This window comes from Anabaena sp. PCC 7108 (assembly GCF_000332135.1).
GTDB lineage: Bacteria > Cyanobacteriota > Cyanobacteriia > Cyanobacteriales > Nostocaceae > Anabaena.
In genome coordinates, this window is sequence record NZ_KB235896.1 from 2,236,147 (window position 1) to 2,466,832 (window position 230,686).

Genomic DNA, 230,686 nt, shown 5'->3' on the forward strand with positions numbered 1-230,686 from the left:
ATAGTGAGGTTCAACATTGATTAAATCAATCTTCAGAGAGAATTTGCTCTAATTTTGAATTAAATAAAATTATATAAAATCACTCTTTAGATATAAAAAAAGACTGATAGCTCACATTTTGCACCATGCTCCTCGCTGCAAAATCATGGTTTATAACTGTGATTATTTCCTTTTAAATGGCATTGCCTAGACAATATGTCGGTTATTAGTGCATACCTCTATATCTTGTTGACAGCATCACGAAAACTACAATGATAAAAGCTGTAATAAATATCCCCTGAGATAGATTGCAAATTTAAGAACTCTACCCAATTTTCTAACAATTCTTCAATTTCATATTCATCTGTATCCAGTATTTCCGCGATAGCAGCAACAGAAATAGGTTGTGTTTGCTGTGCTAAAACTTTCAACACCGCTAGGGGGAAATCTTCACCTGTAGAGGGTAGCATTTTTTGTAAATGCTGTTGGTAATAAGATTCTAACCCAGGTGCTAGAGAGGTTTCTAACTGCGAAAGTCCGGTATAGAAACCATCAGCAATAGCAACTAAAACTTGACTCACGTACATAAAATTATTTTCGCTGCGGTTGGTTAAATTAGAAATAAATTCTGCTTCATTTATTTGGTGAGTATTTAACCAAGATTTGATTGACCTCTCCCCCAACCCCTCTCCTAAAAGGAAAGGGGAGTTAGATAATTCTTGTAATTCTTGTTCCCCCATTCCCTGGTAGGGAAGGGGGGTGAGGGGGGTTAGGTTTCTCTGAATATAATTTTGAATATCTTGTTTATTTTCCTGTGGATAATCTGCTAAATGCAAACTTTGCACCGGTGCTTCAATTAATAAACCAGAATTACTCAATAAAAACGGACGACGGGAAAGGAGAAAATACACCCCTTGGGGAACGTAACGAGGAAGATAAAAAATATTTGTTCCTGGTGGTTGTAAATTGCGGTTGATGCAGTTTAACCCGTCAATGGCAATAATTAATTTTTGATTTGCTTGTAATAAACTTTCGCTAATTTGTTGCAGCAACAACGATAAAAACCAACTTCCTTCTGTAGCATTATCCGGTAAATTTGGCAGTGATAAATTTTGAAACTTGGCGATAATTTGACAACATATATATATTAAAAATTCTTCAGCGTGATTTTTCCCCTCTAATTCCGCGTTGTAATAAATTACCTGGCAATTTTCTGGAGGATTATCTTTCACATATTTAGCAATTATAGCACTTTTACCGCTACCCGGTGCGCCGATAATAGTGAAATAACCCCGGTTATAGCGGTTAAGAAAATTATTAATAGCAGTGACAACAAAATCACGACCGATAAAATTCGCGCTTTTGGTATTAATAACTGCCGTGAATTGTTGCTGAGTATCCAGGTAATTATTAACCGTTGGTGGTCTGGGTGTGGAGTTCATAAATTCACTCTCCCGCATTTTCCAACTTTAAAAAATGCAACCTACCTGACCTGTCACCCGCGACAATTGTTAAATCATTTGGTGTAACCCCACAGGAATGAAAGTCAGCGTCGCCTATAAAAGTAGCTATTTCCTCCCCTGTCTCTAAATTCCGCACCTTGACAGTTTTGTCTCTTGAACCAGAAATCAACCGTTTAGAGTCTGCTGTCACTGCGACTGCGTTTACCCAATCACTATGACCTGAGAGGGTGCGGAGTAACCTTCCTCCTGCTTGGGTGAGACTGGGGGTGAGGGGACGCAACCAAGGGCGAGTTTGAGTTTGTGATATTTGTTGTAATAGTTGTTGAATTTCTGGGGTGTGGATAGCTTGTAACCTTCCCCATAATTGACTGGGTAATTGTTGTTTATGCTGGGTGACGATGTGTGCAGACAGTCGCAAAGCACTTTGAATATATTTTAATGTTTTGGTTTGGGTATCACCTAATAAATCATAATCTTCTATTAATGCTTGGATGCCAAAGTCAGGATGATTGATTTTGGCGGATATGAATTGATAATCTGTGAGGATTTGGTAATATTTGGTTAAGTTGCCAGAGTTTACCAAGTTATAAGGATATCTACCCAGATAAGCTTTTTGGGAATAGGATTTTTTTGAGGATGATTTTTTATTAAATTGCTGCATCTTCATCCCTGCTCCCGTTGCCAATAATCAACAATACGCTGATTTACTTCTGTAAATAACTTGCGGGTTGCTTTGAGTTCTCTTTTGGTTTTTAAGAAATCCAAGAAACTAGCATGATAGATACTATAACAAATATCTCCATCTATATTTGATTTTCTTAAATATTCAATCCATTCATCTAAAACATTCTGCACATCACATTCATCTTGATTGAGAATATCAAAAATCATCTCACAGGGAATTGGTGTAGCAATTTCCAATAAAGTAAACAGAATCATTACCTTCATTTCTTTAGATGAATCATTCATTTTCATCCTACCCCAATGGGTTTGATAATAGTTCTGTAACCCTTGTGGTAATTGGGTTAAATTCAAATCATTATATTTACCTTCTGCTATTGTTGGTAAGACATAGCGAAGATACATAAAATTATTTTCGCTCTTGTCTGCTAATTCTTTGATAAAAGCATCATGTTTAATATTTTTGCTGGTAATCCAATTTTGTAAACCGTTTTTATGTTCTGGGTAATTTTCTAAATAAAAGCGAATATATTCTTGAATGTCTTTTGCATTTTCTGAATTATACTTTTTATCAGTTAAATCTAAATATTCTTTTTTCAATCCTTCAGTATAGAGTCGTTCTTTAGTTGGTTCATAGCGTCGTCGTGTCAGCAAAAAGTAAACATTATCTGGTAGGGTTTTGGGTAAATATAAAATATTTTCTGCTCCTGGTTCTTGGTTGACTTCATCCAGTGCATCAACAACAATAATTAATTTTTCATTATTGCTGAGTTTTCCCGTAACTTTTACCAGTAATGTTGATAAATCAGCATTTTCAATATTTGTGATTTGATAGCGGTTAATTAGTTGTTTACGAATGCTTTCCAGGAATAATTCGGGACGGTTACGACCATCTACTAAGACGTTAAAATAACAAATTGCGTTATTTTCAGAAACGTATTTTGCAGCGATGGTACTTTTACCCATTCCCGCATCACCGATAATTGTAAAATAGCCTTTTTTATTGGTGTTGGAGAAGTTTTGAAATGCTGCAAATACAAATCCGCGACCGCAGAAGTATTGTATTTTTTCGCTGAAGGGGGGACAAAATCAACTAAAAGACTGACTGTATAAGGTTCATAGCTCTTAGACCTTGTTGATAATACTTGCGCTTATTAGGATTAAGTCTCATTAATTGGGCTAGTAAAGGTTGACAATTATCCATAAAACTGATCCAAGTATAACCATATAGACCAATATAAAAACTGCTATGTCGTCTGGTACTACGGCTGTTTTCTTTAACTCTTCCGACATATTCTTGTACTCCCTTGCGTTTAATTTGTTGTCCCTGAATTGTGGCTGATGTGTAGGCAATAGCTATTAATAAAATTAGTGAAATCAACCGTTCTCCCGTGACTTTCGTATCTTCTAAATTATAACCTCCTGTTTTAAAATCTCTAAACATTTCCTCAATATCAAAGCGTTGTTTATAAGCTGTAATAGCTGCTCCTAACTCTGGTAAATCTGTGAGAATAAACCATCCTTCTTTTGGTGCTATACCCTGGAGTTTCCTTTTCCATTTACAGGCTAAATTAAAATATCCAAAACCTCTAAGTTTCGTAACTTTAACTCCCGGCAAAAATAACGATAATCCCGGTGCTAATCCCAAATCTTTCAACTCTAACCAAATATCTGATTCTTTTTTGACAAATTCATTCTTTCTTAACCTTAAACAAAAGCTTAAACCTTGCTGCTTCAACCAGTTCGCTAATTTGACAGAACAGAATTCTCTATCTCCTAATACACATATTTTATATTTTTTTACTATCGCTAAAATCTCGGTCAACGCTTCTGTTTGTTGTTTGAGATTGCTATTTCCTTTTTGCTTCAATAATTCAAAATATATCGGTATTGCTCGTTTCTCCCACACCATGCTGATCATTAATAAATTTATACATGACCATTTAGTCCGGTCTATTACTAGATATATTGTTTCTTTCTCTTGAAGGTATGTCTCTAACCAGACTTCAATTATGGGTAACCATATCTTCTTTATTGTTAATTTTGGCAATGATAAAAATCTTTGTATTTTTCTGCGTCTACTTTCAAATTTTATGGGTATTGGTAAGGCATTCGCTAAACTTTCTAGACTTACCTGTTTAATTGACTGTAAAATCTGAAGCAGGATTTTTAACAATAGGTATTCTGCTAGACTTAATTGACTTCTGAGATGGTTTTGATAGAATGTTGGTATCATTTTCATTAGATAGGTCTTATTGACAATACTTGACCTATCTTTTTTTACCATAAATCGTCACATTCTTTACATTGCCTTACTTTCAGCCTTGTTTGTCTCCCCTTCAGATCAAGACCACTATATTTATTTCCAGATTTCTTTAAAGATAAAGCTGTAGAACATCTAATAGGAGATGGGATAAAAGCAGAAGATTTAAACGACGATAAAATAGGTAGAGTCATGGATAAACTCTATAAATATGGATTAACTAAACTATTCTTAATCATTGCCTTAGAAGTAGTAAAGAAATATGGAATAGACACAAAATATTCCCATTTAGACTCAAGCTCATTACATTTACACGGGGAATATAAGAATTGCCTAAATAATCTAGAGAAAGAACTAGGAATAAATAGAGAACATCCAATTATAATCACACAAGGATATTCGCGTGACCATCGTCCAGACTTAAAACAATGTATATTAGATTTAATAGTAAGTAGTGATGGGGATATACCATTATTTTTTAGAGGAGCATCAGGAAACGAATCAGATAAAGCAGTATTCGCTCACATCTTAGTAGAATATTCTAAACAAATAGATTTTGAAAGTATCATGGTGGCGGACAGTGCATTATATAGCGAAAGTAATTTAACATTAATGTCAAACATGAAATGGATAAGTCGAGTACCATTATCCATTAAAAAAGCAAGAAATTTAGTGAAAGCCTCCATCAATAATGACATGAAAGCCTGTAAAATACAGGGTTATAGTTATCTGGAAGAGAAAGTATCTTATGGAGGAATAGAGCAAAGATGGTTATTAGTAGAAAGTGTAGAGAGAAAAAAAGCAGACTTAAATAAACTAGACAAAAAAATCCAAGAAGAGTTATTAAAAGCTAACAAACTAGTAGATAAATTAGAACAGGAAGAATTTGCTGATAAATCTTTAGCCGAATTGAAAATCAAAGAAATAACAACCAAATTAAAATATCATCAAATATGCGAGCGGGAAATTACTGAAACCAATAAAGGGAAAACAACAGTTTATAGAGTGAAATGTAAATTAAGAGAAAATCAGGAGTTAATTACACAACAACAAAACTCGTGTGGCAGATTTATTTTAGCCACCAATATTCTGGATACTATTGAGTTAGAGTCAGAAGAAATCCTCAAAATATATAAAGAACAACAATCTACAGAAAGAGGATTTAGATTTATCAAAGACCCGTTATTTTTCGCGGATAGTCTGTTTGTCAAAAATCCTGAAAGAGTAGAGACAATGATGATGTTAATGGCATTATGTCTTTTGGTTTATAATTTAGGACAAAAACAATTAAGAATGTCATTGAAGGCACAAAAAGCCACAGTGAAAAATCAACTGAATAAACCCACAGAATCTCCCACATTAAGATGGATATTTCAATGTTTTCAAGGGATTCATCTTTTGATGATACAAGGATTTCAACGAATTCTTAACTTAACAGAGTCGCATCATCATATCTTGCAATTCCTACCTACTGCTTGTCAAAAATATTATTTATTATCTTAGTTTTTCTCTGGTTTTACGATTTCATTGGTTATCTTTTTGATAACTGATTGCACACCTTAAATTAAATATTATTGTTGAAATAGCTTTTAAACACCTTCTAAAGCTCAACTTTGTGTGTTCATAATTTTATTTTACATTGATACGTAATTGTTCAAACCATAAGTTTTAATTGACCGTCAATGTAGTTAAATTATGCTACTTTTTGAAGTGCGGAATGTGGGTTTTAACTTCTTCAACAACCACAATAATGATGATCTAGTCAAAATCAAAGTAGAAGCGCAGCAAGTAATAATCGACCGGTATAAATTAGCCTCTTACATTGCTGCTGGTGTAGTTGCTGCTTCTACCATGATGGCTTTAGGCGGTGTTGGTTTGCTATACTTTGGTAAAATTTCAGAAGCAACTTTAACAACAGGTGTGGGTGCTTTAGCTACCATGACTAGCTTTCAATATGCTAAACAAACAAAAGATGAATTGCTGGATATGCTGAAAGAAGCAGAGAAGGGTAATTAATCAATATTGGTCATCCTGTTTCAAATTATTTAGTCATCTTTAGATGACTTCAGCTATGAGACTGGGAATTAATTCCCAGTCGGAACTACCCCAAATTTAGATTTTCTGTTAATACTGTAAAAGCTCAAATTCCCATCCTGTGAAATATATCTATAGAAGTCATATTTGATTTTTGAAAAAAATTAGGTATTGTAGGGTGCGTCAGACTCCATAAATTCTATTAATAAACAGATTTGTAATATCTGACGCACCTACGTATCTTTTCATAAATCAAATATTATTCCTATATCGTAGATGAAACATTATGTCTCACAATTCCAATTCCACAAACAACCACAACCAAACAATAAAAATAATTGCTGTCACAACAATAGTATTATCTCTAACAGCTTGTACCAACAACCAAAATACAACACAATTAAAAACAAATAGCGAAGCCGTGGGAGTTTCCATTCCTGAAAATCAAACTAATCCGAAATCACAATCAACAGCTAAAACCGAAAACTTGAATTTTACCGTTCCCCCTCAATTCCAAGGAAAGACAGTTTATAAAGTTGAACCCAAAAACAACGAGAAAGTTATTGCTTTAACTATTGATGATGGTCCCTGGCCAAAAACCACGGTAGAAATGTTAGATATCCTCAAACAAAATGACATTAAAGCCACATTTTTCTGGGTAGGAACTTCCTTAAAAAATCATCCCGAAATAGCTAAACAAGTTGTAGCAGAAGGACACGCTATTGGTAATCATACATGGAATCATCTATATAAACGCATGGATGCAGCCACAGCTAAAAGTGAAATTGAAAAAACAAATGAATTAATCTATCAAACAACAGGTGTAAAAACATCTTTTTTCCGTCCGCCAGGAGGCTATTTAAACAACGGATTAGCCGCTTATGCTAAAAGTCAAAAAAACTCTGTTGTCATGTGGTCAGTGACCTCAGCAGACACCGATCCTCGTGCAAAATATCAAGTATTCGTTAAAAATATTCTCAGAGATGCTAAACCCGGCGCAATTGTGTTAATGCACGATGGTGGTGGAAATCGTGAAAGAACTGTCAAAGCCTTGCCAGAAATTATCAATGGACTCAAACAGCAAGGTTATAGATTTGTCACAATTCCTGAGTTATTAGAAATGGAAAAATAAATAACACAAAATTTTATGCCCAAAAATTATCATTTTTCGCGCACAAATAACCTCAAAAAAATACAAAATGTTATTGCTGCTGTCGTCATCATTCTTTTGATTATCTCTGGAATAATCATATTACCTAAAATACCAGAAATCTCTCTCACTAATCTCAACGCAATTCCAGTAACTCCCCCACCATGTGAACTGAGTGATCAATTACAGCCACCAGCTAACACCGCAAATCTGACTTTTAACATCCCAGATAAATCTCAATCTCAAATTTTTCGTCGAGTAAAACCTAAGAATAATGAAAAAGTTATTGCTTTAACTATTGATGATGGTCCGTGGAAAAAAACAACTTTAGAAATTTTGGATATTTTCAAACAAAATCATGTGCAAGCCACATTTTTTTGGGTAGGAACTTCCTTAAAAAATAATCCTGAAATTGCCAAACAAGTTGTAGCCCAAGGACACGCAATTGGTAATCATACCTGGAGTCATTCTACTCAACCCATGAATCCCATCACAGCCAAAAACGAAATTGAATGTACCGCTCAACTTATTTACACAACTACAGGAGTGAAAACAGCCTTATTTCGTCCTGGTGGTGGTAGGTTAAATAACGGATTATCGGCTTACGCCAAAACTCAAAACTATGCCATTTTTAAATGGTCAGTAAATTCAGGTGATTCTAATTCATCTGACTCACAATTTATTGTTAATAATGTGATCAAAGGTGCAAAAACAGGCGCAATTGTATTATTGCATGATGGTCGGGGCGATCGCACCAAGACAGTCAAAGCCTTGCCAGAAATCATCAACAGACTTAAACAGCAAGGCTACCGATTTGTCACACTTCCTGAATTGTTAGAAATGCAACAATAATGGTTTAATCAACATTCAGCACTTTTAACCGCATCACAAAGTTGAGACTCATACCAAAGTTTATACAAAAAGAACTCAGTCTGATAGCTCATCATAGTTACAAATACACCAACAGCATCCTCAGAACCATCTGATAACCAAGAACCTTGAAGCGTCACTTCCAGATAGTCAGCATCACAGGTACACAATGCAATAATTTCACCATCGTGTCTTTGTACCTCAGTCTTCAACCTTTCTACTCCCGGTAAATCAACAGGAAGTAAAAAGGAAGCCGTACTAGGTTCAAAATGTAGAGGTTGACCAACCCGTAGTGCCAAAATCACTCTTTGCGCCACCCATTCCTCTATTGACGGAGTGAGACACTCTAAATAAAAGCTCCCTTCAGTGTAAGTTAATTTCAGCATTTCCTATGCTCTCCTGTTATTCCAGGTTTGCTTGTAAATCAACCCAAAACTTTTCCGCAAAAGAAACAGCTGGGTGAATTGGTGGTTTTGGTTTGGTACGCAGTTGCATCCCAATTTCAGCCAGACTTTTATCGCCTTTACGAGAGTTGCATCTAGAGCAAGCTGTGACTACGTTATCCCAGGTATGCATTCCCCCTTGAGAACGGGGAATCACATGATCCAGTGTTAGGTTTTTTTTAATACCACAATATTGACAACTGTGATGATCTCGCCGCAACACTTCCCGTCGATTGACTGGGGGAACTTTCCACATCCGTTCAGCAGCAGCAATTTTTAGACGAATGTGCTTTGGTACAGAAATTACCAAGCTAGGTGAGTGAATTAACCAGCCTTCTTCTGTAGAAAAATCTACTGGTTCTGCCTTATTTGTTACTAACAAGACAATGGCTCTCTTAATATTTACCTGACACAGTGGCAAATAATTTTGAGAAAACACCACTACGGATTGCTCTAACACTCGCATTACGCTCGTCACAGCTTGACTCCTTATTAAAAAACCCCCACTTCTGATTTAGATGAAGCGGGGGTTAGAAATTGACCTGATATCTTTCTGGTCTTATTGCGGTACAGCATTTTTTCTTCTGTACCTCCCGCTTCTTACATCTGGTTCTGGTTTGCTATTCAGCACATCGAGGCTGATATATCTAGAATCATAATTAAAATCTTCATTACCCTGTGTGTTTTGCCCTTGATGCTGGCTGCTATTGGCGTTCATAAATAAATACTCCACTTCCGCAGCACTAAATTCCCTACCAGTTGGGAATTTGGTGGCACACAAAGAAGTAGAGATCGGGTAAATGGATTTCACAGAAAATTTCACCTATTGAACATTTCTTTAAACATACTACACTTGTATTACTATCTTGTCTATAGTTATAAGGAGAAAAAGTCATGCAGACCATCGCACGCACCTCAACAACTGATATGGAAGTCACCAGCATCCGTTTGGAGCGGGAACTGAAAGATAAACTCAAAGAGATAGCTGGCAATCAGGGATATCAGGCTTTAATTAGAGATATCCTCTGGAATTATGTACAGCAAAAATCAGGTGAATGGAAACCGCGATTTTCCCGCACAGATATTAGAGCTAGTATAGCGGCTACCGCGCAGCAAGAAGAGCGATGTGTGCTTACCGGCAAATCAATTCAACCTCAACAGCCGATGTTATTAGGATTAACCAGAAATGGCGATATGGTTCCACTCAGTGTGGAGAGCCTGTCGCTATAGCGCATTAGTTTGATTTTATTTTGACAATCTCTCGGTTTATAACCGGGAGATTTTTCATTAATACGAGTTAGATTCGCTTAATTCCTTATCAAAAAAACTCTCCGCATCAGTTCTAAATACAGCTTTTGAATATAACATATTAATACTCATCTAATCAGTGTTAAAACGGATGATATTTATAAGAAGTTTTATGAAATTCTAGAGAAATTACGGTTTATGTAAAGTAACAGCCGGGATATCCTGGTCTAGAGACAGTAAAATAACCTTAGATTAAACTACTATCGAAAATCTTTGAAAAAAGGTACTTGGATAGAGAATACAACTATACGATAGGTACTTGAAATTAATTCATAAAGCAGGTATATAACCTTAATTAGAGTATATAGGGGTAATATCTAGCGAAAGTTTTCATAAAATACTTGTGACTCATCCGTTTTCTGCAATAAAACTAAAGGTTAATCAAATGCAAAAAAGTTGGTTGCAAATGAAAAAAATGGATCATTATCCACAGGCACAACAGTAATGAAAAAGCATTTATTATCACCGCCTCAGTACGTAAATAACGTAGAACAAAGACAACCATACCAAGTCAAGCCAATGCAGCCACAGGAAAAAACTGCCCATGCGTTGGCACAGAGCATAAATTACATAATTGCTAATAGCACTACAGCAGCATCTATGCTGCACGAAATTGCTCATTTATTAGGGGTTGAGTTTAAGGTAGATTGCTGTTGCCTAGTCACAAGTGATGGAGCTAATGAATCAGCAATGGCTAACTGGTGCCATGCCAAATATATGGGATTACCATTCTCAGACGAGATATTGCCAATAGAACAGTTGTTGATAAGTTCACCGATAGTGCAATGTGCGGCTGAACCATTGACGATTGATGATATTTCCACGATTCAAAAAACTCTGATAATTGGCTGTCAGTCTTTGCAAATACCGATTAAATCGGTTTTAGCTATCCCTACCCGATTTGGTGGCCAGAATAATGGCGTAATTAGCCTGATAAAATTTCAACCCTATGATTGGAATGAATCAGAAAAAGAACTACTCAAGGCAGTAGAGTCATCTTGTGCGATCGCATTTGCTCAAGTAGCACAAACACAAATCATTACTACTCAAAAGCAGTCTCTACACAATAGCAGCCAACATCAAAGTTTAATTAAGCAATTAACTATACTAAGCCTTAGTAACTTGGAGTTGAATCAAATGCTCCAGTTAGTCATTTCCTCGACTGCTGAATGTTTAGAAGCTGATCGAGGGTTACTCATTTTATTAAAATACACAGATCCACTGTTTTGGAAGTCCCAAAAACAAATCCCCACTGCTAAAGCCACAGTAGTTGGGGAATGGAGTAAAACTCAACACACTGAGAATACAGAGACAGAAAAGTTGGAACATTCTTTTTTATTGTCAGATTGTGGTTTATGTCAGCGTGTATTTACAGAATCGGGGAAACCGATCATGATAGACAACTCTACAGAGCAAAAAGATAATTGGAAACCCCATCCCTTATTTGCCATTGATGAGTTTCCTGCCACACTATTAATGCCATTGGAAAGTCAAGGTAAAGTTTTAGGGTTCGTGGTGTTACAGCAAGCTGTATCTCGTAATTGGCAACCCGCAGAATTAAATCTAGTAGAAATGGTATGCGCTCAATTGAGTAACGCCATCATTCAGTCACAGACTCTGCGACAAGTCCAAAATTTAGTGGATGAGCGCACTGAACAACTCAAGCGCAGTTTAGAAGTACAGGCGAAATTATACGAAAGAACAAAGCAGTATGTTGAGCAACTGCAAGAACTCAATGAACTCAAAGATGAATTTGTCAGCAATATTAGCGATCGCTTGCGTTATCCCCTCACCAATATGCGGATGTCAATCCGTAACTTACGTTTACCAGGAATTTCACCTGAGCGTCAAACTCGATATTTAGATATTCTCGAATCAGAATGTACTAAGGAAATTAATTTAATTAATGATCTCCTCACTCTCCAAAAACTAGAATCCCATCAAGAAGCACCACAACTTGAAGCTATAGATTTAAGCACCACAATTAATAACATTCTCAACTCTGCTGAAAAGCAACTCACAGATAAGGGATTAGTTGTTTACGTAGATTTACCTAAAGAGCCGTTAAAACTCCAAACCGAAATCGAGAGTTTTGATCGTATTTTCCAGGAACTGTTGACTAATGTCAGTAAATACTCGGAGCGTAACACTGTTGTCCACTTACAAGCTACTCACAGAGTTGAACAACAACTTGATAGCGAAGCGCTCGGTAAGAATCAAGTGATTATTAAAGTCACTAATACAGGACGTGGTATCTCACAAGAGGAAGCAGCCTATATTTTTGATAAGTTCCGTCGCGGTAAAGGAAGATGGACTCCAGGTACTGGATTGGGACTGGCTTTAGTTAAGTCTCTAGTATTGCATTTGAATGGTGCGATCGCTATTGAGAGTACTCCCATTGCCAATTCTGACTTGAGTGAAATTTGTTTCACCTTGACTTTGCCTCAGTTTTCCGTCGCCAATAAAGCATATTAAATAATTCGTAATTCGCAATGCTCCCTTCGGGAGAGCTACGCTAACGTAATTCGTAATTTGTAATTTGTAATAGATTCATTAATGGTAGGGGCAGAATTTCCCCGCCCTTCATTGTATTGCTATTTTTAAAAGACGAATCCTGACCGAAGAGGACGCGGAGAGTCGCCTGTGTCCGATGTCCGACGCAAATGGTTTCAAGCCCCCGATTTGAGTCCTGGAGAAGAAAAAAGACATTCCTTGCTGGAATCCCCTGGCTTTAGACATGGGTGTCCCCGCGTCCCCGTGTCTTCTTCAAAGTCCTACTTTTTACCCATTTTTTCTATAACTGCTAATTTCATCAGGGATGTAACTAATAAATATAGACAAAAAGCACATACACAAAAAATCGCTATCGCCCAATTATTATATTTGGTGATTATCAAAATTAATCCTATTAACATACTAAATCCTGTTAAACAAGCATAAATCAAGGTTTTGACAGCTAGATAAATTCGTCTTAATATGCGATCACTTTCAACAGTTTTAACCCTTAATTGTAATTCTCCCCTTTCAACTCTTGCTTCTAAATTTTTAAATAAAACTTCGGCTTTATTCGGTTTGGTAAGTTGATATTGGAGAAAATCTCCGGCTTGTTTGCTTAACTGGATCAGAGTATTTCCTTTACTTTTTGTGACTGCCAGACTTTTTACAAATGATTGGGCTGACGCTGTAGGATTATATTTAGGATCTAAAGTTCTCGCAATACCATCTAATGTGGTTAAGGCTTTTAAGATAAATGTCATTTGAGCAGGTAAACGAAATGGTTGCTGTTCAAACATTTCATAAAGTTCGCTTTTCAACTCACCTAATGCTTTAATATCTAAGGGTTTGTCTGTGAATTTATCTAATAAAAATGTAACTAATCTTTTCACTGGAGTCATATCTGAGATAGGTTCAAGTAATCCCATACTTATTAAAGTATTTACTACTTCATTACTATCCTTTTTTAACACAGCAAAAAAAGTCTTAATCATCTGATCTTTATCCAAAGTTCTGATTTCTGCCATCATGCCAAAATCGTAGAATATAATACTACCATCTGGATTGACTGCCATATTCCCCGGATGAGGATCAACTTGGAAAAATCCATCTTGTAATAGTTGCTTTAAATAACAACAAATCCCGGTTTCATTTACTTTATTAATATTAATACCACAGGCTTCTAAAGCCGCTTTATCATTGATTTTAATTCCCGGTCTATATTCTAAAGTTAATATCTTAGTTGTGGTATATTGCCAATATACTTTAGGCACAATAATCCGGGGATATCCATGAAAATTTTCTCTGAATTTATCAGAATTTCTACCTTCTTGAATATAATCAATTTCTTGAAACAATAAATTAAAAAATTCATCATAAATCGCTTCTAAGTTATACTTTCTAACCCCAATAAAATACTGATTACAAAACTTAATTAACTGCAATAATATTTTAAAATCTAAATTAAATAAAGCTTCTAAACCTGGACGTTGTACTTTAACAACCACCTCTTCGCTAGTATATAATGTAGCTTTATGAACTTGACCTAAACTGGCAGCAGCCAAGGGATTAAATTCAAATTCTTTATAGATAAATTGGATAGGTTTACCTAATTCTAATTCAATCATAGCGATAGCTTCTTGACTACTAAAAGCCGGAACTTGATCCTGTAAAGTTCCCAAAGCTTCCACATATTCTAAAGGTAATAAATCAGCGCGAGTTGACAAAGTTTGACCAATTTTAATAAAAGTAGGACCCAAATGAATTAAAGTATTAACTAACCAAGTAGCGCGACTTTTCTTATGTTCTAAAGAATCTTGAGGAAAAATGCTATCCCACCAAAGACATAACATAAATTTACCCGCAGCCATGAAAATGTCTATTTTTCGAGATAAAGGAGAATATTTAGTTTTTTGCCACCGAAATTTTTTAGATTTTGCTATCATAAATACAAACAAAATTTGATCTCTGCATGATTGATTTTTTGTAATAACTATTTTTAAACTGTCAGAACTTCTGTTAGTTTCTTTTCCTGTTGTTCTATTTGCTGCGCCATTTTTTCCAGCAGTTTTCTGACACTGGTTGGAGTCTTTTCCCAATTTTTTGAGGCTATCTGCTCTAACTTATTGACGCGCTTCTTTTCCATGTCACTTAATTTATCAGATTTTGAAGGCAATGTTTAAAGACCTCCAAACCAATTTTCTCGCTATTCATCAACGTACAAATTAATTAGCTACAGTATAAAACTAAAAATTTAATGTAGATGCAAGAGTACATTTGGCTTTTACATAAAAACAATCAAAAGTAGAAAAGTCAATACACCTGTCTTTTCTACTTATTTATGTATTAACTTTTTTTCAGTACCCCCAGGGGAATTCGAATCCCCGTTACCTCCGTGAAAGGGAGGTGTCCTAGGCCTCTAGACGATGGGGGCATTGGACTCAGACTTTTAATAACATAACTGATTTTTTAAAGTCTGTCAACAGATTTTTTGAAAATAATTTTGTTAATCTCGAAATGACAACTGAGCGATCGCCATTTTGGGATGAGATTACTGTACAGACAACAAATTAAGCACAGCGTACCCTGTCGCCAGACAGCAAAAAAAGATGTACCATAAGAAACTAAGCATGAAAAAATCTCTTAATTTCTTAACAAAGGGTATGCTGTTGTCCCCTGTAGAGTTAATATTTATGATTCTTTACAAAGGATTTTGAAATCAATCACTCAAAATCTACAACATGGAAGCATCTTTTGACATCACCCTACAAATGGTGATCACGGTTTTCGCAGGCATTAGCGCCCAGGTAATGGCTGCATACTTCAAACTACCTAGCATTGTCTTATTACTCCTTTTAGGCATCCTACTAGGTGCTGATGGAATTGGATTACTGCACCCGCATACCCTAGGAACTGGACTGGAAGTAATTGTCTCCCTAGCCACAGCAATTATCTTGTTTGAAGGCGGACTCAAATTAGATTTGCGGGAATTGGGTAGAGTTTCAGTCAGTTTGCAATTACTTGTCACCCTAGGAACACTAATCACCCTCCTGGGTGGCAGCATGGCGGCTCATTGGCTGGGAGAATTTCCTTGGAATATAGCTTTTCTCTATGCCTCCATCGTCGTTGTTACAGGGCCAACAGTTATTGGTCCCCTACTCAAACAAATTAACGTAGACCGACAAGTGGCTACGCTGTTGGAAGGTGAAGGCGTTTTAATCGACCCAGTCGGGGCTATTCTCGCCTACGTTGTCCTAGATACGATTTTGAATGGTGACGCAGATCCAATTAACGCCATTATCGGTTTATTGCTGCGTTTGGGAGTGGGAGGCAGTATTGGTGCTGTTGGTGGTTACTTGATGAGTTGGATTTTCAAACGCGCCAATTTCATATCTTTTGAACTGAAAAACTTAGTAGTTCTGGCAGTGCTGTGGAGTTTATTTACCCTAGCGCAGATGATTCGCAGTGAGTCAGGAATTATGACGACAGTAGTAGCTGGAGTGGTATTTGCTAACTCATCAGTTCCAGAAGAACGCCTGTTGCGAAGCTTTAAAAATCAACTCACAATTCTCAGTGTTTCTGTACTGTTTATCCTCCTAGCTGCTGACTTATCTATTGCCAGTGTTTTAGCGTTGGGTTGGGGTAGTTTATATACTGTTTTGGTCTTAATGTTCGTTGTTCGCCCAATTAACATCTTGTTCTGTACTTGGAACAGTGATCTCAATTGGCGACAGAAGCTGTTTTTAAGTTGGGTTGCACCAAAAGGGATAGTTTCTGCTTCTGTGGCATCTTTATTTGCAATTTCGCTGACACAGAGGGGGATTAATGGTGGTGATGCAATTAAAGCTTTAGTGTTCCTGACAATTATCATGACAGTCTTCTGTCAAGGGTTAACAGCTGGCTGGATTGTTAAATGGCTACGCATCACCTCTAAAGATGCAACTGGAGCTTTAATTGTTGGTTGTAATCCTTTGAGTTTGTTGATTGCCCGGTTTTTTCAAGAACGGGGAGAAAACGTAGTGATGATTGATACAGACTCCCAATATTTTACTCAAGCTGAAGCCCAAAATCTCCGGGTGATTGCTAGTAGTGCGCTGGATGCCGAAGTATTGGAAGAAGCTGGCATTGCTTCTATGGGTACTTTTTTGGCAGTGACTAATAATGGGGAGGTCAATTTTGTCTTAGCTCAACGGGCATCTGAGGAATTTAGTCCGCCCCGTGTTTTAGCAGTGTTTCCCCGTGATCCTCAAGCTTCTAACTCGACTAATTCTAAAGTTGATCAAGCTTTTGTATCCGATTTACCAATTAAAACTTGGAATGAATACTTGAATGATGGCAGAGTCAAGTTGGGGACAACAACTCTCAATGAGGAGGAATTTACCAGCCAGCAGGAGCATATCCAAGAAAAAATCCAGGCTGGTTTGTTAGTACCATTGCTGGTAGAACGAGAAGAACGTCTACAGGTGATGTCCGCAAATCAAGAGTGGGAAATTGGCGATCGCATTATCTACTTATTACACGATTCTAGACCAAACCTGTTGAAACGCTTATCTGGCGCTAGTCAGTCTACGCCTCTGTCTTTAGAAACTTTAGCAGAAGTAGAAGAAGTCCCGGCTGCTAAATTATCTCAACTTTCTGCTAGTGAGGCATCTACTAATTGAATTAGAAACTTACAAATAAAAAAATACCCTATCGCTTTGAGGTTAAGGGGCTTTCTAGCAGGGACACGAAAATTCGTTTTGATGCTGTAAAATTAACCAATTTATTTTTTGGAGTTCTCTTACACCCTTTTAGTGAGAGCTTTCTCCCTCTGATCATAATAAAACCGACACCTACACAACAGATAAAATTATGGCATGGGAAACATTGAAAAATCAGTAATTAACCTCAAAACTATTGCCGGATAAGGATAAACTACATCCGTAAATCCTTAAACTTAGTGAATTATGTAGTAACTTTTTTAACCATTTTTGCGAAAATGAAACTTAAAACTACAGTTGATCCATTAAAAAAATAAAAACTGTCATATCACTTGAATCTTCCTGTTTTGAATGGCAATATAGGAAGTTATTATTTGATTAGAGAAACCCATCTCTAAGATGGCAGTATCGTCTAAAAAATAAAATTACTAGCAAAGCACGGCAGAAACGGGTCAGTATTTAACAATAGCTTAATTAACAGCTATATTCTATTGAGTGTTACAGCCTTCTGCCTTCTTAAACTAGTCAATCGCAACTGAGCCGAGTGAACGATAAAAGCTATGTCTTACGTCTCCCTGCTGAAAAATATACCAGAAATATTAAGCCAACCAACTGGGATAGCAGCTATAGCCTCTCTTGGCATCCACGGTGCTATTGCTTTGATTGTGCCATTAATGCCTGTTGATTCCAGTACAGCCCCAAAAACAGATTCATCGAAAGCAGTCGGATTAATGGAATTGAGTCCAGCAGACCAAAGCCGTTTACCACAAACTCTTGATACATCTCAAGTTGCTTTGCAACAACCTCAACTGCCGCTACAACAGCAACTACCTTCAGCCAATTTTGAGAGTCAGTCAACAATATTACCACCCTTACAAGCACCTTTACCTAACCAACAAGCATTGCCACCTATCCCTACTTCATCTGGGAACTACAATCTTTCTTACTTACCTAGAAGCCAGCCTAGTTCGAGATTTACAAGAAACGACTTTAGCCGACAAATTTCCAATTTTCAAGTTAGAAGTAGATTCTCTCCATCAGCTTCTCCTTTTGTTGATGATCTAGACAGTAAGATTAGAGAGACCGAACCACTGAATTTAAATAGGTTGCCACAGGTAGAAGCAGAAAATAAACTATCAGGGGAACCACTGAAGAACCCATCTCCTGAGCCGATTGATATTGGCTCTACTACAGCAAACGGAGTTTCTCAACCCCAAAAAATGCAGTTAGGGGATAACGTAGCTCAAATTGGTCAAAATTCTTCGTCTCAGGCGCTTGGGGAACAATCTCTACCAGGTAATGGCCAATTAGCATTGGCAGGAAAAGGTTTACCAGCATTACCAGAAAATTCAACCAAGAAGCCACCAGAACTGCCTGCTTTTAGCCAGTCTGATTCACAAGGACAGAAAACGCAACAGTTACTGGCAAATCTCACTTCTTACAATAAACTCAGAAAAACAATCCAGCAAGAATATCCTAACGCCAAAGAACAAGCAGTGATTCGGGAAACTATTTCTACAGATAAGCAAAACCTGGAAGGTAATGTTTTGGGACGCTTAGTTGTAGATTCTGATGGTAAAGTCTTGGATATCAAGTTCCAAGATAGGTCAGTTGCACCGGAACTGCAATCAAAGGCAAGGGAATTCTTCAACGCCAATCCACCTAAAAGTGGTAAGCTAACCAGCTCCTATCCGTTTCACCTACGGTTTAAAAATCAAAACAATAATAATATTCCAGCAGCAACTTCTGAGCTAAAGCCTTCACCAAATAACAATTCCGAAAAAGCACCAGAGCCGCAAAATAGCAAAATAAACCCCTCAACTCCAGGTGTCGTCATTATCAAAACTTCACCTACTGCAACAGTAAGTAGCACTGAACCTGCTGCCTCTGGTGAGTCTACTCAAAAATTAATACAACAGTTACGTCAACTCAAGGAACAAAAACAAGACTCTAATCAAAAAAAATAAAATCACCTGGGGATTTAGATTGTGGGTTGGTTATCTCCCCAATCGTTTCCTGCTGAGAATCAAGTATTGACATACCTCCTCGTCCTAAATGAATGAGGATTCCTTGACACTTCGCTGGGTTGCGCCACAAGTGGTCTTACCATCCCTCCATGTCAGAAGTTGAAGCTGCTTGATATTTGATAGCGCATCTAATGCTATTACCTAATTTCCTGGTAATCTGCTGTAATTTACACACATAAGTTACAGCCACTTCACCAGCCTTTTTCAGCTTTCTGGAAAACATAAGCTCCTACCTCTAAAATTTCCTGGTAGCTTAACTTTTTCTTGAAAGCGGGCATAGCACCTTTACCATTCTGTATTTGGTAAATAATAGCCTGCATGGGTTCGATGTTATACTTTGGCAAGTATTTTGATAAAGCTTCTTTTCGTAAAGTTTTATCCTCAATGAGGATATTAGCGCCTCCTATATGGCAAGCAGTGCAGTTAGCATTAAAGATTTTACTCCCATTGAATGTTTCTGCTGCTAAGGCTGGATGAATGAAGGTTAGTTTAAATAAAGCGATCGCTAAAACTAGAATTAATAAAACGACTCTCAAGATATTTTCCTCGTAGCCAGCATCCAGCATTTATAAAATATCATGTATGGCAGGTGACTCTTAACAGTTTGAAAAGTCTTTTGCTGTCTAGGTTGTATCATCTGTTGGTGTCCTAGCCGCCCTGTCTGTTGCTATATTTTAAAAAAATATGAATTATTTAATTTTCTGTTCTGATGGTTTGAGCAAACTTGGATAAAAATTAGCGGTAACTAGTTTCTCCCTTAATTGCCATACAGTGTTTAATCTGTCAGATAGGGATAAAACTTATTACCGCTGCATCACTTAATGATCTAGAAAAATCGAATAGTTGACATACCTCCTCGTCCTCAAGGAACGAGGATTCCTTGACACTTCGCTGGGTTGCGCCACAAGTCGTCTGACCATCCCTCCATGTCAGTGTCAAAGTTGGAAGTTTTCTAACCTGCAACAGTGATTTTACCAATCATACCAGCTCCACGGTGGGGTTCGCAGTAGAAGGTATAATCACCAGATGGTGCGTCTGCGGGGAAAGTAGTTCTTTGCTTTTGACCAGGACTCATCAATAATTGCTTGTAAGACAAAGATTGAGCTAAAGCAGCATTCTTTGCAGGGTTTTTGGCTTTGTCAAACACAACATTATGGGGGGGAACTTTGTTATTAACCCATTCGATTGTATCGCCTGGCTTAATGGTCAATGCTTTGGGTTGAAATTGCAGCATTCCTTTATCACTACCCAATTTGATGGTGTAGGTTTCAGCCGATGCGGTGGGACTGAAAACAGCAAAGCTGCTCACAACTAAAATGACAGTCAACACAGTTAAAGTCAAGCGTCTCCAGCTTGCGGTCATCAATTTCATGGCTCTATCCTGATATGTAGTTTTATTTTCCTGTTCTCATTTTAAATACAATTAACGCCAAATATGACAATCTGTCATATATAAATTTTTTTCAATAATTGACGAATATCACTAACAACATCAGGGCTGGAATCCAAACAAAGCTCCGAATCCTGCTTCCAGAGAGCAAAATCAAGTATTATGCTTGAATGCACGTAAGGATTCAGGACTCGGAACTAAGATTTTTCCAGCGTAAGGGCAATATTGCCCCTACTTTAGTAAATAGGCAGTCTAACTAGCAGATGTTTAGTAATAAATCTTACCACCACCCCATTTAGTACCAACAACTTTAGGTTGCAGGAGGATATGACCTGCGATCGCACTCAAGTCTTCATCTGTCAAGTTTCTCATTTCTGTAAAAATATCCGCACTCTTGATGCTGGGATGTATTTCAGAAATTTCTTCTTCACCATCGTAAGTTGTGGGACTTTTCATGTAGTCTACTAACCCTTCAATGTTGTCACGCTTGGGTGTAGCTAAAGCCAAAGCTTGTGGTTCTAGTCCTACGTTTTGGTTAGTCTTGGTTACACCCCCAGCATGACATTGAGCGCAAGCGTAATTAAATAAGCGTTTACCTTCTTTAACTTGCTTCAAGCTGAGTACAACAGTATCACCTTTATCATTCAATGCTACTGTTCGGATGGCTGCATCCAGTTCCAACGCTGTTGCACTACCAATGAACAGCTGAAACGTCAGCAAAACAGTAGCAACAACGCCAATCAATCTTCTAAACATATTTCCCCTTCAAATTTTTAATGCTCAACACAGCTAAGACACCCATAGTTTCAAAAAGCATAGATATTTCTCTGATGCTAAAAGTTTGCCGGGTATAATGCCGACGGGGAGAACTACAACACCCCTGATCCTGAGGCTAAAAGCTATCAGGATTACTTTGGTAAAATATTCTCGCTATCATTAACATCAGCATGAATCAGTTTACCATTAGCTGCTCTACACAGCTGCTGACCCTAATTTTGTCCATAACTGGGAATTAATAGATTTGATACTTTGATACAAATCTTTATTAAAAACTTTACAAATTGAAATGTTAACTTTTTCCACCAGTAAAAGTTACACCTTGAATAAAATAGCGGTTAAAGAAGGCATAAATTCCCAAAGCTGGGAGGGTGAAGATCATAGAAGCTGCCATGATGTAATTCCAATAGCTGATATATTGACCTTTGAAAGTATTTAAACCTAGAGGCAGGGTAAACATCTCCGGGTCAAATAATATCACCAGTGGAAGTATAAAATTATTCCAACTGCCCATAAAAACAAAAACTGCCTGTGCAGCTAGTGCTGGTTTGGCCAGAGGTAAAACAATATTTTGGAAAATCTCCCAGGTGTTTAAACCATCTAATTGGGCTGCTTCTTCTAATTCTTGAGGAAAATTAACAAAAAACTGCCGCATCATAAAAATAAACGTAGCATTCACCATACTAGGCACAATCATGCCTTGATAAGAATTAAGCCAACCCAACGCTTTTAAAATCAAAAATGTAGGAATGAGGGTAATTTGTGCGGGTACTGCTAGTACAGCTAAAATCAGGAAGAACCAAAAACGTTTACCAACAAATCGCAATCTAGCTAAAGCATAACCAGCCATTGAATTTAAAAGTAAATTTAAAACTGTAACGCTAAAAGCAATGATAATACTGTTAAATAACCAGTGGAAAAATAGGGGTTCTTGGAGAAAAATTTGCTTGTAGTTATCGAGAGTAAAATTTTTGGGAATGAAATTTGGCTCACCGTTAATAATTTCTGAAAGTGGCTTAAAGGATGCTGACAGCGCCCACAAAAACGGAATTAGGGTGATAATTGCATAAATTGTTAACAATAGATATAACAAAACTTTCAGCCAGGGCAATCGAGAAATTAAATTCACATTCTTGCGCCTCCAAAAATGCGCCGTTGAATCAAAGTGATAGTAATGATAACTGCTGCCAGTAAAAATGCAATAGCGGCAGCATATCCAAGTTGTAAATTTCTAAATACAGCCTGATAAATTAGCAATACTACCGTCAAAGTAGCGTTATTAGGTCCACCAGTTCCGCCAGAGAAAATGTAAGATTGATCAAATAATTGAAAAGTGCCAATTATCCCCACTGTTACTATAAAAAAAGTCACAGGTTGCAATAAAGGAATAGTAATACTTATAAATCGATCCCAACCATTTGCCCCATCTAAAGCTGCTGCTTCATAAAGTGTTTGGGGAATATCTTGTAAAGCTGCTAAATAAATCACCATGTAAAATGGAGCAGTTGACCAAATATTCATGATCATAATGCCTTTTAATGCAACTTTTGGATCTCCTAACCAGTTATATTTAGGTAATCCAAAAAAGGCGAGAAAATCATTTAGTAATCCATCGGTATTATAAATCCACATAAAGATGAGTGTTAGGACAGCAGAGGATGTAACTGTAGGTAAAAAATAGAGAATCCGCCACCAGTTTTTTCCACGAATACCAGAATTTAAAGTAACTGCGAGAATTAAAGCCAAAATGGTTTGACTGGGAACGACAATTGCCACATATTCTGCTGTATTTTTTAACGCAATTCCTAATTGTTCATCTTCTATCAAACGGGTGAAATTACTCAAGCCAATAAATTGATATTTAATATCGCCTAAAAGTTGAACTTTGTGGAGGGAAAGAAAGACAGCGTAGAGGATGGGGAGAATAACGAAAGTACCTAAAACTAAGATTGTGGGCATCATGAACAGATACCCGGCTAGATTTTCGGTAATTTTCCAGGGTTGGTTCCTGTTTTGTCTGTTGATGGGAAACACAACTAGACCTCGATAATTTTCTATAATTTTACAGCTTTTATCTCGTTCCCAGTCTCTGACTGGGAATGTCTTGAGGGAGGTTCTACCTCCTGTTCAAAATTCGTTATTAGTGTCTTTTCACACTGACAGAAGGCAGAGCCTTCTAAACTGCATTCCCAGGTAGAATCTGGGAACGAGGTAAATAAAGAAGTAAATATTTTAGTAATTAAATTTATTGTAAATCTTCTATCCAACACAAATAACTAAACAGCTTATCGTTAGACAGCGCATTATAAAATCTTTCATCAGCCGTTACCATTTGACAATCGTTATTCACAGCTAAAGCTAGATATACACAATCATACACCGCCTGTTGAACTCTTACGGCGATTTCTAAAGCCATTGGCATTAAAGGAGAAGATAAGCAAACTTGCAAAGGCAATTCTAAAAGTAATTCCAAATCATTTTGAGCATCATCTAAGGTCATTTCTCCTCGACGCACACGCTTCCAGAAAATATTTGCAATTTCTGGAAAAAAGAAATCAGGAACTAATAATTGGTAATTTGGTTTATTTAAACGTAATGCTGCTTGTGAATGGATTTCGGGTAACACCCATTTAATGCCAACATTTGCATCTACCACAAATTTACTCAACCGTTTCTGTCCTCACGCAAAAGTTCAACACTATCACTAAAAGTTTTACCTAAATGGCGCTGACGTGCAGCATCTATTTTTGCCCATGCTTGTGCTTGAGCAGATTCTTGATTGACTAATTTATCTTCTACAAAATTTTCTAATATTGCTTTAACTTCATCTTCTAAACTGCGGTTATGGCGTTGCGCTAAAACCTGTATTTTTTCTAATACAGAAGGATTAATATTTCCTATTACAACCTGAGTTGTCATATTACCTCATTATGGCTACAGAACAATTTACAACAAACTGCATTATATTTAGACAATAACATAAGGCAGAGCCTTCTAAACTGCATTCCTAGATAAAACCTGGGAACGAGGGAATCCCTGAGTCAAATCTGTATCATGTATAGTTTCATTTTAGTTGCGTAATTATTAATACCGTATTATTATGATTACATAAGTTGTTTTTAAATCAAATATGAATATAAATTTAACCTCAGAAGTAATTTGGAATTTAGTCTTAACCAGTCTGATAGGTTTATGGCTAATTTGGCAGGCTGTAAAGATAAACTCTGAGATTGATATATTAAAAGTATCAGTTGACTGGTTTAGCGATAGACCTATTATTTTACCTTCCTTACTTTTTTTAGTTTCTCCATTTTTGTCAACATATATTTTCCATAATCTACCACCAAATTTTAATCAGATTTTTGACAATAAAATCCTTGTACAAGTATTAACAACTTTTGGAGCAATTATAAGTCTATACATTGGAAACAGAATTTTAGAAAGCTTTAGGAAAACTCAGGAGCAAAAGAAAATAGCGAAGATACTTATTGCAGGTATGGAAGCTCACATTGAGGACTTTGAAAAACTTAATATTAATATAAAAAAATGGATATCTAAATTACAAAGAGAATCTCTTGAGAGGATGTTTAACAACATAAAAAAAGATTATATATATGAATCTGCTCTCAAATCAGTTGGAATTTTTGAAATTAAATATATAGATATAATTTCCAAATATTCCAGAAAATTAAACCATATTACAGATGAAATATTGAATATTTATGAATTAGACCAAAATCAAAAAACATATAGAGTTACTTCGGGTTTAGAGTCTTACTTAGATAATCTAAAAAAACAAATTAATATGCTGACTATATCTGCACTGTTAAATAGTATGATTCTAAGTAGAGAAATACTTCAGCATGAAGATAAAGTCAAGGAGTATAAGATTAAAATAAAACGTAAATATACTTCAGAAATAAGTAACTGGAAAGACAAGCAAGAATTCTGGAAAGAGAAAATACAGTTGCATCCAATATCACCAGAGCTTCAAATATTATTGAAAGAGTATAGTCAATTTCCAGAAATTGAGCATTATTTTAAACTCAACTTAGAATATTTTAGTAATTCATCTGCACAGAATTTAAATGAATGAGAAATTATTTTTTTGCGATCGCTTGATAATCAAGACAGTAACTATTCCATCATTTTAATCTGCTGATTAGCATTATTTTCCGCCCTCAACATCGCCTGATTTAACGGCTGTTCTCCCAACAAAGCACTAATAAATTGATTATCAAAATTATTCGCAATTGCGGCTGGATATTTCCCCACTTGCCAAGGAGTAGCATAATCAACACCCGCAACTAAAGCAGACCTGAAATTATCTTGATCATACCCTAATTTCTCGGCTACAGATTTACGAGTTGGTAAAGCAAAACCTTTACCTGTCCACTTTTCCATTCCTTCTTTTCCGGTGAGGTAAGAAATTAATTTCCAAGCTGCTTGTTTATGTTTTGTTTGCTTATTCATCACATAGGCAACAGTATAAACCATCGTCCCTTTTTTGTTATTAATAGTAGGAACTTCTGCGGTAGCAAAATCTATCTGCGGGAAGGTTTCTTGCAGATAAGGAATAGCCCAATTTCCTTCTATTACCATTGATACTTTACCTTGACCAAACATATCACTACCAGAACTAGCACCAACATCGGATTTTAAAACTGAAGTTCGCTCTTTTTGATATTGGTCAATTACCAAATTTAAGCCTTTTAACCCAGATTCACTAGCAAAAGTAGCATTACCTTTTTTATCAACTATTTTCCCGCCATAAGCTTTAATTTTATATGCCTGACGTGCTAATTCTGGACTTTCACCAAAACCATATTTATTAAGTTTACCTGTTAATTGTTGAGAATAGCTGCGTAATTCATTCCAAGTATTTGGGGGACTATCCAAACCTGCTTTACTGAAAGCTTTTTTGTTATAAAATAGGGCTAAGGTTGAATAGTCTTTAGGCAGTCCATAAATGTGTTTTTGATATTTAAAGCTATTCAGTAAATTCTCTTCAAAATCTGCTAAATCAAATTCTGGTGTGATGTAATTATCTAAAGGTTCTAAGACATTTTGACTCATTAAAAAAGGAGCTTCTAAGGCATCAAGATAAAATACATCTGGTGCGGCTTCTCCAATTAAGCGAGTTTTAATTACATCCATGTATTGATCAGAAATGACCTCATATTTAACTTTGATATTTGGATGTTTAACTTCAAAGTCTTGTAATACCTGTTTGAGAAGTTTTTGTTCTACAGGAGAACCACCCCAACCACTGAGTTTAATAGTCACTGATGATTTACTGGGTGGTAGATGATGACAACTGATAACAATGATAGCCACAGTTATCAATAATCCCCAAAAATATAACCACTTGCTTTTGTTCACAAATAGATAAAAGTCTCTCTCACTTTATTTATAGCTTCTGTAACTAAGGAAAGATATTTAACCAATTTAAAGTTTTGTTGAGAAATGCTAGATAAAATAACAAACAATTATCATTAATTGAACTTCTGCTATATTACGTCACCTGTAGACGATAGTTTATGGATTCTTTTCCGGTTGAAATAGCTGCATCTTTAAATCTAGAAATTTCTCAGATCGATTCATCACCAATAGTTCTTTCTCCTAGCGCACAACCTAACAATCAATTTCCTAAAAATGCAATTCGTACCAGTTTACAAGCCTCTACAGCAGATGCTATTTTTTCAGGAATTTTCTCTCTGACTACTGGTGGAATTTTGCTTAGTAATTTGTTGGTAGAGTTAGGTGCGAGTCCATTTATATTTGGAATGCTATACTCAATTCCCATGCTGGTGAATCTTATTCAACCCTTGGGTGCTTATTTCTCAGAACGCACTACTAGTCGCTTTCAATATTCGCTTCTAACTTATGGAACTTCTCGCTTACTGTGGCTGATTTTAGTAATTGGTATTGTTGGTGTCAATTACGGAGTTGTTAACTCTCAGCAATTGATAATATTAACATTATTAATTGTTTGTTTTAGCCATTTTTTGGGAGGTTTAGGCAGCGCATCTTGGCTGAGTTGGGTAGCAATAATTGTGCCTCGGCGTTTGCGAGGTAGGTATTTTGGAATACGTAATAGTGCTGCCAGCTTAACAAATTTAGTTTGTGTACCTTTGACTGGTTTTGCTGTATCACATTGGTATGGTGGCACTATTCAAGGTTATGGAGTAGTTCTATTTGTAGGTATTATTTTAGGAATAATGGGGTTAGGTTGTCAGTATTTCAAAATTGATGTGAATCCCAAATTACAAAATACATTTCATGCCAATTCATCACCAGAAATAACTGCATCAATACCCATTTCTCAAAATTATGTGACTGAAAATATGCAGCAAAACTCTAATTTTTGGAGATTTCTGCTTTATTTCAGTTTATGGATACTATCGATTAATCTTAGCGCCCCATTTTTTAATTTCTATCTACTGGAAATATTGAATTTAGATGTGAGTTGGGTAACTGTTTATGTCAGTATTCAAGCGGGGGCAAATCTACTGATGTTAATTCTGTGGGGTAAACTAGCAGACAAAATCGGTAATCGTCCAATTTTAATTGTGATTGGGATTCTGGTTGCAGTTACCCCGTTGCTATGGCTTTTAATTGGTAATAGTAGCCTGACATTCTGGCTATGGTTGCCACTATTACACATTTTTATTGGTGGTACTGGGGCAGCAATTGATTTATGTAATAACAATATGATGTTAGGAATTGCCCCATCAAAAAACCAATCTATCTATTTTGCGATCGCTGCGGCTGCGGCTGGAGTAACTGGTGCGTTAGGGACAACAATTGGTGGTTTTATTGCCCAATTCCCTCAATTTGGAGGTTTACTAGGGTTATTTGCCCTTTCTAGTATTTGCCGACTCGCTGCACTTATCCCACTAATTTTTGTTCAGGAAAAAGGGAATAGGTGATTGGTAATGGATTATTGGCGTTGCATAATTGCGGGATGATTTGAGAATCCGCATCAATATATATATAATCACCGCGTCTGGAGTGTCCCCGCGTCAGCCTCAATCATCCCCTTATTCAGCAACGCCGGATTATTAATCTCCCCATCTCCCCATCTCCTCAATCTTTTACTCCGCAGCTGTTGAACTCAAACTCATTGTTTCCCACAAAACCATATTTGGTGTAGTTGGTAGAGGTTGGTGCAAAGCAATTAGCTGTGCCAATGTATTTTTTAATTGGGTACGAGATACAATATCATCCACAAACCCATGCTTGAGTAAATCTTCGGCCGTTTGGAAATCTTCGGGTAATTTTTCCCGTAAGGTTTGCTCAATTACGCGTCTTCCAGCAAAACCAATAGTAGCTTTAGGTTCGGCGATAATAACATCACCTAACATTGCGAAACTAGCCGTAACGCCTCCTGTGGTTGGATTTGTTAACACGGGAATGTATAATAAGCGGGCATCTTGATGGCGTTGTAGAGCTGCGGAAATTTTCGCCATTTGCATTAATGACAGCATTCCCTCTTGCATTCTTGCACCGCCAGAAGTGCAAATGATAACTACAGGATAACGGCGTTGTGTAGCTTGTTCAATCATGCGGGTGAGTTTTTCACCAACAACAGAACCCATGCTACCACCCATAAACCGGAAGTCCATGACTCCTAAAGCGATGGGTAAACCGTTGATTTGACCTAAGCCTGTTTTGACTGCGTCTATTAAACCGATTTTTTCTTGAGTTTCCCGCAAGCGATCGCTGTACGGTTTACGATCTCTAAATTGTAAAGGATCAGTGGGGCGTAAATGCTCATCCAGTGGTTTCCATGTATTTGCATCTATCAATTGACGGATTCGCTCATCACTATCCACCCGATTATGATGACCACATTCAACACAGACCATTTGATTGGCTTTTAAATCTTTGGCATAAGTTAAAACACCACACTTAGAGCATTTGTGCCACAGTCCATCAGCAATTTCACGTTCTTGTCGGTCTAGACTGCTAGAACCAGGTTTACGGCGATTAGCAAACCAATCAAACAGAGACTTTAAACCGCGTGATTCTTCGTTGTTCGCCATTTTTATCTTATGTAAGTGGGTATGAGGTCAAAAACAGGTCAATTCGGTATAAATTGACCATTGCCACTAGGGAAGTGGGTATTGAAAATTGTAGATTTTAGATTGATGATTTCTTTTAATTGACTAAATCATCTAATTAAGATTCTCAGCAATTTGGACTTGATTTCAGCGACTTTTGTATCAATCTTAACGAAAATAATGATGTCAATACTAATGTTTTCCTGCTGTAATAGAATACTTAGTATTTGCCAACTGTATATTGCTATTTGAGGTTAATGCAAGTTATGGGCTAATTGTACCAAAATCTCAAGTTCCAAGTGGGTAATGGAGATGACAGTCATGGGTTAATAGGTACATGATCAGAAAAAAGACATTTAAAATTTGTTTTTGAATTTTGTTCACGGAGTCTCTCCATAGCTCAGGGGAAAGTAGAAAAGGAAATCCGAGGGATTTTGAATTTTGACTTTGTTGCCTATATTTCAAGATACAGGAACAAATAACCGCAGATAGTTAGACAAAATAGCTTGGCCGCTAAATACAGTAATGACAGCACCCAAAGCTAAGAAAGGCCCAAAAGGCATCTTTTGTCCCATTTGATGACGTGACAGCATAATAGCCCCTCCACCTATCAATACTCCTAAGCTGCACGCCATGAAACTCGCTATCAATAAATATCTCCAACCTAACCAAGCTCCCATCATGGCTGCTAATTTAGCATCACCTGCACCCATGACAGCTTTACCAAAAGCGATAGAACCCAAGATAGAAATTCCATCAAATAGCCATAAGCCAATGACAGTACCAGCTATGGCAGCTATCAGGTGATTTGTTAAACCTACCCAGTTAGCTGTTGATAGTAAACCCACAGCCATTTGAAAAACTATTCCCAAAATCAAACCTGACTTGGTTAGTGGATTTGGTAAAGTCATCGTATCTAAATCTATCAGGGATAGGGCTAATAACCAACTACAAAAAGCCCAATAACCGATTGTCCAAATCGAAAATTGAAAAACCCAAAATGTTATCAAAAACATTATGCCTGTTAATGCTTCTACCACAGGATAACGGGGAGAAATCTTGTTTTTACAATAACGACATCGCCCTTTTAACCACAACCAGCCAAACACTGGTACATTATCGTGAGCTTTGAGTCTATTTAAGCATTGAGGACAACGAGAAGGCGGCCAAAGCACTGATAATCCAGAAGGTAGTCGATAAACCACAACATTGATAAAGCTACCAATAGATGTACCCAAAGCAAAGACAATGATACTCGCAGGGACAACAATCAAAATGTCCATATAATTAGTTACCAGTTACCAGTTACCAGTTATCAGTTTTTAGCGAATCACCTCTTCACCAATTACTAATACATATAGGATTCAATTTGATTTAACGGCACAAAACACTCTTGCGGTAACAAGACTGGGTGTTGAGTGAAAATCACCTTACCCCGATAAGTTACGCGACTAATTGCTACTCCTGAAGGTTGCCCAACGATTTCGGGATGTACCTCACAGTATGTATAGTAAATGTGACCAGCCGCTTTGATGACAGTGGGATCAACCAAAGGCGGATGGTTTTTTGGGGCGGAAAAATTCGCCTGTCCTTGTTGTGCAGCGTACACTATTGGTGTTTATGTGATTTATAGATTTGCTTCTAGTTTATCCGAAACTTTTAGCAAAAAATGTTAAAATCCTCAAGCCATAATCAGGGAATTATTTTGCTTCTAGAATTTGAATCAATGCATCGCCCATAGCACGACAACCCAACAGATTCATTCCTAAAGACATGATATCCCCAGTGCGATCGCCTTGTTGTAAAACTTGTAACACTCCATTTTCAATCAAATCCGCCGCCTCTGGCTGGTTTAACCCATAGCGTAACATCATCGCTGCACTCAAAATCTGTGCCAAAGGATTAGCTTTATCAAGTCCGGCAATATCTGGGGCGGAACCATGAACAGGTTCATATACACCAGGGCCAGAAGCTCCCAAACTCGCAGAAGGTAACATCCCAATACTACCAGTCAGCATCGCAGCCGCATCAGACAGAATATCACCAAACAAATTCCCGGTAACGATAGTATCAAACTGTTTAGGAGAGCGTACTAACTGCATAGCAGCATTATCTACATATAAATGAGATAGTTCAATATCTGGATATTCTGAAGCCAGCTTACTTATTCCTTCTCGCCACAGTTGAGATACTTCTAAAACATTAGCCTTATCCACAGAACAGAGTTTTCCACCCCGTTTTCGTGCTGTTTCAAAAGCTACTCGCCCAATACGATCAATTTCTGATTCTGTGTAAACCATTGTATTTACACCACGTCTTTCTCCAGTTTCACTAGCAAAAATACCTTTGGGTTTACCGAAATAAATCCCGCCCGTGAGTTCGCGCACCACCATAATATCCACACCTTCCACTACTTCTCGTTTTAAGGTAGAAGCGTCAATTAACTGGGGCAAAATTTTGGCTGGACGTAAATTGGCAAATAGTTCTAAACCCGCCCGCAGCCCTAACAAACCCGCTTCAGGACGCTGATTAGAAGGCAGAGAATCCCATTTGTAACCACCAATCGCAGCGAGTAATACAGCATCGCTATTGCGACACATAGCCAAGGTAGTTGAGGGTAAGGGTTCACCTGTTTCGTCAATTGCTGCACCGCCAATTAAGGCTGTTTGAAATTCAAACTGAATATCAAAGCGCTTCCCTACAAGTTTTAGCACATCCACCGCTACATTCATAATTTCGGGGCCAATGCCATCACCAGGGAGTAGGGTAATGCGATAGTTTTGAGTCATAACTAGTTGTGATGATGTAAAAGTTTAGGCAGATTTATTATCATACCGAGCAAAATGTACCTATGGAGTTTTAAATTTGGGAGAACAAATCACTAATGTGATTAAATTGACTCAAAAGTAAAGCAGAATATTGGGAATAAGAATACTGATTAATGCCAGATATATTATATTTTCGTAATCAATACTGTAGCCATTAATTTGCGATATATAGAGGAAATAGCCCTAAATTAGTAATTACAGTTCAGATGTATTAAGTTAATTATGATAATATAATTATTTTTTATACACAATAAATGTGCTTATTTTGTCATTACTAGGGATTTTAAAATGATTCTTGATATTGATAATGCTTGTATTTATACAACATAATTTTATACTTGATAAAAACAAACTTTAAATATTAAATAAAGTATATTTTCTTGAATATGAAGAGTATGTAAAATATGGATATTTAATCTAGACAATTACCTCAAATAAATTAAGATGTATTTGAACAAATAAACTTGGTATTGCTAAATAGCAAGATAAAATACACCAGAAACACAAAGTTTATTACATTAGTGACAGGTGAAAAATACCCTTGCTTTTGTGAATAAAAATTCTGCTTTAAACTTTCAAAAAGACAAAGCATAAAGCGAACTTTAAAGATGATTTCAGGGAAGAAAGCAGTTCGCGTAATATTAAGCTACAAACAAATCCACGTCAATGCACATTTTTTTATACCAGGTTGCAATAACATTTTTCATTAACATTAGTAATTGGCAAATTGGATGCAGCCTTTGTCTATCAGAAATGGTTTCTGGGTATTTTTTCGCGTTTCAAATTAGCAAGACCTAGTTTCCGAACAGCTTCATTAAAATTCGGAGAAAACTATGACACGTTACGTTGGCGACGACAATCAAAATATCATTGTTGGAACAAATGATAATGATCAATTTCTCGGTTTACTGGGAGATGATAACCTAGATGGTCGAGAGGGTAATGACACGATCAAAGGTGGTGCAGGTAACGATGTGATATTCGGTGGTAATGACGGAGATGCAATCTATGGTGAAGCTGGTGATGACACAATCTATGCCGGTGAAGGGCGCGATGTTCTGAATGGTGGCACAGGTAACGATACCCTCTATGGTGAAGGAGGAGACGATACTTATATCGTTGATAGCCTAGGAGATGTTGTTAGTGAAGATAATGTTTCTGGTGGTGACGCAGGCGGTATTGATACAGTCCGATCTTCTGTGAGTTGGACTTTAGGTCATAATTTTGAATATCTCGTCCTTACAGGCACAGATGCCATTGATGGTACTGGCAATGGATTGAACAATATTATCAAAGGTAATAGTGCCGATAATATCCTCTCTGGTGGCGCTGGTAATGACACTCTGGAAGGTAACGCTGGCAACGACACAATCTACGGTGGTGATGGACGTGATGTCTTAAATGGTGGTACTGGCGACGATACCCTCTATGGTGGAGCAGGTGACGATACTTACATCGTTGATAGCCTAGGGGATGTTGTCAGTGAAGATAATGCTTCTGGTACTGATACAGTTAGGTCTTCTGTGAGTTGGATTTTAGGTGATAATGTAGAATACCTTGTCCTCACTGCCACCGATAGCATTAATGGTACTGGCAATGAATTGAACAATATCATCAAAGGTAATAGTGCCGATAATGTCCTCTCTGGTGAGGCTGGTAATGACACTATTGAAGGTAACGAGGGTAACGACACCCTCTATGGTGGTACTGGCAACGATCGCTTGACTGGTGGTGTTGGCTCTGATATCTTCGGCTTCAATAATTTTAGTGAAGGTGTTGATACCATTACTGACTTCAACGTAGCTGACGACTTTATTCAAGTATCCGCTGCTGGTTTTGCTGGTGGTTTAACCGCAGGTTTATTCGATGCTGGTCAATTTACCATTGGTTCAGCTGCGACAAGCAGCGATCAGCGATTTATCTATAACAGCGCTACTGGCCAACTATTTTTTGACGCAGATGGAAATGGTAGCGGCGCTCAGACACAATTCGCTAAGTTATCGACAGGATTAGCTCTCACTGATGCAAATTTCAGTGTTATTGCCTAATTTCGACATTGAATTCAATTGTCCAGAGTTTACGAGACTGACGAAAAGCAAGATAAATTGATCCTATGGAAGTCCACCTCTTTAACAACATGAAGGGGTGGTATTTTTTTTCAATTACTCCCTTCCCACCAGAAGAATAGAGATTAAATAAACCGCAAAGACGCATAGACGCGGAGTGGCTTCTCGCCAGGTAGAACGTGTATCGCTAAAGCTAAAGCTTGTTTCTATTTCCGAAACAGGAGTGACAAATGTTGTAGAAAAAGGTTAGCTTAACGGATAATCACAAGCCGCACTTCAGCAGCTATGGCAAAAGAATTAGCAATTAGCACCCGTGGACTAACTAAGCAATTTGAACGACACATTGCTGTCAACGACGTTGACTTAGAAATCCAGATGGGAGAAGTTTACGGATTAATTGGCCCCAATGGCGCGGGCAAAACAACTCTGATGCGGATGTTAGCTGCTGCGGAGGAACCAACTACGGGTGAGATTTATATTAATGGTAATCGCTTACTGCGAGACCACAGCAATCCCACCCTCAAGCGTCACCTGGGTTACTTACCCGATGATTATCCACTCTATGATGATTTGACAGTCTGGGACTACCTAGATTATTTTGCCCGTTTGTATCGTTTGCGGGAACCGCGACGCACACAACGCCTACACGAAGTTTTAGAACTCATCCAACTTGGTAATAAACGTAACAGCCTGATTTCTACCCTTTCACGGGGGATGAAGCAGCGCTTAAGTTTAGCCCGCACTATTATTCATGAACCGATTTTATTGCTGCTAGATGAGCCTGTTTCTGGACTTGATCCCATTGCGAGAATGCAGTTTCGGGAAATTATTAAAGCTTTGCGAGAAGCGGGAATGACAATCCTAATTTCTTCCCATGTTCTCAGCGATTTGGCTGAGTTATGTACTTCAGTGGGAATTATGGAATTAGGCTTTTTGGTAGAAAGTGCTTCACTGCAACAACTTTATCAACGTCTGGCTCGACAGCAAATTTTAGTCTCAACTTTGGGCAATATAGATACATTGGTGAGTCAACTAAAAAATCATCCTTTGGTGGAAGAGTGGGAGGTGTTACCTAGCAAAAATAGTGTGCGGGTGAATTTTTCGGGGAAAGAAGAAGATTGCGCTGATTTATTGCGATCGCTTGTGAGTACAGGCATTCCCTTAACTGATTTTCACTGCACCCAAGAAGACCTAGAAACTATTTTCCTTAAATTAGGTCATAAACAAGCATCATAGACAATTCAAAATTCAAAAATTACAATGCTTAGGGATTTTGATTATGTTAATAAATTTCATAGACAGAGTTGGTGAATTAAATCCACAACTATTCCGAGAACTTAAAGGAAGACTCAAGCCTTTTAACGTGTTAATCACTGTTGTTTCATCTTTGTTATTGCAACTTGTGGTTTTTTTGTTTCAGTTACGAGAATTTCCTGATGAAAAATATTCTCTGAGAGCGAATTACTGTAATTTAACACAAGGATATCAAAACCAAGAGCAACAACTTTATCAGCAGCAAACCTTACTTCAACAGAAAATAGATAGCTATCGACAAATTACACTATCAGACAATACCATAATTCCTAACTTAGAAACACAAATTAAGCAAGTTCAAACAGAGATAAGTAACTTGCAGAGTTATTTGTCCCAGAATATTTGCCCTCCGGATCAAATTAACTGGCAGTTGTGGTGGAGAGATCACTGGGAATACTACTTCTTAGCATTTAGTGTAATTTTTGTTTTTACACTATTGGTTGCTGGAACTTATTTACTCATCAGCGATTTAGCTAAAGAAGAACAGCGTGGTACACTGAACTTTATTCGCCTCAGTCCACAGTCAGAAACAAGTATCTTGACTGGGAAAATGCTAGGAGTTCCGAGTTTAATTTATCTGTTTATTCTCACAGCAATTCCTTTACACTTCTGGGCTGGACATTCTGCAAATATTGCCTCAGGATATATTTTCAGTTACTACGCCATTCTTGCTGGTAGTGGCATTTTCTTTTACAGTGCTGCACTCTTATTCGGTTTAGTTAGTCGCTGGTTTAGCAGTTTTCAACCTTGGTTAGGTAGCGGTGTTATTCTCCTGTTCTTATTTACGACAATGGGAATAGCATCATCTTATAGCAACGACATAAATAACCCTCTTGCTTGGTTGAGATTTGTCAGTCCTTGGGATATCACTAATTATTTATTTCCCAATTTATTCCGTATCTATAGAGGTTCACCCCTAGACAACCTACAATTTTTCTATTTCCCAATAGGTAAAACTGTAGTTAGCTTAGTAGGTGTTCATTTAATCAATTACGGAATTTGTACTTACGGTATTTGGCAAGCAATGAAACGCTGCTTTAGAAACCCAAATACTACTATCTTAAGCAAGGGACAAAGTTATTTCTTTATAGCTTTTTCTCAGCTAATGTTTATCGGATTATCGATGCAAGACATTGAGCGTACACGAGATGTAAACCTGATAGGCTTAGTCGCATTTCTTAACCTACTCATAGTTATCGTGTTAATTGCCATTCTCTCACCTCATCGCCAAACTGTACAAGATTGGGCAAGATATCGACACCAAAATCATAGAAACGCATCTCTATGGCAAGATTTATTTTCCGGTGAAAAAAGCCCTGCAATAATGGCAATAGCAATTAATTTAGCAATTGCTGCTATACCTTTAATAGTTTGGATTTCACTCATACCAGAAAATTTTGACAATAGCGACTTTGGGAAAATTAAAGTATTGTTAGCTGTTGCTTTGTCTATTAGCTTAACAATGATTTGCGCTACCATTGCTCAGTTAATGTTGTTGATGAAAAATCCCAAGCGTCATATTTGGGCAATTGGTACTGTGGCTGTGGTAATGTTTTTACCACCTGTAATTCTGCAATTTTTGGATATTTATCCTTCCAAAAATCCAACTATTTGGCTGTTTTCTACCTTTCCTTGGTCAGCTATAGAATACGCGGGAACAGGGACAATCTTCATGGCATTACTAGCTGATTTTACGGTTCTAGCATTGTTAAACTTCCAATTAACAAGACAAGTTAGAGTCTTAGGTGAGTCGGCAACAAAGGCATTATTAGCAGAACGTTAAAATAAGTCTAAAGACAAAAATAAAGACTTGTTAATTAATTAAACACATGATAACCGCTGCTAGACACTTGTCTCGGCGGTTAAATTTTGTGATCAAAATTACTGATTATGTTTAATAATGATATTTGAAATCTCACAGACAAATTCATGAAACACTCACTCAGACTTCCTCAAAAATTGATGCTGCTAGGTTCAGGAGAACTAGGCAAAGAATTTGTAATTGCTGCTCAACGCTTGGGTAATTATGTAATTGCAGTTGACCGTTATGCAAATGCTCCCGCTATGCAAGTTGCAGACTGTGCTGAAGTTATTTCTATGCTCAATGCGGATGATTTAGAAGCTGTTGTCAGTAAACATCAACCTGATTTTATTATTCCCGAAATCGAAGCTATTAGAACTGAAAAACTACAGGAATTTGAGCAAAGAGAAATTACAGTTATTCCTACAGCAGCGGCAACTAATTACACAATGAATCGTGATAGAATTAGGGAATTGGCACATAACGAACTAGGAATTAGAACAGCTAAATATGGTTATGCGGTAACTTTAGAAGAATTAATTACTATTTCTGAAAAAATTGGCTTTCCCAATGTTGTCAAACCTGTGATGTCATCATCGGGAAAAGGTCAATCTGTGGTTAAGGATCAAACAGAAGTTGAGAAAGCTTGGAATTATGCTATTTCTAATTCCCGTGGTGACAGTCAAAAAGTAATTGTCGAAGAATTTATCAACTTTGAAATTGAGATTACTTTACTAACAATTAAACAATGGGACGCACCGACAATTTTCTGTTCTCCTATTGGACACCGTCAAGAAAGAGGCGATTATCAAGAATCTTGGCAACCAGCAAATATTTCTGAAGATAAAATATTAGCATCTCAAGAAATCGCTAAAAAAGTTACTGATGCTTTAGGAGGTGCGGGAATTTTTGGAGTTGAATTTTTTATCACTCAAGATGAAGTGATTTTTTCTGAACTTTCCCCCAGACCCCATGATACAGGTATGGTGACATTAATTTCCCAAAATTTGAATGAATTTGAATTACATCTACGGGCAATTTTAGGTTTACCAATTCCCAATATTGAGCAGTTAGGATTTTCTGCAAGTGCAGTAATTTTAGCTTCCGAAAACTCTGATTCTATTGAGTTTACTGGTGTGGCTGATGCTTTAGCAGAAAAAGATGTAGATATTAAGTTATTTGGTAAACCCTCTGCTCATCCTTATCGACGTATGGGAGTGGCTTTAGCAAAAGGTGTTGATGAAAAAGAAGCGAGGGAAAAGGCAACAAAGGCAGCTAGTAAAGTTAAAATAATTCGTAATTCGTAAAGCTCACCAACCACGTCAGATATCAAAAATCTGTTTATTTACTAGATTTATGAAGTCTGACGCACCCTACAATAGATTTTTGGTGTGACACTTGCGTAAGCCCTACCTATATTTCAAAAATCAAATATTTGCTATATTTTGATTACAGACCCAAATCAACAGCAATGCGATGAGCGCAAGCAAACCCAGAAAAAGCCACCGCATTTAAACCCTGTCCAGGAAAGGTGCTATCCCCCACACAATACAGCCCAGGAATAGCGGTACGATTAAAAGGCATTACCAATAAACCCCACAATTTACGTTTGGGTATGGGTCCATAAGTACCATCTGTGCGGCCTAAAAAGCGACGATGAGTCAGCGGTGTTCCTATTTCTAAATAATCTAATCCAGCATCTAATCCGGGAAAAATCTGTTCTAGTCGTTCAATAATTACTCCTGCGGCTTGTTCTTTCTTTTCTTCATACTCACTTGGTGAAAGTCCCTGCCAATCAGCAATCCAGTGTGGTGTAAAAGCATGGATAATGTGGTATCCCTTTGGCGCTAAATCTGGATCAAGTAAGGTGGGAATAGAAACGAAAATAGTCCCCCCCGCTAACTCCATTTTCTCCCAATCTTCTAGCAAAATATGATGACACTCTGTTTGGACAGGTAAAACTGACGCTTTTACCCCTATATGCAAACTTAAAAAACTGGGGGATTTTTGGTATCTTTGTTGCCAATTTTTCTCATTATTTGGCATTTTATCTGCTGGTAGTAGTTTTTCAAAGGTGTCCCAGCGCGTAGTATTAGATACTATCTTTTTAGCATGATAAATTTTACCATTAGCCAGTTTTACACCTACAGCTTTTCCCTGTTCAGTCAGGATTTTTGTCACTCTGGCTTGGTATTGAATTTTACCTCCATATTTTTCTAAACCTGCAACTAATTTTTGGGCAATTTTTCCTACTCCACCTTGAGGATACTTCACTCCTCCATAGTGTCTATCTGAAAAAACCATTCCTGCATTAATCATGGGTGTCATTGCGGCTGGAACTACTGACCAGCAATAACACTCGATATCAATAAACTTCAATAACAGCGGATCTTTAATGTAGCGTTTGGCAATATCTCCGACATTTAGGGGTAAATACTTAGCCAAGCCTAGACAAGCTAAAGGTTGTTGGAAAAATACCCGCAGTAGATATCCTGGTTCTTCTAGGGAAAGTAATTCAAAGCTATTTAGGTAATTAAAGACTTTTTGACATTCACCATAGAAACCACGAATTCCTTTTTCTTCATGAGGGAAATAAGCAATCAGATTTTGCAAAAATTTTTCATAATTTTTATCAACTTTAATATCTAACCCGTTAGGTAGATGATAATGAATCTGCACAGGATCTGCTATTGATTCTAGGCTGACATTTACAGCTTCTAAGGCGCGGGTAAGTAGGTTTGTTGTGCCTTTATCTCCCAAACCAAAAATCATGGATGCGCCCACATCAAATGTGTATTCTTGACGTTGAAAATAGCCAGCGCTACCGCCAGGTATCAGATAACTTTCTAGAACTAAGACTTTTGCTCCTTTGGCTGCTAACTGGGTTGCTGTTACTAAACCCCCAATACCAGCACCAATGACAATAACATCAAATAATTCGTAATTCATATTTTTTAAATTTAGTTTAGGAGTTTATCAGCAATACTATTGGAGATAGTATTAATGTATGATACATGATTTCTATTTTATTCCAGATAAATGCCTCAAAATTTGGTTTAATGATGCTGAATTGACAAAAAAAGAGGGAAAAGCCTGCTGCTGCTGGCCAATCCCGTCTGCCGATCCTTTAAAGAGAGGAGAACACTTTCTAAGAGTGTAGCCTTGATTGAGAATATATGTCAACTATTAATGAAAAATTATCTCAATAGATAGGTATAGATAGGTAGGGTATGAAGAAACTTGGCTATTGCCAATCCCAATTTGGGATCAGCCACACACGGGAAAGAGTATGATGATGATGTTTCAGTTCCTATATAATGACAGGCTGCCTATTTCTGGCTATGACGCAACAATTGCTTGTTTATGTCCCACCCCATCCTTTAATCAAGCACTGGCTGGCAGTTGCCCGTGATGCGGCTACGCCTTCAGTATTATTTCGTTCTGCAATTACTGAGTTAGGAAGATGGCTAACTTATGAAGCGGCACGAGATTGGTTACCTACCCTAGAAACAACTGTGGAGAGTCCGTTGGCTCCCTGTTCAGCAACTTTGATTGATCCTTTAGTACCTGTTGCAGTTGTGCCGATTCTCCGGGCTGGGTTAGGCTTACTGGAAGGAGCGCAAACTTTGCTACCTTTAGCATCAATTTACCATTTGGGTTTAGTGCGAAACGAGGAAACACTAGAAGTTTCTTGTTATCTGAATAAATTGCCAGAAAAATTTGCCCCTGAAACCAGGGTGTTAATTACCGATCCGATGTTGGCAACAGGAGCGTCTATAATGACGGCAATGGCAGAATTGACACAGAGGGGTGTTGATCCCGCATTGACACGAATAGTTTGTGTGGTAGCTGCGCCACCAGCCTTGAAAAAATTGAGTAGTGCTTATCCTGGCTTAACGGTTTACAGCGCTACTATTGATGAAATAGTAAATGACAAAGGATACATAGTACCAGGATTGGGAGATGCAGGCGATCGCATTTTTGGAACTATTAGCTAGTAGGATGCAGCTAGAGCCAGAAAATGGTTTAAATACTTTGGAAGTAGCAGGTTTCTTGAAGGCGGTAAAGATATGAGTCAGCGAGATGGTTTTGCTAGTGGTTTTTTTGTTGGGACTTTAGTTGGTGGCGTAGTTGGTGGGATTCTGGGTGCAGTGCTGGCATCTCGAAGGGACGCGCAGTTGGCAGCAGAAGAGGAGATAGGACTCTCTGATGGTTCCATCGAAGGAAATAAAGTCACAGCTAAAAGACGGCAAATGAGAGCCGCAGCCAATGAAGGTTTGGAAATGGAAACGGCACGGCGATCGCTAGAAGATAAAATTGCCCAACTCAATGCCACGATTGATGATGTTCGTAACCAGTTAGGGAATGTCAATGGCAATTCAGTCCAAGCTGCAAATGAGCGCAGTCTTTCCCAAGACTCTTGAAAAATGTTTGTTACATAGTGAACGCACCAGTTATGGTAGATGTGGCAACGATTTCCAAACATTAGGACGGTATGGCGGAAATCAAATAACTATTTAAAATTATTAAAAAGCTTGTTAAACCAGGTTTTTGGATTTTGAATTTTGGATTTTGAATTCCGTCAAGCGGTACTAGAGCATTGGTTCAATTAAAATCAATCATAAGACCTCATTTGACACTTAGCAGGAAACCAACGAATCCATGTATTTACTATTTAACACACTGGCAACCTTCGTTACCTTTTATAGCTCTTTGCTAATTATTCGAGTTTTGTTAACCTGGTTCCCGCAAATCAATTGGTATAACCAACCATTTGCGGCTTTGAGCCAAATTACTGATCCTTATCTAAATCTGTTCCGCTCAATTATTCCCCCTTTGGGTGGGATGGATTTTTCTCCAATGGTAGCGATTCTCCTACTCCAAGTTTTAGGTAGTGGATTGCAATCAATCGTGTAACTGAAAATTTGTAGTTGATTCTACATTTATACTCAAAACGGCTTAATCATTTGGTTCCATAGGTAGGGGTTTAGCAGTGCTAAACCTTTACACATCTCGGTTTTTCGTGATCTTGCAAAAATCCATGTTTCAGCCGTGTTTAGTATAAAAACTTTTGAGTCTGGACTAACTAGCCCAGACTTATTTTATTTATTTACTAACGCCTAACTTGTCCGCTAAAGCCAGTGGCTTTAAATTGCTTCAACTTCAATGGAGTTGGCTGATTTGCAGGTACAGAAATTCTTAGCTCAAAATCACTGATGCCTGGGGGTACTTCGGGGATAGAACCTAATCTAGTGCGGTTTTGCATGACTGAATCGTTGTTGGCATCATAGATACGTCCAAAGATATCTGCATCGTAAACTGTTTTGTAAGTGCCATTTTCTGCCTTACCAGTGACTATAAAGCAATTAGCGGCTGCTGAACCGCTACTAATAACAGCACCTTCTGCTAGTTCTGGAGGACAATCATTATAGGAAATATCAAATAGTCTAATTTGTGTCAGTGCTACAGCCGGAGGAGTAAACACCCACGAAAGTAACCCGATAACGCCAGAAATCAAGATAAGCGTGAGTGAGCGCGATCGCATAGAAGACACCGTAATTTTATTAAGATTATACGCAACTTTTAACATCAGTTGACCTAAATTTTACGGCTCAGGAATTTGAGAGTTGAATTTAACGCTGTAATAACGCTGTAATATTTATATAAAATAGACCCTCAGTTGCTATTGCCCTATGAACCCAGATGAGATTGAAGCAGCCTTGCAAACAGCTTTTAATCGTTGTGATGCAGCCCGCTGTCCTCTCACTGATATCCAAAAACAAATATTACTACAACTAGTTGGTCAAGTTCAAAGAGATTCGACTTCTAGGGTATCAGATGCTGATAATCCATTGGATGAACTGACATCAGAGGAGTTAGAAGCGTTTTTACAGTTTGTCAAAGTAGAGGAAAAACAAAACCGTACTTGGAAGGTGCAACTGCTTAACGACTGGCTTTTGGGACAAGATTCGGGAAAAGTGCAGTTTATCCGCGATCGCTATGGTTTACAGTGGTTGAATCGGGTGGAAGCATATCATTTTGACAAATATTCTTATTTTGAAGAAGCGCTACAGTTAAGAATAGGCGATCGCATTGAAGTTTCTAATGCACTGTGGGAATGGATACCCGAAGATGATTCCTATGAGCGGGAATGGTTTCCCTGTATGGTGATTAAGGTTGATGAAATTAGCGATGGTGATGAAGTCTTTACTAGTTGTCTGATTCGCTTTTTTAATGGCACTGAGTATGAGATTCAAGGCATTTATGAATGGAATCGCTATAATTGGCGTTGGCCGCAGATGTAGAGCATATGTGGTGATTTTTAGTCTCTACTTTTAGCAGTTTATCAAATAACTCAGCATATTTTTTAATTCGTGTTTAGCCAGTTTTCAACTTTCAAATTAGGTAAGTACTAGGACAGAATTAATTACACAATGTCATTGCGAATGGAACGCAGTGGAATGACGCAATCGCAAGGGCTGGGATTGCTTCGCTTCGCTCGCAATGACTGTAAATATTTTTGTCCAATTACTTATACGGGAAAATTCACGGACATTGTTTGTAATTACGGTTAGATTTAAAATTATTGCATGGGCAGCAATTAATAAGTCGTTACTACCTATGGGTGTTCCTTGTTGTTCTAAATAAGTACGAATTTCTGCGTAACTGTAATCTACGTTGGGTGTTAATGATAATATAGGAATTATCTCGAAAGCTAGAGAAATACGCTGTTTTAATCTCAGTGAGTTCTTTTTTTCTGCCCCAAATCGTAATTCACAAGCAACAATGATACTAGTACAAATTTTTTCTTCTCCAACTTCTTGAATTTTAGAAAATATTTTACCTGTTGGATGTTTAATAAAGTCCGATAATGTATTAGTATCGAGTAAATAAGAGTAAGACATTTTAAAGTTCTATATCATCTAAGGGTAATAATCCTGCATCAACATCGGGAAAGTCTTCATCAATATCATCAAGGGTAGCAAAGACTTCAAGAAGGGATTTTTTCTTAATAGGAGAAATGATAGCCAAGGGAATACCATTTTCTGTGATAGTCAGGGGTTCACCTGTTTTTTTAGCTTGGTTAATTAAAGTTTGCAGGGTTTGGGGGAGTTCGGAAAGGGTAATTTGTGTCATGGTGGTTTCTGGTGTGGGAGGATGATATATATATATTGTATGAGAGAAAGTAAATATTAAGTAGGATGTATGCTGTGCAAAGATTTAAAATATAAAATTGTAGGGGTTTAGCAGTGCTAAACCCCTACGACTAATTCATAAGTATGAAGATTTTGGTAAATTGGTATTACTCCTATTTTCATCCTGTAAATCCTTTAATCCTGGACATCCTGATTCAGACAATTACACCGTTAATAATTGTTTGACAGCAGCGTTGATGATTTTTTCGCTCTCTGTTTGAGTTTGTGTTAGTTTGCTTTCTAGTTCATCACATAGTTTCATTAATTTATCTACTTTGGTAACTATGCGTTTTTGTTCTTCAAGTGGAGGTAATGGTACAACTATACCTCTAATTTTACCTACACTTAAACTATAAAGTCCGCTAGTAGTAATTGCTAGTTTTTTTATTTCTGTTATTCCAACAGGAGAATTTAAAAACAGAAGTGTAAAAAGACTTCCAGTATGTCCAAGTGGTCTGCAACGAATTAAATGATTTTGATGAACACAATTTTTTATCTCTCCATTCCAAATAGCACATCTACCTATTTCGTTTTCACTGCCATTACCCTCAACAATAAGTAAATCTCCAGGGAATAAATTCCATTTTTGTAGGTCATTTTCAAAAAGTTCAAAGTACATAATTTCTGATAAATCTAACCTTCCTCTATAAACGTTAGCTACTCGTAAATAAGGAAAATAGTTAGAAATTGGTGTTCTTTTGGGAGTCTTCTGAATTCCACCTACAACTTCATAAAAATCATCAATACGTACCCACTCCCACCCAGATGGTAATTCAAACAGTAATTCATCTGTTTCTAGTGGAGATACTAACTTTGATTTACTAATCTTCCCTTCCTTAACTAACTGTTCCTTTTCCTTCTTAATTCTCTCCAACAAAACCGCCGCAGGTTCATCATTTGCATCTTGCGGAACTAGCTTACCCATAACAGCGAGTTGGAGAATAGCTTGACGCAATTTACCAATATTTTCTGGCGCACTGTAGAGAATGTCAAAATTATCGCAAATGCACTGCCAATTTTTGGTGAATGTCTCTGGTGTGTCAGCAGTGAGGAGTTTGTTTAATGCTGCATTATTTATTAATATGCGGGTTTCCCGTTTCTTTTTTTGACGTGCTTCTAATTCGTCGCACAGTTTCATTAATTCATCTACTTTGGTAACTATGCGTTTTTGTTCTGCAAGTGGTGGGAGTGGGAAAAGTAAATTTCTAATAGCATCTGCCCCAATATTACCTTGATTAGCAGTTCCAGTTTCTGCACTAAATAGTAAATCTAAAATTATTGAAGATTTTAGAAAAATATTAACTAATTGAATTGTAGTATCTTCATTTATCCTTAAACTACCAACTCTTTGATTTAAATATAAATTTTTATTAGCAATATGTTTATCATTTACAACTGAAGTAAAACAGTAGTCTCTTTTATTTTTAGTTCCTGTCATCGTTATCAATATATCTCCTTTACGAATTAAAAATTTATCATTTTCAACAGCTATTTCATCAGATACATATACTGGACTTTGTTCCAAAATTATTTGATTGTTTTTAACATTACCAAGCCTAATAACTTGATTATTTGATAATTTTACATAAGAATTACTCTTAAAGGCATATCCCCCAAATAGTAAACATATTTCACCTAATCTTACCCATTGCCAATTTTTTTGTAAATCATACAGCAATTCATTATCTTTAATTGGTGATAAAATATTGTCTTTTTTAATCTTCCCTTCCTTAACTAACCGTTCCTTTTCTTTCTTAATTCTCTCCAACAAAACCGCCGCAGGTTCATCATTTGCATCTTGCGGAACTAACTTACCCCTTACAGCCAAATCTAAAATCAATTCCCGTAACTTCTGCACACCATTAGGCGCTTCAGCCAACAAATCAAAATGCTCAAAAAACGTTTCTAACTTCATACAAATTCACCACCTAAAGCTGTCATCAATTCCCGTTTTAAACTATTGCGAGTTTCACCTAAATCATCTAAAAGACTTGCATATTCTTCCAACATTTCCTCCACATCTCGATGTTCAAAATCAACCGTGTGCGGATTTTTAATATCTAAATTATAGCCATTATCCTTAATTACCTGAATAGGAACTTTCCAAGCAAATTCAGATTCTATTCTATCGTCCCACCAAGCCTTTTCCGGTGCAAATTCTTCTATCCTAATCGGCTTAGTTTTCGAGTAGGACTTATACCCCGGTGGATAAGGGTGTTCATAATACCAAATCTCTTGAGTAGGTTCACCCTTAGTAAAGAATAATAAATTAGTTTTAATGCCAGTATAAGGACTAAAAACCCCATTCGGTAAACGGACAATAGTATGTAAATTACACTCCTCTAACAACTTTTCTTTAATGCGGGTTTTCACACCTTCACCAAATAAAGTCCCATCTGGTAAAACAATACCACCCCGTCCCCCATTTTGTAATAAATGACTAATCAATAATAAAAATAAATCAGCCGTTTCTCTAGTGCGGAAAGTAGCCGGAAAACCAGACTCAATTCCATCTTCTTCCATGCCACCAAAAGGCGGATTTGTAATAATCACATTCACCCTATCACTGGGTTTATAATCCCGCAAAGGTCGAGATAAAGTATTATCATGAGTTATCGCCGGAACTTCCACACCATGCAATAACATATTCGTCATACACAATAAATGAGGTAGGGGTTTTTTCTCCACACCTCTAATTAACTTATGTAGTTTTTCGCTATCTTCTGAAGTTTTTACATATTTATTTTTAATATGTTCCAAAGCACAAGTTAAAAATCCGCCCGTACCGCAAGCAGGGTCTAAAATTCTTTCCCCCAATTTGGGGTCTATCATATCCACCATAAATTGAGTTACAGCGCGGGGAGTGTAATATTCTCCAGCATTACCCGCACTTTGTAAATCACGGAGAATTTGTTCATAAATATCCCCAAATAAATGCCTATCTTGGGAACTATTAAAATCAATTTCGTTTAATTTATTAATTACTTGACGGATAAGAGTGCCATTTTTCATATAATTATAGGCATCTTCAAACACCGCCCTAATCACAAACCCCCGGCGGTTATTATCTTGATAGGTATTCGCGTCTTTTAGAGTTTTGAATAAAACATTATCCACAAAATCAAGTAAACCCTCTCCCGTCATTCCTTCCGAGTCTGTAGCCCAATTCCGCCACCTTAAAGCCTCTGGTATGGGAGAATGGTAATTATCATCTAACAATTCATATTCAGCTTCTCTGTCGTCAAAAATCTTCAGGAATATCATCCATACTAATTGACTAATACGCTGGGCATCACCATCTACACCCGCGTCTTTACGCATGATATCTTGGATAGTTTTAATTGTGGTACTGATTGACATTTGTTAATAAAGATAGAGTTTTTGTAGTAGTGAAATAATAGCCCAGGCGAATAGAATTCGCGGCTACACAAACGAAGTCCGCCTTCGCGGACTCAATAAAAAATCAAGGGATTGAAACCCACGAAGGTGGGTTTTGTCTGTGTAGACGCGGTTTCTAACCGCCCGTTTAAATCATATTTGTCTCGTTCCCAGTCAGAGACTGGGAACGCTAAGTAATTGGACAAAAATATTTACAGTCATTGCGAGCGAAGCGAAGCAATCCCAGCCCTTGCGATTGCGTCATTCCACTGCGTTCCATTCGCAATGACATTGTGTAATTAATTCTGTCCTAGTACTTATCAAGAGGTTCTACCTCTAGTATCACTGAAGGCAGAGCCTTCTGAAATTCATTCCCATACAGAGTATGGGAACGAGAATAACGAGAATATATATTCAGTAATTCATATTTCATGATGCCATATAAAGTTGATTTTTTAACTCCTGTAATGCTTCTAAATACTTTTGTTTATTACCAAATATTTTATTGACAATTTCTATAGGTGTACCTATTTTATCAAACGGTTGCACTTTTAAATCATTTATATTTTCAATATTTTCAATCCCTTCATCTGCATATTTATCTAAAAGTGCATCTATAACCGCACGGGCTTTTTCACTGTATTTATTAAAGTAATCACGCTGACGTACCTTTTTAGCCCGTTCTTTACGACTTAACGCAGGTTTGTCAAAAGCAACATGACAAATTAAATCAAAAGGATCAAAATCTTTCCCTACTTCCTCTGCTAATGCTTCTAATAAAATTCCTTGTTCATTCAATTCTTGAATAATAGCTTGTTTCTGTGCTGCTGCATTCCAACGACGCAGAAATTTATCTAAGGTGGTAAATTCTTGTTGGACAGTTTTGCGGGTATAGTCTTTAATAGATTCCGTGATTAATTTACCATCTTTACTACGATAAAGTGTCCTTTCAGAAACTATATTAACATCCACATCTACAGGTACAAATTTAACTCGCTTCTGTCCTGATTTTTCAGGTAAATCATCAATATTATCTCCACTATCTGGACTACCATCATAATCATCAGGAGGTACAGGAGATTCCCCTGTCTTTGGTTCATATATTTGTACAGGTTCACCATCAAAATCTGGGTCATCAAACTTTTTAGTCGCTTTTTTGAAATCTATAATTGTGAAATATGTTTTATCAAATTCTTCATTAATTCTTGTGCCTCTGCCAATGATTTGTTTAAACTCTGTCATTGAACCAATATTTTTATCTAAAACAATTAATTTACAGGTTTGGGCATCTATTCCTGTAGTCATTAATTTAGAAGTTGTCACAATCACTGGATAGGGACTTTCTGGTAAAATAAAATTATCTAATTCTGCCTTACCTTGTTCATCATCTCCCGTAATTCGCATAATATATTTACGATTTTGGGAAACTAAATCACTATTTTCATTAATTAAAGCACAGCGCATTCTTTGGGCGTGGTCTATATCTTCACAGAAAACTATGGTTTTATCAAATCTGTTGGTAGCTTTGAGAAATTCGGTAATCTTTTTAGCTACTAAAATATCCCGATTTTCTAATACCAATGTGCGATTAATATCTTTTTGGGTGTAAAGTTTATCTTCAATTAATTGATGATATTTATCTAATTCTCCTGGTGCTGGTTGCCAACCTTCTAAATCTTTATCAATGTCAATTCTCACAACTTTATAAGGGGCTAGAAATCCATCTTCTATCCCTTGTTTGAGAGAATAAATATAAATGGGTTCGCCAAAATAATCTATATTAGAAACTTCTTTAGTTTCCTTGGGTGTAGCTGTTAAACCGATTTGAGTAGCAGCAGTAAAGTATTCTAAAATTTCTCGCCATGCGGAATCATCAGCCGCACTCCCCCGGTGACATTCATCAATAACAATTAAATCAAAAAATCCTCTGGAGAATTGTTTATAGATATTTTTAGATTCTTCTGTTCCTGATACACCTTGATAAAGGGCCAAATAAATTTCATAGGCTGTATCTACCTGACGTTTAGTGATTTTCGTCATGGCAGAACCAAAGGGTTTAAAATCGTTAGTTTTAGTTTGGTCTATGAGAATATTTCTATCAGCTAAAAATAATATTCTGGTTTTATGTTTAGATTTCCATAACCGCCAAATAATTTGAAAAGCTGTGAAGGTTTTACCCGTGCCTGTAGCCATAACTAATAATATCCGGTTTTCACCTTTGGCTATGGCTTCTACAGTTTTATTAATAGCAATTTCTTGATAATAACGGGGTGACTTACCACTACCATCATCATAATAACTTTGAGTCACAATAGGCTGTAATTGATCATCAATATTTCGCCATTTACAATAACGTTGCCATAATTCCGCCGGTGTGGGAAATTTATCTAAAGGAATTTGTCTTTCTCTTATCCCTGATGTCACAGTTTTATCATGTTCCAAAAATGCGTCACCGTTGGAACTATAAACAAATGGTATATCTAACATTTCTGCATAATTAAGTGCTTGCTGCATTCCACTTCCCACACTGTGGTTATTATCTTTGGCTTCAATGACAGCAATTTTGATATTCGGTTTGTAGAACAAAATGTAATCCGCGCGTTTACTTTCTCCTCTGGTGACCAATTTACCCCGGACATAGACTCTCCCAGAAGTAAAGGTGAATTCTTCACGGATTTGGGTGTGTAAATCCCATCCTGCTGTTTGCACTATGGCAGGGGTGATGTATTTGGTACAAATGTCACGTTCACTGAGAGATTTTTTGTCAGAGTCCATGCGATTAGGTAGAGGTTAAAGACAACTAGTTGATATAAATCACGTTACGAATGCGTACAACGTGCTTATTATTATTTAGTCTACCCAATAGTCTACCCAATACCCGATGTCTAATTTACATCTAATCAAATTTTCAAGGGAATTTTTGATGTTTGAACGCAACTTGGTAAGTAATTGGACAAAAATATTTACAGTCATTGCGAGCGAAGCGAAGCAATCCCAGCCCTTGCGATTGCGTCATTCCACTGCGTTCCATTCGCAATGACATTGTGTAATTAATTCTGTCCTAGTACTTATTACCTCACCAATTGCATAGCATTATTAAAAAACTGACGACACAATCCTTTAGTCACTAATACCGTTGTCAGCAAATTCGCGACAACAACCATAAACATAATCACAATTTCATAAGATACAGCATCCAAAGCTGTGACTCCAGCTAATAATTGTCCACTGGTAAAAGTTGGTATTGTTACCATACCTATTAGCATCATTTGATTCAAGGTAGGAAGCAATGCGGCTCTAATTGCATCTTTGCGGTATTGACTTACTGCTTGCTGGGGAGTAGCACCTAAACTTAAATGAGTTTCTATTTCTGTGGGAAATTGGTTAATAGCACTTACAAGCCTTTCTCCAGCTACTGCTGCGGCATTCATGCCATTACCTAGCAAAATACCTGCTAAGGGAATGATATAACGTGGCTCGTACCATCTGTCTGGTTGGATAATCAAAAAGTTGGTGTAAAGCAATGCTAAGGCTGTACTGGCGAAAATTGCTGCCCAGACTAAAGGGAGTACCAGAGGAATTTTTTGGCTGATGCGATTTCGTGCGACAATCGCCGTAATTGTCAGCATGATTGTTAAAATCCCCAAAACAGCCCAAACATTGTTAACAGCAAAGATGAAGTCTAAAACGTATCCTAAGACGATGAGTTGGAGGATGGTTCTACCGGTGGCTAAAGCTAAGTTTAACTCTAGTCCTAACTTTTCCCAGGCAGATAAACCAATAGCGATCGCTATTAATGCGACAGCTAAAGCTAAATCCACAATATCCAGTTTGATTAAATCCGGCATGGTTTCTTTACTTCCGGGGATTGTTTGCTTAAAACAGCCTACACAAGAACTATTCAAAATTCTAAATCGTCTACATTTATCATGGCAGTTAGCAGTTATTTTGAATATTGCAGGACTTACGCAAAATCATGAAGAAACAAACCGCGAAGGCGCGTTCGCGGTAGCGTTGCGAAGCAAAGGACACGAAGGAAGAAGGGTTTTAGAGAGTTCTTGCGTAAGTCCTGTATTGAACAAATTTGAGAGGTTATATCACTTATCTTCCGGTATATTCCGTAAAAACCCTGAACAAATGAGTATTTTCAGCGATCGCGCTTTTCAGACTTTTGGGAAAAATTTAATTAGCTAACAGCGCCCGTAAAAGTGTATCTTTTGTATCTGCATTAAAATAAAAACTTATGATCCAAAGTGTAAATTCCATCCCTGCCTTTGATATCAAGCAGCAATATGCCACCATTGAGGCAGAAGTGAGTACTGCTGTTTTAGAAGTTCTAACTTCTGGGCGTTATATTGGTGGTCCAGTTGTTGAAGGCTTTGAGCGCCAGTTTGCTGCTTATCATGGAGTTAGTGAATGTGTAGCTTGTAATTCTGGTACTGACGCGCTTTATCTGGCGCTACGGGTTCTAGAAATTGGCGCAGGTGATGAAGTTATTACCACACCTTTCACCTTCTTTGCGACGACGGAAGTCATCAGTGCTGTGGGTGCAAAGCCGGTGTTTGTGGATATTGATGCAACTACGTTTAATTTAGATGTAGAACAAGTTGCAGCCGCAATTACACCTAAAACCAAGGCTATTATGCCGGTTCACTTGTTCGGACTACCTGTGGATATGACAGGATTAATGGCGATCGCACAAACTCACAATTTACCAGTAATTGAAGATTGCGCTCAAGCCACAGGTGCAACTTGGGATGAGCAAAAAGTTGGCAGCATTGGACACATTGGCTGTTTTAGTTTCTACCCAACCAAGAATCTGGGTGGTTGTGGTGATGGTGGCGCAATTACAACTAATGATAGTGCGATCGCAGCCAAGTTGAGAGTATTACGGGAACATGGCAGTAAAGAAAGATATATTCACGAAGAAATCGGTGTTAATAGCCGATTAGACTCTATCCAAGCTGTAATTTTGCAAATCAAACTGCGCTATTTAGATACTTGGAACAAACAACGACAACAAATCGCAGCTTATTATTATCAATTCCTCAGTCAAATTCCCGGTATCGTCGCACCCCAAGAATTACTAGGAGGAGTAGGTGTCTGGAATCAATACACCATTCGTATTTCTGGTGAAGGTAGAAATGGTGCAAGTGCTAAATATCGGGACTGGGTACGGAGTCAATTACAAGATAAAGGCGTGAGTTCCATGCTTTACTATCCTCGTCCTTTACATTTACAGCCAGTTTATGAAAATCTAGGCTATCAACCCAGACAATTGCCAGTATCTGAGCAAGCTTGTCATGAAGTCATATCTCTGCCCATGTTCCCAGAACTGAGACAAGAACAGCAAGATCAGGTGATTTATGCTTTGAAGGATTGTTTAAGCTAGAAGAGGTGACAGGTGACAGGTGACAGTTAAGAGCAAGTATTATAGGGTGCGTTAGGATGAATCTGTAACGCACCATTATCTGATTTCTATAAAATTAGGACTTACGCAAGTGTTACACTCAAAATCTGTTGTAGGGTGCGTCAGACTGCATAAATCCTGCAAATAACTAGATTATTGATATCTGACGCACCCTACCAATGTGCCAGTTGCGTAAGTCCTGAAAATTTTATACACAAAAATTAAATCAGACTATAAGCAGCTTTTAAATATAGCAGGAGTCAGGAGTAAAACCCTTTTTTAGTGAGAGTTTCATTATCAATTGATGTCCTAACCACCCTGTCCACGGCCATAACATCATAGTTGCACCAAATCTTTTATAGTTACTAAAAATATACTAAAAATTTGTTGTCTGAATCAAGATGTCCATAATTTAAGGATTTACAGGATGTTGTTTGATGGTTGTCTGAATCAGGATGATAATGATAACTTTCACTTATGCTAATTTAATTTTACTTTGCATATTTAAAACTTACGACTATTTGTTCTTTACTTTTCTTAACAATTAATTGAGAATTATTTTTATTTACCAACGAGGTTGCAATATTTTCAGGCATTTGCTATAATTCATTGAAATTTCAAAATTGGGATTTTTATAACCAATTTTGTGTTCTTCATAAATTGTCATCCTCAAACCCTTAATTTATAGTTGTTTCAAAAATTCTGTCCTGCAAAAGATACAAAACTTCACCAAAAAAAGCGCTCTTGCTATAACAATTTTAGGAGTAAATTTATCTAACCAGAATAAATAGTACAAATTTACTCTTGGCAAGAAGTTTATCTGCGGTTATGTGCGTTTTTTGTGGGAACATCCCAAATGTGTAAGTTTATTTTTATCTAACAGCAGAAAATTATTTTTTCAAAATTGGGATGCTCCCTTTTTTGTGTTTCAGCAGCTGAACTAGAAAATATAGGACTGGGGAAGAAAATTTTAGATTATGGATGACAGTTGGTTACATACAATCCAAAATCCAAAAATCAATCCCCATTCCCTATAGGAATCTATGCAAATGTGCGAATATTTGCAGTTGCCAAAGCTTCCACCAAGCTACGGACAGCAGCAATCATGGCGATTTCGCTATTGAGTTGGTTGATAGCAGAACCGACACCAACACCTGCCGCACCAGATGCGATCGCTAGAGGTGCAGTCACATTAGAAATGCCAGAAGCACACAATACAGGCACAGAAACCACGCGGGAAATTTCATAAGCCGCCGCCAAAGTAGGAGCAGCTTTTTCAAGTAATCCCAAAGTACCACCGTGAGCGGGTTTGCTGCTAGTACCACCTTCAGTTTGGATGATATCAGCACCAGCTTTCACCAATTCCTCAGCCAGTTGTACCTGTTGATCCAATTCCAGGATATGAGGAACAGTTACAGACAGGGTAATTTCGGGTAACAAGGCGCGGGTTTGGCGAGTTAGGTCTAAAACTTCCTCAGCTTCAAATCTACGACCTTGAGCGTAAAAAGAATCAAAATTACCGATTTCAATCAAATCAGCACCAGCAGCTACCGCTTGAACAAATTTTTCAGGTTCTACAGCTGAAACACAAACTGGTAAACTTGTTAAACTTTTAGCTAATTTAACCAAAGCTGCATCAGCAGCAATATCAACAAAAGTTGCACCACCCAACTCAGCCGCTTTCACAGTAGCAGCAACACTTTCGGCGTTGAAATTATTCAAACCGCTAATTACTTTCAGAACACTGCGGTTAGCAAACGCACGTTGCAAATTAGAATGCATAGTCATAATTCTTGTTTTGAGCCTATTGAGGTAGGAATATTTTTACACTATATAGACGCTGGAAACTAGAGGCTACAGCAAGAGACTTTAAGAATTTGAGACAATAGCACTAAAAATCCTGCTAATGCTAGAAATGGGAAAGACACATTTGATTAAACAACAATGAACGCCCAAGAAAGCATAAATCAGCGAGATTGGTCATGGCCTTTTTGGCCTGCACTACCACTTTATCCCTATGGTAGAAGACGAACAGTTCGTCGAGAAATAGTCAAGGATAGCATTTGGACATTTGACCAATTACAAGGCATCCTCTATACCATCGTACCAATTCGGATGACCGTCATCAAGCTGCAAGCTGGTGGTCTTTTAGTCTATGCACCTGTCGCACCCACAGGAGAATGTATTCGTTCGGTTCAAGAGTTGGCAGCAAAGCACGGTGAAGTTAAATATATCATTTTGCCTACCAGTTCTGGTTTAGAGCATAAAATCTTTGTTGGACCTTTTGCGAGAAAATTTCCCCAAGCTGTAGTCTATGTTGCACCTCACCAGTGGAGTTTCCCATTTAATTTACCACTGAGTTGGCTTGGCTTTCCTCAAAAACGGACTTTAGAATTACCAGAAAATATTAATCAAAATCCTTTTGGGGATGAATTTGAATATAAAATTTTAGATATAAATTTAGGAAAAGGCGCTTTTGTGGAAGTGGCATTATTTCACAAACCATCGCGCACTCTCTTATTAACAGATACTATAGTTTCAGTAAAAGAAGAACCACCAGAAATATTACAATTAGAACCATATCCTTTATTATTTCACGCTAGAGAACATGGACAAGAGATTATAGAAGATAATCAAAAAAATCGTCATCAAGGATGGCAGAAAATATCTTTGTTTGCAATTTATTTTCGTCCCAGTGCTTTAGAAATTATGGGAATGAAAGAAATATGGAAAGATGCTAAAAAAGCTCCAGACCATTCTGCCAAAGCTTACTTTGGTTTATTTCCCTTTCGCTGGCGAAATAATTGGCAACTGTCTTTTAATGCGTTGTCTGGAAATGGTCGCCCTTTTGTCGCACCAATTTTACAAGTTCTCATTCTTCCCCAAGCACCAAAACAGGTATTAGACTGGGCTGATAAAGTTGCAAATTGGGATTTTGAGCAAATTATTGCTTGTCATTTTGATTCACCAATTAAAGCCAGTCCGCAGCAATTTCGACAAGCATTTACTTTTTTAGAAAAAGCACCATTGTTGAGAGATGATAAACCTTTATTGGTTGAAGATTTGCGATTTATTCAGGAACTAGAAGCGGGTTTGCTAAAGCGTGGTATTGCTACACCTGTTAAGGATAAGGTTTAATTGTCAGAAATGGTTATAGCTTGCGTGACAACGCAGGAGTCATAAGCCTCCCGTAAGGGATACAGGATTTCCAGGATTAAAGGATTTACAGGATTAAGATAGGACTTACGCAAGTGTCACACCAAACATCTATTTTATGGTGCGTCAGATATCAAGTATCTGTTTATTTACAGGATATGTCAGGTCTGACGCACCCTACCAATATGCCAGTTGCGTAAGTCCTGTAAGACTGGAATTTGATCACAAATTACCTATTACCAGCCTCAACTATCTTGCGCCTAACGATTGAAATCGAGGCTACACAAACAAAGCCTGTCTCCAAGGCTCGAAAACATTGATTTTATATTAGTCCACGGAGGTGGACTTAGTTTTTATAGCCGCGACTTCTAGTCGTTCGGAATTGGTGCAAAATGTCAGTTTATTTCCCAATACAAAACCTACTAAAAATCCGATCTAAAACTGATTCCGTCACCTCTTCTCCGGTAATTTCTCCCAACGCATAAATCGCTCCCCTTAAATCAATTGTCCAAAAATCTAAAGGTAACTGTTCGATAATTGTTTTCTGCACTTGTTCCAAATCAATCTTCGCTTTTGTTAAAGCTGCGGCTTGTCTTTGATTAATTGCTAAATCCATATCAGCAGCTTGCACTTTTCCCGCTTGGACTATTTCTAAAATCGCAGTTTCTAAACCATCAATTCCTTGATTTTGTGCTGCCGCCGTTTTCACAACCTTCCTAATAAATTGATCATCTTCTTCCCTAAAAACCTCATCATAAAAAACACCTTCCCCATCTCTACTTCTCTGTGTCCTCTGTGTCTCTGTGGTTCGTTTATTCAGTGATTTCTGTGTAATTTGTGAAGATGTTTCTAAAAGGTCAATTTTATTAATCACCAAAATCACCGGACGGTGTTTTACTTGTTCATAAATTTCTTGATCTGCATCTGTCCAACCTGCGGAAGCGTCAATAGTCAATAATACTAAATCAGCAGCACTCGCAGCACGACGCGATCGCTCTACCCCAATTTTCTCCACCTGATCTACTGTTTCCCGAATCCCTGCTGTGTCTAAAACCTGAACAGGTATTCCCCCGACAACTAGCTGAGATTCAACTACATCGCGGGTTGTACCGGGTAAATCTGTGACAATAGCGCGATCGCTCTGACTCCACGCATTCAATAAACTCGATTTTCCCACATTGGGACGACCAACAATCGCTACTTTTAAACCAGTTCGCAATAATTCACCTTTATCTTTTGTGGCTAATAACTTGGTAATTTCCAACGTAACTTGATCAATCTCGGAAATAATTCTTTGCTCATCTAAAGGTGGTAAATCTTCCTCAAAATCAATCCGTGCTTCAATTTCCGCCAAAATATCCAAACATTGAGCGCGTAACTGACGAATCGGATGAGCTAATTTACCCTGTAACCCAGCTAAAGCTGTTTGCGCTGCTTGGGGAGATTTCGCACCAACTAAATCTGCGATACTTTCAGCTTGGGTTAAATCTAAACGTCCATTTAAAAACGCTCTTAATGTAAATTCCCCCGGTTGTGCTAATCTCGCACCATTTTCTAAACATAGTTGCAATACTTGTTGTACAGCCATAATTCCCCCGTGACAATGAAATTCCACCACATCTTCACGGGTAAAAGAACGAGGTGCTTTCATAATCAACAACAAAGCTTCATCAACAATTTGCTTAGTTTGGGGTTGACGGATGTAACCATAGAGAATGCGATGACTTGACCAAACTTGTTTTCCAGGTGCAGAAAATAGAGTTTGTGCGATCGCTATTGCATGATCACCAGAAACCCGCACAATCCCCACACTACCTTGTTGAGGGACAACAGCAGTAGCTATAGCAGCGATCGTTCCAGTATGAGCTAATAATTCCGACATGGGAGTTCAAGTGACAGGTGACAGTGATAACTGACCTACAAAGTTAATAGTAATATTTATCTAAAGGGTAATAAAGCCTTACTTTAAAGAGGAGTTTACTGTGGAACAAACAATTAACTGCGCTGAAGCTTGCGTTAACGGTTGCGTTTTAGGCGATAAATGTCCTAATACTGAGTTTAAAGAAGCAACTTCCAAGTTTATTGAAGAAACTTCTTTGGATCAAATGCTAGAGATGGCTGAAGAAAGATTGCGGAAAAAAATGACAGAACCGCCAAAATGGGTATTTCCCGAAGATTCTTAGTTAAATAGTATTTGGATCAATACCTAATTCTCGCAGCTTCGCCGCCAAGCGATCGCTGCATTGTCTTTCCTGTTCAGCCCGTTGTTTTTCCTGTTCAGCCCTTGCAAATTGCTGTTTTGCTACTTCTTCAGGTGTGGGAACTAATTCTCCTTCAGGCGTGAAAAAGCGTAATTTGTTTTGATCAACCCCCAAAAATAAATCTAACTGCTGACTCCATAACCAACCTTGACTATTAGGTTCTATTGGTTGATACTTCCCAGCGAGGAGAACAAAGCCAGCAAACTCTAAATTGTGAGGATCAAACCAGAAGTATTCCGGTGTCCGAAAAATATCTTGGTAAATTTGTTTTTTCAAACCCTTATCAGTTTTAGCTGTAGAATCTGAGAGCAATTCCACAATTACATGAGGATACTTCCCATCTTCTTCCCAAACAACCCAACTTTTGCGGGGTTTACGTTCAGTTCCCAAAACTACAAAAAAATCTGGACCCCGGAAATGCTCAGATTTAAGCTGGCGCGGACTGTAGTAAACAGTAACATTCCCCGACGCATAGAAATCATTTCTATTTTGCCACAACCATTCAAGACATTGAATGAGCAGCGTCATTTGTAGTCGATGTAAGTCAGTTTCCAAAGGTGGTTCGTCACTATATAAATCCCCTGGAGGGAATATAACATCTTCTGGGATGGGAATATCTTGGATAAGAGTCATGGTGCTAAGTGTTTCAGTAATAAAAAAATCAATTTAATTAAACATAAAACATCTATTCAAAATTTTCTTGTTAATTGAGTAGAGAAACTATGAAAATACTCAATATTAATCAGCTAAAAAGCTTTGTTGAACACAGGATTGAGAAATATCTACGAACGCACTACTAAATTTTATACTATTTCTTAGTATCTCTAGTGGCTAAAATTTTGTGGCATATATAATAAAAATGTGGCACAAAAATAAGTTGTATGCCTAATATGTTTGTTGAAGTACATTTAAGTTCCCAAGGTCGATTAGTAATTCCTGCATCTTTAAGGAAATCACTTGGCTTTGAACCTGGTGATGTCCTAATTGCACATCTTGAAGAAGGCCGGTTGATTCTCGAAAAGCAAGAAACTATTAAGCGTAGACTCAAAGCTCGTTTTTCCCAGTTACCAAAGGATATCAGCCTTGCTGATGAGTTAGTAGCTGAACGCCGCGAAGAAGCCAACCGTGAGGAAACTGCATGAAAGCAGTTCTTGATGCTTCCGCTTTGCTGGCCTATTTGCAGGATGAGCCTGGTAATGAAGCAGTTGACGCGGTATTAGCGGAGTCAGTTATTTCCAGTGTGAATTGGGCTGAAGTGGTACAAAAGGTAATAGCATCTGGTGTGCTTGTTGATGAGATGCGTAATGATCTTGAGGCTTTAGGAATGAAAATAGAGCCATTTATGCCAGAGGATGGGTTGCTGGCGGGAGAACTTTGGCAACAAACCCGTCAATATGGGCTTTCTCTTGGGGATAGAGCTTGTTTGAGTGTGGGTTTAAGGCTTGGAATTCCAGTTTTGACTACTGATCGCATTTGGGCTAACCTTGGTCTGACTTTAGATGTGTGTGTTATTCGTTAATGGAGTATTGTGTTAATCATTATTTGGGATGAAATTATGATTGTAGAATAAGCTCAAAGTCTCGAAAAGGCTATACTGTCAAGCATAAAAAAGTCATGAAAATACAAACTCAAGCAACATTATATGAGCTAGATTATGGTCTGTGGCTTGAAACTACAATAGATAAATTACAAGAGCATCAGTTTGAATCTGTAGATATTGACAATTTAATCGAGGAACTTGCAACTTTGGGACGGAGTGAAAAGAAAGCTTTGCGGAGCTATCTAAGGTTAATTGTCATGCACTTGCTCAAATGGCAATATCAACCAGAAAATATTAATCAACCCAAAAAAAATCGTTGGCCACAAGATTAGGTTCTACTTCTGTTTTTTGTACCATACGAAGACGCAAAATAAAGAAGGGAAATGATAAAATAATAGAGTAACCCACAGTTAAGGCTGAATGTGTTCAATTGGAAATCCTAATTTATTAGATAGTTCCAAAACATTATTACTAAAGTCTACAGTTGTAGCTACAGTCCCACCTATTACACCAACGAGTGCTAATAATGCACCAATACGAGCTTTAATTCGAGGGTTTCGCTTTTCAGGTATAGTGATATGAATATCTTCTTGCAAATCCTCTTTATTTTCAAAAGAAATTTTCTGACAGTTAGAGTTCCAGAAAGAATCACAAATTTCTTGTTGTGGGTCTCCTTCAAAAGTAGATGTAGTAATAAATAAATGTAACTTGATTGGAATGAAATTTTTACAATTTACTCGTTGAATAATTTCAGGAATTGGGCATTCATTACAGATATCTACAGAAGTTAATGGTGTATATTCTTTTCCTCGAATTTCAGCTATCTCACATTCTAGTTTTCCTTGGTGAGACTTTCGGTAAGGACATGGTTTCAGCATTAGGTTAGAATATTAGAAGTGAAACATTACATTAAAGTTTAACATAATTTAAGTATCAAATTAGACTTCCTTATATTTTATACAGGAATTACCAAATTTACATATAAGGCTCACAGTTATTGCATCTTGGTATGAAACCTAATTATATTGCTAAAATAAGTACAAATAGCCTAATAATGAATAATGGTAACATTACAACTTAGACAATTAACTGTACCCCCAGGACATAGAATAATATTACACAACATCACTTGGCAAGAATTTGAAGAAATATTAACAGAATTAGGCGATCATCGTACCAGCAAATTAGCTTACAGTCAGGGAAATTTAGAAATCAGGATGCCATTACCAAAGCATGAAGTAGCCAAAGTTATCATTGGAGATTTAGTTAAAATTATCCTAGAAGAATTAGAAATTGATTGTGAATCTTTTGGTTCAACTACTTTTAAACGTGAAGATATGGATAGTGGTATAGAACCTGATGACTCGTTTTATATTCAAAATCATGCGCGGATGATTGGTAAAGAAAAAATAGATTTAACAATTGATCCACCACCTGATTTAGTAATAGAAATTGATGTCACATCGAAAACTCAGTTAAATGCTTACCTAGCATTAGCAGTTCCCGAAATATGGCGATATGAAAATGATAAATTACAGATAAATATTTTTGAAAATGGTCAATATATAGAATCAGAAATTAGCCCTAATTTTCCTAAATTACCAATTAAGGAAATAATTCCTCAGTTTGTTGAACAAAGTCGAACTATCGGCAGAAGTCCTACTCTGAGAAAATTTCGCCAATGGCTAAAAAATATGATCATTGAATAATTAAATATCCAATCCCAACACTGTTAATTCTGGTGGATGCTCAACACTAAACTGATAATATACCTCCTGTTGTTCCTTTGCTGCCAACACAATATCCCACTCCAAAATTCCGATTTCACTTAATTGAATTTGTGGCTGAGAACGAGAAAGACGCACCTTAATTTGCTCATTGCGACTAACTGGTAATTGTTCAGTTAATTTTAAACTTGCTTCTTGATTTAATAAATTAGTAATTACCACCCGATAAGCATAGGTAACTCGGCGTTGACTACTCATCAGTTTCTTATCTACCTGACGTTCAACTAAATCACGTTCAATTTTTAAACCTTCATCTATACCCAAATTAATTTTAAATTCCTGTCCTGGAGCAATATGTTCTAATTGAGTTGCACCGACAAAGATACTGTCCCGAAAAATATTTGCTTTTCCTGGTAATAAAGTTGCACCATCAGGACTATTGTTCACATTAGCTTGTAAATAAGCAAAACTAACTAAACGTGGCATTCCTACATAATTGAATTGACAAGGATAATCATCTTGAAAAATTGTGGTTTTATGAGGTGCGCCATCACTGGGAATATTACCACCACTATTTAGTTTAAAAGTAACTACGCTGCCTTGTTTAGATACTTCCGTGACAACTGTTTCAGCAATGATAAAATTTTCCTCGTCTTCCTTTTTTGCCGCCTTTGGCGCATTATGAGGAGGAGGCATCAGCACAGCCATAGCAGGTGGAGGAGACATTGAACGCTGCATAGTCAGAGCATCATCTGCGCGTGTACGTGGTGTATCAATATACCAAGGCTTCAGCTTGGGTGGGATTGTACCTAATCCCGGTTTGGCGGTAGAAAAAGTCAGCGCAACACCAAGCCAATCTTCTCCTGTAGTTTGGGTAACTTCTGCTAAGTAGCTCAGATATAAGATATTGCTGCTACTATCAACCCGCAAGTCATAAAGCGGCTTCCAGTTAGCACGATTCACCAAATAAGACATCTCTAGCTCAAACTCACCTTCCCCCGCAACTTCCACACCGACAATTACACTCAAGCTTTCTTTAGGGTGGGGTGTTTGGATTTTTTGCAATGCGGTGCGGAGTGGTTGTAATTGCTTTTCTAATTCTTGCTGTTGGGTTTTGCATTCCCCGGAAGCGATCGCATATTCGCTATACTGACTACCAATAAAGTTGAGGAAATCCAAAGTTTCACTCAAACTGAGATTTTTCCGTGACAGGCTTTGAGCAAAGGGTTCTTCTGTCTTTTCACCCAAGCCTGTAATAAAACTAGATTGCAACGACAAAGCATCTATTTGAGCTTGTAAATGGCGTTTTTCTGCTTCTAGTTGCTGAATTTGTTTGGTTAACTGTGCCACTCTGTCCGCCACAGGTTCAGTAGTATAAATGCGATCGCTACTGACTCCCAGCAACCGCACCCCTACCGTACCAGTACCGCTTACCCTCAGGGACTCAGTTTCTAGAGTTACAGGTAATGGTGTAATTAATAACTCCCGTTCTGCTCCCGTTAAGGATATGACACCTCGTCTTGTGACTAGAGCTTTTTCACCATAGACAGTAACAGCAACAATCTGGTTTTCTACCGTTTTGCGCCAAGATAATATTTCCGGATTCACCATTGCCAGTTTTCCCCATATTTATCAACCAGTAATCTATTTGCTGTTAACTGGTTCTGTTGGTTAATTGTCAATGGTTTCCGGTTTCAGCGTCAAGGGTTATCAGGTGGTGAATGTAAAATTTATTCTGGAACTGAAGTAATTACTTCTTGCACCACAATCTTCTTAGCCGCTTCTAGTAGATACTCATAATAAGTACGAGCCACAATCGATAACTGCTTACCAGATGGGTAAACCATATACCAAGTACGCTTCATGGGAAAGTGCTGCACATCCAAAATGCTGAACTCAGAACTATCTGTCAATAAAGTATGACGAGATAAAACCGAAATTCCTAAACCCCCAGCTATTGCTTGTTTAATTGCTTCATTACTCCCCAATTCCAGTTTCACCTTCACCTTGATTCCATGTTCATCAAAGAGAGATTGCACAGCACGGCGTGTACCTGAACCAGGTTCGCGCATGATAAATGGTTGATCTACCAATTTTTCTATGGGGATATTTTTTTCCTGTGCTAAAGGATGATTTACAGGTGCAAAAACTACCAAAGGATTTTCTAAAAATGCCTTGACATTGACATCTAAATGATCTGGAACCTGGCTCATAATATATAAGTCATCCAGGTTATTGACCATCCGCTCTAAAATCCGTTCATGATTAGTGACTTGTAGGGAGATATCAATTCCTGGATATAATTGGCAAAATGGACCCAACAAACGCGGGATAATATATTTCGCTGTTGTAATCACAGCTAACCGCAATTGCCCTTGTTTTAATCCTTTTAAATCTGCCACCGTCATTTCAAATTGAGCTATGGTCTCAAAAATCTGACGACAAGTAGTAAATAATTCCCTTCCAGCTTCCGTCAAAAATAAGCGTTTTCCCACCTGCTCAAATAATGGCAATCCTACCGATTTTGTTAGCTGCTTGATTTGCATCGATACGGTAGGTTGGGTGAGAAATAATTCCTCAGCAGCACGAGTAAAGCTACCGTGCCGTGCCGCAGCCTCGAACACCTTCAACTGGTGCAGCGTCGCTTGGTTCAAGGTGATTCTCCTCTAATAGCAATTCTTAGACATAAATCCAGTATCACTGAACACTACCCCCTGATGTAATGTTACAGAAAAAGGGAACAGGAAACTCTTAACAGGGAACTCTTAACAGATAAGAAACTTTAGTTGCTGAGTTTAAAGCTCAGTCAAAAAAAAGATGTTTTTACAAGATGGGTAGCACGAAAAAACAATGTCATTATTTCAATCTCATGTTTTTAAACATGAGTTTTGTTCTGTTAAGAGTTTCCCGTTAAGAGTTCCCTCTAAATCATACAAATTTATGAGGTTTAATATAGATAAAAATCTATCTTCGCTATCAGAAGTACGGTATTGGACTTATCGAGTTAAGAAGTTATCATCAAGAAATAAGCAAAGCATAAAATGCCTTCCAACTCAAGATGAATGTTGAATATTGAATAATTTATTATTTATAATTCATCATTCATCATTCCATAACTCTTCCTTAATTTTTACAGGCAATCTAGCTAAATCTGGCAACTCCACAGCTTCTGCATCTACAATTTTATCCCTGATATTCAAAGGTATATTTAAAGGCTCACGTTCTTCTATCCAGCAATTAGCCACCGGCAAGGTTAACTCCATTTCATCCAACGGACGAGGAATCACCATTACCGCACTCAATTCTCCTATGCGTTCTGCTTCAAACATCCCTGCTTCTACTGCTACGGCAACATTAGCTACAGAGCCACGAATTATGGCTGTACACAAACCCGCACCAATTTTTTCATATGCTGCCAAATGTACATCAGCCGATTTAAGCATGGCATCACAAGCGCCTACCATTGCTGGAAAACCTCGCGTTTCCACTAAACCAATTGCTTGATTACTCAATCGGCTGTAACTGCCTTCCTCCATCAATTTACTGATGCGGTTGGTAATTGGCAACACAATGTCGAGGTTAGGATAAGGTCTGGGAATCACCAAACTGGAAACCAACTGACCAAACTGTTCAGCCGTGTGTACACCCGCTTCTACAGCCAAGCGCACATCAGCAATACCACCTCGAATAATTGCCGTACAGTGACCACTACCGATTTTTTCATAACCTACTAAGTGAACTCCAGCCGATTTCAACATCATGTCAGCTGTTCCCACTATTGCTGGAAAGCTAAGAGTAGATACTAAACCCAAGGCCGTATCCTTGAAGTTGTCTCGGTGACGACGACGTGCTGGCTGAACAGTGCTAAGAGATCGTTGATTAGATGTTTCCATCATGAATTCTCCAGGATACTCACAAAACTCTCCACTTAACAATTAACACTTACTATGAGGAATTGTCAGAGTGTTTGTCGTTCAAGGATTGCCTATGGGGAAACAATGTGATCAACAGTCTATTGATGCTACCTTGCCCATAAATTTGAGTCCCAAAAGTATTATGGGATTCGGTTTCAGCTTGGCTGGGTACTGATTCTGGATTAGTAATTTCGGCAGATTCTTCTTGGTTAGAGTTAGCCACCTGAGTCTGTTCCTCCACTGGTGGAGATTGACTTTTAGGAGTTGGAGAAGGCTGAGAAACAGAATTAGACTGCTGTTGAAATTCCACAAAGGCTGAGGCTGAGAAATGGGTTGAAGAAACTACTTTTTCTTCTAGCTTTTCTTCTTGAACTTTTGTGGAAGTAGAGTTATTCGTGGATGGTTCAATCTGTGGAATTTCTTCACTACGACTGGTGTCTCCCAAAAGGGAACCTGGTGGAACTACTTCTCCCGATGCGACAGAACAGTTAAATACTGTTGTTGCTGCACCGATACAAGCATTAGTGCCTATTGTGCCTTCACCAACCATCAAAAACCCGGCTCCCAGGTTAACACCTGCTTCTAGTTCTAGAATACCTTCATTGACTTGGAGAATTGACCCCATGCCAATACAGACACCAGGTCCGATAATTATTTTGCTGTTGGCAGATGCTTGAATGATTACCCCTGGTGCAATTACCGCACTGGGATGAATATTCACCTCACCACTAATGTGAGAATCAAAACTGTTGCCCAGGCGTAGCAGCGGCACAGACATGGAATTTGTCACCTTGGAAGCCGGAAAAATGGGTATTGAGAATAATTTTGAGGTGGGGAGGTGGGGAGAAAATTAAGAATCACCGAATTTTAGATTTTAAATTTTGAATTTTGGATTGAAGATTCAAAATCCAAACAGGTCTAAACGCGATAGTGTCTCGTACAGAAGCCCCGACTTGACTGCTAAGAATCACCGAATTTTAGATTTTAAATTTTGAATTTTGGATTGAAGATTCAAAATCCAAACAGGTCTAAACGCGATAGTGTCTCGTACAGAAGCCCCGACTTGACTGCTGGGGTCAATCTAAAATCTAAAATCTAAAATCCAAAATTGTGTTACCTGTCACCTGTTCCCTAATTCTTATGGACGTTGGATAATTGCTTCCAATACCCGGCGCTTGGCTGTGGCATCAATACCAATTAAGCGTACGTATTCTCCTGGGTATTCAGAAAGATGTGCCTCCAAAGCAGCGATCGCATCTCGTTCAGATGTAGCCTGAATTTGACCGCAACTAGCCCAAGTCCCTGTTCGGAAACGTCTTTGATCAACGTGTTCCAGGCTAATTTTAAATCCACTAGCCAATAATTGCCGCAGTTGATCTACTACTTCTGCGCTCAACCGAGTGCTGGTAACTGTTGCAGTGGCAGTAGCAGCAGTGGAACCAGCAAATGATTTTGTACTAGCAGATGCAGCTACTTGACCATGAGGACGTTGGATAATGCTTTCTAGTACCCGACGTTTAGCTTTGGAGTCAATACCAATTAAACGCACATACTCGCCTTGATGGTTGTCTATACACTCTTCTAACGCGGAAACCACTTCTTTTGCAGAAGTTGTTTCAATTGGCTTACAGCTGTTCCAAGAACCTGTGCGGAACCGGCGCTCATCTACGTGTTCTGTACCGATTTTGTAACCGCCTGCTAAAAGTTGACGGATTTGGTCTACTGTTTCGGCGCTGAGTTTACTGCTACCATTGCCGTTACCATTGCCGTTGTAGCTGCCATTGCTGGAAGCAACAGATGGTTTAAAGGTGGATGTACTTGCAACCACTCCATCTGGACGTTGGATGATGGTTTCTAATACTCTTCGTCTATCATTGTCAATACCAAACAGACGGACATACTCGCCACTGTGGTCTACCAGACAACTTTCTAAAGCTGCGATCGCTGCTCCTAAAGACCTGGTTTCAATTGGCTGACAGCTTTGCCAAGAACCTGTGCGGAACCGTCTTTGATCAACGTGTTCTGTACCTATTTTATACCCTTGCTCTAGTAAATAGCGCAACTGATCTACCGTTTCTGCACCCAAGCTATTGCTCGCCACTTCACTACTCCTTTCCAATTCTTCAACAACAATACTTGTATAAGATTTAGCCCCAGAAAGATTAAGTTCATCCCGAATGGGTGCAATACACTTGCTATCCGCAGCACAGCGATAACCAGTCCGCAATGCCTGATTAATGCCGACTACATGATGAGCAAACTGCTGATCTTGAGCTTGTACATCTGGTAATCGGTCAGCTTGCTGCTGGGTAGTAATTATCGCTCCTGAAGGGACATATTTACCTGGGGGGATTTCTACATCTTGAATCAAAGCGTGCATCATCACAATGCAACCTGCACCCACCTTGGCATTAAATACCGTAGAGCGAAAGCCAATAAAGGAGTGATCCCCTACATAAGCTGGCCCATGAATTAGAGCCATGTGGGTAATAGAAGCATCTTCACCAACCCAGACCGAGTATTCTTGTTGATCATCACCAATTACTCGACCTTGCTCCAAGCCATGAATGACCACACCATCTTGAATATTAGTGTTTTCACCAATATAAAAAGGTGTACCTTCATCTGCTCTAATTGAAGTCCCTGGAGCAATAATGACATTTGCACCTATCAATACATCCCCAATAATGTTGGCAGAAGAGTGTACAAATGCAGTTTCATGGATTTTGGGTTCAGCTAAACTCCTTGACCACGGGGTTGGGGGGGCCGCCGTGCTGCGGACTACCATTGAGACATTCCTCCTGAATTAAGCTTTTTCTCAGTTATTCAGTTGTCAGTAGTTAGTTGTTGGTGGTCAGTTGTTAGTTGTCTCTTACCGTCAACTCTTTCCTGTCACCTGTCACCTATCACCTGTCACCTCTTAATCTGACTATCTATATTGTTCTTTTTTGCTGTAGATGAGGCGATCTTCAACATGAATCGTGTCTATTATCGCCACTACTGCTGCATCTAACGGACGTTGTTCATTGCCTAGAACTTGACGCGCGGCACCGTTACGACTGAACAGTACCCACTCTTCCACTCCTGCTCCCACACTATCGGCTGCTACCTCGTATTCTGGCAGGAAGTTTCCGTCTTCATCTACTAACTGCAACAACAGTAGTTTCACACCTCGAAGACTGGGATCTTTTTGCGTGCTGACTACTGTGCCACGAACTTTGGCAATTTGCATTATAAATTACGGTCTTCTACCAAAAGGACGAATTGCGTTTACACCTTCCCGGAATTGTTCTACATCTTCGGTATAACGAATTGGCAGGACGTATTCCAAGTTTTCGTGAGGACGAGCAATGATATGAGTGGATAGCACTTGTCCACCATTAACTCGCTTGACATTTTCAATCCCTGCTGCTACTGAAGCTTGTACTTCAGAAACGTCGCCCCTAACGATAACTGTCACCCGACCGCTACCGATTTTTTCGTATCCTACTAGGGTAACGCGAGCGGCTTTCACCATCGCATCAGCAGCTTCTACTACTGCTGGAAAGCCCAGCGTTTCAACCATTCCCACTGCAATTGACATTAGTTTTAATCCTTAAATCAAGTTTATGGCTTGTGCCACTCTGTTCGCCTTCAAGCCTGAAAAATATTTTCCCTCAAGCAAGCAACCCCGTTAATCACTTTGTTTAAACAGTCTGTTAAGTACGGAACTGTTCTACAGCTTCTGTATACCGAATTGGTAAAACGTATTCTAGGTTTTCGTGGGGACGAGCGATGATGTGAGTGGATAACACTTCACCACCGTTGACTCTTCTGGCTGCTTCAACTCCAGCGGCAACTGAAGCTTGTACCTCAGAAACGTCGCCCCGCACAATCACGGTAACACGAGCGCTACCGATTTTTTCATATCCTACCAAGGTGACACGGGCTGCTTTCACCATTGCATCAGCAGCTTCTACTACTGCCGGAAAGCCTTTCGTTTCAATCATTCCAACTGCAATTGGCATCGCAGAACTCCTAAAAAATTAATTCAATCTGTACTATGGTTTGAAATTTTTGACGGGGATGCTGATCTTGAGCGAAGAAAACACTTCTAAAATTAAGCATAGGAAACCTTGGCATCCCTGGCAACACAAATTACTATAATAGTTTGTAATAAAAAAGTTTTAGAAAACTTAACAAAAATTAATATTTTCCTTTAATAAGATCAAAATTCACGTATTCCTAGAGGGGACGCTTATGCTTTATAATTTCTTTATTACATTTAGAAAATAACATTCATAACCAAGGTTAATCCTATTGTTTCAGGGCATTCAGATTCTGTACATTATACTGTCTCGGTTTTTTTTCATGTTTTGTTATCTGTACATAGATTAATTAAAAAGATATATAAATTTTTTAAATATATCCTATAAAATTATTTGTTCAGAGTAGCAATAGAAATTTACAGCCAGAATATTTATGAATACATATAAGTGCATCTAAATAGGTAAAGTTATATTTAACTGCCATTTAATAACGGAGGCTAAAGCAAAAATGCTGATTTAAGTTTATTAGCAAAATAGTTAAGAAAAACTTGATTTTACCAAAATTAATTTTTTTTAAGCAAATGATGGTTATAAGGCTGTTTAAGAAACTAAAGGTTGAGTGGTCAAGGAAAATTTAAATGAATGAGTTTCTCTATTTTACAAGTTGGTTTGTGCCTTTTTATAGCTTACTAGGCGCAATTTTAACTCTACCGTGGGGAATGGGAATAATTCAACGTACAGGGCCAAGACCTGCGGCTTACTTCAACTTGTTGACGACGATTTTGGCTTTTTTCCATAGCTTATTTGTATTTAACGATATATGGGAGAGAGATCCAGTAATCTTGGTAGTTAATTGGTTTCAAGCTGCGGATTTCAATTTATCATTTGCCTTGGAACTCTCCCCAGTCAGTATAGGGGCAATAGTTTTAATTACAGGATTAAGTCTATTAGCCCAAATTTATGCCCTGGGTTACATGGAAAAAGACTGGTCTTTAGCACGCTTTTTTGGTCTGCTAGGATTTTTTGAAGCCGCACTAAGTGGTTTAGCGATTAGCGATTCTTTGTTCCTGAGTTATGCCCTACTAGAAGTCCTCACCCTTTCCACTTACTTACTGGTGGGATTTTGGTATGCTCAACCATTGGTAGTCACAGCAGCGCGAGATGCTTTTTTAACAAAGCGGGTGGGAGATTTGTTACTGCTAATGGCTGTAGTCACACTTTCCACCTTAGCAGGTAGTTTAAACTTTTCCGATTTGTATGAGTGGGCGCAAACTGCTGAGTTAAATCCATTAACATCAACTTTGTTAGGTTTGGCTTTGATAGCAGGTCCTGCGGGTAAATGCGCTCAATTTCCTCTACACCTGTGGTTAGATGAGGCCATGGAAGGACCTAACCCAGCGTCGGTAATGCGTAACTCGTTAGTGGTTGGTGGTGGGGCTTATATGTTATACAAGATTCAACCATTGTTAGCACTATCGCCAGTAGCACTGAATGCCTTGGTAGTTATGGGTACGGTGACAGCGCTGGGTGCAACATTGGTATCGATTGCCCAAATTGATATTAAACGGGCTTTATCTCACTCAACCAGTGCCTATATGGGATTGGTGTTTTTAGCGGTGGGCTTAGAACAAGGGGGTGTGGCTCTCATGTTATTGTTAACCCATGCGATCGCTAAAGCATTATTATTTATGAGTTCTGGTTCAATTATATATACCACCCAAAGTCAAGACTTGACAGAAATGGGGGGTCTGTGGTCACGAATGCCAGCTACTACCACTGCCTTTGTTGTCGGTTCAGCAGGAATGGTGACACTGCTACCACTGGGAAGCTTTTGGGCAATGTTAGGATGGGCTGATGGCTTAGTCAAAGTTAGCCCTTGGGTAATTGTGGTTTTAGTGTTAGTCAATGGCTTGACAGCATTGAATTTAACCAGAATCTTCCGCTTAGTATTTTGGGGAACACCACAACCGAAAACTCGCCGCGCCCCAGAAGTTGGTTGGCAAATGGCCTTCCCCATGGTGACATTGACTATATTGACACTACTATTACCCCTGATGCTACAGCAATGGTATTTACTACCTAGCTGGGAAAGTATTGATTGGTATATATTATTGTCTTTACTCGCTTCTACCTTCTTGGGTGTGGGTATTGGTTCGACAATTTATCTGCACAAAGCTTGGTCAAGATCAAGAATTCTGGCTTGGAGATTTATCCAAGATTTGTTAGGTTATGACTTTTACATTGACCGAGTTTATCGCCTCACCATTGTCGGTGCAGTAGCTTTATTATCCAGGATTTCTGCGTGGAGCGATCGCTATTTAGTAGATGGTCTGGTAAACTTAGTCGGCTTTGCCGCAATTTTTAGCGGACAAAGTTTAAAATACAGCATTTCGGGTCAATCCCAAGGCTATATGTTAACTATCTTGGTAGTAATTAGCGTCCTGGGTTTTGTCATCAGTTTTTCACTAGGTTTATTCGATAAATTACCTTTTTAGGAGGGTGGAGGCAGTCTTGCTGGAGGTAATTATAATTTTCCTCCTCTCTCCATCTTCCCACCTCCCTCACTTCCCACCTCCTCACAAGGGTAGGTATTTTACATCGTCGTGAGGGCAAGACTTGGTGGACAAGGTGGACAAGGTGACAAGGGAGGAAAACTGTACAAAGGATGTACGATTGGTAACAAGAACTGACGCTCACCGGACTATTTTATGGATAAAATCTTCCTTGTCTACTTTCCCTCCTTGTCTTCCTGGTCTTGCCTTCACAGATAATATTAAAAACATACCCTTGTGAGCTTCCCACCTCCTCATCTTCCTAACACTTGCTTATGCTGAGTACGTTGATTTTGCTGCCGTTGCTGGGTGCAACATTAATAGCTTTCTATCCTGCTACTATGAGTGGGAAACTTTCCCGCAGCTTGGCTTTAGGCTGTGCCGTGATTACTTTCTTATGGACAATTTTTCTAGCCATTAAGTTTAATCCTGGGGAAGTTGGACAACAGTTTGCCGAGTCACTGCCTTGGGTAGATGCTTTAGGCTTAAACTATAATTTAGGAATAGATGGTTTATCATTGCCATTGCTATTGTTAAATGGACTTTTAACCTGCATTGCCATCTATAGCAGCGATGAATCTCTTCAACGTCCCAGATTTTATTATTCCTTAGTCCTACTATTAAGTGTTGGCGTAATTGGAGCCTTTTTAGCACAGGATTTATTGTTATTTTTCATATTTTACGAATTGGAACTGATTCCCCTCTATCTGCTAATTGCAATTTGGGGTGGTGAAAGACGTGGTTATGCAGCAACTAAATTTCTAATTTATACTGCTGTTTCCGCCATCTTGATTTTAGCCAGTTTCTTGGGAATGGTTTGGCTGAGTGGTTCTCCGAGTTTTGGACTAGCAACTTTGAACACCCAAAACTTATCTTTAGCCACACAACTGTTGCTACTAGTGGGAATTTTGGTGGGTTTTGGCATTAAAATTCCCCTCGTTCCCTTTCATACTTGGTTACCAGATGCCCACGTCGAAGCTTCCACACCAATTTCTGTATTGTTAGCTGGTGTATTGTTGAAATTAGGAACTTACGGTTTATTGCGGTTTGGGATGAACTTGTTGCCTGAAGCTTGGGCATATGTAGCCCCTTGGTTGGCAACATGGGCAGTCATTAGTGTGCTGTTTGGTGCATCTTGTGCGATCGCGCAAACAGATATGAAAAAAATGGTAGCCTATAGTTCTATCGGACATATGGGCTACGTTTTGTTAGCCGCCGCCGCCGCAACACCTGTAAGTGTATTAGGTGCTGTCATGCAAATGGTTAGTCACGGCTTAATTTCCGCCCTGATGTTTCTGCTGGTGGGAGTTGTATATAAAAAAGCAGGTAGCCGTGATTTAGATGTGCTTCGCGGGCTGCTAAACCCAGAACGGGGAATGCCTGTGATTGGTACTTTGATGGTTTTAGGAGTTATGGCCAGCGCTGGTATACCAGGAATGGTGGGTTTTATTTCCGAATTCATCATTTTTCGGGGTAGTTTAGCAGTTTTCCCGATGCAAACATTGATATCAATGCTGGGTACAGGTTTAACTGCCGTTTACTTCTTAATTCTGCTCAATCGTGCCTTTTTTGGGCGGTTATCTGCACAGGTGAGCAATTTACCCAGAGTATATTGGAGCGATCGCATTCCTGCGCTAATTTTAGCAGTATTAATCGTGATTTTTGGTATCCAACCTTCCTGGTTAGTGTATTTAACTGAACCTAGCATCACAGCAATGGTAAATACACCAAGTTTAGTTGCAAATGTGTCAGTAGATAAACCAGGTAAAACCTAAAAAATGCTGGGTTTGTAGTAGAGATTAACAACTACTACAACCTGATCTGTAATTCCTTATCTTTCAACCTTCTTTATTTTTAATTTTCTGGAGAAATACTAATGCTTAATCTTAAAAATAAACCAGTTAATCACCCTTTATCTGAATATCTTCAACGCTTACAAACTGGGGAAGCATTACTTAAAGATACCCCAGAAAATGTTTTGGAAGTAGTTGGTATTCTCAAAAGTTATGGTGTAGTTTTAGATGCTTATTCCCAAAACCTCATTTACATAGCCGAACATCAGTTTTTAGTAATTTTTCCCTTTTTTAAATACTTTAATGGTGAGGTTTCTTTCTCAAAACTACTTCATCACTGGTGGCATGACAGAATTAACTTTGAATATGCTGAATATTGCATGAAAACCATGATGTGGCATGGTGGCGGTGGACTAGATGCCTATTTAGATACAAAAGAATTTCAAGAATTAGCTGAAGCTGTGATTACTGCTAAATTAAAAAATGATCCCTTAATGCAGGGACTTAATCAACTGTTTCCAGACTTTTTAATAGAACAGTTGCGCGTCTCTGCTTATTACACTGGTTTGGGTCAATTTTGGCGGGTGATGGCAGATATGTTCCTTAGCCTATCAGATCGTTATGATCAAGGGGAAATTACATCAATTCCCCAAGTTGTAGATCACATTAAAACAGCTTTGGTAAAAGATGCACTTAAGCCAATTACTTATTCAGTCAAAATTAGGGATAAAGTTTATGACATTATTCCTAAATCAGCCGGTTTAACTTTTCTTTCCGATACAGCAATACCTTATGTTGAAGCTATCTTCTTCCGAGGAACTCCTTTCATGGGCGTAGTGTCCTACAATGCTCAAGCATATCAAATTCCACCAGATCAATCTCGATTTGAGTATGGTGCATTATACGCAGATCCTTTGCCTATTGGTGGTGCTGGTATTCCTCCCACCTTGTTAATGCAGGATATGCGCCATTATTTGCCAGAATATTTACATAATATTTATCGTCGCAGTCGTCGGGGTGAAGATGATTTGCGAGTACAAATTTGTATGAGTTTTCAAAAGTCGATGTTTTGTGTAACGACAGCAGCGATTTTAGGATTGTTACCTTATCCGCTAGATACTCAAGATTTAGATGAAGAAAAAGCAAACAGAGTTTATTTAGAAAAGTGGTTAGATAGATTAAAAAATTCGCAGCTATTGGTAGTGAATAAATAAAGTATAGCTGTAGCCAGGATAATTAGGACATTATTAATCCTTGAAACTTAGATATAATAAGGCTTTCCCTCCTGCCTCCTGCCCTCTGCCTCCTGCCTCCTGCTATAATTCCTAGATTTCAACACCTAAAGTAGACGATTTGCCACAAAAAAAGTCCGCCTGCGCGGACTCTGTCCATATAGCCCCACAATTTTAGTTTGCGGAGCAATTGCAGGACAATTTACTTATTATGTGAAGTGTAATAAACCTTGTTGCCCGTATCTGGAACAAAATGACAGCTGATAGCTGAACGCCATAAAGACTTCCAAACAGGTTCTTTAGATTCGTGGAAATAGTCACCCATAATAGGTTTAATCGCCGCAGTTGCCTTCAGCAAATTGTAGTGAGGCATATTCAGGAAGATATGGTGAGCAACATGAGTACCGATATCGTGATGGATATGATTGATAAAACCATAATCTCTATCAACACTAGAAATAGCACCTTTTAGAAAAGTCCATTCTTCCCCACGATACCAGGGAATTCCCGGCTCAGTGTGGTGTAAAAATGTTACCAAATCCAGCCAAATGATAAACCCAATGTATGGACCTGCATAGTATTTTAACAACCACATCCAACCCCATTGATAGGTGAGGAAACCTAACAAACCTACAAAGCCAATCCAGAGTGTAGTGCTAGTAATAATATCCCATTTTTCCGAAGGCTTGAAAAGCGGGCTGCTGGGTGAAAAGTGAGAGCCTTCTTTACCAGGAGAACGCTTAAACAAATACACTGGATAAGCCAACAAGAATACATAAAAACGCCCAATTTTTTGTAATAAAGGCATCTCATTGTATTCTGATTCAGATATAGGATACCAGCTTTCATCATTCTCCAAACTACCAGTATTTTTGTGGTGAGTTCTGTGGCTAATTCGCCAACCATGATAAGGAACTAAAATGGGAGTATGGGAAAGATGACCAACTAAATCATTCAACCATTTATGCTTAGAAAAAGATTGGTGTCCGCAGTCATGACCAACTACAAACAAAGCCCAAAACATGGTTCCTTGCATAACCCAGAAAATTGGCCAAAAATACCAAGAATCCAGATAATTAGCAACCGCATAAAGCAGACCAATAATCAAGATGTCACGAAAAAAATAATAGAGTGATTTGATCACACTAGGCTGAAAACACTCAGCAGGAATTGCAGCTTTTAAATCCTGAAGAGTAAAGGGTAACTTAGTTGTTTCCTGAGAAGATTCAGAACTATCTAATTGGTTGAAATTGATTGTATCTAGTTGCACTGGATTTGATTATCGGTTGTAAATTAGAAGTTATTTTAGAGGCAAGTAATCTCACCTCTGCAATGTACAGTGTGGGAAATCTGTGACAAATCACAAAGCTCAATCAAGGAAGAAATTAGTAAATATCCTAGCAATATTTTGGTATAGAGAATTGCCAGTACTAATTAAACAAGGATAAAAGTCAAGGTGCTAAAAATTTCAGCAGACATTCATACCTTTATCCTGCATCCTGAATTTACTACTCTGCGTAATGTTCAGTGAAAGTCTTGTAACCAACATCAGTTGTGTAGAGTTGACATTCGTCGGTAATTTTCTTCATTAAAGACCAAGAAAACTCACACTCATCGTGTAGATAGCTACTCCAATTTTCCTTAATGCTGCTGTAAGCCAAACGCAAATTATAAGAAGGAATAGCAGTAGAAATATGATGGGGAACGTGAACATTGATGTCGTGGCAAAGAATTTCTACCCAGCGAGGATAATCGCAGTGAATTGTTCCAGATAGTTGCGCTAAAGCTTCATTCCACTTATCAGCTGTTGTAAAGGGAACATCTGCGGTTGTATGGTGAACAATTGTGAATGTACTCATCCAGAAATGGTAAACTATCCAGGGTATAAACCAGAATTTTATAAATCCCCAAATACCCGTTGTGAGAATGAGTGTGGGGAAAACAATTGCAGCAAAAACAGCCACTACTGCCACAGAAAGCTTAACACTGGCTTGGTCTTTTGGTTGGAATTTGCGGGCATCAAAATGCACAACAGCCCAATGTCCAATAGAACCTACCCACCAGAGGCGTTTCTCCATAAATAATACAAACGCAGACTGTCTGGTTTTATCCCAAGTTTCAAAAACTTCAGGTCTGATAGGATGCCAAGCATTATCTTCATCCAGCTTGTTTGTATGTTTATGGTGATAATTATGTTTAATCCGCCAACTATGGAATGGATAAATTAAAGGCATCATGAAGAAATGCCCAACTAAGTCATTTACCCAACGACGTTTAGCAAATGAACGATGACCACAGTCATGTCCAATCACAAAAAAACCTGTTAAAGCAGTTCCTGTAAAAATCCAGGCTAGAGGTAATAGAAACCAAGGAGAAATTGCTAAGAAGAAGTATCCTAATCCAGCCATAAAGAGGCTGAGTATGGCTTGTGTCCAAGCTTTGCGACTATTTTTCTGAAAACATTCTTTTGGCAGACTTTTGATAATATCTTTGAGTTTCAGTTGGGTATTACCAAAGTCTGTAGAGACGTTATTTACCTGGCTGTTAATTGTTGTAGTCATGAATACCTGAAAAAGAACAAAATCCCCTACAAAGTCACTAAAAAGCAACTAGTCGCAAAGTTTTGTAACATTAATTCTTCGGATTATAGCAAGCTAAGTTACCGTAACGCACGGACAAAAAAAATTTGCTAAAAATTTCCGAAATGAGCAAAAATTTTGTAGTGAATGGAGAAAATGAATTAATCTACACAAGCCAAAAGTCAATAATCGAAAGTCAATCAGTAATTGACCGTTTGACTATTGACTATGTGACTATTTAATAGTATGGGATTACTGCTTTCTATCTGCCAGCTTTATATTTGTAGCTAGACCAAGTAATTGCAGTAATTGAATTGTCATCCAAGTCATATCAATTTCCCACCATTCCAAGCCATGACGGGCTGAGTATTGAAAGGCGTGGTGGTTATTGTGCCAACCTTCACCGAATACTAGTAGAGCTACCCACCAACAATTAGTGGATTTATCACCAGATTCATGACTACGATAGCCAAATTTATGAGTAGCACTGTTAACCAACCAGGTACAATGGTAAACCCAGACAATACGAAAGAAAATTCCCCAAACCACGAAAGACCAGCCACCTAAGAAAAATAGTGCTAAACCCAAGGCAATTTGTAAGAAAATGAAATTTTTCTGTAAAAACTGATAGACTGGGTCATCAATAATGTCTTTGGTAAAACGAGGAACTTCATCGTGAGCCGGAGCAAAATGAATCATCCAGTCCATATGGCTCCACCAGAAACCTTTATTGGAATCATGGGGATCTTTTTCTGTATCCGAGTGCAAGTGATGGATACGGTGTGTACCTACCCACTCAATCGGTCCACCCTCACAGGAAAATGTCCCAAAAATAACTAGGACATATTCTAACCACTTAGGTGTTTGAAAACTACGGTGGGTAACAAGACGATGATATCCAAGGGTAATGCCTAAACCACCAGTCACCCAGTAGAGAAATAATGCAATACCAACGGCGTTCCAGCTAAAGTTACTAGGAACCAAAACGAACAGAGCGCCGACGTGTAGTCCAACGAAAAATAGGGTGTTAACCCAGTTAACTTGAGGTTTAGAAGTAGCAATTGTCATGCAGTATCCTGAATAGAAATTGTTCAGCCTAATCTGCGCGATCCTAAAATCCGCATATTTATATTTTATTTTTTTGGATGAAGAAACCATGAACAGCTCACAACAGCTGCGGCAAGCAGAACAGGCACTATTAGAGATTTTTTCTGGTATTGACGCTCAGGTCAAGCATAATCTTAAACGAGTATTAGATGCCTTTCGTCATCACCGAGTAGGCGCACACCATTTTGCAGGCGTAAGTGGCTATGGACACGATGATTTAGGAAGAGAAACCTTAGATAAAGTATTTGCCGAAGTGATGGCTGCCGAGGCTGCGGTGGTGCGAGTGCAGTTTGTTTCGGGAACTCATGCGATCGCCTGTGCGCTGTATGGTGTACTCCGTCCTGGGGATGAAATGTTAGCAGTAGTTGGTTCTCCCTACGATACGCTCGAAGAAGTAATTGGCTTGAGAGGACAAGGCCAAGGTTCTCTAATTGATTTTGGCATAAATTATCGACAATTGGAGTTAAGTTCTCAAGGAACAGTAGACTGGCAAGCATTAAATACTAGCATTACTGATAATACCAAGTTAGTTTTAATCCAGCGTTCCTGCGGCTATTCTTGGCGGCCTAGTTTGTCAATTAGCGACATTGAGAAAATAGTCCACTTAGTCAAACAGCAAAATCCCCACACCATTTGCTTTGTAGACAACTGCTACGGCGAATTTATAGAAACCCAAGAACCCACAGCCGTAGGTGCTGATTTAATGGCAGGATCATTGATTAAAAATCCTGGAGGTACAGTGGTGAGTGCCGGTGGTTATATCGCCGGACGGGCTGATCTAGTAGAAGCCTCCGCTTGTAGGCTTACAGCCCCTGGTATTGGTAGTGCTGGGGGTGCTACCTTTGACCAAAATCGCCTCTTATTTCAAGGGTTATTTTTAGCACCGCAGATGGTAGGTGAAGCCATAAAAGGAACTTACCTCACAGGTTATGTATTTGACAAACTCGGATATCCGGTTAACCCTCCACCCTTAGCACCGAGGGGCGATGTTATCCAAGCGATTAAACTTGGTTCAGCTAAAAAACTGATTGCCTTTTGTAAAGCTATTCAACAAAATTCGCCTATAGGTTCTTATTTAGACCCCGTACCTGATGATATGCCGGGATATGAAAGCCAAGTAGTCATGGCTGGGGGTACGTTTATTGAAGGTAGTACCTTGGAATTATCAGCCGATGGACCTTTAAGAGAGCCTTATATTGTTTATTGTCAAGGTGGTACTCATTGGACTCATGTATCTTTGGCGTTACAGGCGGCTATTGAGGCGGTGGGAGAGGCATAAAACTCATATAGGGATTTTTTGGGGAATATTGTAACGTCGTTGTCATTGCTAAAATAACTTCATCAGCAGTGACACCCCAAAAAATAAACCATGACCAATTGTCTCCAGTTGAACCAATGACATTGATGATTAGTCTCAATGATTTACGTGATTCTATTACTTAGGAAATAACGCGGTTTACTAGTGACATATTCCATCATGTCGTTCTGCACTGTGAATCCGTTAGAGTTGTATTCAATTAGCGATCGCCATTTTAGTTTATATATGCTTCCAAACAGCTGCTGAGAAGTAACAGGAGGCATGATGGCGTTAAGTAATTCTGGCATTAATATGGGTTTGCGGTGAATCGCTAAGGAATAGATCACGGTTTTCTCTAAATCTGATAAGCGTTGAAATTGTTGATCTAACAAATCGTAAATGTTGCTAAATACGGTTACACCTTGGTCTAAAAAAAGATCAATCTTACCAGAAAATAGAAAATCAATCTTGGTGGCAGCAATTTTGAGTATCAGCGGATTTCCGGCATAGTGATTATGTAAGGTTTGCCATTTTGCTTCAGTTTCGTTAATTCCTTCTGACTGTAAAATCTTGAGTCCGTCTTCAGGAAGCAGCCCCTTCAGAATCAGCGATTTTATCGAATTGGCTTTTTTCTCTAGTAAAATAAATGCGATTGGTGGTTCTCGACTGGTGATAATTAAACAACTTTTGTGGGTAGACTCCCCAATTCTGCGAATCAGTTGTCCATAGCCTTCAAACCCTTCCCGATATGATCCCCCTCGTTCTCCCCATTGCAAAATAGATTCTAGATTATCCAGAACCAGCAAACAACGAGTTTGATGGAGATAGTGCATTAACTTTGATATTAATTGATCTGGAGGTTTTGGTAAATCAACGGCTTTCTGGTCAGAGAGGATGTGAATTAGCTCAGTTAAGGTTTCTTCTACAGTTGGAGCATGACGAAGCGAGCGCCAAATGACATACTTAAATTCTGATGATGACGAGTCTTTGCTGTTGGTAAAGCCTTGCATTAACTTGGCTATGAGACTAGTTTTACCCATACCACCCATACCTAAGACCATGATTAATTGACAGCGATTAACCTGAATCCACTGGTTCAATGTTGCCAGTTCTGCGGTGCGTCCATAGAAAACGGAGACATTGGGGGCTAAACTATAATCCCCATAGGGCTGAATTTGAGGCTGTAGAGGTTGGATAGGGAATTGTGTTGAGTGTGTTTCTGGTTTGACTAATGGGACGGAAGGAGGTGATTGATAATCATCAGCCTCTAGCACTAGATTAAATGCTTTGAAGCATTGAACTAGAGACTTTTTATCAACTCTGACGTTGCATTGAAAAATTTTGCATAGGGTATGAGAGTCTAATTCAGTCTGAATACTGAGATTATCAAGGGTAAATCGCTTGCCGTTATTTTCAGCATATTCCTTTGTTTTTATGGCGTTTTTAAGTTTATCTAAACCTTGATGCGTGAGGATTGACCCACGTTTACGTTTTCTTAGTAAGTCCATAAGTATAAAATATAAAATATAAAATATAAATTTTTTTAAGCAAGGCCAAATAGGGCAAGAGGATTAGCTCTAACCGCTGGAAAAATGACCGAATTTTAGGAAAACCGGGATTAATCTGACAAGAGTATAAAGATACAGCTAAGAGATTGAACAGAGTATAACGCTTGCTTGATGTGTTTATTAATACAGCATTTTACAAAAAAGGGAAGTTTTAACAATTTGAAATAATTCTGCGGTCTAATTTGCTTACAGTCTCAACGCTTGAAAGGGTTGTGGTAGAGAAGTGAGAGCGATCGTTTGTCGGGATTCTTAAGTTCCGTTGCTTAAGTTGGCAAACTTCCATTGCTGTATATACGTCGAGAGGTATAGAATCAGCCGATTAAACTTAATTTTAATGCTATTTAGTAGGCAACTTTTATGTCACAAAAACTAGCGATCGCAATCAGTGGTGCTGTTTCTTTAGGTAGCTATGAAGCAGGTGTAATGTATGAAGTATTAGAGGCGATCGCTCAATATAATGAAAAACGGGAAAAAGACGACCCAAATCGAATTGAAATTGATGTGATTACGGGTGCGTCAGCAGGTGGAATGACAGCAGGTATTCTTGCTCAAAAGCTACTCTGTGATGGAGATAGTCTGCGTAAACCTTATGAGAACCCCTTGTATAAAGCGTGGATTGAAGATGTTGACATTGAGGAACTTCTTGAAGTCCCCAAAGAAATTGAGGAACTTCTTGAAGTCCCCAAAGAAAATTATAAAAATTCCCTACTGTCATCAAAGGTAGTAGCAGACATTGGAAAAAAATATTTATTAGATAATCCACCAAGCCCAAACAAGCTTCATCCTTCTACTGCTCAAGAAATTTTTGTGGGAATTGCAATGTCTAACCTAAATGGTTGGGATTACACCGTCAACCCACGTAATCAAGAAGGTGATGGTAAGTTTATATACACACGCTATAAAGATGGCTTTGTTTGCCGATTACAACATAATTCAGATGATTCTATCACCTTGGCTGAAATGTCTCTTGAACATACAAAAAATGACGCTGAATGGACGGATATAGATAAGACTAATTGGGAAATGTTACGCGAATGTAGTTTATCGTCTGGAGTATTTCCCCTTGCATTTGAAGTCAAGGAAATTAGAAGGGTTCCAGGCAAAGGTGAATTTGAAAACCGGGAAAATAAAGATTATTATTATACAGATGGAGGTGTTTTTGAGAATGAACCATTAGGAATAGCTAAAAAGCTGGCAGAATGGGTTGACAATAAAGCCATCAAAGAGAACCCTCAAAACGAACCAAATAAACGCTTTTATTTATATGTTGCACCAGGGAATAAAACCTCTACTGCAAATGTTGATTTTGGAAAAAATGGGATTGATCTTTGGACAACTCTAAATGCTTTGCTTGCGGCTGTCTTTAATCAAGCCCGCTTTCAAGATTGGATTATCAAAGATTTGGATGATACGAGTCCTATTTTCCAGATTACGACGAAAGATGAAAATTTAATTGGAGAGCTATTTTCTGCTTTTGCTGGTTTCTTAGATATCCGTTTCCGTTTCTATGATTACAATATTGGTAGAGAATCAGCAAGAAAAGGGCTAGAGAAATTTTCAGAGAAAACTTCTAATCCCAATTTAGCTTACTGGACAGAGGCTAATGTAGAAGATAAAGATCAAAAACTTTTGTGGGAGTTTATTGATACAGAAGGTATAAAGCAGTCAATTGATCAGCATGACTACAGAGAATATGCTAAGAAGAATTCTATAGATCAACTTTTAGATATAGTTGATATAAAGAAACGAAATAAAATACTAGAGGCACTTCTAGCAAGATTCAGACAATTAATTAAGTTTGTTAGTGAAAAAATAGATGGAGAAGAAGAAAAAAAGAGGCCTTTTTTGGGTCTAGATCCAAGAGATATCTTCGTAAAGATTGCAGTTGATCTAATAGTAAAACCCGTGCTTCAACGCAAGCTTTTTCCAAAATAATAAAAGCCCTTGATACTAATGAGTTCGCGGTTCTTATATGCTACACCAATGGTAAGGATTCAGGTCTAAATTTGAGGGATTAAATTTGGGGTCTGCATATTAGGATTAACCATAGATTGAATAGCTTTGTCAAAAAAGTCAATCACAGAAATAGAAAATTAAGGCGGTTGCAATAAATGACTGACGATATTATTGAGAAATCCGACGAGCCAAAAAATCCACCTAACCTTAGTATCTTGATTTCTTGTTATAAAAGCGCTTTGGATAAACTTGTAGAAAATAAGCATACTGATTGTAGAAATAAGGTTTTAGCTGTTCTTGTCGCTCGTGATGCAATTCATGTAGCCTTGAATGGCGAATCTCCTATTTATCCTGAATCAGAACATATTAATAACCTAATTGACTTAGATAAGGAATTAAAAGAACACGCTTGTACCAAGTACATTGGTAGCGAGTTACCAGAATGGAGAAAGAGTGTGAATCCACAGTCAGAGCGATGGTGGTGGTATCTTAAATACCCCTCACCAAAGCGGCTTGACGAAGCGGTGAAATTATATTCTGACTCGCTGAGGGAATATGAAAAAGAAAATGACCCCTGGCATAAGGACTTGTGGGACTGGTTAACAATGGGAAACCTTAATCATGAAACGGAGGCAGAACGAGCGATAAATGTACTTCTAGCCCGTGAAGCAGTTGAGGAAGCGTTAAAGAATGAATCACCTTCTGATGATCTGATAAGAACTATTATCGAGTTAGATATTATCCTGAAAAAGCACGGTAAAGAGATTGCCCGACGTAATCAATTGGCTAGATGGAAAAATAGCTTTAAACACTTTTCAGATCAATGGTGGTGGAATCTCAAACCGACTGCTATTGGCTCACCAGATGAACCACAGTCTGGATTAGACGTACTTTTAAATGCCCTCGCCATAGCGTTCTTGGTAGCTGCCACTAGCTTTACCATTAGTTCTGCCAAGGCTTTCAAAGACAGTAAAGATTTTGGTGTGGACGGTTTGATTATTACTGGACTACAGGCTGCACTCTTGGGTGTGGCTGCTAAAGGCACTTTGACCACAGAGGGACGAAAAACTATTGAAAAATTCCTCATTACTATTGATGCGCCTCCGAAACAGCAAGCATTAATAGTTTGTTCTTGTTCTGGTTTATTGCTGTTGATAACTGCGGGTATCAAAGTCTCTTTTTTACCTTGGTCTGCCCATAGTTTGTACAAAACAAATTTAGATAATGAACAGAGTAGAAAAATAGAAAATGTGGAAAATAATTACCAAAAAGCTATAAATTTAAATGACAATCCTAAATTTCGCTCAGTAGTCTATATAAAGTTAGGAGAACTTAACGAAAATCAATTTAATCTCAACAAAGCCCTAAAGAATTACCAAAATGTTTTAGAGATTAATCGCCGTAATCCGGCTGCCTATAACGGTATTGCAAGGGTCATCCTTTTACAGGAATTGGAAAAACAAAACTGGCAGATTAAAAAAGTTGAAAAAAAGGTACTTATTAAAGTTGAACAAAACTTGCAATATGCCCTTCAAAATCTAAATAATAATGGTGAAAAAGAGAATAATAATACGGATGAATATAAAAAAATAACGGATGAAGATGAAAAAATATACGAAAAATCTTTGACTTTTGTTCAATCTAAAATTCTTATTAATCAGGGTATTCTATTTTTAGTAAAAGGAAATAATAAAAAAGCAGGAAAAAATTTCGATAGCGCAAAACAAAAAGCAGAACAAGAAATAAAAAATAAAAAGAAAAAGCTAGAATCAAAGATAATAAAGCTAGGATCAAAGATAACCGATAACGAATGTGAAGGACAATCAATATCAAATAATCAAACTTTCATTATCAAATGGTTGAGCCAATTTAACCGAGAAAAAAAATTATGCAAGCAATGGAAAGAAGAAATTAAAAAAATAGAAGATGATAATAAACCTCTAAAGACAAACATTGATAACATGGCTAAGTATTATGAAGCTATTATTAAAAGACAACTAAAAGATATCAATGACAATGATGGATTAACAGTTTATGATGAAATTATTGGAAAAAATTTAACTAGCACTGAAGAATAGGTTAAATTAATTGCTATTGGAAGTCTAGTCTTGAGTCTTTTTCTTTACCAGCATATTAAGGCAAGATAATACTAAATTTAAACTGTAAATATCTAAAATTATGTCAGACAAACAAGAAATAGAAATAACATTCCGGTGGACTGAAGAACGACAAAAACTACGTAAAACTTTTCAATTTAAGCCAAACAAAGACAAAAATAATTCCTTCAAAATTGGACGTAAGCCTAATTATGAGTGTGATTTGTGTCTTGAAGATCCCTCTTTAGAATGGGTTCATGCAGAAATTTTCTGGAAGGATAAAAATGAAAATCAGGAACAGGGTTTTTATCTAAAATCTAATATTTCTGGTGATAATTGTCTTAAGGTTGATAATTATATTGAGGTTATTGGTCAGATTGTACAAAATGATGAAAAGCCAGAAGATAAAGAAGTAAAACGAAGTCCATTAATTTTTCTGAAAACACTAGCATTGAAGATTGAAAACCTTTTGTCTCAGTTAGATAAATTATTGAAATATAAGTATAAAACATACCCATTCGCAGAAACACTAGCATTGAAGATTAAAGACCTTTTTTCTCAGTTGTTATATAAATTATTGGAATATTATAAAACATACTCAGAAAAGAGTAAAAAAGAAAAACTTGAAGAAGTAAAACTTGAAGTAGATAATCGCATAAGAATAGGAAAGACATTGTTGAAAGTAGTTTCAATCTCTTTATGCGAAGAAACTAACCCTAATTCTCCTAAAGAGAATTTATGGAAGTATTTGAATTTTGGCGTTGCTGATTTCGAGTATGATTTATATTTGTTGGCGATCACTAAACTATTACATGACCAATACTTCAGATTATTAGATTTTTATTTTCATACCTTGATTCAGCAACGCCTGAATTTTATTAAAAGTAAGCATTTATGGAAGCATTTATGGAATTTTATTAAAAGTAAACTTTTATGGAAGCGTTTTTTGGCATCATGTATTGATTTTGTTGTCTTGATTATGTTTCCTGTTATACAATTAAAAGTTGTTATTTCCATTAATTGGCTAAATAATTTTGCTAGTCAATTATTTTCCGACAACGAAGTTATTTTGATGTTGCTATTTTTGTGGCCGTTAATTGTATATCCTACTTTCTTTGAGTTTAAATTTCATAACACAGCAAAAGAAGAAAATTACAAAGATAAATCTATAAAATTGACAATACGTCCTTTTTCTCGTCGGGCAAGTTTTGGCAAACGTCTCTTGGGAATTTATGTAACTGACTTAAACAATGAGTCCATCTCCATTTTTAGTTCAATTGCGAGATGTTTTTTCCAACCTTTATTTATTTTTGGATACCTTTTTCTAATTGATACTATTCAGAATTTTTTGTTACCTAGACTTGGATTTATGCCCATTTCTATTAATGGATTATTGATATTTTGTTTGAGTATCATCCTAATTATTATTAATTTTATTATGCTTGTTTTGACAAAAAATGATCAATCTTTGCGCGACTGGATAACTAAGACAAAAATTGTAGAAAGAAAAGAAGTTCCATTATGGAATATAGTTGTTAAAATTAAAGGTTTTTTGTTTAAGAGATGGCTTCCTATATTTCTATTTTCAATAGTTCTATTTCTAATAGTTGTCTCTCCTTCAAAATTTTCAGATTACTATCATCACAAAGGAAATGAACACTTATCTCAAGCAAAAAATTACTACAAAGAGAAAAAATATAGCAATGCCAAAAAAGAATATGATAAAGTTATAACCTACTATAAAATAGCAGAAAACCTCGATAATAAGAGAAATTATACTGCCTATGCTCAATACGAGAAGGGATTAGTTAATTCTAAATTAGGTAATTCTAAATTAGGAAATAATCAAAAGGCGATCGAAGATTTTAAAGAGGCGATCAAAGATTTTGAGGAAGCCAAAATAATTTTTGAAAACAATAAAGATAAATCTAGCGCAGAAAACGCACGTAAACAAATCAATCAGCTTCAGTCCAAAGTTAAGGAAAATACCAAATGAGCAACATAGCAAAAACTGAACCAAATAACCGCCCCAACCTCCAAAAAGGAGACAAAACAGAGTGGGTTGTCTTTCTCCAAGACATATTAAATGGATGCAAATGCAACCCATTAAACCTTGATGGAGACTTTGGTAATAACACAGAGAATGAAGTCAAACGATTCCAGCAAAAAGTTGGTTTAACAGCAGATGGTAAAGTTGGTGTAAATACATGGACAGCCCTTGATAAATATGAAAAATTATTTGGCTGGCAATGTGAGTGGCCTAGTGCATTGAGTTTAACCGGCATCGGTGGAGTTGACACCTTAGAAAATGTCACAGCTAACATGATTCCCAAAGCAACCACCTTTATGGGAACTCCTCCACGTTTTTGGGGACGATATTTCCAAGGCAACAGCAACGATGGTGAGTACCTTCGCGCAAAAGAAAATAAGCCCTTGCATGATGCCAAAATTAGACTTTTACCAATTTCCAGACAGACTAATAAAGTTGATGGTACACAACAAAAAGGAAAAGAAATCGGTAGTAGTCACGCACAAGATTTGATATCAACCTTTGGAGAAGATTATCTAGCTGCACAGGGAGATAGCTTCTATTTCTTCCTTGATGTTGAAGGAATTGAGGGACAACCATCATTATCCAAAGAGTTTTATTTAGGATGGTCAGAAGCCGTTTTAAATGCCAGTAGTAAAGTGAAATTGCTTCCTTGCGTTTACCTGAGTGCCAAGCAAGATCCAACTTCAAAACTAAATCTCAGTGCTGCTATGAAAGCCGGCGCACAATGTCATGGTTTATGGGTTGCCAATTACGGTAATCAACAACCAAATCTGCGCCCTTGGGATCGAGATCAAATAGCACCTGCAAATCCAGTTCCTTGTAAGGTTTTAATTCATCAATATGCAGGAGATATTGCCAATGGACTATTTGATTTTAACCAAATTAATCCATTCTTAGACAATCCAGAATTAGTTATCCAGCGACTCATTTTACCACCAGCATAATTATCGCAATTTTAATAATCTGGAAGACGTTGCATTAATCCTTCATTCTTCTCATTGCTGAAAGAGAAGGATATTTTTTATTGTCAATAAGTAACTGACTTTCTAATAAACGAGATTGATCATTAAATCCTAAAATTCTAGCCGTCACTTGTCCTATATTTGTGAGAGATTCAATAGTAGAATTATTCAGTTTAAAATGTTCTCCCCAATTATCCCAACGAGGATGATAAAACCGCACAAATTCTTTTTTATCTAAAATAATTGAACCGATATCACTGCCTTTAAAACGATTACAATAAACACAACAATAGGCTAGATTATCTATATTTGATGAGCCACCATGTTTGATACTAATAATATGATCAATGGCACACCCTAAAATGGTATCATGTTCAGCAATCAGGCAATATTCACATAAATTATCTGCTCTTTCTGCCACTAAACGGCGAAGTTCTAGATTTAAATAAGGACGCTCCATAATGGAATTTTAAGCCTTTTCGTTAATAAAATCATAAGCCCTAGCTTTTGCTAATCTTAATAAATGTTCTAGAATAAAATAATGATCTAATTCTGATTTTTCCTCTGAAGAAATACCATCAGTTTTTTCTCGAAAAATCAAATCAGATACTCTTTCTTTTACTGTTTCTGATACTTGAAATTCAACTAAACTTTGAGATGTTATGCCAGCAGCGAGAAAGTTGATTATCTCTTCATAAGCTGGATTAATACTGATTGATGTTTTCATGATAATTAATTATCTCCTTAAGGATAGGAGCGAAGGACACGTTCGCGTAGCGTGCCATAGGCATAGGGAAGAGGGAAGAAGAGAGTTTTTGGTGTTGCTAAGGTTATTTTTTCAAAATTGGGATGCTCCCAGGAAAGAAGGCTGTCAGTATGTATTGAGTTCTGTATGGCTACGCCACGCAAGCTATCAAAAATCAAATAGGAGTCCTATATTAAGGATATAGCATTTCCAGTTTTTTGCATTATTACACTTATAGCGATCGCTCTCCCCAATAAGATAAACTGCAATAAAAGAGCGATCGCATAACATACTTTTTATTCCGGTAACTTATACTGCGCTACTATCCGCTTCGCAAACTCCGGTACATGAGCTTCTAATTTCTCTGGATGATTCCGCTTCACATATAAGTAGTTTCTTGTAAAGTGAGAATCCATCGAAAATCTTCCATATTCCAATCCTTGGGGTCCGATTTTATCTATTACTACTCCCATTAATTTCGCTACCCACATCGGTAAGGTAACAGCTTTATCATAAGCTTCTATTCCTTGTTGTACGGCGGCTTTTCTGTCTCCTTTGGATGTAACTGGTTGGGTGTCTAGTTGGTCTTTAACCAGTTCTAACATTTCTTTCCCGGTATCATTTCTCACTACTATCCATTGCCATTTAAAGGGTGCGCCCATGTAACCAACAACTATGTCTGCTAGGGAGTTGACGTAATCAAAGCAACTCATACAAGATGGCGCAAAGATATCTTTTAAAACGTTGGTTTTTAAGCCAAAGAAGGGTACTGTTTCTTCTGAACCGTCTTCGTGTTTAAAATGTACCCTGAAGTCTTGCATAAATTCGTAACTAACCACTGTTTCCGGGGAACGGCTGGTGGTTTCTAAGAATTTTTGCAGTCCGGCGCGGGTAACGTTATCTACGCATGGTGTACCGAGTACGTAGAGTTTTTCTAGTCCGAGTTTTTTCTCAACGGCGCGTAATGCTTGGATTTGACAACCTACTCCGATGACTAATAACCGCTTCATTCCTGATTTTTCAATTTCTTCTAATACGGAGAGGTTGGGGGATAGGGTAGGTTTATTTACTTTGGCTGCTAGTATTTCTTCGGGAGTTCGCGCTATAATGGGCATGGGTTGAAAGCGGTCTTCTTTGGTGTTTTGTACACAGACTACGCCTTCAACTAAGCCGCGATTGAGCATTTCTATGGCTATGCTGCTAACTATTCCTGTCCATTGTGCGCCTTCTATGGGTTGTTGTTTGCGGGCGGCTATCATTTCTTGATGAACTCCAAAGTAGAGTTCGTTTTCGTCTTCTAGGTTGCGGGGGCGGTTATGGGTGGTGGTTTCTAGTTCGTCTATTCTTTGGGTGATGAAGGCGCACGCTTCTTTGACGTAGTGGATGTAGTAGGTGTCGCATAGTCCGCATTCGCTACAAAGTTCTTTGGCGGGGCGCACGCTTCCGGGTTTGAGGGCTTTGGCTTTTTTGTGGGATTCTATGGATGTCATCTATTTTGTTTATTTTTACTAAATATGGCTTTTATTACCTTACCGTTAGGGGTTGTGATGTGGGTGGTTTGATTTGGGTAAGAGTTTTGTTTCACGCAGAGACGCAGAGAAGAGTACAGATGGAGTTTTGATGGGTAGGTAAAGGGTATTATTATTAGTGAAGCATTTTCTATCTATAAAAAATGATGAATTATGGACAATTACGACCACAATCAACAAGCAAAAGAAGCTTTAGGAAAGTTACGTGAAGGAGCAGCTAGAGCCAGTGTAGCTCAAACAATTGCTCAACGAGATTATGCAAAAGCTCAAGCAGAAGCTGATAAATGGGAAAATGAATATCAACTTGCTTTGAAAGCAGATGATAAGGATTTAATTAGTAGAGCAAAATTTCAAAAAGAACGGTATCAAGCTATATCTAGTCGGCTAAGAAATCTTGTAGAGGAGCAAACACCAAAAGTAGAAGAAATTAAAAGCAGCTTTAACTCTTGGGAGAAAAAAGTTTCGGAAGCACATAATGAAGTATTATGCAACAAGCCTAACCCCAGAGAGGTTTCATCGACTTTCATCAACTTTGAATATGAAGATATTGATGTATGGGCTGATGATGTATTACAGCCAACTAAAGAAACATTATTGCTACCACCTAAACCTCAAGAGCAAACTCAAATTCAAAAAGAAGCTAAAAACTTTTTGTTAGAGGCTATTCATGAAACAGAAGAAGCTATAACAAATGCTGTTGCTAATCAAGAAGGTATTCAGAAGGATTTTGAAAAAGTGCAAAAAGAAGCTAAATACTGGAACGAAAAAGCTCAAATAGCTTTAAAAAACAATGATGATGATTTAGCTCTTCAAGCTGTAGTAAATAAAAAAGTTAAAAATAAAATTGCACTTACTATTAAAAATCAGTTTCAGCAACAGGAAATAACAATTAATATACTTGTACAAAATCTGATGATTTTAGAAAAGCTCAAAGAAAAATTGGATATATTACAAAATTAGACACAGTGATGGAAGAAGAAGCGTTCTTTTAGTTAATTCTGCTGAAACAATTAGCACTGGATTAATGACACAAATACTCCGTGATTTTTAATTAGATAAAGAAGAATTTAGGAATTTAATTTAATGTATTTTTATGATTAAAATATATCTTTCGTGATCCCACAAAACCGCCTGAGAATTAATTTTCAGTCTCATAGCAAAAGTCTGTTAAAACAGACTGAATAAATATCAATCCTCATTCAGCTTTAGCTGAATTTTGCTATTAGCCAAGAAATGAATTTCTTAGCGGTAGTGATATCATTTAAAAAATGTATTAAAATAACAGAAACAACATGGAATGGCCGAAGCATTTTCCTGAAAATTGTCCACCTGAAGCTGCTCAACCAATTTCAGGAACTATTTACCGTCTAGTAGATAACAACCCTCCTACATCTGATGATTTTAGATCATGGCGTGAACAAAATATAGATCAACCTTGTCCTAAAAACATCACAGAATGTCAAACTTGTGGACTCTCTGTTTTTACCTCAGCAGCAGGAGTTTGTAATGCTCGTAATAAAATTCCTGCACTTCGCAAAAAACAAGTAGCATTAGGATATGGAAATTCTGATTTAGGAGTAATGTTAAACACACCTTCCAGAAAAACAGGTAATGATCATCATACTTGGTGGTTTCCAGCTAATCAAGAACCTTGGAAAAATTTTGAACTTGTTAATATTACTTCTCCTGACTAAAAATGAGGTTTATCTATGAAATTACTACCACAATATCCACCTCTAGTAAACCTAGAAATTATTGAAATCTATGAATATTATGATTTCCCTTGTTTATTTAGCTGTCAAAATGCTTCAGGACAGATTTTTTTAGCTGTTTGGATAGATGAAACACCAGATTATAAAACTTGGCTTTATTCTCCCATGTCAAAAAGCAGATTAAAAAATATTCGTTCTGGTAATATTGATTTATATGATGCTTTTAAAAAGTCAGAAGATGGTTTTATTTATCAAACTATAATTCCTGAAAATGATAATTGTGATGTTGTAGAAATTATATTTTGTGAAAATCTCAATGATGAATGTTTACCCATTTCAGGAGAAATGATTGATTTTAATGATCAACCTTTTCCGCTAGAAAATAAGGAGAAAATCAAGATATAAAATATTCATTTTATGTTACATAAAGCCCAAGCCGCAGTTTTACTTCGTTGGCGCGGATATAGTTTACCAAATCTTTAAATTATATTATTGTGTCTACTTATATGTCTGAGAATTTAAGAAAACAAATCATTGATCATGATAAATCACGTTGTTGTTATTGCTTAACATCCGAAGCAAATATGCGTCTTTGCTCCTTTGTATCTTTGGACGAAACAAAATCAATATTTGGTTCATTAACCGAAAAATCCCATGAAACCAACTTCTAAAACTGGTGCAGCATTTATCACCACCGGCACTTTAACAGGTGCGGGTATTTCCTCCACCGTAGGAGGTATCGGAATAGCTGGAAGCTTTGGCGGTGTGGGAATAGGTGCTGCTTCTGTAACGGCTGCGGGTGCGGTTGTTGGTGCTGCTGCTTATGGCGCTTTCAAAGGAATTACAGAAGGGGATACAGCAGCTTTTGGGGCAATGGGAATAGGTGCTTTTGGTGGTGTTGGACTTTATAATGTTGTTGGTGGAATAGGATTTGTTGCGCCTAAAATTGGTTTAGCTTTTGGTATTGGTACAGTACCAATGGCGGGAATTGGTGCAGTTTTAGGACTTGCTGCTTTTGGTGTGGCTAAATTATTAGATGATTCTGAATTTAAAGAAACTCCCATGCAGCTTTTTGAACGCATGGAGGAAAAAGTTTTACAAAATGATTATTATTTAGAAGCATTACTAGAGTTATCTGGTGATGATCTTAATGCCAAATTCACAGCTTTAGAAGTTGAGGAGGAGTTAAAACAATTAAAAACCAAAATAAATGTTGAACTTCCACAAAGCAAACCAAAAATATTATCGATAACTCCTCAAGTCACGGGAATTTGGCAATGTGTAAAAACTCTAAGGGGGCATACCGCCACAGTTAATGCTGTAGCTATTCATCCTGATAGTAAAACGTTAGTTAGTGGTAGCAATGACAGACAAGTTAATTTATGGAATTTGCAAACCGGAAAATGGATTTATACTTTTTCTGGACAAGCTGAAGCTGTGTTATCTGTCGCTATTAGTCCCGACGGCAAACAGGTAATTAGTGGTAGTGTAGATCGTAAAATCAGCAGTTGGCAATTAGAAACAAAAAAATATAACCGCACATTTTCTTATTTAAATTCTCCCTATAGTCATAATGGGTTTGTTAATGTACTGGCTTGTAGTCATAACGGTAATATTATTGTTAGCGGTAGTACGGATAAAACTATTAGAATTTGGGGAAGCTACACGGGAACAGTTAAACGCACTTTAAATGGACATACGGATGCAGTTTTATCTGTTGCTATTAGTCCTGATTGTACAACCCTTGTTAGTGGGAGTGCTGATAAAAGTATCAGAATTTGGGATATACAAACTGGTGCAACCCATTATTTTATTAATCAGCATTTAGCGGCAGTAAATACATTAGCAATTACTCCCGATAATCAAACTCTAATTAGTGGCAGTGCAGATAGTACAATTAAATTGTGGAATCTTCAAACTGGGGAATTACGCTGCACTCTTCATCATCACTCAACGGCTATTTCTGCTATTGCTATACACCCAGAAGGTAAAATTATTGCTAGTAATAGTCAAGATGGAATTATCAAAATTTGGAATCTCCAAACTGGGAAATTGCTAGAAACTATTTCTGGATTTAGTCCTCTAGCTTTTAGTCCAGATGGTAAAATATTTATTAGTGGCGGAAAAAGTGGAAATATCAAGATTTGGCGACAAGTTCAAAGCGGTGATGATTTACCCTTAACTGGGGAATGGTGGGAAATTTTAGGGGTAGAACCCAAAACTCATCCCAAAGACGTAAAACTTGCCTACTTGAGATTAGCCAAATTATATCACCCCGATATTAACAGTTCCGTCAAAGCTAAAACTGCCATGCAAGTAGTTAATCAAGCCTATCAAAAGTTCCAGCAGCAACTAAACACACACAATTAATTAACTCATGAAAATTTGGGGATTTTGCTACTATAGGCTCTATTTCTGAACGCCTAGTAGTGTACAATATATATCCCTTCATCAGTATTAATCCCCCAAGTTTTCTAACTGTTTATATTGCATATTCGTAAAAAACGTTATAAATTGTTAGTTTGTAGGGGAATAATATATTTTTTCATCTCCATAGCCAATTCCTGATTAAGCATATATACTATACCTAGGATATTATACACACAAGGTTGTGTATTTTTAGTAATTGAAAAAGCTGCTGAATATTACGCAATCATGCCTTTATATTGCCTAAGTTTTAGTATTTTGACTGCATTGATATTTGCTATTTCAAAGTTATGATGAAAATGGCATAAAGAATATTTAAAGGTGTATCTACTGCCAACAAATCTACTATCTAAATGGAGTTAGTCTGGTAATGCAACTAAACGAATTAGAGACAATTAACAATATAGAAAATGAAGCATGGCAAGTATTAGAGAATTCAATTCTCTACTATAAAGGTCGCCCTATTGGCACTTTAGCCGCATATGATCCATCGGTAGAAGCATTGAATTATGACCAATGTTTTGTGAGAGATTTTGTATCTTCTGCACTAATTTTTCTCATTAAAGGGAGAACAGAAATTGTTAAAAATTTTCTAGAAGAAACATTAAAGTTACAGCCAAAAGAAAGAGCTTTAGATGCCTATAAACCTGGTAGAGGTTTAATCCCAGCCAGCTTTAAAGTTGTATCTATCAATGGAGAAGAACATTTAGAAGCTGATTTTGGTGAACACGCAATCGCTAGAGTCACACCAGTAGATTCTTGTTTGTGGTGGCTGATTTTATTACGTGCTTATGTCATTGCTACTAATGATTATTCTCTAGCTTATCAACCTGAATTCCAAACAGGTATCAGATTAATTATGGAAATCTGTTTGGCTAATCGCTTTGATATGTATCCAACGCTATTAGTTCCTGATGGAGCTTGTATGATTGATAGACGGATGGGTATATATGGCCATCCTCTAGAAATTCAAGTTCTGTTTTTTGCTGCCTTGCGTGTAGCGCGGGAACTACTAATTTGTCAAGGTAATCAAGATATTGTGGAAGCAATTAATAATCGCTTGCCTTTGCTATGTGGTCATATCCGTAAACATTATTGGATAGATATTTCTCGATTGAATGCCATATATCGTTTCAAGAGTGAAGAATATGGTAAAGCGGCCGTGAATCTATTTAACATTTATGTAGATTCTTTGCCTTATTATGAATTAGATAAATGGCTACCTAAAAAAGGTGGTTATTTAGCAGGTAATGTTGGTCCATCCCAGTTAGATACACGCTTCTTTTCTCTGGGAAATTTAATGGCTATTATTTCCGATCTTTCTACAGAATCACAATCCGAAGCGATTATGAATTTGATTGAAGAACGGTGGGAAGATTTGGTGGGAGATATGCCCATGAAAATCTGTTTTCCGGCATTAGAAAATGAAGAGTATAGAGTTGTCACAGGATGTGATCCTAAAAATATACCTTGGTCATATCATAATGCGGGAAGCTGGCCTGTTTTAATGTGGATGTTAGCCGCAGCAGCAGTGAAAACGAAAAAACCCCAGTTAGCAGAAAAAGCTTTTGAAATTGCCAAAGCACGTATATATGAAGATGAATGGCCAGAATATTATGATGGTAAAAAAGGGAGACTAATTGGTAAACAAGCTAGAAAATATCAAACCTGGACAATTGCTGGATATTTATTAGCAAAAGAACTTATGGATCATCCTGAATTCTTACCATTAGTTAGTTTTGATAAATTACCCCCAGAAACAATTTCTAGAGCTTGTGAGTTTGAAGTTGGCAGTTTAGATCCTTATATGTCTCTATAATAGATGCAGCAATCTTGAATAGTTGTACTTCTAGTAATCTGAAAAACTGTTCAACTAAGACAACATTGGTTTAGCCCCTATGAGAAAATACGGGGCTTTTTTTATTTTGTGGATAAATAGCTTTCAGTAACCAGTCAAACAAGATATCATAATAAGAGAATAGTAAAAAGCAACAAATCGAAAAGTTTTGTTATTCACAAGACAAACTGTCACTTCCTAAACAATCTCATAAAAATGGAGTAATTACCCTATGACAAGAGAAGAAATATCAATAGTAAATACTCTAGAAAACCAGGCTTGGGAATTGCTAGAAAGGTCAATTGTTTATTATAAAGGTCATCCTGTAGGAACTATAGCTGTTTGTGATAAAACTCAATCTATTTTAAATTCTGATCATTGCTTTATTCGAGATTTTATGCCATCAGCTTTACTTTTTCTAATCAAAGGTAGATATGATATTGTGCATAACTTTCTAGAAGAAACTTTAAAATTACAACCGAAAAAAAATCAATTTGATGCTTATACACCTCGTAAAGGGTTAATACCAGCCAGTTTTAAAGTAGTATCAATAGATGGAGAAGAGTCTTTAGAAGCAGACTTTGGTGAAAAAGCTATAGCTAGAGTGACACCTGTTGATTCTTGTTTATGGTGGATTATTCTTTTACACGCTTATGTTAAAGCTACAAAAGATGTGAAGTTTGCCATGCAGCCTCAATTTCAGCAAGGCATTATGTTAATCATGGAGATTTGTTTAGCGACGCGGTTTGATATGAACCCAATGCTATTAGTTCCTGATGGTGCTTGTATGATTTACCGTCGTATGGGTATTTATGGTTATCCTTTAGAAATTCAATCTTTATTTTATGCTGCTTTACGGGCAGCACGTAAATTGTTAATTTGTGCAGGTAACGAAGAGATTGTTACAGCTATTGATAATCGCTTACCTTTATTAAGAGATCATATCCGTCATCATTATTGGATAGATATGAAACACCTGAATATTATCTATCGTTTTAAAAGTGAAGAATATGGACAAACAGCAGTAAATCCATTTAACATCTATCCAGATTCCATTCCCTACGCCGATTTATCCGTTTGGTTGCCAAAACATGGTGGTTATCTAGCTGGAAATGTCGGACCATCTCAGTTAGATGTTCGTTTCTTCTCTTTAGGAAATTTAATGGCTATTATTTGTTCTCTTACTAATGAACGTCAATCCCAAGCCATTATGAATTTGATTGAAGAACAATGGGATGATTTGGTGGGAGAAATGCCCATGAAAATTTGTTTTCCGGCTTTAGAAAATGAAGAATATAAAATTTTTACTGGTTGTGACCCCAAAAATGTCCCCTGGTCATATCATAATGGTGGTAGCTGGCCAGTTTTGTTATGGTTTTTAGCTGCTGCTGCTCAAAAAACAGGTAGAACCAATATTAGTGAACGTGCTATTGAAATTGCTCAAGCAAGACTTAGTCAAGACGAATGGCCAGAATATTACGATAGTACGAGTGGCTCATTAATTGGTAAAGAAGCAAGGAGATATCAAACTTGGACTGTGACAGGTTTTTTATTAGCAAAAGAATTAATGCGAAATCCTGAATATTTGGATTTGATTAGTTTTGGAGAATTTGATATTGAAAAGAATGACCGATTTTGTGATTTATAACTGCTAATCTCTGCTAACTTAAGCAGTTAAAAATTAAGCTGAATCTTCGTAGGTATAGCGCCCAACAGCACTAAATGTGCATTTTCGCAGTCGCCCTACATTTGAAGATTCGGGTAAATAGCACAGTGTTGGTTCTATTTATGCTGCTCTTATTTAAGAATTTAGTACGACAAGAAGCTGAATATTTTTTGTGTGGTTCTCCATCTTTTATGGAGTCCATAATTTTTACCTTCGCTAATACTCCATTTTTCAAACTTTTAATCCTATCTTCCGCACCCTCAACTGTCACAATCGGTTTTTACTCTTTTTTGTGATGATATGAGGATGTATTGTATACCACATCTCAATGAATTAACGGATACATGATGTCGATAAGGCATAATTTATATCCAAAAATCAAGAGAGAATTAAGTGATAATACTATGTGACACCCCAGGGTGCGGAATGTGGGTTTAATATACTTTAAATTGTTTTTGAAAGTTATACTCTACAGGATATCTAGGATAAAATACGGCTGTTAAAACAGATTTAAACCATGTAACTGCCTTCTTTGAGTCGATGACGTGTATTTAGGCGTATCGACTCAAGTTGTTGACAAATCATCTCATACTCAGCATCCTAGGCTTTGTCAATTAGCAACTTTCCCAGCAGATTCCGATCAAATTAAAAACGAACGAGCTAGGAAAAAACTAGCAATAGATTTAGCATCTACAGGTTCACCTTCACGAATAGCTTGGTCTAGTTCTTCGGGAGTCAACAACACTGTTTCTATATCTTCGTCTTCGTCTTGTTTTGGAGGTATTTCCAGCTTTTGCAAATCTCGTGCCAAAAAAGCATAGATAATCTCATCGGAATAACCAGGAGCCAGAAAAAACTCTCCCAACTTATCCCATTTATCAGCGTGGTAGCCAGTTTCTTCCTCAATTTCCCTTTGTATAGTTTGTAAAGGATCTTCATTGAGTTCTAGAGTGCCTGCGGGGAATTCTAACAATCTCCCTTGTACGGCAAAACGATACTGACGTATAAGCACCAGTTTACCCTCCGAGGTGACAGGAACAGCAAGAGCGCCACCGGGATGACGAATACACTCCCACTCTCCCTCAGTTTTATTGGGTAAACGTAAGCGATTGACTTCAAAATTAAACTTGCGTCCTTTGTGGAACAAGCGTTGCTTCAGCAGCTGTGGTAATTCTCTACCTAGTGGCATAGTTAAGATTTTATGGTCTGCAAATACACAGAATATATACTGTAGCTTTTTTGTGTAATCAGTATTTTTCTGCTTTTAACGATGGTAACTTTAATTGCTCTTAACTAAATGTACATCAGAAGTGTCTACTTCTTGGAGGAGATCATGAATTATCCTTTGAGAAAATGGTTCTATCCAATCCGGGGCAATTTCTGCCAATGGGACTAATACAAAAGCTCGTTCGTGCATTCGGGGATGAGGAATCTGGAGATTTGGCTGATCTACAATTAAGTCATCGTATAACAATAAATCTAAATCTAAAGTACGCGCTCCCCAACGTTCTTGACGGACACGTCCGAACTTTTGTTCAATTGCTAACAAAGTCTCTAACAACGCCTGGGGTGATAATTTTACTTTGAATTTGGCACAGCCATTCAAGTAATCTGGCTGGGGTGGACCGACCGCTTTAGTTTTGTACCAACTAGATTTGGCTTCGAGGATAATACCTGGGGTTGCGGCTAAAGTCTCTAGAGATGCTTGGAAAATTTCGTGGGTATCACCCATATTACCCCCAAAAGATATGGCTACCCTCGCCCCTCTCATCTTACCTCTGTTGGGGAAGCTAGATGCTTGCGCCGATTTTTTAGACACAGTTGCGCTATCTGAGTCTTCAGGGATCAAAGTTTGTGGATAAGTTGCAGGTGTTTCCAATGGTCTTTATGTTCCGCAAAATTATTTAATAATTGGAAGAAACCACTATCACTAAACAGGTTGTGAAAAAAGCAGAAGTCAGTACTGAATTAAGTTGATTATTTATGGGATATTATACTAGCACTAAGGTCTTGCTCTAACACCAAATCTAGTCATGATAGTTCTGTGGCCAAGACTTGGAGTAAAAGTCAACAAATACAAGTAACTGTGACGAGGAGAAACTGCTATTGCCACTTGGGAATCATCACAAAAAAGAGGAGTCCAGACATGACAACTTACCACAAACCATGTTGGTGAAAGCAAAGCAGTTACTGAACCAGATGACGAACATATCATCTGGGATGGTTGCCAGGATTGGTAGGAGCGATAAACCTTTTTATCGTCGGATTTGGTTTTGGACAGGCTTGGGTTTAGGTGGCGGAATTATTGCTTTTAGTTACGGTATAGGTTCTATAGATCGCTCTTTACCAGATAAAGCTGAACTAAACGCAGTAGTGCGAGAGCAAACGCTGACTATTAAAGCTGGGGATGGTACTGTTCTTCAACAGCAAGGAGAAGCGACAAGGGAACAGCTAAAGCTAGAGCAAATACCAGATAACTTAAAGAAAGCTTTTATCGCTTCAGAAGACCGAAGATTTGCACAACACAATGGGGTCGATACTCAAGGTATCATCAGAGCAGTTGTAAATAATTTGCGATCGCAAAATGTGGTAGAAGGTGGTAGTACCATTACCCAGCAAGTGGCACGAATTCTCTTCCTCACCCAAGAACGGACTCTCTGGCGCAAACTCAAGGAAGTCCGTTTGGCTCAAAAAATGGAGCAAGAATTGACCAAAGACCAGATTTTAGAACGTTACCTGAATCTGGTTTATTTGGGTTCTGGAGCCTACGGTGTCGGAGATGCCGCCTGGGTATATTTTAGTAAAACAGTAGATCAACTCACGTTGTCAGAAATGGCAACCATTGCCGGACTAGCCCCCGCTCCCAACATCTACGCCCCAGATAAGAATCCCAAAGCGGCAATAGAGCGCCGAAATTTGGTCTTGCAACGGATGCAGGAAGATGGAGTAATTACACCAGAGCAAAGACAAGCTGCGATTCAAGAAAAACTGACTGTTAACAGTAGTTTACCCAAACGGTTGCAAGTCGAGTTTCCTTACTTTACTACCTACGTTCAGCAGGAATTGCCCAAATATATTTCTGCTGATGTATTGGCAGGAGGCGGTTTATTAGTAGAAACAACTTTAAATCCCAATTGGCAAAAATCAGCCGAAGAGGCAGTTGCTAAAACTTTAAAAAATCAAGGTAGATGGGAGAATTTTAAAGAAGCAGCTTTAGTAGCTATCGATCCCCGTAATGGAGAAATCCAAGCAATGGTGGGGGGTAAAGACTTTAATAAAAACCAGTTTAATCGAGTTACTCAAGCCCAACGGCAACCAGGCTCGACATTTAAGGGTTTTGTCTATGCTACTGCGATCGCTACAGGTAAGAGTCCCTATGACGGTTATGTAGATCAACCTTTGGTAGTAGATGGTTATGAACCAAAAAATTACAGCGAAAAATTCTATGGTTGGATGAACCTCAGAGATGCCCTGACTCGCTCCATCAACACAATTGCAGTCAGGTTGTTAATCGATGTGGGATTTGAGCCAACAATTAAACTTGCCCATGATATGGGAATTAAATCAGAACTGAAACCGACTTATTCTTTGGCTCTCGGTTCTAATGAAGTCAATCTCCTGGAATTAACCAGTGCGTATGGTTCTTTTGCCAACCAAGGATCACATACAGAAGTTCATGGTATTCGTCGCATACTTAACCGTCAAGGTCAGGTAATTTGGTCTGCTGATTTCCCATCTAAACAGGTTTTGGATGCTGATAGTAGCGCCATTATGACCTGGATGTTACGCAACGTTGTCAACAACGGAACTGGTGGTGCTGCCCAATTAGATGATAGACCCGTGGCTGGCAAAACTGGTACTTCTGATGAAGCCCGTGATTTATGGTTTATTGGTTATATTCCCCAAGTCGTAGCAGGAGTTTGGCTAGGTAACGATAATAACCGCCCTACTTATGGGAGTAGTAGCAGCGCCGCTTATACCTGGCATGAATTTATGGCAAAAGCGGTGGTGGGTATGTCTGTAGAGAAGTTTCCTGCACGTCCTAAGTTGGAAAATCGCAAAGGGACAATTACAGCCCAGCCCATCAAACCGAAAAAAATTGTCAATGTCTCTTTTTCTAATAATGATGAAAAATCGGATGAGGATAATACCGACAATTCTAATTCATCAAGCAGACGCAGACGCAGAAGACGAGATACTCAAGTAGAAGAACAGTCATCGAACTATACCCCAAGACGGAGAAGACGTTACCAACAACAAGAAGATACCACTCCTAGAAGAAGACGACGACGCGATCGCTCTGAAGAATCTAGCAATAATTCTTCTTCGGAATCATCTTCTAGTTCTCGTCGGCGCAGCAGAAGTAGAAATAACGGTGCTGCTAACTCTTCACCTGCTGTTCAGCCCTCTTGGCGGGAAAGACTTAAACCAGGCGCTTCTTCTGAATAATTAGGACTTGCTGAGAAAGTCTTTAAACCTGTGGTTTTTCATAAGTGCTATGGGCGGATCATCAAAAGTAAATACCATTAGATGTCAAGTATTTCAAACTAGAGGGGGATGTAAGTGATAAGCTCGTTTTATACTTTGTTAAGAAGTGTTACCTCAAAGTAGGAGAATATACTCATGCATTTATTACTTCAATCAGCAGCACCAGCCGCAGCCGGACCACATTTCCCCTTAGCTTTTACTTTGGTGTATGTAGTAGGTTTTATTGCTGCTGTCACCATTGGCTCAATTGCTTGGTACAACTCAAAACGTCCCGCAGGTTGGGAAAGCAAAGATCGTCCTGACTTTGTACCTAAGGTTGATAAAGATTAAATTTGGTGATTGGTAATTGGTAAGTGGGAAAAATTTATTACCCATTACCAATTACCCATTCTCCATTACCTTAATTTTGAACCTCAACCCAACGACGGTAAAGCTTTTTAATTTGTTTAAGCAAAGTAGTATGAGCCGATTGGTTTGACTCGTTAGACTTGCTTAACTCCTCCAACGTTGTTAGCAATCTGGCTTCTTCGATTCCTACCTCACCGTCACTGTAAATTAAGCCGCTGATGGCTTCAATTAAATTTTCGCAATCTTCCAAACTAGGGCGATCGCCTAGATACTCTCTGACCCATTTATAACAATCTTTTGGCTGTACGGGAACTAATTCATACAGCCAAGGTTTAATTTCAGGATCATTAGCCAAGCCTTTAGCCTGAGCGATTTCCCGTAAATATTGCCTTTCTTCCGGCTGGATTCTGCCATCAATCCAAGCGGCTCCAATCAAAATTTTAACTAATTTTTTTACATGAGAATGAGTAACCATTGCTGCCTCCTCTGGTAGATTGCGGCTTCAATCAAATGGTACAATCGTTAGCAATATTCACTCGTAATTATTGGTTTTTCTTAAGCGCACCATAAAAAACCCATCCATATCCTGTTGATGAGGCCAAACTTTTAACCAACCAGGAGCAGCACTATTAAGTAAATCAAAAGAGTGAGACTCTATTTGCCAATGGGGATTTGCTGCTAAAAACTCAGAAATTACTTCTTCATTCTCTGTCGGATGCAGTGTACAAGTTGCATAAACTAAAACCCCACCAGTCTTGACAAAATTTGCATTATGTGATAATAATTCTTTTTGTAGTTGGGAAAGTTCCTTTACAGATGTTGGTGTTTGTCGCCAACGGGCATCAGCGTGACGGTGCATGGTTCCCAAACCGGAACAAGGAGCATCAAGTAATACACAGTCAGCGGTTTGGTAGAATTGTGGTAAGTTGCGGCTATCTCCTGTACAAATCTCGATAGATTGTAAATGCAGACGTTGGGCATTTTCTTTTAATTTGCGTAACCGGGAAGCAGTTTGATCACAAGCCCAAATTTTGCCCTTATCTCCCATTAACTCAGCAATATGTGTTGTTTTCCCCCCTGGTGCAGCACAAACATCAATCACCACATCATCGGGTTGAGGGTCAAGTAAATAACCAACTAATTGGGCGCTACTATCTTGAACAGTCCACCAACCTTCATGGAAACCAGGTAAATTTTGAATTGCACCAGTATTCCCAATGAATCGTAAAGCTTGGGGTAAATGGGGAATACGTTTAACTAAAACCCCCGCAGACTCAAAAGCCGATTCTACCTCTTCTAAAGAACTACGAAGAATATTTACCCGTAAATCAATTGTCGGGGTTTGATTCATCCAGATACAAAGTTTTTCGGTTTCCTCAAAACCCAATTGTGATAACCACACTTCAATTATCCAATTAGGGAAACTGTGTAAAATTCCCAACCTTTCTACCGGATTTTCTGGTAAATTAAGTGGTTCTGAGGATTTTTCTGCCACCCGGAGATATTGACGTAATAAACCATTGACAAAGCCAGTTAAACCAGGAAAACCATTTTCCTTTGCTAATTCGACGGTGGTATTTACAGCCGCAGAAACGGGTATTCTTTCTTGATAACGCAGTTGGTAAAAACCGAGATGTAAAATAGTGCGGAGGTCTTTTGGTTGTTGCTGGGTTTTCTTAGTAGCAAGTTGGTCAATTATAGTATCTAGGGTACGTTGTCTTCTCACGCTACCATAGACTAATTCTGTCATTAAACGACGGTCATTATCGAGCAACTTAAACTTTTGTAGCACTCGGTCTAAAGCAACATCAGCATAAGCTCCTTTGTGAACTTCTTTAAGAGCAATAAAGGCTAATTGACGGGGATTTGTCATGAAATTCAGGAAAATAAGTAGGTTGGCGTGAAAAATTGTCGTAATGATCAGGGAACAGAGAACAGGGTGGAAACTCTTTTTTTAGATGGCGGCGTTGCATAATTGCGGGATGATTTGAGAATCTGCATCAATATATAATCACCGCGTCTCCTTCCGCGTTAGCCTCAATCATTCTCTTATTCAGCAACGCCCTTTTTTATATGGCTTTGTTCTTAAATTTTGTACTTCATAGGACTAAAGCTGCGTGTCACACCAAAAATCTATTGTAGGGTGCGTCAGATATCAAAAATCTGTTTATTTACTAGATTTATGCAGTCTGACGCACCCTACCAATGTGCCAGTTGCGTAAGTCCTGCTTCATTTACCGACAATCTGCTGTATTTAAGATTTGAGTTTCTAACTTATTTTGCTCAACCATGCAACAAGCCTCCATGACAGGTATTAAAGTGAGTGTGCAATTACCTTTAATAAATTCGTGAGTGCTTGTCTAGTTTTCTGGATGTTCATAAGTACGGTATGCAGGATTTATGGCAAAATTAGCCTATTCAATAAATCACTAATCAGCTTATGAATCGTTCAGCACCCTATCAACCCTTGTTATTGCGAATCCTGCATGGTGTCAGTGGGATTTTAGTAATTGGCACAATTATTAGCGGGTTCTTAATTTACAATACTTTTGACAAAAGATTTGGTCAAATCCCACTTCCTAAAATTAATCCAATACAAGATATTCACGGGACATTTGGGCTATTTTTCTTAATTTTTCTGCCGTTTTTCGCTCTTTATAGCTTTCATGCTGGAAAAAGACGCTTACTACAATCAGACTCTATCCAAAAACTAACTCAATTTGGTAAACCGATTTGGTGGGTAAGCCTACAACGTTTAGTAAATACTAAAATGTTACTTGCTGCGGTTTTAGCGGTGATATCTGGCAGGATGATGAAGGAAGAATGGCTACCTACGGGAGAACTTGATCATATTTGGTATTACCTTCACTCGATAGCTTGGGTGATAATGATTTTTGGTTTAGCAATTCATATTTTGATGTCAGCTAAAGTTGGTGGTGTGCCATTATTACTATCAATATTCTCATGGAAATTCCGCCCAGAAGATAGTCCTGCTAACTGGTATGGTCGTTTGCGTGGTTGGTTGGATAATTTTACCAATAACTTTCAGAGAGAAGTTGATCAGTTTATAACGAGTAGTTTATTATTGAAGATGATGGAAGTGATTGTATTGGGGGGAATTATGGCAGCATTTGTTTTACCGTTATTTTTCTCCGGTGGTGAATAAAGCCAAGACTTAATGTGGTTAGCGATCGCTTAACGTATCCTTCCTGATGCATAATCACGAATGCGGTAATCAATAGTGTGGGGCAGAAGTTTCTTTGTAGGGGCGCATTCTAGCAGTTGTCCAAGGCCATTTTCGTTGTAGTGAAATAAAGCTGTAAAATCTGATAAGCGAGACACTTGCTGAATATTGTGAGAAATAAAAACAATTGTCAATTCAGAACGCAAACACTCGATTAATTCTTCAATTTGCATCGTAGAAACAGGATCAAGTCCAGCACCAAGTTCATCAATAAGCAAAACTTGGGGTTTGACTGCTAAAGCGCGAGCAATACACAATCTCTGTTGTTGTCCATAGGATATTTCTAAAGCAGATTTATACAGTTTATTTTTGACTTCTTCCCAGAGATTAGCAGATTTTAGTGCTAATTCAACTATCTCATCTAGTTCTGATTTTGGGTGCCATCCTACTAATTTTATCCCATAAGCAACATTATCGTAAATGCTCATAGGAAAGAGATTTGGTTTGGCATAAATTGTACTAATTTGACGACGTAGCCTAGTTAAGTTGACACGACGACCATAAACATTTTGACCAAAAAATTCTACTTTTCCTTCAATACACACTTCTCCTTCTAACTCACTCATGCGATTTAGAGATTTTAAAAAAGTAGACTTGCCACAACCGCTCGGACCCATAATAGCGGTAATTTTATTTTGAGGAATATCCATCGACACACTTTCAATGATTTTTTTGGTGTCGTAATAGAAACTGAAATTTTTAACTCTGATGGCAGGAATTATTTTACTCATGCTGACAAACCCTATGAAACCAATATTAATTGAGCTATGTAGTGAAAATCAGTTTTGCTGTTTCACTATCTTGTTTGGTAGAGAGAGCAATGAATAAATTAAATTGATAAACAGCAAGTACCTAGTCACTGGATATTTACGGAAGTAAATTACTGTAATTTTAACTTTGACGAAATTGTAATTACTAATTGTTACTATAGTACTTTTTCTGCAATCATGAAAAATTAGAGATTAAAAAATTGCTAAAATAAAGAGTTTCTAAAGAAAAGTCGAAATGACATAAAAAAGTGTAATGGGTAATGGGGATAATTATCAATCAGTTATGGGTCAAACAAATTGGTAATGCTCCATTCTCTGGATAATTTTCAGAAATATAGGTAAATTGGTTATGCTACAGCGTTTAAATTTGATAGTTACGACTGTGATGTTTTTGCATTTGTGTATTCCTTTGGCAATGGCAGAAAATAAAAAGCCAGAACAACTGGATAAATTTCCTCCTAGTCCATTAGAGATTACCACACCCGATCCTTTAATCCGAGGTGGCCTAGATAAACAACCCTTAACACGGGAAGAAATGCAAAAGTTGGAGATTTCTCTAGATGAGTTAAATCAACAAGCTGTGGTGACGTTACAAGGTGGGGACAAGGAAAAGGCATTTGAGATTTGGAATCGGGAACTACGTTTGCGGCGTTTTTTAGGTTTATTGGCTGAGGTAGAAGCATTATCACGAATTGGGGCGATCGCTTGGAATGAAAATCAGCGACAGGAAGTAAAATATATTACTCAGCGCTTACAAGTAATTGAAAAGCAAATCTTGACTCAGAAAAGCACTGATTTAGAATTATGGCGATCGCTAGGTGATGGATATCAAAAAATGCGTGTTCCCAAGTTAGCTGTGGGAGTCTACCAACAAATTTTAACATTAGTGCGCCAGCAAAATGATACAAATGCCGAACTGGAAACCTTAAAAACAATTGGGGAAATTCATCTGAGTTGGTTTGATTATTCCCCAGCCGCAAGCACATATCAAGAACTGTTAAATCTAGCTCAAATAAAAAATGACAAGTTGGATGAAGTAGCGTATTTGCAACAGCTAGTTTACATTTATGAAAAAGCAAAACAGCATCAACAGGGGATAAATGTTCTCAATAATTTAGTATCTCTTTATACAGATGAGAATAATCTTACCCAAGTTCCGAGTTTAAAGATAGCGATCGCTTCCAACTATCAATCTCTCTCTCAGGAAAATCCTAATTTGCTACAAGCAGCTTTTAATAACTATCAAGAAGCTTATACAATTGCTTGGCAATTACAGCAATATGTTACTGCTAGTGAAGCTTTACAAAAGCTAATCACGCTTTACCGCTCACAAAACCAAATCGATGAAGCTTTACAAACCAGCCAGATTCTTTTGGAGACAGAAAAACTAGCAACTAACGTTTATGGATTGATGCAAGCTTATGACCAAATTGGAGAATTGTATTTAGAACGCCAAGACAATTCCAAAGCACTAACAGCTTTTCAAAAGGGACTAGAATTAGCACAACAACTTAAACATGAAGAAATATACTTTACTCAGAAAATTGATACCTTATCAAAAGCCAAATTTTAATTGATAACAACTCAAAAGTATCAGATACTCAACTTTCTAGATAAGTTTTAGATAAGTTGGGTATTTTTTTATATGCAAATAATTTACCTTAGTTAAAAATAAAAGTAGCTTGGGTTATACTTTCTCTTTACTATACTTTCTTAAGGAATAGATTTCTCAACGCAACATAAATTAGTTTTAGTTTTGTTTCGGATTGGATATTTTTCCAAAAAGTATCAAATTTACTAAAATCATATTCACCAATAAGCTAAATTGAAACCAAAGCTATTAAATGCATCAACCACAACATTAATAACCTAAGTATTGCTGCAATTCTATATAAGCAAAATGGCGTAAATCAACCAACTTATATATTTACTTAAACCCCCAACTCAAAACCCTTTCCCTAATCATCTCCGCAGCGGCGAGGAAAAAGAGTCAAATTTCACATAAAACCACACCTATTAATCACATTAAATCATGAAATCAATTGCAGATAAAACAGTCCTTTTAACTGGAGCGACCGGAGGAATTGGAGTATATATTGCTCATACTTTAGCCAAAGAAAAAGCCACTATATTAGCAGTATCCAGATCACCAGAAAAGCTCAAAAAAATATCTGATGAAGTAGATGAATTAGGCGGTAAATGTATTAGCTTTTGTTTTGATATTAGCAGAATTACAGACCTATCTATTTTGTTAAATCAAATTTATGAAGTTACAGGAACAATTGATATTCTAATTAATAATGCTGCCATAGAAAAATATCGACCTTTTCAGCATTATACCTTAGAAGATATTCAGTCTATATTAACTACAAATCTGATCACAGGTATGGAATTAACCAGGTTAATATTGCCGAAAATGATCGCTCAAAATAGTGGTCATATTGTAAATATTGCCTCTGGTTCTGGTAAAAAAGGAGCGCCTTATAACAGTATTTATTCAGCTAGTAAAGCTGGTTTAATTATGTGGACTGATGCAATCAGACAAGAATTAGCTGATAGTTCTATAGGGGTATCAGTTATTTGTCCAGGATATACCAATGCAGGAATGTTTCATGCTTTTGGACTGTCTGCACCTTCTTTAGCACGTGTTTCTGAACCTACAGAAGTAGCAATTGCTGTCATAAAAGCCATTCAGCACAATCAACCAGAAGTCATGCTAGATGGAATTTTAACAAAACTTTTATTTTCTAACATCCAGCTTTTTCCTAAATTTGGTGATTTAATTTTTCGGTGGATTGGTGTAAATAAACTCAACCAAACCTGTGCAGAAAATCAAATGCGTGATCTTGAAAAACTTTAATTAAAACGGAGAAATAAAATGACTGATTGTCATTATGACTTCATCATCATTGGTACAGGTGCAGGTGGTGCTACTTTAGCATATCGACTAGCAAGCAGTGGCAAGAAAATTTTAGTTTTAGAACGGGGTGACTTTGTCCCCAAAGAAAAAGCTAATTGGGATACTCATGAAGTATCACAAAAAGAACGTTATCGGACTTCAGAAGTGTGGTATGAAAAAGATGGTAAAGTCATTAACCCATTGACTCATTATTATGTAGGTGGCAATACTAAATTTTATGGTGGTGCTTTATTTAGATTTCGTGATCGTGATTTTGAAACGGTCATTCATCAAGACGGTATTTCTCCTGAATGGCCATTAAAATATCAAGATTTCTCACCCTACTATGACCAAGCAGAAAAACTTTATGAAGTACATGGACAAAGAGGTCTTGATCCTACAGAACCACATACTACTTCAGAATATCCTTTTCCTCCAGTCAGTCATGAACCTTATATTCAGGAAATTAATTATTCTTTAAAAGATAAAGGTTTACATCCATTTTATCTACCACTTGCTATTAAGCTAAATCAAGTAAATCGGCATTTAAATAAATGTATTCGTTGTGATACTTGTGATGGTTTTCCATGTTTAATTAATGCTAAGAGTGATGCCGATATTAACTGTATAAATCCAGCAATAGCATATAAAAATCTGACATTAATAACTCAAGCAAAAGTAGTCCGTTTACATACTAATGAATCTGGTCGAGAAGTTACTGGTGTAGAAGCAGAAATAGCAGGACAGCTGGAGATGTTTTCTGGAGATATTGTAATTGTTGCTTGTGGTGCAATTAATTCCGCAGTATTATTACTAAAATCTGCTAATGACCAACACCCCAACGGATTAGCTAATAGTTCTAATTTAGTGGGTCGAAATTACATGACACATAACTTTGGGGTACTCATGACTTTGAGTACTAAGTCAAATCCGACAATTTTCCCCAAAACTTTAGCAGTAAATGATTTTTATTGGGGAGAAAAAGATTTTGCTTACCCAATGGGTAGTATCCAATTACTTGGTAATGTCAATAAAGATAAAATAACTGCCTATGGACCGCCTTTAATGCCTCAGGTTATTGCTGAATCAGTAGCGAATCATTCTATTTCTTGGTTGATGATAACAGAAGATTTACCAGATTACAATAACAAAATCAGTATTAACAATAATAAAATTTATATTGAATACACTAAAAATAACAAGATAGCATTTAATCGTTTACTCAACCGCTGGACTGAAGTATTAAAATCAATTAGCCAATATCAAACCACAAAACAATTAGCTTTGCATCTTCCCCAGAACATGGGTATGAGAGAAGTTGCCCATCAATGTGGGACTTGTCGTTTTGGAGAAGATCCAAAAACTTCGGTATTAGATATCAATTGTCGGACTCATGATATTGATAACCTTTATATCGTTGATGGCAGCTTTTTTCCTTCGAGTAATGCTTTGAATCCATCACTCACTATTATGGCAAATGCTCTGCGAGTAGGAGATCATTTATTAGCTAGAATCAAGTGAAAATCTCCTACACAATTTTGAGTACAAATAAATAAAGTCCGCTAGTGCGGACTATGGAAATTGGATAAGGTTAAGTTGTCACCAAGAGAGCCTACAGGATGTTAGACTTATTTGTATTTTCACTAACAAAATATAAAAGATCAAGTCTATAGATAGAAAGACTAAGACATAATTTCAGGAGTTATGTCTAGTAATATGAATTATATTTCTTGTAGGGTGTGGTTCGGCAAGCTCACCAACCACGTCAGACACGATATTTTCACAAAAAACAGATTCTCTCTATCTAACGCACCTTACTCAATAAGTTATTCCCAAAGGCGAAAACGACGCAATTTCGTTCATTCACATCATGGCAGATTCGTACAGTGCGTAAGTCCTATAAAGTTAAGAATGTTTTATTCTCTCTTCTCAGTGTTCTCTGCGCCTCTGTGGTTCGTTTTTAAAAAAATTTTTAGGCTTAACTGAACCATATTGAGACATAATTACAGTAATTTTGTCGAGTATTTCCTCAAGCTCCATATTTGGAGATGAGAAAAGACCCCATAAGAAATTACTTATGAGGTCTACAGATTTTTAGGCACAGTTGAGGACAATACCAATAGCATAATCAGTTGAAGTAGGTCATTTTCCTACTGAGAACACTATGGCAAAGTTTACAAATATCTCGAACTTAGATCCTAAAAGTCCACAGGTCAATTACTGCAATACTTTACCAGAGCTAACCAAGAATATGTAGCCAGATTGGCTATTTTTTCTAAATTCATTAGTAATTACTAGGATTTAGACATCAATTAATAACTTTAAGGGCAATTGAAAAACTGCCCATCAGGTAAATCAAAACTTTGACATTATCTGTACAAAAGCTATAATTACGAATTATTAGAAAATTCCAATTTTTCCGGTATTTCCACTAACTCATAGAGCCTATTTTCAAACTTTTGGGTACATACCGACCAATCAAATTCTAATATAGAAGGTCTAGCTTGCTGAGATAATTGTGCTTTGAGTTCAGGATTTTCTAGAATCGTAATTATCTTTTGGGCAAAATCTTTGGGATTGTTAGGTTGAGCCAGAAAACCGTTATAACCGGGTATGACTTGTTCAGCCGTTGAGGGAGCAACAGCAGCAACTACAGGAGTTCCAGAAGCTAAAGCTTCGTTATTTGTAGTGCAGAAGTTTTCAGTAACTGAAGGGTTAATAAAAACATCTGCTCTAGCGAACCATCCTAACAGTTGTGTGCCGTGAGATTCACCCCAAATAGTAACACCAGATTGGTAATTTTGAGCGCGACGGCGAATTTCTGCATCTAAAGGACCACTACCAACAATAACTAAATGAACATCAGGAATTTTAGCAGCAATTAACGGATAGATATCTAAAAGTTGAGTAACATTTTTTTCTGCGGTAATGCGTCCCACAAAAAGGATTGTCGGTCGCTGATCTTTGGGAATTGGATCATAACAGATGTTGCGGGGGTGAAACTTTTCGCAATTAATTCCTTGATAGGGAAGGTATTCACCTGTTTGGCATTTTAACTTTTGATATTTAGCAAGTTGTTCCCTCGAAGAAAATAAATTGAGATTATAAGACTCACTAAACTGTTTAACTAAAAAGGGAATAATTGGACTAACTAAGTTAAAGAATATATCGCCTAAGTAATATCTAATATAGGCAACAATATCTGTATGAAAGATTGAAATAATCGGAGTTTTAGTTTTTTTTGCGTATTTCACTCCCACAGGACGACCATAACCTTGTAAGAAGAATGAGTACAAACCTCTCATCTGTGCAGCTTCTTCAACTACGATAATATCGGGTTGAAATTTTTCTAGCAGTTTAGTATCATTCCAATGGCGATAGTGCAGTGGTTGGGGTAGAGATTTGTATAAAATAAGTGGCTTAGTAGGGAAAGCAAATGATGAGAAATTAGGAAAAGATTGTAATTCATCTAATCCCGGCATGGGACGATTACCAACTGCTTTAGGATATAGATTATTGATTTCTGGATGAATGAGAAAAACTTCATGTCCTTGCTCAAGTAACCAACGTACTCGCTGATGTACTGCAACTGAAACTCCTGTTAAAAATGGAGCAAATAATCCTGTAAATAATGCTATACGAAGAGGTTTTTTGTTCATGGCTAAAAGAAATATTTCATAAGAATGCCAGTTTTTGTATGTTCTGATCCAACAAATACAAGCATAAGATTACAAAGAATGTTTGCCATCAATTGGTTGATCTAACCATTGATAAGGATGATATTCAACTAAGCGAATATTCCACGGACCTTGAATTTTGTAAGTAAGTCCACGCCATGTAACTGTTGACATCCACAGAGAAGATAGCATTGCTAATCCATAAATCCACTGTGTTAAAGGAATAGCAATTAGCATTTTTATGATTGTAGTTAGCGAAATCTTAGCAATTATTTGACCTTGAGAGCGAACTACTTCTTGTACTCCTAATTCCATCACTAGCATTAACAAGAGTAAGCCGATTGTGTAAATACTATAGGACTTCAATAAGAAAGCTGCACCTTCCCATTCTGTTGCTAACAACAATCCTAGAGCTAAGATGATGACTAAAGTGGGGAAGAGGATACTTGAAATAGCATCACTTACTAAAGCCAACCAATTTGGGTGATAAAGTCGAGAGCAAAGTATTAAGCGTTTGAGAGATGCAAATACAGTTATTAACTCGCATTCTTCTCGATTAACCATTAACAAAGAAGGGACGAATTTTATTTTTAATCCGTGTTTTTTAATGACTTTATGCAGCAGCATATCATCACCAAAAGCCTCTCCCCACTTCTCAAGTAATTCCGTTTGGTGTAGCACTTCTGTTTTAATTGCTAAACTTCCACCCCAAGGAACTTGAAAAAGAAACATTTGGACGACAGTCGAAACATTGCCGGCATAGCGTACCAAAGACCCCCAATACTTACCTGTGGGTACATACCAACGGTTTCCTGTTGTTAATCCCACTTTGTCGTTAGTGAGAGGACTAACTAATTCTCGTAACCAATTAGAATGAACAATTGTATCTGCATCTACTAGAGCAACTACTTTGTAAGAATCATCTAAATCTGAAACAGCTTGCACTAAAGAACTGCATTTGAGACTACAATTATGGCGAACTGTGATTAACGTACTAATTTGGAAATTCGTTGCACCAATTTCAGTAATTGCTTCTTTAGCAATTTTAAAAGCTGGGTCTTCTGGACTATCAATAATCAGCTTTAAGTCGTATTGTGGGTAATTTTGTTGTAAGAGCGATCGCACACAATTAGGTAAAAATGGATCAGCACCTCGTAAACAAAGAATTACTGCGGTTTTTGGTAATTGCTCATCTGATATTAAGGGTTGTTTGTATGAGCGTAAATACCATAAAAATACTACCGTTAAACATACCTGAATAACCAGCCAACCTATTAAAGACTTAGACAGAAATGTCATTAAATCTTGCATAAAATCTATAGTCTCCGGCAGAATTATGGCAGATGAGAACATGGAAAAATTGGAAATGGAGAAAATAACCTGTTCCCCATTCCTTTTTGTGATCAATGATTAGGGGTCAAGAGAATATTTAATGGATATATTGATAGTGGTATTCTTAGTCATTTTAAAACTAGAATTACGAAATTTCGGTGTGCCAGTTTGAACTGAAACAGTTGGGTTTTTAGAAATCCCAAAACCTTCTTTAGGAATCCCAAAAAAATCTTTATTTAGTTTGCGATCACCATTTTGATCATCAACCACTGCAACAGCATAAGTACCAGGTTTTAAACCAGAAAATACTTTTTTGACAGAGTTACCAGTAATTTTTGTGCAGCCATTTTGAACTTCACTAGAATTACTCATGGGAAATCCTTTTTCAGAATCATAAACTCTGAAGCAAATCTCACCTGTTTTATGACGTATACCATTGACCATTACAGTCAGTGTTGTCGTGGGTTCTGCATGAACTGTTTTAGAGCAACTTAGGCTTAATAAAGTTGCCAGTAACAGATAATAAAACCGAGAGATTTTCAACATATTAATTGATGCCAGAATAATGGGTTCAGAGCGTAGCTGTACTCGTTCCTAAATTAGGTAAACATAGCGGTTTTGCAGCTATCAAAAAACCTTAAAACATAAGTATTCAGGGGTTAAATTAAACTACCTGACTATACTCAGCCTTAATAATAAAATCCCATCTATATTATCGTTACCACCCATAGGAGAGATTTTTAAAGCTGGATAATTGATAGCTGCAAATATGTAATTACCCAATAAATTAGGCTATTTCATCAGTTTTTGGATATCAGTTTTTTGTAACCATTGATGAGTGCGTTTCATTCCTTCTTCAAGATCAACCTTGGGCTGATAATTTAATATGTTTGTCGCTTTAGCAATAGAATAAGCATAAGGACGACTCATAAAATCGACAGACTCAGGAAGAATATCGGCTTTTTTACGAAATAGTTTTTGTCCCTGATGACGCACACGGAGAAATAACTTCATTTCTTCCTTAGGAAGAGACATAGGTGCGGGTAAACCTTCCATTGCAGCTAAGTGAATAAAATATTCTTTCCAGGAAGTTTCTTCACCATCTGTGATGTTAAAAATTTCGCCGTAGGTTTCTTTTTCTATAGCTAAAAAGATGGCATCAATTAAGTTATCAACATATAAATGATTCATCACACCCTGACCATCATTTGCATAGGCAAATAATTTTTGTCGCATCATCATTACTGGACGCACTATCCAAGGCATACTGCCTGGACCATAAATATCTCCAGCACGGATAATAATCACACCAAAATCTGATGGAGAATTGAGTTGTAAAAGTTCTGCTTCTGCTTCAATTTTTGTTTGACAGTAAGGGTTATTTTCACTAGAGAGTGTCCCTATTTCTGTGACATTATTCGCATAATTAAAGCCATAAACTAGCACAGTAGAAAGATGTACGAAGGTTTTGACACCAGCTTGTTTTGCAGCTTTAGCTATATTCAGAGTACCACTAACATTTATTTCCCGAAAATGTTTGAGTTCTCCGGCTTCTTCAGCAAGTTGATTTGTGTGTAAAACAATGTCCACTCCTTGGCAAGCTTTTTGAGCTATTTTTGCATCAGTGATGCTACCAACAATAATTTCAACTCCCAAATTTTGGATGTTTTTATCCTGTACAGAAGAACTTTGTAATCCTCTAACTTTCATACCTTGAGCTACAGCTAACTCGGCTGCACGCAAACCGATAAATTCGTCGATTCCGGTGATGAGAATGGTTTTATTGTTGAGGTTCATAGTCAAGTATTGAGAAGTAAATATGTGAACTGAATGTGAACTGAAATTGCTGAATTTAATCTAGATTTACTAGAAAATATCAGCAGGATCTGCGGAGCGAAGTTTATTAATAGCTAAAGCTCCAGAAGTTGTGCAAATCAAAACTATAGATGTTAAGACAATTAAGGCATTGTTCAGAGTCATGACAATGGGTAAATTAGTGGATTTCATAGCAAAATCGTATAAACCTAAGGAAACAATAAACCCTGGTATATAAGCTAAAATAGCCAAGATTAATGCTTGTTGAAAAACCACATTTAATAAATAAGTATTTGCATAACCAATAGCTTTTAAAGTTGCGTAAGCAATAAATTGAGTGGCAATATTGCTGTAAAGAATTTGATAAACAATGACTACACCAACAACGGAAGCCATTGTTAGCATTAGGTTAAGTATGAACCCAATAGGAGTTCTTACAGCCCAATATTTTTTTTCAAAGTCAATAAAGCCTTGACGAGTAAAAATCTGGACATCATTAGGTAAACTGGCTTTTAAATTTTTCAGAACCTGATTTATTTCAGCACCAGGTTTGAGTTTGATAATGCCGACATCTATCTTTTCTACAGGACGGGAATTAGGATTTATTCTGAGGAAAGTTGAGTCACTAACAATTAAATTTCCATCTACACCAAAAGAAGGACCTAAGCTAAATAAACCTCCCACTCTGACCCGATAACCTTTAATTGCATCAAAAGGAAATATTTCAATTGTTTGCTCAGTTTCTCCCCGATCAAATTTTTCGGCTATTGGACCGAATTCTGGTCGGGAATCTCTGTCAAAAAACATGATGTCAGGAATTTTAAGTTTATCTAAATTATGCTCTAGTTCGGGAATATTCAAAACTGGATTTCCAGGATCAAAACCAATTACATATATTGAATATTTTTCACCATTAGCAGGATTTTTTAATTTAGCAAATTGCAAATACATGGAACTAACTGACTCAACACCATCAAAACCTAATGTTTGATATAAGCGAGTTCGGGAAAAGCTTTGATTGGAAGTCAAAGATTTATATTGGGAACTGACTAAAAATAAATCCCCCTTGAGATTTTGATGAACTGCCGTAGCACTAGAATAGAGTGCATCTTGGAAACCAAGTTGAATAAACATCAGCAGCACTATAAATGCAATCCCAGCTACAGCTATGACAAAACGCACTCTTTGCTGGGCAAGCTGTAGCCATGCCAAAGGAATTTTGATATTCATATATTTTGCTATTTGTTATTTGTCAGTTGATGGATCATCAATGACTAATGATTAAATTTGAATAGAAACGTCCACCTGCAAGTTAGTTAATCGAGCTACCTTTGTATTATCAGCAGGGTTATCAATTCCTATTTTTACCTCAATTATGCGTCTGTCAGTATCAGAATTGGGGTTAATACTAAAAATACTTTGTTTCTCAACTTGCCAACCAATTTCTTGGACAGTTCCTTGCAATTTGTCAGGAAAAGTAGCACTGGTGATAGTAACTTTTTGACCAACACGTACTTTTTGAATATCGGTTTGATAAACTTCAGCAACCACATTCATATCTGATGTTTTACCGAGTTCAGCAAAGCCAGAACTAGCAATTAATTCGCCATTTTTAGCATGAATTTTCAAAATTCGGGCATCTATAGGCGATTTGATGTAAGTTAAATCGTGGTCGGCTTTGGCTTGTTGAATAGCAGTCTCAGCACTTTTGACTTCACTTTCTGCTAACTGAACATCTACATTGCGTACTTCGCTAATGCTGTTGAGTTTAGCTTTTGCTTCTTTTATTTGATCTTCTAAGGTATTTTGAGTACGTACTAAAGATGCTTTAGCTTCTATTAACTGTTGTTGAGTAGTTTTTAGTTGCAAAGCTTTAGTATCAGTTATGGAAGCAGAAATTGCCCCATCTTTATATAATTGCTGATAGCGATTACTCTCTTTTTGAGCATTATCTACTTCAGCTTGAATGCGGTTAATGGTCGCTACTTGAGATGCAATATCACCTTTTAATTGTGAATTCAAACGAGTAATTGTTGCTTTTTGAGCATTAACATCTCCAGATTTAGCTCCAGCTTTTACCTGTGCTAGTTTAGATTTAGCAACTAGTAATTTATCAAAGGCTTGCTTAATAGCTGCTTTAGAACGAGCATAATCTTCTAAATAGGCCAATACTTGCCCTGCTTTTACCTCATCTCCTTCAGTTATCAACACTTTTTCTACACGCACACCATTGATAGAATTAGGAGCAGATAAATAAGTAATTTTCCCTTGTGGTTGCAAGCGTCCTAAAGCAGTTACAGCAACTTTTATAGGAGTTGCATTGATGGAATTTACTGGAGAAGATTTAATTTGAGAAGTAGGTTGTAGCTTTAATTGAGAAAAACTGTAGAAAGATACTAAGCCAGTTGCTAAAGTAAGAGAAGCTGCCAAAATTATTTTCCACTTCTTAGCGGTTTTTTTCAATAACTGGCTTTCTTTGTTTAGTGCCATATTGTTATTCCAATTATTTTCTACTCAGGTATATTCGTAATAGTTATATTCGCAGATTACTTAAAAGAAATTATTCTATTTAGGAATCTACTTTGATTTCTGATAGCTTGCGTGATGTAGCTATAGTTACTCATGGAGGCAAAAACTCTTAATAGGGAAAGGAAAAGAAGCCTACTAAGTTTTGTAAGTGCAGAGTATAGGATACGCTTACAAAAATTAGATGGTAATTCTATATCTGTACTTTTATTCAGTGGTTAAGGCTAATTGATTTGGGCTTATTTTTTGTGAAGCTTTTTAGCCACTAGAGGTAACAATATTAACGACGAAATCAACAGTAATATGACTTTCAATTATCCTCAGTTTTATCCCTAATAGGCTTTTGGTAAAGTAGCGTCAAATACCATAATGCCAAATAAACTTTTCATCTCAAGATGCAACGAAGCGGTGATTATACTTAACTGGAAAAACTGGATTAACTTATATTTTATTCTGCCAAAATAATTCCTATTTGTCAACAAAGTAAATCAGGTAGTTTTCTCTGGTAATAACGATAATAGTTGGACTTATCAACATAGATGAAACCAGCTATTTTCTACTCACTATTCTTTTATAAACTCATAAACTAGTTATTAAATCTGTATTTTCCTTATCAAATAGTCTTGATGGAATTGTAAATATGCAGATTTCATCACAAGTTATGCTGATAGTGTTTAACCAAAAACATCTTGTCAATTAATATTTGCTTTATAAATAACTATTTTTTTTAATAAGCCAAGTTATCTTATAAATTCATCAAAAAAGGAGACTGAATTATGATGCTTTTCTGAGAAAAGAACATTTATGTTCAAAGAAAATGTATGTATATTCATGGATTTGTTACTTAGTAGACAACAGAGGTTTAAAGCTTGATTTATAAAGACAAAATGACCATTTAAACCCTAATTACTGAAATCAGTAGCCAGTCAATTTTAGCTAAAGATTATACGTTCCTATTCATTTAAGCTAGAAAAGTAACATGAGTGATAAAATATTTTTTTCTAAACTTACTTTAAATGAACTATTCAATTTCTCTAAGCCGTGCTATTCTTTTTATTAATTCAAGGCTAAAAAGCCACTAAATAGTCAGGTAATTAATTGAGAAAAAGCAAAAAATACCATAACCTAACTAGGCGCTAATCAGATGTAATAAGTTTAAGCATTTTTTCAAGTTCCATGAATTTAGATTAAAGGTGTTGCTCTTTTTGTAACAATTTTAGCAACTTTTATTGGTCGAATAGCATAAAATATATTATCCTACACAGTGAAACTAGCTATGGTATTGATCAAAATACAGAATGTTAGGATTAACACTAATAGCATTGCTGTAGTCAAGCTAGATTATCTAAATGGTGCGAGAGAAAAACACATTTCTATTTTCATCACTACTCCTCAGTTTTTCTGGTTCCAGTGGGATAAAATCGCCGAAATCTTCACTATTAATCTGGGATGCAATTCACCAATTTATTACCTAAAGTACACCTAGAATATTTTACCATTTGCTACAATATCAAGACTTGTTTGTGTATTTTTTAGTAAATTTTACGGACTATCTGTGCATTGCAATTATGCTGTAAATTTTACCCATAATGTTGCTAAAAAAAGGCACAAAAGGGAAGACGGCATAGTATTTTTTCGGGATTATAGTGTTCATAAATTGCCTGAAAACACCAAAAATGCCAATTATCTGGATAGGAAATCAAGACGGTATTCACTGTATGGTGTTGATAGAAAAACCCTTATTCCTTACGCAGATAGGATAGCTAACTGCTGGTAAGAAGAGATAGCTTCATTATTTGTAAGCAACAGAAATTACTGTAGCTCAACAATCCACAGTACTCAAGATTAGTCTATGCCATGAGATCTGTTTCTTCAATTAATAATGCCTTGTCGGAGTTAGAGAGCCTGATTAACAGTTGTGAAAAGGATTTGATTAGGTTTATAGAGGAAAAACAAATGAAATCAGAAACATTAGTATCGACCAACAAAATTAATAGACAACTGCAACAAAATCCCATAGCAATTGTTGGGATGGCATCTTTATTACCAAATGCTAGAAACCTGCGAGAATACTGGCATAATATTGTTAATAAAACCGACTGTATTACCGATGTTCCTGATACACATTGGAGCGTCAAAGATTACTACGACCCTAACCCCAGAACTCCAGAGGATAAAACCTATTGTAAGCGCGGTGGATTTATCCCCGAAGTTGATTTTAATCCGATGGAATTTGGTATCCCTCCTAGCATTTTAGAAGTTACTGATGTATCGCAACTATTAAGTTTAGTTGTTGCTAAAGAAGCAATGGAAGATGCTGGTTATAGTGAATCTCGTGAATTTAACCGCGAGAATGTGGGAGTAATATTAGGTGTAGCGCAAGCGAAGCAATTAGGAATACCATTATCTGCAAGGTTAGAATATCCGATTTGGGAAAAAGTTCTCAAAAGCAGTGGTTTATCTGACGAAGACACTAAAGTAATTGTCGATAAAATCAAAACTGCTTATATTAAATGGGATGAAAATGCTTTCCCTGGAATGTTAGCAAATGTGGTAGCGGGAAGAATTGCTAATCGTCTTAACTTTGGTGGTACAAATTGCGTAGTTGATGCGGCTTGTGCGAGTTCCTTCGGGGCTTTGAAAATGGCAATTAGCGAGCTAATTGAATATCGTAGCGATATGATGCTGACTGGTGGTGTAGATACCGACAACAGCATCATGGCTTACATTTCTTTTAGCAAAACTCCTGCTGTTACTCCTAGCGAAAACGTCAAACCTTTCGATGCTAAATCTGATGGGATGATGTTAGGTGAAGGTATCGGCATGATTGTGTTAAAACGTCTTGAAGATGCCGAAAAAGATGGTGATAAAATCTATGCCGTTATCAAAGGTATTGGTACTTCTAGTGATGGACGTTATAAAAGTATTTATGCTCCTCGAAAAGAAGGACAAGTGAAAGCCTTAGAACGTGCTTACAATGATGCTGGTTTTTCTCCTGCGACTGTGGGTTTAATGGAAGCACATGGTACAGGGACAATGGCTGGAGATCCTACAGAGTTTGGATCTTTGCGAGATTACTTTACTCAGCATGACAACAAGAAACAGCATATTGCATTGGGTAGTGTAAAATCACAAATTGGACATACAAAAGCCGCAGCAGGGGCAGCAAGTTTAATTAAAACTGCTTTGGCTTTACATCACAAGATTTTACCACCAACTATCAATATTACTGAACCAAATCCGAAGCTAGATATTGAAAATTCGTCCTTTTATTTAAACACTGAAACTAGACCTTGGATTCGGGCTGAGTGCGAAGCGCCAAGACGTGCTGGTGTGAGTTCCTTTGGTTTTGGTGGGACTAATTATCACGTAGTTTTGGAAGAATACGAAGCGGAACAACAACAGGCTTATCGTTTACATAATGCCGCGAGTGAAATGTTATTATTTGCTGCCAATTCCAGTGAATTAATTAATAAGTTAGAAGCAACATTTAATGATTTGCAATCTAACGAGGGCGAGAGACATTACTCTCAATTAATCCAAACATCACAAGCTGTAACTATTCCCCAAAACACAGCGAGAATTGGCTTCATCGCTGAGAATTTGCAAGAAGCTTGTAAGTTGCTGAAAGTTAGTATTGATTTACTCAAAAATAAGCCGTCAGCAACTTCTTGGGAACATCCTCAAGGTATTTATTACCGTGCTTCTGGGATGGAATTGGGCGGAAAAGTTGTGGCTTTATTCTCTGGACAAGGTTCTCAATACCTAGAAATGGGTAGAGAAGCGGTGATGAATTTCCCAGCTTTGCGTCGTCTGTATGGACAAATGGATGGTCTGTTAATTAAGGATAATTTGCAGCCAATTTCGGAAATTGTTTTCCCCCATCCAACTTTTGCAGAAGAGGAAAAAACTGCTCAAATTGCAGCTTTGCAAAGAACTGAATATGCTCAACCTGCGATTGGGGTTTTTAGTGCAGGTTTGTATTCTATCTTCCAACAAGCTGGGTTTAAATCCGATTTTACCGCCGGACATAGTTTTGGTGAATTAACGGCTTTGTGGGCGGCTGGAGTATTAACTGAGGAGGATTATTTGTTCTTGGTTAAGTCTAGAGGTCAAGCGATGGCTGCACCAAAAGACCCAGATCATGATGCGGGTAGTATGTTAGCGGTGAAAGAAGATATCACGAAAGTGGAAGCGGTGCTGAGGCATTTTCCACAGGTGGCGATCGCTAATTTCAATTCTCCCACTCAAGTTGTCCTGGCCGGACCAACGGCGGAAATTAAGACAATACAGCAAAAGTTTGAAGAATTGGGTTATGGGGCGGTGTTGTTACCAGTTTCCGCTGCATTCCACACACCTTTGATTGCATTTGCTCAAAAATCATTTGCGATCGCTACTAAGTCAGTCGATTTCCAAAATCCCAAAGTTCCCGTTTTCAGCAACGTCACTGGAAAACAATATCCTCAAGAACCATCAGGAATTCAAAGAGTTTTGGAAGGACATCTTTCCAGTTCAGTGATGTTTAAGCAAGAGATTGAAAACATCTACGCTGCTGGTGGTTATTGCTTCGTAGAATTTGGACCAAAACGGATTCTCACCAACTTAGTCAAAGATATCTTAGGCGATCGCCCCCATCTTACCGTCTCCCTCAATCCCAGCGCCAAGAAAAATAGCGATCGCTCCCTCAGAGAAGCCGCAATCCAACTGCGCGTCATTGGTATGGCTTTGGGTAATCTCGACCCCTATCAACTACTTCCAGTTATCCCCCCAACTTCCACCAAAAAGACCTTAAGCGTCAAATTAAACGGTGTTAACTACGTTTCCGAAAAAACCAAAAACGCCTTCACCGAAGCCTTAGAAGATGGTTTCACCGTAGGGGCGGGGTCTCCCCGCCCTCTTACTCACCTCTCAGAGTCTCCTCGTCCTGAAACTCCCATAGAAAATTCAGCCAAACCAAACAACGGTCACAACGGTAACGGACACAAAAAAACGCCTGTAATTAGCACCCCACAACAGCCTCAGATGACTCCTGCACTTCGTTCAAATCAAGCAATCCCAGAACTATTACCCATAGCACGCCAAGCAGTTGCAGAGCGTCCAGGAGGGAAAATGGAAACACCAAATCAACAAATCAACTTCCAAAAGGTTTTAGAAAGTCTAGAAAACCTCCTCAACCAATTTCAACACAACCAAAGTGATAACTTACAAATTCACGGGACTTACCTGAATCATCAAATGGAATACGCCAAAACGTTCTTCCAATTGATGCAACAACAAAACGCCCTATTTATTAATAGTCAATCTTCAGAAACCGCCCAACTCAAGCAAGTTGTCATAGAAAGCTTTGAGCGTAGCATGATGCAGTTTCACAATCAACAAAGTGAAACCCTCCGCATTCATGAACAATATCTACAAGAACAAGTAGAATACACCAAAAACTTTTTCCAACTCATTCAACAAGAATATTCTCAACTAATTGCTGGGACAGACACAACTCAAACCGTCATTCCACCCCAACTTACAGAAACACACACCAACAGTCTACGGGAGTTAATGCCCCCCAGCCCAGAACCAACTATTGCGGAACCAGTTGTTTCTCCTGCCGTCAAAATTGTAGAAAATCAGCCAGTAATAGAACCAGAAATCAGCAAATTTGTACCCGTAATTACCAAAGTTGAACCTGCAATAGAAGCAATTCCCCTTCCTGAAATTGCCGAACCTATCCCAGTTATTGAAACTCAACCTCAACCAGTAGCACCTGTAGCTTTAATTCCCGAAACAGCAACCACCGACATTAATATTGATGACATAGGTCAAAACCTCCTAGCTATCACCAGCGAGAAAACAGGCTATCCCATCGAAATGTTAGAACTCGACATGGACATGGAAGCCGACCTAGGAATTGATTCCATCAAACGGGTAGAAATTCTGGGAGGATTGCAAGAACTATACCCCAACTTACCCAAACCAAACTTAGAAGAACTAGCAGAAAAACGCACCATTGGTCAAGTTGTCGAGTATCTGCAAAAACAGGTGACAGGTGACAGGTTACAGGTGACAGAAGAAAAACAGGTTACAGGTGACAGGTTACAGGTGACAGAGAAGAAAGTAGAGGAAGCAGGAGAAGAATTACCTCTTCCCAGTCCCCAACTCCCAGAAGAAAGCAACGAATACGCAGACTTAGGACAAACCCTGTTAAACATCACCAGTGAAAAAACAGGCTACCCAGTCGAGATGCTAGAACTAGAAATGGACATGGAAGCCGACTTAGGGATTGACTCCATCAAACGGGTAGAAATACTGGGTGCAATGCAAGAAACATACCCAGACCTACCCAAACCTAACTTAGAAGAATTAGGCGACCTGCGAACAATTGGGCAAATAGTAGACTACCTCCAAAAGCTGGCGGGAGGTGAAAAAAAAAAGCCTGATTCTCACCCGGTAGGGGCGGGGTCTTCCCGCCCTCTGGGGTCTCCCTGTCCTCTTAGCCTCCCACAGACAGTAGATTTAACACCACCACCAACAGTAGACCCAAATCTTCCCCGTCGTCCTGTAAAACTAAAAAGCCTACCACGACCTGATTTTTGGGAATGCAAATTACCAGAGGGACACATTAGTTTAATCACTGATGATGGTTCCCTCACCACCACCAAACTAGCTCACGCACTAGTTGAACAAGGTTGGAAAGTAGTAGTTTTGAGTTTCCCCCAAACATTAGTTCCTCAACAATTGCCATTACCCCTAGGTGTTAGCCGCGTCACCATGGCCAATATGAGTGAACAACATCTGCAACTACTATTACAAAGCATAACTACTCAACACGGAAAAATTGGGGCATTCATTCATCTTCATCCTCAATTCAACACAGAAAACACAGGTAAAATTTCCTATCTAGAAACAGAAAAAGCCATAGTCAAACAAGTGTTCTTGATGGCCAAACATCTCAAACCAACATTGAACACAGCCGCTGATTTAGAAGGAAGAGTAAGCTTCTGTACAGTAGCCCATCTTGACGGAGCATTTGGGTTAGAACACAAAGAAAACTTTGGAGTTATCGGTGCAGGATTATTTGGATTAACCAAAAGCTTGAGATGGGAATGGCCAAAAGTATTCTTAAGAGCAATTGACTTAAAACCTTCCTTAGATCCTCACCAATCAGCAGAATATATAGTTGCCGAATTGCATGATTCCAACAGATATATAGGTGAAGTTGGCTATAGTTCTCAAGGAAGAGTCACCCTCATAGCTAAACCCGAATAACCAGTAGGGGCAATTCATAAATTGCCCTACTCAAAAACTCCTCTCTTCCTCTTTGCGCCTCTGCGTGAGACATTCATAAACTTATTCATCAACACAAATCAATTATAAAGTTGAAATATGACAACAACACTGCAAATTAATCCATCATCTGTCTTCATCGTCAGTGGTGGAGCCAAGGGAATCACTGCTGAATGCACCATTAAATTAGCACAAAACCAACCTTGTAAATTTATTCTGCTTGGTCGTTCTGAAATCACCACAGAACCAGAATATACTCGTGATTGTTTAGAAGATTCAGCTTTGAAAAAACGCATCATGGAAAATCTGATTTCTCAAGGTGAGAAACCAACACCCATGATGGTACAAAAAATATTTAATGATATTAATTCTAGCCGAGAAATTAATAAAACCTTGGCAGCTATTGAAGCAGCAGGTGCAAAGGCAGAATATATAAGTGTTGATGTTACAGATACCGTAAATTTGAAAGCCAAACTCGGCGCTGTCGCTCAAAAATTTGGTCAAATCACAGGCATTATTCACGGTGCTGGTAATTTAGCTGATAAGTTAATTGAAAAGAAAACATCAGAAGATTTTGAAAAAGTTTACACCGCAAAAGTTCAGGGTTTAGAAAATCTACTCGCTTGCGTTAATATCCAGCAATTACAGCATTTAGTTTTGTTTTCTTCTGTCACAGGTTTTTATGGGAATATTGGTCAAAGTGATTATGCTATCGCTAACGAAATTCTCAACAAATCAGCCCACCTCATCAAACAATCTCATCCTCAATGTCATGTAGTGGCAATTAATTGGGGTGGTTGGGATAGTGGTATGGTGACACCACAACTGAAAAAGGCATTTGCGGAAAGAGGAATTAGTATTATTCCCCTAGAAGTGGGTACACAAATGTTAGTTAATGAACTGCACCCCGCTTATCAAGATAATACACAAATTGTCATTGGTAGCACGATGATTCCACCCGCCATGCCTTTAGATTCACAATTGCGAAGCTATCGCATTCGGCGACGGATGACATTAGCAGAAAATCCATTTTTGTATGATCATACAATTGCCGGCTCTCCAGTATTACCAGCAACCTGTGCTAAATCTTGGATGGTTAATGGTTGTGAAGAAATTTATCCAGGTTATAGATATTTCAGTTGTCAAGAATTCCGAGTTTTGAAAGGAATTACTTTTAACTCAACCTTAGCTCATGAACATTTTCTAGAAATAGAAGAAGTCTCTAAAAGTGATGGTAAGTTTGTTGAATTTAAAACCAAGATATTGAGTAAAACTCCAGAAGGAAAAACTCATTATCATTTTAGCGCTCTCATTAAAATAGTGCGAGAACTTCCAGATGCTCCTATTTATGAATCAGTGGATCTCCGCGAAGATAACATTGTCACCACCACAGGTAAAGGTTTTTATCAAAATGGAGATTTATCCTTATTTCATGGCCCAGCATTCCAGGAAATTACTAAAGTCTTAAATATTAGTCCAGAAAAACTGACAGCCGAATGTTGTTGGCAAGAAATTACAGCCAAACAACAAGGACAATTCCCCGTTAAATGGCACAATCCCTACATAATTGATTTGAGTACTCAAACTCTATGGCTATGGTTAAATCATTTTCATCAAGAAGTTTGTTTACCAGGACAATTAACATACTGTGAACAATTTGTAGATGTTCCATTCAATGTACCTTTTTATGTGTCTTGCGAAATTATTAGCAAAACCGATACTGGCATAAATGCTAATTTCTTAATCCATAATCGTGAAGGACAAATATATTCACGTATTCTCGGAGCAAAAGCAGTTATTTGGCCTATGAAAATGCTTAATCGTAAGTAATAGTAGGTTGGGTTAAGCGACAGCGCAACCCAACAAAAGTCCGTAAATGTTGGGTTTCCTAACGTCAACCCAACCTACTAAAAAACGAACCGCGAAGACGCAAAGGACGCGAAGAGAAGAAATGAAAGATTAAGTAAGAGTGTTTAGTGTAGTTTTTGTAGGTTGGGTTAAGCGACAGTGCAACCCAACAAAAGTCCGTAAATGTTGGGTTTCCTAACGTCAACCCAACCTACTAAAAAACGAACCGCGAAGACGCAAAGGACGCGAAGAGAAGAAATGAAAGATTAAGTAAGAGTGTTTAGTGTAGTTTCACAAAGAAACGGTATTACATAATAACAGCGAAAGTTGTTAATCCTTGCCGATTGGGGGAATAGCGTAAATCCTGAAAAACTTAGGAAATAAAAATTTCCTTAACGTCTTATGCCCCAACGAGGATTTCAACAGTGGAGAAAATAGCGATTATCGGGTTATCTTGCCTGTTTCCAGATGCTAATAATCCTGACGAGTTTTGGCAGAATCTCAGCGCAGAAAAAGACTCAACTTCATCTGTAAGTGTTGCCGAATTGGGAGTAGACCCCGCTATATTTTACGATGCTAATAAGGGGAAAACGGAAAAAATTTACTTTCAAAAAGGTGGATTTATCCGCAATTTCAACTTTGACGCTAGTGAGTATAATTTACCTGCAACATTTGTTCAAAGTCTGGATAATAGTTTTAAATGGTCACTGTATGCCGCTAAACAGGCAATTATCCACAGTGGTTATTGGGGAAATCAATCTGCTCTTTCAAAATGTGGCGTAATTTTAGGAACTCTCGCTTTCCCAACCAAAGCATCTAATCAATTATTTGCTCCTATTTATCAGCAAACTATTGAACCTGCAATTGGTGAACTTTTACAGGAAAAAGACTTCCGTTTAGGTGGGTCATTCACTGCCGCAAAAGCATCTCCATATAATGCGATGGTCAGCGGCTTACCTGCTGCTATAATTTCCCGTGCATTTTCTCTTTCTGGAACTCATTGCTGTATAGATGCTGCCTGTTCATCATCATTTTATGCCATTAAATTAGCATCTTATTATCTGCAATCTGGCAAAGCTGATTTGATGTTAGCTGGTGCTATTAGTTGCTCAGATCCATTGTTTGTGAGAATGTTATTTTCTGGTATTCAAGGATATCCAGAAAACGGTATTAGTCGTCCTTTAGATCAAGCATCACGCGGGTTAATTACCTCCGAAGGTATCGGAATGGTAATGCTCAAACGCTACAGTGATGCTGTTAGAGATGGAGACAAAATTCTCGCCACAATCTGCGGTAATGGTCTATCTAATGATGGTAAAGGTAAGCATCTCCTCAGTCCTAATGCTCAAGGACAAACTACGGCTTATCAAAGAGCTTATGCTGAGGCTAAACTTAACCCCCAAGCAATTGATTTTTTAGAGTGTCACGCTACCGGCACTCTGTTGGGAGATACCACCGAATGCAACTCAGTTGAAGGTTTTTTTGGTCAACACCAAGCAAAACCTTTAGTGGGTTCAACTAAAAATAACGTCGGTCATTTACTCGTTGCTGCTGGCATGGTGGGGATAACAAAGACGATTTTAAGTATGTCTCATGGTGTTATTCCTGCAACTATAAATGTCACTGAACCAGTGGGTTCTGAAAATAATGTGATTTCGCCTCAAAACATTGTCAGAACTGCCACACCTTGGCCGAGTAAAGGAAATAAGTACGTAGCTTTAAGTGCATTTGGTTTTGGTGGAAATAACTCTCATTTAATTCTTGAACAGGGGGAAGTCAGCTAATGAGTATTCAAGAAAATATGACTGCAAAAATGGCAATTGTCGGCATGGATGCCTTTTTCGGTGAATGTCAAGAATTAGATGCTTTTGAGAGCAGTATTTACGACGGAAAGCAGCATTTTATTCCCCTGCCAGAAAAAAGATGGCATGGTATTAATGAGCAAGAAACATTACTGCAAGAGTACGGTTTAGCAGCCGGAAAAGCTCCCCAAGGTGCATATATTAGAGACTTTGAAGTTGATACTTTAGCTTACAAAATTCCCCCTAACGAAGTTGAAAAACTCAACTCGCAACAACTTTTATTATTGAAAGTGTGCGATCGCGCTCTCCAAGATGCAAAAATACCCCAAGGTGGTAATGTAGCGGTAATTATCGCTGCGGACACAGAATTATCTGTACACCAACTACAACAACGTTGGAATTCAGCTTGGCAAGTTAAAGACGGTTTAAATGCTGCGGAAATTGCCTTACCTCCTGAAAAAATTGCCCAACTAGAAACCATAGTTAAAGATAGTATTCACCACCAAGTTGATTTGGGTGAATATCTTAGCTATGTCGGCAATATTATGGCCAGTCGCATTTCTTCATTGTGGAATTTCTCTGGTCCATCATTCACTGTTAGCTCTGTAGAAACTGCGGCTTTTAAAGCTTTAGAAATCGCACAAATGCTATTAGCTACAAATGAAGTAGACGCAGTTGTTGTTGGTGCTGTTGACTTAGCCGGTGGTGTGGAAAATGTCTTACTCCGCAGTCAATTCGGAAAAGTAAATACAGGTATCAATACCTTAAGTTTTGATCAAAACGCCGACGGTTGGACTGTGGGAGAAGGTGCAGGTGCAGTTATCCTCAAACGTCATGATACAGCTTTGGAAAATAGCGATCGCATCTATGCAGTCATTGACGGTATCAGCATCGGACAATCTGCCTCAATGGCTGTAGATGAAGCAACCATCAGCCAAGTCTGCAAACAAGCTTTTCAACAAGCAGGAATCCAACCGATAGAGGTAAATTACCTGGAAGTCTGCGGTACTGGAATTCCCGCAGAAGACGAAGCCGAAATTAACGGCATCCTCCAAGCTTATCCCCCCGTCGGTAACGGTTTACACTGCGCCATTGGTAGCGTCAAAGCCAATATTGGTAACACCTTTGTCGCTTCGGGAATAGCCAGCTTAATTAAAACTGCCCTCAGTCTCTACCATAGATATATTCCCGGAACCCCCAATTGGTCTGGTGTAAAAACACCGCAAGTATGGGAAGGTAGTCCCTTTTATGTTGCTACCGAATCAAGACCTTGGTTTTCACCAAAAGAAGGTAGATGTAGAATTTCCGCTATTAATAGTATTGGCTGTGATGGCTCTTTTGCTCATGTAATTTTATCAGAAGATACCCATCAAGAAGAACGAGTTAGCCGCTATTTAGAATCACGACCTTTTTATCTTTTCCCTATCGCTGCTGATGATTATGCCACTTTGTTTGCAGGTTTAGATAATTTGCAACAAAACATTGAAAATGCTGATCATCTTCAAGCTACTGCAAGTCAGACTTTTGTGGAATTTCAGCAGCATAAAAATGCTAAATATGCCTTATCTATTACCGGACGCAACCACAAAGAATTACTCAAAGAAATTAACTCGGCGCGTAAAGGTGTAAATCTTGCCTTTGAAAAAGGTACAGATTGGCAAACTCCTCTTGGTAGTTATTTTACACCAAAACCACTTGGTAAAAATGGAGAAATTGCCTATATTTATCCTGCCGCAGTTAATTCCTATGTGGGCATGGGGCGGACTTTATTCCGTCTTTTCCCCAAATCCTTCGATGACTTAATCATCAAAAGTCTTTACAAACGTGCTGCTGATGTGGAACTACTTGTTTTTCCCAGAAGCTTGAGCAAATTGTCAACACGACAACTAGAAACTCTAGAAAAGAAATTGTTTGATGATTCTCTGGCTATGTTTGAAGCCGAAGTGCTTTTTACCAGAATGATCACGACAATTATCAGCCAAGATTTTCAAGTTAAACCTAAATATATCTTTGGGTATAGTTTAGGTGAAACAAGTATGATGGTTGCTCAAGGGGTGTGGAGCAATTTTTATGAAGTCAGTCATACTTTTAATTCCTCAGCTTTATTTGGTGATAGATTATCAGGCCCCAAAAATGCTGTGCGTGAGTATTGGGGACTACCAAAAGCATCCTCAACTTCTGATAATAATTTCTGGAGTAACTACGTTCTCATGACCAGTCCTACCCAGGTCAAAGAATGTTTAAAAGATGAAAATCGCGTCTACTTAACTCAGATTAATACACCAGAAGAAGTATTAATTGCTGGTGAACCTGCTGCTTGTGAGCGAGTAATTAAAAAGCTTGGTTGTAACGCTTTTCCTGCACCTTTTGATCATGTGATTCATTGTCAAACAATGCAATCAGAAGCGCAAGAATTGGAAAAACTCTACACTTTACCAGCGCAAACAATTCCCGGTATTACCTTTTATTCTGCCGCTGAGTATCAACCAACTACACTTGATAGTCAAGTAATTGCTCATAACATTGCTAAAGGATTATCTCAACAACTCGATTTTCCCCGCTTAGTTAATCGTGTCTACGCAGATGGAGCTAGAATATTTATTGAAGCAGGTGCTGGTGGTGTATGTTCTCGCTGGATAGATAAAATTCTTGGCAACCAAGAACACCTCACAGTATCCCTAAATCGTCGCGGTATGGATGACCATACATCACTTGTCAAAGGACTAGCAAAATTGCTCAGTCATCGAGTGGATTTGAACTTAAATCAACTCTACAACTTATCCTCAAAAACTGGCAATCAAAATAGAGCAACGCTGAAAAAAATTACCCTAGGTGGTAATTCTATGACTACTGCCATATTGAGTGACGAAAACCGCAAACTTTTCTCCCATAGCAATTCTCAAAAGCAGCAGTCAAATCTTTCTAATTACCGAGAGTATAAAATCATTAATTCTCTCCAGGGTAATAATCAAATTAGCCCTAGTGACATTTACCCTCAGCCGATAACACCAACTAATTCTCAGCCAGAAAGCATTGCGATGAAAACTATCATTGATAACTGTTTTGAATCTAGAGAAGAAGTACAATCTTCTGAGTTAACTGCCACTTTACAGCCAACTACTCAACTCATTCAAGACTCTAAATCTACAATTAGCATGAATGATTTTAAAACTCATCAGTATCAAAAACTGAGTATCAATAATTCCAAATTGACTAAAGCCCACATCAGTTTTTTAGAAGCCAGACAAGACTTCAGTAAGCAAATGAGCGAAATCATTCAACTGCAATTAACCTGCGCTCAAAACTTGCTCAACGAAGAAACTTAATCAAGTATTTATCATACCGAGACGCAGAAACATCAAATCTCCTTCTCTGTGTCTCTGCGTCTTTGCGTGATCTAAATTCTTCATCTCATATCCATTGCTTAAAACTTGAGGAATAACTGCCGTGACAACTGTAGAGACGGTACGAAATCAACATAATAATGGGCTAAGTTTTTTTTCTTGGTCTCAAAATCAAAAACAAATTTGGAAAGGTTCCTTAGATTGTATCTCCTTTGAGCAAAGCGCCATCAAAGATAAATTGCTGGCATCAGATAAACCTTGTTATATTATTAGAGTTGGTGGCAAAATTGGTGTTACTAACGATGGGTATTTAGTACCTGCTGATAACGGTTCGATAGGACAAGCAGAACTTTTAATCTCAGTTCCACCCATTCACCTACAACAATTTGGCGACCCCAATTTTCTCACTACTTATGGTGTGAAATATGCCTATGTGACTGGTGCAATGGCAGGTGGTATTGCTTCCGAAGAAATGGTAATTGCACTAGGAAAAGAAAACATTTTAAGTTCTTTTGGTGCAGGTGGTTTAACACCAGACCGTTTAGAAGCAGCCATTAATCGCATTCAACAAGCCTTACCTGATAAACCTTATGCTTTTAATTTAATTCACAGTCCTAATGAACCTACTATTGAACGTCGTGCTGTAGATTTATACCTCAATTATGAAGTAAAAACTGTAGAAGCTTCAGCATTTTTAGACTTAACTCCTAACATCGTCTATTATCGTGTATCTGGGCTAAGTTTAAATAGTTCTAATCAAGTTGAAATCAAAAATAAAGTCATTGCTAAAATTTCTCGCCGCGAAGTTGCAACTAAATTTATGCAACCAGCACCGGCTAGAATCCTAAAAGAATTAATTCAGCAAGGACTAATAACTGAGTTACAAGCAACTCTAGCCAGCCAAGTTCCTATGGCTGATGATATTACCGTCGAAGCTGATTCTGGTGGTCATACAGATAATCGTCCTTTAGTTTGTTTGCTACCTTCAATTATTAGTTTACGAGATCAAATTCAAGCACAATATCATTACACAACACCCATTAGAGTGGGAGTGGCTGGAGGAATTGGCACACCAGAATCAGCCTTAGCTGGATTTATGATGGGTGCTGCTTATGTAATGACTGGTTCAATTAATCAATCTTGTCTTGAATCTGGAGCTTCTGAACATACCAAAAAGTTATTAGCTCAAGCAGAAATGGCGGATATGATTATGGCTCCAGCCGCCGATATGTTTGAAATGGGAGTCAAATTGCAAGTTCTCAAACGTGGAACAATGTTCCCCATGCGAGCGCAGAAATTATATGAATTATATCGCAGTTATGACTCAATTGAAGATATTCCTGTAGCGGAAAGAGAGAAATTAGAAAAACAAATCTTCCGCAAAAGTCTCGCTGAAGTTTGGGAAGGAACTGCTGCTTATTTATCCCAAAAAAATCCAGAGAAATTAGGTAAAGCCGTTAATAATCCTAAACTCAAAATGGCTTTGATTTTTCGCTGGTATTTAGGATTATCTTCCCGTTGGTCTAGTTCTGGTGAAAAAGGTAGAGAGGTAGATTATCAAATTTGGTGCGGTCCCGCTATGGGTGGCTTTAATGACTGGGTGCGAGGTTCATATTTAACTGAACCAAATAATCGTCATGTAGTCGATATCGCTAATCAAATTATGAAAGGGACAGCTTTTCTACACCGCGTCCAAAATTTAAAAATTCAGGGATTGCAAATACCCAATTACTACGGTCAATATCACCCAGTTCGGTCTACATTGGAGATGTAAAGATGAATTTAAAACCGTCTTATTCTGCTGAAGATATTCAAAAATTTCTGGTGACTAATTTAGCTGAAGTAATTTCCACTTCAACTGATGAAATTGATGTTGAAGAAAATTTAGAAAATTATGGTTTGGATTCTGCCCAAGCCATGATTATTATCAGTAAATTAGAACAATTACTAGGATTTAAACCTTCTCCTGTTCTACTTTGGCATTACCCAACTATTGCTTCACTTTCCCAGCGGTTATCTGAAGAAGTACCGAATACATCTCAGGTTAAAGATTCTGAAGGTAAAACAGTTGCTAATGTCAATATTGCTCCTCCTTTCCTCGATTTAGCTGCTGAAGTTGTCCTCGACCCCACTATCCAACCGGTTGGTAATTCTCCGGTATCTATTAGCGACCCCAAAAATATCTTTTTAACTGGGGGTACGGGCTATTTAGGCGCTTTTATCATCAAAGGACTTTTGCAAGAAACTCAAGCAAATATGTATTGCTTAGTTCGTGCAACTGATGTTGTAGAAGGTAAAAGCAAATTAGAAAATAATCTCCAACAATATGGACTTTGGGATGATAGTTATAGCTCCCGAATTATCCCAATTGTAGGTGATTTAGCACAGCCACTTTTAGGTATTGATGCAGAACAGTTCCAAACCTTAGCAGCTAATATTGATACTATTTATCATAGTGGGGCTATGCTGAATTATGTTTATCCATATTCAGCTTTAAAAACTGCTAATGTTTTGGGAACTCAGGAAGTTTTACGCTTGGCTTGTAAAACCAAAGTAAAGCCTGTTCATTACGTTTCTAGTGTGGCTGTTTTTGAATCAACTGCTTATGCTGGCAAGGTAGTTACAGAACAACAAGACTTTAATGATTGGGAAGGCATTTTCCTCGGCTACTCACAAACTAAATGGGTATCTGAAAAGTTAGTAAAAATTGCCGGTAGTCGGGGGCTTCCTATCACTATCTACAGACCACCTTTGATTTCTGGAGATAGCACTACTGGTATTTGTAATACCCATGACTTTATCAATTTGATGATTAAAGGCTGTCTACAAATGGGATCTTTTCCTGATGTAGATTATATGTTGGATATGTCTCCTGTTGATTATGTCAGCAAAGCTATTGTTTATTTATCACGTCAACAAAAATCCATTGGTAAGGCTTTTCACTTACAACATCCTCAACCTGCATCTTTAGCATCTTTAGTTGATTGGGTACGCTCATTTGGTTTTTCAATTAAGATGGTTCCCTATGAACAGTGGCAAGCTGATTTAATTAATAATGTCACTTCTGCTGATAATCCTTTGTACACCCTAAGACCATTCTTATTAGAGCGTTGGTCTGATGAACAATTGACTATTCCCGATTTGTATTTGCAAGCCAGAAGACCGATTATTAGTTGCCAAGAAACTCTAGAAGCACTAGCTGGTACTGCGATTGTTTGTCCACCACTCGACTCACAATTATTGATGACTTACACTTCCTATTTGGTTCAAACTGGTTTCTTGAGTCTTGCTTAGTTATTAAGTAAACAGGGTGGGCATTGCTCACCCTACTCTGTTGAAATGCCAGTATTTCCGGCTAATTTCACAAAAATTTTGACATGAATATACAAGACAAACAAACTGCTCTGATTACTGGGGCAGCTAGTGGAATTGGTTACGAATTAGCCTGTATTTTTGCCTCCAAAAATTACAATCTTGTTTTGGTCGATAGAAATAGACTAAAACTTGCAGAAATAGATGTTGAATTTCAACAAAAGTTCAAAGTTTTTCCTAAGATTCTTGTTAAAGATTTATCTATATCAACATCGCCAGAAGAAATTTTTACTGAGCTACAACAAGCTGAGATCAAAGTTAATGTCCTAGTCAATAATGCTGGATTTGGTACTTATGGCTTATTCAATGAAACAAGCTTGAGTATTGAATTAGAAATGTTACAGGTAAATTTAGTTTGTCTTACCCATTTAACTAAGTTATTTCTCAAAGAGATGGTTAAACAAGGTCAGGGCAAAATATTAAATGTTTCTTCCGCTGCTGCTTTTCAACCTGGTCCTTTAATGGCGGTTTATTTTGCAACTAAAGCTTATGTTTTATCTTTTTCTGAAGCTATCGCTAATGAATTAGAAGGAACTGGTGTGACGGTGACAGTTCTTTGTCCAGGTTCAACCGTATCTGCATTTCATGAAAGAACAGGAATGGCAGATTCTAAGCTGGTTAAGGGTCAGAAAATGATGGATGCTCAAACTGTTGCCCAGCTTGGTTATGATGCTTTAATGCGAGGTAAGACGATTGTTATTCCCGGACTTTTAAATAAAATACTGGCTAAAAGTGTCAGATTTTTTCCTAGAAATCTGGTGACAAAAGTTGTGAGAATAATGCAGGAAGATAAGTAGTTTAGGTGATTATCAATGGTATCTAAATTAATAAAGTCCTTATACACGGACTTATTTTTTTGCTTATAATAAATCAGTATAATAACTTGCATTGCATAGCCATAGATGCGCTTTTTTCATAAACCCTAAATACAAGTACTGTATTAAATAAGTCAATTCGCTGAAACTTTGTACTCCCATCTTTGGAATCAGAGTAAGTATCAACTATAATTAATTATCCTGATCAAAAGTATTAATTTACTGGTGCTTTCTGGCGATGCCCGTGGTATCCTTGTTGCCATCGTCTCCGGTAAGAAACAATTACATCTGGAGATAGAGCAGTTAGTAACATAGCAAACTGTATGCTGTATTTACTATTGCAAAATGTACCTGATATAAAATTTTTTTATTAAAAATGCCAGTAAATTTTCTCACAGAACCTCTCATTTCCTTTACAATTCTCCTCTTAGCTATTTTTCTTGTTCCGCCGCTATTTGAGAGATTAAAATTACCTGGATTGGTGGGTTTGCTACTAGCAGGTGTAATTCTCGGTCCTAATGGACTCCATCTCCTCAACTCTAAATCAGAAACCATAAAACTGCTTTCAGATATCGGTAAAGTTTATTTGATGTTTGTAGCAGGTTTAGAGATTGATATTGAGCAGTTTCGCCAAACTAAAAATCGCTCAATGGGGTTTGGCTTTCTGACGTTTTTAGCACCTTTAATTGCTGGGATTATTACAGGACGTTTATTCAATTTTAGCTGGAATTCTTCTGTTCTGATTGGTTCTTTACTTGCTTCTCATACTCTTCTGGCATATCCAATTATTAGTCGTTTAGGAGTCATAGGCAATGAAGCAGTAACTGTGACAATTGGGGCAACGATTTTTACTGATACAGGTGCTTTATTATTACTGGCAATTTGTGTGGGTATTCATGGAGGAGATTTCACAGCTTTTAAATTATTCACTTTATTAGGTGGACTGGCAATTTATTCAGTTGTAATATTATTTGGGTTCAATCGGGTCGGAAAAGAGTTCTTCCGCCGTACTGGGGAGGAAGAAGGTAATCAATTTTTGTTTATCTTGCTGGCATTATTTTTGGCATCTGTAGGAGCGCAGGTGATTGGAGTAGAAAAAATTGTCGGTGCGTTCCTCGCAGGTTTAGCAGTCAACGGCGTTTTGGGAAATAGCCCAGTTAAAGAAAAAGTAGAGTTTGTTGGTAGTGTTCTTTTTATTCCTTGTTTCTTTGTAGACATGGGATTATTAATTGATATACCTGCATTTATCAAAACTCTTAGTTCAATTGGTCTGACTGCGGCAATTGTAGTGGCGCTGATTAGCAGTAAATTTGTTGCGGCATTTCTAGCAAAAATATTTTATCGCTATAACAATTCAGAGATGCTGACAATGTGGTCATTATCGCTACCCCAGGTAGCAGCCACACTAGCAGCAACATTAGTTGCCTATCAATCCCTAAATCCTGCTGGTGAGAGACTAATCAGTGAGGATGTCTTAAACAGTGTCATTGTCTTGATGTTGGTTACTGCCATCATGGGTCCAATAGTTACAGCCAGGGTGGCTAGGTTTTTACAAGTCACCCCAGCTGCGGACTGGAAAACAGACAGTCTATCGGTGTGGTGGGAATCTCAGGAGGCGGTGATTGAGCAACCAGAGAAAGCAGACAACCGTTTGCAGCAAGATTACCCGCCATTCATTGTCGTGGTTCCCATTTATAACCCGCTCACGCAACGCTATTTACTGGAAATGGCAGCACTGCTGGCGCGCCATGAATCTGGACAGATTATGCCTTTAGCCATTACTCAAGCCCATGTGAATATGGATGATCCGACATTAGTAACGGCACTAGAAAAAAGTCAGGAAAGATTGAGGTTGGCTTTAAAAATCAGTCAAGAATTTGACGTACAAGCATCACCTACAATTCGGATTGATGATGATGTGGCTTTGGGGATTAGTCACGCTAGTCGGGAACACAATGCTAGTTTAGTGGTGATGGGTTGGGGAAATACCAGAAATTTCCGCGCTCGTTTATTCGGTAGTCTCATTGATAAGGTTTTCTGGTCTTCTCACTGTCCGGTAGCAGTAACACGCCTGTTAAAAAGTCCTACAGAAATCAAGCGAATTCTTGTCCCCGTTGGTGACTTAACGAGGGCGACTATCGGTACTGTGAGGTTTGCCCAAATTTTAGCTGATGCCAATCAAGCTGAAGTTGTGCTTCTGCACATAAGCCAACGCCTCATACCTGCTCATCAGGTCACACATTTTACCTCTCAATTGTCTGATATTGCTAATCAAAGCAAGTTACAAGTAAATACAAATATCCTCACAATTGTTGGTGATGATATTCCTAAAATCATTATTGAGCAATCTGAGGGATTTGACTTAGTGGTTTTGCGTTCTGTGCGCTATCGTACTGCTGGGGGATTAGCAGTTAGTGAAGTGACAACTCAGGTAATTAATAACTTGAAATGTTCGATTGTGATGCTAGGACAGCCTCAATAATGCCCATAATTTCAGGTTTTATAACTCTTTAGGGACTTCCAAATCAAAACAAAGGAGATAAGTAGGTGAACGGAAAAAAACCGTAGACGCGCAGCGGCTTCTCGAAGAGTACTATGTAACGAAAAGTAAAATCTCCCAAAACCTCTTCTCTGTTCCCTGTTAAGAGTTCCCTGTTCCCTTGTCATAACGACAATTTTTAACGCCAACCTACTTAAATCATTTCCCAAGTACACAAATCCCCAATAGTACCTGCAACTACAACAGCAGCAGCGAAATTATTTGCCGGTGCTAATTCTTTTAAACTCCAATTTCCTGATACAAGCAATTTTGCAGGTTCTGTAGGTGTCAAAAATATCTCAATTTGCTCTAACTGAACTAAACCATCACCGGTTGCTTTTAAATAAGCTTCTTTGCAAGTCCAGTAACGGAAAAATATCTGTTGCTGTTGATCTAAAGGTAGGGATTTAACTACTTCATATTCTTTGGGTAAAAAGAAGCGTTTGGCAAGATTTTCTAAATCTGACATAGAGCGAATATATTCTAAATCTACACCTATTGTCCGCGTATAACTTACCCCACACAGAGCTAAATTTTGAGAGTGAGACAAGTTAAAAAATAGCTTTCTTTCGGCAAATTTAGCTGCTAATAAAGGTTTTCCCCGTGGTTGATATTCAAATTCTACTTGTGAAGGCTCAATATTTAAATAACGACCTAAAATAGATCGTAAACTACTCCTTCCAGCAATGAAACGCTGACGATGTTCTGGAAAATAAAACCTTTCAGCACGAGCAATTTCATCACTAGAAAGGTTTTTCTGGAAAGATTGTATCTGTGATTCTGGCTGTTTTAAATCTATTTTCCAGATATGTACATGATCCGATGACAAAGTTAAATCTGTGGGTGCAGGTAGCCAGATATAATTAGAATCATTCACAAGCAATTCAAAATTGAAGAAGAGACAGAGGGAAACTGAGAGGATGTTTTAAAAGTTTTTAATGTATAAATAAACCCCTCTCCAAACCTCTCCCCGACGCGGGGAGAGGCTTTGAAACCCCCATTCCCTGGTAGGGAAGGGGGGCTGGGGGGTTAGGTTCTTGGAAATTATTGGTTTCATCTAATACTTTTCAAACAACCTCTGAGACGTGGGGAAAGGTGATGCTGTTTTCTGGATAAATTATCTGATCAGGGAAATTTTTTCAACTTGCTCAGTGCGCTTTGCTTCTATCCATTCTAAAATGCGATTCCAAGCCCACCATTGGTCAGGATCTTGGGCTTGGTGCTGACATTTTTTGCTACTCACATAACCAACATGACCTCCATAAGATGTGAGTAATAAATCTATGGCTGAATTTTTGGAACTGGCAACTTTTAAATCGGTAACAATGTCGGGATGAAATAATGGGTCATCAGCAGCATAAAGAATTAAGGTTGGTTTTGATAACTGAGGTAATAGATTTAAAGCGCTGCTGGCTTCATAATAGTCTTCTACAGACGAAAAACCCAAACGTTCAATTACTAGTTCTTCGTCAAATCCCCAAATGCTGTTAGCTCGTTCAATTGCTTCTGCTTCTAAACTACCAGGGTGAGCAGCGTGTATTTTCCATGCCAGTTTTTTTAATTCCCTAGCAATGCGTGGTTCTACGTATTTACCAAAAGGAGTTGTGACTAAATACGTGAGCGATCGCAATGAATCCAAACTTGGACAAATCACCGCCCCCCCAGCAATGTCACTCTCTTTAATTCCTAAATCCCCTGCTCTAGTCAAATCTACAGCCGCTTTCACCCCCCACAGCGCCAATTGTCCTCCTAAAGAATACCCTGTAAACCAAAACTTTTTTGGGCATCCCATCGCCGCCGCTGCCGCCGCAATATGGACAAAATCTTCACCTTCATACAAACCATCGGAAGTTAAAGTTGGAGATAATTCTGCGGTTTTACCATGCGCTCGCCAATCAAATAAAACTACAGCGTATCCTTGCGCGTATGCTTTACGTCCCAACAGCCGCAAAAACCATTGTTGATTTAACTCTCCGGTAATGCCATAAGTGCCAACAATTGTGCTATGGGCATTTTTGGGAATAGCAACCCATCCAAAAATTGGCACACCTTGCCCACCACTAAAGATGACTTGCTGATAAAGTGGCTCTGGATCTATAGTTGTACTTTGCCAATGACGGCTTCCCCACAAAGCAGTGTAGGCAGTCATGGCTACACCATTTTGCAGAAAATAAGGTGGATTGTAGGTAGAGTTACAAATCATATAAAAATTTCATCTAATTTGATCTTGATTTCTAGGTCTTTTAATCTTAATATTTATGTTAGATTTTAAATCTTTTTCATAATTGTAATCACAATTTTTGTATATCTCAAAGGTTCTTAATTTATCCTTAAATAAGTAGTCATAATTTTTTAAGAATGCCGAGGATTCTTGTCATAGACGATGACCCAGCGATTTCAGAACTCGTTGCTGTCAACTTAGAAATGGCTGGCTACGATGTTAGTCAAGCTGAAGACGGCATTAAAGGTCAGGCACTGGCTCTCCAGCTGCAACCAGACTTGATCATGCTTGATCTCATGTTACCCAGAGTAGATGGATTTACCATTTGCCAACGCCTACGTCGGGATGACCGCACCGCTGAAATTCCCGTCTTAATGCTGACGGCTTTGAGCCAAACTCAATATAAGGTTGAGGGTTTCAATGCGGGTGCAGATGACTACTTGACTAAGCCTTTTGAAGTTGAAGAAATGCTGGCACGAGTACGGGCTTTGTTGCGGCGTACTGACCGCATTCCCCAAGCTGCAAAGCATAGTGAAATTCTCAGCTATGGAACTCTTACCCTAGTTCCAGAAAGGTTTGAGGCTATCTGGTTTAATGAAACTGTGAAACTGACTCACTTGGAATTTGAGTTACTTCACTGCTTGCTTCAACGTCATGGCCAGACGGTTTCTCCCAGTGAAATTTTGCGAGAAGTTTGGGGTTATGATCCTGACGATGATATCGAAACAATTCGGGTGCATATTCGCCACTTGAGGACTAAGCTCGAACCAGATCCTCGTCATCCCCACTATATCAAGACAGTATATGGTGCGGGATACTGTTTAGAGTTACCCAGTGTGCCTCCCTCTTCTGAGAGTACTGCCGCTACAGTAGTTGAGTAAATTAGCGCTACATAGTGCTTTGATGTGATAAATTGGCACTCTATTCTGAAGTAATTCAGGGAGTGCCAATTTAATTAAGTAGTTGTGCAAAATAAATTGTACATTTAGGAGAGGGAACAGGGAACAGGGAACAGATAAGCACTATAGGGATTTTTATTTGTTCCGAAAATATTCAATTAATTTTGCTCAGGTACTTACAGTAGTAAGTTGAATACTTATCATTTAGACTGACGCGGAGACGCGGGGACGCGGGGAGACGCGGGGACGCGGGGACGGGGAGACACGGGGACACGGAGACGCGGGGACGCGGAGAATTTTTTTTGATAAGTGATTAGGCGGACATAATATCAATTAGTTCTTGACAGACTAGTAGGTTTTGCTGAAAAAGTTGGATGAAAGGGAACAGAAAGACTTTAAGAACAAGATTGTTGCCAAGTTTGTTTTTTCTCAACGGTTTGCTGTTCCCCAGGAGGAACTGTACGCTCATCCATAAAGTAAATATCTAAGTTTTTTAAATGTTGATTACCCGTGTGTTGAGTATTCCAATGACGACATAGATACTCACCATAAAAAGGATAAAGCTTTTTACCAATTGCTCGATTGAGATTAATAAAATAAGTGCGCCATTGCATATTATGGTAAATAGCACTTCTCACACCCAGACTAGGTTTATCCCAATTTACAGGATTCCCATTTCTAAAAATATCAACTTCGCTGCCATCTTCAAGTCGTCCAGGAATTATATGCCAACCATCATCTCTGGGAGGACTTGGGGCAAAAATACTCCATGATTGATCAAGACGTGTAACCCTACCAATAAATGCAGTTTGTTCCCAAATTTTTCGTTTGAATGAATCGGGAGAATAACTACTAAAGTTCCAAATTAAAGTGTAGATTAGTAAGACCACAGCTAGAATATTCAAAAAGCGTGATTTACGAACTTCTAGAGGACGAAATTTCAAAGGTTTAGTAAAATTGCCAGCGAATTTGCGGTTAGTTGCGATCGCTTCATAAAATTTTGTTCCTCCTGCCATGACTGGTTTCCAACTCAAAAATGGTACTAGAAACCTAAATATTGGCGAAAGACTAACTACATAAATAATTCCTTTAAATTTGAAGTATCGGTTGCCTTGATAATCTTCAATTACCCAGGAATTATGGGTTTGCATATCCGCACAAATATCTGGATATTCCTGTGCCATTAATAACGGAGTTCCTGGTAAAATCAACAAAGTCCGTAATATATGTACAACTTTTTTACAGAAACCACAATCAGCATCAAAGTAAATAGTTAAACCTTGACGTGCTGGATTTTGGATGCGCTTTTCCAGTACATTCCAAAAAGAACTGGGGAGGAATGCTAACCAACTAAAAATACTCAAAAATGGGAAAATACCGATATTCAAAGTTAAGGCAAATCCGGCATGAAGTCCAATAAAAGTGATAATGGCACACATCCGTAAAAGGTCGTTACGGAAAGGAATAAATATCACCAAAGGACCAATCCATTCCAACACCAAAGTAATTTGTGTAAATACTTTTAAAATAGGTTGAAAATTTAGGAGAAAATGACCAAAAGGAGTGACGTATTGATCAAAACTCAAAGCATAATAAACGGCACTTCCATCAATCCAGACTGGGCTTTTCGTCTTAAATGCGGCTGAGAAAATATAGATAAAGCACTGTTGACACATCAAGGCCAAAGTAGCACCAGAAAACACTCGTTCTGGTAACTGACGATGAGAAGTGTTGAACGCACTATCCAGCGAATAGCAAGCTCCCCAAGGCAGGAACATAGCCCAAAACATGAGAGCGCGAAGGACATCATCTGCGGCAAAAATCAGGGCTGGATTGCGATTGTGGAGAGAAATCAGCAATACCCAAGAAGCGATAGTTGCCACTCTAGTGCGATAACCCACTAACATGAGAATTGCGAAGAATGCTGCGATCGCAAATAATAGTATCTGAAAAATTGGTTCTCCACTAATCGTATGTAAAGACCAATATCCAGATTTGGCAATTTCAGCCAATATAGACCGAGGAAGCACCCCTAAATCAGAATAGTGGGCGGTGAGATCCCCAAAACGTGTGCATAAATCAGTGAGAATAATTAAAGATATGCCAATTCTGAAAGCTGCAAGCGATCGCAAATCTAATCCTAAGACAGTTTCTAGATTTTTTCCCAAAAAAGTTTTTGATGTTTGTTTGTGAATAGTCATAATTTTTTTTTAATCAACCGCGAAGGCGCGAAGGACACGAAGGAAGAAGGAAAATAAGTTTTTTTATTAGGAATAAAGATAGTAGGATTTTACTCTCTGCGTTTGGATCATGAGCATAATTTATCGTTGCAGTAGCTTTTTCATCCCTCTAACTATCCATCTTTTAGCTACCTCAAGTTTATGTTTGAGAGTTGGTAAACGTTGAATATAAACTCCTGTGCGAATAATTCCCGCTAGATTACCATGTAGGGTAATACCAAAGCTATAAACTACAGCATTCTTAATACCCAGGGTTAGCATTTCTCCTAAGTGCAAATAACTAAATGACTTTAATTTACGTCCTGTAATTTTTGCCCAAATATTACGAGCAGCACGGGGGGCTTGCTGAAAAGCAGCTTGGGCTGTAGCGGGAGATTCGTTACCTTTAATATCTCTAATTTCTGCTAAATCTCCTAAGACAAATACATGAGGATATCCGGTTAGTTGTAAGGTTGGTTTAGCAATCAATTGTCCTTGTTGATTATGTTGACAATTTAGCTCTTTTATCCATTGAATTGATTGATTTCCTCCTGTCCATAATACTAAATCTGTTTCTATATGGCGCGTTTTATCTTGGGAGTTAATGATAATTTTATTAAAGTTAATAGCTTCAATATTAGTATTTAAATTTATCTGTACACCACGTTTTAGTAAAGCTCTGTATGATACAGTACGACTACTTTGAGAGAAAGTTTTTAGAATTTCATTACCTCTATCAATTAAGTGAATTTCTCCTCTTTTTTTTAATCTGTCTGCTAACTTACAGGCTATTTCTACGCCATTTGGACCAGCACCTGCTATAGCTATGCGAATCACAGGAATATCTGAAGCTTCTAAAAAAAGTAACCGTTTCTTTAAACATTCAGCATCGGCTAAAGTGCGAAAAGTTTGGGCGTATTCTAATGCTCCTGGAACTACATCTAACCGCGTTTCTTTACCAACAGATAACACTAAATAATCGTAATTTACGATTTCTCCGTTCTGTAAATTTACCAATTTTTGTTCTAAATCAACTCCTTGAATTTCCGCTTGATAAAATTTGGCACTACTACCTGCTAACAACTTTTTATAAGCTGGTGCAACTTCCCAATCATGTAACTCTCCAGTCACCACTTCATAGAGTAAAGGAGTAAATACAAAATGGTCACGTTGTTCCACCAGCGTAATTTCATATTTGTATGGACATTTAGCAAACTTTCCCAATTGTAAAGCCGTATAAAGCCCACCAAAACCACCACCCAAAATACAAATCCGCAGCGGTTTATAATTACTAACAGATGGTTTTTCAAACTGACCTTGCTGATGAAATTTATCGTCTATTTGATACATAGCTTAATAATTATTAATTAATACAATATGGCGTTTCCTAGTCTCACGAAGTACAAAATCATCTGCGTTTATCTGCGTTCATCTGTGTTCTATTCTTACCGCTTGTACCTCACTTGAATGGGAATTGCTATATTTTTCTAATACTGCACTTTCGCTTTTCTCTCTGTGTCTGAAGCTTGAGCCAAAAAATTTGTAATTCAATTACGAATGATATTGACTGCTTTCAACTGCTCAACCAGTTCAGTAGTACGGATACGGCGACCGCTGGGATTAAGATGATAGTGAGTATCAGCAAACAGACTAGAATCTGTTTTCACATTTAAGGTATTTTTGTCATAAAGTACCGGGGCAATTTTACTTAACTCCTCTGCTGTCTTGCGGATATTACCTAGAGTTTTCGAGTCAGTGCTGCCATAAATCCAGGAAAGTCCTAATACTAAAGTTGCACCCTTAGATTCAACTTCCTGTTTAAATTGCTGAATGCGCTTGAGAGAGTGGGGAGAAACACTATCATTAATCGTCAATGACCACCATTTGCTCTTAGTCCGCTGCTTCATTACGGTTGGATCACCGTTAGCTGTAATGGGATCTGAATAATAGCCAGTTAGATGACCTTTTTCCACAACATCAAAAGATGATTTTGTCAATGCTTTGAGAGTGGGTAAACCTAACGACATCAGGTCTTGAGCTAGTTGTTTAGCGGGTATATTCCCTAATCCGGGTTTACCGATAGCCGCACCAAACTGACCAGAGCGATCGCCAAAACCGTCATCATCTAAAAGCAGTAGATACTCTGGAATCAGCACCACAATATCGCCTTTTTTAATCACATCAGAGACGCTGGCCAAAATTACATCTAAGCCCACAGGACCATCGGTGGCCATGTTGAGAGTAGGAATACCCACATCCTTTTGCATCAGTCCTGCATCTACGGTGTAGTGCGCTCCAGAACCTCCAACAATGAGAATGCGTTGGGGGGCTTGGACTTCCTTAGCTAACGCCATTTTCTGCTCATACATGATCCGCAGCCAGCTAAGTTCACCACCATAACGGGCATTGTAGAAATAGCCTACACCCCAAGTTAAACCTGCGATCGCTAACCAACTAGAGAGTCTCAAAAATTTATTCATTAGCTAAAACTCAAAGTAGATGAACGGAGAAGGTGCAGTAGCAGCTAACAAGATAGTCAGAGCAAATAGTATCCGCGACATCCACGGAGAAAGTAATATATCGTATTCACACTCCCGTTGTTGCCAAACGCCAATTTGTTCCATCAACAAAACTCCCATTGCCAGTAACAAAGCTAATGCCAGAGTTCCCCCCCCATTGGCATTCAAAAATGTGAAAGCCTCACCCAAATTGCTCAGAGAATAATTCCAGGGAGTAACGATAACTTTCAACTTTTCTAGCAACCGATAAGTATTGGTTTCCATGAAAAACAAACATCCCAGAATCACCGAGCCAAAGGTTAAAGCCCAGGAAATAAACTGAGGCATGAGGAACTTTTGCTGAGATAGTAATTTATAAAAAGGTCGTCCGGCATAGCGTATTACTAATAGCAGTAGTCCGTGGTAAGCTCCCCAAATAATGAAGTTCCAAGCCGCTCCATGCCAAAAGCCAGATAGGGTAAATGTAATAAATAAATAAAATGGAGCCCACTTCATATTTCTACCCATTAGCGGTAGAAAAACATAATCCCGAAACCAAGTGCTGAGAGTAACGTGCCACCTGCGCCAAAACTCGTTAATACTTTGGGAAGTATAAGGAGCAAGGAAATTAATGGTTAAGTTAATACCTAGAAATTTGGCTAAACCCAAGGCAATAAAACTATATCCACCAAAATCAAAGTAAATTTGCAGGGTAAATAAAAATGCAAAAAACCAGACTAACCAGGGATTATCAACTTGAGCTACTTTGATGTAGGGTGAAATATTGTCAGCCAAGACAAACTTCATAAATAACCCCAAGGAAAGCCAGCGAAAACCAGCTTCAAAATTATCAAATGTGAATTTAAAAGTGAAATTTTCAATCTGGGGAAAGAAATCAGCCCGACGTTCAATCGGACCTGCTACTACTTGGGGAAAAAATGACGCAAAGTTGACGTAATCTAATGCACTAATCGGTTGTTTCTTTTTACTGGTGTAAGAGTCAACGACAAACGCCACCATTTGGAAAGTGTAAAAGGATAATCCTGGTGGAATTGAACCTAATCCAGGAATATTCCGCGACTGCCAAGTTTCTGATAATCCTGGTATTAATAACCCTAAAACGTCCTCTATAAAGAAGTTCAGATATTTGAAATAGGCCAGGATAGCAATATCTATCACTACTACAACCGTAGCTATTGCCTTGGCTTTCCATCCTGTTTGTCGCAACATCAACCACACCATGATGTAGTTAAAGATGATTTCACAGATGAAAATGGCAAAGCTAGATTTAGAGGCGTTAAGAAACAAGAACAACGACATTGCTGCCAAACCAAAGGCATCAAAAGCACCTTTCCAGAGGTTTAAAGACTTAGCAATATAGCGAACTGTGAAGTAAGGAATGCTGAATAGTATTAGCACCCACCAGAAGGAAAACTCTGAAAAATTCAATTCACCCTGCCTCCGGTCTGTGAAATGCCTAAAATTTAGAGTAATGGGAATGGGTAATTAATAATTACTTCCTATTCCCTGTCACCTATTCTCTTCATCAGCTACCACTAATTTTGTTCCAAAGACCTCCCCAGCCTTTGCCTTGGGAAACTTCTTCTTTAGGTTTGCTAACAGATGCTACTGGCTGGGAAGCCATGGCTTCAGAAGGCAATACACTCAGTTCGCTAACCAAGTAATTAGCTGCTTTTTCAATGGTGGGATAGTCCCAAAGTAAGGTGGAAGGAAGTTCTGCATCTAGCCAATCTTCCATATCACCAACGATGGTTACTGAGTCGATAGAGTCTAGACCATAGCGAGTCAAAGGTTCAGTAACTTTGATGGTTTGAGCATTAATTCCCAATTGTTTGGCAATTTGGTTAATCAACCACCCTTGGATGGTATCAACAGCAGTAGTGGTACTAAGATTGGAGTTGGAGTGTTGAAGTTGCATTATTATTAGCCTCTTGTTGTTGAGATTTTGCAAGTTGGAAAGGAACGATGGAAAACATCCGGTCTTCGCTATACAGTCGGATCAATTCTTGGGTGATTGCCCCGTCGTCGATCCTTCTAGGTAATGCTTTCCCAGGACGAAATGTCAGCATTAGCTTACGCAAGCTAAGTGCTAACCAGTCCCCGCTGGCAAAGAAGTCTCCCAGATGGTTGCGGTTATGAAGCCACGTATGCACACAAGCAGCCGCTACGTGCATGACGCAGTATTGTTTCGCCATATCGAATAATTCTGGCGATTGCTCATGGCCAAACTGGAAGTTGGAAGCTGTAACCTGCTGATCAAAAGCATTTAGCTCCTCCTGTACCATTTCTGTGAAGGTGATGATTTGGTACAGAATATCTGGGTCAAGGTTAGAGTCAGACTTCAAGTCTTGCAGAGATGTTAATGCCAGGTCTAACCCTTGCAGGACATCATCTCCACCTCGATTTACCAGTTCCAGTTTTTTGCCATCAAATGCTGGTAAAGGCTGGGTTTGATCAAAAGTGATTGCCAGCCGTTTTTGTAGTGCTTCTGGATTGCGTCCAGCGTTTTTGGTGCGCGATTTAGCTAACTGACGCAATTGCAATAGCAGAGCATGAAGATTTACGACGGTGCTGCCATCAAACATACTGATAATGGCGTTATCTCGTAAAACTTTTTGGAAAATTCCCCATTCGTGAGCTTCACGCATATAAAAACGTGAGCCGAGAACTACGGAAACGTTCTGCACCACTGTTTCCAAAGTTGTGGTGACAAAGTATTTGACGACTGCGGACCAAACACTGATTTGCTCTGGAATGGAGTTAAATCCACGGGCTACTCCAATGGTGGCACAGTCACAAATTAAAATATCTAGAAACGCATCGGTGAGAGTGCGTTTGGGTTGGGGCATATCGAAAACTGTTTTGCCATACAATTTGCGGTCTAGGGCAAATTTGAGGGTGGTACGCAATGCTGTATCTGCGGCACCTTGAGAAAAGGCTGCACATAGCGCCCTGGTAATTTGAAAGCCTTTCAGTGCTAGTTCTAATCCTAGTCCTTCTGCTCCCAACCGCATTGATTCGGGAATAAAACAGTTATCAAAGCGAATACCACTCATATCCGAACCCCGTACCCCATGAGTCAGGATTTTGGGGAGGTGGCTATAGTTAGCTGGGTCAATTTTGCTCTTTTCTACCATGAATAAGGAAAGGCTACGCGCCCCACCTGCTTCATCAGTTCTGGCTAATACGAAAGATACTCCAGAGATAGTGGCACGATTAATTGGCCATTTTTCCCCATTCATGATGTAGCCACCAGGAACTTTCGTGGCTTGCATATCACCAGCTAATAAATCGCTACCATGTGCTTTTTCCGAATAAGCTAGGCACATAGCACCGTCGGCATCTTTCATGAAGCTGGAAAGAGTCTGTTTTTGTTCCTCTGTCCCTGCCATCCATGTTAAATATGACCAAAACATGGTAGTGAATGCGATCGCTGCGGTTTGATCTCGCCGAGATAAGACCCGCACAAAAGATATAAATTCATCAAAGGTTGTGAATTCGCCCCCGCACTCTGTGGGGATGTAATAGTGTTGGAGTTTCCAGTTATAGAGCCATTGGATAATTTCGTGGGGAAATTCTTCTTTTTCATCCAGGTCTATAACCTGTTTGAATGACATCATACTGTCTGGATTGCCAGGATGACCTAAATCCTGTTCTAGTCTTTGGGCAACCCAATATTGCTTTAATGGCTGCATAGTGTTTTCTTTAGGAGGTAATTTGCACTTGATCTAGCAAGGAATCGATTTCATCTGATAATTTACGGAAGTTGGCGTTAAATTTAGGGTTTTCACTCCAGTTAGCTAATACTCCTAATTCACCTGCGAGGAAACTGGCTTTACAAGCCCGGCGCTGAATTTTGCCACTAGAGGTTTTGAGGACATTACCCGGCTTGGCGAGAACAACCGCGTAGACTTGAAGTTCATGAATTTCGGCGATCGCTTGCTGAATGCTGCTAATTACCTCTTCTGGGTTAAAATCTTCGGGATTGCGTTTGACTTCCTGCACTATTACCAGTCGCTCAACTGCATCTACATCTATGGAGAAGGCTGCACCATAGTCGGGACGGAGGCAAGGATGAAGTTGCTGCACTGTCCACTCTAGGTCTTGAGGATAGTGGTTAGTACCCCGGATAATAATCAGGTCTTTAATCCGTCCAGTGATAAATAATTCACCATTTTTCATAAAACCCAGATCGCCTGTCCGTAGAAATGGTCCCTCCTTGTTATCGGCTGTATAAGCACGGAAGGTACTTTCACTTTCTTCGGGGCGATGCCAATAACCGTCTGCTACACTGGGGTCAGATACCCAAACTTCTCCGACTTCATCAAGTTGGCAACTGGTGAGTGTGTCGGGGTTAACAATTGCTACTTTGGTATCACAAACTAATTGACCACATCCAGGAATAGCCCGTACTCCTTCTCCCCAAGCTGTGGCTTCAACAATTTTGTTTCTTTCAATTTCTGATGTTTTGACTAGGCAGAGTACAGGCGGTTTTTCTCTGGGACTTGTTGATACTAAAAGTGTGTTTTCTGCTAATCCATAAGCGGGGGCGAAGGTTTCCCAACGGAATCCACAAGGAGCAAATTTTTCAAAGAACTCTTCTAACACCCTGGGATTGATTGGTTCTGCCGCATTACCTGCCGCTACCCAACTGCTGAGATTGAGGCTATCCAGTTGCACGTCGGTGACACGCCCAACACATTGCTCATAGGCAAAGTTGGGAGCTTGACTGTGTGTACCCCGATAGCGCGAAATGGCATTAAGCCAACGAAATGGTTGTTTGATAAAAGCTAGAGGGGACATTACGTAGCAAGGATGACCGTTGTACAGTGGCACAGTTAATCCTTCTACTAGCCCGTAATCATGGAAGTAAGGCATCCAAGTGATGGAAACACTTTGTGCATCATAGCCACAGGCTTTTTGTAAATAGCCGCAATGGTGCATGATGTTGTGATGATTGATCATCACTCCTTTGGGAGTGGAAGTAGACCCAGATGTGTATTGCAGATATGCCAGGGTCTCTGGGCTAACTTGAGGATCTTGCCACTGGTCTGCCAGTTCTAAGTCAATGTCTTCAGTGACTATCCAATTTATTTGCTGAAATTCGGGAAAATCTAATTCTGCTTCTTGTAAAATACTTAAAAACCGCTTAGTGGTTAGGGCAAAGGCAGCATTTGCATCTTTGACGATTGCCCGTAACCGAGGCAATGCTCGCTTTAGTCTTCCTGCATCGGGTGGTGGTACTGGTATCGCTATCACACCGCCATAAAGACTACCCAAAAAAGCTGCTATGACATCCAGTCCTTGAGGATAAAGCAATAATGCCCGCTCGCCTTTGCCATTGTGTTGCTGTAAAAGTGCGCCTATGGCACGGGCTTGACGGTCAAGTTCTCCGTAGGTTAACTTGGCTCCTTCTGTTTTTCCATCAATGAGAAACATATAAGCGAGCTTGTCCATCTCATGGGTAGCACGCCAGCGTAGTAGTTCGACCAAGGTAGAGATGTTTGTCATTAGCAAAATTTGGGTAGCGAGGCATTAAGTCATTTCACGACTCCGCAAAAACTGGGAGGATATGAAATTTATGAACCCTTACAACATAGCTCCTGTGTATGGAGTAATACTGTATAGTTATAGTTATGTGTTTAATAAATTCGGCTCTGCGTCAATTATACTCAATACTGACATATAAAACCCCCTTACTGGAGTATTTTCTCGGTGTTTTCACTAAAAAAATAAATTTAACCTCCTCTAGTAATTTCCTATTTCAGTGTATGTCTGTGGCATAAGTATTGTTTTGAAAGGATTTATCATAATTTTGACGATGTAGAGATGAGAGACTATGATAAATTTTTCATGAAAATTATTTTATAGGTGATAAATTCCTACCTTTGTATGGTAAGTGAATTTTTGGGAACCTACCTATTTTGGTTATAGTAGCTAAAATACCCACCCTCGCTTGCGAAGATGGGTAATATTATAAAGTGCTGTTAGCTTTGTTCTGTACGAGATGCTAAGTTCTACTTTTCGGAAAAGGCTACGTAAACAGAGCTTTTACCCCTTGCTGAGTATAAACCTATCTGCTTCAAGGTTTTGAGCAATCAACGGATAAGCTTTATCTCGATCTTGCTGTCTTGAACTAAGGTTAGGGAGCTAGAGCGTTACCCCGAATTAAGCTACCAATGGTTTTGGCAGTAATTTTTAGTTGGGTGATAGGATTAGCTGGAACCACGGTTTTATACAAGTAACTATCGAATGTTAGTTTTTGTACATCCATGTCACCACACATCTCTACAAATGCCTCACGGGTAGCATCGGAACGATAGAAGACACTTTGGAGAATGTCTAATACCTTGTAGGTGAGTCCGTATTTCTTATCCCAACGCTTCAGGTAAATCTTGAGGTCGCCTTCTGTGGGAATTCGCGCACCACTGTTGGAAGCTTCGACAATGGTTTCAGCACACATCCGCCCTGATTTAGCGGCAAAATAGATACCTTCTCCAGAAGACTTGGTAACATAACCAGCCGCATCTCCTACTAAAGCTATACGTCCCACAACACGACGAGGACGGGGATGTTCGGGAATGGGATGCGCTTCTACTTTGATGATTTTACCGCCGGCTAATTTTTCAGAAGCACGGGCGCGGATGCCGGCTTGCAGGTTTTTGATACTGGCTTTGTTGACGTGCATTGTACCAGTACCTACTGCTACGTGGTCATACTTGGGAAATACCCAAGCGTAAAAGTCAGTAGAAACATCATCGCCAACGTACATTTCGGCGAGGTCGTTATAGTAGTCCATTTTGTCTTGGGGTAGACGAATGCGTTCTTGGAAAGCGATCGCATAATTATAATCCCCTGCATCCATTTCCTTAGCAATGCGGGAATTTGCACCATCAGCCCCGATTACTAAATCCACTTTTAGGGTTTTGCCAATCCCCTGCGCCCCACCTTCTGTATGGTCAACATAATGAATGGTATAGGGGTCTGAGTTATTTGTGGGTATATCAAGTTTATGAACTGTGGCATTAATTAAAATTGCGCCTAATTTGGCCGCCCGGTCGCGGAGGAATCCATCCAGCACTTCCCGGCGGCACATTCCTATATATTCATCTTCATTTATTAAATTGATATCAACCTCACGATTTGAAGGCGAAATCATTTTCATCTTCCGCACTCGACGGTCGATGATTTCTGGTGGTAGGTCAAATTCACTCACCATACAGAGGGGAATGGCTCCCCCGCATGGTTTGGCGTTATCGAGCTTGCGCTCAATTAGGTAAGTTTCAATTCCAGCTTTTGCCAATGTCTCAGCGGCAGATGAACCAGCTGGGCCTGAACCAACAACTGCAACCCGTAGTGTCAAAGGTTTTCTCCCAATCTTCACATTTACCCAAAGCATCGTATCACGGTATTTTGGTTGATTTGGCGCTTTCCCTTCAGGTTTTGAGAAAAATGCAATATTCCTTAATATTTCGATATAAAAACTGAGGTTAAAAACCGTCATTAGGATTTATGACTAGATATTAGTTGATGGTAACTAGAAGAATTAACTATTTCATACAGACCTGAAAAAATATGCAAGTTTCAGTTTGGGATTCTTTTACTAGAAAAGTTGGTGTTTCCGCAATTACTGGGTATCAACAACATATTTCCCCTTATAAAGGCTTTACGTGCGCTCACCGAGTTTTGTATGGTGGTGATTCTTGCTCTGGTTACATTAAGCGGGTAATTGCTCAGGAAGGGTTAAAAGCTGGATGTGCCAAGTCCCGTGTGAGATTTCAAAGTTGTAAACAAGCAAATAGAATTCTCAAATCCCAAGCGGAGGAACTAGAACCACCAACAACAGATGAAGATCAGCAAAAAAAGAAACCTCAGCCAATTGCTCCCAAACCATCTTGTCAAAATAATTTTGATGCTGTGGATTTAGGAATTAATTGTGCTGAAATAAGTGGTGATTGTCCAGAAATGCTGAATCTGGTTGATTGTAGTTCTCTAGAATGTGGTGCTATGGATTGTAGTGCGGTTGATTGCAGTTCTCTAGATTGTAGCGTTGCTGATTGTAGTTTTCTCGATTGTGGTGGTTGTAGTTGGTAATTTTCTGCAATCAATTCTGAATATGATATAAATATACAGTAGTCCTACCCGTAAACCGTAGATTAATAGCAGAGGTATAAAACCAGTGGGCATAGTAGTTGAGAATGTCTCTAAGCAATTTGGTAGTTTCCAAGCCGTTGATCAAGTGAGTTTAGAAATTAACAGTGGTTCACTGGTGGCTTTACTCGGTCCATCTGGGTCTGGTAAATCTACCCTGCTGCGGTTAATATCCGGTCTAGAAATGCCCGATAGTGGCAAAATATTATTGACTGGGAAGGATGCAACATATCAAAGTGTGCAAGAACGAAATATTGGCTTTGTATTCCAGCACTATGCTCTATTTAAGCATTTAACTGTGCGACAAAATATCGCCTTTGGTTTAGAAATTCGTAAAGCACCGCAAAAGAAGATTAAGGGAAGGGTCGAGCAGTTATTAGAATTGGTCCAATTAAGTGGATTAGGCGATCGCTATCCGTCACAACTTTCTGGTGGACAAAGACAACGGGTAGCCTTAGCTAGAGCATTGGCTGTAGAACCGAATGTATTATTATTAGATGAACCATTTGGCGCATTAGATGCCAAAGTCCGTAAAGATTTACGCGCTTGGTTACGTCGTCTCCATGATGAGGTTCATGTTACCACAGTTTTCGTTACCCACGACCAAGAAGAAGCAATGGAAGTGGCAGATGAAATCGTGGTGATGAATAAAGGCAAAGTTGAACAGGTAGGGACTCCAGCGCAAATTTACGACCATCCTGCGTCAGCATTTGTGATGAGTTTTATTGGACCTGTAAATGTTTTACCCAGTTCTTCCAAGATTTTTCAAAGCAGCGGTTTCGATTCGGTTAACCCAGAAGTATTTCTGCGTCCACAAGATGTAATTGTGGAAAGAGTTGCTAACGGTACAACCGCACCTGCTAAAGTTAACCGTGTGATTCATTTGGGTTGGGAAATTCAAGTAGAATTAGCATTAGATGATGGACAAATGGTGACAGCGCATTTAACACGTGATCGCTTTGATGAGTTAAAATTAAAACCGCAAGAACGTGTGTATGTAAAACCCAAAGATGCTAAATCTTTCCCACTTTATTATTCTATTTAAAGGAATTTCCAAACTAAATCTAGGAGCATGGTTTAGGTTGCATTAGTAAAGAATTGTCTCCCTTTTGACCTGCTCCATTTTCCCTATAGTCCCCAAGAAATAAACTATCAACCTTAGAGCTGATTATATCAAGTCTGTTTAATTGCTGATCAAAAAAACTCTCCTCATTAGCTCTAATAATAAGTGTTCAACCTGACAAGATATTAGGGGTTGAACATTCGATATTGGGTAATCGAATAGTTTTAATACCAATATCATAATCTATACACTGATAACATCAACCAATAAAATTGACATAATGAAGTTGACAAAAATAGTAAATAGTCAACTGAAACATTCTATGGCATTTGATACTGTTGGTGCTGCTGTCGGTTTTGTTACTCATACCACGAATCGCATTATATCAGCGTTTATTAACCAAACTCTTGTTCAGGAAAATATCGTTAATTTACCTGCTAAAGTTCAAGAAGTTAGACAAGATCAGCGAGTACTTCAGGCAGAAATTGACTATTACAATCGTCGAGAAGCCAGAAAAAAAGAATTCTTACAAATTGAAAAAACAGGTTTAGATGCAGATTTACCAATTTCAGCAGATCAAGAGGTAAAGAATGCAAGATTACAGCAAATTAAGCAAGAAGAAATAGAAGATAGGAGCAAGTTAAGCGTCTTATATCTAGACTTAAGTAGAGAAGCAACTGCTAATGAAATTGGTATTAAACAGAAAGAAATTCAGGGAATTTTTGACCAGCAGAAGTGGCCGGGTGTGTTAAGTCGTGATGAAGCACAAAGAATTTTTGTAGATGAACAGAAGAAACCACGGTTATTAATGTTAGTTCCTCCTCCAGATATTAGCGATGACTTTCCTATATCATTCCGCGATAGTCTCAAAAAAGAAATCCGTAATCAATTAAAACTATTTTTAGAGAAGTATTATCCACTTGGTAGTGATTTCTGTCCTGTAGAATTTTATGGTAAATATTTTGAGCGCTCAGTTTTTGATGCTGAAGTCAAGCAGTTAGAAACGATTTTATCCGCCGTACCAACAGCCATTATTTACACTGATATCACGGACCATGAAGTTTACTTTAATGTGAGATTTTGGGGACTACAAGAGCCAGTATCTTTATCCTTTGAACCTTTGGACTGGGAAGAACTCAAAAGACAACTTGAGGAAGCAGGAAGTGATGAAACTAAGAGTTTGCGAACAATTCGACAGACTATTGTGATTCTGCACAAGCTATTAGCAGCATTTTTAGCAGATTGGTATTACCTGAATATCAACCCTAATTATGAACCTCAGTTATTTAACTTAAGTTCAGATTTTCCTTCAATATGGACTGATAAAATGATGGAAAAGCTCAAATTAATTAGGCAAACATATAGAAATATTTATAACAATGAATTGAAAATATTAGCTAATTCTCAAAAAGAAAGACCAAAATTTTGGCGCTGTGTGAATACACTTTACGGACATTCAGATCATATTTTTTCTGTTGCTGTCAACCCAGATGGCAAGACTTTTGCTAGTGGAAGTGCAGATAAAAGCATTAAGGTTTGGAATATAGAAACTGGTGAAATAATTCATACTTTAACTGGGCATTCAAACTATGTTCGCTCTGTTACCTTTTCCCATGATGGCAAGATTATTGCCAGTGGTAGCGATGACAAAACATTTAAACTATGGCATTCTCTAAAAGGTAAAACATTTATTGAGCATTCAGATGGTGTAAATTCAGTTGCTTTTAGTCCTGATAGTCAAACTTATGCCACTGCAAGTTTAGATAAAACAGTTAAAATATGGGATTTAATCAACGAAAAGTTAATTTATAATCTGATTGCACATGAAAATTCTATTAACTCGATTGTCTTCAGTATTGATGGTCAACATCTAATTAGTGCTGGTTGTGATCAAAGTATCAAAATATGGAATGTAAGAACAGGCATGGTAGATACTACCATTGCCGATCATTCAGAGTCTATTAACACTATAGCTGTCAGCCCTGATGGGAAAACTTTTGCCACTGGTAGTGACAATAACACAATTAAACTTTGGTATCTGGCTACGGGAGAGCTTATTAACACATTTGCTGGTCATACCGATTGTGTAAATAGTATTGCTTTTAGCCCTGATGGTAAGACTTTAGCGAGTTGCAGTAATGATAAAACAATTAGGCTTTGGCATCTAGAGACCAAAGAATTGATTAATACTCTTGTAGAACATTCATTAAATGTTTATTGTGTAGCATTCAGTCCAGATGGAAAGACAATAGTTAGTGGCAGTGCTGATAATACTATCAAAATTTGGCAGTATAATTAATATTGTCAAGTTTTGATGCTGCTAAAGCTGGAATTAAAATTGCATAACTTGGATTTCATGAAGCTCGTTAATCACCACATCTGCGCCTTTAACATTACTTGAATTACCAATCCAAGTAATCCCAATACAACCAGCGGCTTTAGCATTACGTGCCATTTGCATATCACCAATGGAATCACCTACCATGAGTGTTTTACATGGGTCTACTCCCAAAAGTTGGCAAGCTTGCAAAAATAGTAATGGATCTGGTTTACTTGGGCCTTCATCAACTCCCATTTCTAGTTGAAGATAATTGCCTAACTGGTGATGAGCAACAAATTCCCCCACATCTTGGCTTGTGGCTGCTGAGAGGATGCCAAGTTTTAGACCTGCTTCTGATAGAAACTTCAGCGCCTCTAAGCTACCTACAAACAACGGTGAAGGAGTTTTATCAATGTATTGTTCAGCTTCGATTAAAGCTTGACGGGCGATTTTTAAAGAATCGAACCATCCTCGACCTGTTTCAGCTATATATGCGGCGGCGGCAACTTCTGTTTCTCGGCGACTGGCTACTGCTAGTAAACCAGCGGGATCTAATGTATTGCTATTAATACCAAAAGCCATCAATAAAGGTTCCCCAATTCCGGGAATTTGTGCATCTATGATCCGTGCGCCTCTTTGTCCGAGCGATCGCAAATATGCTTGTGAGTCTTCTAAAGTACCATCTTTATCAAATAAGATTGCTTGAATATCAGAAAACGTGATTTCTCTACATTTAATAGTTGCCATGTTATAACAGGAAATAGGGAACAGCTTTAACAGTCCTTTTGTCTTTGAGTTTTATAGCAGGTGACAGAGGATAGATGACAGTATGAAAAGTCTTTTGCTATCTAGGTTTTATAATCAGTTGGTGTCCTAACCACCTTGGCAGTTGCTATAAATGGTTTCAGCATAAAAAAAGAGGGAAAATCCCTCTTTGTTAAATGCTTTGATGCTTTAAGTTGCAAGTAATTACAACTGAAAATGCATTACTCTTCAATAGCTGCTGGGATCTCTTCATCAGCTTCAGTGGCTGGTGGAATTTCTGCTATGACTTCAACGGCTTCCACTGCTTCCACTGCTTCCACTGTTTCTACGACTTCAACTGCTTCAACTGCTTCCACTGTTTCTACAGCTTCTACAGCTTCTACAGCTTCTACAGCTTCTACAGCTTCTACAGCTTCCACAGCTTCTACTGTTTCTACAGGTGTAGCCGTGATACCCTGTTGTTTCGCTAACATCTGTTCCCTATACTTAGCTGCCATTTCTTCGGCCTTATCATAGACCAAATCACGGTTTTTAATCATGTCACCAGGTTCAGGTTCTAACTGTTTGGTAGACAGGGAAATCCTTCCTCTTTCTGCATCTAAGTCAATGATCATCACTTTCACTTCATCATTGACATTAAAAACGCTGTGAGGTGTGTCAATATGCTCGTGGGAAATTTCCGAAATGTGGAGTAGTCCACTAACACCACCAATGTCGATGAATGCACCGTAGGGCTTAATACCGCGAACAGTACCAATTACTACTTCACCAACTTCCAAGCGGTTCATCTTGCGCTCAACTAGCGCTCGACGATGAGAAAGAACTAAGCGATTACGTTCTTCGTCTACTTCTAGGAATTTCAATGGTAGTTCTTCCCCTACCAATTCTTCTTTAGGTTTGCGGGTACTAATATGGGAACCGGGGATAAAGCCGCGTAGTCCCTCAATTCGTACTAATGCACCCCCACGATTAGTAGCAAATACACCAGAACGGACAGTAGCATCTTCTGCCTGTAATTGGCGTACTCTTTCCCATGCCCTCATGTATTCAATACGACGAATGGAAAGGGTTAACTGACCATCTTCGTTTTCATCAGTGAGGATGAAAAATTCCCGTGTTTCATTTGATTGTAAGACTTCTTCCGGGCTATCCACCCGGTTAATAGACATTTCCTGTATAGGTATGTATGCTGCTGTTTTAGCACCGATGTCAATCAGAGCGCCGCGCGGCTCTATACTGAAAACTGTACCTGGCACAACATCACCAGGGCTAAAGTGATAATCGTACTTATCGAGTAGAGCAGCGAAATCTTCGTGAGTAAATCCAATTTCTGTAGCGGTTAAGTTCTGATTGACCATGCTGATTTGTTCCTGGTTCTGTTCTCCGTCAAGTTTTTGCCACAATTAACAATGTGTATTCGACTGTCTGCTGCTAATCAAGAAAAGCAGTTTCTTGCTTTACGGGGAGTCTAATGACTTTACCCACCACAAGCATCCATTGTCTGTCCCACAACGGGTAAGGGCTTTTTTTAAAGAAGTTTACACTTACACCTTTGTTTATCCTAGCGCAGAAGAGCTAGGTTCACACATATGAACTTCCAGATAGGATATTATATCACATATCAAAAAGTTTTTCAGTAGTTGGCGGTGGTAGCCTCATCAGTTTAGCAAAAGACACTCGCAAAATTATCCGTTGCTACCTAAACAGGCGGCAACGGATAGAATCTTTAGATTGCTTTACAAATCTGGTAATAGAAATCTACTTATCTTTTCTCTCAAAGCGGGGGGGTTCGCGGAATGCGATCGCAAAAAAGAGAACGCCTATTGCCAAAGTCAAAATCAAGATGTATGCAACACTTTCCATATTACGAGTTCCTGTTTATCCAGCCAGTAATATTAGTGTACCAAGGACTGGGATTAGGTGCTGGGTGATATCCCAAAATTCCCAATTCCCAGTCCCCAAAAATTAGAGGGCTTCTTTCCGGCGGGTTGATTTATCACCCACTTTCTGGAATAGACCCCATTCTACTTGCTCTTCTAGATCTGCTTCCACACCAGCAAACACATCTCGGTAGATTGTCCGAGAACCGTGCCACAGATGTCCAAAGAAGAACAACAGAGCAAATACGGCGTGACCAAATGTAAACCAACCTCTAGGAGATGTACGGAATACACCATCAGAGTTTAAGGTTTCCCGGTCAAATTCAAATATTTCGCCACCTTGAGCCTTACGGGCATACTTCTTCACATCAGCAGGATCTGTAAAGGTTTGACCATTCAGATTGCCACCGTAGAAGCTAACAGTAACGCCTGTTTGCTCAAAGCTGTACTTAGATTCTGCCCGACGGAAGGGGATATCAGCGCGGATAACACCATCAGCATCAGTCAGAATTACTGGGAAGGTTTCAAAGAAGTTAGGTAGACGACGTACTGTCAGTTCCCGACCTTCAGAATCTTTGAATACCGCGTGACCTTGCCAAGATTGGGCAATGCCATCACCCTTAACCATTGGTCCTGTGCGGAACAGACCACCTTTGGCGGGGCTATTGCCTACGTAATCGTAGAAGGCCAGTTTTTCTGGGATTTGTGACCAAGCTTCTGTAAGGCTTGCACCTTGTGCAACACTAGTTTGCACACGGCGTTCAATTTCCTGATGGAAGTAGCCTTGATCCCATTGGTAACGGGTGGGTCCAAACAGTTCAATAGGGGTGGTAGCGTTACCGTACCACATAGTACCAGCAACTACGAAAGCGGCGAAGAAAACCGCTGCGATACTGCTGGAAAGTACTGTTTCAATATTCCCCATCCGTAGGGCTTTGTAGAGCCTTTCAGGGGGTCTAACTGTGAGGTGGAATAAACCCGCAATAATGCCAACAACACCCGCTGCTATGTGGTGAGCCACAACGCCACCGGGGTTATAGGGGTTAAACCCGGCTGGTCCCCATTCTGGTGCTACTGCTTGGATGCTACCGGTGACACCAAAGGCATCAGAAACCCACATACCGGGGCCAAATAATCCAGTGAGGTGGAATGCACCGAAACCAAAACAAAGTAAACCAGATAAGAACAGGTGAATGCCAAACATTTTTGGCAAGTCTAGTGCAGGTTCGCCGGTGCGGGGATCTCTAAAGAGTTCCAAATCCCAGTAAACCCAGTGCCAAACGGCTGCCAGGAATAACAGACCGGAAAGAACGATGTGAGCCGCAGCAACGCCTTCAAATGACCAAAAACCAGGGTCAGTTGCTTGAGCGCCAGTAACGCTCCAACCACCCCAAGATTGGGTAACACCTAACCGTGACATGAAGGGAAGAACGAACATCCCTTGCCGCCACATGGGGTTAAGAACTGGATCACTTGAATCGTAAGTGGCCAGTTCGTACAGTGCCATTGAACCTGCCCAGCCAGCAACTAGGGCTGTGTGCATTAAGTGTACAGAAATCAGCCGACCTGGATCGTTCAGGACAACTGTATGTACTCGATACCAGGGTAGTCCCATTGACTACAATCCTCCTAGATGAGTTAGTTTTGTTTACTAAGCAATTTTCTGACTGAGGTTATCAGGAACGAGAATCGCGCCACAGATAACTTTCTAAGTTTTTTTATTGCCAGTGTTGATTTTGGCAATGCCGATTCACTATCACAGTTCACTTTTTTTGTCAAGAAGTTGCTGTTTGAGTGGTTGGGCAATTGCTAATCAAAAATGAGAATGTTTTAAAAAGTGTAACTATTGATGGAACGCTTTGCAAGCGTGTCAATAGTTGTGATTACTTAGCTTGTGGCTTAAATATTGCTACTAATTCCACGGTTGCTACTGATTATAGCCTGATCTATCTGGAAAAATGAAGTTTTTTTCATGCCACAATTCCACCATCAAACCAAATTGGGGCTTGACCAAGCGATCGCGAAGCGCAGCTGCTTTTAGCAGATAGCTTGTAGAAGAATTTCAGACTTATTTCAGACTTATTGCTGTTAAGTGTTTGAAGAGTGCTTTATATTGTCCGAAAATATTATGGTATCGTTAAAATGGTTGTGATTCTTTCAATACCTGAGTTAGTTATGTCTAATCAAGGGAAGTTTCGTTGCAAAAGACAGAAATTGTCCGTCTAATAACTAGTTAACCTCAAAAAGAATTTTTATGCCACTAAGTACTGCTGAGATATTGATGCACACTACCGTGCGTTTAGAGTGTGAATTACAAGATGGCAACTCATGCACTGGAACAGGTTTCTTCTTTGCGTTTGCACTAGAAAATAATCAAAGTATCCCTATTATTGTTACAAATAAGCACGTAATTAATGGTAGTGTCGTGGGTTCATTTGTTCTTACAAAAAGTGACGAAAATAATGAGCCAATTTTAGGAGAAGTTGAAAAGATAGTATTAAGTAATTTTGAAAGCCTTTGGATTAAACATCCAGATAATGATGTTGATTTAGCAGTATTTCCAATGGCTCCTTTGTTTCATGAAGCAGAAGCTAAGGGTGTAAAATTTTTCGCTCCACCTCTTGACGATTCACTAATACCTACTGATGAAACCCTAGCGGACTTATCTGGACTGGAAAATATAACTATGATTGGTTACCCAAATGGTATTTGGGATAAACACAATAATATGCCAATTATCAGGAAAGGTGTAACAGCAACAAGTCCTAAGTATAATTATAACGGTCTTCCAATTTTCGTGATAGATTGTGCCTGCTTCCCAGGCTCTAGCGGTAGTCCTGTTTTAATCTTTGATCAAGGTGCTTATATGAATGCTCGTGGAACTATGATTAGAAGCAGTGGTAGACTTATTCTATTGGGCGCTCTTTTTGCGGGTCCACAGCACGTAGCTCAGGGAGAAATTCAAACTATTAATATTCCACTAAGTCAAATACCAATAAGCTTATCAAAAATCCCGAATAACTTAGGATTCGTTGTTAAATCTCAAAAAATAAGAGATTTCAAACAACTATTAATGCAAAGATCCTAATACTTTACTGCACCGGAATATAGGATTATACATTTGTTCCTGACTCTAAAGTATATCGCCGACCTGTGCTGTGGGTTCGTCTGTTATGCTGCAATGCGATCGCCTCTCTTGTAGATAAGGTTGAGAAACGAACCCCAACATTCTTTCTTCCTTTTATTTTAATCCTGAAATTTATAGGCTAAAATTTAGCTAACTAATAAATAAATAGATAAAGGAATATGAAATGGATGCCATGACGACTCAGCAAGCAAGTCATGACTTAGATGGTTTGATAGATCGGGTTATTGCAGACGTGGAACCAACAATTATTTGTAATAACAAAGGCAACAAGGCTATTTTGATTTCTCTAGACGAATTTTCATCATGGCAAGAAACATTATATTTGCTGTCAAATCCTGTTAACGCCAAGCATCTTCTTACCTCAATTCAATCAGCAAAAGCAGGTGAGATTGTTGAGAGAGATTTAATTGAATAATAAGAGATCAAAAAACTAAGTGATAATTAAGGTAAGCTAACCCACGGGAGAAAAGGCAATGACAGTAGCAATTGCTAAAAAGATGACCTTTGAGGAATTTCTCAACTATGACGATGGTACGGATAGTTTATATGAATTGGAAAATGGAGAATTAATTCCCATGCCTTCAGAAAGTGATATAAATCAACGAATAGCAATGTTTTTGGTTGCCTATTTTTTAACTTATGGTATCCCATCTTCTCGATTGCGGATGAAGGCCGAGGTGGCTGTGAATAGCAGAAGAGTGGGTGTGCGTGTACCTGATCTGGTAGTATTTTCGGAAGAGTTAGCTGTTGCAATGGCAGGAGCTACTCGTTCACTGGTATATATGGATATGCCACCACCCTTACTGGTAGTTGAAGTGGTGAGTCCTAATCAGGCTAGTCGTGATTATCGTTACAAGAGATCCGAGTATGCGGCGCGGGGGATTGCCGAATATTGGATTGTTGATCCCATTGACAAAAAGGTGACAGTATTAGAATGGGTGGAGGGTTTTTATGAACAACAGGTATATGAAAATGATAGCTTGATTGTTTCGACCCTTTTTCCTGATCTCAAGTTGACTGCTGCTGAAGTTTTACAAGGATGAGATGCTGTTCTTGTAAAGATAATCTGAGAAGATGTAATTAGCTAAACACATATATTAGAATAATCAATTCCTGATTTAAAAATATTAATCGTGATAACTTGGTTGTCCTTGTCTAAACTCCGGTGGGTTAGGGTTACAAGATTCCTATCTTTGTTCTGTTTATGTTTATTCTTGTCTGTTAGCTGCACCCCTCGCACGCAGACTACTACTCCAACAACTGGTACTGTCAATACTCCGGCTGGGGATGGACGGATTACCATAGGTACGACATCGAAGCCCAGAACTCTTGATCCGGCTGATGCGTATGAATTGGCATCATTGGGTTTAGTATTTAATATGAGCGATCGCTTGTACACCTATGAACCAGGTAGCACAGAAATTAAGCCCCAACTGGCTACAGCATTACCTAAAGTTAGTACAGATGGTTTAACTTACACCATCCCCATCCGTCAGGGAGTGGTGTTTCATGATCAGACTCCTTTCAACGCTAAAGCAATGGAATTTAGTATCCAGCGTTTTATCGAAAATAAAGGTAAACCATCTTTCTTGCTTTCCGATACAGTTGCTTCTGTGAAAGCCACAGGGGACTATGAATTAACAATTAAGCTTAAAAAGCCCTTTGCCGCGTTTCCCTCCCTATTAGCCTTTTCTGGGGTGTGTGCAGTTTCTCCCAAAGCTTATGAAATTGGGGCTGGGAAATTTAAGCCGAATACTTTTGTGGGGACTGGTGCTTACAAATTAGCGCAGTATGGTACTGATTCCTTACGATTTGATGTATTTGAGCAATATTGGGGTGAAAAACCAGCCAATAAAGGTGTTAATGTCCAAATTCAGACTAGTCCAGTTAATTTGTTTAATGCTTTCCGAACTGGTGCTGTAGATGTCGCTTACTTATCTTTGCAACCAGACCAAATTCGCAGTTTAGAGGAAGGTGCTAAAAAAGGAGATTGGCAAGCTATTACCGCTCAAGGTAGTGTAGTTAGTTATATGGTGTTGAATCGCAATCAGAAACCTTTAGACAAACCAGAGGTTAGAAGTGCGATCGCATCATTCCTTGATCGTCCATTATTAAATGAGCGAGTATTATTAGGTCAAGCTGATCCACTCTACAGCATGATTCCCACCACATTCAATGTTTCCCAACCATTATTTAAAGATAAATATGGTGATGCTAACTTTGATCAAGCTAAAAAATCCTTAGTTGCGGCTGGTTTTTCTAAAGAAAATCCTGCTAAAGTTCAAGTTTGGTATCCTGCTAGTTCACCTACTCGTAGTTTAGCCGCACAGACACTAAAATCTCTGGCTGATACCAAAATGGATGGGATATTGCAATTAGAAGTTAAAACCGTAGAAGGTGCTACCTTTTATAAAGAAATTAGCAAAGGTTTATATCCCGCAGCTTTACTAGATTGGTATCCAGATTTTTTAGATCCAGATAATTACGTACAGCCATTTTTAGCTTGTGAAAAAGGTTCAGTTGCTAAAGGATGCGAAAATGGAGGCAGTCAAACCCAAGGTTCTTTTTACTATAACGAAGCTGTTAATAAACTAATTGATCAGCAACGTAAAGAACAAAATCCAGAAACACGTAAGAAAATATTTGCTGACATTCAAACACAAGTATCTACTGATGTTCCTTACGTTCCTTTATGGCAAAACAAAGATTATGTATTTGCTCAAAAAGGTGTCAATGATGTCAAAATTGATCCTACCCAAAACCTGATTTATAAAACAATTAAAAAGTAATCACTAGGAGACAGGTTTGATCTCGTTCCCAGACTCCGGCTGGGAATGCCATTTAGAGGCTCTGCCTCATGCTAATTTATGCAAGCAGAGCCTCAAGAATACATTCCTTGTCAGAGATAAAAAACGAGGTTAAATTTGTGACTATCTGCCTCAAGGCTGCATTTCTTGTCAGAGACAAGGAACGAGTTGAAGTTTGAATTTTGAATTAATAAAAATATGTCTCGTTCTAAAGCATTACAATATTACATCGTTTCTCGGTTGCTATTTGCACCACTGCAACTATTAACCATTATTACAATTGTCTTTCTTTTATTAAGAGCAACCCCAGGAGATCCAGCAGATGCAATTTTGGGTGGACGTGCGCCAGAAAGTGCTAAAGAAGAATTAAGAAAACAACTTGGTTTAGATTTACCTATTTGGTTACAATATCTCAATTATTTAGGCAATTTACTACGTTTTGATTTAGGAACTTCCTTAACCAGTCGAGGACAAAATGTTGGCGAAATCATTGGACAATATTTTCCCGCAACCGTAGAGTTAGCCATTTCTAGTATGGCTGTAGCCCTAATTGTCGGCGTTTTAGTGGGTACTATTTCCGCTTCTCGTCCCGGTACTTATTTTGATATTGGTGGGCGTTTGTTTGGTATCATTACCTATGCTTTACCAATGTTTTGGGCGGGAATGTTGTTACAGTTAATTTTCTCAGTTCAACTAGGTTGGTTTCCTAATTCCAATCGTTTTCCCCCCAATCTTCCCGCACCTGCAACTATCACTGGTTTATATACAATTGATAGTTTATTAAGTGGTAATTTCAGCCAATTTTTCATATCTTTACATCATCTAGCTTTACCAAGTTTGACTTTAGGAATTTTACTGAGTGGAATTTTTGAGCGCATTGTGCGGGTGAATTTAAAGCAAACCTTAAAAGCAGATTATGTAGAAGCAGCTAGGGCGCGGGGAATTTCTGAAAATAAGATTTTAGTCTCTCATGCTTTAAAAAATGCCTTAATTCCTGTAATTACGGTATTAGGATTAACATTTGCTTCCCTATTAGGTGGAGCAATTTTAACAGAAGTGACGTTTTCCTGGCCGGGGTTAGCAAATAGATTATATCAAGCGATTTCTGACCGAGATTATCCCACAGTTCAGGGAGTGTTAGTATTTTTTGGATCAATTGTTGTGAGTGCAAGTATTTTAATAGACATTCTTAATGCTTATGTAGATCCAAGAATTAGATATTAGTTATTTTTGTCTGAATCAGGATTGAGAAGATTTAAGGATTAACAGGATGTTGTATTTATTAATCCTGAAAATCCTTTAATTCTGGGTATCCTGATTCAGATATTCTCATTATTATTTTCATTGTCTGAATCAGGATTGAGAAGATTTAAGGATTAACAGGATGTTGTATTTATTAATCCTGAAAATCCTTTAATCCTGGATATCCTGATTCAGACATTATTCCATTTCTTTAATAATATTCATCGTTTCTACACTCACGGTACAGACTTTCATTAATAAATTTATTACCTGTTCTTTATAATCTGCAAAACAATAAGTATTGAATTTTTCTGCAATTGTGGGATCTTTTGGTTTCTTTTCTTTATATTGATCTAATATCCATTCTAACGCGCAACGATTACCTAGCATATATTCCCAAGCTGTGAGAGGAATATTTTCTAATCTGGTGACATCATCTAAAATAATGCTATTTTTGGTTTTATCGGCTTTTAACTTGGGTTTTGGTGTTTTTTGGCGTTCCGTGAGTGAAGTCGAACGGTTGTTTTTTATGTCTTTTAAAGGAATATCAAGACGGGTTAATTTATAGGGTGTGACTGTTTCATAATTAATATGTAATTCTATGAGTTGTTTACCCCAATTAACCCATTTTTGGAAGTCTTCATAATATGGTAAACGAGGAAATTCGCGTTTGAGGTTAAGTTCGTATTTGCTGCGATATGCTGGGTTATGTAAGACTGCGTAGGTATAATGAAAGATATCTATTTTGGTAATTGTTGTATCTTGGTAATGGTTTTGAATTTGTTTTAATCCCCAGTCAGTAATATTATCAATGCGTTTTCCTTCTTTGTCGTAACGGTAGAGAGAAAAACATTGAGAATCTCCTGTTAAATGCAAATCAATAATTGTATTACTACCTAAACAATGAAATGGTTTTGTATTTCCTAACGCTGAAAATGCTATATATATATTATCTAATATATCACTTCTATGAATTTCCAACCAATAGGAAGGCATTCTATTAAAATGTCTATCAAAATAAAAAAAGCTTTTAGTATAGGGACGATATAAACTCTTAATAATTTGTGTTATATTAAACTCTTTATTTATTTTTCTGTCTAAATATTTTGTAATTTCTCTATCCCGTTTAATTTCATTTGTATATTGTAAATCCTTATTTTGTAAAGTTTGTTGATAGATTTTGATAAAAAATCTAATTTTATCTGTAAGGGTGTCTTCACAAAAATCATAAACCCATTCATCTCTACCTGTTTCCATACCTCTGAAGAATAGTTTAAATACGGCTTCTTCCCCTTTACCTGCTTTCACATCTTTATTAACCAAAGGTAAAAGAGTTTCAAAATCATTATCAGATTGATTAATCCAATTATAGTTTTTATCTGGTGTAATATGTTCAAAAGGAATTTGATTAAATTTAGTTTGAGATAAGAACTTTAATTTTTCACTTGCTGTATCAAAATCTGGACGACGAATATGGAATATTTGACAATTATTAAAATCACTTTTCTGCTTTTTCACCAAAAACATAATAGCGACACCAGTTTGAATCCCAAAAACATTATGTGTAGTTCCTGAAAGTTTGGGATTTTTCCTGACATCACCATGTAAATCTATTATATAGATATAATTAAAATCATCAGTTATCGCTTTTCTAAAACCGTCGAAGGTTCTAGCATCAATAAAAGATGAATTAGTGATAAATGCAATAATCCCATTTTTACCTAGTCTATCAGCAGCCCATCTAATAAACCGAGTGTACATATCATAAACAACAATATTATTTTGAGCTTTACTATATTTAATATAAGATTCCTTAATTAACTTATCTATAGCTTTATAATAACGATTAGCATTATTATCATTAAAGTTTTCCTGTTTTGCATTATAAGGAGGATTACCAATAATCACAGAAATAGTTTTATCATTCTGTCTTTTGATTCTTGCGGTATTCTCCACACTCGTAATAAATAAATCCAATTGCTTATCTACAAAAGGTACATTATCTAAAGTATCTACAAAACAAATATTTTCAAACTCTTCATACACCCCCATTTTCTGCTTATAGGTAAATTCAATATTCAAATTGGCAATGTAATAAGGTAAAATTGCCACCTCATTACAATGAATTTCGTGTTTATATTTATGTTCTAAACTATGTTGTGGTAAATAATCAATTAATTCAGTAATAAAAGTCCCCGTTCCTGTCGCAGGATCTAAAATTTCGACATCTTTATCAGCTAACAATTTACCAAAATGTTTATGTGTGAGAAAATCGACACTTTCAATCATAAACCTGACAATTTCATTAGGAGTATAAACAATTCCTAATCTATCCGCAGCTTTAGGATTATATGCTTTGTAGAAATTCTCATACAAGGCTTTAAGAAACTTCTGTTTTTCTTGATGATTATAAATATTTGCCGCAGTTCGTCTAATAACTGCATAATATCTTTCAATGCTTCCCAGAGTATTGCGTTTGACAGTTCCAGTAAAAAAGGTAGAAATTATTTCTTGTAATTCTCGCGCTACATTATTTTCTTGATGAAACTGTGATTCACTGAAAATATTGATAAAAATATCTTCTGTTAAAATATGCTGAATCATCATTTCCCGAATATCAAGTAAACTGATTTCTGGATTAATTGATTCTTTGCAAATTCCCCAAAACTTATCTCGCGCAGTTTGAAAAGATTTGTTATTTATTCCTTGACTATCAATCAAATCTCTGAGAGAATTTAAAATAGTAGGTAAATCTTGTTTAAAGATTTCTATCGCTTCCCGAAAATCTCTAACTTCAGGACGAACATAATTAATAAAACTGGTAATAATTCCATCTACTGCGTCAGCATCGCGCATGGAAACGCGCTGAGTTTCCTGTCCAGATTGAATTAAAACCGCAGTTTGGGAATCTTCAAATAAAATATTACTATCTGGATAACCTTTATTTAATTTATTTTCTATTTCTTCGTCTAATTGATCATATTGATCTTTGCTTTCCCAATAACCCCAATCTAAACGTAAAGCATCTTTAATTGTCCCATCTGGATAAACAAGTTTACCATTTGGTAGTTTATAATCTAATTCAGGAATGAGTAGAAAATCTCTGGGTTTGCAATATTCATTGAGGAGGTTTTGAAAAGCAACACGAATAGATGTTTCTTTGCGAGAACCACCATATTCAATAATTTTTTCTACTTCCGCTTGATATTGAGTAACCAGGAGTCTAGACATAAGTAGTAAGACTGAATAAAATAAAAGTTAGTAGTAAGGGCTTTAGCCCTAACAAACCTAGAAAGAGAGCGATAAATCGCTCACTACGATAAAAATTTTATCTGACATTTAATTCTGTCTACCTAGTTAAAAATAACTTTATAAGAATTCTATCTCTGTAAACTACGAGGATCAAGGGCATCACGCAACCCATCACCTAATAAGTTAAATGCTAGAACAGTAAGAACAATCAGAACTGCTGGTGGCCAAATTAGCCAAGGTTGTAGAATTAAAATGGAAGCATTACTAGCCAAAGAAAGCATATTTCCCCAAGAAGGATCTGGTTGTTGAATCCCTAAACCAATTAAACTCAATACTGCTTCTGCACCAATAAAACTAGGAATTGATAGTGTTGCAGAGATAACTACATAACTAGCAGTTTGGGGCAAAATATGGCGGAGAATAATATAAATCGGTTTACCACCCATAGCTTGTGCAGCTTGGACAAATTCTCTTTCTTTAATTGAGAGAACTTGTCCGCGAATTACCCTTGCTAAACCTGCCCAACTAATTACAGAGGTAATTACAACAATTAGTAAAAAGCGTTGAGTACTAGTTAATTGTGGACTCAAAACTCCTGATAATGCTACTAATAAATAAATGCTAGGAAAAGTCATTAATACTTCTGCCAAGCGCATAATAACACTATCAATTACACCACCAAAATAGCCGGAAATTCCACCTATTAGTAAACCCAGAGGATAGGTAATAATAATACCAAAAATCCCGATAAATAAACTAATTCGCCCACCATAAAGTAGACGACTAAATTGATCTCTTCCTTGTTCATCAGTACCTAAGATATTCCATTTGGCTTCACCTTTTGAGCCAAACAAATGTAAATTTAGGGATATACCAGGGATAATTGTGACTTCATCCCACTTGGGAGGTAAGGGCAAACTCAGTTTAAATAATTTATATTCTCGTCCAGTCACAAATAAACTCACAGGAGAAGGTTTTTTGAAGTTTAAAATGAGTTTTCTTTCCCCTGTTTCTATATTTGTATCTCCTTGAGTTGTTGGATATATGTGAGGTCCAATGAACTGTCCTGAATGAGACCAATAAATGCTGGTTGGTGGAAGTAGAGAACCATTGGGCTGTGATTCGTAAGGGTCGTAAGGGGCGATAAAATCAGCCGCGATTACTGATATATAAAATACAAGTAGTAATATTGCCCCAAATCTCGCCAAGGGGTTTTTCTTCAGTCTTTGCCACCAATTCATAGTTTTTATTTACAAGTTAACGCTGTTTGATTAAGTTGCTGTACAAAATTAATTTGCACATTTTAAAATTCTGTATGTTTCTATAAATATCCTAAATGATTAATGGTTGGGTTAAGACGCAATTTGGTGATTTGTTTGATCAGATTTATAAGTTAATTATCGCGTCCAACCCAACCTAGAATGTGTTCACAATTTCGGGAATAATTACTATATTTAGGCGTGTAATTGCTCAACTAAATACAGCAACTCTTCATTTTGTTTTTCATGTTCAACTACAAATACATTGGAGTACAGATTGGCGATAATCTGTTTTCCTTGCTGTGTCAGGGATAGATATCGTAGTCCACCTTTGATATATGGATAGACACCATGCCAGTAAAATTTGGCATAATTTTTCCGTAAATCTCCAGGGTTTTGATAGCCTAGGATTTTATTCATCCCAGTTTCTTCAAATTCATAGAATAAACTGGTAATCTTTCGCAAATAACGTGGATCACTTAATTGCCCAATTAAATCAGCAGCACGTACTAGACCGGCAAAGTGGTTGGTGTCTTGATGATCTTCTGCCGTAGGTACAGGAAACCGAGTTAATTCAATATTGGTTTTAATGGTTTCAGCATCTATTAAAGTGTGTCCACCAAACCGTTCACCAATAAATAATTTTGCTCGATCTACATGATATGGTGTGAGACTAGCATCAGAAGCGCCGTGAGGTAAAGCAATCATATTACCATTCTGCCCCGTAGCATATAAGGATTCTGATTCTATGTCTTCGCGGCAAACTCCTTTAACATAGCCAATATCGTGACACAACAAGGAGATAATAAAGTGTAACCAGTCTTCACTGGAAACACCACCTTCGCGGATGTGTTTACCACGCAACATTTCTTGTCCAACAAGGGTGACAAGAACGGAGTGTTCGACATTGTGATACAGGGCATCGCTGTTGGCAATGTTTTCCAAAGCCATGTTACCAGCCCAAGCAATGATATCTTGATAGTCAGTTTTTAAGTTGCCGTAAGTGCGTTGATAGCCCTCTCGAATTTGATTTACAAAAGCATTAATGATAATTTCCGTTGTATTGAACATACTTGATACTCAGGGTATATATTTTGTATAATTGAGTTTACCTGTTGAAATTTCGGTCAATCTAAAGTCCTCGGTTTCACTATGGGTCAAGGTACTTGTTCCAGCCAAAATGGGGTATTATCGATAAGATGTGCGATCGCTACCTCTGCAAAGGCAAAGATTTGAAAGTTGATGAAGAGCATGGAACCAAGACCTGAGTATAGTCAAAGACTTTGGTGCTTTAAACTCCCATTGGATTAAGTGTACATTATCCTTCTCAATTTTTCCTCATCTATCCTTTGGGAGCATAAATATATCAATAAATTAAGGTGCTGATTAGATTTTTCTTAATTATGATATAATTTTTTTAAACATGAATTCACAGAATTTCGATTTGCGGGTGTAATTCAGTGGTAGAATGTCTGCTTCCCATGCAGAATGTCGTGGGTTCGAGTCCCATCGCCCGCTTTAAAGGTTTTTAGCTAATAAATAATATTTTAGTTGTTTTCCACTATGGTGAATTTGATAGTGAATCACTGTTTATTTAGTTATGACAAAATTTCTGGTAATGGCAAGTAAATGAAGTTCAATATGTCATTATTAGCCTATGTACCATAATTTTAATTTGTTTATGTCTCCTTTTCCAAGTTTAGTGACTGTATCCGCACTTATACTTTACTTTGTTGTTACAATTAATGTTGGTAGAGCTAGAGTCAAATATCAAGTACCCGTACCAAAAACTACAGGAAATCTAGATTTTGAAAGAGTGTTAAGAGTTCAGCAAAACACTTTAGAACAACTTGTTGTATTTTTACCTGCGTTATGGTTGTTTTCTGTCTATGTTAGTCCTATTTGGGGTTCTGTTCTTGGTGCAACTTGGATAATAGGACGTATTGCTTATGCTTGGGGATATTATCAAGCAGCGGAAAAGCGCGTGATAGGTTTTGCTATCAGTTCTTTGAGTGGTGTAGGACTAATTTTAGGTTCACTAGTTGGGATTATTTTATCTTTGATGAAGGCATAATTGAGGAAGTGTGATCTTTTTTAGATGATCGCACTTCTTTAAATTATTTTTTTATAAAAAATCATAGGTAATTGATGATAAATTTTGCGTAAACAAAATATTTGCTAAATGCGTCTCGAACAGGTTATTATAGTTTTTTTATGTCTACCAAGTTAGAGGCTAAAACTCTCATACCACTTTCTATACAAGAACGGAAAGAAATAATCTTACATCATGCATCATTAATTGATGTTACTCATATAACCGATGAAGATTTGCACGTAGCATACAAATGCGGAAAAATTATTTCCTCAATAGCATTAGCATATTTTGATTTTCAAATTCAAAGAGACAATGATAATGACTCGATACTAGAATTAGAGACTCAATCCCAGTTAATCAGCTATAAAACAGATAAATTTGCAGATAACTTTATCAACTGGTTAAGAGCAGATTTTGAAAAGAAAAGTGCAATACTTGATCATCATCCTAACCCGCAAAATCTCTTTGAACTTTGTGGAGCAAAATTGCTAGTAACTAGTAACTCAGTTACAAGAAGCCTTAGCACAAAAATGGGACAACTTTGGGAAGAAATAGCTGATATTAGCCCTTATGTAATTGTACCTGAATTTGAGTTTGGAATTAAAATCAAGGGAATAGATATTGTTATACTAACAGATGAAAAAATTAAATTAGCACAGTTAAAAACTTTAAAAGGCACTTTGACTGGTTCACAAACAAATAGAGCCAAAAAAGAGTTAGGAATTCATGATTATCCCTTATTTATAGCCGCTTTTAATTTAGGTGGATGGACATTTAATGATTCTAAAATTCCTCGTATAGCTGGTAAAGAATTTTGGAAAATAATTCATTTAGAATATGATCTCATTGAGAACCATGTGAAAAATATGCTACAGAAAATTGATAAAGCTTTTGCAGAGTTAGCAGCAAAGTAAATTCTATAGAGAAAATAAAGAGAGTTGTTCAGCTACTGCTTTTCCTTTTGGTTGATTTCCCCGCATTAAATTAAACAGATAATCACCAAGTTCTTTAGCAAGTAGAACTGGTACTGCATTACCAATTTGTTTATATTTAGAAGTTACGGAGCCATAAAAAATCCAATCATCAGGAAAAGTTTGAATTTTTGCAGACTCACCCACTGTTAAAGGACGAAGTTCTGTAGGATGACACATATCTGTAGCTTTTTGATGAGGACAGGTTGTGATAGTCGGTGAAGGTTTATCCCAAGATAATCTTCTGTAAAAACCAACTTTTCCCCCACCAGAATTATAAGCACCTCCCATTGCTTCTTTTTGCAATTCTTCTGGTAAATTTCTCCAATTTTGTCCTGCTTGTAATAATCTTAAAAACTTCAGACGATTTTCTGAATAACCAATAAACTCTGGTTGAACATCAACAAAACTTATTAACGCATCTTTTAAAGTCCGCCATTTCGGTAGATTTTTACCATCTTTGCTATATTTAGCTAAAGGAAATGTAGCAGCTTCACCATCTCTAGAACCAATAAAAACTACACGTAATCTATTTTGAGGAACACCATAATCTGCCGCTTCTAAAAGGTTGTAAACTACGTTATAGCCTAATTCCTTCATTTCTGCTAAAACTACCTTCAAAGCTGCACCAGCTATTTCATCAGGTTCTAAAAGTGGGTAATTTTTCCCCCGTTGGTTAATTGGTCTGTGACGAAGAGAAGCAGAAAGTAAACCTCTCACATTTTCCATTAAGAAAAAACGGGGTTGGACTTCTTTCACAATGCGGATAAAATCCATAAATAAACTACCGCGAGGGTCTAGAACTGAACCGCGTTTTCCTGCGGTGCTAAATGGTTGACAAGGGGGACCACCAGTTACTAAATCTACCTCACCAACGCTTAAAGCGCGACCTAAATTTAAAACTCTTCCTCCTTCCTCAAGTAATTGCTGGGAAGAAACTTTTTCTAATTCTCTGGGGACAGCACTTTCTTGGAGATAAGGTCTATTGAGAGCAATTGTTTTTGTGGCATCGCGGTCTTTTTCTACTACACTTACTGTATGAAATCCTGCTTGTTCTAAACCTAAATCTAAACCATAAGCACCAGTGAAAAGAGAAATAGAAATAAGTTGATTATTTATCATTTTTATTATTATGTTTTTTAAAATCTCACATATTATGATACATCAAAAATGCTATATTTAACAAATAATCAATATAATTTATTACAAATATTTAAAATAATCAGGTGGGCAAAACCCACCCTAAACATTATAAAGGAAAATGGCAAGCATCTACTGCCAAACGTAGATAAGCAGAAACAAAATAATCCAGATGACATCAACAAAGTGCCAAAACAACGAAGTTGAATTAACACCAAAGTGACCAGTATCGTAATTACCGGGAATGAAAGAACGAATCAAAATAATGGACTGTAACAAAATCCCTGTGAAAACGTGCAAACCGTGAAACCCGGTTAACAGATAAAACATCCCGCCAAAAGTACCGGAAGTAAAACCGAATTCCAGTTCACTCCATTCCACAGCTTGCCCATAAAGGAAATAACTACCCATTGTCATTGTTAGTAATAGCAATAGACGATAACTATTTAAGTCATGTTTTTCCAGGGCTTTTTCAGCAAAATAAATGACAAAACTACTAGCAACCAGAATTACAGTGTTAATTGTTGGTGCTGTAATTTCTAGTCCTGAAACACCAGCAGGTAGCCAGTTAACTGTTGTGGTTTTGTAGATAATATAGCCAGCGAAAAAACTTAAGAAAATGACACTTTCAGATAAGAGAAAGACAATAAAACCAAACATTTTATTGCCTTCTTCGTCGTGTTCATGTTCATGGCTGACATGATGCAATTCTTCAGGGTTAATAGAACTATCCATTGGGGAATTTCTCCTTTTGAGTTTTAAACGCAGAGGAACGCGGAGGGAAGCGCAGAGGGGACGCAGAGGTTTTCTACGTCCTTCTTTTTCTCTGCATTATTCTGCGTTTTGTAATGTTGTGTAGTTTTCCAGGTTGGCTGTTAATGGCTCAGATTTTCCATAGCCATAAGGTGCGCTAATAATGATGGGAATTTCTTCAAAGTTTTCTACGGGAGGAGGTGAAGAAATCATCCACTCTAAACCAATCGCTCTCCAAGGATTATTAGGTGCTTTTTCACCTTGCATCCAAGAAATTAACATATTGAAAATGAAGGGTAAGGTAGACATTCCTAAGAGAAAGCCACCAAGACTAGCGATAATATTCCAGAATTGATACTCTGGTGCATAGGAAGCAACACGGCGTACCATCCCTTGCAAACCTAATGGGTGCATGGGTAAAAAGTTGAGGTTAGTCCCGATGAATGTTAACCAGAAGTGAATTTGACCCCAACCTTCGTGGTACATTCGCCCTGTCATTTTCGGGAACCAGTGATAAATGGCTGCATATAAGCCCATTGTTACTGTTCCGTAAAGTACATAGTGGAAATGACCAACAACGAAGTAAGTGTTGTTAACGTGAACATCTACTGGTACAGAAGAAAGCATAATTCCTGTAATCCCAGCAAAGACAAACATCACCAAACCACCCAACCCAAACAGCATTGGTGTGGTTAACCGGATTTTTCCACCCCAAATTGTTGCTACCCAAGCAAATACTTTAATCCCTGTAGGAATGGATACAAACATTGTTGTCAACATGAAAATCAATCGCATCCACCCAGGAGTACCGCTGACATACATATGGTGTACCCAGACGATACCGCTAACGACGGCGATTAACATGGAGGAAACAGCGACGACTTTGTAGCCAAATAAAGGCTTGCGAGAATAAACGGGGAATATTTCTGAGAAAATCCCGAAGATAGGCAGAATGATTACATAAACTGCTGGGTGGGAGTAAAACCAGAAATAATGCTGGAACATAACTGGGTTTCCGCCTTTGCTGGGGTCAAAAAAGGCAGTTCCAACGGTGATGTCAAATAACAGCATGACTGCACCAGCAGTTAAGGCGGGAAGTCCAAATAATTGGATGATTTGGGCGCTAAATACTGCCCACACAAATAAGGGCATTCGGAAGAAACCCATACCGGGGGCGCGCATTTTGACAATGGTGGTGACAAAGTTCACCGCGCCCATGATGGAGGAAACACCGGAAATAGCTACCGCTAATAACCACAGAACTTGTCCGTTAATCAAGTTACCCGTGGGGTTTTGGGTACTGACGGGGGGATATGCCCACCAACCAGATTGGGCGGGACCACCGGGAACAAAGAAGCTGGACATGAGGAGAATTCCCACCACAGGAACCATCCAAAAGGCGACGGCGTTCAGGCGAGGGAATGCCATATCTCGCGCCCCAATCATCAAGGGTACGAGGTAGTTAGCTAGACCCACAAGTGAGGGAAATGTCCACAGGAACAGCATGACGGTTCCGTGCATGGTGAACATTCCGTTATAAACGGTACGGTCTACTAAATCAGATTCGGGGGTGACAAGTTCTCCCCGCAAGATCATGGCGAAAATACCGCCAATTAGGAAGAAGAAAAATGAGGTGACGAGGTATTGAATACCGATGACTTTGTGGTCTGTACTAAAGGTGAAGTAAGTTTTCCAGTCGTTTGGTGGTTCGTGGTGATGTGTTTCACCTGCAATGTGAATGGGGATGTTAGTCATTCGATTTTAGATTATGGATTATGGATTAAATTTCTGAATCAGGATGCCCCGAATTAAAGGATTAACAAGATTTAAAAAACACACAGAAAATAAATTTCTGAATCAGGATAACCAGGATTAAAGGATTGACAAGATTTAAAAAATACACAGAAAATAAATAAAATCTTGTACATCCTCAAATCTTTTAAATCCTGATTCTGACAATTAATCCTGTACATCCTTAAATCCTAATTTAGTCAAAGTTGACTAAGGGCGGTGCAGCAGGTTTAACAGTTTTCCAACCAGTTTTTATGCTTTGACTGGTTGTTTGCGCGTATTCATTGGCGGCTTGATTGTTGGCGGGAATAGGTATCTGGCTTGCAGCTTTTGTTAACCACTCGTGATACTGTTCTGGAGATTCAATAATCACGTTGGCTTGCATGGTTGCAAAGTATGTACCACTATATTGGGAATCCGTGAGGTGATATTTACCTGGGCGGATTGGTGTAAATTCAAAGTCGATTGTCCGACCAGGAATTATGTCTTGTTTGAGGCGAAAAGCAGGGATATAGAAGCCATGTAGCACGTCTTCTGATTGCAATGCTAAACGAATTCTGCGATCGCTTGGTAAATGCAATTCTGTACTGGTAATATTCTTCTCAGGATAGTGAAACACCCACGCCCATTGTTTAGCCAGTACGTCAATTTTTTCTACAGATTCACCCACCATTGTTGGTGCTTCTTTATCTTCTGCATAAGCAGTTTGCATCCCAATAGGATTATGCAAATGTAACAAATGAGATGGGCCTTGAATCCCCATTTGTTCATAAACTTGGTAGCTGTAACCTGCAATCCACAATACCAACATGATCGGGATAGCTGTCCATACAACTTCTAAGGTAACGTTACCTTCAATATGTGGTCCATCACTCAAGTCGTTGCTGTTAGCACGGTGGAAAATAACGGAATACAAAACAGTACTTGTGACACCCAAAAAGATGAAAGCGCCCAATGTCACCAAAAAGCTAAATAAATCATCAATAAGATGAGATTCAGCCGCAGCCTGAGGAGGAAGCCAAGAATAAGCTTGTTTGCCGATACCGATACTGATCAGAGTAACGGCAACTACCCCAGTCATCAAGGTTAAAATATTTAAAATCTGCCGAATTTTCATGGTTACTCATTGGTCAGTTTTGATTGGTAATAGGTGATGGGTAATTGGTAATTGGCAACAGAAATCTATTAATTACGAATTACGAATTAATTTCCCAGTACCTTGTTAATGTCTTGTCCCATTCTCAACAAGTTATCTGCAGTGTTGTGAACGCCAAAATCAGCGGCTAATTGCGCTCCTAATGTACCGTGTAAGTACATAATAAACATGATGGAAATTCCTGCTAACAAATAACTCCAGCGCACTTGTACATCTGAGTCTTTACAGGAAATGTAGCGTTGCCATCCTCTCCAAAAAGTCATGCCAATAATCAAAGCTAGTAGTGCAACACCGCCTACGCCATGCCACATCATGGTTGCCATTGCTTGCATACCCCAAGCACTTTTAATATCAGCAGATGGGGTTGCTAAGAACATTTCATAAAAACCCGCAGCCACTGTAAAAAAAGTGATGACAGCAGCAGCCACCATGTTGTACCAACCAACTTCAAATAATTGAGCGCGTTCTACAGAAATTGCCAAATATTTGAAAGCCCATTGATCTAATGGGAAGAGTACACCAACGATATCGAAGGTAATAGCAATGATGAATAAACCTAGTGTGAGATGTACTAAATTGGGGTGAATAGGAATGCTGTAGGGCAATCCATTTGCACCCATTTGAGCGCTAATTTGATCAATTAATTCTGAGTTCATGGTAATATTCCATCCTTTACCGCTTCCACAACGGGAACGGTGTGTAGTCCATAAACCCACACAAGTTGATCACCGAGATATACTTGTACTCCAACAATGATGGTTAAAAGTAGCCCAGCAGCTAGATAGTGAATTGGTAGTTTTTGTGGGTTCCGGGTGCGGAGTACATAACGCCAAGCTGTAATTGTGGCGATAATTCCCGAAAGTGACCAACCAATGAGGGTATGGTAATTTAATACTGATTTAACTAGGTTGTAAGGTTTGGCTAAACCAGCTTCAAATTGACCAAAAATAATGGCGACGAAAATGGCAATTGTCGCTACACACATATTCCACCAACTCACTTCAAATAAGCGAGTTTTACCAGTTAAATATCCAATCAGGTCACAGAAAAAAGAAAATACTACCATCGCAATTACGAAGTGAACGACGATGGGATGAAGCGTATCTGGGTAAGGTAAATTATGGTCGTTCAACGACGTTAAAGACTCTAACATTAAATTCTCCTGGACTTATGTACTACTCCTGTACCAAACTTCAATAGTTCCTAAATATCTGCTGAGAGCAAATTAATCCAAGTTTTTTGGCGCAGCCTAGTTTTAGGCATAAATTAACGGCTGAATATTGATGATTTACCGTCAATTCATTTGCTCATTACAACATTCTGCAACAGCAATTTTTGATGTAGCTAAACTAAATTGCCGTTGGGTTTTTGATTTACCAAATCTATTTTCTAGGTTAGGTAAATTTTTGTAAATAGTCAAACAAACTAAAAGTTAAACTTTTAGAATTAGTAGAGAGCAATCAAGGAAATATGCTAATTCAGCTACCTTGGCTTTCTTTAAATATTATGAAATAAAAAGCATAAGTTTTGATGTCTAGTGTTGTACATATAATAATTATTACTTTGTAATGTAAATAACAGAAATTTAGATGATTTTTATTATAGATAACCAATCTATCTGGGTAATTTAGTTTAGTTAAGAATTATTGTAAATTGGATATTATTATTATCTCTATTTTTCTGTAGCAATATTTGGCAGCTAAGTGGATAAGCTTAATTAATTAAATGTTAAACTAACTTGTTTATACTTATTTAGTCTAATCTGTCAAATATTATGTTATACAAAATTAGATACACTTACCCTGAAGTCGAGAGATGAGTTATTACCAACTACCTATTCTGAAACGAACAGTTAAAAAAGCCCTAACATTATTTTCCGTGTATTATGCTTATATGCTAGAGTATCGCTCAGAACTAATACTATGGATTTTATCTGGTTCTTTACCAATTATTCTCATGGGTGTATGGATACAAGCAGCCCAAGGAGGTAAATTTGGTTTTACTTCTGTAGAATTTGCTCGTTATTTTTTTGCAGTTTTTCTAGTTAGACAAAGTACAGTTGTTTGGGTTATTTATGATTTTGAAAAAGAAGTAGTAGAAGGCAAACTTTCACCGCGATTATTGCAACCATTAGATCCAGGCTTTCATCACTTTTTTACTCATGTTGCTGAAAGATTTGCTAGAATGCCTTTTGTATTTATATTAATAGGATTATTTTTCTTATTATATCCCCAAGCTGTTTGGTTGCCTAGTTTGGCTAATTTATTGCTTTTTACATTAGCTACAATTTCAGCTTTTAGCTTACGGTTTTTAATTCAATATACCTTTGCTATGTTTGCCTTCTGGACAGAAAGAGCCACCGCTATAGAAAGTTTTTGGTTTTTGTTTTTCCTATTTTTATCCGGTATGATTGCACCCTTAGAGATTTTTCCAGAAGCGGTGCGGAATGTAGTCATGTTTACACCTTTTCCCTATTTAATTAATTTTCCTGCCAGTATTTTGGTGGGGCTACCTGTGGATTTAACAAGGGGATTTTTATCAATTTTGGGTTGGTTACTAGTATTTTTGGGTGCAAATCGCTTGTTATGGCGTGCAGGCTTAAAGCGCTATTCAGGAATGGGAGCGTGAATAATTCATAATTTAATGTATTTCAATAGTATGAATATTTTGTATGAGTTCTCGTAGTTCATCGAGATTATTTACAGTTAAGACATATTTATGAATAGTCCTTAATAATTCCAAATCGGAACTTTGAGAGATTTCTGAGATTAGTTCTAAACCTTCGATGCCAAACTTTACATCTAAAGCTAATTCAATACTTGCAAGCCGTTCTTGTAACCGTCCTTCTTCTCTGCCCTTATGCAGAATTTCCTGATAAAAGAAAGATTTTTCTAACACTATTTTCCTCCACCTGATAATTTATCTAACCTGTATGAGTTTGATTGATTAAATAAGTTCCTAGAATTTGATAGTCGTTCATTAATTGGAGGTCAATAACTCAGTAATAAGAAGTAAAATGGCTACGGATATAGTAGTCCACCCCTAATTATTGAACGGATATGAATCCTTAAGTAAATGCAGCAATTCTTACTGCACATCAATATACAAGGTTTAATGTGTAACTAAATAGCTATATTCCATTTTAACTATGAGAGCAGTGATTTCTAAAATGCCACTATGATCAATAACACGCCAAAACATATAATTTTACTATTTAGCTAATTGCTGCATTAAATTTACCACATCTCGTCCAGATTTACTACCTAACACTGATGAAGCATTTAATACTCTTAGCTATTTAGTAGCCTTGCAGAGTTTTTTCAGACTGTCACCTGCCATATCTAGCTATAAATCTTTAAATACGATAGGGGCATCACATTGCGATGCCCCTAAAAAGGTTATTATAAACTAAGGGTATTCAGATATAAAGTGGTTAATCGTAAAACCCTAAATTTTAACAAATAGCGATACCAACAGGGTGTTACCCTTACTTGTTGCTGTTGTGGAAAAAGTATTTGTAGAGAGGTTTCATCAAATATCTTCACAACCTAGTCTATCAGAATTTACTAAATAATACTCAGAAAAAGCTACACCAGTGCAGTTGTAAAGTTATTAAGTCCTAAGTCTCCAGTTAGTCCAGTGACTTCAATGATCGCATCGGTATTGGCACTAAACCCAGCTGTAGAATTATTAATGGCGACAAAGGTACGGCTACCAAAGGCGTAATCAAGGGTGAATTGAGCAGCAGAGTTGGCTACAAAATTAGCTGCGGTTAAGACGGACGCAATGTCAAGTGAACTCAGTGTTGCAACAGTTCCCGCATCAAAAAATGAGGTGCGTGCAGTGGAAACTAGGAAGAGATCATTGCCAGTCGTAGCATCAAAGTCTGTAATCACATCAAAGCTACTGAGGAAGGAATTAGCTAAGTTACGGTAGTCAAAACGATCAACTCCCTGGCCTCCAATTAGAGTATCTTTTCCTGCGCCACTATTCAAAATGTCATCACCATTATTTCCAAAGAGTAGGTTATTTTGGCTGTCTCCGGTAATGGAGTCATTTAAATTTGTACCATTGACATCATCAAAGTTGACCACTGTGAATGGTCCAACTCCAGGAACACCATTCACAACCAAAGATTGGGTTTGCAGGTTAACAGTGATAGATGCACCAACTGCTGTAGAAGAATCAATTGTGTTATTGGTAACACTAGAATTGGCAATAATTTTCTCGATCTTGACCAGTTGATCTGTACCGAAAATACCTTTGCTGAGAACTCCTGTGGGTTTGAGAGAGATACTTGTACTCAGTTGACTATAATCAGCTGTATCGTTACCTACTCCGCCATCGATGGTATCGTTACCAGCACTGACTCCAAAGATATCATCACCATCATTCCCAAACAGTAGGTTATTTTGGCTATCTCCGGTAATGGAGTCATTTAAATTTGTTCCCTTGACATCATCAAAGTTGACCACTGTGAATGGTCCAACTCCAGGAACACCATTTACACCTAAAAATTTGCTTTGGAGATTGACAGTGATGGAGGCACCAACTGCTGTAGAAGAATCAATTGTGTTATTGGTAACACTAGAATTGGCAATAATTTTCTCGATCTTGATCAGTTGATCTGTACCGAAAATACCTTTGTCCAGAAATCCTGTGGGTTTGAGAGAGATACTTGTATTCAGTTGACTATAATCAGCTATATCGCTACCAGATCCGCCATTAAAGGTATCGTTACCAGCACTTCCCTTAAACAAGTCATCACCACTCCCAGCATCAAGAGTGTCATTACCATCCCCACCATCAAGAATGTCATTACCATCCCCACCATCAATAATGTCATCTCCACTCCCACCATTAATGGTGTCATTACCATTACCAGCGATAAGGATATCATCTCCATCCCCACCATCAATAATGTCATCTCCATCAAAGCCAAAGATAATATCGTTCCCAACAGTGCCGTTAAGAATGTCGTTGATGTTGCTGCCTAATAAAAGAGCCATAAGTAAAATTTGTGACTGTATTTTATATACACAAACGTGTCTGTTGTCATATTAATATCATTAATCCTTCGATGTCAAACAGGTAGTGCAAATAACGCCCGAATTTTAAAATTCAGAGTTGAGGGAGTGTGTCACAGTCATAGTCAAAAGCTTATTGAACAAGGATTTTCCTTGAAAATATCAAAGCCGTTGCATAGCTAACGCCAACAAAAAATGGAATTTTTCGACTGAGATTATTGAGAAGAGAATCAATAAAGTCTTAAATTGATGTGTATTAAGTAAGTGGGCGTTAAAAAATATAATATAAACCTAACCCCCCAACCCCCTTCAATAACAAAAGTTGTTCCTTTTCCCTCCCCGTTTACCTACGGTGTACACACATCCGGACCCAGAGAGAGTTTCCACCCCTGAAAGCAGGCTTCAAATTGGCGTAGTCCGCAAACCAAAGTAGGAATTCCAGGAGGTTTTTGAGAGCGATAGCCAGAGTAACCGCCAAGTCGAGCAATAATCCAAGTTGCCCAAGATAAAGAATTAGGTGGATAAGGATTTTGTTGCAAGGAAGTACGTCCGGAAACAGTGGGAGCAAGCATTGATAAACATTATTGTTGTTGCTCAGAAAAAGCTAATGTTGCAGGTAATTGAGGCTGGTCTCGTCCTACAAGCATTTGTAAAATACGCACAGCGACAGATAAAGCTAAAACAGTCAGCCGTTGAATGGATAAAATTGACTCTAATTGAGTAGATTCAATATCTAAACCCACGGTTTTCAGAGTAGTGAATAGTTGTTCAATCCGCCAGCGCCATTTATACCATTTAATCACTTGTAATGCTTGTTCTAAACAAACTATTGTATGGGTAGTAAGTAATCGCCAATGGATTGGTTTTTGATCTTTTGGAGCATTGACTTCCATAGCTTCAACTGCATAAAGTTGTACACTTTTAGGATTATCTGCTACAGATAATTTATCTGGGCGCTGAATTTCTACTTTGGCACAACGCACTACCAGTAATGCTTCCCTGGCTTTTCTCTCGATACGTGAATCTGTTGTAACTGTAACTGTATATGTTCCTTCAATCGGCTGCTGACCAAGGTATGTATATAGTGAATCTGATTTATCCTTCAGCCGCCGATTCTGGCTGACTCTGACTAACAAATGATTACATTTATTTGGAACTCTGACAAATTCCTCAAATATGTCGCTTTCTCTATCTCCAATATGAGTAATCATTTTCACATTAGACCGATTCAAGCAAGTTCTCGTTTCTTCGGCTGATTTGATCCACTTATATGATTCTTTCTCTTCTATCGGTAAGTTTTGGTATTTTCTTTCATCCTTATGCAAATGGTCTGGTTCTCGTGTCCATAATTGCACTGTGCTTAATCCCAATGGGAATCCATTTTCTGCATCTACTGCTAATGTTGGATGAATATAAAATCCTACATCTGAGTTATTCCCCACTACTCCTATTCCCTCTGGCTTCAATCTCCCTACATGAGACTGTAGGTTAATTTCACTTGTATCGCTAATTGCTAATATATGTTGTGTTCCCTCCAGATGTAAGGCGCAATTTTCTCCTACACTTGCGACTAATTCCCCTATGCTCACATTTTCATTCTCTAAAAATCGGTAATATCCAACTTGTTCTGCTCTATTTTTACTTATTTTCCGAATATTTACTGATTGTTTGTGTGCCATTGCTGCATACAATCTCGCCCCCTTTTTACTAGCCTTGGGTCGCCGAATGTTTTTCCTTTATGCTCTTGTGCATGAATTAAAATTGGATTTTCCACCTGTTTTATCTCCTCCTCCCCTTCCCTTTATACTTTACACCGACTTGTGTGTACACCGTAGCCCCTGTAGGGGAGGGTTAGGGAGGGGGTAGGGAAGGGGGAGTCAAAGCCTCTAGGCGATATATTCTATGGGCAGCGACTCACCATCTAGGCAGAGGGTTTAATATTATGTTTAATATTATGTTTAATATTATAATTTGCGAGTTTTAAAATATCTTTTAAGGGATTTCATAAATTGCTGGGTATGGTTTTGAATTTATTTATCGCCCCCAAAGAATAATCTTCTAATTTAAAATCAGCAAAAGGCTTTTTTTCTAATCTATTTCGTAAGGCTTCATCTAATATTACGCCTTCGGCTTGTTTTTTGACACCAATAATAATGATGCTGCGTTGATAAGCTGTTGAATCTTGATTTGCTTGACAATCTTTTCTTTGGAATTGTCCCAGATTTAATAAGCGATAGCCTTTGACGCTGGGTATATTACTAAATATCTTTTTTCCTAATAGTTGGATTTGCTGAGAACGTTGTAAAGCCCGACTCTGTTCGGCGGCAATATCACCTTCACAAGAGGCTGTTCCCACAGAAATAATCTCGCTAGGATTTTCCATGATTCTCTGAATACCTTCTTGTTCTAAATTTGATTTTAAGGAGTCAAGAGTAATGGTTTGATCGTTATATTTAATTTGGTATGTGCTACCTAATTGCCATTTATATTCTACTGATAAGACTGCAATATTAAATTCAGCAACTTTTCCTTGACTATCTTTGCCTTCTTCATAGGGAAAATAATCAACTTTGCCTTTTTTGACTGGTGGTTGTCCATAATCAGGGGGAAGAACGGTGAATTTATTATTTCTGTTGGCTAGTGCTACAGACCAAAGTAATAATAAGGCAACTATTAAAGCAGATAACCATGCTAACAATGGTAATTTTTCAGGCTGCTTCTGTGGTGGGAGAACGGTATGATTAGTAGCTAATTTGTTAAGTATTTCAGTTTTAAACCCACCTACTACATTTACTGTAGCAGCAGAACTTCCTATCATTCCTATAAGTTGATTTTCCAGTTCGGTCAATTTATCTAATATTTTTCTGGCATTTTCAGGACGTTTATTTACTTCATTGATCATTAACCAATCAATAAAGTTTAATAGTAATGGAGAAACATGAGTTGCATGATGTCGCCATTCTAAAACATCTAAGTGAGAATTATATAATTGAGTAGGTTGATATCCCGTTAATAAAAATATAAAGGTGCGTCCTAATGCAAAAAAATCTGATTGGGCTATAGCTTGTCCTCGCATTTGTTCTGGAGGACTATAACCTGATGACATAATTGCTGTCACGCTGCCATGATTAGCCAGATAGGTTTTTGTAACTTCCCTAGCTGTACCAAAATCAATTAATACCAATTGTCCATCAGGACGAATCATGATATTTGATGGTTTAATATCTCGATGTAGATATTGATTGTGATGAATTAATTCTAAAATTTCTGCTAACTGTTTTAACCAAGCTATGGCTTGGGCTTGAGAAATGGGACGGTTTTGTTGTTGTTTTAGCCATTGTTCTAGGTTTGGTCCCTCGATTTTTTCCATAACCATACAATGCAAGATTAAACCCATTTTGGTTTCATAGGGAAAATAACCTTCTGTTTGGGGAATACCATAATGATTTAATTTTTCTAAAACATAGGCTTCTTGTTGAAAAAGTGATAAGGCTTTACTATCATTTGCTAATTCTTCTTTGAGAATTTTGAGAATTTTTGGTGTATCCTGTTGATAGGCTTCGTAAACTTTACCGAATCCAGTTTTATCACTTAATAAACGCAAAACTCGATAACGTCCAATTACTTCTAATTGAGAACCACAACTTTGACAAAAACGGTTTTCATCGTTGTCTGGATGGTTGGGTTGGGGACAAATTGGATTAATACAAAGACTCATAAACAATTAAAAATTAAGAATTAAAAATTAAAAAAAGATTGGTAACTGATGATTAGTAATATATCTCATGTTTGTGCTGCTAAAAAAGTGGCAACTGTCTGATTAAATTCGTCTGGGTTACTTAAAAAAGGCCAATGATTTCCAGGAACTTGACAGAGATGTAACTTTTTTAAGTTAGTTTTGTAAGGTTGAATTTGCCAATCTTGGCGGTTTACACCTTTTTCTGGTTGTATAAAGAGGGCAGGAGTTTCCACGGGGTGAATAAAACCTGGTACGTCCATTACTGCGTCAAAAATCCCGTCACGGGCTGCAATTGTAAATTTGCTACCCCAACTACCATCGGGTTTTTGTTCAATGCTGGCTTGAAAAACTTGCTGTTGCCAAGAATTCCAATTTTGATATTGGCTGAGTTGTCTAATCTTTTGTTCGGCTTCCTCGTAACTAGCAAATGGTCCCATGCTTTTGAGGAAAGGTAAGACGCGGTACAACAGGGGAAATGTGATTTTTAGGAAACTGGGCATTTTCCAGATAAAAATAGGATCTACTAGGGTGATACTCCGTAAGCGTGGTGGGTTTTGTCTAGCCCAAATAGCGGCTAATTTCCCTGTCCAAGAATGACTGACGATATGAGCAGCAGACCATTCCAGTTTATCCATTAATGCTTCCAAATCAGCGATCGCACTCTCAAAAGTATAATCCCTCTCTGGCTTACTACTCTCACCATGACCCCGCATATCTGGTGCAACTATATGGTAATCTGCTGCCAAATAATCTCCCAAACTAGACCAAACCAAAGCATTATCAGCCATACCATGTAACAACAGTAATGGTTCTTGGCCTTGATTCCACTCTAGATAAGAAAGTTGAATATCAGACGTTGATAGAGTTTGACGTACAGGCATCATTTGCTTAATCTTCTCCAAGATAGGTAGCTGAAAAGCATATCAGCAAAAATTAAGTTTTAGGTTTTAGGTTTTAATTTTAATGATTGTACTCATTAACACGAAATAATGGAGCTAATAAATGTCAAGATCAACTATAGGACTACTCTAGAATATTAAAATTACTATGCCAGAAATACACCAATCCATTGCCCAACATTACCACGAACGGACTAAATATGACCCTGAGACTCTAGCCTCTAAAGGTCAGAGGTTAGATTGGTCTAAACAGCCAGTACCGTTCAAAGAATACAAAATTGGCTCTGATTTTGACCTTAAACCCTATCTGCAAGAAAAACCGGAGACATCTGCCAATAATCCAGATTCTCAATGGTGGCAGAGGCTTTCACAGCTACTGTTTCGCAGCTACGGACTAACAGCAAGAATGCCTTCTATGGGTAGTGCTGTATATTTGCGATCTGCACCTAGTGCAGGCGGTTTGTATCCGGCTGAGGTATATTTAGTTTCCCGTGGTACGCCTTTACTACCACCGGGACTATATAACTATCAATGTCGAACTCATTCTCTCAAACATTATTGGGAAAATGATATTTGGCAAGCTTTACAAGCAGCTTGTTTCTGGCATCCTACTTTAGAAAATACCCAACTTGCTTTGATCACTACTGCGGTTTTTTATCGTTCAGCATGGCGTTATGAAGATAGAGCTTATCGCCGCATTTTTCTAGATACAGGACATCTTTTAGGTAACATCGAATTAGCTGCTGCTATTACTGATTATCGCCCTCATTTAATCGGCGGTTTTATAGATGAAGCAGTTAATGACTTATTATATATTGATCCTCAACAAGAAGGTGCTACTGCTGTATTAGCATTGGCAGATTTGTTAGATATTCAACAAAATTTACCATTGGGAAAAACTGCTTTACCTTCTCATACTGAAATCAATTATCCCTCAATTCCTGATGGGGAACTGCTGAAATATTTTCATTTACATACCCAAATTAAACCTGATACAACTGGTAAACAAAATTTGCCCACGGGACAACAAGAAAGATCCTTGGAGGATAAATATAATTTTCCATTTTGTGAAAAAGTTTCTACTGTTACTACTTCAATTTATTGGGGTAAAAATCTTTCAGAATTAGAGAATACTATCTATAATCGACGTTCTACCCGTGCTTATAGTGGTGATGATTTAACTTTAAATGAACTCAAGGCTTTACTCGATTTTACCTACCAACCACAAAATTACATTGACCAAAGTTTAGATAATTATCCAGATTACTTTGACCTGAATTTAATTGAAACATTTATTGTAGTTTCTGGTGTAAAAGGACTAGATTCAGGTTGTTACTATTACGCACCTAAAGCCCAAGAATTAAGACAAATTCGCTTTAAAAATTTCCGACGTGAGCTACATTTTCTCTGTTTAGGTCAAGAATTAGGACGAGATGCAGCAGTAGTGCTATTTCATACCGCTGACCTAAAATCTGCGATCGCTCAATATGGCGATCGCGTTTACCGTTATTTACACATGGATGCTGGACATCTCGGACAAAAACTCAATTTAGCTGCAATTCGCTTAAATTTAGGTGTTAGCGGTATCGGTGGCTTCTTTGACGACCAAGTAAACGATGTTTTGGGTATTCCTGATGATGAAGCAGTTTTGTATATCACAACATTAGGAAAACCAAGATAGATTTTTGATCCTGAGTAATACTTATAGCAGAATCAAAACCATCTGATCTTAATACTTGATTTTTGGCGGCAATGTTGTACTTCTTACAAGCTGCTGTAATCAATACCTTGTGCATTTTTTGTAGGTTGGGTTGAAACATGAAACCCAACAAATGCGTCGGGTGGCGCTGTCGCTTAACCCAACCTACAAATCAAGACTTTTTCGATTTGGAAAAGGTCTTGGTAATATGACTGATTTCTTTAGTTAAACCTCTGGTTCTAAATCTAGACTATAAAGCTTTTCACCCGCTAAATTATGCAAAGTCACAGTTAAAACTTCAGTTTTACCGTCAATTTTGACAGTCCCAAAAAATTGCAACCCTGCACTTGGTGGTTGATTTTGTTTCATCTCTGCTGGAATACTTTGGAACTTTACTTGTGGACCAAAGGTATTGTCGAGTTTAGCTGGACCAAATGTGCCAGAATTGAGAGGTCCAGCCACAAATTCCCAAAAAGGTTTAAAGTCACTAAATTGAGCTTTGTTAGGATCATAATAGTGAGATGCCGCATAATGCACATCAGCAGTTAACCAAACAACATTTTGGATATTGTTGTTTTTAATAAAGCGGAATAAATCTGCTAATTCTAATTCTCTTCCCAATGGTTTTCCATCTCCATTAGCAGCATTTTCAAAGTTAGTTTGACCATCGCGCACTACTAAACCAATCGGCATATCACTAGCAATTACTTTCCAAGTAGATTTTGAGTTCTTTAATTTACTCTTTAACCAACGCAATTGAGAACTACCAAAAAAGGCTGTTTCTCTACTCATTACCGTTTGGTTATTTGGAGAATTTTTTCCTCGATAACTACGTTCATCTAACATGAAAATTTCTAGCAATTGCCCATGATTAAAAGCACGGTAAATTCGTTCTGGGTCTTTGGCATCAAAACGGATAGGATTATATTCTAAAAATGCTTGTTTTGCCCGTGATGCCAATAGAGAAACATCCTTAACTGTGTAGCGGCTATCATCTAATATCTGTCCAGGATACCAATTATTTCTCACTTCATGGTCATCCCATTGTACCAATTGAGGAACTTGGGAATTAAAACGACGAATGTTTTCATCTAATAAATTATAAGCAAAATTACCTCGAAATTCTTTGAGAGTTTCTGCTACTTTTGACTTTTCTTCGGTAGTGATATTTTTCCAGATACTACCATCATCTAGCTTTACCTCTGCTTGAATAGGATTATCAGCATAAATAGTATCCCCAGAATGAATAAAAAAGTCAGGATTTAGCTGACGAATCGATTCATAAATTTTCATACCACCCCACTCTGGATTAATACCCCAACCTTGACCTGCGGTATCTCCTGACCAAGCAAAAAAGATATCATTTCCCCGTCCTTGAGAAGGCGTTTTTAAATGTCCGATAACAGGAGCGCTGTAAATGCTAGTATCGACTAAATCCTGAAAAGTAACACGGTAAAAAATATCTTGACCTGGTGGTAAATTATCTAAATAAGTTTTTGCTGTAAAATCAGTGTAACTTGTAGCAAATTTGCCAATAACTTTTTGTTGATTACTGAATTTCTCATCAGTAGCATATTCTACAATCATTCTTGCAGGTCTATCGCTTCGACCCCAAATCACGCCGCTATTGCTGTTAATATCGCCACTAGCTACACCGTAGGGCATAGCTGGACGATTTTTATCTAATGTGATAAATGCCGGTGTTTGAGCTAAACCTGATTTTGACCACAGATTTGTCCCTATGATACTACCGCTAGTTATAGCTGCTTGGATTAAAAACTGCCGACGGTTCGGTGTTGATTTTTTCATCACTTTATTACCAAATATTATTTAGACAAAATGAATCAAATACAATTACCTAAAAATGAATACCGCAGACTAAAAGCCCTATATGAATATCAAATTCTTGATACAGAATCTGATGCAGTTTTTGATGATTTGGTTCAACTAGCTGCGGATTTGTGTGAAACACCTATTGCTGTAATTAGTTTAATCGATGCTGGACGAGAATGGTTTAAAGCTAAAGTTGGTATAACTATATCAGAAGTTCCGCGAGATTTTGCTTTTGGTAGTTATACTCTTCTTCAAACTGAAATTTTGATTATCCCCGATACATTTGAAGATCACAGGTTTGCTAATAATCCTTTTGTCACTTCATACCCCTATTTACGTTTTTACGCAGGAGTTCCTCTAATTAATTCTAGTGGCTTGGCTTTAGGATGTTTGTGTGTCATGGATTTTGCTCCTCGTAACTTCAGAACTAAGGAACAAAAAGCTTTAAAATATCTCGCTAAACAAGTAGTTTCAAATCTAGAATTAAACTTAAAAACAAAATCTGACAATATCAAAATTAGGGATATTACTCAAGCTATTCCCATTCCTTTAATGATTTTTCGCATATCTGATGGGTTGATTTTGTATGCTAACTCAGAGCTTATGCAAACATTTCAACTTGCTTATGAAGAAATTGTGAATACTAAAATTTCCGATTTATATAATCAAATATCTGAACTAAATCCTCTGATAGAAACTTTATCTAACAACGGCTATCTACATGGACAGGAAATTCTTTTTAAAAGGAGAGATGGTTCTTGTTTATGGGCTATCACTTCCCTACAATACTTAAGTTTTAATCAAGATATTGTGATATTAATAGTATTTCATGATATTACAGAACGTAAAAAAACAGAAACTCAACTACGAGAACAAAATGAGTTTTTACAATCTATATTTCAGAATATTCCTTTGATGATTGCACTTAATGACATTAATGGCAAAATTCTCTGGGTAAACCAAAATTTAGAACAGACTCTCGGTTGGACTTTGCAAGATTTCCAAACACATGATGTTTTTGCAGAGTTATATCCTGATCCAGAATATCGTCAGTGCGTAATTGATTTTATGCAGTCTGCACAACCAGTTTGGCAAGATTTTAACAATCAGCTACGTGATGGTCGTATAATGGATACATCTTGGACTAATGTCAGGCTTCCTAAGGGTGAAACTCTTGGTATTGGTAAAGATATTACAGCACGCAAACAAACCGAGCAAGCACTCAAAGCTCAGATTGAACGAGAGAAATTAATGCGAACTATTGCTCAACGCATTCGTCAATCTCTGAATCTTCAGGATATTTTAAATGCAACTGTTAAGGAAGTGCGAGATTTTTTGCAGGTTGATCGTGTTGTAGTTTATCAGTTTGCTCCAGATATGAGCGGTAAAATTGTCGCTGAATCTGTAGTTGCTGGATGGACGGTTTCTTTAGGAATAAAAATTGAAGATACTTGTTTTCAATCAGGTGCAGGCTTACAATATCACCAAGGACGAAAACGAGCAATTAGTAATATTTACACTGCTGGATTGACAGATTGTCATCTGAATTTATTAGCACAGTTTGAAGTCAAGGCTAACTTAGTTGTCCCGATTTTACTAGAATCAAGCGGAGAAAATTCAGGTTCTGTTCTTTGGGGTTTACTAATTGCTCACCAATGTTCTGCACCTCGTGAGTGGGAAGAAACCCAATTAGATTTGCTTGATCAATTAACAGTACAAATAGCCATTGCTATTCAACAATCTAGTATATTTCAACAAGCTCAAATTGAAATTAAGCAAAGACAAAAAGCAGAAATTCAGTTAAGAAGTGCTTTGGCTGAAAAAGAAGTTCTGTTAAAGGAAATTCATCATCGAGTTAAAAATAATTTACAGATTGTTTCTAGCCTATTACAACTTCAATCTCACACAACTAAAGATACAGAAGTTATCAAAGCACTCCGGGAAAGCCAAAATCGAATTGAGTCAATATCTCTGATTCACAAAAATTTATATACTGCCCCTAATATTGGACAGCTTGATATTGCTGAATATATTAATAATTTAACATCCAGTCTGCTTATTTCTTATCAGATAGTATTTAATCAAATTATTCTAGAAACTCAGATAGATTCGGTAAAATTAAATGTTGATGAAGCTATTGCCTGCGGTTTAGTTGTTAATGAATTAATCTCTAATGCCATTAAGCACGCTTTTCCTGATCAGCAACAAGGGAAAATAATTATCAAATTACGTAGTTATAATCATAATATTGAGCTAGTTTTTCAAGATAATGGTATAGGTTTACCAGATGGGTTAGATTGGAAAAATACTAATTCCTTGGGTCTTTCGTTGGTATATGACTTGGTGACAGAACAACTAGAAGGTAATATTACTATAGAACGCAATCAGGGAACATTATTCCACATTCAATTTCCACAGTTAACATGAGCAAAATTTAATAGTAAATGAGGCAAGCTAAAATTTTAGTGGTTGAAGATGAAGTGATTTTGGCTAGAACCATTGCTAGTCAATTAAATCAATTGGGGTACATTGTTACTGGTACGGCTTCTTCTGGAAAAGCTGCTCTTGCTAAGGCATTAGAAACTCAACCAGAATTAGTTTTAATGGATATTATTCTTAAAGGTGAAATAGATGGGATTACTGCTGCTGGTGATATTCGTGAGCAGTTCGATATACCTATAATTTTTCTGACTGCCTATGGTGATGACCATACGTTAGAACGCGCCAAAATTACTCAACCTTTCGGTTATGTTGTCAAACCATTTACTATCCAAGATTTACGTATAGCGATTGAGATAGGGTTGTCACAACATAAATTAGAACGTGAACTACGAGAAAATCGAGATCAGTTAGCAACCCTGTTAGACTCCATGAGTGATGCAGTAATTGCTACTAACGAGCAGGGTCTTGTCACATTTATGAATCCCGCTGCCCAGAAGTTGACGTGCTGGCAGCAGGAAGAGGCTCTGGGAACCAATGTATCAGAGATATTAAATCTAATTGATGACTTTACAGAGGAAATAATAGAAAATCCTGTATTCACTGTACTCAGGGAACAAAAAGTGGTTTATTTGGCTGAATTTACCTCTTTAATTACCAAATATGGCAAAAAAGTACCTATTGGTGATAGTGCTTCACCACTGAGACGGGGACCTAATGAGATTACTGGTGCAGTGGTCGTCTTCTGGGATCTCAGTGAACGTCGTCAAAAAGAATACTTAGAACAAGCTTTGAAAAAAGAGCAAGAACTGAACCGCCTCAAGTCTTTGTTTATATCAACTGTCTCCCATGAGTTTCGTAATCCTTTGACTGTAATTCAAACGGCAGTAGAACTTATAGAAATGCAGGGAGATAATTTAACAGAAACTAAAAGAAATACTTATTTAACTAGAATTTATCGTGCTGTACAAAGCATGGAAAAATTGATGAAAGATGTACTTTTTATGGGTAAAGCTGAGGCGGAAAAACTGACGTATAATCCGGTTGCAATTAATTTAGAGAAATTTTGTCAAGACTTAATAGAAGAATTTTCTACTCTTGAATCTAGATGTTCTGATGTGATTTTTACCTGTCATGGAGAGCATACAAATGCTTTTATGGATGAACAACTTTTACATTTCCTATTTATTAATTTACTTTCTAATGCGGCTAAATATTCTCCCCCAAATGCTAAGATTCAGTTTAATTTGACTTGTAATTTGCTGACAGACACAGCAGTTTTTCAAATACAAGATCAAGGAATTGGCATTCCTGAAACTGACCAAGAGCAAATTTTTGATTCTTTTTATCGAGCTTCAAATGTCCAATTAATTCAAGGCAATGGACTAGGATTAGTAATTGTTAAAAGGTGTGTTGATGCTCACAAGGGAAAAATTGAGATGAGCAGTCAAGTTGGTGTTGGGACTATATTTACTGTCACCTTACCGTTAAATCAGTTATCAGTGAATAGTTAGGGCTTGCTGAATAAAGATGAAACCTTTTATGAATAAGGGTTTCGCGGATTTAAGAAACAAGAAAGTGCAAGATTTTGGCTTATGGTGTCTTAAAATTGGTGCATTTTCCTCGGTCGGATTTGGGAAATTGAGGATATCCAGATGGCTGAAACTGTTCCCTGTTCCCTGTTCCCTGTTCCCTGCCCTCACAGACAACTTTTTCAGCAAGCCCTAGTTAATACCAATTTTATGTGAGGTTGCACATATTTCTGAAATCCATTGATTTATCGGTCTTTATCTGTCTTTATCCGCGTTTATCTGCGTGCATCCGCGTTAAATTATTCTATGCAGCTTCATATCAATCTGGTATAACAGTTATCAATTACCGATCCTGACTGACTCCACCCACAACTGGCTTAACATCAGAAAAAGGATCAGTACCACCACTCCAGTTAAAGTCACTAATGCGAATGCTAAAGCCACCTAATTCCAGCACCGGATTGTAGCGTAAGACAATACCATAGGAGCGACGACTATATTCTAAAATGTAATCCGTACTGCTTTCTTTACCTGTATCCAGGTTAACAGAGGTTTGAAAACCTAAGCGTAATGGTCCGTATAGCTGCTGTGAAATACCAGCACTGAGAACTTTGTTGTCAACTGAGCGGTCAAACAAGAAGGGTGATAATCCACTGTTGACACCTTGGGAGTAACTGACATTAAAGGCTGTGTAGTCCAAAAAAGGTTGAGAAAAATTACCAATTTGTCCAACTAAGCCAATTGTACCAATCAAAGTATTTTGATTATCGCCACTTGTGTAATAGCTTGTAGTACCAGTAACACCTGCGATCGCTTGCAAATAAGGTACTAAAGGATTGGGCGTATATTTTAATCCCTCAGCGGGAGTGGCTGGTAATGGTTTTCCTTGCCAGAGTAAGAAGCCAGTACTGAGAGCAACGCTACCTTGTAAGCGACCAAGAGAGATGCGATCATTCTTCCGTTGTGGCTGGAGTAAATCCTGGCGGTCAGTGTTAGCATCAATATACTGAGCGCCGCCTTGATAGCTGAGATTAATTCCACTTTTCCCCAAAGGAATAATTGGGGAAGTAATCACCCCACCTAAACTACTCTGCACAGTTTGAAAGCCGAGAGTACCATTGTAAAGGCGATCGCGGTAGCTGGCTTCCAAACTTAATATATGTGGATTCACCTCACCTAATGCCTGCCGCAACCGCAAACTCCCCCGTAAATTATCTTCTACTTTGTTGAAATCAAAACTGGTTAATTCTCCCTTACCTTCAACTGTAGTTTTAGCACTCAAAACAGCATTCAGTTTTGCCTTCACACCAAACAAATCCGCAACATTACTATTGTCAGTAAAAGCTTTCTGTACAAAAAACTGGGGTGTAAAGCTCAGATTTGTCTGATCTGTAGTTATGACCGGAAAATTACGCTCGACAAAAAGACCACCTCGTTTGCTACCATCAAACCCTGGAGAGACGATAAATGGATTAACTTCGCGTTCCCGGCGGTCAATTTTTTGGCTATTTATAGGAATAGGTAATGTAAAATTTTGGTCAAATACTAACCGCTGACGTTGGGTAGTAATGCGATCCACCAAAGGTGCTTCTCGCGTCAGAGTCACTTTATCTGCCCGTAATTCTAATTCTGGTGGTGAAAACGGATCATTAGTAATCCGCACATTCTCAGCTTGCCAACCTTGTGGATAGAAGTCAATCCGTTGGGCTTCAAATCGTAACCGCTTAACAACACCACCTGTTTTTGGTGAAGCAATGTTTCTGGCATCGGCTTGACCACCAATAGTAACATCAATCCCGCCTGGACTACTGATACCAGTCACAGGCTGATTAGCACGAATGCGATCGCTAGGAGGACGACTGGGTACACCCCCAGATGTTATATCTGTAGGTAGAGAGGGAGAAGTCGGTTGGAAAGCAAAATCTGTTTGAGTTGTGGGGACGTAAATTTCTCCGCTGCCATTTTCCAAATCCCCATTGTCTTGAACAAAATTATAGGTAAAACGTTGTCCTCTCAATACCTGATTGCCTCTAGTCAAGGCAACATTGCCTTCACCCACAGCAATTAAATTATCCAAATTTACTTGTAAGCGATCCGCATCTACCACCGCCCCATCAAATCGCACTACCACATTACCTTCTGCTGTAACAATCCGCCTTTGCTCATCATATTCTTGACGGTCAGCAATTACTTCTACAACTCGTTGTCTTACTTGTGGAGTATTACCAGATGGTTGATCTGCTGGTGGAACCGTTGCTGGAGGTGGAGGAAATTCTACAGTAGTAGAAGTTGAAGGTTGATTGTTGGGATTACGAGGCTTAAATTCAATAATATTTTGTACTGGAACAGAAATCGGTATTGTTTCCCCAGTAGATCCTGCCAGATTAATTTTGCCCTCAGATGCCTGTAAAGTCACAGAATCTTGCTGTTTTGGTGGGACTTGTCTTGTGAGAACAACTGATGATTGAGATAAAAATACACTTTTTTTATGGAGAACCTCACCAGAAACTGTCGGCAGTATGACAGATGGTTTATTGTGATCAGCAGCAGTTTCCATTTGATTAGGAGAGACTACCAAGGATTTTCTGAACATCACCGCACTTCCCGAAGTCTTGACAGGGGAAAATTCCGGTGGCAATTGCTCTGGTTGAGGAGATGAAAATAAAGACTTGGTCGCTACTAAATTATCTTGATGAGCAGAAGTGGAATTGGGCAGCCCATTATCAGCCTCAATTAAGGTTCCTGGAGTTGCTAGTTGCTGCATATCGCTCTCAGTCTCTACCACAGAGGCAGAAGCAGGAGAATTGGCAGGTCTTAAATATTCGACAATGGGAGGTGAGTCAGGTGGCAAAACTGGATGCAGCATATCTCAGGACAATCAAGCTAACAAACAAGGCAGGTATTAAGCCGGAAGGATTAATTACACATTTGCCTTCCGACTTTCGCCTTCTGCTGACTTGCAGTAAGCCGCCAAGAGGATGACACTGTATCATTTTTCCAGATTGGTCGCCAGAGTTTGGGCGTTTAGTGTCTTCCACCTTCCAGCGGTTGTAGATGATTTGTGGTGTTTCTATTCTGAATCCCGCTGTCCAGGGTTACGAGCAGGGTCGTTTGATAAAAACCCAAACACAAAAATTCCTACAAAAAAGGCAACAACAATATAAACAGCGATTTTTAAAGTCACCATAGAAATATCTCCCAGGGGTATGACAAAAAAGGTCTCAAAAATCTGCTATCCAGAAAAGATAGCTCCTTTATCTTACCCATATCTCGGCATTTTTTCGAGAATTATAGTCAGAGAGTAGTACCTTACTCTTGAGTTCAGGTGGTTTTATGTCTGACCAGGCTAATTTTTAGGTTTTCCATTCAATAACTTGTTTTAAGTAGGTATGCACAATATAAATATAACCATGTAAAGAAAAATTAACGTTGCTCAAACCTTTTTCCTTCCTGCCTTAACCTAACGATAAATATTCACGCTTACTGACTTTAGTGTAAAGTTTAGCAACAGCTGGATGAATTACTCTCAATGCGTAACAAAGTATAAAGAATTGGCAACATTGGGAAAAGACAGTAAAAAATAACCATAGCTCTATCTAAGACCTTGTCACACTATGCAGCCAATTCGCACATTCAACGTATCTCCTTCACTGCCGCAGCGCCTAGAACCGCTGCGTAAACTAGCATACAATCTGCACTTTGATTGGAATGTTGAGAGCAAAGACCTATTTCGCCGTTTAGACCCAGATTTATGGGAATCGAGCCATCATAATCCAGTTTTGATGCTGGGGACTATCAGCCAAGGGCGGCTATTGGAAGTTGTCGAAGATGAAGGCTTCCTAGCACAAATGGATAGAGCCGCTCGTCAGCTAGAAGATTATTTACAAGAGCATACTTGGTATCAAAAACAACGCTCTCAGCATCCCCAGGAATGCTATGCTTATTTCTCTGCGGAGTTTGGATTAGTAGACTGTTTACCTGTCTATTCTGGTGGTTTAGGTGTATTAGCAGGGGATCATCTCAAGTCTGCTAGTGATTTGGGATTACCTTTGGTGGGTGTGGGCTTACTTTACCAACAAGGTTACTTTGCTCAGTATCTCAATGCTGATGGTTGGCAGCAAGAACGCTACCTCATCAATGATTTTTATAATATGCCCTTGCACTTGGAGCGGAATCCTGATGGCTCTGAGCTAATAATTGCTGTAGATTATCCAGGACGTAAGGTGTATGCCAGAGTCTGGCGTGTGCAGGTGGGAACTGTACCGTTGTATATGTTGGATACCAACATTGAACCTAACAACCCTTACGACCACGATATCACTGACCAACTGTATGGTGGTGACATCGATATGCGTATCCACCAAGAAATTATGCTGGGTATTGGTGGTGTGCAAATGCTCAAAGCCTTGGGCTATAAGGTAACAGCTTACCACATGAATGAAGGCCACGCGGGGTTCTCTGCCCTAGAGCGTATCCGCCTTTTGATTCAGGAAGAGGGACTCAATTATGCTCAAGCGAGACAGGTAGTCGCTTCCAGTAATATTTTTACTACCCACACACCAGTTCCAGCGGGAATTGACTTGTTTTCTCCCGACAAAATTTTGTACTACCTGGGCTATTACGCAGATATTTTTGGCTTACCTAAAGAACAATTTTTAGGACTGGGGCGAGAAAATACTGGGGATTTATCTGCGCCTTTTAGCATGGCGGTGCTGGCGCTGAAGATGGCAACATTTTCTAATGGTGTGGCACAACTACATGGTGTAGTTTCACGGCAAATGTTTCAAGGTCTGTGGCAGAAAGTCCCAGTCGAAGAAGTGCCGATTGCCGCTATTACTAACGGTGTTCATGCTCGGAGTTGCGTTGCTAAGTCAACTCAGGAGTTGTATGATCGGTATCTAGGTCCTAACTGGTCATCAGCACCACCAGATAGTCAGTTGTGGGAACGAATGGAGGCCATTCCTGATGAGGAATTATGGCGCAATCACGAACGTTGCCGTTTAGACATGATTTTGTATGTCCGGGAGCATTTGGTCAAGCATTTGCGCGATCGCGGTGCTTCTGCTTCCGAAATTGCTCTATCCCAAGAAGTGCTTGACCCCAAAGTTTTAACCATTGGCTTTGCTCGTCGTTTTGCTACCTACAAACGCGCTACTCTGTGGATGCGCGATTTAGAACGGATTAAGCAAATTCTACTAAGTAACAAACATCGCAAAGTCCAATTTGTAATTGCGGGGAAAGCTCACCCTAAAGATATCCCTGGTAAAGAATTGATCCGCGATATCAATCACTTTATCCGTGAACAACATTTAGAAAAACACGTTGTGTTTGTTCCCAATTATGATATTCACATTGCCCGGTTAATGGTGGCAGGTTGTGATATCTGGTTAAATACGCCCCGTCGTCCCCGTGAAGCTTCTGGTACTAGCGGCATGAAAGCGGCAATGAATGGATTGCCAAATTTAAGTGTACTAGATGGTTGGTGGGATGAGGCTGATTATGTCCGCACTGGTTGGGCGATTGGACATGGTGAAAATTACGAAGATCCCAATTACCAAGATGAGGTAGAAGCTAACGCTCTCTATGAATTGCTAGAGAAAGAAGTTGTACCTTTATTTTATGAGCATCGGGACAGTGATGGTTTACCTCGTCCCTGGGTGGCAAAAATGAAGGATGCTATCCGTTTAAATTGTCCGTTTTTTAATACAGCGCGGATGGTGCGGGAATATGCACAACGGGCTTATTTCCCCGCGAGCGATCGCTATCATACCTTAACTGTTGATAATTACGCCCCCGCTAAAGAATTAGCAGATTGGAAAGCAAAACTAGGTGAACACTGGTTTAACATCAGAATCAAAGATGTTGATGTCTCCGCAGTCTCAGAACTGCAAGTTAATCAAACTGTGGCAGTAAAAGCTAAGGTTGATTTAGCAACTTTGAACAATGATGATGTGCAGGTAGAACTATATCAAGGTTCCATTGATGCTAATGGCGATATTGTCAATGCTGTACCTGTGGTAATGGATTACCAAGGACAGGATACCGAAGGATTCAGTATTTACACTGTAAGCATTACTTATACCACCTCTGGGTTACAAGGCTTGTCTTTGCGTGTGTTACCAAAAAATCAATACCTCGCTACTCCTTATGAACCCAGGTTAATCGCTTGGGCTGAGTAAGTTATATCCTGTACGGTGTTAAAGACTTTTGATCAAGATCCAGTTTTAAATCTTTAAGTCAGTGAAGGCGGGTAAATCCCGCCTTTGATTTTATCCACCATTCATCCCACGCTCCCCTTCTCTGCGAGACGCTACGCGAACGGGTGATATCATGTCAGCCTAATCACTGATCAAAAAAAATTCTCCGCGTAAGAGCGTCTCCGTGTCTTGAGCGTCAGTCTAAATGATAAGTATATCTCTGACGAGACGCTACGCGAACAACTGGACATGATATGAGTCCTGGGGCTACTGTCGGTTTTAGCTAAAAAACAGTCCTGAGTTCAGAACTGTTTTGGTAACGGAGAAGAATTTTGCCAATCTTTAAGTAATTGATGCAGTTTTTTTATTTTAAAAAGTGAATCGTGGAACCGATGACTGAGGCTGGTAGTTCAGACATAGATGATACACCCTTAGCAGGAATTCGAGTACTAGTATTTAGTCCAGCAGTCAGGTGCAGTAAAAAGGTAATCAAAGCAGCTTGTATAAGTCTTTCCAGCATATTACTTCTCTCTCTTAATTGATAGCATTTCAAGTAAGACTAGTTATTCTAAATACACCTCATATTTTCGATTTACCAGATTTGCCGAATATGTCCGGATAATTAACCAGAACAAGTCTAAAAAATGTGAAAAAAGTTACTACTACTTGAAAAATAATTTCTTTCTATCTAAATCTACATTTTTCCAATCAAGGCAAGACAGAGGTGTAAGGTAAGAGTAGCTCAAAGTATAAAAGGCAATATCCCCTTTATTTAGCCCTCTTTTCAGACAACCATAACTACATAGACGCTTCTGGGACTGAAAAAGTGTCCGGTCAAGAATTTTAGATTTTAGATAGTTTGGTGCGATGAATCTGCTGGCTCAGAACTGATTATGGGCAAATAAACTCTGATATTTTCTAATTCTTAGGGTGTTTTCCCAATATTCATTGGCCTATCTAAACACAATCAGCCATTGACATCGATAGAATAAATGGAAAATAGCTACAAACACCTCTCCATGATTCCTATCGTTATTGAACAATCGGGTCGAGGCGAACGCGCCTTTGATATCTACTCACGGCTGTTACGTGAGCGCATCATCTTTTTGGGACAACAGGTTGATAGCAGTCTTGCTAACTTGATTGTTGCCCAATTACTGTTTTTAGATGCTGAGGACTCGGAGAAAGACATTTATATGTACATCAATTCTCCCGGTGGTTCGGTTACGGCGGGGATGGGGATTTTCGACACCATGAAGCATATTCGTCCCGATGTCTGTACTATTTGTACTGGACTAGCAGCCAGTATGGGTGCTTTTCTCCTCAGTGCTGGTGCTAAAGGTAAGCGAATGAGTCTACCCCATTCACGGATTATGATTCATCAACCTCTAGGTGGCGCTCAAGGACAAGCGACTGATATTGAAATTCAGGCGCGGGAAATTTTATACCACAAGAAACGGCTAAATGATTTTTTAGCTGAACACACAGGTCAGCCAATTGAGCGTATTGCTGAAGATACAGAACGTGACTTTTTTATGTCTCCTGAAGAAGCCAAGGAATATGGCTTAATTGATCAAGTGATTGACCGTCACGCTGCGGGTAGTCGTCCCATGGTTGTGGTGTAAGAGATTGCTGAGTGCTGAGTGCTGAGTTCTGGGTAAATTTTCCTCACAACTCACAACTCATGACTCAGTACTCATGACTCGGTACTCAGTACTCAGTACTCAGTACTCAGTACTCGGTACTCGGTACTCAGTACTCATGACTCAGTACTCAGTACTCTCTAAAACCCAGCAATAGGGTCTGGTTGCGATTTAAGATAGTTAAGAAAATTTAGTAACTCTTCTTCACTGAGTAGAGAGCGCCCTAGCTTCCCGTAGGTTTTTTTGAGAAATTCCCTTCCGTCTTCTTTAGTCCAGCCTAAACGCTCTATTTGCACATCTGTTTCGGCAATGACATCAGATAAATTAACAGGTTCATTTTTTCTCTTTCTTGTTCCCACAGCCAACTGTACACCAACATCTTCAGGCGGAGAATAACTGCGTGGGGTGAAGGGTGTAACATTACTGGGAGTAATTTCTGGTAAAGAAGAATGCTTGGATTCTTGGACTGATGATATCTTTAAGCTTTCTTCAGCAATATCAAGTTGTTGTTCTCTAGAAGTTTGTTCTGGAAAACGTTGGCTCAACCCTTGGTTGTGAGTTTCAGGGTTAGGTATTAGTGTATTGCTGGCTGTTGACCAATGATTACTGACAATATTCTTAGGGACTTGGCCGGACTCATGTGAGACATCTGTGGAATTTAAAGAGGGATTTAGCGGAACTGAGGAAATTGGTTTTGGGGTGAATGTACCTGTTTCCCTAGTGTTAGTGATTCCTAAAACCATTAATGCCCTGCTTCTGGCTTGGTCTTCAGCCACTTCTATGGTTTCTGCTCCTGCCATACCAGTGGAGCGGGTAATGCCTTCAACTTGTACAGTGACTCGGACGAGGTATTTTCCTTGAAAAATTTGTACTAATTCCGAGATAATACTGCCGTTGGGATACAAGCTCTGAAATTGAGCCAACATAATAGTGCCACCAATCTAAATCTGTTTAATTACTGGGTTGATGTTTTCTGTGTACAGAGGTAACATCCTTTCATGGAGTTGAAAATCCTGGTAGAAGATCACCAGTTTTGCTAAAGTCGGAAGTCACTTTAATTTTAGTTCTCCTCATAGGACTTCAGGGTACTTTTCGCGGTATGATCGTGTGTCACGATTGTAGCACCAGCTGTTTTTTGAGCAAATTTTTGGCTACTGTTGAGTAACTTAGGGTGTTCTTCCTTTCAATGCTATACTAATTACCCAATTCGATATCTAAAAGTATTTTCTGGAAGTACGCTCTAAATCTACAATGATAAGGATAAGGTTCGCCCTCACGGCTTGTTAAGCTGCTTACCTAATTGTTACCGATTCTACAGATGGGAAAATTAGGTTTATCGGCAGTTTCTCCTAGTTAAAATTCAGATTCTTATGGCGAAAAATCACCTTTAGTCTAGACAATCAGACACTTGTGCTTCTCGTAGGTATGAGATTTTTGGGTAGTATGGAGAGTTCTCTAAACCAAACCTCTCAAAAACCCATAGGGTAATTACCTGGTGAAGCAAAATTGAGTATCAGGAGTGCTTGGTAAGATTGTTTAGATAAAGAAAGTTTCACCCAGACAGATTCTGAGGGGGTCGTGCAGTGAGAAGTTCGAGCAGAGGCTGTCTCTGACATGATCTTCAGTAGCCTTGCCTTCTCTACAAGACGCTACGCATAGCTTGCTTCTTCACAGGAGTACAGATAATTCGTTTGTAGCAAATGTCTTCTGTCATCTGTGAGGGCATACAGGGAAGAACCAGATTAAACAACAGACACTTTAACGCCAGTGACAAGCCACTTGCTACAACTCTCTAGACTAGAGTAACGCAGTAGCTCATTAACGGAGGGGGACCTCCGCACGTAAGTGTCCTCAAAAAATGATGTTTTGACCAAAGGTCGGTTCACTGCATGGAATTTTCAATCGCTACACTCCTTGCCAATTTTACCGATGATAAATTGGTAGCTCGTAAAGTCTTGGAAAAGAAACTAGGTTGCGAGGATGAAGAAAGTCTAGAAAAACTTCACATTGCTTTGGAGGTGCTGGAAAAAGTAGGGCTGTTGGTGAAAGAACGGGGTAAATACCGTCGGGTGACAGAAGAGGGGTTAATTGAAGCAAAACTTCGTTGCTCTAGTAAGGGGTTTTGCTTTGCGATTCAAGATGTGGAAGGATCTGAGGATATTTACATCCGGGAAAGCCATTTGAGTAATGCCTGGAATGGCGATCGCGTTTTGGTCAGAGTTCTCAAAGAAGGTAGTCGCCGTCGTTCACCAGAAGGCGAAGTTAAGCTGATTTTGGAGCGTTCAAATCACACCTTGCTAGCACGAATTAAACAAGTAGAAGGTGGTTTTCGGGCTGTCCCCTTAGATGATCGTCTGCTGTTTGAATTGAAACTACTCACAAACGGCATGAAGTTAGATCAAGCAATCGATCACTTAGCCCATGTAGAAGTCCTGCGTTACCCTCTAGCTCAGTATCCTCCCTTGGGTCGCGTGGTACAAATTCTTGGTAGTGATGCTGAAGCGGCGGCTGATATAGATTTAGTAACTTGTAAACATGATCTGTCACGTAATTTTCCTGATACTGTCCTCGATGTCGCCGCTAAGTTACCCAAAAAGCTGCTGAAAGCAGATTTAAAAAATCGGGTAGATTTACGCAATTGGTTTACTCTGACAATTGAAGGTGTCAATGGTGACGACCGTGTAGTTGAAAATGCCTTTAGTTTGGAAAAAATCCCCAACAAACCTTGGCGATTAATTGTGCATATTACGGATCTTTCCCACTATATCCAACCAGATGAATCCTTAGATAGGGAAGCACTTAAGCGGGGAAGGTCAGTCTATCTGGGAGAATTAATTCTACCGATGTTACCAGATGCTGTCACAGAACGCTGTTCTTTATCACCTGGTAGCGATCATTTAGCTCTATCCTTTGTGATCACAATTGATCCCCAATCGGGAGAAGTGTTGGACTGGGAAATTCAACCTAGTGTGATCAATGTAGACACGGCGGTAAGTAAACAGCAAGCCGAAGCAATTCTTACAGGTAAATCGACAAAAGTAACTGCTGAAAGTATCGAGATATTACAGGACTTGGAAAGTTTAGCACAAGCGGCCAAACAAGGTCGATTAGCTCGCGGTAGCTTACAATTGAATCTACCACCTAGTCAAAATCCCTACTATGATGAGGGAGTGATGGGATCTGTGGTAGTCAATGATTTACCTGTGCGATCGCTGTTAACCGAGTTAGTGCTATTAGTAAATCAACTAATTGCAGATCACCTCAGCGCTTTGGGAGTTCCGGCTATTTGGCGAGTCCAAGGTACACCTGATACTGAAGATGTTCAGGAAATGCTGAAACTGGCGATGAATTTAGGTGTGGAATTGACATTAGAAGCGGATGTGGAGATCCAACCCTTAGATTATCAACACCTAACTGGAGCTTTTGCTGAATCACCATCTGAGCAGGTTCTCACCTATTTATTGCAAGATACCCTCAAGCCATCTGTATACACCACAACAAAAGGTTCTCACTTTGGTTTGGCGCTAACACAGTATCTCCACTTTAGCTCTCCCCTGCGGCGCTACCCTGATTTACTCATGCAAAGGGTATACCATGCACTATTAGAATACGGACGCGATCGCCGCAACACCCGTGTGAAAGAGCGTGTTAACCTGCGTCACTCCTCCAGTCATACAGAAATTAACTGGAACGTTCTCCCCCCAGAACTACAACAAGAACTCCAAAGTGATTTAACTAGAGTACTCGTCCAGATTAATGACAGAGAAAAAGAAGTCCAAGAAGCCGAAGCTGATTTAGCTGGACTACAAAAAGCTCAACTGATGAAGCAGCGCATTGGTCAAGTCTTTCCAGGGGTGATCACTGGTGTTCAATCTTACGGGTTCTTTGTAGAAATTGAAGTCCCAGCCCCAGAATTAGAAATTGCTTCCCAGCTGGGTACACCATTGCGAGTAGAAGGACTAGTACACGTTAGTTCTCTCAAAGATGATTGGTATGAATATCGTGCTAGACAGCAGGCTCTATTTGGACGCAAAAATCGCGCTTCCTATCGACTAGGCGATCGCGTTTCTGTACAAGTCAAGAGTGTTGATTACTACCGCCAGCAAATTGATTTAGTCACTGTTGGTGTGGATGGTGTCGCCAAAAATTTGGGAATTGGTGCAGAAAATCAAGATATGTCAGACATTTACTTACACAATGACCTTGAATCTCTTGACTTAGATCCCTATGCTGATGACGAGTAATTTTTTTGTGAACTAGCGTGCTTAATGACACAAAACCTTTAATTTTGGGCGTATCCGGTGCATCAGGTTTGATTTACGCCATCCGCGCTCTTAAATTTCTTCTTGAAGCAGAGTATACGATTGAACTAGTTGCCTCTAAATCAACTTACATAGTTTGGCAAGCAGAACAAGAAACTCGAATGCCAGCAGACCCAGAAGGGCAAGAGCAATTTTGGCGAGAACAAGCTGGAGTGGCACTTGCCGGTAAACTGCGCTGTCATCCTTGGAGTGATGTTGGGGCTGGTATCGCCAGTGGTTCCTTTCGGGCTTTAGGGATGATTATCATACCATGTAGTATGAGTACAGTAGCAAAACTGGCAGTTGGCTTGAGTTCCGATTTACTAGAACGAGCTGCCGATGTCCAGATTAAAGAGGGACGCAAACTGGTCATTGTTCCTAGAGAAACTCCTTTTAGCTTGATTCACCTGCGTAACTTAACAACCTTAGCAGAAACAGGAGTGAGAGTCGTCCCCGCCATTCCGGCTTGGTATCATCATCCCCAAACCATTGAAGATTTAGTTGATTTTGTAGTAGCCCGTTCCTTAGATCAACTGGACATCGACTGTGTTCCCATCCAGCGCTGGCAAGGTCATCGTTAAAACAGTAAACAGTTATCAGTTATCAGCTATCACTGTTTACTGATAACTGTTACAAAGGTTTCAGGACTATCTCCTAATCATCAAAACTTGAACTTCACGTCTCTACGAGACACTGCGGCAAATCTTTTAATCTCTTCTTTCTCTCTTTCTTCGTGTCCTTCGCGTCTTCGCGGTTCGTTTTGCATTTTCTTATGGCTGTAATTCGCTTAATTCTGTTGGTAGCCGTGCTGGGAGGATTAACACTGTTGTTAGTTCAAAATTTATCGCCAGCCCTCCCATTGGTATTTTTGGGGATGCGGACTCAAGCATTACCATTAGCTTTGTGGATTTTCCTGAGTATTGCCACTGGTGCTTTCACATCTATATTAATTAACACTTTATTAAAATTCACTAATTATGTATCGGCTCAACAGGTGCAAACCACTTCTCCCCAATCACCTGTAAATTCAAGGCGTGTGAGAACAACTCCCAGAAAAGAATCTACACCTTCTCCTAGCAGTCCACCACCCGCGACTAGTAAACCCGATTACACCACTAGGGAGGAATTTGATGATTGGGAAACAAACTCCACTAATAATGATTGGAATTTTGAAGAACAACCACAGACAGCCAGCACCAAAGCTTCTGAATCTCAACCTGGATCTGTTTACTCTTACAATGCTCAAGAACCTAAAAATACTGGTGTGGGAAAAACTGAATCTATTTATGATGCTGATTACCGAGTAATTATTCCTCCTTATCAACCGTCAACTACTCACCAAGCAGATGATGATGATTGGGATTTTTTTAAAGACGACGACTTTGAGGATGAAGATGAAGGCTCTCGCCGATAAGCTGAACAATTAATAATTCATCCTACTTGATATAGCAACAGACAGGGCGGTTAGGACACCAACTGCTGATCAAACCTAGACATCAAAAGACTCTTCAGACTGTCACCTGTCACCTGCCATACCACACTTCTCCCGTGATTCCTGCTTGATTTTCCCGGTCATAGCAGCTTCCTGCAAAGTCATGAAGGCATTAAAGTCTTCCAAGTTGTACTGGGTAGTTAAAAGTTGTCTCAGTTGGTTTTCCGCTTCTACAGTTAAATAACCAGTTGTCAAAGCTGTTTGCACAACGTCTAGAATTCGAGTCATAGCTGAAACCTCATTCATAATTCATACCAAGTCAATTGATGGGAGTTTAGTCTAATGAGAAAGGCTTGTTTGTCGAAAATGGAAATTTGAGTTATTTTTTACACCTTGCTCGCGATATTCAAGTAATTAAGGCTGGGTATTAATCCAGTTGAGACGAAAAAACCGCCTGAGAGAAAAACTCGATTCACTCACTAGATGAAGTTGGATTTTTATATTGACAGAATTTATTTCCTTAAAGTTTCAAACAAGTTATATGAAATTTACGTTAAGCCTAAGAATACCTAAGTAGTAAATAAGAATGCACCTAACAATCGTTATAAATTTCGTTATAAATTTATCGTTTGTTTATTCTGACTTTACATAACAAACGTTAGTATATCGCTAATATAACTGTAAATATACTAATAATAATGATGGTGATAATGAGTTCTCAAGTGGTGGAAGAAGAATTTATAGAAGCACAGAAAAATTGGGACTTAGAGAAATTATACCTAGATTTAGGTTCTGCAAAGAGAAAAGCCTTAACACCTGTGGAAAAGAAATTCCTGAGAGGGTTGCTTTGTGGTTGTAGTCCTGCGGAAATAGCAAAAAGAGTTTATCAAAGTCGCAGTAGCAGTACAGTCAGAGTTTATTTGTCGAATGGATTGTATAAATACATAGAGGATATGCTGAGTACTCAAGCCGGATACTCAGTCAAGGTGAAAAACTGGAGTCATGTAACTCATTTATTAGAAAAAGCTGGGTATAAAAAAAATTGGGTGGAATTAAACCCAAGCATCACTTTGATTCAAGATACTAAAACGCAAGAAACCGATTTAATTGCTGCTACATCCCCAAAGATTCAAGATTGGGGTGAAGCCGTTGATGTCAGCGGCTTTTGTGGAAGGAAGACAGAATTAGACACAGTTTCTGAGTGGATTTCACAACAGCACTGTCGGTTAGTTGTAATTTTGGGGATGGGTGGAATTGGTAAAACTGCTTTTTCCATCAAGTTAGCAGAGGGGATTCAAGATCAGTTTGAATATGTAATCTGGCGATCGCTACATCTATATCCATCAATAAATGAGATGTTAAGTAATATCATGCAGATATTGTCGCCAACCCTAGAAATAGATCAGACAGCAACTCTCAACAGCCGGATTTCTCAACTGATTAATAGTTTACGCAATGTTCGTTGTCTTTTGGTCTTAGATGATGTTGACTCAATTTTATCTAGTGTAGGAGACGAAACCTCCGTACCATCTTCTACTATAGGTAATACACTTGATGGTCTTTCCCCGATTCGGTATCATCCTGGTTATGAAGGCTATGGTGAATTGATTAGAAGGGTGGGAGATTCCCAACATCAAAGTTGCTTATTATTAACTAGCCGGGAAAAACCGCCGGAAATTGCGGCGATTGAAGGAAAAAAATTACCTGTTCGTTCTTTCAACTTGACTGGTTTAAACAAGAAAGAAAGCCTGGTTATCCTTAAAGCTAAAGGATTCGCTGAGTCTCAATATCCAGAATGTAGTGTATTAATTGACTACTATGCGGGGAATCCATTATTTTTAAAGTTGGTTGCGACTACTATTCAAGATTTGTTTGGTGGTAGTATCTATGAGTTTCTGGAACAGGGTACTTTAGCATTTGGTGATATTCGCCAGATTTTAGACCAGCAGTTCTATCATTTGTCAGAGTTAGAGATATCTATTATATATTGGCTGGCACTCAATCCAGATTGCACTTCTATACATAATGTGCCGAGTAATATTATCCCTGGTTTGTCACCAAGATTGGCACAAAGATTAATTCTGGAAACGATAGAATTACTGCAGCGGCGATCGCTCATTGAGAAAAATAAAGTGCTGACAGATACTTATCCTACACCTCCCCTCATCAACAGCCAACTATTTTCTTTAGCGCCTGGCATAGTTTTAAGGGACTATATAATCGAACGCTTAATGGTAGAAAATTTTAAATCTCATCTAGCCACAGAAAGTAACTTATTGCTACGTAATCCCATTGTGGCGGCACAATTGAAAATTGACATGAAAAAAAGTATTGTTAATAGCAAGGTTTAAATAATTCGTAATTCGTAATTCGTAATTCGTAATTCGTAATTCGTAATTCGTAATGGGGATTTAACCCCAACACAAAACTTACCGGTTATGGAACTGGGGGACTTAAACCCACGGAACTTGATAGAATAAATAATAAAACTGGAGTAAAGAGACTTGGCGAATAACTTATTAAAAGGAGTCAACCTATATTTAATTGGGATGATGGGTGTAGGTAAGACCACAGTAGGACGCTTACTAGCACAGCAAATTGGTTATGGGTTTTTGGATACTGATGATGTCATAATTAAAGCTGTCGGAAAATCCATTAATGAGATATTTGTTGATGAAGGTGAAGCAGCATTTCGCCAGTTGGAGAGTGATATTCTCGCTCAAGTTTGTGCTTATACTCAGTTGATTATAGCCACTGGTGGGGGGATTGTACTCAAGCGAGAAAATTGGGGCTATTTGCATCATGGGTTGATTGTGTGGCTGGATGTACCAGTAGAAATACTGATGAATCGGTTAAGAGAAGATCAGACAAGACCTCTTTTACAAGATTCTCACCCTGAAGATAAATTGCTATTGCTCCTTGAACAACGCCAATCGCTTTATTCCCAAGCCGACTTACATATTACCATCACCGAGACAGAAACACCAGAACAAGTCGCCACAAGGATATTCACAGCAATTAAGAGCATTATCAAAACTGAAAATTCTCAGCAACAAAATTGATCTGAGGAAATTTTGTGATCTTAAAGTTGCTAAAGTTTTTGATCATGTAATCACCTGACATCCAAAATTGGAAGATTCTTATGATGGTCAACGATACCGAGTATATCAGGCAAGCTGAAGCTAATCGCGTTGAAATCCTCAGCGAAGCACTACCTTACATTCAAAAATTTGCAGGTCGCACCGTTGTTGTTAAATACGGAGGTGCAGCCATGAAAGATAACACCCTCAAAGATAAAGTTATCCGCGACATTGTATTTTTGTCCTGCGTCGGATTACGACCAATTTTAGTACATGGTGGTGGACCAGAAATTAACAGTTGGTTAGGTAAACTGGGGATTGAGGCACAGTTTAAGAACGGTTTGCGCGTCACCGATGCCGCGACAATGGATGTGGTAGAAATGGTGTTAGTCGGTCGAGTCAATAAAGAAATTGTCTCCTTGATTAACCAAGCTGGTGGTATGGCTGTGGGACTGTGCGGTAAAGATGGACACTTAATCACCGCTCGTCCTCAAGGTGATCAAGGTATTGGCTTTGTTGGGGAAGTTAGCAATGTGAATATCAAGATTTTAGATACTTTGTCTAAAAATGGTTATATTCCTGTGGTTTCTAGCGTGGCTGCTGATGATAGCGGACAGGCTTATAATATTAACGCTGATACAGTCGCAGGGGAAATCGCTGCTGCACTAGGTGCGGAAAAATTGATTTTGCTTACCGACACGAGGGGGATTTTAAAAGATTATCAAGATCCTTCCACCTTAGTCGCCAAAGTAGATATTCCTGAAGCTCGTGAATTAATTGCCAATGGTACAGTCAGTGGGGGTATGATTCCTAAAGTAACTTGTTGTGTGCGATCGCTCGCCCAAGGAGTTAAAGCCGCACACATCATTGATGGCCGTATTCCTCACGCCCTGCTGTTGGAGATATTCACAGATGTGGGGATTGGAACAATGATTCTGGGTTCTCAGTTTAAATAAAAATTTGCTCATTGGTGATTGGTAATTGGTGATTGGTAAGACTCTAATCTGTTTGTTCTTCTTAATTGCCTATTACAAATCACCACCAATGTCCTATGTCCAAGAACAATGACTACAGAAAGTTTAGAAATTGCCAAATCTCGTTACGAAACTGGAAAACTTGCTTTTGAAAATGGACAATATCGGGAAGCTGTAGAAAATCTGGAAAAAGCCAGCGTCTTGTTAGCAAGAAATACACGCTTTGCTGGTGAAGTAGATATTTGGTTAGTCACTGCTTATGAAGCTGCGGGAAGGACTGATGATGCGATCGCACTTTGTCAACAACTTCGTCGTCATCCCCACTATGAAACCAAGAAACAAGCACGGCAGTTAATCTACATCTTACAAGCTCCTAAGCTAAAAAGACCCAAGGAGTGGATGACAGAAATCCCCGATTTAGACGCAATTTCTGATCACGACTCCAAAAGGTTTGTCACCGCTACACCTAAAAAATCTACCCCCAGACAGAAGTCCACAGAACCAGAATATGTTGATCTCAGCACAGTCAATACAAGAGATAATAGTTTTATCTGGGTAGCGTTAATTGCAGTTGGTTTAACTATTTCTTATCTAGTTTGGTTAAGTTTTTGAGAGATGATCAAATCATGAATATATCTAATTTACAAAAAAATGTATTATCGTTGATTAAAGCATTTACTTTCATGTTCATTAAAACCAAAATAAAACCTATTTTATGGTTTGTAATATCTGCCACTTTCATGTTATCTGGTTGCGTTCAATATGATTTAGGAATTAACTTTAACAATACCAATAATGGCGAAATAGTACAGCATATTCAGTTATCTGAGAAATTAACCAGCTTTAGCGGTGATTATATCTGGGAATGGTTAAATAGTTTAGAACGTCGCGCCCAAAAATTAGAAGGTTCAGCAAAGCGGATTTCTCCAGAAGAACTAATTGTCAAAATTCCCTTTAGTAACGTTAGAGAATTACAAGAAAAGTTTAGCGGATTTTTCAACTATCGCACTGAAAAAAATTCTAATCAAGTCCCCCAAGATTCAGAAATACCAACAATTTCTTCCAACTTACTAGTAGAGGAAAACAATTTTTTACTATTATCAAGAAATCGGTTAATTTATGATTTAGATTTGCGTTCCCTTTCTGCACTTACCAGCAAAGGAAACGGTTTAGCTGGTCATGGTTCAATTATCAACTTAGACTTTAACTTACAGACACCTTGGGGAGTTAAAAACATTCAACAAACCGAAGATGCTATCAAACCCGAAAAGCATGGAAATCAATTAGTTTGGAAACTTAAATCTGGTGAATTAAATCATATAGAAGTAGTTTTCTGGCTTCCTAACTTATTAGGTATTGGTACTTTGATAATTATTCTGTTTGTTTGGGGTGGTTTTTATTTGCGATATACATTATTACCTGAACCAGAATTATCAGGATTAAAGGATTTGTGATCTCGTTCCCAGTCTCAGACTGGGAATGCAATCATAGAGTCTCTGACTCTACTCTTACCAAAAAATTCCAAAAAGCATTTATACGTTGGGTTGTGGAACGTGAACCTTCGCAAAGCAATAGAAACAAACCCAACAAATGCGTCGGGTTGCGCTGCGGCTTAACCCAACCTACAAAAAATGGACAAGGTATTGACACATTTATGTTTTTTCTTAATCTTATCAAAGATTAAATTTCAGCCCTATGAAATATAGTCTATTTCTTATTTTACGTCTTTACTTTTATTTATTACGACTTAAGCAAGAAAAACAGTTCAAACTTTCAAGCTAATTTTAAATATGAAAATCCTATAGATTATACACATCCATAATACCATAAAAAGTCAAGAGGTCAAGAAGCTAATAAAATCGTTCTATTATTGACACCATTCTCAATATTATTGATAATCAACCTACCTTATTCTCAATAACTATTGTAGTGGACTTTTTTTTGATAAAGCGAATCAAAAAGCTTATAAATTGAACCAGAAACTTGTAATAAGTAGTTTACGTAATTTCTTCCGATATTGTTGTATATATTAAAAACATCAAAGTATCTATCCCTGGCCTTCAGCCCTAATGGTAGAACTTTGGTGAGTGGAAGTGATGACGGCACTATTAAAATTAGAGTAGTCACAATCAGAACAAGATCCCCGACTTCTGACTTGAATTTGTTGTTGATTTTTAGGTTTGAAAATAGAAGTCGGGGATCTGGGTAGGAAAACCAAGATTACAAGATATAGGAAGAAAACGCAAAATCTCTCTAAAACCTCTTTCCTTCGTGTCCTTTGCGTTCTTCGTGGTTCATTCTTCCATGACTTGTGCGTAACCAACCATCATCAAATAACATCCTGTAAATCCTGTAATCCTGTACATCCTGATTCAGACAAAAAAGATTAAACTATAACTTATATCCTATTTACAGGATTGAGAAATAATGACAACAGTAATTAATCAATCCCTCACCTTAGATGAATTTCTCAAACTACCAGAAACCAAACCTGTTAGAGAATATATCAACGGTGAAATTATTGCCAAACCAATGCCAAAAGGTAAACATAGCCGCTTACAATTAAAACTTTGTAATCGTATTAACGATATCACCGAAGCCGAAAAAATCGCTTATGCTTTTCCTGAGTTGCGTTGTAGTTTTGGTGTGCGTTCCGTAATACCTGATATAGCAGTTTTTAAATGGTCTGGTATTCCCTTTACTAATGATGGAGAAGTCCCTAATGATTTCTTTCTTCCTCCAGATTGGACAATTGAAATTCTGTCTCCTGAACAAAATTCAAATCGAGTGATAGATAATATTTTATATTGTTTAAATCATGGTTGTTTATTAGGTTGGTTAATAGATCCAGAAGACCGTTCTATTTTAATTTTTCGTCCCCATCAACAACCGGAATTGTTACGAGGTGATCAGAATTTACCAATGTTAGAGGGAATTAATTTACAATTAAAAGTTAATCAAGTATTTGGTTGGTTGAAAATGGGTAGTTAAAGGATATCCAAATTGTTTCTGATTTTAACATTTAAAATCCTGTAAATCCTGTATCCCTTACGGGAGGCGAAAGCCATTTCTGACAACCTATAAGTAACTATATGATTCTACAAACTCACCCAACTCAAAAAACACCCATTGTTACCTGGGAACAACTTCCCGCTGATTTTATTTTACCTGACGACCCAGTGGAAAATATTCAACAACCGCCTTTAGCTGCTGCATTAACCGATGCTTTAGGTGCAGCAGGACGCATCCTCCCACAAATGCTGATTGGCTCTAATTTTGGACTTGTAGCCACTTTAAACAAAAAAATCATTGTCAAAGACCCCGACTGGTTTTATGTGCCACAGGTGCATCCTGTAGCTGCTGATGTGGTGCGTCGCAGTTATACTCCCAACTTAGAAGGGGAAGCGGTGGCTGTAGTGATGGAATTTCTTTCCGATACAGAAGGTGGAGAGTTATCAGTACGTTCCACACCACCTTATGGAAAGCTGTATTTTTATGAACACATTCTCAAAGTTCCTACTTATGTCACCTATGATCCCTACGAACCCAGTTTAGAAGTCCGCTGTTTGCAAAATGGAGAATACACCAAACAACAAGCGGATACTAATGGGCGTTTTTGGATTCCTGAGTTAGAGCTATTTTTAGGAATTTGGCCAGGTGAAAGATTATGTCAAACCATGAACTGGTTGCGGTGGTGGAATAGGGAAGGAAATTTGCTACTTTGGAGTAGCGAACAAGCCGAACAAGAACGCCAACGTGCAGAACAAGAACGCCAACGGGCTGATTTATTAGCAGCTAAGTTACGAGAACTAGGTGTTGATCCTAACACAATTGTATAATTACTATTCCCTATCACTTATCACCTATCACCTGTCACCTATTCATTAAGGTGATAAACGTTCTATTTTCCAACTGCCATCATTTAACCGAGTATAAAGCAACCTGTCATGTAAACGGCTAGAACGTCCCTGCCAAAATTCAATTTCCTGGGGAATTACCCGAAAGCCTCCCCAATGAGGTGGTCTAGGAACTTCCTGATTTGCATATTGGCGTTGAAATTCTTGTAATTGTGATTCTAAAACTTCTCTACCGGAGATTACCTCACTTTGATTAGAAGCCCATGCACCTAAGCGACTATTATGGGGACGTACCTCAAAATAGCCATCAGACTCTTCTGGAGAAATCTTTTCTACAGTTCCCACAATTCTCACTTGACGTTCTAATTCAGCCCACCAGAAAACCAAAGCCCCATAAGGATTTTTGGCAATTTCTTGTCCTTTGTGACTATTGTAGTTAGTGAATAAAACAAAACCCCGTTCGTCAAAATTCTTCAGTAATACCATTCTCGCCGAGGGTTTACCATCTGGGGTAGATGTAGCCAAAGTCATGGCATTAGGTTCAGGTAATTGTGCTAAAGTTGCCTGATTAAACCAATTTTTAAATTGTATAAAAGGATTAAGGTCAATTTGATTTTCACTCAAATCTTGCAATGTATAGTCTTTGCGAAGGTTAGCTATGCTTTGATCCATAGGTTTTTATTTCCTGATCATTGGATACGTTTATACAATTCTGGGAGAAAAATATCTATCATGGAAATTAATAGCAATGCCAGATTGACAAATTTTCTTTATTGTTCTCAAGATGCGCCGTTCAGCCTCTGTCCAAACTCTGTTAATTTATGGTCTGAGTGGTCCGATTATCGCTCTCAATGTCTGGCTACTGTCTGTGCTTTTTAGTTATTTTCAGCATCCAATTACTATTCTTAGTATTGCGGCAATTCTGGCTTTTTTACTCAATTATCCGGTGAAATTATTTGAGAGAGTGCGAATTACACGCTCTCAATCAGTAATAATCGTCCTAATTATTACTTTAACCTTATTGATTATTTTAGGTGTTACCCTCGTACCGATAGTAATTGAGCAAACAATCCAACTTTTAAATAAGATTCCTGATTGGTTGGCCTCCAGTCAAGCCAACCTGGAGAAATTGCAGATTATAGCACGTCAAAGAAGGATAAATATTGATTTAAGCTTAGTAACTAATCAAGTCAATGCTAATATTCAAAATTTAGTGCAACAGATAGCTTCCGGTGCAGTTGGGTTTGCGGGGACGCTGTTGTCAGGATTATTTAATGTAGTATTAGTATTTGTACTGGCGTTTTATATGCTGTTATATGGCGGCCGTGTCTGGTCTGGTTTAGTGAATCTTTTACCATCTAGTATCGGTATCCCTCTAACTAAATCTTTACAGCTAAATTTTCAGAATTTTTTCCTCAGCCAACTACTACTGGGGTTATTTATGGTTATCACCCTGACACCAATTTTTCTATTTCTGAGAATACCTTTTGCGCTGTTATTTGCGATCGTTATTGGTATATCTCAACTTATTCCTTTTATTGGAGCATCTTTAGGCATAGGTTTAGTTACACTTTTAGTACTACTACAAAATTGGTGGTTAGCCTTTCCAGCAGCAGTAGCAGCAATGATCATGCAACAAATTAAAGATAACCTCTTAGCTCCTAAGTTGATGGGTGACTTTATCGGACTTAATCCCATCTGGATTTTTGTCGCTATTTTAATGGGGTTTGAAATTGCTGGCTTGTTGGGAACTCTGGTGGCTGTGCCAATTGCTGGTACTATCAAAGGCACATTCGATGCTATCAAAAATAGTAAGCATAATAACTTTGTATCAAATTTTACGGTTGAATATGATTCTCCACCTGATACAGATCATTAAAATAATTCGTAATTCGTAATTCGTAATATTTCCTGCAGAAGCGCTATGCCTAAGGCACACTGCCTGAACGCTAACGTAATTCGTAATTAAGTTGTGTCAATACAAATCCTATCTGTTGAAAGACAAATCTAAAATCTAAAATCTAAAATCTAAAATTGATGGATGCTACCGAGCTACTGGAAACAATTACACGTCTTATTCATCAAGCTGAACAAGGGGAAATAGATCCTTGGGATGTACAGGTAATTTCGGTGATTGACCGTTACTTAGAACTAATGTCACCAGAAGTAACAGCCAGAGGCTATGAATCTGACTTGTCTCAATCTGGACAGGCTTTTTTATCAGCATCAATGCTTGTCTTATTTAAAGCAAATACATTAATGCAATTGTCAACAGTAGACAATGCGGAAGAAGATGTTATAGATGAGATGATAACAGGTGAAGATGGCATATTATCTCCTGTTCATCGTCTGCAATTAGAACGACACCTACGTCGTCGTCCAGCAGCAATGCCACCACCAAAACGCCGAGTAACTCTGCAAGAACTAGTCAAGCAATTGCAGATTATGGCTAACCAGCTGAAACTGGTAGAGAAAGTCAGCAAGCCTCACCGTCCCAAGCGTCAGCCTAGTATGCGAACCATGCGGGAAGCACTAGAATTAGCTCACCAAGAAAATCTGACGGAAGTAGCTGTAGAACTAGAAGAGATGTTGCATCTATCTGCAAAAGAGCTAAATTTAGAGGAACATTATTTGAATCTAGAACAACTTGTAGAGTTGTGGATACAGACAAAAAAACCAGATAAAAATGGCGATTCCCATGACTCAGAACAGAGTCAGCTAGTCAGCATTTTTTGGGCATTACTACTGCTGTCGGCTCAATCCAAAGTAGAGCTATTTCAAGAAGAATTTTATCAGGAGATTAAAATTCGCTTACCAACAGGTAACAGGGAATTTCCGATAGGACTTTAAACCCAGATAGGTAAATGATATCATGTGCAGTTAATACCTATCATCAAGCCTAATATCAATTTACTGAATTTAAAGATACAAATGAATATCCACTTCTCCTTCTCCGTCTGTCTATTTGTATAAATCTTAAAATGAAATGATATGACATTTTGACACGGACTGTTTTTTAATCAGCAATTAGCCAGAATTGATATAACTAGAGGTAATCTTGTTTAAACACGCTATATATGAATTTACTGAACTTTTGCACCAGTAAAACCCAGAATCCGATTAAATTTAAAGGATAACTGGATAATCATCTAGCTATAGCCTTAGTTAGAACAAAATAAAAACTGATGATTAAGTATCACTCGATGAAAGTAAACTGGCTTGGGGTTGAGGAATAAAATTTTATGAAAGCGATGATTCTCGCAGCAGGTAAGGGTACACGTGTTCGTCCTATTACTTATACTATTCCCAAACCGATGATTCCCATCCTGCAAAAACCAGTGATGGAATTTTTACTGGAACTTTTACGCCAACATGGATTTGACGAAATTATGGTCAATGTCAGCCATTTGGCTGAGGAAATAGAAAATTATTTCCGTGACGGTCAGCGGTTTGGCGTGCAGATTGGTTATTCTTTTGAAGGAAAAATTGATGATGACGGTAAACTTGTAGGGGAAGCAATCGGCTCGGCTGGAGGAATGCGTCGCATCCAAGACTTTTCACCATTTTTTGATGATACCTTTGTGGTATTATGCGGCGATGCATTGATTGATTTAGATTTAACTGCGGCAGTAAAGTGGCATAAGTCCAAGGGGGCAATTGCGACTATTATTACGAAGTCTGTCCCCAAGGAAGAAGTCTCTAGCTATGGGGTAGTTGTAACAGACGAAGATAATCGCGTCAAGGCTTTCCAAGAAAAACCCTCCACAGAGGAAGCTCTCAGTACTAATATCAACACAGGTATTTACATTTTTGAGCCAGAAGTGTTTGACTATATTCCTTCTGGGGTTGAGTTTGATATTGGTGGTGAATTGTTTCCAAAACTTGTGGAAATTAATGCGCCTTTCTATGCTATTCCCATGGATTTTGAATGGGTAGATATTGGAAAAGTCCCAGATTACTGGCGGGCGATTCGGGGTGTGTTGCTAGGGGAAATCAAAAATGTGCAAATTCCCGGTCATGAAGTGGCTCCTGGTATTTACACTGGTTTGAATGTAGCTGTGAATTGGGACAAGGTGGATATCACTGGTCCAGTTTATATTGGCGGTATGACTAGAATCGAAGATGGAGCGAAAATAATCGGACCGGCGATGATTGGTCCTAATTGTTGGATTTGTAGTGGTGCAACTGTAGACAACAGTGTGATTTTTGAATGGTCACGCTTGGGACCGGGTGTGCGTTTGGTAGATAAGCTGGTGTTTGGACGTTATTGTGTAGATAAGACAGGAGCAGCAATTGATGTCCAAGCTGCGGCTTTAGACTGGCTGATTACTGATGCTCGTCAAACACCACCAGCTGATACTCCCATAGAACGTCAAGCGATCGCTGAATTGTTAGGGACAAATTCTATTTAGGGATTGGGTAATGGGTAATAGCTTTTCTAATTACCCATTACCAATTACCAATTCCTAACTATTCAAATACGTATATCTCGTGAGACTTTGTTCATAGGTTTGTAACAATCTCTGAGATTCGGCTAGGGTAATGCGCTTTTCTTCTAAGGCTTTTTCACAACGTTGGCGGATGTTTTCTACCATATCTTCTGAGTCGTACTGCACGTAGCTAACTACTTCACTCATGGTATCTCCCTTGACGACGTGTTCAATTTGGTAGCCTTTGGGGGTTAATTGGATATGAACGGCGTTGGTGTCACCAAAGAGGTTGTGTAAATTGCCCATGATTTCCTGGTAAGCTCCATTGAGGAACATTCCCATATAATATGGTTGTCCAGGCACGAATTTGTGCAGTTCTAGAACTGATTTGACATCACGCAAGTCGATAAAACGGTCAATTTTACCATCACTATCACAAGTCAAGTCTGCTAAGATTCCTCGCTGTGTGGGTTCTTCATCTAGCTTGTGTATGGGCATAATCGGAAATAGTTGATCTATTGCCCAACAATCAGGTGCTGATTGAAATACGGAAAGATTAATGTAATATATGGAAGCCATGATTTTTTCTAGGTCTTCCAATTCGTCGGGTACGTATTCCTGCTGTCTGGTGATTTTGAGAATTTTCTGACAACAAGCCCAGTAAAGACGCTCGGCTTTAGCACGTTCTTTGAGGCGCAAAATGCCTAAGTTAAAGCGGCTAATTGCTTCTTCTTTAAATTGTGCAGCGTCGTGGTAAAACTCCTGATAGTTCTCTTGGTTGATGGATTGGTAGGTTTCCCAAAGGTAATTAATAATTGGCGATTCGCCCTCTTGTGGAGGTTCTGGAAGTTCAAGGGGGACATCGCTAGTACTAAGAACATCAAAGATGAGAACTGATTGATGAGAAGCGATCGCTCTACCACTTTCACTAATCAGTGTAGGTACGGGTATTTGCCGTTCAGCACAAGTATCTTTTAACTCTGCCACGATATCATTGGCATAGTTTTGCATATTATAGTTTTTCGAGGCGTAGAAGTTGGTTTGAGAACCGTCATAGTCTACACCCAATCCACCACCAACATCCAGATATTTCATATCTGCCCCCAGCATCGCCAACTCTACGTAGATGCGGCTGGCTTCTTGGATCGCATCTTTAATCACATTAATGGCGGAGATTTGTGAACCGATATGGAAGTGCAGCAATTGCAAAGAATCGAGTAAGTCAGCTTCTCGTAACTTATCAACCGCTTCCATTATTTCTGGAATTGTTAATCCAAATTTAGCGCGATCGCCGGTGGAAGTTCCCCAACGCCCCATTCCTTGGGTACTGAGTTTAGCCCGTATCCCCAAAATCGGCTTAATTCCCAATTGACGGTTAGCAGCAATTACCAAATCGACTTCTTCGATCTGTTCTATGACAATAATTGGTATTTGTCCTAACCGTTGGGATAACATTGCTGTTTCAATGTATTCTCGGTCTTTGTAGCCATTGCAAATTAACAATGCTCCAGGAGTATCTAGCAAAGCCAGCGCAATCATTAATTCTGGTTTAGAACCAGCTTCTAGCCCAAATTGATGAGGTTTGCCAAAACGGACTAAATCTTCAATTAAGTGGCGTTCCTGGTTGCATTTAACGGGAAACACACCACGATATACTCCAGGGTAGTTATAGCGAGCTATGGCTTTAGCAAAACAGGCATTCAACCGCTCAATCCGATCTTCTAAAATATCGGAAAAGCGAATTAACATGGGCAGTCCCAAATTGCGCTGTTTTAAAGAATTAACTAATTCAAATAGGTCTAGAGAACCCCCGCGATCACCCTTGGGAGAAACTGTAACATGACCAGCAGCATTAATGGAAAAATAAGGCTTGCCCCAACCTTCAATTCGGTAGAGGTCTTCACTGTCTTCAATTTTCCAAGAACGAGGTAAATCTTCTGTACTTGTACTAGGTGGCAGTTTTTTTTGTTTCTGGCTTTTTAATTCCGATTTATGCCCGTTGGCAGGCATTTTCACAATCTCATCAGCGGTTGATTCAACACCCATTTCTTCCTGACCTCTGTTTTTCGCCCACGAATTAACAATTTAACTCATTCGTCTAGTAACCGATCTACACCGAGTAATAATTTCTGAGTATTAAGAATCAGTTAAGGAGTTTAAGGATCAGCATAAACGAGGAAATGCAGCGAGTATGATTTTTGCCGAGGGATGAAATTTTCAGTGGTTTGGGCTGCTTCTGTGTGGATGTTCAACTGACAAAATCATCAACGAATGAATTGCTTAACTCCTAAATTCTATGACAGTCAAAATCGGAATTTTCTGACACTACTAGACAAAAGACATCTAAACAACTGACAATTAACGCATAAAAACTTTATTAAGTTTTGGGAGATAGCTTTGGAACGCACATTTTTAGCAATCAAGCCTGATGGTGTACAGCGCGGACTAGTAAGTGAGATTATTGGTCGCTTTGAAACTAAAGGTTTTACCCTCATTGGCTTGAAATTTCAGAAAGTCAGCCGGGAATTAGCTGAACAGCACTATGATGTTCACCGGGAAAGACCATTTTTTCCTAGTTTGGTAGAATTTATCACTTCAGGACCCGTTGTGGCAATGGTCTGGGAAGGTGATGGTGTTATTGCTTCTGCCAGAAAGATCATTGGTGCCACAAACCCATTAAACGCAGAACCTGGAACCATTCGCGGTGATCTTGGTATTAATGTTGGTCGTAACTTGATCCACGGTTCTGATGCTCCTGAAACAGCACAAAAAGAAATTGCGCTGTGGTTCACAGATGAAGAATTAGTTGACTGGCAACCTCACTTAACTCCATGGTTGCATGAGTAATTAGGGATTGGGGTGACGGTGGGACGCGGTGACGCTCCAGATGGGGAGATGAGGAGACGCGGTGACACGGGGACGCGGTGACGCGGAGATGGGGAGAAATTATCCCACATTCCGCACCCTGGGGTGTCACATAGTATTATCACTTAATTCTCTCTTGATTTTTGGATATAAATTATGCCTTATCGACATCATGTATCCGTTAATTCATTGAGATGTGGTATACAATACATCCTCATATCATCACAAAAAAGAGTAAAAACCGATTGTGACAGTTGAGGGTGCGGAAGATAGGATTATTACTTTCTTCACCCTGCCCCCTGCGCCCTGCCCCCTGCGCCCTGCCTCTTATAGAACTTCGCTTTTTTCTGGCTCCTTGGCCTCTGCTGGTAGGGAGATGACTTCGCTGGAAGCAGGTATGACACTGCGTTTGGAAAATCCCCAAGCTAAAATAATTGCGATCGCACTAATCATGATCCATTGGGGTGGGACTAAGTCATCATTGATGACTCTCAACAACAACCGTAAACCCACAAATGCCACCGTGATATAGCCGGCATCTTCTAAATTTTCATATTCATCTAACCAACGGATAAATAATCCGGCCATGAATCTGAGGGTGACAATACCAATTGTAGTTCCGGTAATTACCAACCACATTTCTTGAGATACTGCGATCGCTGTTGTTACACTATCTAAGGAAAATGCCAAATCTGTAAAAGCAATCACGGGTATAGCCTGCCACAGAGAATTAAAACGTGGTCCGTGATGATGAGCTTCTTCGTCTTCTTGTGATGTAAAGTGTTGAAATACTAGCCACAGTAGGTAAGCAGCACCCAATAATTCAAATTGCCAGAATTTTTGTACCCAAGTAGCTGTTAGCAATAGGGTAATTCGCAGTACATAAGCGAAGACTAAACCAATGTTCAGTGCCTGACGTTCTAGTTTTTTGTCTTCTAATCCTTGGGCGATTGCAGCCAGAGCGATCGCATTATCAGCCGATAGTACCGCTTCTAAGAACACTAAGATTAACAGGACTATAGAGGCTTCTACACTAAAATGATAGTTCAGGTAATTAAAAATTTGGTCTAACATTCCAATTTCTCAAACAGGTAAAATTTAAACTTAACAGGAATAGCTAATTTAATATAGAACGCGCAATAAACCGCTACCGTTATCTAGTTTAACGCAGTTCTGGTACATTCTCACAACAGTTAAATCTATCGCTATTCAATATTTGTATAAAAAAATACTGTACTTTTTGACTATAGAAAGAGATACTTGATTTATGCAAAAATTGTCTTCTTCAGACATAAAACAAAACTAAACACTCAGACAAATCAAGATGGAAATTATTAACATTAAATTGCGCCCTCAACAATTACTCCTATGTCTGTCTATAGTGTGCGGAGTTGGTGTGATAAATCCCGATACTGTTTCTTCTCAAACTACTCCTGTCGTCCGTATTTTAAGGGTTAATGCTGTTTTTGGTACTACGTTCAAGCTACGAGAAAACTGGTATAAACAATCAAAAGATATCGCATCTAACAAAAGATGCTACGTTAAACAAAATGATAAATTTTTTGTGACTTCTATTAAAAGACAGATTCAAAACGCGCCAAATCGTCCTCAAGGTAA

General features: G+C 38.3%; 182 protein-coding genes, 2 tRNA genes and 1 pseudogene (1 of these 185 cut by a window edge). 88 read left to right on the forward strand and 97 right to left on the reverse strand.

What is annotated here, in order from left to right:
- Positions 1–218: 218 nt before the first annotated feature.
- From ANA7108_RS0110940 to ANA7108_RS0110955, 4 genes are all read right to left on the reverse strand, one after another.
- A complete protein-coding gene (locus tag ANA7108_RS0110940; protein ID WP_016950829.1) occupies positions 219–1,421 on the reverse strand; it encodes an ATP-binding protein in 1,203 nt (400 codons plus the stop codon).
- A gap of 4 nt (positions 1,422–1,425) precedes the next feature.
- Complete coding sequence (locus ANA7108_RS0110945; RefSeq protein WP_052311093.1) at positions 1,426–2,103, reverse strand: WD40 repeat domain-containing protein; 678 nt, start codon at positions 2,101–2,103, stop codon at positions 1,426–1,428.
- Between the two features lie 2 nt (positions 2,104–2,105).
- On the reverse strand, positions 2,106–3,089 hold the full coding sequence (locus ANA7108_RS27200; RefSeq protein WP_016950831.1) for a hypothetical protein: 984 nt from the start codon (positions 3,087–3,089) through the stop codon (positions 2,106–2,108).
- 127 nt (positions 3,090–3,216) lie between these two features.
- Positions 3,217–4,359: an IS4 family transposase gene (locus ANA7108_RS0110955; RefSeq protein WP_026104115.1), complete on the reverse strand. Its 1,143-nt coding sequence runs from the start codon at positions 4,357–4,359 to the stop codon at positions 3,217–3,219.
- Positions 4,360–4,395: 36 nt separating this feature from the next.
- On the opposite strand from ANA7108_RS0110955, the gene ANA7108_RS27205 reads away from it, so the two are divergent.
- The 4 genes from ANA7108_RS27205 to ANA7108_RS0110975 all read left to right on the forward strand — a co-directional run bounded on the left by ANA7108_RS27205 (position 4,396) and on the right by ANA7108_RS0110975 (position 8,422).
- A complete protein-coding gene (locus ANA7108_RS27205; protein ID WP_237741560.1) occupies positions 4,396–5,889 on the forward strand; it encodes an IS1634 family transposase in 1,494 nt (497 codons plus the stop codon).
- A 192-nt stretch (positions 5,890–6,081) separates the two neighbouring features.
- Positions 6,082–6,402, forward strand: a complete 321-nt coding sequence (locus ANA7108_RS0110965; RefSeq protein ID WP_016950834.1) for a hypothetical protein — start codon at positions 6,082–6,084, stop codon at positions 6,400–6,402.
- A gap of 304 nt (positions 6,403–6,706) precedes the next feature.
- Positions 6,707–7,552 (forward strand): polysaccharide deacetylase family protein, encoded by an 846-nt coding sequence (locus ANA7108_RS0110970; RefSeq protein ID WP_016950835.1) that lies wholly within the window; start codon positions 6,707–6,709, stop codon positions 7,550–7,552.
- A gap of 15 nt (positions 7,553–7,567) precedes the next feature.
- Positions 7,568–8,422 (forward strand): polysaccharide deacetylase family protein, encoded by an 855-nt coding sequence (locus ANA7108_RS0110975; protein ID WP_016950836.1) that lies wholly within the window; start codon positions 7,568–7,570, stop codon positions 8,420–8,422.
- Positions 8,423–8,430: 8 nt separating this feature from the next.
- Here the strand turns inward: ANA7108_RS0110975 and ANA7108_RS0110980 are convergent, their stop codons facing one another.
- The 3 genes from ANA7108_RS0110980 to ANA7108_RS0110990 form a co-directional block, all read right to left on the reverse strand.
- Positions 8,431–8,826 carry an alr0857 family protein gene (locus tag ANA7108_RS0110980; RefSeq protein ID WP_016950837.1) on the reverse strand — a complete coding sequence of 132 codons (396 nt, stop codon included), beginning with the start codon at positions 8,824–8,826 and terminating at the stop codon, positions 8,431–8,433.
- A gap of 16 nt (positions 8,827–8,842) precedes the next feature.
- Positions 8,843–9,349, reverse strand: a complete 507-nt coding sequence (locus ANA7108_RS0110985; protein WP_016950838.1) for an HNH endonuclease — start codon at positions 9,347–9,349, stop codon at positions 8,843–8,845.
- Between the two features lie 93 nt (positions 9,350–9,442).
- Positions 9,443–9,694 carry a hypothetical protein gene (locus ANA7108_RS0110990; protein WP_016950839.1) on the reverse strand — a complete coding sequence of 84 codons (252 nt, stop codon included), beginning with the start codon at positions 9,692–9,694 and terminating at the stop codon, positions 9,443–9,445.
- An 83-nt stretch (positions 9,695–9,777) separates the two neighbouring features.
- Here ANA7108_RS0110990 and ANA7108_RS0110995 point away from each other — a divergent pair, with 83 nt between their 5' ends.
- Positions 9,778–10,113 carry a hypothetical protein gene (locus ANA7108_RS0110995; protein ID WP_016950840.1) on the forward strand — a complete coding sequence of 112 codons (336 nt, stop codon included), beginning with the start codon at positions 9,778–9,780 and terminating at the stop codon, positions 10,111–10,113.
- A gap of 522 nt (positions 10,114–10,635) precedes the next feature.
- The gene (locus ANA7108_RS0111000) at positions 10,636–12,666 is read left to right on the forward strand and encodes a GAF domain-containing protein (protein ID WP_026104119.1); all 2,031 of its coding nucleotides are present in this window, start codon (positions 10,636–10,638) and stop codon (positions 12,664–12,666) included.
- Between the two features lie 299 nt (positions 12,667–12,965).
- Here ANA7108_RS0111000 and ANA7108_RS0111005 read toward each other — a convergent pair whose 3' ends face one another.
- The 3 genes from ANA7108_RS0111005 to ANA7108_RS0111010 all read right to left on the reverse strand — a co-directional run bounded on the left by ANA7108_RS0111005 (position 12,966) and on the right by ANA7108_RS0111010 (position 15,118).
- The gene (locus ANA7108_RS0111005) at positions 12,966–14,630 is read right to left on the reverse strand and encodes an AarF/ABC1/UbiB kinase family protein (RefSeq protein ID WP_026104120.1); all 1,665 of its coding nucleotides are present in this window, start codon (positions 14,628–14,630) and stop codon (positions 12,966–12,968) included.
- Between the two features lie 53 nt (positions 14,631–14,683).
- Positions 14,684–14,860 carry a hypothetical protein gene (locus tag ANA7108_RS30170; RefSeq protein WP_158318359.1) on the reverse strand — a complete coding sequence of 59 codons (177 nt, stop codon included), beginning with the start codon at positions 14,858–14,860 and terminating at the stop codon, positions 14,684–14,686.
- A gap of 185 nt (positions 14,861–15,045) precedes the next feature.
- A tRNA-Glu gene (locus ANA7108_RS0111010) sits at positions 15,046–15,118 on the reverse strand.
- Positions 15,119–15,425: 307 nt separating this feature from the next.
- Here ANA7108_RS0111010 and ANA7108_RS0111015 point away from each other — a divergent pair.
- Positions 15,426–17,345, forward strand: a complete 1,920-nt coding sequence (locus tag ANA7108_RS0111015) for a sodium:proton antiporter (RefSeq protein WP_016950843.1) — start codon at positions 15,426–15,428, stop codon at positions 17,343–17,345.
- Positions 17,346–17,944: 599 nt separating this feature from the next.
- Positions 17,945–19,351 (forward strand): hypothetical protein, encoded by a 1,407-nt coding sequence (locus ANA7108_RS0111020; RefSeq protein ID WP_016950844.1) that lies wholly within the window; start codon positions 17,945–17,947, stop codon positions 19,349–19,351.
- Between the two features lie 251 nt (positions 19,352–19,602).
- Here the strand turns inward: ANA7108_RS0111020 and petJ are convergent, their stop codons facing one another.
- The 7 genes from petJ to ANA7108_RS0111055 form a co-directional block, all read right to left on the reverse strand.
- Positions 19,603–19,977 carry a cytochrome c6 PetJ gene (gene petJ, locus ANA7108_RS0111025; protein ID WP_016950845.1) on the reverse strand — a complete coding sequence of 125 codons (375 nt, stop codon included), beginning with the start codon at positions 19,975–19,977 and terminating at the stop codon, positions 19,603–19,605.
- 386 nt (positions 19,978–20,363) lie between these two features.
- Complete coding sequence (gene petE / locus ANA7108_RS0111030) at positions 20,364–20,783, reverse strand: plastocyanin (RefSeq protein ID WP_016950846.1); 420 nt, start codon at positions 20,781–20,783, stop codon at positions 20,364–20,366.
- 285 nt (positions 20,784–21,068) lie between these two features.
- On the reverse strand, positions 21,069–21,557 hold the full coding sequence (gene psbV, locus ANA7108_RS0111035) for a photosystem II cytochrome c-550 (RefSeq protein ID WP_016950847.1): 489 nt from the start codon (positions 21,555–21,557) through the stop codon (positions 21,069–21,071).
- A gap of 313 nt (positions 21,558–21,870) precedes the next feature.
- A complete protein-coding gene (locus ANA7108_RS0111040; protein WP_016950848.1) occupies positions 21,871–22,707 on the reverse strand; it encodes a carbohydrate ABC transporter permease in 837 nt (278 codons plus the stop codon).
- On the reverse strand, positions 22,704–23,537 hold the full coding sequence (locus ANA7108_RS0111045) for a carbohydrate ABC transporter permease (RefSeq protein WP_016950849.1): 834 nt from the start codon (positions 23,535–23,537) through the stop codon (positions 22,704–22,706). The genes ANA7108_RS0111040 and ANA7108_RS0111045 overlap by 4 nt, the downstream gene beginning before the upstream one ends.
- Positions 23,538–23,823: 286 nt before the next feature.
- On the reverse strand, positions 23,824–24,246 hold the full coding sequence (locus ANA7108_RS0111050) for a type II toxin-antitoxin system VapC family toxin (protein ID WP_016950850.1): 423 nt from the start codon (positions 24,244–24,246) through the stop codon (positions 23,824–23,826).
- Complete coding sequence (locus ANA7108_RS0111055) at positions 24,243–24,497, reverse strand: hypothetical protein (protein ID WP_016950851.1); 255 nt, start codon at positions 24,495–24,497, stop codon at positions 24,243–24,245. The genes ANA7108_RS0111050 and ANA7108_RS0111055 overlap by 4 nt, the downstream gene beginning before the upstream one ends.
- A 211-nt stretch (positions 24,498–24,708) precedes the next feature.
- Between ANA7108_RS0111055 and ANA7108_RS0111060 the strand changes: the two genes are divergently transcribed.
- Positions 24,709–25,674 (forward strand): hypothetical protein, encoded by a 966-nt coding sequence (locus ANA7108_RS0111060; RefSeq protein ID WP_016950852.1) that lies wholly within the window; start codon positions 24,709–24,711, stop codon positions 25,672–25,674.
- 41 nt (positions 25,675–25,715) lie between these two features.
- Here the strand turns inward: ANA7108_RS0111060 and ANA7108_RS0111065 are convergent, their stop codons facing one another.
- Complete coding sequence (locus ANA7108_RS0111065; RefSeq protein WP_016950853.1) at positions 25,716–26,960, reverse strand: extracellular solute-binding protein; 1,245 nt, start codon at positions 26,958–26,960, stop codon at positions 25,716–25,718.
- Between the two features lie 158 nt (positions 26,961–27,118).
- Here ANA7108_RS0111065 and ANA7108_RS0111070 point away from each other — a divergent pair, with 158 nt between their 5' ends.
- Positions 27,119–28,510 carry an MFS transporter gene (locus ANA7108_RS0111070; protein WP_016950854.1) on the forward strand — a complete coding sequence of 464 codons (1,392 nt, stop codon included), beginning with the start codon at positions 27,119–27,121 and terminating at the stop codon, positions 28,508–28,510.
- A gap of 165 nt (positions 28,511–28,675) precedes the next feature.
- Here the strand turns inward: ANA7108_RS0111070 and accD are convergent, their stop codons facing one another.
- The 4 genes from accD to leuB all read right to left on the reverse strand — a co-directional run bounded on the left by accD (position 28,676) and on the right by leuB (position 32,433).
- Positions 28,676–29,626, reverse strand: a complete 951-nt coding sequence (gene accD / locus ANA7108_RS0111075) for an acetyl-CoA carboxylase, carboxyltransferase subunit beta (protein ID WP_016950855.1) — start codon at positions 29,624–29,626, stop codon at positions 28,676–28,678.
- 479 nt (positions 29,627–30,105) lie between these two features.
- Positions 30,106–30,927, reverse strand: coding sequence for an A24 family peptidase (locus ANA7108_RS0111080; RefSeq protein ID WP_016950856.1), 822 nt, complete (start codon positions 30,925–30,927; stop codon positions 30,106–30,108).
- Between the two features lie 65 nt (positions 30,928–30,992).
- Positions 30,993–31,253 carry a hypothetical protein gene (locus tag ANA7108_RS0111085; RefSeq protein ID WP_016950857.1) on the reverse strand — a complete coding sequence of 87 codons (261 nt, stop codon included), beginning with the start codon at positions 31,251–31,253 and terminating at the stop codon, positions 30,993–30,995.
- 91 nt (positions 31,254–31,344) lie between these two features.
- A complete protein-coding gene (gene leuB, locus ANA7108_RS0111090; protein WP_016950858.1) occupies positions 31,345–32,433 on the reverse strand; it encodes a 3-isopropylmalate dehydrogenase in 1,089 nt (362 codons plus the stop codon).
- Positions 32,434–33,305: 872 nt separating this feature from the next.
- Here leuB and ANA7108_RS28770 point away from each other — a divergent pair.
- The 4 genes from ANA7108_RS28770 (at position 33,306) to purT (ending at position 38,960) form a co-directional block, all read left to right on the forward strand.
- Positions 33,306–34,520 (forward strand): calcium-binding protein, encoded by a 1,215-nt coding sequence (locus tag ANA7108_RS28770; RefSeq protein ID WP_016950859.1) that lies wholly within the window; start codon positions 33,306–33,308, stop codon positions 34,518–34,520.
- Positions 34,521–34,823: 303 nt separating this feature from the next.
- Entirely contained in the window at positions 34,824–35,774 is a 951-nt protein-coding gene (locus tag ANA7108_RS0111100) for an ABC transporter ATP-binding protein (protein ID WP_016950860.1), read from the forward strand.
- A gap of 43 nt (positions 35,775–35,817) precedes the next feature.
- Complete coding sequence (locus tag ANA7108_RS0111105) at positions 35,818–37,635, forward strand: ABC transporter permease subunit (RefSeq protein WP_016950861.1); 1,818 nt, start codon at positions 35,818–35,820, stop codon at positions 37,633–37,635.
- 146 nt (positions 37,636–37,781) lie between these two features.
- Complete coding sequence (gene purT, locus ANA7108_RS0111110) at positions 37,782–38,960, forward strand: formate-dependent phosphoribosylglycinamide formyltransferase (protein ID WP_026104122.1); 1,179 nt, start codon at positions 37,782–37,784, stop codon at positions 38,958–38,960.
- Positions 38,961–39,102: 142 nt separating this feature from the next.
- Here the strand turns inward: purT and crtH are convergent, their stop codons facing one another.
- Positions 39,103–40,602: a carotenoid isomerase gene (gene crtH / locus ANA7108_RS0111115; protein WP_016950863.1), complete on the reverse strand. Its 1,500-nt coding sequence runs from the start codon at positions 40,600–40,602 to the stop codon at positions 39,103–39,105.
- Between the two features lie 392 nt (positions 40,603–40,994).
- On the opposite strand from crtH, the gene upp reads away from it, so the two are divergent.
- The 3 genes from upp to ANA7108_RS0111130 all read left to right on the forward strand — a co-directional run bounded on the left by upp (position 40,995) and on the right by ANA7108_RS0111130 (position 42,570).
- Positions 40,995–41,651, forward strand: coding sequence for a uracil phosphoribosyltransferase (upp, locus tag ANA7108_RS0111120; RefSeq protein WP_026104123.1), 657 nt, complete (start codon positions 40,995–40,997; stop codon positions 41,649–41,651).
- Positions 41,652–41,723: 72 nt separating this feature from the next.
- Positions 41,724–42,077: a hypothetical protein gene (locus tag ANA7108_RS0111125; RefSeq protein WP_016950865.1), complete on the forward strand. Its 354-nt coding sequence runs from the start codon at positions 41,724–41,726 to the stop codon at positions 42,075–42,077.
- A 238-nt stretch (positions 42,078–42,315) separates the two neighbouring features.
- Positions 42,316–42,570 carry a YggT family protein gene (locus ANA7108_RS0111130; protein WP_016950866.1) on the forward strand — a complete coding sequence of 85 codons (255 nt, stop codon included), beginning with the start codon at positions 42,316–42,318 and terminating at the stop codon, positions 42,568–42,570.
- A gap of 196 nt (positions 42,571–42,766) precedes the next feature.
- Here ANA7108_RS0111130 and ANA7108_RS0111135 read toward each other — a convergent pair whose 3' ends face one another.
- Positions 42,767–43,198 (reverse strand): hypothetical protein, encoded by a 432-nt coding sequence (locus ANA7108_RS0111135; RefSeq protein WP_026104124.1) that lies wholly within the window; start codon positions 43,196–43,198, stop codon positions 42,767–42,769.
- A gap of 148 nt (positions 43,199–43,346) precedes the next feature.
- On the opposite strand from ANA7108_RS0111135, the gene ANA7108_RS0111140 reads away from it, so the two are divergent.
- Positions 43,347–43,958 carry a hypothetical protein gene (locus ANA7108_RS0111140; RefSeq protein ID WP_016950868.1) on the forward strand — a complete coding sequence of 204 codons (612 nt, stop codon included), beginning with the start codon at positions 43,347–43,349 and terminating at the stop codon, positions 43,956–43,958.
- 132 nt (positions 43,959–44,090) lie between these two features.
- Here ANA7108_RS0111140 and ANA7108_RS27215 read toward each other — a convergent pair whose 3' ends face one another.
- The 6 genes from ANA7108_RS27215 to fetB all read right to left on the reverse strand — a co-directional run bounded on the left by ANA7108_RS27215 (position 44,091) and on the right by fetB (position 52,075).
- The gene (locus ANA7108_RS27215; RefSeq protein WP_016950869.1) at positions 44,091–44,558 is read right to left on the reverse strand and encodes a type II toxin-antitoxin system VapC family toxin; all 468 of its coding nucleotides are present in this window, start codon (positions 44,556–44,558) and stop codon (positions 44,091–44,093) included.
- 1 nt (position 44,559) lies between these two features.
- A complete protein-coding gene (locus ANA7108_RS0111150) occupies positions 44,560–44,790 on the reverse strand; it encodes a type II toxin-antitoxin system Phd/YefM family antitoxin (protein WP_016950870.1) in 231 nt (76 codons plus the stop codon).
- 222 nt (positions 44,791–45,012) lie between these two features.
- Positions 45,013–46,764 carry a restriction endonuclease subunit S gene (locus ANA7108_RS27220; protein WP_016950871.1) on the reverse strand — a complete coding sequence of 584 codons (1,752 nt, stop codon included), beginning with the start codon at positions 46,762–46,764 and terminating at the stop codon, positions 45,013–45,015.
- The gene (locus tag ANA7108_RS0111160; protein ID WP_016950872.1) at positions 46,761–48,209 is read right to left on the reverse strand and encodes a class I SAM-dependent DNA methyltransferase; all 1,449 of its coding nucleotides are present in this window, start codon (positions 48,207–48,209) and stop codon (positions 46,761–46,763) included. Before ANA7108_RS0111160 ends, ANA7108_RS27220 begins: the two co-directional genes overlap by 4 nt.
- Positions 48,210–48,656: 447 nt before the next feature.
- Positions 48,657–51,002: an EcoAI/FtnUII family type I restriction enzme subunit R gene (gene hsdR, locus ANA7108_RS0111165; RefSeq protein ID WP_016950873.1), complete on the reverse strand. Its 2,346-nt coding sequence runs from the start codon at positions 51,000–51,002 to the stop codon at positions 48,657–48,659.
- 296 nt (positions 51,003–51,298) lie between these two features.
- Positions 51,299–52,075: an iron export ABC transporter permease subunit FetB gene (gene fetB, locus ANA7108_RS0111170; RefSeq protein ID WP_016950874.1), complete on the reverse strand. Its 777-nt coding sequence runs from the start codon at positions 52,073–52,075 to the stop codon at positions 51,299–51,301.
- Here fetB and ANA7108_RS0111175 point away from each other — a divergent pair.
- Positions 52,074–52,421: a hypothetical protein gene (locus ANA7108_RS0111175; protein ID WP_016950875.1), complete on the forward strand. Its 348-nt coding sequence runs from the start codon at positions 52,074–52,076 to the stop codon at positions 52,419–52,421. The genes fetB and ANA7108_RS0111175 overlap by 2 nt on opposite strands.
- A 49-nt stretch (positions 52,422–52,470) precedes the next feature.
- Entirely contained in the window at positions 52,471–53,619 is a 1,149-nt protein-coding gene (locus ANA7108_RS0111180; RefSeq protein ID WP_016950876.1) for a DegT/DnrJ/EryC1/StrS aminotransferase family protein, read from the forward strand.
- A gap of 1,059 nt (positions 53,620–54,678) precedes the next feature.
- Here the strand turns inward: ANA7108_RS0111180 and ANA7108_RS0111190 are convergent.
- Entirely contained in the window at positions 54,679–55,425 is a 747-nt protein-coding gene (locus tag ANA7108_RS0111190; protein WP_016950878.1) for a DUF561 domain-containing protein, read from the reverse strand.
- Between the two features lie 156 nt (positions 55,426–55,581).
- On the opposite strand from ANA7108_RS0111190, the gene ANA7108_RS0111195 reads away from it, so the two are divergent.
- Positions 55,582–56,775 carry a DUF4336 domain-containing protein gene (locus tag ANA7108_RS0111195; protein WP_016950879.1) on the forward strand — a complete coding sequence of 398 codons (1,194 nt, stop codon included), beginning with the start codon at positions 55,582–55,584 and terminating at the stop codon, positions 56,773–56,775.
- A 418-nt stretch (positions 56,776–57,193) separates the two neighbouring features.
- Here the strand turns inward: ANA7108_RS0111195 and mnmE are convergent, their stop codons facing one another.
- Positions 57,194–58,675 carry a tRNA uridine-5-carboxymethylaminomethyl(34) synthesis GTPase MnmE gene (gene mnmE / locus ANA7108_RS0111200; RefSeq protein ID WP_016950880.1) on the reverse strand — a complete coding sequence of 494 codons (1,482 nt, stop codon included), beginning with the start codon at positions 58,673–58,675 and terminating at the stop codon, positions 57,194–57,196.
- Positions 58,676–58,775: 100 nt separating this feature from the next.
- On the opposite strand from mnmE, the gene ANA7108_RS0111205 reads away from it, so the two are divergent.
- Positions 58,776–58,976, forward strand: coding sequence for a hypothetical protein (locus ANA7108_RS0111205; protein WP_016950881.1), 201 nt, complete (start codon positions 58,776–58,778; stop codon positions 58,974–58,976).
- Here ANA7108_RS0111205 and ANA7108_RS0111210 read toward each other — a convergent pair whose 3' ends face one another.
- On the reverse strand, positions 58,977–59,687 hold the full coding sequence (locus ANA7108_RS0111210; RefSeq protein ID WP_016950882.1) for a Uma2 family endonuclease: 711 nt from the start codon (positions 59,685–59,687) through the stop codon (positions 58,977–58,979).
- A gap of 248 nt (positions 59,688–59,935) precedes the next feature.
- Here ANA7108_RS0111210 and ANA7108_RS0111215 point away from each other — a divergent pair, with 248 nt between their 5' ends.
- The 3 genes from ANA7108_RS0111215 (at position 59,936) to ANA7108_RS0111225 (ending at position 60,926) form a co-directional block, all read left to right on the forward strand.
- Positions 59,936–60,196, forward strand: coding sequence for an AbrB/MazE/SpoVT family DNA-binding domain-containing protein (locus ANA7108_RS0111215; protein ID WP_016950883.1), 261 nt, complete (start codon positions 59,936–59,938; stop codon positions 60,194–60,196).
- Positions 60,193–60,573, forward strand: coding sequence for a PIN domain-containing protein (locus ANA7108_RS0111220; protein ID WP_016950884.1), 381 nt, complete (start codon positions 60,193–60,195; stop codon positions 60,571–60,573). The genes ANA7108_RS0111215 and ANA7108_RS0111220 overlap by 4 nt, the downstream gene beginning before the upstream one ends.
- A gap of 95 nt (positions 60,574–60,668) precedes the next feature.
- Positions 60,669–60,926 (forward strand): DUF29 domain-containing protein, encoded by a 258-nt coding sequence (locus ANA7108_RS0111225; RefSeq protein WP_016950885.1) that lies wholly within the window; start codon positions 60,669–60,671, stop codon positions 60,924–60,926.
- A 78-nt stretch (positions 60,927–61,004) separates the two neighbouring features.
- Here ANA7108_RS0111225 and ANA7108_RS0111230 read toward each other — a convergent pair whose 3' ends face one another.
- Positions 61,005–61,472: a hypothetical protein gene (locus tag ANA7108_RS0111230; protein ID WP_016950886.1), complete on the reverse strand. Its 468-nt coding sequence runs from the start codon at positions 61,470–61,472 to the stop codon at positions 61,005–61,007.
- A gap of 183 nt (positions 61,473–61,655) precedes the next feature.
- Here ANA7108_RS0111230 and ANA7108_RS0111235 point away from each other — a divergent pair, with 183 nt between their 5' ends.
- A complete protein-coding gene (locus tag ANA7108_RS0111235; RefSeq protein ID WP_016950887.1) occupies positions 61,656–62,303 on the forward strand; it encodes a Uma2 family endonuclease in 648 nt (215 codons plus the stop codon).
- On the opposite strand, the gene ANA7108_RS0111240 is transcribed toward ANA7108_RS0111235, so the two are convergent.
- The 8 genes from ANA7108_RS0111240 to ANA7108_RS0111275 form a co-directional block, all read right to left on the reverse strand.
- Positions 62,304–63,932 carry a mucoidy inhibitor MuiA family protein gene (locus ANA7108_RS0111240; protein ID WP_016950888.1) on the reverse strand — a complete coding sequence of 543 codons (1,629 nt, stop codon included), beginning with the start codon at positions 63,930–63,932 and terminating at the stop codon, positions 62,304–62,306.
- A 119-nt stretch (positions 63,933–64,051) separates the two neighbouring features.
- Positions 64,052–64,975: a LysR family transcriptional regulator gene (locus tag ANA7108_RS0111245; protein WP_042490425.1), complete on the reverse strand. Its 924-nt coding sequence runs from the start codon at positions 64,973–64,975 to the stop codon at positions 64,052–64,054.
- Positions 64,976–65,419: 444 nt separating this feature from the next.
- Positions 65,420–66,214, reverse strand: a complete 795-nt coding sequence (locus ANA7108_RS0111250; protein WP_016950890.1) for a BMC domain-containing protein — start codon at positions 66,212–66,214, stop codon at positions 65,420–65,422.
- A gap of 52 nt (positions 66,215–66,266) precedes the next feature.
- A complete protein-coding gene (locus ANA7108_RS0111255; RefSeq protein ID WP_016950891.1) occupies positions 66,267–67,013 on the reverse strand; it encodes a hypothetical protein in 747 nt (248 codons plus the stop codon).
- 360 nt (positions 67,014–67,373) lie between these two features.
- Entirely contained in the window at positions 67,374–69,023 is a 1,650-nt protein-coding gene (locus ANA7108_RS0111260) for a ribulose bisphosphate carboxylase small subunit (protein WP_016950892.1), read from the reverse strand.
- Between the two features lie 141 nt (positions 69,024–69,164).
- Positions 69,165–69,467 (reverse strand): EutN/CcmL family microcompartment protein, encoded by a 303-nt coding sequence (locus tag ANA7108_RS0111265; protein WP_016950893.1) that lies wholly within the window; start codon positions 69,465–69,467, stop codon positions 69,165–69,167.
- Positions 69,468–69,473: 6 nt separating this feature from the next.
- Positions 69,474–69,818 carry a carbon dioxide-concentrating mechanism protein CcmK gene (locus ANA7108_RS0111270; RefSeq protein ID WP_016950894.1) on the reverse strand — a complete coding sequence of 115 codons (345 nt, stop codon included), beginning with the start codon at positions 69,816–69,818 and terminating at the stop codon, positions 69,474–69,476.
- A 115-nt stretch (positions 69,819–69,933) separates the two neighbouring features.
- Positions 69,934–70,242 carry a carbon dioxide-concentrating mechanism protein CcmK gene (locus ANA7108_RS0111275; RefSeq protein WP_015209255.1) on the reverse strand — a complete coding sequence of 103 codons (309 nt, stop codon included), beginning with the start codon at positions 70,240–70,242 and terminating at the stop codon, positions 69,934–69,936.
- Positions 70,243–70,901: 659 nt separating this feature from the next.
- Between ANA7108_RS0111275 and ANA7108_RS0111280 the strand changes: the two genes are divergently transcribed.
- From ANA7108_RS0111280 to ANA7108_RS0111295, 3 genes are all read left to right on the forward strand, one after another.
- Positions 70,902–72,758, forward strand: a complete 1,857-nt coding sequence (locus ANA7108_RS0111280; RefSeq protein ID WP_016950895.1) for an NAD(P)H-quinone oxidoreductase subunit F — start codon at positions 70,902–70,904, stop codon at positions 72,756–72,758.
- A gap of 332 nt (positions 72,759–73,090) precedes the next feature.
- On the forward strand, positions 73,091–74,590 hold the full coding sequence (locus ANA7108_RS0111290) for an NADH-quinone oxidoreductase subunit M (RefSeq protein WP_016950897.1): 1,500 nt from the start codon (positions 73,091–73,093) through the stop codon (positions 74,588–74,590).
- A gap of 101 nt (positions 74,591–74,691) precedes the next feature.
- Positions 74,692–75,822, forward strand: a complete 1,131-nt coding sequence (locus ANA7108_RS0111295) for a CO2 hydration protein (RefSeq protein WP_016950898.1) — start codon at positions 74,692–74,694, stop codon at positions 75,820–75,822.
- Between the two features lie 220 nt (positions 75,823–76,042).
- Here the strand turns inward: ANA7108_RS0111295 and ANA7108_RS0111300 are convergent, their stop codons facing one another.
- The 3 genes from ANA7108_RS0111300 to ANA7108_RS0111310 all read right to left on the reverse strand — a co-directional run bounded on the left by ANA7108_RS0111300 (position 76,043) and on the right by ANA7108_RS0111310 (position 79,487).
- Entirely contained in the window at positions 76,043–77,110 is a 1,068-nt protein-coding gene (locus tag ANA7108_RS0111300; protein WP_016950899.1) for a fatty acid desaturase, read from the reverse strand.
- Between the two features lie 238 nt (positions 77,111–77,348).
- A complete protein-coding gene (locus ANA7108_RS0111305; RefSeq protein ID WP_016950900.1) occupies positions 77,349–78,401 on the reverse strand; it encodes a fatty acid desaturase in 1,053 nt (350 codons plus the stop codon).
- Positions 78,402–78,671: 270 nt separating this feature from the next.
- Complete coding sequence (locus ANA7108_RS0111310; RefSeq protein ID WP_016950901.1) at positions 78,672–79,487, reverse strand: acyl-CoA desaturase; 816 nt, start codon at positions 79,485–79,487, stop codon at positions 78,672–78,674.
- A gap of 88 nt (positions 79,488–79,575) precedes the next feature.
- On the opposite strand from ANA7108_RS0111310, the gene ANA7108_RS0111315 reads away from it, so the two are divergent.
- Complete coding sequence (locus tag ANA7108_RS0111315; RefSeq protein ID WP_016950902.1) at positions 79,576–80,805, forward strand: methionine gamma-lyase family protein; 1,230 nt, start codon at positions 79,576–79,578, stop codon at positions 80,803–80,805.
- 143 nt (positions 80,806–80,948) lie between these two features.
- Here the strand turns inward: ANA7108_RS0111315 and ANA7108_RS0111320 are convergent, their stop codons facing one another.
- Entirely contained in the window at positions 80,949–82,331 is a 1,383-nt protein-coding gene (locus tag ANA7108_RS0111320) for an NB-ARC domain-containing protein (protein ID WP_016950903.1), read from the reverse strand.
- Between the two features lie 417 nt (positions 82,332–82,748).
- Here ANA7108_RS0111320 and ANA7108_RS27225 point away from each other — a divergent pair, with 417 nt between their 5' ends.
- The 4 genes from ANA7108_RS27225 to ANA7108_RS28170 all read left to right on the forward strand — a co-directional run bounded on the left by ANA7108_RS27225 (position 82,749) and on the right by ANA7108_RS28170 (position 89,440).
- The gene (locus ANA7108_RS27225) at positions 82,749–84,326 is read left to right on the forward strand and encodes a patatin-like phospholipase family protein (protein ID WP_016950904.1); all 1,578 of its coding nucleotides are present in this window, start codon (positions 82,749–82,751) and stop codon (positions 84,324–84,326) included.
- 176 nt (positions 84,327–84,502) lie between these two features.
- The gene (locus ANA7108_RS0111330; protein WP_016950905.1) at positions 84,503–86,425 is read left to right on the forward strand and encodes a hypothetical protein; all 1,923 of its coding nucleotides are present in this window, start codon (positions 84,503–84,505) and stop codon (positions 86,423–86,425) included.
- 100 nt (positions 86,426–86,525) lie between these two features.
- Positions 86,526–88,439 carry an RDD family protein gene (locus tag ANA7108_RS0111335; protein ID WP_016950906.1) on the forward strand — a complete coding sequence of 638 codons (1,914 nt, stop codon included), beginning with the start codon at positions 86,526–86,528 and terminating at the stop codon, positions 88,437–88,439.
- Positions 88,436–89,440 carry a peptidoglycan-binding protein gene (locus ANA7108_RS28170; protein WP_016950907.1) on the forward strand — a complete coding sequence of 335 codons (1,005 nt, stop codon included), beginning with the start codon at positions 88,436–88,438 and terminating at the stop codon, positions 89,438–89,440. The genes ANA7108_RS0111335 and ANA7108_RS28170 overlap by 4 nt, the downstream gene beginning before the upstream one ends.
- A 34-nt stretch (positions 89,441–89,474) precedes the next feature.
- Here ANA7108_RS28170 and ANA7108_RS0111345 read toward each other — a convergent pair whose 3' ends face one another.
- From ANA7108_RS0111345 to ANA7108_RS0111355, 3 genes are all read right to left on the reverse strand, one after another.
- A complete protein-coding gene (locus tag ANA7108_RS0111345; RefSeq protein ID WP_016950908.1) occupies positions 89,475–89,918 on the reverse strand; it encodes an HNH endonuclease in 444 nt (147 codons plus the stop codon).
- A gap of 9 nt (positions 89,919–89,927) precedes the next feature.
- Entirely contained in the window at positions 89,928–90,185 is a 258-nt protein-coding gene (locus ANA7108_RS0111350) for a hypothetical protein (RefSeq protein ID WP_016950909.1), read from the reverse strand.
- Positions 90,186–90,499: 314 nt separating this feature from the next.
- The gene (locus tag ANA7108_RS0111355) at positions 90,500–91,693 is read right to left on the reverse strand and encodes a Coenzyme F420 hydrogenase/dehydrogenase, beta subunit C-terminal domain (RefSeq protein ID WP_016950910.1); all 1,194 of its coding nucleotides are present in this window, start codon (positions 91,691–91,693) and stop codon (positions 90,500–90,502) included.
- Positions 91,694–91,885: 192 nt separating this feature from the next.
- On the opposite strand from ANA7108_RS0111355, the gene ANA7108_RS0111360 reads away from it, so the two are divergent.
- From ANA7108_RS0111360 to ANA7108_RS0111385, 6 genes are all read left to right on the forward strand, one after another.
- Positions 91,886–92,692 (forward strand): PspA/IM30 family protein, encoded by an 807-nt coding sequence (locus ANA7108_RS0111360; RefSeq protein WP_016950911.1) that lies wholly within the window; start codon positions 91,886–91,888, stop codon positions 92,690–92,692.
- A 332-nt stretch (positions 92,693–93,024) separates the two neighbouring features.
- Positions 93,025–93,426: a hypothetical protein gene (locus ANA7108_RS0111365; RefSeq protein WP_016950912.1), complete on the forward strand. Its 402-nt coding sequence runs from the start codon at positions 93,025–93,027 to the stop codon at positions 93,424–93,426.
- 15 nt (positions 93,427–93,441) lie between these two features.
- Positions 93,442–93,849 (forward strand): DUF6575 domain-containing protein, encoded by a 408-nt coding sequence (locus ANA7108_RS0111370; RefSeq protein ID WP_016950913.1) that lies wholly within the window; start codon positions 93,442–93,444, stop codon positions 93,847–93,849.
- A 249-nt stretch (positions 93,850–94,098) separates the two neighbouring features.
- Positions 94,099–95,814: a DnaJ domain-containing protein gene (locus ANA7108_RS0111375; protein ID WP_016950914.1), complete on the forward strand. Its 1,716-nt coding sequence runs from the start codon at positions 94,099–94,101 to the stop codon at positions 95,812–95,814.
- 427 nt (positions 95,815–96,241) lie between these two features.
- Entirely contained in the window at positions 96,242–97,690 is a 1,449-nt protein-coding gene (locus tag ANA7108_RS0111380; RefSeq protein ID WP_016950915.1) for a glycoside hydrolase 100 family protein, read from the forward strand.
- A 250-nt stretch (positions 97,691–97,940) separates the two neighbouring features.
- Positions 97,941–99,356, forward strand: a complete 1,416-nt coding sequence (locus ANA7108_RS0111385) for a glycoside hydrolase 100 family protein (protein ID WP_016950916.1) — start codon at positions 97,941–97,943, stop codon at positions 99,354–99,356.
- Between the two features lie 658 nt (positions 99,357–100,014).
- On the opposite strand, the gene ANA7108_RS0111390 is transcribed toward ANA7108_RS0111385, so the two are convergent.
- Together ANA7108_RS0111390 and folK are read right to left on the reverse strand one after the other, a co-directional pair.
- Positions 100,015–100,563: an NUDIX hydrolase gene (locus ANA7108_RS0111390; protein ID WP_016950917.1), complete on the reverse strand. Its 549-nt coding sequence runs from the start codon at positions 100,561–100,563 to the stop codon at positions 100,015–100,017.
- 90 nt (positions 100,564–100,653) lie between these two features.
- Positions 100,654–101,145 (reverse strand): 2-amino-4-hydroxy-6-hydroxymethyldihydropteridine diphosphokinase, encoded by a 492-nt coding sequence (folK, locus tag ANA7108_RS0111395; protein WP_026104125.1) that lies wholly within the window; start codon positions 101,143–101,145, stop codon positions 100,654–100,656.
- Between the two features lie 395 nt (positions 101,146–101,540).
- Between folK and ANA7108_RS0111400 the strand changes: the two genes are divergently transcribed.
- Positions 101,541–103,823: a transglycosylase domain-containing protein gene (locus ANA7108_RS0111400; RefSeq protein WP_042490433.1), complete on the forward strand. Its 2,283-nt coding sequence runs from the start codon at positions 101,541–101,543 to the stop codon at positions 103,821–103,823.
- A 174-nt stretch (positions 103,824–103,997) separates the two neighbouring features.
- The gene (psb35, locus tag ANA7108_RS0111405; protein WP_016950920.1) at positions 103,998–104,192 is read left to right on the forward strand and encodes a photosystem II assembly protein Psb35; all 195 of its coding nucleotides are present in this window, start codon (positions 103,998–104,000) and stop codon (positions 104,190–104,192) included.
- 70 nt (positions 104,193–104,262) lie between these two features.
- Here the strand turns inward: psb35 and ANA7108_RS0111410 are convergent, their stop codons facing one another.
- Together ANA7108_RS0111410 and ANA7108_RS0111415 are read right to left on the reverse strand one after the other, a co-directional pair.
- A complete protein-coding gene (locus tag ANA7108_RS0111410; protein WP_016950921.1) occupies positions 104,263–104,685 on the reverse strand; it encodes a TerB family tellurite resistance protein in 423 nt (140 codons plus the stop codon).
- Positions 104,686–104,742: 57 nt separating this feature from the next.
- Entirely contained in the window at positions 104,743–106,083 is a 1,341-nt protein-coding gene (locus tag ANA7108_RS0111415; RefSeq protein ID WP_016950922.1) for a 16S rRNA (cytosine(967)-C(5))-methyltransferase, read from the reverse strand.
- A gap of 567 nt (positions 106,084–106,650) precedes the next feature.
- Here ANA7108_RS0111415 and ANA7108_RS0111420 point away from each other — a divergent pair.
- Positions 106,651–107,376, forward strand: a complete 726-nt coding sequence (locus tag ANA7108_RS0111420) for a cytochrome b/b6 domain-containing protein (protein ID WP_016950923.1) — start codon at positions 106,651–106,653, stop codon at positions 107,374–107,376.
- A gap of 29 nt (positions 107,377–107,405) precedes the next feature.
- Here the strand turns inward: ANA7108_RS0111420 and ANA7108_RS0111425 are convergent, their stop codons facing one another.
- Entirely contained in the window at positions 107,406–108,185 is a 780-nt protein-coding gene (locus ANA7108_RS0111425) for a phosphate ABC transporter ATP-binding protein (protein WP_016950924.1), read from the reverse strand.
- A gap of 388 nt (positions 108,186–108,573) precedes the next feature.
- On the opposite strand from ANA7108_RS0111425, the gene ANA7108_RS0111430 reads away from it, so the two are divergent.
- From ANA7108_RS0111430 to ANA7108_RS0111440, 3 genes are all read left to right on the forward strand, one after another.
- Positions 108,574–109,797 carry a lipopolysaccharide assembly protein LapB gene (locus tag ANA7108_RS0111430; protein ID WP_016950925.1) on the forward strand — a complete coding sequence of 408 codons (1,224 nt, stop codon included), beginning with the start codon at positions 108,574–108,576 and terminating at the stop codon, positions 109,795–109,797.
- A gap of 459 nt (positions 109,798–110,256) precedes the next feature.
- On the forward strand, positions 110,257–111,084 hold the full coding sequence (locus tag ANA7108_RS0111435) for an SDR family oxidoreductase (protein WP_016950926.1): 828 nt from the start codon (positions 110,257–110,259) through the stop codon (positions 111,082–111,084).
- 18 nt (positions 111,085–111,102) lie between these two features.
- Positions 111,103–112,644 (forward strand): GMC oxidoreductase, encoded by a 1,542-nt coding sequence (locus ANA7108_RS0111440; protein ID WP_016950927.1) that lies wholly within the window; start codon positions 111,103–111,105, stop codon positions 112,642–112,644.
- Positions 112,645–113,513: 869 nt separating this feature from the next.
- Here the strand turns inward: ANA7108_RS0111440 and ANA7108_RS0111445 are convergent.
- The 6 genes from ANA7108_RS0111445 to ANA7108_RS0111470 all read right to left on the reverse strand — a co-directional run bounded on the left by ANA7108_RS0111445 (position 113,514) and on the right by ANA7108_RS0111470 (position 120,437).
- On the reverse strand, positions 113,514–114,782 hold the full coding sequence (locus tag ANA7108_RS0111445) for a glycosyltransferase (RefSeq protein WP_016950928.1): 1,269 nt from the start codon (positions 114,780–114,782) through the stop codon (positions 113,514–113,516).
- A gap of 69 nt (positions 114,783–114,851) precedes the next feature.
- Positions 114,852–116,111, reverse strand: a complete 1,260-nt coding sequence (locus ANA7108_RS0111450) for a glycosyltransferase family 2 protein (protein ID WP_016950929.1) — start codon at positions 116,109–116,111, stop codon at positions 114,852–114,854.
- 99 nt (positions 116,112–116,210) lie between these two features.
- Positions 116,211–116,678, reverse strand: coding sequence for a DUF2141 domain-containing protein (locus tag ANA7108_RS0111455; protein WP_016950930.1), 468 nt, complete (start codon positions 116,676–116,678; stop codon positions 116,211–116,213).
- 246 nt (positions 116,679–116,924) lie between these two features.
- Positions 116,925–117,929, reverse strand: a complete 1,005-nt coding sequence (locus ANA7108_RS0111460; protein ID WP_016950931.1) for an NAD(P)-dependent oxidoreductase — start codon at positions 117,927–117,929, stop codon at positions 116,925–116,927.
- A 69-nt stretch (positions 117,930–117,998) separates the two neighbouring features.
- On the reverse strand, positions 117,999–119,177 hold the full coding sequence (gene devC / locus ANA7108_RS0111465; protein ID WP_016950932.1) for an ABC transporter permease DevC: 1,179 nt from the start codon (positions 119,175–119,177) through the stop codon (positions 117,999–118,001).
- A gap of 51 nt (positions 119,178–119,228) precedes the next feature.
- Positions 119,229–120,437: an ABC exporter membrane fusion protein gene (locus tag ANA7108_RS0111470; RefSeq protein WP_016950933.1), complete on the reverse strand. Its 1,209-nt coding sequence runs from the start codon at positions 120,435–120,437 to the stop codon at positions 119,229–119,231.
- Positions 120,438–122,330: 1,893 nt separating this feature from the next.
- Between ANA7108_RS0111470 and ANA7108_RS0111480 the strand changes: the two genes are divergently transcribed.
- The 8 genes from ANA7108_RS0111480 (at position 122,331) to ANA7108_RS0111515 (ending at position 141,414) form a co-directional block, all read left to right on the forward strand.
- A complete protein-coding gene (locus tag ANA7108_RS0111480) occupies positions 122,331–127,733 on the forward strand; it encodes a type I polyketide synthase (RefSeq protein ID WP_016950935.1) in 5,403 nt (1,800 codons plus the stop codon).
- A 117-nt stretch (positions 127,734–127,850) separates the two neighbouring features.
- A complete protein-coding gene (locus ANA7108_RS0111485; RefSeq protein ID WP_016950936.1) occupies positions 127,851–129,581 on the forward strand; it encodes an SDR family NAD(P)-dependent oxidoreductase in 1,731 nt (576 codons plus the stop codon).
- A gap of 443 nt (positions 129,582–130,024) precedes the next feature.
- On the forward strand, positions 130,025–131,383 hold the full coding sequence (locus ANA7108_RS0111490) for a polyketide synthase (RefSeq protein ID WP_016950937.1): 1,359 nt from the start codon (positions 130,025–130,027) through the stop codon (positions 131,381–131,383).
- Positions 131,383–134,727 carry a type I polyketide synthase gene (locus tag ANA7108_RS0111495; protein WP_016950938.1) on the forward strand — a complete coding sequence of 1,115 codons (3,345 nt, stop codon included), beginning with the start codon at positions 131,383–131,385 and terminating at the stop codon, positions 134,725–134,727. The genes ANA7108_RS0111490 and ANA7108_RS0111495 overlap by 1 nt, the downstream gene beginning before the upstream one ends.
- Before the next feature lie 121 nt (positions 134,728–134,848).
- Complete coding sequence (locus tag ANA7108_RS0111500; RefSeq protein ID WP_016950939.1) at positions 134,849–136,519, forward strand: PfaD family polyunsaturated fatty acid/polyketide biosynthesis protein; 1,671 nt, start codon at positions 134,849–134,851, stop codon at positions 136,517–136,519.
- Between the two features lie 2 nt (positions 136,520–136,521).
- On the forward strand, positions 136,522–138,039 hold the full coding sequence (locus ANA7108_RS0111505; protein ID WP_016950940.1) for a thioester reductase domain-containing protein: 1,518 nt from the start codon (positions 136,522–136,524) through the stop codon (positions 138,037–138,039).
- A gap of 83 nt (positions 138,040–138,122) precedes the next feature.
- Positions 138,123–138,914, forward strand: a complete 792-nt coding sequence (locus ANA7108_RS0111510) for an SDR family oxidoreductase (RefSeq protein ID WP_016950941.1) — start codon at positions 138,123–138,125, stop codon at positions 138,912–138,914.
- A gap of 394 nt (positions 138,915–139,308) precedes the next feature.
- Positions 139,309–141,414, forward strand: coding sequence for a cation:proton antiporter (locus tag ANA7108_RS0111515; RefSeq protein ID WP_016950942.1), 2,106 nt, complete (start codon positions 139,309–139,311; stop codon positions 141,412–141,414).
- Between the two features lie 211 nt (positions 141,415–141,625).
- On the opposite strand, the gene hetI is transcribed toward ANA7108_RS0111515, so the two are convergent.
- The gene (hetI, locus tag ANA7108_RS0111520) at positions 141,626–142,348 is read right to left on the reverse strand and encodes a 4'-phosphopantetheinyl transferase HetI (RefSeq protein WP_016950943.1); all 723 of its coding nucleotides are present in this window, start codon (positions 142,346–142,348) and stop codon (positions 141,626–141,628) included.
- A 240-nt stretch (positions 142,349–142,588) separates the two neighbouring features.
- Complete coding sequence (locus ANA7108_RS0111525; protein ID WP_016950944.1) at positions 142,589–143,674, reverse strand: YheT family hydrolase; 1,086 nt, start codon at positions 143,672–143,674, stop codon at positions 142,589–142,591.
- Between the two features lie 155 nt (positions 143,675–143,829).
- Between ANA7108_RS0111525 and ANA7108_RS0111530 the strand changes: the two genes are divergently transcribed.
- Positions 143,830–144,573, forward strand: coding sequence for a response regulator transcription factor (locus ANA7108_RS0111530; RefSeq protein ID WP_016950945.1), 744 nt, complete (start codon positions 143,830–143,832; stop codon positions 144,571–144,573).
- 413 nt (positions 144,574–144,986) lie between these two features.
- On the opposite strand, the gene ANA7108_RS0111535 is transcribed toward ANA7108_RS0111530, so the two are convergent.
- The 8 genes from ANA7108_RS0111535 to chlP all read right to left on the reverse strand — a co-directional run bounded on the left by ANA7108_RS0111535 (position 144,987) and on the right by chlP (position 156,692).
- On the reverse strand, positions 144,987–146,792 hold the full coding sequence (locus tag ANA7108_RS0111535) for an HTTM domain-containing protein (protein WP_016950946.1): 1,806 nt from the start codon (positions 146,790–146,792) through the stop codon (positions 144,987–144,989).
- A 120-nt stretch (positions 146,793–146,912) separates the two neighbouring features.
- The gene (locus tag ANA7108_RS0111540) at positions 146,913–148,160 is read right to left on the reverse strand and encodes an NAD(P)/FAD-dependent oxidoreductase (RefSeq protein WP_016950947.1); all 1,248 of its coding nucleotides are present in this window, start codon (positions 148,158–148,160) and stop codon (positions 146,913–146,915) included.
- A 197-nt stretch (positions 148,161–148,357) separates the two neighbouring features.
- Positions 148,358–149,290, reverse strand: coding sequence for a hypothetical protein (locus ANA7108_RS0111545; RefSeq protein ID WP_016950948.1), 933 nt, complete (start codon positions 149,288–149,290; stop codon positions 148,358–148,360).
- Positions 149,291–149,293: 3 nt separating this feature from the next.
- Positions 149,294–150,727, reverse strand: a complete 1,434-nt coding sequence (locus tag ANA7108_RS0111550; RefSeq protein WP_237741508.1) for an MBOAT family protein — start codon at positions 150,725–150,727, stop codon at positions 149,294–149,296.
- Between the two features lie 127 nt (positions 150,728–150,854).
- Entirely contained in the window at positions 150,855–151,247 is a 393-nt protein-coding gene (locus tag ANA7108_RS0111555; protein ID WP_016950951.1) for an acyl carrier protein, read from the reverse strand.
- Positions 151,216–153,024: an acyl-CoA dehydrogenase family protein gene (locus tag ANA7108_RS0111560; RefSeq protein WP_016950952.1), complete on the reverse strand. Its 1,809-nt coding sequence runs from the start codon at positions 153,022–153,024 to the stop codon at positions 151,216–151,218. Before ANA7108_RS0111560 ends, ANA7108_RS0111555 begins: the two co-directional genes overlap by 32 nt.
- 10 nt (positions 153,025–153,034) lie before the next feature.
- A complete protein-coding gene (locus tag ANA7108_RS0111565) occupies positions 153,035–154,840 on the reverse strand; it encodes a fatty acyl-AMP ligase (RefSeq protein WP_026104129.1) in 1,806 nt (601 codons plus the stop codon).
- A 631-nt stretch (positions 154,841–155,471) separates the two neighbouring features.
- Positions 155,472–156,692 carry a geranylgeranyl reductase gene (gene chlP, locus ANA7108_RS0111570; RefSeq protein WP_026104130.1) on the reverse strand — a complete coding sequence of 407 codons (1,221 nt, stop codon included), beginning with the start codon at positions 156,690–156,692 and terminating at the stop codon, positions 155,472–155,474.
- 212 nt (positions 156,693–156,904) lie between these two features.
- Here chlP and yidD point away from each other — a divergent pair, with 212 nt between their 5' ends.
- From yidD to ANA7108_RS0111585, 3 genes are all read left to right on the forward strand, one after another.
- On the forward strand, positions 156,905–157,423 hold the full coding sequence (yidD, locus tag ANA7108_RS0111575) for a membrane protein insertion efficiency factor YidD (protein WP_016950955.1): 519 nt from the start codon (positions 156,905–156,907) through the stop codon (positions 157,421–157,423).
- 85 nt (positions 157,424–157,508) lie between these two features.
- The gene (locus ANA7108_RS0111580) at positions 157,509–158,525 is read left to right on the forward strand and encodes a sulfate/molybdate ABC transporter ATP-binding protein (RefSeq protein WP_016950956.1); all 1,017 of its coding nucleotides are present in this window, start codon (positions 157,509–157,511) and stop codon (positions 158,523–158,525) included.
- Between the two features lie 340 nt (positions 158,526–158,865).
- Positions 158,866–160,842 carry a WD40 repeat domain-containing protein gene (locus ANA7108_RS0111585; protein ID WP_016950957.1) on the forward strand — a complete coding sequence of 659 codons (1,977 nt, stop codon included), beginning with the start codon at positions 158,866–158,868 and terminating at the stop codon, positions 160,840–160,842.
- Positions 160,843–160,875: 33 nt separating this feature from the next.
- Here the strand turns inward: ANA7108_RS0111585 and ANA7108_RS0111590 are convergent, their stop codons facing one another.
- The 4 genes from ANA7108_RS0111590 to psbB all read right to left on the reverse strand — a co-directional run bounded on the left by ANA7108_RS0111590 (position 160,876) and on the right by psbB (position 165,123).
- Positions 160,876–161,610 (reverse strand): HAD family hydrolase, encoded by a 735-nt coding sequence (locus tag ANA7108_RS0111590; protein WP_016950958.1) that lies wholly within the window; start codon positions 161,608–161,610, stop codon positions 160,876–160,878.
- A gap of 239 nt (positions 161,611–161,849) precedes the next feature.
- Positions 161,850–162,986, reverse strand: coding sequence for a 30S ribosomal protein S1 (locus tag ANA7108_RS0111595; protein WP_016950959.1), 1,137 nt, complete (start codon positions 162,984–162,986; stop codon positions 161,850–161,852).
- 400 nt (positions 162,987–163,386) lie between these two features.
- On the reverse strand, positions 163,387–163,491 hold the full coding sequence (locus tag ANA7108_RS28780; protein ID WP_084776914.1) for a photosystem II reaction center protein T: 105 nt from the start codon (positions 163,489–163,491) through the stop codon (positions 163,387–163,389).
- Positions 163,492–163,593: 102 nt separating this feature from the next.
- Positions 163,594–165,123, reverse strand: coding sequence for a photosystem II chlorophyll-binding protein CP47 (gene psbB, locus ANA7108_RS0111600; protein ID WP_016950960.1), 1,530 nt, complete (start codon positions 165,121–165,123; stop codon positions 163,594–163,596).
- Positions 165,124–165,762: 639 nt separating this feature from the next.
- Between psbB and ANA7108_RS0111610 the strand changes: the two genes are divergently transcribed.
- The 5 genes from ANA7108_RS0111610 to ANA7108_RS0111630 all read left to right on the forward strand — a co-directional run bounded on the left by ANA7108_RS0111610 (position 165,763) and on the right by ANA7108_RS0111630 (position 170,687).
- Positions 165,763–166,596, forward strand: a complete 834-nt coding sequence (locus ANA7108_RS0111610; protein WP_144052378.1) for a serine protease — start codon at positions 165,763–165,765, stop codon at positions 166,594–166,596.
- Between the two features lie 232 nt (positions 166,597–166,828).
- A complete protein-coding gene (locus ANA7108_RS0111615) occupies positions 166,829–167,071 on the forward strand; it encodes a type II toxin-antitoxin system Phd/YefM family antitoxin (RefSeq protein ID WP_237741509.1) in 243 nt (80 codons plus the stop codon).
- 58 nt (positions 167,072–167,129) lie between these two features.
- A complete protein-coding gene (locus ANA7108_RS0111620) occupies positions 167,130–167,699 on the forward strand; it encodes a Uma2 family endonuclease (protein ID WP_016950964.1) in 570 nt (189 codons plus the stop codon).
- Positions 167,700–167,786: 87 nt separating this feature from the next.
- Positions 167,787–169,445, forward strand: a complete 1,659-nt coding sequence (locus tag ANA7108_RS0111625; protein ID WP_369750742.1) for an ABC transporter substrate-binding protein — start codon at positions 167,787–167,789, stop codon at positions 169,443–169,445.
- A gap of 216 nt (positions 169,446–169,661) precedes the next feature.
- Positions 169,662–170,687: an ABC transporter permease gene (locus ANA7108_RS0111630; protein WP_016950966.1), complete on the forward strand. Its 1,026-nt coding sequence runs from the start codon at positions 169,662–169,664 to the stop codon at positions 170,685–170,687.
- 216 nt (positions 170,688–170,903) lie between these two features.
- Here ANA7108_RS0111630 and ANA7108_RS0111635 read toward each other — a convergent pair whose 3' ends face one another.
- The 3 genes from ANA7108_RS0111635 to ANA7108_RS0111645 all read right to left on the reverse strand — a co-directional run bounded on the left by ANA7108_RS0111635 (position 170,904) and on the right by ANA7108_RS0111645 (position 176,287).
- Positions 170,904–173,936 carry a type ISP restriction/modification enzyme gene (locus tag ANA7108_RS0111635; protein ID WP_016950967.1) on the reverse strand — a complete coding sequence of 1,011 codons (3,033 nt, stop codon included), beginning with the start codon at positions 173,934–173,936 and terminating at the stop codon, positions 170,904–170,906.
- Positions 173,937–174,085: 149 nt separating this feature from the next.
- A complete protein-coding gene (locus ANA7108_RS0111640) occupies positions 174,086–175,198 on the reverse strand; it encodes an ABC transporter permease (RefSeq protein WP_016950968.1) in 1,113 nt (370 codons plus the stop codon).
- 213 nt (positions 175,199–175,411) lie between these two features.
- Positions 175,412–176,287: an Npun_R2479 family HD domain-containing metalloprotein gene (locus tag ANA7108_RS0111645; RefSeq protein WP_016950969.1), complete on the reverse strand. Its 876-nt coding sequence runs from the start codon at positions 176,285–176,287 to the stop codon at positions 175,412–175,414.
- A gap of 375 nt (positions 176,288–176,662) precedes the next feature.
- Here ANA7108_RS0111645 and ANA7108_RS0111650 point away from each other — a divergent pair.
- The 3 genes from ANA7108_RS0111650 to ANA7108_RS0111660 all read left to right on the forward strand — a co-directional run bounded on the left by ANA7108_RS0111650 (position 176,663) and on the right by ANA7108_RS0111660 (position 178,225).
- Positions 176,663–176,734 (forward strand) — tRNA-Gly (locus ANA7108_RS0111650).
- Positions 176,735–176,897: 163 nt separating this feature from the next.
- Positions 176,898–177,290: an MAPEG family protein gene (locus ANA7108_RS0111655; RefSeq protein ID WP_026104133.1), complete on the forward strand. Its 393-nt coding sequence runs from the start codon at positions 176,898–176,900 to the stop codon at positions 177,288–177,290.
- A 140-nt stretch (positions 177,291–177,430) separates the two neighbouring features.
- Positions 177,431–178,225: a hypothetical protein gene (locus tag ANA7108_RS0111660; protein WP_016950971.1), complete on the forward strand. Its 795-nt coding sequence runs from the start codon at positions 177,431–177,433 to the stop codon at positions 178,223–178,225.
- 3 nt (positions 178,226–178,228) lie between these two features.
- Here ANA7108_RS0111660 and ANA7108_RS0111665 read toward each other — a convergent pair whose 3' ends face one another.
- The 6 genes from ANA7108_RS0111665 to ANA7108_RS0111690 form a co-directional block, all read right to left on the reverse strand.
- Positions 178,229–179,404: a DNA cytosine methyltransferase gene (locus ANA7108_RS0111665; RefSeq protein WP_016950972.1), complete on the reverse strand. Its 1,176-nt coding sequence runs from the start codon at positions 179,402–179,404 to the stop codon at positions 178,229–178,231.
- Between the two features lie 150 nt (positions 179,405–179,554).
- A complete protein-coding gene (locus ANA7108_RS0111670) occupies positions 179,555–180,157 on the reverse strand; it encodes a heme-copper oxidase subunit III (RefSeq protein ID WP_016950973.1) in 603 nt (200 codons plus the stop codon).
- A gap of 96 nt (positions 180,158–180,253) precedes the next feature.
- Positions 180,254–181,930 (reverse strand): cytochrome c oxidase subunit I, encoded by a 1,677-nt coding sequence (gene ctaD / locus ANA7108_RS0111675; protein ID WP_016950974.1) that lies wholly within the window; start codon positions 181,928–181,930, stop codon positions 180,254–180,256.
- A gap of 232 nt (positions 181,931–182,162) precedes the next feature.
- Positions 182,163–183,083, reverse strand: a complete 921-nt coding sequence (locus ANA7108_RS0111680; RefSeq protein ID WP_016950975.1) for a cytochrome c oxidase subunit II — start codon at positions 183,081–183,083, stop codon at positions 182,163–182,165.
- 86 nt (positions 183,084–183,169) lie between these two features.
- Entirely contained in the window at positions 183,170–183,778 is a 609-nt protein-coding gene (locus ANA7108_RS0111685; protein WP_016950976.1) for a DUF2231 domain-containing protein, read from the reverse strand.
- On the reverse strand, positions 183,775–184,275 hold the full coding sequence (locus ANA7108_RS0111690; RefSeq protein WP_026104134.1) for a DUF2231 domain-containing protein: 501 nt from the start codon (positions 184,273–184,275) through the stop codon (positions 183,775–183,777). The genes ANA7108_RS0111685 and ANA7108_RS0111690 overlap by 4 nt, the downstream gene beginning before the upstream one ends.
- Positions 184,276–184,937: 662 nt before the next feature.
- On the opposite strand from ANA7108_RS0111690, the gene ANA7108_RS0111700 reads away from it, so the two are divergent.
- The gene (locus ANA7108_RS0111700; RefSeq protein WP_016950979.1) at positions 184,938–185,750 is read left to right on the forward strand and encodes an ABC-2 family transporter protein; all 813 of its coding nucleotides are present in this window, start codon (positions 184,938–184,940) and stop codon (positions 185,748–185,750) included.
- A gap of 12 nt (positions 185,751–185,762) precedes the next feature.
- On the opposite strand, the gene ANA7108_RS0111705 is transcribed toward ANA7108_RS0111700, so the two are convergent.
- From ANA7108_RS0111705 to ANA7108_RS0111725, 5 genes and pseudogenes are all read right to left on the reverse strand, one after another.
- On the reverse strand, positions 185,763–186,020 hold the full coding sequence (locus tag ANA7108_RS0111705) for a hypothetical protein (protein WP_016950980.1): 258 nt from the start codon (positions 186,018–186,020) through the stop codon (positions 185,763–185,765).
- Between the two features lie 689 nt (positions 186,021–186,709).
- Positions 186,710–188,131, reverse strand: a complete 1,422-nt coding sequence (locus ANA7108_RS28175) for a calcium-binding protein (RefSeq protein ID WP_016950981.1) — start codon at positions 188,129–188,131, stop codon at positions 186,710–186,712.
- Between the two features lie 365 nt (positions 188,132–188,496).
- Positions 188,497–189,828: pseudogene (locus ANA7108_RS27245) on the reverse strand (IS4 family transposase).
- A gap of 323 nt (positions 189,829–190,151) precedes the next feature.
- Entirely contained in the window at positions 190,152–191,867 is a 1,716-nt protein-coding gene (locus ANA7108_RS0111720; protein ID WP_016950984.1) for a serine/threonine-protein kinase, read from the reverse strand.
- A gap of 65 nt (positions 191,868–191,932) precedes the next feature.
- Positions 191,933–192,769, reverse strand: coding sequence for an alpha/beta fold hydrolase (locus ANA7108_RS0111725; protein WP_016950985.1), 837 nt, complete (start codon positions 192,767–192,769; stop codon positions 191,933–191,935).
- Positions 192,770–192,935: 166 nt separating this feature from the next.
- Between ANA7108_RS0111725 and ANA7108_RS0111730 the strand changes: the two genes are divergently transcribed.
- The gene (locus tag ANA7108_RS0111730; RefSeq protein ID WP_016950986.1) at positions 192,936–194,468 is read left to right on the forward strand and encodes a SagB/ThcOx family dehydrogenase; all 1,533 of its coding nucleotides are present in this window, start codon (positions 192,936–192,938) and stop codon (positions 194,466–194,468) included.
- A gap of 243 nt (positions 194,469–194,711) precedes the next feature.
- Here ANA7108_RS0111730 and ANA7108_RS0111735 read toward each other — a convergent pair whose 3' ends face one another.
- Positions 194,712–196,295: an alkaline phosphatase gene (locus ANA7108_RS0111735; RefSeq protein ID WP_016950987.1), complete on the reverse strand. Its 1,584-nt coding sequence runs from the start codon at positions 196,293–196,295 to the stop codon at positions 194,712–194,714.
- 30 nt (positions 196,296–196,325) lie between these two features.
- On the opposite strand from ANA7108_RS0111735, the gene ANA7108_RS0111740 reads away from it, so the two are divergent.
- Both ANA7108_RS0111740 and ANA7108_RS0111745 read left to right on the forward strand, forming a co-directional pair.
- On the forward strand, positions 196,326–198,746 hold the full coding sequence (locus tag ANA7108_RS0111740) for a GAF domain-containing protein (RefSeq protein ID WP_016950988.1): 2,421 nt from the start codon (positions 196,326–196,328) through the stop codon (positions 198,744–198,746).
- Between the two features lie 17 nt (positions 198,747–198,763).
- A complete protein-coding gene (locus tag ANA7108_RS0111745; protein WP_016950989.1) occupies positions 198,764–200,272 on the forward strand; it encodes a hybrid sensor histidine kinase/response regulator in 1,509 nt (502 codons plus the stop codon).
- Between the two features lie 361 nt (positions 200,273–200,633).
- Here ANA7108_RS0111745 and ANA7108_RS0111755 read toward each other — a convergent pair whose 3' ends face one another.
- Both ANA7108_RS0111755 and ANA7108_RS0111760 read right to left on the reverse strand, forming a co-directional pair.
- Entirely contained in the window at positions 200,634–203,156 is a 2,523-nt protein-coding gene (locus ANA7108_RS0111755) for a DUF3769 domain-containing protein (RefSeq protein ID WP_016950991.1), read from the reverse strand.
- A gap of 204 nt (positions 203,157–203,360) precedes the next feature.
- Entirely contained in the window at positions 203,361–203,477 is a 117-nt protein-coding gene (locus ANA7108_RS0111760) for a photosystem II reaction center protein I (protein ID WP_016950992.1), read from the reverse strand.
- 427 nt (positions 203,478–203,904) lie between these two features.
- On the opposite strand from ANA7108_RS0111760, the gene glgP reads away from it, so the two are divergent.
- The gene (gene glgP / locus ANA7108_RS0111765) at positions 203,905–206,469 is read left to right on the forward strand and encodes an alpha-glucan family phosphorylase (protein WP_016950993.1); all 2,565 of its coding nucleotides are present in this window, start codon (positions 203,905–203,907) and stop codon (positions 206,467–206,469) included.
- Between the two features lie 382 nt (positions 206,470–206,851).
- Here the strand turns inward: glgP and ANA7108_RS30485 are convergent, their stop codons facing one another.
- A complete protein-coding gene (locus ANA7108_RS30485; protein ID WP_016950994.1) occupies positions 206,852–207,007 on the reverse strand; it encodes a hypothetical protein in 156 nt (51 codons plus the stop codon).
- A gap of 499 nt (positions 207,008–207,506) precedes the next feature.
- Here ANA7108_RS30485 and clpP point away from each other — a divergent pair, with 499 nt between their 5' ends.
- Positions 207,507–208,112, forward strand: a complete 606-nt coding sequence (clpP, locus tag ANA7108_RS0111775) for an ATP-dependent Clp endopeptidase proteolytic subunit ClpP (RefSeq protein ID WP_016950995.1) — start codon at positions 207,507–207,509, stop codon at positions 208,110–208,112.
- Positions 208,113–208,270: 158 nt separating this feature from the next.
- Here clpP and ANA7108_RS0111780 read toward each other — a convergent pair whose 3' ends face one another.
- On the reverse strand, positions 208,271–209,056 hold the full coding sequence (locus tag ANA7108_RS0111780; protein ID WP_016950996.1) for a hypothetical protein: 786 nt from the start codon (positions 209,054–209,056) through the stop codon (positions 208,271–208,273).
- 963 nt (positions 209,057–210,019) lie between these two features.
- Here ANA7108_RS0111780 and ANA7108_RS0111785 point away from each other — a divergent pair.
- From ANA7108_RS0111785 to ANA7108_RS0111795, 3 genes are all read left to right on the forward strand, one after another.
- Positions 210,020–212,374: a ribonuclease R family protein gene (locus ANA7108_RS0111785; RefSeq protein ID WP_016950997.1), complete on the forward strand. Its 2,355-nt coding sequence runs from the start codon at positions 210,020–210,022 to the stop codon at positions 212,372–212,374.
- A gap of 17 nt (positions 212,375–212,391) precedes the next feature.
- Entirely contained in the window at positions 212,392–213,012 is a 621-nt protein-coding gene (locus ANA7108_RS0111790; RefSeq protein ID WP_016950998.1) for a flavin prenyltransferase UbiX, read from the forward strand.
- A 191-nt stretch (positions 213,013–213,203) separates the two neighbouring features.
- Complete coding sequence (locus tag ANA7108_RS0111795) at positions 213,204–213,845, forward strand: hypothetical protein (RefSeq protein ID WP_016950999.1); 642 nt, start codon at positions 213,204–213,206, stop codon at positions 213,843–213,845.
- A 102-nt stretch (positions 213,846–213,947) separates the two neighbouring features.
- Here ANA7108_RS0111795 and ANA7108_RS0111800 read toward each other — a convergent pair whose 3' ends face one another.
- Positions 213,948–214,151: a hypothetical protein gene (locus tag ANA7108_RS0111800; protein WP_016951000.1), complete on the reverse strand. Its 204-nt coding sequence runs from the start codon at positions 214,149–214,151 to the stop codon at positions 213,948–213,950.
- 413 nt (positions 214,152–214,564) lie between these two features.
- Here ANA7108_RS0111800 and ANA7108_RS0111805 point away from each other — a divergent pair, with 413 nt between their 5' ends.
- The 8 genes from ANA7108_RS0111805 (at position 214,565) to ANA7108_RS0111835 (ending at position 221,756) form a co-directional block, all read left to right on the forward strand.
- The gene (locus ANA7108_RS0111805; protein ID WP_026104136.1) at positions 214,565–216,214 is read left to right on the forward strand and encodes an NB-ARC domain-containing protein; all 1,650 of its coding nucleotides are present in this window, start codon (positions 214,565–214,567) and stop codon (positions 216,212–216,214) included.
- A gap of 198 nt (positions 216,215–216,412) precedes the next feature.
- Complete coding sequence (locus ANA7108_RS0111810; protein ID WP_042491010.1) at positions 216,413–216,925, forward strand: shikimate kinase; 513 nt, start codon at positions 216,413–216,415, stop codon at positions 216,923–216,925.
- 80 nt (positions 216,926–217,005) lie between these two features.
- Positions 217,006–217,899: an acetylglutamate kinase gene (gene argB, locus ANA7108_RS0111815; protein WP_192815410.1), complete on the forward strand. Its 894-nt coding sequence runs from the start codon at positions 217,006–217,008 to the stop codon at positions 217,897–217,899.
- A 108-nt stretch (positions 217,900–218,007) separates the two neighbouring features.
- Positions 218,008–218,529 carry a tetratricopeptide repeat protein gene (locus ANA7108_RS0111820; protein WP_016951004.1) on the forward strand — a complete coding sequence of 174 codons (522 nt, stop codon included), beginning with the start codon at positions 218,008–218,010 and terminating at the stop codon, positions 218,527–218,529.
- 14 nt (positions 218,530–218,543) lie between these two features.
- Positions 218,544–219,371 carry a DUF3153 domain-containing protein gene (locus ANA7108_RS0111825; protein WP_016951005.1) on the forward strand — a complete coding sequence of 276 codons (828 nt, stop codon included), beginning with the start codon at positions 218,544–218,546 and terminating at the stop codon, positions 219,369–219,371.
- 566 nt (positions 219,372–219,937) lie between these two features.
- Positions 219,938–220,126, forward strand: a complete 189-nt coding sequence (locus ANA7108_RS29600; RefSeq protein ID WP_255345028.1) for a WD40 repeat domain-containing protein — start codon at positions 219,938–219,940, stop codon at positions 220,124–220,126.
- Between the two features lie 218 nt (positions 220,127–220,344).
- On the forward strand, positions 220,345–220,908 hold the full coding sequence (locus ANA7108_RS0111830; RefSeq protein ID WP_016951006.1) for a Uma2 family endonuclease: 564 nt from the start codon (positions 220,345–220,347) through the stop codon (positions 220,906–220,908).
- 101 nt (positions 220,909–221,009) lie between these two features.
- Entirely contained in the window at positions 221,010–221,756 is a 747-nt protein-coding gene (locus ANA7108_RS0111835) for a Uma2 family endonuclease (protein ID WP_016951007.1), read from the forward strand.
- A 45-nt stretch (positions 221,757–221,801) separates the two neighbouring features.
- On the opposite strand, the gene pdxH is transcribed toward ANA7108_RS0111835, so the two are convergent.
- Complete coding sequence (pdxH, locus tag ANA7108_RS0111840) at positions 221,802–222,446, reverse strand: pyridoxamine 5'-phosphate oxidase (RefSeq protein ID WP_016951008.1); 645 nt, start codon at positions 222,444–222,446, stop codon at positions 221,802–221,804.
- Between the two features lie 112 nt (positions 222,447–222,558).
- Here pdxH and ANA7108_RS0111845 point away from each other — a divergent pair, with 112 nt between their 5' ends.
- The 3 genes from ANA7108_RS0111845 to ANA7108_RS0111855 all read left to right on the forward strand — a co-directional run bounded on the left by ANA7108_RS0111845 (position 222,559) and on the right by ANA7108_RS0111855 (position 226,186).
- Positions 222,559–223,653, forward strand: a complete 1,095-nt coding sequence (locus ANA7108_RS0111845) for an AI-2E family transporter (protein ID WP_016951009.1) — start codon at positions 222,559–222,561, stop codon at positions 223,651–223,653.
- A gap of 158 nt (positions 223,654–223,811) precedes the next feature.
- Positions 223,812–224,624: a segregation/condensation protein A gene (locus ANA7108_RS0111850; protein ID WP_016951010.1), complete on the forward strand. Its 813-nt coding sequence runs from the start codon at positions 223,812–223,814 to the stop codon at positions 224,622–224,624.
- 392 nt (positions 224,625–225,016) lie between these two features.
- Positions 225,017–226,186 carry a sugar phosphate nucleotidyltransferase gene (locus ANA7108_RS0111855; protein WP_016951011.1) on the forward strand — a complete coding sequence of 390 codons (1,170 nt, stop codon included), beginning with the start codon at positions 225,017–225,019 and terminating at the stop codon, positions 226,184–226,186.
- A gap of 54 nt (positions 226,187–226,240) precedes the next feature.
- Here ANA7108_RS0111855 and speA read toward each other — a convergent pair whose 3' ends face one another.
- Complete coding sequence (gene speA, locus ANA7108_RS0111860) at positions 226,241–228,250, reverse strand: biosynthetic arginine decarboxylase (protein WP_016951012.1); 2,010 nt, start codon at positions 228,248–228,250, stop codon at positions 226,241–226,243.
- Positions 228,251–228,601: 351 nt separating this feature from the next.
- Between speA and ndk the strand changes: the two genes are divergently transcribed.
- Complete coding sequence (gene ndk, locus ANA7108_RS0111865; protein ID WP_016951013.1) at positions 228,602–229,051, forward strand: nucleoside-diphosphate kinase; 450 nt, start codon at positions 228,602–228,604, stop codon at positions 229,049–229,051.
- 345 nt (positions 229,052–229,396) lie between these two features.
- Here the strand turns inward: ndk and ANA7108_RS0111870 are convergent, their stop codons facing one another.
- Complete coding sequence (locus ANA7108_RS0111870; RefSeq protein WP_016951014.1) at positions 229,397–230,143, reverse strand: TerC family protein; 747 nt, start codon at positions 230,141–230,143, stop codon at positions 229,397–229,399.
- 250 nt (positions 230,144–230,393) lie between these two features.
- Between ANA7108_RS0111870 and ANA7108_RS0111875 the strand changes: the two genes are divergently transcribed.
- Positions 230,394–230,686 carry the 5' portion of a hypothetical protein gene (locus ANA7108_RS0111875; protein ID WP_016951015.1) on the forward strand. The gene runs 136 nt beyond the window's last position, so only the first 293 of its 429 coding nucleotides appear in the window; it begins with the start codon at positions 230,394–230,396; the stop codon falls past the right edge of the window.

Excerpts from the sequence above, each read along its gene's own strand:
- ANA7108_RS0111380 (WP_016950915.1), top strand. The coding sequence starts at position 96,242 with ATGCAACTAAACGAATTAGAGACAATTAACAATATAGAAAATGAAGCA.
- psbV (WP_016950847.1), bottom strand. The coding sequence starts at position 21,557 with ATGTTTAGAAGATTGATTGGCGTTGTTGCTACTGTTTTGCTGACGTTT.
- ANA7108_RS0111080 (WP_016950856.1), bottom strand. The coding sequence starts at position 30,927 with ATGGACATTTTGATTGTTGTCCCTGCGAGTATCATTGTCTTTGCTTTG.
- ANA7108_RS0111270 (WP_016950894.1), bottom strand. The coding sequence starts at position 69,818 with ATGTCAATTGCAGTGGGAATGGTTGAAACGCTGGGCTTTCCAGCAGTA.
- ANA7108_RS0110965 (WP_016950834.1), top strand. The coding sequence starts at position 6,082 with ATGCTACTTTTTGAAGTGCGGAATGTGGGTTTTAACTTCTTCAACAAC.
- ANA7108_RS0111430 (WP_016950925.1), top strand. The coding sequence starts at position 108,574 with ATGCTACAGCGTTTAAATTTGATAGTTACGACTGTGATGTTTTTGCAT.
- ANA7108_RS0111250 (WP_016950890.1), bottom strand. The coding sequence starts at position 66,214 with ATGGAAACATCTAATCAACGATCTCTTAGCACTGTTCAGCCAGCACGT.
- ANA7108_RS0110955 (WP_026104115.1), bottom strand. The coding sequence starts at position 4,359 with ATGATACCAACATTCTATCAAAACCATCTCAGAAGTCAATTAAGTCTA.
- ANA7108_RS0111585 (WP_016950957.1), top strand. The coding sequence starts at position 158,866 with ATGGCATTTGATACTGTTGGTGCTGCTGTCGGTTTTGTTACTCATACC.
- ANA7108_RS0111825 (WP_016951005.1), top strand. The coding sequence starts at position 218,544 with ATGAATATATCTAATTTACAAAAAAATGTATTATCGTTGATTAAAGCA.
- ANA7108_RS0111435 (WP_016950926.1), top strand. The coding sequence starts at position 110,257 with ATGAAATCAATTGCAGATAAAACAGTCCTTTTAACTGGAGCGACCGGA.
- ANA7108_RS0111785 (WP_016950997.1), top strand. The coding sequence starts at position 210,020 with ATGGAATTTTCAATCGCTACACTCCTTGCCAATTTTACCGATGATAAA.
- clpP (WP_016950995.1), top strand. The coding sequence starts at position 207,507 with ATGATTCCTATCGTTATTGAACAATCGGGTCGAGGCGAACGCGCCTTT.
- ANA7108_RS0111535 (WP_016950946.1), bottom strand. The coding sequence starts at position 146,792 with ATGACTATTCACAAACAAACATCAAAAACTTTTTTGGGAAAAAATCTA.
- ANA7108_RS0111215 (WP_016950883.1), top strand. The coding sequence starts at position 59,936 with ATGCCTAATATGTTTGTTGAAGTACATTTAAGTTCCCAAGGTCGATTA.
- ANA7108_RS0111015 (WP_016950843.1), top strand. The coding sequence starts at position 15,426 with ATGGAAGCATCTTTTGACATCACCCTACAAATGGTGATCACGGTTTTC.
- ANA7108_RS0111260 (WP_016950892.1), bottom strand. The coding sequence starts at position 69,023 with ATGGTAGTCCGCAGCACGGCGGCCCCCCCAACCCCGTGGTCAAGGAGT.
- ANA7108_RS0111665 (WP_016950972.1), bottom strand. The coding sequence starts at position 179,404 with ATGATAAATAATCAACTTATTTCTATTTCTCTTTTCACTGGTGCTTAT.
- ANA7108_RS27215 (WP_016950869.1), bottom strand. The coding sequence starts at position 44,558 with ATGTCTTACTCTTATTTACTCGATACTAATACATTATCGGACTTTATT.
- ANA7108_RS0111350 (WP_016950909.1), bottom strand. The coding sequence starts at position 90,185 with ATGAAAACATCAATCAGTATTAATCCAGCTTATGAAGAGATAATCAAC.
- ANA7108_RS0111760 (WP_016950992.1), bottom strand. The coding sequence starts at position 203,477 with ATGGTGACTTTAAAAATCGCTGTTTATATTGTTGTTGCCTTTTTTGTA.
- ANA7108_RS0111280 (WP_016950895.1), top strand. The coding sequence starts at position 70,902 with ATGAATGAGTTTCTCTATTTTACAAGTTGGTTTGTGCCTTTTTATAGC.
- ANA7108_RS0111590 (WP_016950958.1), bottom strand. The coding sequence starts at position 161,610 with ATGGCAACTATTAAATGTAGAGAAATCACGTTTTCTGATATTCAAGCA.
- ANA7108_RS0111540 (WP_016950947.1), bottom strand. The coding sequence starts at position 148,160 with ATGTATCAAATAGACGATAAATTTCATCAGCAAGGTCAGTTTGAAAAA.
- ANA7108_RS0111310 (WP_016950901.1), bottom strand. The coding sequence starts at position 79,487 with ATGACAATTGCTACTTCTAAACCTCAAGTTAACTGGGTTAACACCCTA.
- ANA7108_RS0111345 (WP_016950908.1), bottom strand. The coding sequence starts at position 89,918 with ATGGAGCGTCCTTATTTAAATCTAGAACTTCGCCGTTTAGTGGCAGAA.
- ANA7108_RS0111415 (WP_016950922.1), bottom strand. The coding sequence starts at position 106,083 with ATGACAAATCCCCGTCAATTAGCCTTTATTGCTCTTAAAGAAGTTCAC.
- petE (WP_016950846.1), bottom strand. The coding sequence starts at position 20,783 with ATGAAATTGATGACCGCAAGCTGGAGACGCTTGACTTTAACTGTGTTG.
- ANA7108_RS0111355 (WP_016950910.1), bottom strand. The coding sequence starts at position 91,693 with ATGACATCCATAGAATCCCACAAAAAAGCCAAAGCCCTCAAACCCGGA.
- ANA7108_RS0111070 (WP_016950854.1), top strand. The coding sequence starts at position 27,119 with ATGGATTCTTTTCCGGTTGAAATAGCTGCATCTTTAAATCTAGAAATT.
- ANA7108_RS0111160 (WP_016950872.1), bottom strand. The coding sequence starts at position 48,209 with ATGTCAATCAGTACCACAATTAAAACTATCCAAGATATCATGCGTAAA.
- ANA7108_RS0111060 (WP_016950852.1), top strand. The coding sequence starts at position 24,709 with ATGAATATAAATTTAACCTCAGAAGTAATTTGGAATTTAGTCTTAACC.
- purT (WP_026104122.1), top strand. The coding sequence starts at position 37,782 with ATGAAACACTCACTCAGACTTCCTCAAAAATTGATGCTGCTAGGTTCA.
- ANA7108_RS0110945 (WP_052311093.1), bottom strand. The coding sequence starts at position 2,103 with ATGCAGCAATTTAATAAAAAATCATCCTCAAAAAAATCCTATTCCCAA.
- ANA7108_RS0111805 (WP_026104136.1), top strand. The coding sequence starts at position 214,565 with ATGGTGATAATGAGTTCTCAAGTGGTGGAAGAAGAATTTATAGAAGCA.
- psbB (WP_016950960.1), bottom strand. The coding sequence starts at position 165,123 with ATGGGACTACCCTGGTATCGAGTACATACAGTTGTCCTGAACGATCCA.
- ANA7108_RS28780 (WP_084776914.1), bottom strand. The coding sequence starts at position 163,491 with ATGGAAAGTGTTGCATACATCTTGATTTTGACTTTGGCAATAGGCGTT.
- ANA7108_RS0111795 (WP_016950999.1), top strand. The coding sequence starts at position 213,204 with ATGGCTGTAATTCGCTTAATTCTGTTGGTAGCCGTGCTGGGAGGATTA.
- ANA7108_RS0111445 (WP_016950928.1), bottom strand. The coding sequence starts at position 114,782 with ATGAACAAAAAACCTCTTCGTATAGCATTATTTACAGGATTATTTGCT.
- ANA7108_RS0111420 (WP_016950923.1), top strand. The coding sequence starts at position 106,651 with ATGAATCGTTCAGCACCCTATCAACCCTTGTTATTGCGAATCCTGCAT.
- speA (WP_016951012.1), bottom strand. The coding sequence starts at position 228,250 with ATGGGTGTTGAATCAACCGCTGATGAGATTGTGAAAATGCCTGCCAAC.
- ANA7108_RS0111635 (WP_016950967.1), bottom strand. The coding sequence starts at position 173,936 with ATGTCTAGACTCCTGGTTACTCAATATCAAGCGGAAGTAGAAAAAATT.
- glgP (WP_016950993.1), top strand. The coding sequence starts at position 203,905 with ATGCAGCCAATTCGCACATTCAACGTATCTCCTTCACTGCCGCAGCGC.
- ANA7108_RS27200 (WP_016950831.1), bottom strand. The coding sequence starts at position 3,089 with ATGGGTAAAAGTACCATCGCTGCAAAATACGTTTCTGAAAATAACGCA.
- accD (WP_016950855.1), bottom strand. The coding sequence starts at position 29,626 with ATGGCGAACAACGAAGAATCACGCGGTTTAAAGTCTCTGTTTGATTGG.
- petJ (WP_016950845.1), bottom strand. The coding sequence starts at position 19,977 with ATGCTGGATGCTGGCTACGAGGAAAATATCTTGAGAGTCGTTTTATTA.
- ANA7108_RS0111800 (WP_016951000.1), bottom strand. The coding sequence starts at position 214,151 with ATGACTCGAATTCTAGACGTTGTGCAAACAGCTTTGACAACTGGTTAT.
- ANA7108_RS0110980 (WP_016950837.1), bottom strand. The coding sequence starts at position 8,826 with ATGCTGAAATTAACTTACACTGAAGGGAGCTTTTATTTAGAGTGTCTC.
- ANA7108_RS0111655 (WP_026104133.1), top strand. The coding sequence starts at position 176,898 with ATGTCTCCTTTTCCAAGTTTAGTGACTGTATCCGCACTTATACTTTAC.
- ANA7108_RS0111830 (WP_016951006.1), top strand. The coding sequence starts at position 220,345 with ATGACAACAGTAATTAATCAATCCCTCACCTTAGATGAATTTCTCAAA.
- ANA7108_RS0111545 (WP_016950948.1), bottom strand. The coding sequence starts at position 149,290 with ATGAATAAATTTTTGAGACTCTCTAGTTGGTTAGCGATCGCAGGTTTA.
- ANA7108_RS28770 (WP_016950859.1), top strand. The coding sequence starts at position 33,306 with ATGACACGTTACGTTGGCGACGACAATCAAAATATCATTGTTGGAACA.
- ANA7108_RS0111255 (WP_016950891.1), bottom strand. The coding sequence starts at position 67,013 with ATGTCTGTGCCGCTGCTACGCCTGGGCAACAGTTTTGATTCTCACATT.
- ANA7108_RS0111140 (WP_016950868.1), top strand. The coding sequence starts at position 43,347 with ATGAACCCAGATGAGATTGAAGCAGCCTTGCAAACAGCTTTTAATCGT.
- ANA7108_RS0111720 (WP_016950984.1), bottom strand. The coding sequence starts at position 191,867 with ATGAGTCTTTGTATTAATCCAATTTGTCCCCAACCCAACCATCCAGAC.
- ANA7108_RS0111670 (WP_016950973.1), bottom strand. The coding sequence starts at position 180,157 with ATGGATAGTTCTATTAACCCTGAAGAATTGCATCATGTCAGCCATGAA.
- ANA7108_RS0111235 (WP_016950887.1), top strand. The coding sequence starts at position 61,656 with ATGGTAACATTACAACTTAGACAATTAACTGTACCCCCAGGACATAGA.
- ANA7108_RS0111835 (WP_016951007.1), top strand. The coding sequence starts at position 221,010 with ATGATTCTACAAACTCACCCAACTCAAAAAACACCCATTGTTACCTGG.
- ANA7108_RS27225 (WP_016950904.1), top strand. The coding sequence starts at position 82,749 with ATGTCACAAAAACTAGCGATCGCAATCAGTGGTGCTGTTTCTTTAGGT.
- ANA7108_RS0111685 (WP_016950976.1), bottom strand. The coding sequence starts at position 183,778 with ATGAACTCAGAATTAATTGATCAAATTAGCGCTCAAATGGGTGCAAAT.
- ANA7108_RS0111365 (WP_016950912.1), top strand. The coding sequence starts at position 93,025 with ATGGAATGGCCGAAGCATTTTCCTGAAAATTGTCCACCTGAAGCTGCT.
- ANA7108_RS0111410 (WP_016950921.1), bottom strand. The coding sequence starts at position 104,685 with ATGGTTACTCATTCTCATGTAAAAAAATTAGTTAAAATTTTGATTGGA.
- ANA7108_RS0111630 (WP_016950966.1), top strand. The coding sequence starts at position 169,662 with ATGTCTCGTTCTAAAGCATTACAATATTACATCGTTTCTCGGTTGCTA.
- ANA7108_RS0111100 (WP_016950860.1), top strand. The coding sequence starts at position 34,824 with ATGGCAAAAGAATTAGCAATTAGCACCCGTGGACTAACTAAGCAATTT.
- ANA7108_RS0111290 (WP_016950897.1), top strand. The coding sequence starts at position 73,091 with ATGCTGAGTACGTTGATTTTGCTGCCGTTGCTGGGTGCAACATTAATA.
- ANA7108_RS0111305 (WP_016950900.1), bottom strand. The coding sequence starts at position 78,401 with ATGACTACAACAATTAACAGCCAGGTAAATAACGTCTCTACAGACTTT.
- ANA7108_RS0110975 (WP_016950836.1), top strand. The coding sequence starts at position 7,568 with ATGCCCAAAAATTATCATTTTTCGCGCACAAATAACCTCAAAAAAATA.
- ANA7108_RS0111295 (WP_016950898.1), top strand. The coding sequence starts at position 74,692 with ATGCTTAATCTTAAAAATAAACCAGTTAATCACCCTTTATCTGAATAT.
- ANA7108_RS0111615 (WP_237741509.1), top strand. The coding sequence starts at position 166,829 with ATGACGACTCAGCAAGCAAGTCATGACTTAGATGGTTTGATAGATCGG.
- ANA7108_RS0111125 (WP_016950865.1), top strand. The coding sequence starts at position 41,724 with ATGAGTCAGCGAGATGGTTTTGCTAGTGGTTTTTTTGTTGGGACTTTA.
- ANA7108_RS0111240 (WP_016950888.1), bottom strand. The coding sequence starts at position 63,932 with ATGGTGAATCCGGAAATATTATCTTGGCGCAAAACGGTAGAAAACCAG.
- ANA7108_RS0110970 (WP_016950835.1), top strand. The coding sequence starts at position 6,707 with ATGTCTCACAATTCCAATTCCACAAACAACCACAACCAAACAATAAAA.
- ANA7108_RS0111700 (WP_016950979.1), top strand. The coding sequence starts at position 184,938 with ATGAGTTATTACCAACTACCTATTCTGAAACGAACAGTTAAAAAAGCC.
- ANA7108_RS0111400 (WP_042490433.1), top strand. The coding sequence starts at position 101,541 with ATGTTGGTGAAAGCAAAGCAGTTACTGAACCAGATGACGAACATATCA.
- folK (WP_026104125.1), bottom strand. The coding sequence starts at position 101,145 with ATGAGAGGGGCGAGGGTAGCCATATCTTTTGGGGGTAATATGGGTGAT.
- ANA7108_RS0111470 (WP_016950933.1), bottom strand. The coding sequence starts at position 120,437 with ATGGCACTAAACAAAGAAAGCCAGTTATTGAAAAAAACCGCTAAGAAG.
- ANA7108_RS0111105 (WP_016950861.1), top strand. The coding sequence starts at position 35,818 with ATGTTAATAAATTTCATAGACAGAGTTGGTGAATTAAATCCACAACTA.
- pdxH (WP_016951008.1), bottom strand. The coding sequence starts at position 222,446 with ATGGATCAAAGCATAGCTAACCTTCGCAAAGACTATACATTGCAAGAT.
- ANA7108_RS0111180 (WP_016950876.1), top strand. The coding sequence starts at position 52,471 with ATGATCCAAAGTGTAAATTCCATCCCTGCCTTTGATATCAAGCAGCAA.
- fetB (WP_016950874.1), bottom strand. The coding sequence starts at position 52,075 with ATGCCGGATTTAATCAAACTGGATATTGTGGATTTAGCTTTAGCTGTC.
- ANA7108_RS0111480 (WP_016950935.1), top strand. The coding sequence starts at position 122,331 with ATGAGATCTGTTTCTTCAATTAATAATGCCTTGTCGGAGTTAGAGAGC.
- ANA7108_RS0110940 (WP_016950829.1), bottom strand. The coding sequence starts at position 1,421 with ATGAACTCCACACCCAGACCACCAACGGTTAATAATTACCTGGATACT.
- ANA7108_RS0110995 (WP_016950840.1), top strand. The coding sequence starts at position 9,778 with ATGCAGACCATCGCACGCACCTCAACAACTGATATGGAAGTCACCAGC.
- ANA7108_RS0111560 (WP_016950952.1), bottom strand. The coding sequence starts at position 153,024 with ATGCAGCCATTAAAGCAATATTGGGTTGCCCAAAGACTAGAACAGGAT.
- ANA7108_RS0110985 (WP_016950838.1), bottom strand. The coding sequence starts at position 9,349 with ATGCGAGTGTTAGAGCAATCCGTAGTGGTGTTTTCTCAAAATTATTTG.
- ANA7108_RS0111450 (WP_016950929.1), bottom strand. The coding sequence starts at position 116,111 with ATGCAAGATTTAATGACATTTCTGTCTAAGTCTTTAATAGGTTGGCTG.
- ANA7108_RS0111150 (WP_016950870.1), bottom strand. The coding sequence starts at position 44,790 with ATGACACAAATTACCCTTTCCGAACTCCCCCAAACCCTGCAAACTTTA.
- ANA7108_RS0111530 (WP_016950945.1), top strand. The coding sequence starts at position 143,830 with ATGCCGAGGATTCTTGTCATAGACGATGACCCAGCGATTTCAGAACTC.
- ANA7108_RS0111385 (WP_016950916.1), top strand. The coding sequence starts at position 97,941 with ATGACAAGAGAAGAAATATCAATAGTAAATACTCTAGAAAACCAGGCT.
- ANA7108_RS0111730 (WP_016950986.1), top strand. The coding sequence starts at position 192,936 with ATGCCAGAAATACACCAATCCATTGCCCAACATTACCACGAACGGACT.
- upp (WP_026104123.1), top strand. The coding sequence starts at position 40,995 with ATGACGCAACAATTGCTTGTTTATGTCCCACCCCATCCTTTAATCAAG.
- ANA7108_RS0111690 (WP_026104134.1), bottom strand. The coding sequence starts at position 184,275 with ATGTTAGAGTCTTTAACGTCGTTGAACGACCATAATTTACCTTACCCA.
- psb35 (WP_016950920.1), top strand. The coding sequence starts at position 103,998 with ATGCATTTATTACTTCAATCAGCAGCACCAGCCGCAGCCGGACCACAT.
- ANA7108_RS0111335 (WP_016950906.1), top strand. The coding sequence starts at position 86,526 with ATGTCAGACAAACAAGAAATAGAAATAACATTCCGGTGGACTGAAGAA.
- ANA7108_RS0111725 (WP_016950985.1), bottom strand. The coding sequence starts at position 192,769 with ATGCCTGTACGTCAAACTCTATCAACGTCTGATATTCAACTTTCTTAT.
- ANA7108_RS0111045 (WP_016950849.1), bottom strand. The coding sequence starts at position 23,537 with ATGCCCACAATCTTAGTTTTAGGTACTTTCGTTATTCTCCCCATCCTC.
- ANA7108_RS0111810 (WP_042491010.1), top strand. The coding sequence starts at position 216,413 with ATGATGGGTGTAGGTAAGACCACAGTAGGACGCTTACTAGCACAGCAA.
- ANA7108_RS0111525 (WP_016950944.1), bottom strand. The coding sequence starts at position 143,674 with ATGATTTGTAACTCTACCTACAATCCACCTTATTTTCTGCAAAATGGT.
- ANA7108_RS0111845 (WP_016951009.1), top strand. The coding sequence starts at position 222,559 with ATGCGCCGTTCAGCCTCTGTCCAAACTCTGTTAATTTATGGTCTGAGT.
- ANA7108_RS0111190 (WP_016950878.1), bottom strand. The coding sequence starts at position 55,425 with ATGACTATGCATTCTAATTTGCAACGTGCGTTTGCTAACCGCAGTGTT.
- ANA7108_RS0111740 (WP_016950988.1), top strand. The coding sequence starts at position 196,326 with ATGAATCAAATACAATTACCTAAAAATGAATACCGCAGACTAAAAGCC.
- ctaD (WP_016950974.1), bottom strand. The coding sequence starts at position 181,930 with ATGACTAACATCCCCATTCACATTGCAGGTGAAACACATCACCACGAA.
- ANA7108_RS0111195 (WP_016950879.1), top strand. The coding sequence starts at position 55,582 with ATGAACGCCCAAGAAAGCATAAATCAGCGAGATTGGTCATGGCCTTTT.
- ANA7108_RS0111515 (WP_016950942.1), top strand. The coding sequence starts at position 139,309 with ATGCCAGTAAATTTTCTCACAGAACCTCTCATTTCCTTTACAATTCTC.
- ANA7108_RS0111820 (WP_016951004.1), top strand. The coding sequence starts at position 218,008 with ATGACTACAGAAAGTTTAGAAATTGCCAAATCTCGTTACGAAACTGGA.
- ANA7108_RS28175 (WP_016950981.1), bottom strand. The coding sequence starts at position 188,131 with ATGGCTCTTTTATTAGGCAGCAACATCAACGACATTCTTAACGGCACT.
- ANA7108_RS0111870 (WP_016951014.1), bottom strand. The coding sequence starts at position 230,143 with ATGTTAGACCAAATTTTTAATTACCTGAACTATCATTTTAGTGTAGAA.
- ANA7108_RS0111510 (WP_016950941.1), top strand. The coding sequence starts at position 138,123 with ATGAATATACAAGACAAACAAACTGCTCTGATTACTGGGGCAGCTAGT.
- ANA7108_RS0111440 (WP_016950927.1), top strand. The coding sequence starts at position 111,103 with ATGACTGATTGTCATTATGACTTCATCATCATTGGTACAGGTGCAGGT.
- devC (WP_016950932.1), bottom strand. The coding sequence starts at position 119,177 with ATGAATATCAAAATTCCTTTGGCATGGCTACAGCTTGCCCAGCAAAGA.
- ANA7108_RS0111565 (WP_026104129.1), bottom strand. The coding sequence starts at position 154,840 with ATGACAAACATCTCTACCTTGGTCGAACTACTACGCTGGCGTGCTACC.
- ANA7108_RS0111425 (WP_016950924.1), bottom strand. The coding sequence starts at position 108,185 with ATGAGTAAAATAATTCCTGCCATCAGAGTTAAAAATTTCAGTTTCTAT.
- ANA7108_RS0111755 (WP_016950991.1), bottom strand. The coding sequence starts at position 203,156 with ATGCTGCATCCAGTTTTGCCACCTGACTCACCTCCCATTGTCGAATAT.
- ANA7108_RS0111555 (WP_016950951.1), bottom strand. The coding sequence starts at position 151,247 with ATGCAACTTCAACACTCCAACTCCAATCTTAGTACCACTACTGCTGTT.
- ANA7108_RS0111495 (WP_016950938.1), top strand. The coding sequence starts at position 131,383 with ATGAGTATTCAAGAAAATATGACTGCAAAAATGGCAATTGTCGGCATG.
- ANA7108_RS0111640 (WP_016950968.1), bottom strand. The coding sequence starts at position 175,198 with ATGAATTGGTGGCAAAGACTGAAGAAAAACCCCTTGGCGAGATTTGGG.
- ANA7108_RS0111855 (WP_016951011.1), top strand. The coding sequence starts at position 225,017 with ATGAAAGCGATGATTCTCGCAGCAGGTAAGGGTACACGTGTTCGTCCT.
- ANA7108_RS0111850 (WP_016951010.1), top strand. The coding sequence starts at position 223,812 with ATGGATGCTACCGAGCTACTGGAAACAATTACACGTCTTATTCATCAA.
- ANA7108_RS0111460 (WP_016950931.1), bottom strand. The coding sequence starts at position 117,929 with ATGAACCTCAACAATAAAACCATTCTCATCACCGGAATCGACGAATTT.
- ANA7108_RS0111055 (WP_016950851.1), bottom strand. The coding sequence starts at position 24,497 with ATGACAACTCAGGTTGTAATAGGAAATATTAATCCTTCTGTATTAGAA.
- ANA7108_RS0111375 (WP_016950914.1), top strand. The coding sequence starts at position 94,099 with ATGAAACCAACTTCTAAAACTGGTGCAGCATTTATCACCACCGGCACT.
- leuB (WP_016950858.1), bottom strand. The coding sequence starts at position 32,433 with ATGACTCAAAACTATCGCATTACCCTACTCCCTGGTGATGGCATTGGC.
- ANA7108_RS0111135 (WP_026104124.1), bottom strand. The coding sequence starts at position 43,198 with ATGCGATCGCGCTCACTCACGCTTATCTTGATTTCTGGCGTTATCGGG.
- ANA7108_RS0111455 (WP_016950930.1), bottom strand. The coding sequence starts at position 116,678 with ATGTTGAAAATCTCTCGGTTTTATTATCTGTTACTGGCAACTTTATTA.
- crtH (WP_016950863.1), bottom strand. The coding sequence starts at position 40,602 with ATGAATTACGAATTATTTGATGTTATTGTCATTGGTGCTGGTATTGGG.
- ANA7108_RS27220 (WP_016950871.1), bottom strand. The coding sequence starts at position 46,764 with ATGAAGTTAGAAACGTTTTTTGAGCATTTTGATTTGTTGGCTGAAGCG.
- ANA7108_RS28170 (WP_016950907.1), top strand. The coding sequence starts at position 88,436 with ATGAGCAACATAGCAAAAACTGAACCAAATAACCGCCCCAACCTCCAA.
- ANA7108_RS0111275 (WP_015209255.1), bottom strand. The coding sequence starts at position 70,242 with ATGCCAATTGCAGTTGGAATGATTGAAACGAAAGGCTTTCCGGCAGTA.
- ANA7108_RS0111320 (WP_016950903.1), bottom strand. The coding sequence starts at position 82,331 with ATGGACTTACTAAGAAAACGTAAACGTGGGTCAATCCTCACGCATCAA.
- ANA7108_RS0111780 (WP_016950996.1), bottom strand. The coding sequence starts at position 209,056 with ATGTTGGCTCAATTTCAGAGCTTGTATCCCAACGGCAGTATTATCTCG.
- ANA7108_RS0111505 (WP_016950940.1), top strand. The coding sequence starts at position 136,522 with ATGAATTTAAAACCGTCTTATTCTGCTGAAGATATTCAAAAATTTCTG.
- ANA7108_RS0111000 (WP_026104119.1), top strand. The coding sequence starts at position 10,636 with ATGAAAAAGCATTTATTATCACCGCCTCAGTACGTAAATAACGTAGAA.
- ANA7108_RS0111315 (WP_016950902.1), top strand. The coding sequence starts at position 79,576 with ATGAACAGCTCACAACAGCTGCGGCAAGCAGAACAGGCACTATTAGAG.
- ANA7108_RS0111735 (WP_016950987.1), bottom strand. The coding sequence starts at position 196,295 with ATGAAAAAATCAACACCGAACCGTCGGCAGTTTTTAATCCAAGCAGCT.
- ANA7108_RS0111020 (WP_016950844.1), top strand. The coding sequence starts at position 17,945 with ATGTCTTACGTCTCCCTGCTGAAAAATATACCAGAAATATTAAGCCAA.
- ANA7108_RS0111210 (WP_016950882.1), bottom strand. The coding sequence starts at position 59,687 with ATGACTCTTATCCAAGATATTCCCATCCCAGAAGATGTTATATTCCCT.
- ANA7108_RS0111390 (WP_016950917.1), bottom strand. The coding sequence starts at position 100,563 with ATGCCACTAGGTAGAGAATTACCACAGCTGCTGAAGCAACGCTTGTTC.
- ANA7108_RS0111225 (WP_016950885.1), top strand. The coding sequence starts at position 60,669 with ATGAAAATACAAACTCAAGCAACATTATATGAGCTAGATTATGGTCTG.
- ANA7108_RS0111645 (WP_016950969.1), bottom strand. The coding sequence starts at position 176,287 with ATGTTCAATACAACGGAAATTATCATTAATGCTTTTGTAAATCAAATT.
- ANA7108_RS0111005 (WP_026104120.1), bottom strand. The coding sequence starts at position 14,630 with ATGATAGCAAAATCTAAAAAATTTCGGTGGCAAAAAACTAAATATTCT.
- ANA7108_RS30485 (WP_016950994.1), bottom strand. The coding sequence starts at position 207,007 with ATGCTGGAAAGACTTATACAAGCTGCTTTGATTACCTTTTTACTGCAC.
- ANA7108_RS0111680 (WP_016950975.1), bottom strand. The coding sequence starts at position 183,083 with ATGAAAATTCGGCAGATTTTAAATATTTTAACCTTGATGACTGGGGTA.
- ANA7108_RS0111220 (WP_016950884.1), top strand. The coding sequence starts at position 60,193 with ATGAAAGCAGTTCTTGATGCTTCCGCTTTGCTGGCCTATTTGCAGGAT.
- ANA7108_RS0111175 (WP_016950875.1), top strand. The coding sequence starts at position 52,074 with ATGGTTTCTTTACTTCCGGGGATTGTTTGCTTAAAACAGCCTACACAA.
- ANA7108_RS0111360 (WP_016950911.1), top strand. The coding sequence starts at position 91,886 with ATGGACAATTACGACCACAATCAACAAGCAAAAGAAGCTTTAGGAAAG.
- ANA7108_RS0111660 (WP_016950971.1), top strand. The coding sequence starts at position 177,431 with ATGTCTACCAAGTTAGAGGCTAAAACTCTCATACCACTTTCTATACAA.
- hsdR (WP_016950873.1), bottom strand. The coding sequence starts at position 51,002 with ATGGACTCTGACAAAAAATCTCTCAGTGAACGTGACATTTGTACCAAA.
- ANA7108_RS0111620 (WP_016950964.1), top strand. The coding sequence starts at position 167,130 with ATGACAGTAGCAATTGCTAAAAAGATGACCTTTGAGGAATTTCTCAAC.
- ANA7108_RS0111745 (WP_016950989.1), top strand. The coding sequence starts at position 198,764 with ATGAGGCAAGCTAAAATTTTAGTGGTTGAAGATGAAGTGATTTTGGCT.
- ANA7108_RS0111330 (WP_016950905.1), top strand. The coding sequence starts at position 84,503 with ATGACTGACGATATTATTGAGAAATCCGACGAGCCAAAAAATCCACCT.
- ANA7108_RS0111595 (WP_016950959.1), bottom strand. The coding sequence starts at position 162,986 with ATGGTCAATCAGAACTTAACCGCTACAGAAATTGGATTTACTCACGAA.
- ANA7108_RS0111130 (WP_016950866.1), top strand. The coding sequence starts at position 42,316 with ATGTATTTACTATTTAACACACTGGCAACCTTCGTTACCTTTTATAGC.
- argB (WP_192815410.1), top strand. The coding sequence starts at position 217,006 with ATGATGGTCAACGATACCGAGTATATCAGGCAAGCTGAAGCTAATCGC.
- ANA7108_RS0111485 (WP_016950936.1), top strand. The coding sequence starts at position 127,851 with ATGACAACAACACTGCAAATTAATCCATCATCTGTCTTCATCGTCAGT.
- ANA7108_RS0111265 (WP_016950893.1), bottom strand. The coding sequence starts at position 69,467 with ATGCAAATTGCCAAAGTTCGTGGCACAGTAGTCAGCACGCAAAAAGAT.
- mnmE (WP_016950880.1), bottom strand. The coding sequence starts at position 58,675 with ATGTCGGAATTATTAGCTCATACTGGAACGATCGCTGCTATAGCTACT.
- ANA7108_RS0111230 (WP_016950886.1), bottom strand. The coding sequence starts at position 61,472 with ATGCTGAAACCATGTCCTTACCGAAAGTCTCACCAAGGAAAACTAGAA.
- yidD (WP_016950955.1), top strand. The coding sequence starts at position 156,905 with ATGCAAGTTTCAGTTTGGGATTCTTTTACTAGAAAAGTTGGTGTTTCC.
- ANA7108_RS0111370 (WP_016950913.1), top strand. The coding sequence starts at position 93,442 with ATGAAATTACTACCACAATATCCACCTCTAGTAAACCTAGAAATTATT.
- ANA7108_RS0111610 (WP_144052378.1), top strand. The coding sequence starts at position 165,763 with ATGCCACTAAGTACTGCTGAGATATTGATGCACACTACCGTGCGTTTA.